Origin of the sequence: Rhizobium sophoriradicis (assembly GCF_025200795.1) — a bacterium.
GTDB classification, from domain to species: domain Bacteria; phylum Pseudomonadota; class Alphaproteobacteria; order Rhizobiales; family Rhizobiaceae; genus Rhizobium; species Rhizobium sophoriradicis.
Map to the genome: position 1 here is coordinate 57672 of NZ_CP104155.1, position 227856 is coordinate 285527.

Below are 227856 nucleotides of genomic sequence, written 5' to 3' on the forward strand. Positions count from 1 at the left end.
CGTTACCATCAGCGCAACTCCTTGGCCGTAGCGCCCTTGCGGGCGCGCACCAGATGGCCGTCGCCGAGATCGGCATAGGCAAGCTCGGAAGCGTCGTCATGCTCGGCGGTGAAGGTTTTCCCCCAGTTCTGCTTGTCGGCGGCGCCGTTTTCGCGCAGCGCCTTGAAATCGAGCGGCCGGTCGAGATCGGGGAAGGGGACGGCGGCGAGCAGCGATTTCGTATAGGGATGCACCGGATCGCGCAGGATGATTTCGCGCGGCGCGATCTCGACGATGCGGCCCTTGCACATGACAGCGATGCGGTCGGCCATGTAATCGACGACGGCGAGGTTGTGCGAGATGAAGAGATAGGTCAGCCCCAGTTCCTTCTGCAGGTCCTTCAACAGGTTGAGGATCTGCGCCTGGACGGAGACATCAAGCGCCGAGACCGGCTCGTCGAGGATGACGAGTTTCGGCCCGAGGGCAAGCGCGCGGGCGATGCCGATGCGCTGGCGCTGGCCGCCGGAGAAGCTGTGCGGGTAACGGCTGAGGTAGCGCTTGTCGAGACCGATCGCCGCCATCAATCCTTCGACCTTGCGCTTGCGCTCGTCGCTGTCGCCGCGATCATGGATCTCGAGTGGTTCGCTTAGGATGTTGCGCACCGTCATGCGCGGCGAAAGCGAGGAAACCGGATCCTGGAACACCATCTGGATCTTGGTGCGCATGTCCTGCAGCTCGTCGCCTTTGACCGCGAGGACGTCGATGACCTCCTTGCCGTCGTTGAACACGACCGCGCCGCTGTCGGGTGTGACGGCGCGCATCAGGATCTTGCTGAGCGTCGTCTTGCCGCAGCCGGATTCGCCGACCAGGCCCAGACATTCGCCGCGGCGGATATCGAAGCTGACATCGTCGACGGCGCGCAGCACGGTGGCCTCGTGCTTGCCGAGAAAACTGCGCTTGCGCGTCTTGTAGGTCTTGCAGAGATTGCTGACGGACAACAGCGTGCCCGGCGTCTCCGCCTGCAGCGGCTTCTTCTTGCCGACGAGAGTCTCGAGATTGACCGGCACGTCGCGCAGCGCCTTCAGCCGCTCGCCGGGTTTCATGTCGAAATGCGGAACGGCGGCCATCAGCGCCTTGAGATAGGGGTGCTGCGGATTGCGGAAGATCGCCTCGACCGGCCCGGCTTCCATGATCTCGCCGTGATAGATCACGACCACCTCGTCGGCCATGTTGGCGACGATGCCGAGATCGTGGGTGATGAGCAGCATCGCCATGCCGAGCTTGGCCTGCAGGTCACGCAGCAATTCGAGGATCTGCGCTTGGATCGTCACGTCGAGCGCCGTCGTCGGCTCGTCGGCGATCAAGAGCGCCGGCTTGCAGATCAGCGCCATGGCGATCATTGCGCGCTGGCGCATGCCGCCGGACAATTCGAACGGATACATGTCGTAGGTGCGGTGCGGATTGGAAAAGCCGACGAGACCGAGCATTTCCTCGGTCTTCTCACGCGCCTCCTGCTTGTCGGCTTCGGTATGGATCAAGAGCGCTTCGCTGATCTGGTTGCCGACCGTGTGCAGCGGCGAGAGCGAAGTCATCGGCTCCTGGAAGATCGTCGCCATGCGTCGGCCGCGCAGGTCGCGCATTTCCTCGCTGTCGCGCGACAAGGAGAGGATATCGGTCGTGCTGCCGTCGAGCGGATCGGTGAAGAGGATGCTGCCCGATGCCTTGGCCGGATTGGGCAGGATGCCCATGATCGCCTGGCTGATCACCGATTTGCCCGAGCCGGATTCACCGACAAGAGCGGTGACCTTGCCCGGAAGGATGCGGAGATTGGCTTCCTTTACGACGCGCAGGGGGTCGCCGAAAACCGAGAACGAGATGTCGAGATTCTCAATACGCAACAAATCGGCAGCGGACGCCATACCAATGAAATTCCCCAGTCTTCTATGTTCCCGTTAAGGCAACACTATCGTACCGCAAACGGGGTGTCTAGCTGATGACAATCAAGGGGATATCGCCGCCTTTCGCCGCGGTCGTCCGGACGAAACACGCAGTTTTATCGGTGCCGGCCCGGCGTTTTACTGGATGAACTTCTCCATGCTGGTGCGCTTGACCTGTTTCTTCGCGTCCTGGTGCAGCAGAATGACCTGCTCGGCTTCGGAAAGTCCGTTCTGCACGGCCTCGCGGAAATGTTCGTCGACATGGATCTCCGGGGCCGGCGCGCGCGGCTGCAGCACCGTCACCTTTTGGCGGATGCCGCGCAGCTTCTCTTCGCCGAGCCGCGTCCATTCGCCGCCGCAATAACCGGCGAAGGCTTGGCTGGCGACGACCTCGCGGCCGTATTTCTTGGTCAGGATCTGCAGACGCTGCACCTCGTTGACCGCCGATCCGAAGGCGGAGAAGGTCAGGCGGTCCTTCAGGCCGACATTGCCGAACATGACGTTGCCGACATGCAGGCCGATGCCGTAGCCGATCTTGCTGAGACCCTTCTGCTCGCGTTCGCCGTTGAGCTCGGCGACCCGCGCCTGGGCCTGGTGAACGGCCGACAGCGCTGCCTCGCAGGCAATCTTCGACGGATCCTTGTGGCGCCCGCAGGGATAGACGGCCAGGAAGCCGTCGCCGAGGAAGCTCAATATTTCGCCGCCATTGCGGTTGAAAGGAGCGGCGATCGCGTCGAAGAACTGGTTCAGCGTGTCGATATAGGCCTGGCGGCCCTCTTTTTCGGCATACATGGTGGATTCACGCATGTCGCCCATGACGAGGGCGGCGCGGATCGTCTCGCCGTCGCCGCGGCGGATCTGGCCGTTCAGCACCCGCTTGCCGGCGTCGCCGCCGAGATAGGTGGTCAGCATATTGTTGGCGAGCTTGCCGAGCACCGCCATCTTGGCGGCGACCGCCAGATGGTTCTGCATTCGCAGCAGCGCATCGATCATGTCGTCAGAAAAGCCGTTATTGTGGTCGGTCGACCACGAGCCCATCATGCCCTGCACAGAGCCGTCGCTGAAGGGCTGCACGAAGGCGAGGTAGTCGGTGATCTTGTCCTTGCGCAGATCCTCGAAGATCGGGAATTCGGCCGGTCCGTCCTGCGACAGTCGGCGGCGGATGTGCTGCAGGTTGTTGTCGAGCAGGTAATAATAGGGGCTCTGCAGGAAGCGGTCCGGCTTCTGCCCGGCCGGCATGCGGAAGCCTTCGATGGTGACGCCGCTGGCGCGCCGCCAGGTGAAGCTCAGCGCATCGTAGAGCGGGTGCAGCATCGAAAAGGTCAGGTGCACGCGCGCGATCGGCAGGCCGGCGGAGGCCATCCTTTCGCAGAAGCCGCTGACGATGGTTTCGAGATCGTTGCCCGCCAGTGAAGAATTCGTCAGCCATTCGGCGACGCGGTCCAACAGGATGGAGGACACGCTGGATTCGATCGTGCTCATTCTCGGTATGATCCTCATAAAGCACGCCATCCCCAAGAGGCAAAAATCCCTCGGCCGGCACATTTACATGCACAGGTCACAAGGAAATCAGGATGTACGAGCGGTAATATTGTGTCAACGATCTGCCGAGAGCCCGGCAGCGGCGTCCCTCAGTTCCCCTAACGGGGGACCGGACGGGTGGTCCTTTCACGTGGTTCATTATCAAAAGTCAAAATAGGGATGCTGCATATGCGAAACAATGGGAGCGGGATTCTTTTGTGCTCCAAAGTTGCATCGGATAAGACCGGCTGGGACATTTCGGCCACAGCTGGCTAAGGATGTTGGAGCAGCCATGCCGACGATTGACGACTCAAGACCCCTCCCCAACCCTCCCCACAAGGGGGAGGGGGCTAACCCGCGGCGCCGTGCTGCCCGTTTTCGGCCTCAGAGTTCTCGGCGATGATTTTAAGTGGGATGATGCGGCTAGTTTAGCCCCTCCCCCTTGTGGGGAGGGGTTGGGGAGGGGTCTTGGTCGCCAACCGACGCTATTGCCGCCGGGGAGAAAAGGACCACGGGTTTAATTCGCCGCCATCATGCATTAGATCAGCTTCCTGAATTCCCCGTTTGAGAGACCCCGCCTTGGCCACCTCCACCTTCGATACGCTTTTGCAGAAGATCGAAACCCGCGCGGCGCGAGCCGGCGTCATTGGCCTCGGCTATGTCGGCCTGCCGTTGGCGATGGCGGTGGCGCGCAGCGGCTTTGCGGTCACCGGCTTCGACATCGATCCTTCCAAGATGGTGGCGCTCGAGGCCCGCCGCTCCTATATCGATGCCGTCAGCGATGCAGCCCTTGCCGCCGAGATCGATGCCGGACGCTTTCAGGCGACCACCGATTTCGCCGGGCTTGCCGCCTGCGACGTCATCATCATTTGCGTGCCGACGCCGCTCACCAAACATCGTGATCCCGACCTGTCCTTCGTCGAGGCGACCTCGCGCTCGATCGCCCAGCACTTGCGTCCCGGTCAGCTCGTCGTGCTGGAATCGACCACCTATCCCGGCACCACCGACGATATCGTCAAGGTCATTCTCGAAGGCACCGGGCTGAGATCCGGCGCGGATTTCTTCGTCGGCTTCTCGCCGGAGCGCGAGGATCCCGGCAACCAGCATTATCACACCGCCACCATCCCGAAGGTCGTCGCCGGCGACGGGCCCGAGGCGCTGTCCCTGATGAAGGCGTTCTATGGTGCGGCGGTATCGACGGTCGTGCCTGTTTCCTCGAATGCGACGGCGGAGGCGGTCAAGCTCACCGAAAACATCTTTCGTTCGGTCAACATCGCCCTGGTCAACGAATTGAAGACCGTCTATGCGGCGATGGGCATCGATGTCTGGGAAGTGATCGAGGCGGCCAAGACCAAGCCCTTCGGCTACATGCCCTTCTACCCCGGCTCCGGTCTCGGCGGCCATTGCATCCCGATCGACCCATTCTATCTCACCTGGAAATCGCGCGAATACGAGCTGCCGACCCGCTTCATCGAGCTTGCCGGCGAGATCAATTCGGCGATGCCGCGTTATGTCGTCGGCAAGCTCGCCGAAGCGCTCGACATCCGCGCCGGCAAGGCGCTGAGCCGCAGCCGGGTGCTGGTACTCGGGCTCGCCTACAAGAAGAACGTCGCCGATATCAGAGAAAGCCCGTCGCTGCGGCTGATCGAGATCATCGAGGAACGCGGCGGACGGGCCGACTATCACGACCCCTTCGTCGCCGAGATCCCGCCAACGCGCGAATACCAGGCGCTGAAGGGCCGCCGGTCGGTGGCGCTGATGCCGGACGCTGTCGCCGACTACGATGCGGTGCTGGTGGCGACCGACCATGACAGCGTGGATTATGCGGCGATCGCGAAAAGCGCGGCGCTGATCATCGACACCCGCAATGTCTTCAACCGGCTCGGCCTTTCGGCCGATCACGTCATCAAGGCGTGACGGCAACGCCGGAGAGCGCCTTGCCGGTCATCCGGCTGGCGGCCACCGCATAACCCCCGGACGCGCCATCGATGAAATGCATATGGTCGCGCGAAATCGGCGTCGGCACGAAGCAGGTCATCAGCGCCGAAGCCTGCCGATGCAGGCCATAGCGGGCGATGCCCTTTGCCCGCGCCGCTTCCAGCAGTGTCTCGATGCGTTTCAGGTGCTCGGCATCGACATCGACCGTCATCTTCAGCCCGTCGTCGAATTTGCGGAAATCGGAATTGCCGGCGACGTCGCCCTTGTAGCGGCGGGCATCGAAGCGGCCGAGCGGGATGTCAAGCTTGTAGCAGAGAACGGTGATGGCGAGCTGAAGGAAGATGATCAGCTTCTGCCGAAGGCGTTTGCCGGCCGGCGCCGTGGCCCTGGCCTCGCGGTTGATTCCCTTTAGCGAGAAGGCGAATTTCGGGCCGCCGGCCGGCACCGGGTGGCTGCCGCGGTTTTGCTCGGCGGTGATGGCGACGATGCCGTTGACGAGGTTGCGAAATTCTTCGCCCGGCCGGCCTTCGCCGGGCACGGCGATGATCGAGACGATCTCGCCATTCTCGGCCTCGATGGGACTCCAGCGGCAGGAGAGGCCGGTGAGATCGGGCCGCGTGCCCGGGGCGGCGCGCTCGACGCCGTAACGGCCCTGCTTCATCTGCCGTTCCGCCCAGCTGGTGCCGCCGCCCCAGAACATCGCATAGGTGACATAAGGGCTTGCCGAATAACGCGCGACACGCACGTCGAGACCCTCTGCGCGGGTATCGGCAACCGGCACGATGGCGATGCGCAGCATCAGACCGAGATCCTCCTCGACCCAGACCTGCACGGCGGCAAGCGCATCGCGCGCCGCCTTTTCCAGCGAACCCGGAAGCGCGATCAGCGCCCCGTCGCCGCCGAAGACGAAGGGATAGTCGCCCTTGCCGACGGCGTTCAACACCGCCGAAATGACGCTGGCGCCCGCCATGTTAACGTCCTTGTACCGGCCGCCGGCGATCGCCTGGGTCGAGCCGACAATATCGGCAAGCGCCAGCACCCAGCCATCGGGCAGCGGCCGGTAGTTGGCGGCATCGGTCACGCCCTCGAAGGCGCTGAAGAGCGGCACGGCGGCAAAGAAGTCTTCGTCGGTCACGGTTTCCATGTCATCGACCTTAGCACAGACCCATATTGCCACTGCAACGCCAATTCCCATTTACGGCAATCGACTTGGCAAGGTTTCAGTGTTAGCACGCGCTCACGATTTTCATGACGGATACGGATTTAGATGAGCCGCCTCGACAGCTTCATTCGCCGGTTGACGGCCCAGCGCGATATTTTGAACGCGATCACCGATCTCGTTGCAGAAATCGACGGCCCGGTGCTGGAATTCGGCCTCGGCAACGGCCGCACCTATGATCATCTGCGCGAGAATTTTCCCGGCCGCCGCATCATCGCCTTCGACTGGGAAGTCCGCTCCTATTCGGCCTCGACCCCGGAGCCGCAAGATATGGTGACCGGCAATATCCGCGACTCCGGCCAGGCCTTCCTCGGCATCGGCGCAGCGCTCGCCCATGCCGATATCGGCACCGGCCATGACGAGATCGACGCGGTGACGCTGACCTGGCTGCCGCAACTGATCGCCGGCGTGCTCGCTCATAACGGCGTCGCCGTCAGCGGCCTGCCGCTGGAGCATCCCGAGCTTGTGGCGCTGCCGCTGCCGGAGGGGATCAAAGAAGGGCGGTATTTTCTCTATCGCAGGACGTAAGCGATTGGGCGGGGACCGCGGCATCGGCCGCTGTCGCGATTTGCAGTGGCAGTTATTCCTCTTTGGAGGATTTAATCCCTCACGAGGCGCAGGAATAAGCCGCTGCCGAGCGGGCTTCCAGTTTTGCCTCGAACTCGTCCGCGATTTGCTTGAGAGTCACACTGCCCAGCCGCCTCAGCAGCAGCGCCTCGGCCTCCTGCATCGCATCTGCCAGCGCGCTATTGACGGCCTGCTCCACCAGACATTGCGGCTGGTCGCCGGCGGGGCCGATGGCGAAGAGGTGAGGCTCGCCAAGGGCGTTGTAGACGTCGAGCAGGGTGATCTCAGACAGGGGACGCGCCAAGGTCCAGCCGCCGCCGTGGCCCTTTTCGGAGCTGACATAACCCCGTTCACGAAGGCCGGCCATGGTGCGGCGGACGACGACGGGATTGGTGTTCAACATCTTTGATATCATTTCGGAGGTCGCCGAATGCTCGTGCCGATCCATGTGGATCAGCACGTGCAGCATGCGGGAAAGGCGGCTGTCGCTGCGCATTGTTCCATCCTGTAGAGCGAGCGAGTGATTATTGCAGACCATCTGTAACAACACAAGTGGCATGACGCTTGACTGGGCTATTTCATGTAACTTATATTGATTCATGAAATCAAACACCGGAGGAGTGACAGCATGTCTTACGAAGTCATCGTCATCGGCGGCAATTTTGCCGGCCTGTCGGCTGCCATGCAGCTTGCTCGGGCGCGGCGGCGGGTTCTGCTCGTCGATGCGGGCATGCCGCGAAACCGATTTTCGCAGGCCGCGCACGGTTTTCTCGGTCAGGACGGCCGGGCACCGGCGGCGATCATGGAGGAGGGGAAGAGACAGCTTTCGCTTTATCCGAACATCACGTTGCGCGACGGCAGGGTCGTCCACGCGCAGAAGCAGGATGACCAATTTATCGTCGGCATCGACGGCGGCGGCGAAGAACGCGCTGACCGACTCATTCTCGCAACCGGCGTCCGCGACACGCTGCCCGAGATTGCCGGCCTCGGAGACCGCTGGGGGCGCTCGGTGCTGCACTGCCCCTATTGCCATGGTTATGAGGTGAGTGGCGGCGAGCTTGGCGTCCTTGCAAACCATCCCCACTCGGCGCATTCGGCCGTGATGATCCCTGATTGGGGCGCGACCACCTTTTTCACCCAGGCGCAGTTCGAGCCTGACGACGAGCAGCTCGCGAAGCTGAGCGCCCGCGGCGTCCGCATCGAACGCAGCCCGATCGTCGAATTGCTGGGCGATAGTCCGAAACTCGAGGCAGTGCGCCTCGCCGATGGCCGCATCGCGCCGCTCGACGCCATCTTCGTCGCGCCGAAAACGGCGATGGCAAGCCCCATTGCCGAACAAGTCGGCTGCGCCTTCGACGACGGTATGTTCGGTCCGGTCATCCGCACCGGCGAAAACAAGGAGACCAGCGTCAAGGGCGTCTTCGCCGCCGGCGATGCCGCAAGCTCCATGCACAGCGGCACGCTTGCCTCGGCCGCGGGGGTGCTCGCCGGCGTGCATTGCCATCAGTCGCTGGTGATGCAGCCTGCCGGATAGGCGCCAAGATGTTGAGCAGAGGCTTCACGAGGGTGATGGGGCGTTTGCGAAAACGAATATCGCCAGTTTTCGCGATCAGACATTTAGCCGTCACTCTCCCCAATCAATTCCCATATATCCACCTTCTCCGCCCGGCCCTTCACCTGCGCCAGGCCGAGCGACCGAAACACGAAACGGTCGCCGACGGCGTTATGGATGGCGGCGCTGACCAGGATCGACGTACCGAATTCCTTGTTCAATCCCTCCAGGCGCGAGGCGACATTGATCGTATCGCCCATGGCCGTGTATTGCTGGCGCGAAATCGCCCCGAAACTGCCGACGACGGCCGGGCCTGTGTGCAGGCCAAATCGCGTGATGAGGACAGGACGGCCGTTCACTCTGTTCTCCTCGTTAAGGCCGTCGATTGCCGCCTTCATTGCGAACACGCAGCGGCAGCCGTTTTCGGCATGTCTGGCATCCGCAACGGGGGCGTTCCACATGACGAAAATGGAATCGCCGAGATATTGCACGACCGTCCCGCCGTGGCGCTCTGCGATGATGTTCAGCAGCTCGAAATAGGCCGATAGCGTATCGACGACGTTTTCCGGAGAATTGAGCTCGGATATGGTCGTGAAGTCCCTGATATCGGTGAACAGCACGGTCACATCCTGCCGTTTGGCTTTGACGACCGCTCGCCCCTCGGGGCTGATGATGCGCCGAACCACTTCACGCGGAACGTAGAGGGCAAACTGGCTGATGGCATGCCGGCTTGCCGAGAGCGCGCCGGCCAGTGTGTTGATCTCCGTTATCCAGGAATGCGAGACGGGCGTCTCGCCGAGATCGAGATCGCCGATCCGCCGCGCCTCGTCGGCGAGCCGATAGAGAGAGCGGCTGACCATGCGGGAAAGCACCACCGATGCGCCGACTCCGGCGATCAACAGAGCGCCAGCAATCAGGAGATTGCGCACGAGCAGCCGATGGGCTTCCTCCACGAGGTCTGCGAGCGGCGCGACGATCACGGCCGTGCTGTCCTTAAACAGGCCTGAGACACTGACAGGGGCGATTTGCGCCAGGTGGCTTTCGCCGTCGATATCGAGCCGCGCCAAGCCGCCGCTTGCGAAGGCGGGATCTCGCCTGAGCCTGGCCACGGCTTCCAGGCTCGTGTCGAAACTGTTTGCCGTCGCGGCGAAGGCGCCTGATGTTCTCGCCCATAATCCGATGACCCTGCTCATGATCTGGGCGTCGGAATGGGCGACGAGGTTGCCGCCGCCATCGATGATGTAGGCTCGCGCATGCGGAGAAATCCCCTGCGCATTCAGCAGGCGGCCGATCGTCTGCAGGTGAATGTTGATGCCGACGACCACCCTGCCATCATCCTTCATCGGCGCCGCGATCGTCAGCGTCGGTATATTGAGCGTTCCGGTCACATAAGGCCCGACGGAAACCGGCACACCGTCCTGGACGACGGATTGGTACCAGGGCCGTTGCCGCGGATCGAAGGATAGGTAGTCAATGTCCCGCTCGCCGATCGGTCTTGCCTGGCTATCGAGAAAGCGAAGCGTCGATATAATATTCGCGCCTTGTCTCTCCGCAATCGTTCTGATCGCGAAAGCCGTGCCATCGGGCGCCGCCAGCGCCTGACGCACATCCTTTCTGGCGGTGTTAATGACCTGCAGATAAGAACCATCGGGATAGCCGGTGTAAACGCTCGTCGCCTCGGGGACGTTTCGCAACACCTCGAGAAAGACTTCCTGCTTTGCCATAATATCCTGAGACGGCGGGGAAGTGAGCTGCGGCAGGGTCGATGCCAGCGCCACCGCCTCGGTGCCGCCGTGAAGCGCAGCTTTGTATCCCTCGATAAGCCGTAAGCTCATCTCGCGCATCTGCTGCGCGCCGGCGTTCACCGCAGCAGCGCTTCCCTGCCGGAATGCCAACCAGATGATTGGCATCGACGTGCAAAGCAGCGAAGCGACGACCAGGACGCCGAGATGCACTCTGAGCGGTTTGGACCAGCGCACGAGATTCCCCTCGAAATGCGGATACGTCTCAGCGCACCTATCGTCCCGATGCTCGTCCAGCTGTGCGAATGAGCGTTCCGAACGAAGCCAGCTAACCGCTTTTTTCGAGCTTGCACAAGGCGTTCAATACTCCTGCCGTCACGGTTAGCTTGACTGCGTCTTTGACTCACTACGTGAAACATGCATTTTTCTTGCAATCTTTACGTTTGAATTATAGCGCTTCCATCGGAGTACTATAAAGGTAAGCCAGTGTCGGATCTTGCGACGCTTGGACAAGTGGGAAACTGGGGAATTCAAATGGGATTTACTGAAGCTGTTCGGACAGTCTTGAAGCAAAAATACGCGACCTTTTCGGGCAGGGCGTCCAGGTCGGAATATTGGTGGTTCATGCTATTCTGCGTGCTGGCGCTGTTCCCACTTGCAATACTGGCCATTGTGCTCGCCTACGCCACCAGTGGTGGTGGCGCCCCATCGCCGGCTCATTATACCGTGGTCATCTGGTTGTTGTTCACAATCGCAGTTTTTTTGCCGTCCATATCCCTACAGGTCCGCCGCTTCCATGATCGCAACATTTCCGGTTGGTGGTATCTCGCGCTGTTCATCCTGAGCTTTATTCCCTATGCCGCTTTCGTCACATTCCCGGTAACGATTGTCATCTCCCTGCTTCCGGGCACGGAAGGTCCGAACAAGTTCGGTCCGGATCCGCTGCGTCCCGAGGCGCAAGCAGAGGTCTTTGCCTAGAGCATTGGTTTGCAATGATGCCGCACCCGAAGATGCGAGGGGCAGGCTTCAGTCACGGCAGCATGTCGATCGAGGCGGCGATCCGAGGCGAGGGCGTGGCGCTCGGCCGCAGCGCGCTGGTCGCCGAAGACCTGATCGCCGGCCGCCTTGTGGCGCTCTTTCCGCGAACGAAGATGGAGGTGGAATGGGGATACGACCTTGTCTACCGCATGGGCAATCAGGATCACCCGAAGGTGCGGGCCTTGCGGAACTGGATCGCCGACGAGGTGCGTGACTTCACCGCCGCCAATTTTTCGGATTGACCCGCTGTTGCCATGAGCTGCCGGCGCTGTGCCCAATGCCAGGCTCGCTGCGAACGGCCAAGGTAGGGCGTCTGGTTCGGCTAATAAAAGGGGGGGCCGCACGCTACGCGCCAACGACGATCAGCTACGGCAAAAACAGCACGTTGTACTGATCGATGACCGCCGGCAGATCCCGTACCTTCATCTCCTCCTCGCGGTCCTCGAAGAGGACGAGGCAATTCTCGTAGAAGCCGGCAAGCATCGAGATGAAGGCTTTCGTGCCCTTAGGCCCATAGAACAGCGGCGTGAACTCCATATGGAGCGGCACGCGGCGGGAAAGCAGCGGCTGCATCGAGCGGCAGGCGACCGGCTCGTAGCCCTCGATATCCATCCAGACGAGGCCGATGGCGGCCGGGTCGATCGAGAGGTCGGCCAGAATTTCGGATACCGGCTTCACTGGCACGCTGATCTTCGTGTCGGTCGGACTTTGGCGGATGGCGCTGCTCTTGCCGTGATTATTGCGGTTCAGGAAAAAGTCGATCTCGCCGTCGCGCTCGCCGGCGGCGCAATTGACGAGGCGGACCTTCTCCTCCAGCCGGTTCTGGCGGATGTTGAGCTCGAGCAAGGGGAAATTGCGCGGGTCTGGTTCGATGCTGACGATCTTGGCATAGGTGTTGCTCAAGGCGAAATAGACGGTCTGGGTGCCGATATTGCCGCCGATCTCGAGCAGCGTCGCATCCTTTCTGAGCAGGCCGCGCTCGCGCAGGATGACGATCAGCCGGTCCACGGCATCGCGCTCGAAATGGCCCTTCCGGAAGACCTTGCGGCCGATATAGTCGGCCGGTGAAAAGGTCATCAGGTGATCGCCGGCGTTGACCGTCATCGAGACGACGCGCGGGCCGATGTTCTCGATCAGCAGGCGGCGGCCGAAGCGGGTGTCGAAGAAGCGCGAGGCGGCGGCATTGCGCGCCTTGCGCAGACGGCGGCTCCAATATTTGGCGGTGAGCCAGGGCTTGCCGGGCATCAGTCTTTTCCTTCGAGCGGTTCTGCCGCTTTCTCTCTCGGAATCACATAGACTTTCAAGGGTAGGGCCCGGCCGCGCACGCTGATTTCACGACTTTCGATGCCGGAGAGGTTGGCGTCGGCAAGCTTCGCCACCGGCTCGGAGATGACGATCGCCGCCTCGAATTCCTTGGCGGCACTTTCCAGCCGGCTTGCGACGTTCACCGTATCGCCGATCGCCGTCATGCTGCGCACCCTTCCATATCCCATCGTGCCGACGACGGCCGGGCCGGTGTGGATGCCGATCGCGATGCGCAGCGGCAGCGTCAGTTCGTCGGCGAGTTCTGCGGCGAGTTTTTCGATCTCGGCGACAATCGCCGCGGCGGCGTTAAGCGCCTGGCGGCAGGCCTCTTCCGGTGCGGTGTTGAGGCCGAAGAGCGCCATGGCGCCGTCGCCGATGAACTTGTCAAGCCGTCCGCCCGCCTGCTCCACCGCCTTGCCGATGATGGCAAAATAGCGGTTCAACAGGAAAACGACGTCGAAGGGCAGGCGCGTTTCCGTCAGCGTGGTGAAATGGCGGATATCGACGAAGAGCACGACGATCTCGCGTTCGCGGCCGGGGCTGGTCTCCTGGCTGTTGGCGGGAAGGGCGGTTTCGACCGCTGGCACGAGCAGCGGCGCGACTGCGAGGTCGCGGTCGGGACGAAGCTGGCAGGCGAGACGCACATCCGGGCCGGCATTAATGCGCCTCAGTGTCGTCTGTTCCATCTTGTCGGCGGGCGGCAGGCTTTCGTAATCGCCGAGGATCTGCACCCGGCAGGTGGAGCACTGGCCCTTGCCGCCGCAGACGGAATAATGCGGCAGGCCGCCGAGCCGGCTTGCCTCCAGCACGGTGAAGCCGCGCGGCACGCGGATCACCTCGCCGCCCGGATAATGCACCGCCACCTGGTCGAGCCGCTCCTTCAGCCGGCGCCGGGCGCGGGCAGCGACGACAATCAGCAGCGAGGCTGAGAAGGCGCCGTAGAGGCTGGCGCGCACCGTTGCGACATCGGCGCGCACTTGCGGGTCGGAGAGAAAACGGGCGTTGAGGTTCACCTCGTAAGGATTGGTCGACAGCTGATAGGAAGGGTCGGCGAGCGTGCGGCCCATCTGGACGAAACCGAGCAGCGAGAGCACCGGCACGAGGATTGCCAGCGCCAAGAGCGGCGCGGAGACGTTTGCATACCATGCGCGGTAACGCAGCCAGAAATGAATGCCGATGCAGCCGTGGATCCACACCACGATGACGGCGACAGCCTGGCGCATGCCGGTCGCCGGCGACTTGATCCACTGCTGTTCGACGATCGTCTGGTAATCGTCGATATAACCGTAGAGTTCGTGGCCGATGCGTGTGCCGATGACGTGATCGATCAGAAGCAGCGGAATGAGCAGGCCGAGCAGGGTCTGGGCTGTTTCGCCTTTCGGCATCACCAGGCTGCGGCGCATGTAGATGGCGCGCAGCACCAGCGCCATATGGATCAGCACCGAGGAATAAAACACCGCGGTGCCGACGGGATTGCGCCAGATGACGATAAAAAGATGGCGAGCCTTATCAGCGGCGGAAAGCGAAATCAGCCCCAGCGCATGGTTCGACAAATGCAATAGGACGAAGGTGAAAATGACGAGGCCGGATCCAAGCCTCGCCCTTCTGATCGTCCGTTCCGAAAAAATCCCTGTGGCCGAGACCGTCGTCATTCATTCCCGTTCTTGTCGATGCAACCGCAGGCCCATAGAAATTGAGAAGGAGGCGGAATTGCTTCCATCGCGATCACATTCCATATGCTTATGCGCAAGTTTTCGGGAAATGGACAATAGCGGAGTTTCGCCAGCGGCCAGGCCGATTGGAAACAGTGTGTCTTTACGTGAGGAACGCGGATGCGGGTGGCTTTCTACGCGCCGATGAAATCGCCGAACCATCCGGTGCCGTCGGGCGATCGATTGATGGCGCGGCTGCTGATCCGGGCGCTGGAGCTGGCCGGGCACGAGGTCGAGGTCGTCTCCGAATTCCGCACCTATGCCGCAACCCCAGAGACGGCAGCCGCGCTCGCGCCCGCCATCCGCGCCGAAGGCGAGCGACTGCGGCTGAAATGGCAATCGGCGCCGCGCCCCGAGCTCTGGTTCTGTTACCACCCCTATTACAAATCGCCCGATCCCTTCGGGCCGGCGATCTCAGCCGAATTCGCCATTCCCTATGTCACCGCCGAGGCCTCCTACGCGGCAAAGCGGGACGGGACCGGCTGGGCGGCCCAGCAGCAGCGTGTGGGTGAGGCGGTCCTGCAGGCGGCAGTCAATATCTGCTTCACCGATCGCGACCGGGTAGGCCTTTCCGCCGCCTTTCCGGCGGCGCGGCTCGCCGGCCTGAAACCCTTCATCGATCCGGCGCTTTTCGAAGCGCTGCCACCCACGCCAGATCCGCGCCGGCTGGTGACAGTCGCAATGATGCGGGCGGGCGACAAGATGGAGAGTTACGCGATGCTTGCAAAAGCATTGCGCCTGATCGAAAGCCGGACGTGGAGCCTTTCGGTCATCGGAGACGGGCCGATGCGGCATGAGGTGCAGGTGCTGTTCGCCGGCCTTTCCGGCCGCATCGAATGGTTGGGGGCGCTTGGCGCAAGCGAAATTGCCAAAACCCTCGGGCGTGGCGGCATCTATGTCTGGCCGGGCTGCGGCGAGGCTTACGGCCTTGCCTATTTGGAGGCGCAGGCGGCCGGCCTGCCTGTGGTTGCGCAGGCAACGGCCGGCGTGCCCGCCGTCGTCGAGGCTGGTGCGACCGGTCTTTTGACGCCGGATGGAGACGTTGCCGCTTATGCCGCGGCGGTGGCCGCCCTGCTCGAGAACGGTGAGACGCGTGATGTGATGGGGCAGGCGGCACGGCGCTTCGTGCTCGAGGAGCGCTCGCTTGCGACGGCTGCGCGCGCCCTGGACGGAATTTTGCGTGAAAGCGCCGGAACAGGAGCAAGAGAATGAGCGAAGGCAAGAGCTGGGAGCCGCTGCGCCGCGAGCTTGACCGCTGGCAGGCCACCGGCCGCGTGGCGCGGTTCTGGCTGCGCGATGACGATGCCGTCGCGCCGACGCAGGATCTGGAAACGCTGCTGGCGCTGACCGGCACGCATGACATTCCGCTGACGCTTGCCGTCATTCCCGCTTTGACCGGCGAAGCACTGGCCGCGCGGCTGGCGGAGGAAGCGGCCGTCGCCGTCGCGGTGCATGGCTGGTCTCACACCAATCATGCCGGGCATGAGCGCAAGAAGCAGGAACTCGGCAGCGAGCGGCCGGCGGACGTGGTGCTCGGTGAATTGCGCGACGGCTTTCGGCTGCTGCAGCGGCTGCATCCCGCCCGCTTCGTGCCGGTGCTGGTGCCGCCATGGAACCGGATCGACGCGGCGCTCATCCCGGCATTGCCCGAAATCGGCTTTTCGGCGCTTTCGGTTTACGGGCGGGCAAAGCCGGGCGGCCGGGTGCGGCTTCTCAACACCCATGTCGACATCATCGACTGGCACGGCACGCGCGGCGGGCGCGGCGAAGAGGAGCTGGTGGCCGAGTTGGTGGCGGAACTCCGCGACCGTTTTGCCGGCAGCGACGAGCCGATCGGTCTTCTCACCCATCACCTGGTGCATGACGCCGCTGCCTGGGACTTCCTGTCGGCCCTGCTTGCTGCGACCGGTCGGCATCCCGCCGTCCGCTGGTCGCCGGCGCCGGCGCTTCTGGATGCATGATCAGCCGGCGTGAACGCGTCCGAGAAAGTCTCGCATGAGGGCTGCGACTTCATCGAGATGCGTCTCGAGCAGCCAATGCCCGCCGCCGAGGAGATGCAGTTCGGCATCGGGCAGATCACGCAGATAGGCTCGCGCCGACTTTTCCGGCATGTAGTGGTCGTTCGGTCCCCAGACGATCAGGGTCGGCGGCCTGTTTTCCCCAAGGTATTTCCGGTGCTCGGGAAACCAGGCGCGGTTCTCCCTCAATCCGGCGATCAGGTCGATCGCGATTTCCTTGCGCCGGGAGGTGATTAGCGACCAGTGCAGCTTCCACATGTCAGGCGGGATCGTATCGGCCAGAGGCGGCGGCAGATCGTTGAGAAACTCCTCCTTGAAGGTCTCCTCGCTGATTGCTTGGCCCAACGCCTTCCTCATCTCGGCGGGCGGAAGCGCCCAGGTCGCCTCAATGTCCTTATATTTTGGGCCGAGGGCATCTTCATAGGGGATATCGCCGTTCTGGATGATCAGCGCCGTGATCCGCCTGGGATTTCTGATTCCCAGCCGCGCGCCGATCGGCGAGCCGAAATCGTGGAGATAGATGGCGAAGCGGTCGGCATTCACGGCGCCGACAAATGCCTCCAGCCAGGCGGCATAGCCGTCGAAGCTGTAGTCGAAATCATCAGGCGTACCGCTGTAGCCCGCACCTGGGAAATCCGGAGCGATCAGGTGCCAGCGGTCGGCCAGGCGCGGCATGAGATTGCGGAATTCGTAAGACGAGCAGGGATAGCCATGCGGCAGCAACAGGACCGGCGCGTCCGGCCGACCGGCCTCGCGATAGAAGGTCTCGATGCCGGCAACGGTGATCCGGCGATGCCGGACGAGCGTAGCCGGGTTCACCTTCGGTCCTCCTCATGCTGCTCTGCGCCCTCCACCGGTCGCAGCCATGGTTCGCGGCGCTTGATCCAGAGTTCATAACGCGGCACGAGCGGTGTCGGGGCTTCGGACAGGATGCCGAGTTTGATTTCCGCCTCTTCCGCATCGGCGGAAAACAGCCGCGAGCCGCAGCCGGTGCAAAAACGCCGGCCCTGGAACTCGCCTGTTTCTCCGGAATATTCGAACTGGCCGGCCGGCCAGATTCCATAGAAGGTGAAGGCCGAGCCGCTCTCCTTCCTGCAATCGGTGCAATGACAAATGCCCACGCGCAACGGTTCGCCGCGAACAGAAAGCTGCACCTGCCCGCAAAGGCATTGTCCTGACAACACGGTCATGGTTGATCCCCGCTTCATCGATCTTGCGCTGCCGGGGAAACGGTCGGGCCAGGCAACTGTTCCGTCAGGAAAGCGCAAGCACACGGGCTGCGATAGGCCGAGGTGTCCCTACCTTGCCCTGGGGCGGAGAAAGGAGCGGTTCGGCAGTGGTCAGATCACCACGGTCTGATTGTCGCGCGCGGCAAAGGCGCCGGGGAAGGCGGCCTCGGCCTGCGCTTCCATCTGCGCCAGCTGTTCGTCCGTGCGGGAGGGGGCGTGATGGAATAGCGCGAAGCGTTTGGCACCGGCCATCTTCGCAAGCTCGGTGCCATGCTGCCAGGTCGAATGGCCGAAACCCTTGAAACGCTGCATCTCGTCTTCATTGTAGGTGCAGTCGTAGACGACGAGATCGGCGCCCTGCATCATTTCCAGCGAGACGGGATCATAGCTGCCGGGATTGTGCTCGATGTCGTAGATCAGAGCGATCGAACGGCCCTGCCATTCGATGCGATAGCCGATGGCGCCGCCCGGATGGTTGAGCGTGAAGGTTTTGATCTCGATCCCCTCGTGCGGGGTCAGAACCTGACCGGCATGGAAGTCGCGGAAGTTCATCGTCGCCTGACAGATGTCGGTCTTGACGGGGAACCAGGGCGGGCTGATGAACTGCTCGACCATTTCCCGTGTGCTCATCTTGCCGTCGAGATGGCCCGACCAGATGTTGACGTTGATCGAGGGATAGTAGATCGCCTTGAAGAAGGGCAGGCCGATGATGTGGTCGTAATGGCAGTGGCTGAAAAACAGATCGACGTCGCTGACGCCGTCGGCAAGCAACGACAGTCCCGCCTCGCGCAGACCGGAACCTGCGTCGAAAAGCATCCGATGTTTTCCGCAGCGAATTTCGATGCAGGAAGTGTTACCGCCGTAGCGGTCGAACTCGGGGCCCGATACGGGAATACTGCCGCGGACGCCCCAAAATTTTATCTGAAACAGTTCTGTCGTCATCGTTTTTCAAACCGGCCTTCCCGCATCGCCATCGTACTCATAGTTCATCCCGATGCGAAGCAGCAGAATTCCACGGGTTTGCCTGCGCCCCCTTTCATTCTCCTAACCGCTAGCGGAAGAAGAAGTATATTCTCCTAAGCAATCGGCTTTCGCGTCGGAAAGCAACCCAGTATGGCTGGTTTTCGGTAAATGGGCTGCCGGGGCGGGGCGTTTTCCGCAAGTCATGCCTATTAGATGGTTGCGCGCGATCGAAAAAACAATTGCCGCCTCTTGTGCCCTTGTCTCTGACGTTGCGACAGGCTCAGGCGCTTCCCAGACGCTTGATATTGCCGGCCAATTCTCCCGCCAGCCGCAGGCTGGCAGCCGTTGCCATGGTCATTTGCGGCAGCAGCAGCCATTCCAGCGTCCAGGCCGCACCGGAGCGTTCCTGTTCATGGACAAGGGACTGGTGGATGCCGGACAGCGCTGTGGCGTTGAAGCGGGCAAGCGAGACCAGGACTTCGGCGGCGACGGGATTCTGCTTGTGGGCCATGGCCGAGGAGGTGCCGCCGCCTGCCATTTCGATCTCATCACCGGCTTGGGCGAGCAGGGCGATATCCTGGCCGATCTTGCCGAGGCTGCCCGAGATCGAGGCAAACAGGCCGGCGAGATCGGCGATCACAAGGCGCGTGCTCTGCCATTGGCCGATGTCGGTGAGGCCGAGCTCCTGGGCGAGCGAGGCGCGCACGGCTGCGGCCTGCGGCCCAAGCTTGTCGAGGGTGCCGGCGGCGCCGCCGAACTGAACGGGGAAATTCTGCTCGGTCAGGCGGTCCCGATAGGTCGTCAGCGGCGCGCGCCAGGCAGCGAGACGGTCGGCGGCGGTGATCGCGATCGCCGCCTGCATGCGGGTATGCCCCATCAGCCGGTTGCCGCCGAACAGGCGCTCGAGTGCATCGAGGCCTTTGACGATGGCGGAAAGCCGGCCTGCAAACAGGAAGGCGATCGCCTTCAGCCGGATCATCAGACTGGTGTCGATGACATCCTGGCTGGTGGCACCGAAATGCAGGCTCTTGCCCGCTTCCTCGCCGACCGCGGCGCGCAGCTGCTTGATGAAATCAGGGACGACAACGCCATCGCGCGCCGTTGCCGCGCGAAGACTGGCGAGATCGGGAGAAAAGCCCGCGCAGGCTTCGGCGATCTTTCTTGCCGCTTCGCCGGGCAGGACGCCGTGTGCGGCTTCGGCTTTGGCGAGCGCGGCCTCGAAGGAAAGCATGGCGCGGAGATCGGCTTCAGCGGAGAAGTAAGGCGCGATTTCATCGTCGCCGACGAGGCCGGAGAGGAAGGGATGGTCGAAGGGCGATGCGGTCATGGTCTGCTCTTTGTGGCTGCGGCCCCCTCATCCGGCTGCCGCCACCTTCTCCCCGAGGGGAGAAGGGATTTGGGGCACTGTTCCCCTCTCCCCTCGGGGAGAGGGCAGGGTGAGGGGGCTACTTGCGCAAGACTTCGTGAAAAAGCAATTCGCGAGCCCCTCAAATATCCAAAAACACCGTTTCGTAAGGACCCTGCAAACGGATGTCGAAATGACACGTCGCACCGTCGCGGGTGGCGACCATCGTCGCGACGCGTTCGCGATGTTCGATGCGCGACAGCAGCGGATCGGCGGCGTTGGCCTCTGTCTCCTCGGGGAAATACATGCGCGTCTGCAGGCCGATATTGATGCCGCGGGCGACGATCCAGACGGTGATGTGCGGGGCTTGTCTGCGGCCGTCCTTGAAGGGGACGCGGCCGGGCTTGATGGTCTCGAAGCTGTAGACGCCGTCCTCGGCGCGGGTCGGGCAGCGGCCCCAGCCAGTGAAATTCGGATCGGCGGCGCCGCGCATTTCCGAGGGGCTGTTGTAGAGGCCGGCGCTGTCGGCCTGCCAGATCTCGACGACGGCGTCGCGCACGAGGGCGCCGGCGCCGTCGAAGATGCGGCCGGTGACGGTGATGCGTTCGCCGAGCGTCTTGTCGTTGACCATCGCCACGCCGAGATCGCTGTCGTAAACGCCGGTTATGTCGCAGAAATTCGGCGTCAGGCCGATATGGACATAGGGACCGGCCGTCTGCGACGGGGTTTCCTTGAGATAGCCGAGCTGCTGCATCAATTGCCCTCCAGCTTGTTTTCGAACATCGTCGAGCGGCGGCCGCGCAGCACGATATCGAATTTATAAGCACGTGAATCCATCGGGATCGTGTTGCCCCAGTCGAGCGGCGCGATCAACTGCTCGATCGCCGCCTTGTCCGGGATGGTGCCGACGATCGGACATTTCCAGATCATCGGATCGCCCTCGAAATACATCTGGGTGATCAGCCGCTGGGCAAAACCGTGGCCGAAGATCGAGAAATGGATATGGGCGGGACGCCAGTCGTTGACGCCGTTCGGCCAGGGATAGGCGCCGGGCCGCACCGTGCGGAAATGATAGCGGCCTTCCTCATCGGTGATGGCGCGGCCGCAGCCGCCGAAATTCGGGTCGATCGCCGCCAGATAGCTTTCCTTCTTGTGGCGATAGCGCCCGCCGGCATTGGCCTGCCAGAACTCGACGAGGGCGCCGGCCACCGGCTTTGCGCGCTCGTCGAGCACGCGGCCGTGGACGATAATGCGTTCGCCGATGGCGCTTTCGCCGGGCCGCGCATAATTCAGGATCAGGTCGTTGTCGAGCTCGCCGATCATCGAATGGCCGAAGACCGGACCTGTCGTTTCGGAGATCGTGCCGTCGAGCGACAGCAGGGCGCGCTGCGGCGCCCGCAGCACCGACGTCTTGTAGCCGGGCGTCAGCGCCGGCGCATGCCAGGCGCGGTCGCGGGCGAAGAAGGCGCCGGTCTCCGGCTTGCGATTGACCAATTCGGACATGTTTCCCCCTCAGGCCGCCTGCTCGGCGTCCATTTGTGCAAAGGTCTGCTTGGCGATCTTGATCGCATGGTTGGCGGCGGGAACGCCGGCATAGATCGCCACATGCAGGAGCGCCTCGCAGATATCCTCGCGGGTCGCTCCGGTATTGGCCGTGGCGCGCACATGCATAGCGACCTCGTCATCCTGGCCGAGCGCCGCCAGCAGCGCGATAGTGACGATCGAGCGCTCGCGCTTGGTCAGGACAGGGCGTGACCAGACATGGCCCCAGGCCGCTTCGGTGATCAGCTCCTGAAAGGGGCGGTCGAACTCGGTTGCCGTTGCGGCGGCACGGTCGACATGGGCGTCGCCGAGCACGGCGCGGCGGGTCGCCATGCCCTGCCGGTAGCGTTCGGAGGGAGTCTCGTTCATGGGCTGCTTTCTCCAGGCGAAATCGATGTGAGGAAGGCGAGGATGATCGCCGTCAGCGCTTCCGGCTGTTCGACGCAGGGAATGTGGGCGCAGTCCGCGATGACCTCGTAACGGGAGGCCGGGATCAGCTTGGCGGTTGCAAGCACGAGATCGGGCGGCGTCGAGCCGTCCTGGTCGCCGACGATGCAGATGGTCGGAACCGTGATCCTCTTCGCCGCCTCGGTGAAATCGGCATCGCGGATCGCTTCGCAGGCGGCGATATAACCTTCGACCGGCTGGCGCGTCAGCATGTTGCAATAGCCTGCATAGGCTGTGTTCTCGGGCCGGCGGAAGGCGGGTGTGAACCAGCGCTCCATGACGGCGTCGACGATGCTGCCGATGCCGTTTTTCTCGACCGCGGCGATGCGGGCATTCCAGCTCTCTGCCGTGCCGATCTTATGGGCGGTGTCGCTGAGGATAAGGGCGCGCACGAGATCCGGCCGGCGCTGATAGAGCGACTGGGCAATCAGGCCGCCGACGGAGAGGCCGCAGATGACGGCATCCTTCACCGACAGCAGATCGAGCAGGCCGGCAAGATCGGTCGCATGGTCCTCGATCGATGCGGGGAGCTGGCCGACATCGGACAGGCCGTGGCCGCGCTTGTCGTAGAGCAGGATGGCGACGTCGCCGGCGAGCCGCACCACGTCGCGCCAGATGCGGAAATCCGTTCCGAGCGAATTGATGAAGACGATCACCGGCCGGTCGGCGGGCGCGCCGATGACCTGATAATGGATCGTCACGTCGTTTATGCGGGCGAATTGCACTTCAATCTCCTCAATTCAGCGGGGGGCGGGCCCCTCATCCGGCTGCCGCCACCTTGCCTGGGTCGATCCACGCGTCTCGATCCGTCTTTCAGACCCCCGCCAGCGGGAGAAGGACATATGCCGCGCCGTCTCCCTCAACCTCGACGCTCCGTTTGGCACGTCCCCTCGCCCCGCCTACGGGGAGAGGGTTAGGGTGAGGGGCGTCCATTGGCGTTTCCGTTATGCGGCATCCACCAAGCCGCGCCATGGATCCTCGGGTCAAGCCCGTGGATGACGGAGAGTGGGGCGGCGTCTCGCCCAACTCGCCAGCCCTACAAAGCACACCGCGTTTCGGATGCTTCACTAGGCTGGCTTTCACTTCTCCCCTCATCCGGCTCTACGCCGCGAAAAGCTCGATCCGTCCCCCCGCCCTCCGTCATGCTCGGCCTTGAGCCGAGCATCCACACGACACCCACCAGCATTTGCGCCATGGATCCTCGGGTCAAGCCCGAGGATGACGGAGATTGGGTTTGGCCGCCCCTAATCCTAGCGTGCCGGAATCGAGCCCCGCGCGTCTCGACCCGTCCCTCGGCCCCGGCAGTGGGGGCGCGAGGGGCTATGCCGCACCGTCTCCCTCAATCTCGGCGCCGCGAATGTCTTTATCGCCTACCCACCCTCCGTCATGCTCGGCCTTGAGCCGAGCATCCACGCGGCATCCACCAAGCAGCCGTGGAATGGATCCTCGGCTCAAGGCCGAGCATGACGGAGGGCGGCGTTGGCTTTTGCCAAACTCGCCCCGCCGCACGGCGCCCATCCAACAGTATATACTCCTACTGATAAAACTGACCGGTTGATCCGGTTAAGTAAAATGATATTTTCTAGCTTTTCGATAACCAGGGAGTTATGCGAACAATGATCGACAGCCGCATCAAGTTTCGCCATCTGCAGACCTTTGTCGAGGTGGCGCGGCAGAGGAGCGTGATGAAGGCGGCCGAATTGCTGCATGTCAGCCAGCCGGCGGTGACTAAGACGATCCGCGAACTGGAGCAGGTGCTGGGTGTCGACGTCTTCGAGCGCGACGGCCGCGGCATCAAGATCACCCGCTACGGCGAGGTCTTTCTGCGGCATGCCGGGGCGGCGCTGACGGCGCTGCGCCAGGGTCTCGATTCCGTCTCGCAGGAACAGTTCGCCGATGCGCCGCCGATCCGCATCGGCGCCCTGCCGACGGTCTCGTCGCGCATCATGCCCCGGGCGATGGAACTCTTCCTCAGGGAGAAGACCTGGAGCCGGGTGAAGATCGTCACCGGCGAGAACGCGGTGCTTTTGGAAGAGCTTCGCGTCGGTGACCTCGACGTGGTCGTCGGCCGCCTGGCCGGCGCCGAAAAGATGGCCGGCTTTTCCTTCGAACATCTTTATTCCGAACAGGTGGTGTTTGCCGTGCGGGCTGGTCATCCGCTGCTTGACGGCCGCCAATCGCTGTTCTCAGCCTTCGCGGACTATACGGTGCTGATGCCGACGCGCGGATCGATCATCCGCCCGGTTGTCGAAAACTTCCTCATCGCCAACGGCGTTTCCAGCCTCCCGGACCAGATTGAGACAGTGTCGGATTCCTTCGGCCGCGCCTTCCTGCGCTCGAGCGACGCGATCTGGATCATTTCCAACGGCGTGGTGGCCGGCGACGTCGCCGACGGGCGGCTGGCGCTTCTGCCGGTCGATACCGGCGAGACCAAGGGGCCGGTTGGGCTGACGATGCGTGCTGATGCCGTGCCGTCGGCGCCGCAGTCGATCCTGATGCAGACGATCCGTGAGGCGGCGCGGGAGCTTTCCTGACCTCACCTCTTCAAATTCGCTTGCTGAATGCCCAGATTTGGACTAAATCTAGTTCGGGACAGGAGAACGTGATGCAGCAGGCGCGACGCAGGGAGCAAGAGCCGGAACGGCTGGAAACGGAGCGGTTTGCGCCGGCAAACCGACGGAGGCTGAGCCCGCCGGCCTTGCGGACCTTTTTGGCGATCGCCGATCTCTGGGGCTTTAGCGAAGAGCAGCGCCTGCTGGTGCTCGGCTATCCCTCCCGCTCGACCTATCATAGCTGGGCCAAGCAGGCGCGCGAACACGGGGCTTTCACGCTTGATGTCGATACGCTGACCCGCATTTCCGCTGTGTTCGGCATTCATCAGGCGCTTGGTGTGCTGTTTTCCGACGAACGCGCCGGCGTCGCCTGGCTGCGCACGCCGCACCAGGCGCCGGTGTTCGGCGGCCATCCGCCGCTGGATATCGTCACCAACGGAACCCAGGACGGGCTGATGACCGTGCGCCGGTTCCTCGATGGCGCCCGCGGCGGCCTCTACATGCCGCCGAACCGGCTTGACGAGGCCTTCACGCCGTATGAAGACGCGGACATCGTCTTCCGGTGAGCGAGCGTTTTGCCGAGGCGCCGCGGCCGTCCTATCGGCTGATCCCGTCGCAATTTCCGCCGATCGGTCTCTTCGATACGGTGGCGAGGGCGGCAGATCTCGAAGCCGTGATGGAGCTCGTCGGCTGGACCAATGATCGGCTCGTGACCGACCGCATCCGGCGGCTTCCCGAGACCGAATGGGTCTACGGCACGCCCAATGCCAGCATCGTCATGGCGGCCTTCCTGCATGTCACGCCCGGCGGCATGCGCTTCAACGGCCCCGATCTCGGCGCCTGGTATGCCGCCGACAACCTCAAGACTGCCGCCGCCGAGGTCGGCCATCATCTCCGGCGCGAGGCTGTCGCGCGCGGGGTGACGACGATGGCGCGCACTTATCGAAGCTACACCTCCACCCTGGTCGGCGACTATCTCGACATTCGCGGTGAACAGACGCTGCGGCCCGATGTCTATGACGGCGCAAGCTATGCGGCCTCGCAGCTGCTTGGAGAACAGGTGCGTTCGAGCGGCGGCGCCGGCATTCTCTATGACAGTGTCCGGCTGAGGGGCGGCGTCAACATCGCCGCGCACCGGCCGCGCAACATTCGCGACGTGGTCCAGGCCGATCATTTCGAAATCACCGTATCGGCCACTGATCGGCGCATCGATGTCCGCAAGCTCGCAAGCCGGCGACGACAGCCGAAAGCCTAAGCAGGCAACCGTTCGGCCCATGCCTTGGCCGCCTTGGCCATCGTGGCAAGGTGATCGGCAGTTGAGAAGCCGGAGATCTTCTTGCGCGGCTTAAGGTCATGGTCGCCGTCCTCGAGCCAGAGGATCTCGATCCGGTCGGAGAGATCGTAGCCCGGCACCTCGTCGCGCGTGCCGAATTCGTCGCGCGTGCCCTGGCAGATCAGCGCAGGCGTCGCCAGCCGCTTGAGATGGCCGGTGCGCAGCTTGCCCGGCTGGCCGGGCGGATGGAAGGGATAACCGAGGCAGAGGAGGCCGGCGATCTTTCCCTTATCATGGAGATCGTCGGCGACCATGCTGGCGACCCGGCCGCCCATCGACTTGCCGCCGATGATGAGGGGGCCTCTTGCGCCGAGCGCGGCAATCGCCGCCTCATATTCGGGATTGAGCGTTTCGGCGCGCGGCGGCGGCTTGCGGATTCCGCTGCGGCGGGCAGCCATATAGGCGAATTCAAACCTGATAACGCGGAAACCGACATCGGCAAGCGCTTCCGCCGCCGCCGTCATCGACGCCGAATCCATCGGCGCGCCGGCGCCGTGCGCAAGCAGGATCGTGAAGCGCGCATCCTCGGGGCCTTGCAGCAGAAACCTGTCAAGCATCGGCAATCCTCCATCCGCCATCGGAACCATGTCGATGGCCGTGACTTCTTCCTGGAAAGGAGATGACAATGTCGACGAATGACGAAAACGTAAAGCCGGAGCAGCGCCGTCCCAAGGATGTCGCCGCTGTTCCCGAGAAACCCGAGCCCGCCGACTCAGAATCGGTGGCGCCGCCAGCTGTGCAGCCGGCGGGAGAAGGGGACAAAAGCGAACGGCCGGTGGTCAACCCCGTCACCGGTGTCGCCTTTTAGGGGATCGCAAAATTATCGTGCAGACCGGCCCTTGAAACGGCGACGCAAAGGGCGCATATAGCAGCCCTGCCTGAAAAATGGATGCCCGGGGTATCGACGTCGTCGAACCCTTTGCTGTCCGACAGGATAAGGGCGCTCCCCGCAAGGGTCGAGCGCCCTTTTTGATTTCGGACGTTCTCGAGGCCTCGCTTCGAAGCTGGGCGATCTTGAGGAACTCCCACCAAAATCTATATAGCACTTCGGAATCCCGAAATTGGCTGTGGGACTGAGATCATTACATATTTTTGCGCCGCGGCGGGGCAAAAAAGCCCGCGCATTTCGGAATCCCGAAGCGGGGGGATTTCGGGATTCCGAAGTGGGACTTTTTCTTTAGGCGCTTTCTGCGCCGTGCTGTCGATTTTCGCATCCGCCGTTCGTCATCTTAACGATGTGCTGCAGGTCAGCACGTTCTCAGGCAATTGTAGGAGATATGAACATGAATAATCAGAATCTCGTACCCGCCGCCGTGCTTGCGGCAAAGAACGGCGTCCGGTTCCCCAACGAGAGCGCGGAATATCGCATCGCCCGCGATACGCTGCTCGCCGAAGAGATCGAATTGCGCCGCCACATCGAGCGCGTGGCGAGACAGCGCCGGGCGTTGCCGCCGGGCGGCGAGGTGAAGAAAGACTACCGCTTCGAAGGCAGCAATGGGCCGATAAGCTTCAGCGAGCTCTTCGCCGACAAGGACACGCTCGTCGTCTACAGTTACATGTACGGGCGTGAACGCGAGCGCCCGTGTCCGATGTGCACCTCGCTGCTGTCGGCCTGGGATGGTGAAGTGCCCGATATGCAGCAACGCGTGGCGCTTGCCGTCGTCGCCCGCTCGCCGATCGAAAGGCTGCTCGCTTTCAAGAAGGAGCGCGGTTGGCATCACCTGCCGCTCTATTCGGATATGACCGATGAATACAGCCGTGATTATCACGCGATCGGCAGGGATGGCAGCGATGGTGCCGCCTTCAACGTCTTCACGCGGCGCGACGGCACCCTCCGTCATTTCTGGAGCGAGGAGATGGGCGAGGTGACGGCCGATCCCAGCGAGGATCCGCGGGGCGCGCCCGATCTGATGCCGCTCTGGACCGTGCTCGATGCGACGCCAGAAGGCCGGGCGCCGGACTGGTATCCGAAGCTGTCCTATTGAGGCTGCAGGCCTTCAGCCGGTGGAGCGGTTTCTCGACGCCTCGGCCCATTCGAGGTTGGTGATCGACGCCTCCGGCAGCGGCGGCGGATCGATGTCGTAGACATAGCCCGCGAGCATATCGGCGGCGCGTTCCGCTGCCTTGATCTTCGCCTCGGTTTCCGCGACCGCCTTGCCGATCGCTTCGATGCGGGCGCGGAACATATGAGCGAGCACATCGCGGCCGGACTGTTTTTCGAGCCGCTCCAGATGCAGTCCGATGCGTGAGGCATGGCGTTCCAGCTCGCTCTTGCTGAAGCGCGCTTTCCGCAGCTCCTCCGAAAGGCTGTCCTGCATGACGGCGACGGGATCGAAGCTTCCCGGCGTGCGCTCATCGAGCACCGCATCGGTGACGAGCTTCTCGATCATGACAAGCGCCTGCAATTCGGCGGCGTCGGCGAATTCGACGTCGTAGCCGGTATCGTCGTAAACCTTGCGGCGGACCGGATCGAGGAGCAGCGCATAGGCCTTCTGCAGATTGTCGAAGGCTTGCGAATCGCCGCCCGAATCCGGGTGGGCGACCTTCGCAAGCTTGCGATAGGCTGCCTTCAGTTGCGCATCGTCCGCATCGCGTTCAACGCCGAGAATATCGTATGGATCCGTCACGCCTGCTCCCCTGCTGCCCCGGTCTCGCGGGCAGTCTAGGTCTTCTTCTGCATCAGAAAGGCGAAGTTTAGACCGAAAGCACGAATGACGTCCATGGCCCGACACGGAAATAGGCGATGCGAACGCCTGCATGATTCCGCGATTATCCAATATTTTCAAACGATTGCGTCAGGATCAGGGTGTAGCGATCGAGACGAGATAACATTTGGCATCGCCGTCGATTTCAAGCGAGCTTTCCGCTTGATTCTCGATCAGCAGCGCATCGCCGGTGGCAAGCGCGCCGGTCTCGTCGCCGTGGCGGAACGACAGGGTGCCGCGGTGGCAGAGCAACAGGCATGTCGGCGACATTAGCGGCACGGTCTTGCCGCCGGCGATTTCGATGCGGACCAGCCCATGGTCAATGCCGTCGCGGCGGGTCATGACATTGAGATCGGTGATTGCGCCGTCCTGGAGTTTTGCCGTGACCGGGATATCCGCCGGGAAGGCCAGCGGATCGCTCGCCACCGTCAGCAGCGCCGGCGCCATGCCTTCAATGTCCAGCACCATGCCGTTGCCGTCGAGGATCGCCAGCGTGCGGTCGATGCCGGGAAAGATCGAGAACGGCCCGTCGGCTGCGACGGTCGCCATGCTGACGCGCCAGTCGAAGCCGGCAAGACTGGCCTCTTCGGGCGAAACGGCGATCTCCACCGTTTCGCCGCCGCCGTTTTTCCACGGCATGCGCTTATGATCGGCCGCGCGCAGGATCCTCACGAGACTCAGTTCCCGAGAATGCCGGGCAGGCGCAGGCCCTTGTCCCTGGCGCAGTCGAGGGCGATGTCGTAGCCGGCATCGGCGTGACGCATGACGCCGGTCGCCGGATCGTTCCAGAGCACCCGCTCAAGGCGCTTGGCCGCATCATCGGTGCCATCGGCGCAGATGACGACGCCGGAGTGCTGGGAGAAGCCCATGCCGACGCCGCCGCCATGATGCAGCGATACCCAGGTGGCGCCCGAGGCGGTGTTGAGCAGGGCGTTCAACAGCGGCCAGTCGGAGACGGCGTCCGAGCCGTCCTTCATCGCTTCGGTTTCGCGGTTCGGCGAGGCCACGGAGCCCGAGTCGAGATGATCGCGGCCGATGACGATCGGGGCGGAGAGCTCGCCATTCCCAACCATTTCATTGAAGGCCAGAGCCAGGCGGTGGCGGTCGCCGAGGCCGACCCAGCAAATGCGCGCCGGCAGACCCTGGAAGGCGATGCGTTCTCTCGCCATGTCGAGCCAGTTGTGCAGGTGCTTGTTGTCGGGCAGCAGCTCCTTCACCTTGGCGTCGGTCTTGTAGATATCCTCGGGATTGCCCGACAAGGCAGCCCAGCGGAAGGGGCCAATGCCGCGGCAGAACAGCGGTCTTATATAGGCCGGCACGAAGCCGGGGAAGGCGAAGGCGTTTTCGAGGCCTTCTTCCTTGGCGACCTGGCGGATGTTGTTGCCGTAGTCGAGCGTCGGAATGCCGGCATCCCAGAAGGCGATCATCGCTTCGACATGCTCGCGCATCGATGCGCGCGCCGCCTTTTCGACAGCCTTTGGATCGCTCTCGCGCTTTGCCTTCCACTCGGCCATCGTCCAGCCCTTCGGCAGGTAGCCGTTGATCGGGTCGTGCGCCGAGGTCTGGTCGGTGACGATGTCGGGGCGGATGCCGCGGCGGACCATTTCGGGCAGGATTTCGGCGGCATTGCCGAGCAGGCCGACGGATTTGGCTTCACCTGATTTGGTCCAGCGGTCGATAATCTCGAGCGCTTCGTCGAGCGTCTCGGCCTTGGCGTCGAGATAGCGGGTGCGCAGGCGGAAATCGATCGAATCGGGATTACATTCGACGGCAAGGCAGCAAGCGCCGGCCATGACGGCGGCCAGTGGCTGGGCGCCGCCCATGCCGCCGAGGCCGCCGGTCAGGATCCATCTGCCCTTCAGATTGCCGCCGTAATGCTGGCGGCCGGCCTCGACGAAGGTCTCGTAGGTGCCCTGCACGATGCCCTGGGTGCCGATATAGATCCACGAGCCGGCCGTCATCTGGCCGTACATGGCAAGGCCCTTCTTATCCAGCTCGTTGAAATGATCCCAAGTCGCCCAGTGTGGCACGAGGTTGGAGTTGGCGATCAGCACGCGCGGCGCATCCTTGTGGGTGCGGAACACGCCGACCGGCTTGCCGGATTGGACGAGCAGGGTCTCTTCTTCCGTCAGCGTCTTCAGCGTCGCGACGATGCGGTCGAAATCTTCCCAGGTGCGGGCGGCGCGGCCGATGCCGCCGTAAACGACGAGTTCGTTCGGATTTTCGGCGACGTCGGGATCGAGATTGTTCATCAGCATGCGCAGCGGCGCTTCGGTCATCCAGCTCTTGGCATTGAGCTCGTTGCCGCGGGGTGCGCGGATTTCGCGGATATTATGGCGTGGATTGCTCATGGCGGTTCCCCTGTCGTTATCGTTTCAGGCCCGGCGCGATCTGCTCGATGCGCACCAGAATGTCTTTGAGATGGACGCGAAGCCTGTCCGACTTGGCGGTGTCGTAAGCGTAGGGCGGTGCCTCGGTCTCAAGATGGGTCGATTGCGCGAGCTCCATCTGGATCGCATGCACGCCGGTTTCCGGCCGGCCATAATGGCGGGTCGTCCAGCCGCCCTTGAAGCGGCCGTTGAGCACGCTGTCGTAACATTGCGCGGCTTCGACGACGGTGAGCGTCGCCTGCTCGATCGACCCGTCGCAGGTCCGGCCTATATCGGTGCCGATATTGAAATCCGGCAGCTTGCCTTCGAAGAGGAAGGGAATGTGCGAGCGGATCGAGTGGCAGTCGTAGAGGATGGCGACGCCATGGATTGCTCTGACTCGCTCGATCTCTGCGACAAGGGCGGCATGATAGGGCGCATGAAAATCCCTGAGCCGGGCGTCAACATCGGCTGCATCGGGCGCCTGCCCATCCTTCCAGATCGGCTTGCCGTCGAAGTCCGTTTCCGGAACGAGGCCGGTGGTGTTCTGGCCGGGATAGAGGCTGACGCCCTGGGGATCGCGATTGGCGTCGATCACATAGCGGTGGAAGGTGGCCCGTACGGTCGTCGCGTCGGGCAGCAGCCCGTCATAGAGCTCGTGGATGTGCCAGTCGGTATCGGCAAGGATCCGGCCGTTGTCGTTGAGGCGATCGTAAATCGCCGGCGGCACGTCGGTGCCGGTGTGGGGGAAGGCGAGGACGATGGGGGAGGTGCCTTGGTGGATTTCGAAGACGGGGGTGCTCATGGCAAAAACCCCTCCCCAACCCCTCCCCACAAGGGGGAGGGGCTAAGGCTAGCCTTACGCTCCGCGTTCAAGAACGACCGCTGCGAGGGCCGCAGGTTAAGCCCCTCCCCCTTGTGGGGAGGGGTTGGGGAGGGGTTTTTTTCGTTCACTATCATTTCAGCCCTCCAAAACCGGCAGAATGCCGGATGAAACCGAGGCGTTCAGCGCCCCCGTCGCCACCAACTCAGCCGCGGCGGCGAGATCGCCCGCCATGTAGCGGTCGTTATCGAGGCTCGGCACCTGGCTGCGGATCGCCGCGATCGCCTTCGAAAGCTCCGGGCTCGTTGCGAGCGGCGCGCGCAATTCGACGCCTTGCGCGGCGGTCAGCGCCTCGATGCCGATGATGCCGAACAGGTTTTCGGTCATCTGCAGAAGGCGGCGGGCGCCGTGGCAGGCCATCGAGACGTGGTCTTCCTGATTGGCCGAGGTCGGGGTCGAATCGACCGAGGCGGGGTGCGACATCTGTTTGTTCTCAGACATCAGCGCCGCCGAGGTGACCTCGGCAATCATCAGGCCGGAATTCAGGCCCGGCTTCTTGGCGAGGAAGGCCGGCAGGCCGTAGGAGAGCACCGGGTCGACCAGCAGCGCGATGCGGCGCTGCGAGATCGCGCCGATCTCGCAGACGGCAAGCGCGATCTGATCGGCGGCGAAGGCGACGGGTTCGGCATGGAAATTGCCGCCTGAAACGACCGAATTGTCCGACAGCACCAGCGGGTTGTCGGTCACCGCATTGGCCTCGATTTCCAGCGTGCGGGCAACCGAACGCAAGAGGTCGAGGCAGGCGCCGTCGACCTGCGGCTGGCAGCGGATGCAATAGGGATCCTGAACGCGCTCGTCGCCCTCGATATGGCTCTGGCGGATGACGGAGTTTTCGAGCAGGCCGCGGAGCGCGGCTGCGGTATCGATCTGGCCCTTATGGCCGCGCAGCGTATGGATATCGGCATGGAAGGGCGCCGAAGAGCCCATGGCCGCGTCGGTCGACATGGCGCCGGTGATCAACGCCGATTGCGCGGCGCGATGGGCGCGGAAGAGGCCGGCGAGCGCCAGCGCCGTCGAGGTCTGTGTGCCGTTGATCAGCGCCAGGCCTTCCTTTGCGGCGAGCACGATAGGTTTCAGCCCGGCCCTTTCAAGCGCTATGGCGCCGGGCAGGCGTTCGCCGGCGAAGAAGGCTTCGGCCTCGCCCATCATCACCGCCGCCATATGGGCAAGCGGCGCAAGATCGCCGGAGGCGCCGACCGAGCCCTTCTCCGGGATCAGCGGGATAACACCCTTATCCAGCATGGCTTCGATCAGCCGCACCAGTTCCAGCCGCACGCCCGAGGCGCCGCGGCCGAGCGAAACCAGCTTCAGCGCCATGATCAGCCGGACGATATTTTCCGGCAGCGGCGCACCGATACCGCAGCAATGCGACAGGATGAGATTGCGCTGCAGCGTGGCGACATCGGCGCTGTCGATCTTGATCGAGGCGAGTTTGCCGAAGCCGGTATTGATGCCGTAAACCGGCGCATTGCCGGCGGCGATCTCGGCAATGCGGCCGGCGGCCTTGGCGATGCCGGCATCGAAGGCGGGATCGAGCCTTGCCGGCGCGCCGGTCCAATAGATGATTTCCAGATCCTTGAGCGAGACGGAGCCCGGGTGGAGGGTGATGGTCATCGACCGTTCCTTTCGCCTTTGAAGATGCGCGCGTAAAGCGGATTGAAGCCGATGCGGTAGACGAGCTCGGCGAGGCTTTCGATATTCCAGACGGCGAGATCGGCGGATTTGCCGGCTTCGAGCGTTCCGGTCTCGCCGATGAGGCCGAGCGCGCGGGCGCCTTCGCGGGTGGCGCCGGCGATGCATTCCTCGACGGTCAGGCCGAAAAGCGTCGCCGACATGTTCATCGTCAGCAGCATCGAGGTCAGCGGCGAAGTGCCGGGATTGCAGTCGGTGGCGATGGCGATCGGCACACCGGCCCGGCGCAGCGCCTCCACCGGCGGTTTCTGTTTTTCATGGATGGCGTAGAAGGCACCGGGCAGCAGCACGGCGACGGTGCCGGCAGCGGCCATTGCGGCAACGCCGTCCTCGTCGAGATATTCCAGATGATCACAGGAAAGCGCGCCATAGGCGGCTGCCAGCCTGGCGCCGCCGAGATTGGAGAGCTGCTCGGCATGCAGCTTGACCGGCAGGCCGAGCGCCTTGGCCTTGTCGAAGACGCGGGCGATCTCGGCTGTCGAAAACGCGATGCCTTCGCAGAAGCCGTCGACGGCATCGGCAAGGCCGAGATTATACATGTCGTCGAGACCGGGCAGCACGACATCGTCGAGATAGTCGCCGTTGCGGCCCTTATAGTCGACAGGCGTCGCATGGGCGCCCAGATAGCTGGTGGCGACGCGGACCGGCCTGACATGGCCGAGCAGGCGGGCGCTCTGCAGCATCTTCACTTCGCCGCTGCGGTTGAGGCCATAGCCGGATTTGATCTCGATCGTGGTCACGCCTTCGGCCAGCAGCGTATCGAGCCGCGGCAGCGCCGTGGCGACGAGTTCTTCGACCGACAGCGCATTGGTCGCCTGAACCGAGGAGACGATGCCGCCGCCGGCGCGCGCAATCTCCTCATAGGTCGCGCCTTCCAGGCGCTTCTCGAACTCGCGGGCGCGATTGCCGCCGTGAACGATATGGGTGTGGCAGTCGACGAGGCCGGGCGTTACCCAGCGGCCTTCGAGATCGGCGATGTCGGAGCGTTCGATGGCTGATGCCGGCAGTTCGCTTTCGGCGCCGGCAAAGGCGATGCGGCCATTTTCGGTGAGCACGGCACCCTTTTCGACGATGCCGAGCCCCGGACTATCAGGCGCGAGCGTCGCCAGCCGGGCGTTGCGCCACAGCACCGGCCTAGTATCGGCGGATGGGGTTCCTTCAGAAAAATTGTTCCCGGTCATCAGCTTTGCGCCTTTCCTTATGTCGAAACATGTATATACATAATAACCAGGTGACAAGAGAAATTTTGCGCGCTCTTCTGGAAAAGAAAGATCGGCGGCGCGGCAGAAGGGGAAAAAGGCCATGACCATACTTCACGCAGGCACGGCGCTGACGCCGCAAGGCTGGCAGAAGGACGTGCGGCTGACGCTTGAAGCCGGGCGCATCGCCCGGGTCGAGGCCGGCGTTGCCTTTGCCCCCGGCGATGAGCGCCATGCTCTGATCGTTCCGGCCATGGGCAACCTGCACAGCCATGCCTTCCAGCGGGCGATGGCCGGTCTTGCGGAAGTGCGCGGCCCGGCCAACGACAGCTTCTGGAGCTGGCGTACGGTCATGTATAAGTTCGCTTTGGCGATGACACCGGAGCATGTCGAGGCGGTCGCGGCCAAGCTTTATGCCGAAATGCTGGAGGCAGGCTTTTCCCGCGTCGGCGAGTTCCACTATCTCCATCACGACAGGGATGGCGCAGCTTATGCCAATATCGCCGAGCTTGCAGAACGTATCGGCGCGGCATGCCAGGAGACCGGCATCGGCCTGACCCTGTTGCCGGTCTTCTACGCCCATTCCGGTTTCGGTGGCGCTCAGCCGATCGACGGCCAGCGGCGCTTCATCAATTCGCTCGAAAGCTTCGAAAGGCTGATGGAGGGATGCCGGGCGGCGACCGGCCGGCTCGATGGCGCCGAACTCGGGCTTGCGCCGCACAGCCTGCGCGCCGCAACGCCCGAGGAATTAGCGACGCTCGTGCCGATGGCGGGCGACGGCCCGATCCATATCCATGTCGCCGAGCAGGTGAAGGAGGTCGAGGACTGCGTCGCCTGGTCGGGAGCGCGGCCCGTGCAATGGCTGCTCGACCACATGCCGGTCGATCAGCGCTGGTGCCTGATCCATGCGACTCATATGACCGAGGACGAGACGCGGCGGATGGCGAAAAGCGGCGCGATCGCCGGCCTCTGCCCGATCACCGAAGCCAATCTCGGCGACGGCGCCTTTGCCGCGCCGCTTTTCCTCGAAGAGGGCGGGCGGTACGGCATTGGTTCGGATTCCAACGTGCGCATCTCGCTGCCGGAGGAACTGCGCCAGCTCGAATATTCGCAGCGTCTGGCGCTGCGCGCCCGCAACGTCATTGCCGCACCCGGCGGTTCGACGGCGCTTGCGCTGTTCAGCCAGGCGCTCGCCGGCGGCGGCGCGGCGCTCAAAGCCCCGGCCGGTCTCGCCGAGGGCCATCACGCCGATCTCGTTTCGCTCGATACGTCGGCGGTTCCCTATCTCTCCAATGACCAGATTCTCGATCACTGGCTGTTTGCCGGCGGGGTTTCCGTCGATTGCGTCTGGGCGCGCGGCCGCAAGCAGGTGGAAGGCGGCCGCCATCGCAAGCGCGAGGCCATCGACCGGCGGTTTCTCGCCGCGATGGGCGAATTGCTGGCCGGCTGAAAAAGCGCTTTTCATGAGCGGGGCATTCGGACTAGATCGGAAAACCAATCGGAACGTGGCGATGAATCAAAGCAGGGACCCCACCTTGCATCAGCGCATCCTGAGCGACATCGAGGGCCGTATCGTCTCGGGCGAATGGCCGCCGGGTCATCGCATTCCCTTCGAGGTCGATCTCGCCACCCAGTATGACGTCTCGCGGATGACGGTGAACAAGGTGCTGACCCAGCTCGCCAAGGCTGGCCTCATCGAGCGCCGCAAGAAATCCGGCAGCTTCGTCACCCAGCCGCAGGCGCAATCGGCCATTCTCGAAATCCACGACATCAAGGCCGAGGTGCAGTCTCTGAACCTGCCCTATTCCTATGCGGTTGCGAAGAAGGCGAGCCGCAAGGCCAAGGCGGAAGACAGCCGCCGGCTGGAACTGCCGGTGGCTTCCTCCGTCGTCGAGATCGTCTGCATCCACAATGCCGGCGCACGTCCCTTCTGCCTGGAAGAGCGGCTGATCAGTCTTGCAACCGTGCCGGAGGCCGCCGACGCCGATTTCCTGGCGGTGGCGCCGGGGCCGTGGCTGCTCAATCAGGTGCCGTGGAGCGCCGCCGAACACAGGATCCACGCCGTCCCCGCCAATGCCGAGGTGGCCGCCGCCCTCGACATCGCCCGCAACGCCGCCTGCCTGGTGGTGGAGCGCCGCACCTGGAGCGGCGCCGGCCCGGTGACCCATGTGCGCTTCACCTATCCCGGCGATCGTCACGCGCTGGTGGCGCGGTTCACGCCGGCGTCACAATAAGCAAGGTTCCATATACAAGATAGCGGGTGTTTTAGTCTTCGAACATCTTGCCGCTGCGCGCTTCGAGCCGGTAGCGATAGCCGGGATAGACGAGGCGGGCGGTCGAAACCACCTGTCTTGCCGACCATGTGCGCCGGCGGATCGTCAGGCAGGGCTCGCTCTTCAGAATGGTCAGGAGCTTGCATTCCCAGGCCTGCGGCATCGCCGCCTCGACGACGTGCTCGGAGCCGCTGAGCGGGGCGGCGGCCGTCAGATAGGCGTTCGGCGTCAGCGTCGTGAAATCCTGCTCGAGATATTCGGGAGCGGCCTCCGGATGGACGAACCGGTCCTCGATCTGCACCGGAACGCCGTTTTCGCTGTGGACGATCAGCGAGTGGAAAACGGCGGCGCCGATTGCCAGCTCCAAGGCGTCGGCAACCTCGGGAGAGGCGGTTTCCCGGGCGAGAATGACGACGGCAGCCTCATGGACATGGCCGCGTTCGGCGATTTCCTCGGCGATGTTGCGCACCTCGAACAGCGCCGAATAACCCTTGCGCTCGGCGACGAAGGAGCCGACGCCCTGGATGCGCACGAGTTCACCTTCATTGGCGAGTTCGCGCAGCGCCCGGTTGGCGGTCATCTTGCTGACGCCGAGCTCGACAACCAGCTCGTTTTCCGACGGCACGCGGTATTTCGGCGGCCATTCGCCGCTGTGGATGCGATCGAGGATCACCTGCTTGACGCCGGCATAGAGCGGCGTGCTGTCATTTCCCGCCAGGTCGCGCTTCATTTCGCCGGACCGCTTCATTGCCTATTCCTTATGCACGGATTCAATTTGCCACATAATCGACTTTCCTCTTGCATATCACAAATTTTTTCATATGGTACCATATACAACCTCCCAATTGGTCCTGGCAGATAAAATAGGACGGAAAGGGCAAGCCGGCGAAGATCGGCATGGCGCCGCAAGGTCTGTTTCAACTCCAGAGGAGAATTCATCAATGAAATTCAGCGCAATCCTGTTTTGCGGCGTCGCCGCTTTTTCCGCCTTTGCCGCCCCCGCCTTTGCCAAGGACTGGGCGAAGGCGACCATCACGCTTGAAGGCGCCTATGCGCCGTGGAATCTCACCAATGCCGACGGCACGCTCGGCGGCTTCGAGCCGGAGCTTGCCAAGGTGCTGTGCGAACGCGCCAAGATCGAATGCACGTTGGTCGCCTCCGATTGGGACGGCATGATCCCGGCGCTCAATGCCGGCAAGTTCGACGTCATCATGGATGCGCTGTCGATCACTGAAGAGCGCAAGCAGATCATCGATTTCACCATCCCCTATGCCGCGACGCCCGCTGCCTTCGCCACCGCCAAGGACAGCCCGCTGGCCAATGCCGCCGGCACCGGCGCCACGATCAAGATGACGCCCGGCCAGACCGGCGTGAAGGAGATCGACGCGCTGAAGGAACTCTTCAAGGGCAAGACGATCGGCATCCAGGCGGCGACCGTCTATGCCAAGTTCGTCTATGACAATTTCGGCGATATTGCCGAGATACGCGAATACAAGACCGGCGCCGACCGTGACCTCGACCTGCAGAATGGCCGCATCGACCTCGGCTTCGATGACGCCGTCTATTTCGCCAATGCCTTCCAGGCCGCCAACGGCGCGCTTGCCTTCACCGGTCCGGAAATCGCCGGTCCGATCTGGGGTGAGGGTGAAGGCCTCGGACTGCGCAAGGCCGATACGGACCTGCGTGATAAGCTCAACGTGGCGATCAAGTCGGCGCTTGCCGACGGCACGGTCAAGAACCTCTCGATGAAGTGGTTCAAGATGGACGTCAGCCCCCAGCAGTAAGCGTTTCGGCCCTTCGGCCGCAGACACGGGTCTCCGGCTTTATCGCCGGGGACTGCGTGTTATTGTCAATTCACAACACACTGCCTCGGACGGGGAACGGACGATATGGCAAGTTTGGAACTGCTTGGCTTCGGCTCGACGGGATGGGGCGCGCTGCTTATTTTCGCCGCCTTGATGACGCTTGCCGTCACCGCGACGGCGCTGGCGATCGGCGCGGTGTTGGGCGCGATCGTCGCGGGTGCGAAGCTCTCCGGCAATCCCCTCTTCGTAGCGCTTGGCAATGTCTATACGACCGTGTTTCGCGGCGTGCCGGAACTGCTGATCATCTATCTCATCTATTTCGGCGGCTCCTCGGCCGTCACCTCGATCGGCAAGGCGATGGGTTATGAGGGGTTTCTCGGTCTGCCCTCCTTTGCTGCCGGCGCGCTTGCCGTCGGCATCATCTCCGGCGCCTATCAGGCGGAGGTGTTCCGCGGCGCTTTCCTCGCCATTTCCAAGGGTGAGCTCGAAGCCGCTTCGGCGATCGGCATGCATCGCGGCATGCGCTTCCGTCGCATCATCATGCCCCAAGTGCTTCGCTTCGCCATTCCCGGCCTCGGCAATGTCTGGCAGCTCAGCCTCAAGGATTCCGCGCTGATCTCGGTCACCGGCCTTACCGAGCTGATGCGCACCAGCCAGGTGGCGGCGGGTTCGACCCGGCAATATTTTCTGTTCTTCATCGCCGGCGGCTGCCTCTACCTGATCCTCACCAGCCTTTCCGACCGCATCTTCAACGGTGCGGAGCGCCGCGCCAACCGCAGCATGCCGGCTTCCGCCATGGGCCAGGCGTAAGGAGGCGACGATGGATTTCACCTTTCTCGCCTCGACCATGGTAACGCTGCTGAAAGCCGTGCCGACGACGCTGATCCTGTTTTCCCTGTCGATCCTCTTCGGCGGCCTGCTGGCGCTCGTCATCGTCACGATGCGCGTCAGCGGCAACCGCTATCTGTCGGGTTTCGCCAAGGCCTATATCTTCGTCTTCCGCGGCTCGCCGCTGTTGATCCAGATGTTCCTGGTCTTCTACGGCCTCGGCCAGTTCGGCGTCATCCGCTATTCCTTCCTTTGGCCGTTCCTGCGCGAGCCGATGGTCTGCGCCGTGCTGTCGCTGGCGCTCTGCACCGCCGGCTACACGGCGGAGATCTTCCGCGGCGGCATTCGCGCCGTTTCGCCGAAGGAGATCGAGGCGGCGCGCTCGATCGGCATGTCCGGCTTCCTGATGGTGCGGCGCATCCTGGCGCCGATCGCCTTCCGCCACGCGTTGCCGGCCTATTCGACCGAGATCGTGCTGATGATGAAATCGACGGCGCTCGCCAGCCTCGTCACCGTCTGGGAGGTCACCGGTGTCGCCCAGCGGCTGATCTCGCAGACCTACCGGACGATGGAAGTCTTCCTCTGTGCGGCGATCATCTATCTCGTCTTGAACTTCATCATCCTGCAGGGCATGGCCCTGCTGGAATATTCGCTGTCCCGACACCGCCGCGCGGCGCCGCAGCCGCTGAAGGCGTAAGCGATTTGACCTGATTGGAGCAATCATGCCAGGCGTAACCCGACTTTCGGTTCGCAACATCCGCAAGAGCTTCGGCACGCACGAGGTGCTGCGCGGCATTTCCCTCGATGCTGAGGATGGCGACGTGATTTCGCTGCTCGGCGCCTCCGGCTCCGGCAAATCGACCTTTCTGCGCTGCATCAACCTGCTCGAAACCGCGAGCGACGGCGAGATCTGGGTCGATGGCGAGCACATCGAGATGGTTCACAAGAACGGCAAGACAAGGCCGGCGAGCCAGAAGCAGGTCGACCATATAAGATCCGAGCTCGGCATGGTGTTCCAGTCCTTCAATCTCTGGTCCCATATGACCATCCTGCAGAACGTCATTGAAGGCCCGATCCATGTGCTGAAGCGGCCGCGCGCCGACTGCATCGCCGAGGCCGAAGCGCTGCTCGAAAAGGTCGGAATCGCAGACAAACGTCACGCCTATCCCGCCCATCTCTCCGGCGGCCAGCAGCAGCGCGCCGCAATCGCCCGCGCGTTGGCGATGAAACCGAAGGTGATGCTTTTCGACGAACCGACCTCGGCGCTCGATCCGGAATTGGTCGGCGAGGTGCTGCGCGTCATGCGGGCACTCGCCGAGGAGGGCATGACCATGCTCGTCGTCACCCATGAGATGAGCTTTGCCCGCAACGTCTCGAACCGCGTCGTCTTCATGCGCGAGGGGCTGATCGAAAGCAGCGGCAAGCCGGACGAGATGTTCGGCAGCGGCGCCTCGCCGGCCTTCCGCCAGTTCATCGGCCATTTCGGAACAGGCCAATGACCGTCACCATCGATAGAGTGCTGACCTGGCGTGACATCGCGCGCGTCGGGGCAGGGGAGGCGCTTGCGCTGCCGCCGGCCGCCTGGGCGCGGGTCGAGCAGGCAAGCCGCATCGTCGAGCGTATCGTCGAGACCGGTGTGCGCGCCTATGGCGTCAATACCGGCGTCGGGGCGCTCGCCGATACGGTGGTCGACCGGGCCTCGCAGAGCCTGTTGTCGCGCAGCATCGTGCTCAGCCATGCCTGCGGCGTCGGGCCGCTGCTGGCCGGGCGCGACGTGCGCGCCATCATCGCCGCCCAGATCGCCAATTTCGCCCATGGCCATTCCGGCGTGCGGCGCGAGATCATCCAGCATCTCACAGCCTTGCTGGAGCACGACTGCATTCCCGACGTGCCGTCGAAAGGCTCGGCCGGTTATCTCACCCACAATGCCCATACGGCACTGGTGCTGATCGGCGAAGGCAGCGCCACGCTCACCGGCCGGCGCATGAGCGGCCGCGAGGCGCTGGCGGCGATCGGCCTTCAGCCGTTGGTGCTCGGCGCCAAGGAGGGCTTGAGCCTTGTCAACGGCACGGCCTGCGCCACCGGGCTCACCGCCGCAGCACTTTTCCGCGCCGAACGGCTGCTCGACTGGGCCGATGCCATCGCGGCGCTGACGCTGGAAGCGGCAGGCTGCCAGATCGCCGCCTTCGACGAGGCGGTGCTGGCACTGCGCCCGTCGGCCGGGATCGCGAGAGTCGGCGCCACACTGCGCGCCCGCCTCCAGGGCAGCGGCCTCGTCGCCGCCGCCTTCGGCCGCCGCACCCAGGATGCGCTTAGCCTTCGCTCGGTGCCGCATGCCCATGGCGCCGCCCGCGATGTCTTCGGAAATTCCGCCCGCATCGCCGATCAGGAACTTGCCTCGGTGACGGACAATCCCGCCGTCTCGGGTACGCCGGAGCAGCCGATCATCTTTTCAGAGGCGCATGCCGTGGCGCCGGCGCTCGGGCAGGCGGCCGATAGTCTCGCCATTGCGCTGGCGCAGATCGGCGCGATCAGCGAACGGCGCATGGACCGGCTCGTCAATCCGCTGGTCAGCGGCCTGCCGCCTTTTCTGGCGAGCGATGCCGGCAGCCATTCCGGCTTCATGATCGCCCAATATACCGCCGCCGCGCTCAGTAACGAGAACCGCCGCCTTGCCGCGCCCGCCGCCCTGGATGGCGGCCTGACCTCCGGCCTGCAGGAGGATTTCCTCGCCCATCCGACAGCCGCCGCCGGCAAGCTGCACGCCGTCATCGACAATGCCGAATATATCCTGGCGATCGAACTGATGGCGGCTGCCCAGGCCCATGATTTCCTGGCGGCGACGGCGCCGCGGGCGCCGGGCACGGATCTCGTCTATCAGGCGGTGCGGGAGTGCATCTCGCATTATGGCGACGAGCGGCCGCTGAACGGCGATATCGAGGCCGTGCGCAGCCTGATCCGCGAGACCGCGCCGCCGGCTATCTAGGCGAGGGCTGTCAGAAAGGTTTACTCGTTGCCGAATCCTGCTTGGCCGGTTCGCCGGCCTCGAGGCGCTTGAGGCACTGAGAGAACGTGGGATAGAGCTGATCCACGCGCGAGAGCGGCAGCGTCCAGTCGCCTTCGTCGCCGGCAAAGGTCAATTGCACGTCGGGGGTCCCGGCAAAGGTATTCTTGATGATCTTCTTCAGGCCGGCGCTTCCCTTGCTGCCCATCGGCCAGAGGCGAAGCGTGGTCTTGTCGAAGAATTCGGCGGCGACCACTTTCGTCACGTCGCGATCGGTCAGCGTCACCTCGGTCTTGGTGCCGGCGGGAATATCCCAGGTGTTTTTCGTCACCAGCCAGAAGGTCTCGGTGGCGCTCTGGCGGAATTCCATGGTTTTGCCGATCTCGCTGTTCCACAGCAGCCGGCAATAAGGATGCGGGCTTTCATTGGCAAAGCCGACCGACCATTGTCTCGCGCCGCCCATCCATTCGGTCTCTGCGAAGGCGGAGACCGGCGGCAGGACGGCTGCCGTCAGAACCATCGCGGTCAGAATTTTCATCGCCGAAACCTCTCCAGGACAATCGGCTCCAGCCATAGCATAGGAAGGTTGAGCTTTTGCTACCGGGATGCTCGCAAATGCTGCAAGGTCTTGAATTTGCGGCTCACCTTGCCGATCTGGCGAGTATCGGCGTGATCAGAAGGGAGTTCGACGGCAGGTATGAGCGAGGTTCAACGACGCGGATTTTTGGCGAGACTCAGCGCATATGAGCCGCTGACATTGATCACCATGGCTTCCATCGCCGGCGGGCTGTTCCTGCTGCAGCGGCTGACGAGCGAGGTTCTCGAGGGCGAGACATTCCGCTTCGACGAGGCTATCCTGCTGGCGTTGCGACGTGCGGACGATCTTGCGGTGCCGGTCGGCCCCGGCTGGCTGACGCATGCCTTCGACGATATTACCAGCCTCGGCGGTGTCACCGTTCTCTCGCTGCTGACGGTTCTCATCACCGTCTATCTCTTGCTCGATCGGCGCTGGCCGATCGCGCTCTTCATCTTTTCCTCGGTGCTGACAGGATGGCTGGCGAGCACGACGCTGAAGATCCTCATTGCGCGACCGCGCCCCGATATCGTCCCGCATCTCGTCGAAGTCAGCGACCTCAGCTTTCCCTCCGGTCACGCGATGGTCTCGGCGGTGACCTATCTGACGCTCGGCGCGCTGGTCGCACGCACGCAACGTTACCGCTCGACGCGGATTTTCGTGATGGCGGCAGGCGTTTTCCTCGCCGTCATCATCGGCCTGAGCCGGATCTATCTCGGCGTCCACTATCCCACCGACGTTTTCGCTGGATGGTGTGCGGGCGCGCTCTGGGCGCTCGGCTGCTGGCTGATCTCGAAACGCTTCATTCCGAGCCGCGCCCCCGATGATGCCGCTGAAGACGGAAATGGCGACAGGCTGTAGCGCTTCCACAGTCGGTCTGCGCGGTTGGCGGGCGAGCTCGAAGCTGCCTACCATCGGATAATGAGTATCTCGGCCGGAACCGATCTCGTTAAGCCATGACGGCATTGAAGGTTATGTTGCCGGCTTCTCCGGCCTTGGCATGAGGCCTTACGATAATTTCGACGTCCTGGCTGAAAGCTGTCAGGAAGCTCATGAGGCGTTCAACGGAGTATTCCCGGAAATGCCCCCGGAAGAGGCGGGACACTTCCGGCTGAGTGATACCCATAAAGCTTCCGGCCTTCGCCTGGTTGAGTTTGCGCTCTTTGACGAGGCGGTGCAGGGCCGCCACAATCTGCGCTTTCAAGAAGTGGTTTTCGGCGTCCGGTAGCCCCAGCTCCGCAAATATGTTGGGGTGGCCGGCATGAACCTCGACATGTTCGGTTTTCATTGCTTGCGCTCCTCATTTTGTTTGGCTGCATAGTGGGCTTCCGCGTCGCGGAAACGGTGCTTGATCAGCTCGATATCGCTCTGAGGGGTTTTGATGCCGCGCTTGGACTTCTTCTTGAAGCAGTGCAGCACATAAACGGCGGTATCGAAACGGACCGTATAAACAGCGCGGTAGGTATCGCTATCGTGGTCTTCGACCAGCTCCACTATACCATTGCCGAGGCCCTTGAGCATCTTTGCCGATGGAGGGTGTTGCCCCGTCTGTGCCAGAAACAGCTCAAAGCCAAAAGCTTCCTGCACTTTGGGCGGAAACTCTGCATAGTCTTTGCGGCTCGACGCTATCCAAAGAAGCGGTCGGGTAGGGCGGGGTAGAATTTCCATCTGACGCAATTATGAGTAAAGACTCATAACTTGTCAAGCTGGCAGCCAAGCGGCTCAATGTTTGTGGCGCCCCATCCCTGCGGCGCCACAAGTGCTTAAGCGCTTAGGTGCGCGGCTTCAGGTTTTCCGGGTCATAGATCGGCGTGTAGCCGACGCCGACGACTTCCACCGGATAGCTCTCGGCAAAGTACTCGACATTCAGCTTGCGTCCGACCTGGCAATAGGACCAGGGCAGGTAGGCGAGCGCAATGTTCTTGCCGACCGTCGGGCCGTAGGCGATCGAGGTTGTGTAGGAGCGGCGGCCGAGCTCGTCGACCAGGACCTCGCCGGTGGCGGGATCGACGACCGGCAGGTTGCCGAGCGGATAACGCTTGACGCCCGACTTGTCGGTATTCTCGGTCATCACAAGCGTGCAGAGCATGGCCGGCTGGTGTTCGCGCGCCTTGTATTCCAGATGTTTCGCCTTGCCGCGGAAATCGGCTTCCTTGACCTTCGGGCGGGCGAGATCGGCTTCGATCAGGTTGTACTGAGTCAGAAGGTCGGCGTTCTGCAGGCGCAGGCTCTTTTCCATGCGGCGCGAGTTTGCATAGGTTTCCACACCGAAGGCCATCACGCCGGTCGAGCGCAGCGCATCCCAGACGGCGAGGCCGTCTTCGTACTTCATGTGCAGTTCCCATCCCTGTTCGCCGACATAGGAGATGCGGAAGGCGGTGACGGTCTTGCCGGCGATTTCGATCGGCTTGATCGCTGCGAAGGCGAAGTTTTCCTGATCGAGACCGACCGGATCGGCAACCACCTTCTTCAGCGTCTCGCGCGCATTCGGTCCCCAGATGCCGATCGTCACGAATTTTTCCGAGACGTCGGTGATCGTCACATCAAGGCCGCGATCCTGGGCGACGCGCTTCATATAGTGCAGGTCGCGCGGGCCGGCATCGGCGCCGTTGACGAGACGGCAGCGGTCGGCCATGCGGAAGACGGTGAAGTCGGCGCGCACCATGCCTTCGTCGTCGAGGAAGTGGGTGTAAACGCCTTTGCCGATATTGGCATCGCCGCCGATCTTGGCAGCGCACAGCCATTCCATCAGCTCGACATGGTCAGGTCCTTCGATATCGACCATGTGGAAGTGGCTGAGATTGACGATGCCGCAATCCTCGCTCATCGCCAGATGCTCGGCATTCGACACGCGCCAGAAATGCCGGCTGTCCCATTCGTTCTCGCGAACGGGCACACGGTCGCCGTATTTTTCCAGCAGGTGCTCGTTGGCGGCGTAGCCGTGCGCACGCTCCCAGCCACCCAGCTCCATGAAGTAGCCGCCCAGCTCCTTTTCGCGCTCGTAGAAGGGCGAGCGCTTGGCATTGCGGCCGGATAGATAGGGTTCGCGGGTGTGGACAGCCGGGAAATAGATCTTCTGGGCGGCTTCGTAGCAGCGGCCTTCGATGAACTCTTCGGTCAGCTGATGCGGATAGAAGCGGGCGTAGTCGATGCTGTTGTGGTCGATTTCCGTGCGGCCATCGGTCATCCAGTCGGCGATCAGCTTGCCATAACCCGGGCCGTCCTTGACCCAGATGGCAACGCAGTACCAGAGACCGCGCACCTTCTGGCTCTCACCGCAGGATGCGCCACCGCCGGCGGAAACCTGCAGCAGGCCATTGAAGGAGTGACCTTCGTTATAACCGAGTTCGCCGAGGATCGGCGTCAGTTCCATGGCGCGCTCGAGCGGCTCGAGGATCTGTTCCATCTCGAGGTCACGCTGCGAGGGCGAAAGCCGTGCCTCGTGTTTTTCGAGAAGCTCGCGCGGATGGCACATGCGCGGATTGGTGGCTTCGTAATAGCCCCACTCGATCTGGCCGCCCTCGGTCGTCGCCGGGTCGCCGGTATCGCGCATATAGGCCGAGTTGCCCTGGTCGCGCAGCAGCGGGAAGCCGATTTCCTTGCCGGTGCCTTCGAACTCGTTATAGGGGCCGAAGAAGGTGAGCGGGTGGTCGACCGGCATGACCGGCAGGTCTTCGCCGACCATCTCGGCGATCAGGCGTCCCCAGAGGCCGGCGCAGACGATGACGTGGTCGGCCATGATCGTGCCGCGATGGGTGACGACGCCCTTGATGCGGCCGTTCTCGACGATCAGCGATTTGGCCGGCGTATTGCCGAACACCTGCAGCTTGCCGGCCTTTTCGGCGGCATCGACCAGCTTGCCCGCGACGGTCTGCGAGCGCGGGATGACGAGGCCGGCATCCGGATCGAACAGACCGCCCATCACCTGATCTTCCTCGATCAGCGGGAACTTTTCCTTGATCTCGGAAGGGCTGACATAATGGGCGCGCGTGCCGAAAGCACGGGCCGAGGACAGCTTGCGCTTGATTTCCTCCATCCAGGCATCGTCGCCGGTGCGCGCCACTTCCAGGCCGCCGATGCGGGCGTAGTGGCCCATCTTCTCGTAGAAATCGATCGAATATTGCGTGGTCCAGACCGACAGATAGTCGTGGCTGGTGGTGTAACAGAAGTCCGAGGCGTGGGCCGTCGAGCCGATATCGGTCGGTATGCCGGACTTGTCGATGCCGACGATATCGTCCCATCCGCGCTCGACGAGATGATGCGCGATGGAGGCGCCGACGATTCCGCCGAGCCCGATGATGACGACCTTTGCCTTTTCCGGAAATGCTGCCACGTGCTGTTCCTTCTACTTATGGCACGAATTAAAATAACCTAGCCGCGCTCGGTTTGCGCTTCACGCATGAGATCCAGGAGCCATGTCAGCCTGGTAAGCGTGTCACCGTTTACCGAAGCTGCAAAACCCCCAGGCCTCTTCGCATGGAAGCTGAGATGAGGGCATTATGCCTAAGGCTCATGATCGTCATTGGTCCTACGCCGCCGAGTAACGGCGCAATTGCGCTAGTCCGGATCGCCGCTGAAGCAAAGCGCTTCCTCGTCACGGCGCTGAAATCGCCTTGAGCCGGTCGATATCCACGAGCACGATGTCTTCCGAAACAGGTTCGCGATTGTGCAGGCGGAACCATTCGGCCGCTTCGCGCACGCGGTCGCCATGCGGCGATGGATAGGCGCCCAGTCCGAGGACCCATTCGCGCACGGTTTCGCGCTCCATCCGCCCGGCACGGTATCGGTCGCAGACGGTTTTCGCCGAGGCGACGAGATCATTGATGCTTTTCACGGGCTGTCCCTCAATGCACGGAAGGCTCTTCGTCTTCGAGAAGGGACCGGATGCCGTCGCGCGCCACCACCGCCAGGAATTCGTCGAAAGCCTCCCGGTCGGTCGCAAAGGGCTCGTCCCAGCGGATCAGGTCCTCCGACTGGGTGACGACTTCCATCGTCCAGTCCTCGTTGCTGCCGGCGGTTCGAAAGATATCGACGAGCACGGTGATGCCGTCATCGGTGAATTCTCCGGCCAGTTCGGAGTGCTCTAACTTCTGCTTCTTCGTCATTCAGCCGCCAGCGCCAGGAGGGGCGTCGTTTTTGAGATATTCTTCATATTGGACCGTCTCAGTCTCGTTCGTGTCTATAGAAGCCGATGCCGGTTTTGCCAAGCGAACGCCGGCGCCGCCGCCATTCTCCGGGATGAAAAGCACGCCGGCGTCTTCCAGGGCGCGCTTGATATGCCGCAGCGTTCGCTCGCCAGGGGAAAGCTTTCCGGCCTCGAAACCGGCAATCGTCGCCTTGGTAATCTTAGAGGCTGCGGACAGATCCTGCTTGGACCAGGCGATGAGAGCACGCGCGGCACGGCACTGGGCTGGAGACAGCATGAATATCCACCTGGCATTGAGACTCTGATCTGGCGCTGGGGCAGCACTATGAAGATGTGAACGCGCCCGCAGAAGGCAAGCCGATGAAATTGCTGCGACCTTCGATGTCTAGTCTTTTTGGGCGATGGGAGGGTTGATTGACTGCATATTATTGAAGCCTAATTTATAGCCCTTTTATCGGGCCCGGGAGGCAATAATGCGTGAGCCAGATATGCAGAAACTCGATGCGCTTGTCGGTCGTCTCGTCGGCGATGTCGGCGCTGCCATGTCAGGGGCCTTGGTCGTGCTCGGCGACAAGGTGGGGCTGTTCAAGGCGATGGCCGACGGGGAGCCGATGAGCGTTGAGCAGCTTGCCGCCAAAACCGGGGTGAAGGAGCGGTATCTCAGGGAATGGCTGAGCGCCCAGGCGGCCGCGGACTATATCGTTTACGATGAAAAGACCGATCGTTTCAGCCTGACGGCGGAACAGGCGATGGTTTTTGCCGAGGAAAACAGCCCGGCCTTCTTCGTCGGCGCCTTCGAAGTGGTGCAATCCATGTGGATGGACGAGCCGAAGGTCACCGAAGCCTTCCGCACCGGCAAGGGTCTCGGCTGGCACGAACACAGCACCTGCCTGTTCAGAGGAACCGAACGGTTTTTCCGGCCGGGCTACAACAGCCATCTCGTTAACGAATGGATACCGGCGCTGGCCGGCATGGACGAAAAACTCAAGGCCGGCGCCAATGTCGCCGATGTCGGCTGCGGTCACGGCGCCTCGACCATCCTGATGGCGCAGGCCTATCCCGCCTCGCATTTTACCGGCTTCGACTATCACGGCCCGTCGATCGAAAGAGCCAAGGCCGCCGCCAAAGAGGCCGGCGTCGCCGACCGCGTCACCTTCGAGCAGGGCAAGGCGGCGGAATTTTCCGGCCGCGACTATGATATGGTCGCGATGTTCGACTGCCTGCACGACATGGGCGATCCGGTCGGCGCCGGCCGGCACGTCAAGGAGACGCTGGCGCCGAACGGCACCTGGCTGATCGTCGAGCCCTTTGCCCATGACCACCTGAAGGATAATCTCAACCCGGTGGGCCGCGTCTATTACGGCGCCTCGACGATGATCTGCACCCCGGCATCGCTCTCCCAGGAGGTCGGGCTCGGGCTCGGCGCCCAGGCGGGGGAAATGAAGCTGCGCAAGGTGGCGCTCGACGCCGGCTTCACGCATTTCCGCCGCGCGACCGAAACGCCGTTCAACATGGTGTTCGAAGTCCGGGCCTGAGAACCAGCCGCGCGGCGGCCGGCGTTATTTCGGCCGGCCGATGCTGGCATACATGCCGGTCGTGCGGAATTCGGTGGGGTTGGTGCCGTAGACGCGGCGGAAGACTTTTGAGAAATAATTGGCGTCCTCGAAGCCGCACATGATGGCGACTTCCTTGACCGGCAGGAGGTCCGCCTTGGTCAGCAGCTTGACGGCGCGCTGCAGCCGCTGCTGCAGCACGTATTCGGCCGGCGGCACACCTTCGCTTTCGGCGAAGCTGCGGGAGAAATGGGCGCGGCTGAGGCCGACGATGGCGGCGAGTTCATTGACCGGCAGCGGCTTGTCGAGATTGGCGTTGATATGGTCGATCACCGGCTGCATCAGGCTGAGCTCGGCGGCAAAGGCCGGCGAATTGAAGACGTCGTCATAGAGCGCCATCGCCGCTTCATAGGCGATCGCCGAGGCCGCACCCGGTGAGGCCGCGCCCTTGACGAGGCGCAGGCTGCAATCGGCGAGATGATCGATGGTCGAAGGCTGCAGCTTCAAGACCGGGCCGGCGGTGGACAGCACCAGCTGGTGGATGCGCAGGGTTTCCTCGCCATTCATCGAGATCCAGAAATACTCCCAGCGCTCACCCTTCTCCAGCCAGTAGCGGTGATTGTGTGGCACGAGCACCAAGAGCGTGTCGCCACCCTGGAGGCGATAATTGCGATTGAGGTAGCGCAGCCGGCCGCTGCCGCTGATCGTGTGCTGCAGCACGGTAAAGGGCGTCTGGCCGCGCCGCCGGCCGTCCCAGTCATAGGTTTCGTTCTCCCGCACTTCATAGCCGGCGCTGGTCGGCATGGCGTGCAGACGCTGGCGGCCGCGGGGCAGCGACACCGTCCTCATCGACTGTCCGTTGGCGATCAAATCCTGCAGCACAAAATTACCCCTGAAAGCATAATCCTTCTCTGGTCGGCCTGCCGGATTCGGGCATAATCGCGCTCGACAAGAAGAGGAGACGACGGCCGATCAAAGCGGCCGGGAGGAAAACAGGCAGATTTTACGGCATTTTCAACCACATGCGCCGGCATGCGGCCTGAACCTCCACAACCGTCTTTTCTCTAGCATTCCATTGGGTCGAGGTGAAGATCATGAGTTTCAAAATCGCTATCATCGGTGCGGGCAGCGTCGGTTTCACCAAGAAGCTGTTCACCGACATATTGTGCGTGCCGGAGTTCCGCGACGTCGAATTCGCGCTGACCGATCTCAGCGAACACAATCTCGAAATGATCAAGGCGATCCTCGACCGCATCGTCGAGTCGAACAAGCTGCCGACCAAGGTGACGGCGACGACCGACCGGCGCCAGGCGCTGGAAGGGGCGCGCTATATCATCAGCTGCGTGCGCGTCGGCGGGCTCGAGGCCTATGCCGATGATATCAGAATTCCGCTGAAATACGGCATCGACCAATGCGTCGGCGATACGATCTGCGCCGGCGGCATTCTCTACGGCCAGCGCAACATCCCCGTCATCCTCGACTTCTGCAAGGATATAAGAGAAGTCGCCGAGCCGGGTGCGAAATTCCTCAACTATGCCAATCCGATGGCGATGAACACCTGGGCGGCGATCGAATACGGCAAGGTCGACACCGTCGGCCTCTGCCACGGCGTCCAGCACGGCGCCGAACAGATCGCCGAGGTGCTCGGCGCCAAATCGCTCAGCGAACTCGATTATGTCTGCTCCGGCATCAACCACCAGACCTGGTTCATTGATCTGCGCCTCAACGGCCGCAAGATCGGCAAGGACGAGCTCATCGCCGCCTTCGAAGCGCATCCGGTTTATTCGCAGCAGGAGAAACTGCGCATCGACGTGCTGAAGCGTTTCGGCGTCTATTCGACGGAAAGCAACGGCCACCTTTCGGAATACCTGCCCTGGTACCGCAAGCGGCCGGAGGAAATCACCCGCTGGATCGACATGTCCGACTGGATCCACGGCGAGACCGGCGGCTATCTCCGCCACTCGACCGAAACGCGCAACTGGTTCGAGACCGAATTCCCGCAGTTCCTGGAATCCGCCTCCAAGCCGATCGATCCGGCCAAGCGCTCCAACGAACATGCGAGCCATATTCTGGAAGGGCTGGAGACGAACCGGGTCTATCGCGGCCATTTCAACGTCAAGAACAATGGCGTCATCACCAACCTGCCGGCCGATGCGATCATCGAATCGCCCGGTTTCGTCGATCGCTTCGGTATCAACATGGTCTCCGGCGTCACCCTGCCGGAAGCCTGTGCCGCCACCTGCATCGCCTCGATCAACGTCCAGCGCATGTCGGTGCATGCGGCGATCTCCGGTGACATCGATCTGTTGAAGCTCGCCGTGCTGCACGATCCGCTGGTCGGCGCCGTCTCGACGCCCGAGGAGGTCTGGCAGATGGTCGACGAGATGGTCGTTGCCCAGGCCCGCTGGCTGCCGCAATATGCCGATGCCGTGCCGGCCGCCAAGGAGCGGCTGTCGAAATCCAAGGTGCAGACCCGCGACTGGGCCGGGGCCGCACGCCGCAACGTCCGCTCGATCGAAGAGCTGCGTGCGGAAAAGGCGGCGCTGAAACAGGCCGGCTGATTTTCGTGAAGGATGGTCGTCATGGGTTTCCGGGAGGGTAATCCATGACATCAGCCCGCTTTCACGCCGTTCGAGGAGAAAGGAGCCCGGTGACGCCCGCGCTCCGGAACAAGAGGGAGAAACGATGATGAATTTCCGCAAAGCAGGCATTCTGGCAGGACTGGCGCTCGGCGTCTCGGTCTTGGCGCTGCATGCCCATGCTTCCGAACCGACCGTGCCGCCGGTGCCGCCGGAATTTCCGGCCGAAGGCAAGATCAACTATGTCGCGCGCGACTCCATTCTGGAGTTCAAGGCGCTGCCCGAATATCACGAGCCCGACTGGGTGACGAAGAATTTCGTCTCCGCCGGCAAGCTGCCGCCGGTCAAGGACCGGCTGCCGAAGGAGCCGCTGGTCTTCAAGACGGGCAACATGCCCGACGGCACCGGCGTCTACGGCGATACGATGCGCCACGTCATCGGCGGCCGGCCGGAAGGCTGGAACTACGGCGCCGGCCAGACGCAGGGCTGGGGCGGCATCGATATCGGCCTGTCCGAATGCCTGACGCGCACCGCGCCGCTGTTCCAGGTCAAAGCCCAGGACACCGAGCCGCTGCCGAACCTGGCCAAGAGCTGGGAGTGGTCCGAAGACGGTCACAAGCTCACCATGCACCTGGTCGAAGGCGCCAAGTGGTCGGACGGCGTGCCCTTCACCGCCGACGACATCATGTTCTACTGGGAGGACGAAGTCATCGATCCGAACGTCTCGCCGCTCGGCGGCGGCGCCTCGCCGGAGGCCTTCGGCGTCGGCACGACGCTGAAAAAGATCGACGACTACACCGTCGAATGGACCTTCAAGGAGGCCTTCCCGAAACAATATCTCTACACGATGGCCTACCCGAACTTCTGCCCGGGTCCGTCGCATATCCTGAAGCCCCAGCATCCTAGATATTCGAAGAACACCTACGACCAGTTCAAGAACGCCTTCCCGCCGGAATACATGAACATGCCGGTGATGGGCGCCTGGGTGCCGGTGGAATACCGCTCCGACGACATCATCGTGCTCCGCCGCAACCCCTATTACTGGAAGGTCGACGAGAAGGGCAACCAGCTGCCTTATCTCAACGAGCTGCACTACAAGCTCTCGACCTGGGCCGACCGCGACGTGCAGGCGGTGGCGGGCTCCGCCGACTTCTCGAACCTCGAGCAGCCGGAAAACTTCGTCGCCTCGCTGAAGCGCGCCGCCGAGAAGACCGCGCCGGCCCGCCTGGCCTTCGGGCCGCGCCTGATCGGCTATAACCTCAGGATGAACTTCTCCGCCAATGGCTGGGGCAACCCGGATGAGCGCGGCCAGGCGATCCGCGAGCTCAACCGCAACGAGGACTTCCGCAAGGCCGTCACCATGGCGCTCGACCGCAAGGCGATCGGCGACTCGCTGGTCAAGGGGCCGTTCACGGCGATCTATCCCGGCGGGCTTTCCTCCGGCACCAGCTTCTACGACCGCAACTCCACCGTCTATTATCCCTTCGATCTCAAGGGCGCCAAGGCCGAGCTCGCTAAGGCCGGCCTCAAGGATACCGACGGCGACGGCATCGTGAACTTCCCGGCCGGCACGGCGGGCGGCAAGAATGTCGAAATCGTCATGCTGGTCAACAATCAGTACACGACCGACAAGAGCCTCGCCGAAGGTGTGGTCGGCCAGATGGAGAAGCTCGGGCTGAAGATCGTCCTCAATGCGCTCGACGGCGCCAAGCGTGACGATGCGCATTATGCCGGCCGCTTCGACTGGCTGATCCAGCGCAACACCACGGAACTGTCGTCGGTGGTGCAGAATACCGAGCAGCTTGCCCCGGTCGGCCCGCGCACCAGCTGGCAGCATCGCGCCGGCAAGGATGATCAGCTCGATCTGATGCCCTTCGAAAAGGAACTGGTCGACGTCGTCAATAAGTTTACGACGAGCCAGAACAATGACGAGCGCGTCAATCTGATGAAGCAGTATCAGAAGATCTCGACCGAGCACGTCAACACCGTCGGACTGACGGAATATCCGGGCGCGCTCATCATCAACAAGCGCTTCTCGAACGTCCCCCAGGGCACACCGATCTTCATGTTCAACTGGGCTGAAGATTCGGTGATCCGCGAACGCCTGTGGGTGGCCGCCGACAAGCAGGGCAAATACGAGCTGTTCCCCGAGCAGCTGCCCGGCAAGCCCGGCGACAAGGGTCCGATCAACTGATGCATTGGCATCAGGAATGAAAGAGCCGAAGCGCGTCGCAGGTGATGCGACGCGCGGGAAAAAGTTCCCTCCCAGCTGAAGCGAGAGTCAGGCCGCGCGTGGCGCGCGGCCTGATATGACCAACAAGCCGGCCGCGCCGACAAGGAGCGACTGGCAGCAAGGAGAAGCGGACCGTCCGATGTTACGATTCCTGCTCGTGCGCATAGCCTCCGCGATCCCCGTTCTGTTCATCCTGAGCGTGGTGACCTTCGCGATCATCCAGGCTCCGCCCGGTGACTATGCCGATTACATAAGATCGCAGCTGATCAACCAGGGCGGCGCCTCCTACGCCCAGGCCGAAGCGCAGGCGCAGGCCTACCGGGTCGAGCACGGCCTCGACAAGCCGATGGTTGTGCAATACGTCAACTGGATCGGCGGCATCGTCACCCGCGGCGATTTCGGCTACAGCATGTTCTACAACAAACCGGTTGCCGACGTCGTCGGCGAGCGCCTTCCGCGCACCCTGCTTCTGGCGCTCGTCTGCCACATCTTCGCCTCGGTGCTCGGCATCGGTTTCGGCATCTGGGCGGCGACGCGCCAGTACAGCTGGATCGACAGCCTGCTTTCGGGAATTTCCTTCCTCGGCATGACGGTGCCGCGCTTCCTGATGGCGCTGATCATCGTCTATCTCCTGGTCTTCCAGTTCAACGTCTCCGAGATCGGCAGCTTTTTCTCGCCGCAATATGGCGGCGCGCCCTGGTCCTGGGCGAAATTCGTCGATCTCGTCCGCCATGTCTGGCCGGTTGTGGCGATCGCCACCTTCGGCGGGCTTGCCTACAATATGCGCGTCATGCGCGGTAATCTGCTCGACACGCTGAATGCCCAATATGTCGAAACCGCCAAAGCCAAAGGTCTTACGGGCGGGGCGGTGGTGATGCGCCACGCCGTCCCGAACGCGCTGCATCCGCTTGTCATGTATCAGGGCGTCGTGCTGCCCTACATGCTGACCGGTGAGATCGAAACCGCGATCATCTTCGCGCTGCCGACCGTCGGGCCGGCGATCGTCGGCTCGATGGCGGTCGGCGACGTCTATGTCACCGCGACCTTCATGATGGTGCTGTCGGCAACGCTGATCGTCGGCAATATCATCGCCGACATGCTGCTCGCCTTGCTCGATCCACGCGTCCGCCAATTCGGAGGAGCCTGAGATGCTTGCTTTCGACTCTTCCGACACGCCTCCGACAACCGAGCGCGCGATCAAGAAGCCTCCACACGGCAATGAGAGCTATCTGGCGCTCGTCTGGCGCCGGCTGCGGCGCTCCTGGACCGGCATGGCCGGGCTGGTGCTCGTCGGGCTCCTGATCCTGATGGCGGTCTTTGCCGATTTCTTCGCGCCGATGGATCCGAAGGCAACCGATGTCGGCTTCGCGCCGCCGCAGGTGATGAGCTTCCACGACAAGGACGGCAATTTCGTCTTCCAGCCCCGCGTCTATGCGCTGTCGGATTCCGAGGAGCTCGACCCGGTCACCTTCCAGCCGATCGTCGGCATGGATTACGACAATCCGCGCCTGCTCGGCTTCTTCGTCAAGGGCGCCGAATACAAGCTGTTCGGCCTCATTCCGGCCGACCGCCACTTCTTCGGCTCGACCGACGGCCAGCCCGTGCATTTCCTCGGCACCGACAAGTTCGGCCGCGATGTGCTGTCGCGCGCCATCATCGGCTCGCGCATCTCGCTGATGATCGCGCTGACCGTCGTCTTCATCGTCACCCTGATCGGCACGACCGTCGGCATGGTGTCGGGCTATTTCGGCGGCACCTTCGATATCTGGTTGCAGCGCTTCGTCGAGCTGGTGCTCGCCTTCCCGCAGCTGCCGCTCTATCTGGCGCTGACCTCGCTGATCCCGGTGACGGCGCCGACCAATGTCTTCCTCGGTTTCGTGATCGTCGTGATGTCGGCGCTCGGCTGGGCGCAGATGTCACGCGAGGTGCGCGGCAAGACCCTGGCGCTCGCCCGCATCGATTACGTCAGGGCGGCGATGGCCGTCGGCGCCACCGACCGGCGCATCATCATGCAGCATATTTTCCCGAACGTGATGAGCCACGTCATCGTCGCGGTGACGCTGGCCATACCGAGCGTCGTGCTCCTGGAATCCTTCCTCGGTTTCTTAGGCTTTGCCGTCAAGCCGCCGCTGATCTCCTGGGGGTTGATGCTGCAGGATACGGCGACCTATTCGGTCATCGGCTCCTATCCCTGGATTCTCGCTCCCGTCGGCTTCGTGCTCGTCACCGTCTTCGCCTTCAATGCGCTCGGCGACGGACTGCGCGATGCTGTCGACCCCTATTGAGGTGATCGATATGGCTCTTTCCCTGGTCAATTCCTTCGCCCCGCCCGTCCGCCACGACCATGACGGCCGCTCGGAAACGCCGATCATCGACGCCCGCAACGTGGCGGTGAATTTCAAGGTTGAGGACGGCATGGTCGAAGCCGTCAAGGACGTGTCCTTCCAGCTCTATCGCGGCGAGACGATCGCCATCGTCGGCGAATCCGGCTCCGGCAAATCGGTGACGGCGCGCACGGTGATGGGGCTCTTGTCGAAACGTGCCGTCGTCTCCGACAAATCGACTGTTTCCTATGACGGCAGCAATATTCTGAAATTCTCCGAGCGGGCCCGCCGCAAGCTGCGCGGCGACCGCATCTCGATGATCTTCCAGGAGCCGATGAGCTCGCTGAACCCGATCTATACGATCGGCAGCCAGATCGTCGAGGCGATCCGCGTGCATCGGCGCATGAGCCGCAGGGATGCGCAAAAGCGGGCGCTGGAACTGCTGGAACATGTGCAGATCCCCGATCCCGCCGCTCGGCTCATGCAATATCCACATCAGCTTTCCGGCGGTCAGCGCCAGCGTGTAATGATCGCCATGGCGCTCGCCAACGATCCCGATGTGTTGATCGCCGACGAGCCGACGACGGCGCTCGACGTCACCGTGCAGGCGCAGATCCTCAACCTGATCCGCAACCTGCAGAAAGAGTTGGGGATGGCGGTCATCCTCATCACCCACGACCTGACGGTGGTGCGGCAGTTCTCCGACTACGTCTATGTCATGCAGCATGGCGAAGTGCGCGAGCACAATGTCACCGAAGCGCTGTTTGCCAATCCGCAGCACGCCTATACCAAACACCTGCTCGCCTCCGAACCGCGCGGCCAGGCCAATCCGCTGCCGGAGGGATCCGATATCATCCTCGACGCCAAGGGTGTCCGCGTCGGCTTCATGATGCGCCACGGCACTTTCCTGAAGCCGGAGATGCGCGAACTCGTCGCCGTCGACAGCTTGAGCCTGACGCTGCGCCGCCACGAGACGCTCGGTCTCGTCGGCGAATCCGGCTCCGGCAAGACGACCTTCGGCCAGGCGATCCTGCGGCTCAACACGCCGCAGGCCGGCGAAATCCATTTCGATCGCCAGCCGATCCACGGCCTCTCTCGCGCCGAGATGCGCCCCTTCCGCGCCCGCATGCAGATCGTCTTTCAAGATCCGTTCTCATCGCTCAACCCGCGCATGACGATCGGCCAGATCATCGAGGAAGGCCTCGTCGTCAACCGGCTCGGCGCCACCAGGGCCGAGCGGCAGGACCGGGTGCGCGAGGCGCTTGTTGCCGCCGGCATGCCCGGCAATATCCTCTCGCGTTTCCCGCATGAATTTTCCGGCGGCCAGCGCCAGCGCATCGCCATTGCTCGCGCCATCGCGCTGGAGCCGGAATTCATCCTGCTCGACGAACCGACATCGGCCCTCGACCTCTCCGTCCAGGCGCAGATCATCGAACTCCTGCGCAAGCTGCAGGACGAGCGGGGCCTCAGCTACCTCTTCATCTCCCACGATCTCAAGGTTGTGAGGGCGCTCTGCCACCGCGTCATCGTCATGCAGCATGGCAAGATCGTCGAGGAAGGTCCCGTCAACGAAGTTCTCACCCATCCCAAGACCGCCTACACCGAACGGCTCGTCAAGGCCGCTTTCGAGGTAGCATGATTATCGAATGCCGGAGGCACTAATGGCAGCAAATCCCAAAATCACCTTCATCGGAGCAGGCTCCACCGTCTTCATGAAGAACATCATCGGCGACGTGTTGCAGCGTCCGGCGCTCTCGGGCGCAACGATCGCCCTTATGGACCTCAATCCGCAGCGGTTGGAAGAAAGCGCCATCGTCGTCAACAAGCTGATCTCGACGCTCGGCGTCAAGGCCAAGGCCGAGACCTATTCCGACCAGCGCAAGGCGCTGGCCGGCGCCGATTTCGTCGTCGTCGCCTTCCAGATCGGCGGCTATGAGCCCTGCACCGTCACCGATTTCGAGGTGCCGAAGAAATACGGCCTGCGCCAGACGATCGCCGATACGCTCGGCGTCGGCGGCATCATGCGGGGCTTGCGCACCGTGCCGCATCTCTGGAAGGTCTGCGAGGATATGCTCGCCGTCTGCCCGCAGGCGATCATGCTGCAATATGTCAACCCGATGGCGATCAACACCTGGGCGATCGCCGAGAAGTACCCGACCATTCGCCAGGTCGGCCTCTGCCACTCGGTGCAGGGCACGGCGATGGAGCTCGCCCACGATCTCGACATTCCCTACGAGGAAATCCGCTACCGCGCCGCCGGCATCAACCACATGGCCTTCTATCTCAAATTCGAGCATCGCCAGGCCGACGGCTCCTACCGCAACCTCTATCCCGATCTGCTGCGCGCCTATCGCGAGGGCAGGGCGCCGAAGCCCGGCTGGAACCCGCGCTGCCCGAACAAGGTGCGCTATGAGATGCTGACGCGCCTCGGCTATTTCGTCACCGAAAGCTCGGAGCATTTCGCCGAATACACGCCCTATTTCATCAAGGAGGGCCGCGAGGACCTGATCGAGAAATTCGGTATTCCGCTCGATGAATATCCGAAGCGCTGCATCGAGCAGATCGAGCGCTGGAAGGGCCAGGCGGAGGCCTATCGCAGCGCCGACAAGATCGAGGTTCAGCCGTCGAAGGAATATGCCTCCTCGATCATCAACTCGGTCTGGACCGGCGAACCCTCGGTGATCTACGGCAACGTCCGCAACAATGGCTGCATCACCTCGCTGCCGGAAAATTGCGCCGCCGAAGTGCCCTGCCTCGTCGACGCCTCCGGCATCCAGCCGACCTTCATCGGCGACCTGCCGCCGCAGCTGACCGCGCTGATCCGCACCAATATCAACGTGCAGGAGCTGACGGTGCAGGCGCTGATGACCGAAAATCGCGAGCACATCTACCACGCCGCGATGATGGATCCGCACACATCAGCCGAACTCGACCTCGACCAGATCTGGTCGCTGGTCGACGACCTGCTCGCCACCCACGGCGACTGGCTGCCGGAATGGGCCCGCACCTCCAAGAAAGTCCAGGCCGCCTGACCGCCTCTCCCTGGTCGGGCATCAAGGAGCCCCGCGGTGGCAACAACCGCGGGGCTTTTGCGACTGGAACCACGGCTATGCAATCGGCGGCGTGCTTGTGGTGTCGCCATTGTCCGACTTCGAAGTAGTCGTCCGACCAAAGCGCTCTGCCACTGCGCGCCCACTTGCCGGTCATCGAAGACGCAGAGGATTTCCGCGTCATGCAAGGAGTCGTCGCGCTTGCCTGGACCAGGCATTGATCGGCGCGGCTTCGTCCACAACGTGCAATAGAGCGGCGTCGCTACGCAGGCGGCAGCCGACCGACAGGAGGCCGAACTTAGACTATCTGCTGCAAGGCGCGCGGCGCGAAATCGCGCACGCCAGTTCATCTATTCGCTAGCCGTTGCTGATCTCCGGTGCACGTAGAGCTCGTGCAAGTACACCGGGTGTTTCACTGGCGTTTGCGAACCGCAGGTGCTTGCTCCGCCCCGCATAGATACTCACCAGCAGGAATGCGAGCAGCGAAAGTATCGGGTAGCCATAGCTCCTCCAAAAACCAGAGCAGGTATTCAGAATTCTGTCGGTACGTCACGGCTGCAGCGGATCCTATCAGTGATTCGGAAAGATCCGTTCACATCTATTCGCAAAAGGTCTGGCCATTAAACTTAAAGCACTTCCCTGATGGTGTGGGTGTTCTGACGCTTCCATTGCCGCGGAGCGACTTCGGCGGCTCGGATTGAGAGACGATGCGCGTCTTGCGCTTTACGGGATTTTGCGGTCCGACTTGGCCTTGCGGCATTGTCGACTTCTGTTTCACGGATGGCGCTGCTGGTTCGGGCCCAGCAGGTTCCGAACCGTTTGCCCCGGACGCAATCGGCCTGTCCACGACGATCGGTGGTCTTTCACCTTGGTTTGACTCGTGCAGCTTGGCAAGTGAGGGGCCGATCACCATGTCACCGCCCCCTGCTGGCGGAATGAATCCATATGAAGGGTTGAGTGGGAAATCCTTGGTAAATTGTGGGCTATGACGGGTCACATAGGAGATCACATCTGATCCAGTAACGTAACCATCATCATTTCGACTTCCTTCGTCGAATGCGCCAACAAGCAACGCGCTAAATACGCCCGTTGGAACCTCCTGCTGCTCGTTGCCAGCAGTCAAGAACTGCCGGACGTGCTTCTTGACGTTTTCACCGAAGATATAGCCCATCGCATTCGGTGGCGGTGGCAAACCGAGCGTGGACAAAATCCCGCCGGCATTACACGCTTCAAGCGCAAAGAAGGCATGTTTGATGGTCATCGCGGACGCAAGCTCAGTCAGCCGCGAAATCGGAATTGCGGATCTGTAAAATTCTTGAGGATTACTGCTGGGATCGCCAGCGTCCACGGGAACCAAGAAAGTCCGTGTCCCCGCATCGTCATCGGATGTCCCTAGTGAGGTACCATGACCGAAGTAGTAAAATAAAAGGCGAGTTTGCTTCCGATACCCTATGTTCGATAATATTTCACTCAGCAGGAGTTGGAACTGTTGTCCCTTCAAGTCGCGCCAGATCATCACGTGATAACCGCGAGCTTCAAGTGCTTTCCTCAAAATGGAAGCGCTCCGCTCTCCCTGTGCAACAATTGGTGACCAGCCGTTTGAATATTGCCCTTGGATGATGAGGACAGCATAGCTTTCATCGTATATCGTCCTGGCAACACCATTCTGATCCTTGATGATCATCGCGGTGGAGCCGTTTCCCGGGGTTCGATATTGAGGCGGGACGCTCCAAGCCATTTCGAAATTTTGGGCCCATGCAGTAGAGCTGCAGACACCCAGAAGCAGGACAATCCGCAGAACGACGAGGCTCAGGGGATGGAGTTCATCCATCTCGTAAGCCTACCGTTGTACGAATCGAAACAAGTTCTAGTTCGTTCTCGATGTTGAGCGATTTTACGTTGAAGGTATGCAGGCCGTCCCTATTAAACTGGTTCCCACCCAACACGTCTACATGGTGCGGCTGACGGGGAGTCGCGCGGTCGAAAAACGCGACGTGTCCGTGGGCAGGATCCGATCTATTCGTGAAGACCGCAATGTCGCCCCGTCTCGCCGCAGTTGGTGGCCATCTATCCCTCTTGTTCCACACTTCTGTGCCCCAGCCCACATTTTTGACGAACGATTGTGACGCAGCGCTATTCGTCCCCGGTATCGCTGGTGAAGCATTCTGAAGACACCAGTTCACAAAGGCTGAGCACCAAGGCGTTTTGTCCCCGGCAGGCTGAGTTCTTGTAGAAACAAAGAATAGAACGATCAGAGGGTTCGCAAGAGTGGGACGCGCAGGATTTGGCTCAGGCCACGCGATCTGAAACTTGGGGGGAAGCGACGTGACGAAATATCTGGCGATGTCATATGGACGCAGACCCTTTCGTGCTTCATCAAGTTGATCATGTGCTTCCTTCCAAAGCGGTGAGGATGCAGGCGGAATGATCCGACCCAGCGTAATCGGATTTGTGTCGCCGATTGCATCCTTGAGCAAAGACTCCCAGCTGTCATCTGCCCTGGCGGAAACAGTCGCCATTAAGGCCAATGCCGATTGCAAGAGAAAAGTTCGACGCGTACGCATGAATATCCCCCCATGTAAAGATGAGTGCAGCTGAGCCGTCTCGCGAAAGCTGCCAACTACAACCAGTGCGAATAGTTAGGTAAGCATACCCTATTTAGTCGGCAATTTGAATATGATAATATAGGCTGGAACTGGTCGGTTTAGCTTGGTGCCTGATACCGCAATACCGGCCTTTTCCATTGCTTGTCGTCAGCATTAAGGGTCGGCACTATAGTCTCTGATGGAGAAAAAGACTTCTTGGCGCCTGAAGAGATCTACCCAGCAAAAAAGGCAGGAGGTATCTATGCGGCTGATATCTATTGCAAGCGCTCTCCTTGCTTTAACTATGCCCGTCAAGGCCGCTGGTCAAAGTGATCTACAATCGCAACTGAAAGGCCACTCGATTGTGTTGCAGTACACGGAAGTGGTTCATGGGAGACGTAGGACGGGGAGGATTGTGTGGAAACAGGAAATTTATATTTCATCACGGGGACGACTCTTCGTCCGTGTTAATGCGGAGGGTAAAGGGCGAACAGCAAGGCATGAAATAACGCCTGGCTCCGATAATTCTGGTGGGGCAACGCCTTTCAGATGGACTCAGAACGGATTGGCAAGGGGATGGCGCGATCGCCGAGGCCGCATGGTGCGTCAGACGATCGAAGTATCAAGGTCGGGCACGAGCTTTACCTGCAGGGCCACCATCACACGGTCTGCGTTCGCGTCCGGAGCCGATCACCACATTTGCACGGTCTCCGTCGGGAATCCGCTCGGAGGAAAATGAGCGACCATCGCGGCACGCGCCAGAGGCAGCAGCGCCCTGAACAAGGTGCGTTACGAGATGCTGACGCGGCTCGGCTATTTCGTCACCGAAAGCTCGGAGCATTTCGCCGAATACACGCCCTATTTCATCAAGGAAGGCCGCGAGGACCTGATCGAGAAATTCGGCATTCCGCTCGATGAATATCCGAAGCGCTGTATCGAGCAGATCGAGCGCTGGAAGGGCCAGGCGGAGGCCTATCGCACCGCCGACAAGATCGAGGTTCAGCCGTCGAAGGAATATGCCTCCTCGATCATCAACTCGGTCTGGACCGTAAGCGTCCGGCGAACGCATTTTCGGGTGTCGAGAGATGGAATCTATAGGCCGCGTTTCATCTCATCGGCCATGATGCGGTCGATTATTTCGGGATCGCACTGTGTGTCGATGAGGAACTCGCGGATACCGCCGTCCCACGTCCTGATGTCGGCGAGTAGGCTTTGAAGTTCTTCGATGCCATTCTCGGTCAGACCCTTCGTGCCGTCTTCACTGCCATCGCCGACGTAAACCAGTTCGCCTTCGGAGATGTTGTCCGAGTTTGCGGTCACTTCTTCGATCAGTTCGAGGTTTTCGCCGATCATGCCGGCGACTTGGCTGAGTGTGTAGATGAACCTCGAGCGCGCCATCAGGCGGCCTCGCATCGAGCTTTTGCCGGCGTCCAGTTCCAAGGCAGGAGGTCTTCAATTCGGTCTTCGGGGTGATCCTGGATCCGGGTCAGGACATCCGTCAGATAGACCTCTGGATTATGGCCTTGCAGTTTGACCGTCTCGATGATGGTGAGGATGTTGGCGATGCGCTCGCCGCCCTTGTCCGAGCCGGCAAACAGCCAGTTCTTCCTTCCAATTCCAAGCGGACGCATGGCTCGTTCAGCGATGTTGTTGTCGATTTCGACACGGCCATCGTCGATGTAGACGCTTAAGGCTGCCCATCGCGACAGGGCATATCGCATCGCCTCGGCCAGCCTCTGCTTCTGAGGCAAAGTCGAGAGTGTCGCCTCGATCCAGGCCTTGAGTTCGTCCAGAACAGGCCGAGCATGGTGTTGGCGCAGGGTGCGCCGCTCGTCAGCCGACATGCCTCGGATACGGTTCTCGATATCGTAGAGAGCGCCGATGCGTGACAGCGCTTCCTCAGCGATCGGAGACGGCTTGAGCTTTATCACATCATGGAACTTGCGGCGCACATGCGCCATGCAGGCGGCTTCAATGATCTGGTTGCCATAGAGCTTCTTGTAACCCCCGTAGCCGTCGGCATGCATGACGCCGCTGAAGCTTGCCAGGTGATCAGCCGGATGTGCGCCCCTGCGGTCGGGGCTGTAGTAATAGGCAATGGCTGCGGGAGTGGCGGATTGATAGCCACTGCCGTCAAAGATGTAGACCCAGACCCTGCCGGTTTTTGTCTTGCCCCGCCCGGGGTCGAGAACATCGACCGGGGTATCGTCCGTATGTATTCGGTCGAGTGCGGCGATATGGGCCCTGATTAACAGGACAAGTGGTGTCAGCAATGCAGATACCCGGCCGACCCAGTCGGCCATTACGGATCGGGAGATGTCTATCCCCAACCGGTCGTACATCTCTGACAGGCGGTAAAGGGGAATGTGATCGTCGAATTTGGCGATCATGATGTGGGCGAGCAGCCCCGGCCCGGGTTTGCCGCGCTCGATCGGCAAGGTCGGCATCTCGCCAGCCACTGTCGTATCGCATTCCCTGCAGATCATGCGCTTCTCGACATGCCGGACAATCTTGACCGACGCCGGCACGTGCTCCAGCACCTGGACCACTCTGTCGGCCGCCTTCAGGAACGAAGTGCCACCGCAGGTCGGGCAATTGCAGGGAGCTGCATAGACCAGTTCTTCGGTGGTGAGATCATCGGGTAGAGGCTTGCGCTTCGGCTTCTCGGATGCGTCGTCCAACTCCGGCAGAGGCGGTTTCCCGGAGCGCTGTTCAGCCTCGGCCCGGGAGGCCTCGATCTCCTCCAACATCAGCTCGAATTGCTCGATCTTCCTGTCGATCTTTTCCGAAGACGCGCCATGTTGCCGATGTCGGAGAAGCTCCAGTTGCGCGCGAAGAAGCCCGATTATGGAGTCTCGCTTGATGACCTCGGCTTCCTGGCTCTCAAGTTTTGCCGCCTGTTCCGCGACGAGTGCGCGCAAAGTATTGAGCTCGTCCTGACTGTCCAGCGGCGCTGTTTCCATATCCGCGAAACTAGCCGATTTGCCTCTGACGCACCAGCGTTAAGCTTCCCATGCCCCTGCAAAATATAGCTTTTATCCCGTTCGGCCGGGAGCGGAAGTCCACGCCGGGCGTCGCCAATCGATCCCCTCAACGAGCATCGAAAGCTGCGCCTGCGTCAGGTGCGCTACACCCTCTTTCGCCGTCGGCCAGGGAAAGTATCCGCGCTCCAAAATCTTGTAGAACAGACAGAACCCCTGGCCATCCCACCAAAGAAGCTTGATCCGGTCCGCGCGTTTTCCGCGAAAGCCGAAGATTGCGCCCGAGCCCGGTGCCTCCCTCACGACCGTCTCGACCAGCGCGGACAGACCATCAATGCCACGCCGCATATCGGTCACTCCGCAGGCCAGATAGACCCTCACATTCCCCGATGGGCCGATCATACCGCCTCCACGCAAGCGACGAGCGGGCCAAGCAGCTTCAACTCAACGTCAACCGCAACCTTCAAGCTCCGACCGTTTCGAAGCAAGATCTCAACGATCGTCGGCCTTGTTGATGCGGTAGACGGCTGGCTTACGCCAACCTCCTCCGTGATTTCCACCGGGAGGAACACCGTCGGCCGATCGGCATAGTTGAATGATTGCCGCCACAAGCGGATCTGGCCCGGATGAATGTCGTGCCGGCGCGCCACATCGCCAATGCGAGCACCGGGCTCATCAGCTTCCGCAAGTATCCTCAGCTTCGCCTCGTCCGACCAACGCCGTCTGCGCTCGGTACCGGACATGATCTCTATGCGAGCCATGAAACCTCTTCGTTCTGGTATTAATGTCAGCACTAATGCTGGTTCTAATGCCAGAACATCGCCTGATTTGGCCGATCAGCAAAAACAGCTCACCGTACGCTCACTCTGGACCGGCGAACCCTCGGTGATCTACGGCAACGTCCGCAACAATGGCTGCATCACCTCGCTGCCGGAAAATTGCGCCGCCGAAGTGCCCTGCCTCGTCGACGCCTCCGGCATCCAGCCGACCTTCATCGGCGACCTGCCGCCGCAGCTGACCGCGCTGATCCGCACCAATATCAACGTGCAGGAGCTGACGGTGCAGGCGCTGATGACCGAAAATCGCGAGCACATCTACCACGCCGCGATGATGGATCCGCACACATCAGCCGAACTCGACCTCGACCAGATCTGGTCGCTGGTCGACGACCTGCTCGCCACCCACGGCGACTGGCTGCCGGAATGGGCCCGCACCTCCAAGAAAGTCCAGGCCGCCTGACCGCCTCTCCCTGGTCGGGCATCAAGGAGCCCCGCGGTGTGGCAACGACCGCGGGGCTTTTGTATGGGGAAGCCTGTCGGCATGCATTTGTCGGAAATGCTAAATCCCGGATCCATCGAGCTGCTCGTCGTCATCGCCTTCCCAAGGCGAAGGCATCGAGGTGCGATTGGCCGAGGGCATAGGCATCCAACACTTCAACTCCGGCTCGGCATATTCGATGATGTGCCCGGGGGAGGAATCCGAGGCGCGCCAGCCTTCCCCAGCGAATTGATCGCCATGCGACCAATAGGCAAGGTCAACTTCCGCCGGCCCCTGCTCGGACGCCCGGATCGTCACCAGGATCCGACTGCCGTCTCTCGGTGCGGTTGCCATATTGCGCCAGCGGTCTGGGTCGTCCATTGATTTTTCCTCCCTGCCTTGATGCTGGTGCGAGTGTTGCCTCGTCATCGAGGGCGGTCAACTCAAACTTTGCGGGAGCCATTTTTGGGCGGAGAAACGGACTTCCACTCTTAGGAACATCCCGTCGATCGGCGTCGGCACCGCGGTCGCGAAACCCGGCTGCTTGCCATCACGTAGGCACTGATCGCGGCTGCTGAGATTGGCATGAAAGAGCACGACCGGCTTCACCGGTTCCCGCAAACAACCAACTGATCAAAAAGCGGACAGCCGTTCATGCAATTTTTCTTGTGCGAGCAGCCGCCGCACCTGTCGGATGCGAAATAGCGTCTGAATGAACGAACGTTCTCTGAATCGCGCCATATATCGAGAAGGGAATTACGCTCGTCCAGCTGGTCGCCCTTGGCCAATCCACTTTGAAATGAACATGGATAGACTTTCATGTCCTCGGACACATAAAGCGAAAACCGACCAGCATCGCATGCATCAACCAAGCTCCTACTGGCGGCCGTTCTCGCGAACACACCACTTACACAACATGCATCGAAACCCACCCTCAATTTCGTATGAGGTGAGGTTGCCAGCTTGAAAAACTCATCAACCCGCGAACTATTTCGAAGTAGGCGCTTTTCGAAGATTTTGCGACCAGAAGGCTTGTAGTTTAGGAAAACCAGGGCGTTAATCCTCTTCAGAAATTCCGGCGGCTCCCGGAGCCAGTCGATTGCAGTGTCGACGCTTTCCGCATCAATGATGAAGTGGACGTTCGTCTTGATCTTCCGATCGGCCAGAATACGCAGTGTCTCCGCTGTCTCGCGATACGGTGGGTACGCCGACACCGCAACCGCGCCGCAGTTTCGCTGCGTCGCTCTCAGTATTGACTCGTTGAGGCCTCGTCCGTTGGTCGTGTAGTTCGGCACAATGCCCTTGGACCATGTATAATCGAGAATTTCCTCAAAATCCGGATGCTGATTAGGATTTCCGCCACCGAGCGCTACCTGGAACGTGCCCATTGCGGCGGCCTCATCAATGACCCTCTTATAGTCCCTGAGAGACATATGTGAGCCATGCTTGGTCGATGATTTATAACAGAAAACGCATCCTTTGTCGCACCAGTTCGTGATCGATATATCCATCAGCTCTGGGCCATTTGGCGACCAGAATGGCTCAGGTTTTCCCTGATCCGGTACCCGAGCGAAAAACCCAGTCCGGGCGTTGGAGAATGTCGTATACCCGAGACTCTTATAGCGGTTAATCCGAAGTGCTTTTTCACCAGTAGTTGTCGTAGGCATTCAGATAAAAACCTTCCGATTCGATCTCAAAAATCTCCATGCAGAGAACGCTTTCTGCCAGGCACTCCTCACTACTTAGCTTTCCGGTCGTGACAGTTTTCCCTTGTTTTAAGGCGTGACGCATCCTCTCGAGGACCTCTGGCGTGAAATCGTGCCGTCCCGTGAGGGCATCGACCTCTTCGACGGAACCAAGCGTCGTCCCGGATTCAATACTCGATCTCAGTTGCCGAAACATGTCTTCAAATAATGGAGCAACAGGGCTATCTTTCGCGACGCCCGCAGCCTCAAGGAAATCGCCTTTCGAAAGCATCTCCTTTGCAATGTATACGAACGATGTTGAGGAACTGTTCGAGACGAAGTCCATCTTAATTTTCATGAGCAGTCTCCAGCTTCCGCACGCACTCCATTACCTTATCAAACACGTTATCATCGTAATGCCGGCTGATCAGCTGCATCGACGATTTGAACTTCAGTATATGCTGCTTTTCGAGCTCTTCGAGATCAAGATAAATCTCGTGCGCGCATTCCAAATAGATCTGAAAAGAAGGATACTCGACACAGTAATACCGTGTGTACTGGTCTCTAAGATCGATTGAGCTGACGAAGATGCCGTCATAAATACCGCTAAAAAGCTGTGCACCCAAACCGCCGGGTTTTATTCCCAAGCCAGCTAGAAAATCAGAGCGCCTCGGAATGGTGTTCACCGGAAGGACTTCTTCCTCATCCATCAGATTCGCTCCTTTCCGTCGTAGCAATCTCTGACAACAATCGCCTGACTAAGTTGCTTTGCGATTCCCTGCGATCTCCAAAGCCCCTTGCAGCTTGGCTTCCCTTTTCCCGGTGTTAAATAAAATGGATACCCTTTGCCGCTCGTACCACCCCGCCAACGATGACGCGTGAAGAAGGAAGACCAACCATTCCGGCGAATAATCTCCCAGAATGTCGTCCAACCCCAAATCGCAGACGTTTTCAACAAAACCGTTTAGCCGCTTCTCCCAGCTGCGCGAGGGGAAATCGTGGGGTCGTGAAAATAAAGTTTCGACGGCCCGTCGATGAGCTTGGCTGTCTAGGCTATTCAAATGCTCAATAAGGATTCTGATATTGAGCAGTTCATCCAGATATTGACGATTTAGCAGGAAGACGGCAGCACGTCGGAAACGCGCTACTTCGGAAACATCCATAAGGATAACTTTTAGCCTCGACACGTCCTCGTTGTTCTGAATACCGGGCGGTAAGAGGTGGACATTCAGAGCGAAATGCTCGACGAAATCCTCAGCTTGTTCGCACGCCTGAAGCGCTTCTCGGTGCTTTGTTTTACGGGCTTGCAGATAGACATACTTGTAAGCGCCCTCGAATACCGGACTGCCTTTCAGACCTGTCAGGGTCTCACTTAGCGATCCCGCAGTTCCCTCAGAAGTTCCGACAAGGCTGTAAGCAATGATGAAATCCCTGAGTTCGTCATAGGTGAACGATATGACGAGATCTCCGAGACTGGACAGGCCTTTGCCGGCGATTTCTTGTCTGAGGATGATGTCATCGGCCACTAAGCGTTGGACGGATATCCCTTTCATCGTCTTCGAAATTTCTGACGGATAGCGTGGAGTATTGCTTTGCTGCCAACATCGATGAGGCGATCTTGAGCAAAGTCGGAAGGGCTTTTCCCTGGAGCCGCTCGGGGAAGGATTCGATCTTCTTAAGCAAAAAATCTTCGAATAAATCACCCTTATAGATGTCCGATAGGTGCCCGACATCGAGCCCCTCGTGACGCTCACAAAATATTCGCAATAGTAGTAGGTCGTTCTGAAGAAACTCCCTCGCGGGCCGCGCGAATTTGCCGGCAACATGAAAATGTTTAAGGTAGGATCGAAGAAGGCGCCCTTTACTGAGGTCCGACATTTCCGATCGGAGGTCTGTTACTCTGCGGATTTTGTCACTGAATGGTTCGTTTAAGATCGATGAATACTTTTCGTCGAAAAATTCGCTTCTGCACGTGATGACTATTTTAATGAGCTCGTATTGGCAGGCAGCGTTACAGAAATCTTTGAGTTCATCGTTGAACTCCTCGAGCGCATTCACCTCATTAATGCCATCAATGACGATAATGAACGGCTTTTTGCTCTCCAGCGCCACGCTGTTGAACAGGTCAAAGTACTGGTGAATGCGAGAGTATTGTGGGATATAGCGATTGTTGGATATAAACCCGATTAGCCGTTGGCGTGCGGGATAGGTATTCAATTCTCGAGCTGGAATGAAGATGCTCGGTATTTCGAACGCCTTGAACTGATTATCAACAAGATCACAGACGAAATTGGTTTTACCTTGGCCCGCCATGCTCGTGACCAGAAAAATCTTATTTTGAATTAGCTTAAGCTGCGAGCGGGCATCTTCAAGCTCAAGTATGACGCCTGTGCATGTCACCTCAAGTTTATGTCGCGCGAGTGACCAATTTGCGCTGTCTTCATTGGAGGGTCTGTATTTTCCTCCATAGTCTGCTGAGCGCCACGACATTGGACCGATCTTCTGCAGCTCGTTGCCTATCGCTCCTTCGATGGCATCTATCCACTCTCGCAGTTCTGGGATAGTTCGGGGGCTCGCAGTCAACAATCCATTGTCGAATTCCAGGCCCAGTTCGGGTTCTCGCGCTAGCCTCAGAAGTGAATTCAAATGAGTATAATTGAGACGTTTTAATCCATCTTGAACCTTCCTGTAGAAGAATATTGGGTTTGAGAAGAGTCTCGTCTCCTCTTTTGTGGCGTGTGTCTCCACAAATATTGAAGGAATATACTTCTTTGATTTTTTCTCTACTTCGATTTTCGCGGTGGAGTATTCAAGGAATTTGTCCAGCTGATCGCGAAACTGCAGGTGTTCGTCTCGCTTGCGGAACTCTGCTGACAGATAAAACTCGATACGCTCTAACTTGGCTGTCTCGAGTCCCTGCAAATGCTTAAGGATATCTGTGATATCGAGGATATTTTCCAACACACTAAACGACACCGGAAGTGCCGCAATTGCCTCGTTCAATGTTTTGGCGGTATAGCTCGATTGTTTCTCAGTGATCGTCAGTACGAAAACGCGATCGAAGATCCTTTCTAATTGGTGCTCGCGGAATTTCTGAAGGGTCTTAACAACCTTATCACTCGAGGCGTCCGTCGTGATCTGAAACGAAATCCTCGAGGTTTGACAACCGAGATCTATCGAGGGGAAATTTTGCTGGATCTCGTTTTGATTCTGTAGGTTCGGGGCGTCAAAAAGAACTTTGAGGACCGGGACAAGGAAGTCTTCGGTGACAGAGTTGATATCAAAGCGGCCGATAGCGTTCAAAGCCCTAATTTCGTGGGTTAAACGCCCCAAGTACTTCGCGCTGCTGTTTAAATAATCATCCCGATTCATGTTGCGCTCGATCGCTTCAATCTAGGCAGTTTATCATTGCTACCCAAAGGCGATTTGCATCTCAAGCGATGGTCGCACTCGTCACCAGATATAATCAGGTGCCATGTGAGGGTTGAATGACGCCAAGGAGCAATGGCAACTTGCTGCTTTTGAAATCCCAGTTCGCCAGAGGTATAAACCACTCGGGCGCCGGTTCCCCGTCGAGTTGGGTGACCTGGTCCCCTTCGACCGTCTGGTTGGCATAAAAACTGCTGAAAATCCGACTTGCCATTCCGATGGCTTCCCAACCCTGATGCGTCGGCTCCACCGGGTTTGCGACGAATTCGACGCCAGCAATCCGATCACCCTCCATGAGCGCAATTGGCCCCTTCACCTCCCACTCGCCATAAAACAGCAAGACCTGGGCAAGCTTGCGATCTTTCGGATCGGTGAGCTCAACGTTACGGCTGTAGATCTTTGCCGCCGCGATCATGAAGTTAGCCAAACCCTCGTCGCTGACGGACCGAGGCATGTCGGTCGCCGCGGCGAGCACGAGGCGCAACGGCGGCTTGGTCATGATAAGTTTCTCGCCGAGCCGTTCAAATTCGCTGGCGAGCATCGCCTCCTGCATCGAGATGCGCAGGCCTCCGCTGCTGGTCCGAAAGCGCTCCGGCGAGATCACCGACCAGAACCTCCACGCCGACCAGTAGATCGCGAACTTTAGCGGTGTGCCGACGGCATCTGCATAGGCCAGCATCGACTTGAGGTACTTCCGCGACATCCGCAGTTCCTGCTTGAAGGGGTCCGTACTCCGCACGTTCTTGACTTCCACAAGCCATTGCCCGCCGTCATGAAGGACGATGCGGAAATCCGGCGCTCGCAAGGTCTCAGCGGCGTGAACGCGACCGACGTCCTCGGCCTTCAGGAGCTTGAATTGCCCAAGGCTTAGCACCGTCGCCTCGAACAGGCGCTCGGCTCTTGAGCCGTGTATCAGCGTCGGATCGGCCAACGCTTCCCGCAAATGCGGTGCGGCGTCTGCCATGAAGTGATCGACCAGTGCGGGATCGTTGAGCTTGATGTCGTTCTTGCGTGCAAAGGACGCCACCGCCGCCAGTAGGTCGAAGGCTTTCTTAGGCGATTCAGGTAGCTGCCCTTCGCTCACGGTCCACCTTTGGCAAACGGATCAATTTCAGGGGCATTCATGTAGGCCCGAAGCTCGCAAGCGCGTGGGTGACGCGGGCAAGAGAGGACGCGACCAATGCGTCCACCCATTAACATGGCTGTCTGGGCAAAAGCGTTGGTCGCAAACAGACTGCGATGCCTGCGCTTACTTAGTCGGTGAGCCGCCATACTGCGCATAGGCGTCCAGCATCATTTGCGTATAGTCACAGGTGCTCGAGGCTATCTCGCCCAGCCTCGGCCAGGCGAAAGGTATGGTCGACCAACTCGATAAACGTTCAACCTCGAGACCTAGTAGCTTCGCTACGGCCAAAGCCTGAACGGGATCCTTGCCCTCTGGCCACAAATCCTCTTCAATAATAATCCAGACCCCATTCTCGTCATCGACACTGATCTCAGCCTGAAGAGCGCCCAGCTTCTCGCTGATGTTGGTAGCGTCATCAAGCAAGGCGCTGCGGATGAGGAGAATGATCTTCTCTTCGGTCAGGTCGAGCTTGGGCCTGCTATCGACAATCCGGAAATCGAGTTCGTCTCTATCCGTGGAACCGTCAGTTTTTACCGGCAGGAAGGACTCGCCCTTATCATCAGACCAGAACGCCGTGTCAAAGATGTCGAGAGGCGATGCCCCGCACGCTGGACAATGCCAGAGGTTTTGGGCGATCTGAGCGCTGGTGATCTTTCCATCGCAATGTAGACAGAACCACACGTCAGACTCACCGCGGCACAGTGGGTGGCGAACCATGCCGCTCTGGTCAGGTTTTGTAGACCGACGGGGCCAATCGGCAGAGATCTCCGCGCGAACCTGAACAGCCCGATCTCTAGCCAGTTCGAGTGCTTTCTGTAAGAATTCCGGTTCAAGCGCTGGGCATTCACGCTCCTGGTTGGTAAAAGTCTCGACGATTGGGATCGCGCCAGGATTCTCAGGTATCCTGATGCTCCATCCCTCTCCCGCTATTATTACCTCGTGGAGAATCTCTTGAAGACGGTATGTATGGTCCCCAATCATGCCCCGCTCGGCCTGTTCGAGATGTGCGAAGCGCCGGGCCATCGCTTCAGGATCACCGTCCCGGAAGATTGCCGCCGGAAGGGCGCGCGTGACGAAGGCTTCGATGCTCGCCATTTGTACGGAATCGGCTAGCCACCCCTTCTTGCTGACGGAGATGAGTTTGTTCCAGTTAGGGAAACCCAGTTCCCCTGCGACCAAGTCAAGAGCCTGATGCTGCGCGATCCTATTGGCCCGAGCGTATCGTTTGGCTAGAAGCTTAAGTCTGCTAAGTTCTTTTGTTTCGGTCATATCCATATCCTGAAATGATCCGACCATGTGCCCGCTAATGGCCAGACCATGCCTAATGGCACGGAGTGACACTTCAGAATTGAAACGCTGACATAGCTTTGCGTGGCGGGCACACCGGCCCGCGTGTAGGGCCACGCTTTGTATGCCAAGCATCGCGATCTCGGTCAAGCCGATCCGTATTTAACCACAGCGATTTCGAACAGTACGCCGGCGGCGTGCGTTGCCCGCCAGGTCAAAGCGTTGAAAAACTGAACACCTCTGGCGCCTTGCAGCGGTTCAGGGCATCCTATGATGGCTGAAAATGTGTTTTGGCAGTTGGAGGAATGCCGATGCGCTGCTTTACCGTGCTTGGACCTTCGCAGACCGGAAAATCGACAGTCGTGGAAAAGCTCGGCTCGCTGGAGGGGACGCCGAGAAAATCCAGTTCCCCTTATGGATTGAACCTCACAGAGTTCACCTTCGGAAACGAGGCGTGGTGTGCACTGGATGCGCCAGGACCCAACGAAGCGTTGGCGCATGCGCAGCACGCGCTTCTTGCCAGCGATGCCTGCATATTGTGCGTTTCATCGGCACCCGAGGAGGCTGTGCTCGCCGCGCCCTATCTCAGGATAATCGAAGCCTCGGGGACGCCTTGCATCCTCTTCGTCAACCGGATGGACGAACCGAGAGGGCGGTTGAGGGATGTGATCGCCGCGCTTCAAGACTACGCCGGCCACACGCTTTTGCTTCGCCAGATCCCGATCCGCGAGGGGGACAGAATCGTTGGCAGTTGCGATCTGATTTCGGAACGGGCGTGGCGCTACCGGGAAGGCCAGCCTTCGGCGCTGATCGCAATCCCGGAAAGCACTGCCGAACGCGAGCACGAAGCGCGCACCGAGCTCCTGGAACACCTGTCCGAATTTGATGACTGGCTTCTCGAGGAACTGATCGAGGACCGCGAGCCATCCAGCGACGCGCTCTATGCCATTTCATCACGGGTTCTCAGGGAAAACAGAATTATCCCGGTCCTGATCGGTGCTGCAAGTCACGGCAACGGCATGATGAGGCTGATGAAGGCACTGCGCCACGAGGCGCCGCCGGTCGGGATTCTCAGGCAGCGTCTCGCTCATGCGGGAACTGTCGATGAAGGCAAGCTGGTGGCCGTGAGCTTCCATGCCTATCATCGCCAGAATGTCGGCAAGACGGTGCTCGTGCGCGCACTTGGCGAGGGACTGCGGCAAGGCGCATCATTGGGCGGCTCCAGCCTCGGCGCCGTGCAAAATCTCGCAAACGGGCGGTCCAATTCGGCGGTTCTGCCGGCGCCGGGGGATGTCTTCGCGACGGTCAAGTCCGACCACCTGCCCGTCCCTTCGCTGTTGGCCTCCGGCGCGGTGGTCGCCCCGCCTGAGTGGACGGAACCACCGACGCCGATGCTTGAAAGGATCCTGGTTCCGGGCAGCGAGCGCGATGAAAACAAACTTTCCGAAACGCTGGCGAAACTTTCCGAGACGGATCGCGGCCTGAAAGTCTTGCAGGAGGAAGGCACGGGCGCTCAACTCGTCCGCGCCCAAGGGCCGGTGCATCTGCGGGATCTCTGCCGAACGCTGTCGGAAGTCTTTCACATCTCGGTGACTGAGCGAACGCCCAGCCCGATCTACCGCGAGACGATCGCCAAACCATCGGAGGTTCATTACCGCCATCGCAAACAGACCGGCGGCGCCGGGCAATTCGCGGATGTGAAGTTGAACATTCACCCCAACGAGCGCGGCCAGGGCTTCACCTTTGGCGAAACCGTCAAGGGCGGCGCCGTTCCGCGCAATTACTTCCCCGCCGTCGAAGCGGGTGCGCGCGAAGCGATGGAGAAAGGACCGCTAGGCTTCGAAGTCATCGATGTCGGCGTAACGCTGTTGGATGGTCAGCACCATGCCGTCGACAGTTCGGAACACGCCTTCCGGACTGCGTCGAGAATGGGGGTGCGACAGGCGCTTTCCGAAGGATCGCCCGTCCTGATGCAGCCGGTCTTCCGCACGGAGTTTCACATCCCGTCGGTCTATTCCGGCAGCCTTGTCCAGATCGTCGCCGCTCTCAACGGTCAGGTTCTCGGCTTCGACCGTGATGAAACCGCCAAGGGATGGGACATCTTCCGGGCGCTCGTTCCGGGCGGCGCGCTTGAAGATCTGGCGCGATCGCTGCGCTCGGCGACGCAGGGCATTGGTTATTTTTCCAAGACCTTCGATCACTTCGAGGAACTATACGGCAAGGAAGCGGACGCCATTGTGAGGGCAAAGGAGAAAGCAGGCACCGCACACTGAAATGTTCGCGGCACTTCAAGGCGCCCAAGCACGGTCGGATCGAACCGAGCTCAATGGGGCGGCCGCAGCATCGGCACGAGCGTCGGCGATGACCCGGCCTGGATCGCGCCGAGCGGTTCGAAACCGTAGCGCCGGTAGAACGGAATGTTGCGCGGGTTCGAGGATTCCAAATAGGCTGGCGCGTGATCGCGATCGCATCTTGCGAGTGCGTACACCATCAAGGCGTCGCCGTGACCTTCGCCTTGATGCGCCGGGTCGACGCCGATCAGGGGCAGGTACCAATGTGGTTCCTTCGGATGGTACGTGGCCATCTGCTCGAATATGACCGTGGTTTCGGGGGCGAGAGAGGGCGCAACGGTGCTTTCGAGCACCGCACCAAGTCCTTCCTCGTCAGAATGCACCCCGGGCGGTAACCACAGCGCCGTCCCGGCATAACCGTCGGTGCAAAAGGCGCTTCCGTTGGAGAAGGCGCTGCTCCCGAACGCCCGGATCATTCGCGGCATGGCCGCAAGGTACTGGTGTGTATTGGGCCAGGTCCATCGCGCCATAGGATCGGCTGCAAACGCCAGCAAGACCGTTTCGACCGCAAGATCTTCCTCGGCCGCGGCCATCAATCTCACTGTTGGGCTCACACTGGCCTCCTAACTCAGGTGGTCCGACAAGCGGCTACACCCGTTCTCAGCCACGCATCGTAACCCAGATGGCGTGGGAGCGACACCGGTTGCTGCCGGCTCAGCGGTTCCGGCTTCGCTTCGGTCCATTCTGGCCTTCGACAGGAGCGAAAGGAAGTTGTGGAATGCCTGTTCAAGCTCAATTCGAAACGGATGGCGGCTCTCACTGCCGACGGCCCCGAATATCGCGAGGATCCAATTCGAGGATCGATCTCGGCCCAAACCTACATCAGCAAGCTCGTCGCGGCTCATCGCGACGCGTCCTGATGGTCGAGCAAGTTCGGAAAATCTACCGTCTCAACGTGGTAGTCCAGCACCTCTTGGAACATATCGGCCGCGACGCGGACCCTTCAAAAGGAAGGAACTCTCATCGAATTGGCAAGTTTCACCATCAGCGCCCTCAGTCCCGGCTGAGACGCTTCGGTGACCGCAGCGTCAAGCGGGAACCAGGCCTTCTTGCGGATCGTTTTCTCCGGATACTCGTCCGAAATACCCGTCACCTCGAGAAGGTGAACGGCGACATGGTAGCGATGCGGGGTGCTGTCCTTCCGGTAGGTAAAAGAGCCAAATACCGCTCTGTCGACACTGCCGATGACGCCTGCTTCTTCGAACGACTCGCGGCTCGCGGTGAGGTCGCTGCTCTCGCCGGCGGCGAGATGTCCTTTCGGCACGCCCCACCTGCCGTTCCGACGGCTCCCGACCATGAGCACTTCAAGTCGTCCGTCGTCGGCTCTGCGATAACAGATCGCGCCCGCCTGCGCAATTTCGCGGGCGAGATCGCCGCTCGGGGACTTATTGTCGTTTGCGAGCACAGCCGTTTTAGATTTCTTTCTATTTCATCAGGTCGCAGTAACACCGTACTATGACAGTCAGATCCGCGTTGGAAGTCCGTCGTCAAGCAGGAGGAGTTCATCATGTCGTCAGAAACCGAAATCAAACTTGATCTGTCACATGAAGCCTTCGATGCCTTGATTGGTTCCGATCTCCTGGGCAAACCCGCTGAGGTTGTCCAGCAAAGCTCTGTTTACTTCGATGCCGCCGACCGCAGGCTTTGGAACAATGGCTACACCCTTCGCATACGGAAGGTAGAGACCGCGAGAACGCAAACGGTAAAGGCTACTGGCCCCAGTCGTGCACTTTTTGCCAGATCGGAATGGGAGACCCCCGTCGAAAACGACGAACCCGTCCTCGACCACACAAGCCCGCTTTTGGCAGAGTTTGGTGGCGAGCTGAAGCTTGTACCTCTCTTCGACGCGGTCTGCGAAAGACGGCTCTGGAAGGTGGAAGAAAATGGTTCTCGGATCGAGGTCGCCGTCGATGCCGGACAAGCTGTTTCAGGGGACCGGCTCTCTCCTTTCCTCGAAGCTGAGATCGAGCTGAAGGACGGCAGCTCCAACGACTTGTTCGTGTTCGCCAGAAAAATCGACGCAGTCGCCGAGTTCAGGATCGGCGTCCGGTCGAAGGCGGAGCGAGGCTTCGGCCTAATCGAGGCGCAGAAGACCGCGTTCAAGTCGGAGCGTGTGGATCTCGATCGGAATATGGATGCCGCCGTGGCCTTTCGAGCCATCTCGCTTTCGTGTTTCCGCCAGTTCCGATTGAATGAAGAGGTTCTCCTTCATCGGCGCAACCCGGAGGCGCTTCATCAAGCGCGGGTGGCGCTGCGTCGTCTCCGTTCGGCTTTTTCGCTGTTCAAGCCAATCATTCCCGGAAACGAGCCGCTGCGGCTGAAGGATGAGCTGCGCTGGCTAGCAGTCGTCCTCGGCGAGGCGCGCAACGTCGACGTCCTTCTGACGAAAGCGACGGACCCTGATCTCGTGTTCAAGCTGAAGTCGGCTCGGGAAAGTGTTTACCGCGGCGCTATCGATGCTCTGAATTCTTCGCGGTCTCGGACCTTGATGCTCGACCTGTTCGATTGGCTGGAGTGCGGCGACTACCTTCCTAGCAACGGCGCGGCGTCAGTGGCGATTCCCAGCGCTCGGGGCTTTGCAGAACGTGTATTGGACAAGCAGCGGAAGCGGCTGAAGAGGGACGGCGGCTCCTTGGCGACGCTTGACGACGACCACAGACACGAGGTTCGCAAGGATGCGAAGAGATTCAGATACGCCGCAGAGTTCTTCGCCTCACTCTTCGACGACGCGCGGGGCGTCCGTCGGCATAAGAAATTTCTTGCGGCCATGGAAGCGCTTCAGGACGATCTGGGCGCATTGAACGACCTGGCAACTGGCCTGGAGGTTCTGGACAAGCACGGTCTGTCCGGACATCCGGCGAAAGATTCGGTCATTTCCCATGCGGACAAGGAAGCCCTGATCGAACGAGCGCAAGCATCTCTCGATGACGTTCTCGACAGCAAGCGTTTCTGGAGATAGCAGCATGGATCTTCGATAGCTCGCGCGCCCCAAGAACGCTTTAAGGTGAGTGATTACTGGGCTTAATCCTTAAGGCGGTCCATATTGCGAGACCAAGGGAAAGAAATCACCGGTTTCTGCGCAACGGGCGTATGTTCGCTTGGTGCTTCCAGTTCAGCAGATCCGGCATCGCGCAGTGCCTCGCGAAGAGCCTGACCTTGCGGATGATCGCCGAAGTGCTCCAGAAAGCTCGAAATCGGCCATCTCGTCTCAGTGCCGCCGGAGGCGTCGTTGGCGCGATGGATCACGATATGCTGGTCCGCAGTTCCGTTATGTCCGAGATACCATTTGTCTCCGTTTGTGCTCGCTGCAAATTCCTTTCGTGCTTCTCGCATTTCAGCCTCCTCTGATGGTGCCCATTATTGTGCCGTTTCCCGGCGCACTGTTGCCGATTTATGGTTTCGGCAAGTGCAGCAACGGGCTTGAGTGAACGGCTTGGTCGCTCTGCCGGGCTACCCCGATGATATAAAGCAGCAGGTTCATCTGCCGGGGGCATTCCGACGCCGTGTCACTGAGTTGCAGGCAGTTCATGGCACGGAGCGTCGATGACTTTCCTGCGCCGCCGATGCTTGCGCGAGGGCGATGAGTGTCTGTTCAGGCGCCGGGGGCGCCTTAACCACAACAGCTGAACGGATCCCCTGGATCGACTTGCGATTTTTTTCGAACTCCGCGGATGATTTCGAGGACAGTGGTGTTTTTCCAAAGTGCCGGCTGAGTTCGATGGAAAGGGCGGCAGGCGAGGTCATTCCATCATTATAAAGATTGAACAGCAATTTGACGGCGATGTTGTAATATTTCGGATCTGCGAGGCTACTTGTGGAATCGTATCCGGCGTCGTCGAGGACGCCTTGCAATACAGCCAGGTCAGAGGTCCGCACAGATATGTGGAGATTGGAAGACATGCTGTCCTCCTTCAATTTGGGGCGAAGGCAACAACCGACCTCCACGCAGTAGCGCCCTGAGAAACAGCTACTGAAGACCTACCATGCGCCTAATCAACACGGCTGGCAAACTGTATATTCCGGGGGGCAGCAAAAAGCGGTCAGGCCTGTGAGTGTTCGCGCCTCCGCCATTCCCGCCCGAGCCACCCATCACTGTGCATTGCGCCTGAATATGCACGCACCACTTCTGCAAAGCGGGCGAGGGCGAGGTTCTTCTAGGAAAGATTAAGAACGAACTAAAGGAAAATGCAGCCACTGTTTGACATGAGGTGCTGTCGAGGCGGATCATCCTTCATTGGATCAAAGCTCGTGCATCAGCTTCGCTATACTCTTGCGGTCGAAAGGTATGTCGCGACCGTGAGCGCGGATGCGTAGAACTATCTCGAGCGGGATAGGGGACAATGCCTTCAGGTAATCGACAGCATCTCGCATGGTCGGGAAGGTCTTTTCCTCAGTGAAGAATTCATCCCGAACGAATGTAACGGTGGTTTCACTCTCACCGTATATAGCGAAGGTTTCTTTGGCGCTGAAGTTTTCGCTCATCTCATCTGCTCCGATTGCAAGCAAACCATCCGGCTGCAGCACCGGCGGTAGCGCCCACAGCAATCCCGAGTGGAATGTTCCCGAGAATGGCGGCACCAAGAACCACTCCTAGTCCCACGCCTATCCCGGTACCTGGTGCCATTTGTCCCTGCGGTTTGTTGGCCGCGCTCGCTCGCGGCCGGGCGCCGCCGCAATGTCATCTATGGCTGCCCCGGCGCGAAAAAAGCCGGACGCGCCGCCGCCACGATTGCCACGGTGATGAAATAGCTAGCCCGGGTTTCATGCCTTTCGCGGCTGTTTGCTCTGTGTTGCTCATGCGGAGAACAACATCGATGAAGTATAGAAGTTCCAGCCGAGTATCGCGGTGGAGACGGGAGGGCGTTTTGCCTCGGCCGCGATCGCAGGGAAGCGATCGGTCCAATCGTGGCGCCGCGCGTGAACACGGACGTCGGACGGCTCGATGTGGACAGCCAGGCGAGAGCCGTCCCATTTCAATACCCGTGACCTACAGAGACCGAATTGTCTCGACGAGCCGCTGCAAATCTGTTGGCTTGCCGAGATTCAAAGCATCGGCAAAGAGGAATGCCGATGCCAATCCCGTTTTGTCATACGCTGTGGCGAGGACATACGGCACTTTGAGCGTCTTTAGATGAAGTGCTACAGGTACAACATTCTCGCGGCCCAGATTGAAATCTAAAACCGCTGCATCGGGCCGTTCACTGTTGATCAAATCAATCGCCTCCGTAACTGTTGCCGCTGGCCCAAGCACCAGAAATCCTCCTGCCTCGAGTGCGTCTTGTAGTTGGTGTGCAATAAAAAATTCGTCCTCGACGACCAGCACGGAGTGGATGCGTTCTGCCATTTCCCTCACATCGTTGTTTTGCCCACGGCACGACTCAAAGTTTTGCGCCCACTCTAACTTGTCAGATCGGCCTCAGTTCCTTACTTGTTGTCTCCGAGCATCTCGTGGCTCTCGTTCATTGGCTTTAATCCCGGCGACTTGGCGCATCAGGAATTGATTTAAAAGTATTGGGGGCCACCGTCGCCAAGTCATTCATCGCGGTATAGTGACCGAATGGGTAGCGATGAGACGCCGGCCGAGATGGCCTTAAGGCACGTACTCGAGGGCGAGAAGCACATCGCTGACCAGATCGCTTTGATTGAGCGGTTGCGCCTCATGGGTTTACCGACCGAAGACGCTGCGGATTTATTGGAACGCTTCCACCTGTTGCAGGCCCAGCACGAGGAGCATCTGCGCAGGATCTCAGACGAGTGCGAGCTCGGGCTCCGGGACAAACAAGGCCATCTCCTCCCACCGGCGGCAGCGATGAGGCGCTGAGGGTGCTCGTTGCCCAGCGTTGCGGTATCAAGCTGGCGTTGATTGCGAAGGGCCGCCTAAAAGAGTTACTGGCCCAAAAGGGATTGCGTGTGATGTTCAGCGGCGCGGTGGACAAGACGCCATCGCACCGGCCGCTCGTTAATATCTCTCGAGACGAATTGCGAAAAGATCGGGAAGAAGCTGCGGAAGGAGGGCTTGCCGGGACATAATGGTTGGTGCGATTGATCTTAGACCCATCGCTTGCTCAATTCCCAACACACCTGAAAGGTGGGTGCTGGATTTCGAGCATGGCTTGAAATGGATCGGCGTCGCCTTATCTCAGAATAAGCTTATCCGGAGAATGGTTGTCGCCACTTCTCGGTCATCTTTCGGACAGCACCCTCTTAAGGAGTGCACCATGTCCCATAAAATGCCTTTGGAAGATATGAGCAGGGAACGCCGCGAGGCGGTCATACGCGCCCTGGCTTCAAAGCTCCAGTCTTCGGCCGAAATCGCCAAGGTTCAGCAATATCCTAACTGGCCTCAGTTGGAGGAATTGGCGGCAACGCTGTTTCGAGATTCCTCGGATCTTGCCCGAGCTGAACCGGAAACCGCGAGAACCTCTGTCATGGAAGGCATCCGGTTGCTAGGTCAGTTCCAGATGAGCCAAATCGCAATAAAACCGCGCATAGCTCATTGACTCAACGACGCGATCTATTCCGTGGAACTTCTGGGACATCAGGGGTGGTTTAGGGCAAGGGTGTAATGCACCGTCGACATCGTTCCCGACATTCACATATACCACTTTGCCCTGCGAGCATTGCGGGCGTTTTTTCTTTGACCCAGTCCCAAGATTCGGAGCGATCTTTGGGGTCGACCCTCGGAAGTTGGGAGCGCGTCAGCCCGGTTCCTATCCGCAAACTCAGGCGTTGAGGGGGTTCGATAACAAAAATCAGGAGGAAAATATGGTCGACTTAAGAGACCGAGAAAAGGGAATGGAAGATCAATACTTTCGGGACGCAGAGAGGGTCCTCAAGCTCAAATCGCGTTGCGACAAGCTTTTAGCGAAGTGGGTCGCAGGACTCATTGATCGAGATGACTTTGTAGCTTATGCCGATGAGATCACTGATGCCCGCTTCAAAGGTGGGGACCCTGGCGTTCTCTCGAAAGCGCTATCTGATCTTCAAGCGGCAGGTCGCAATCTCAGCGAGCAGGACGTCGCAACAAAGATGCGCGAATTTATGTTCGAGGCCACTGAACAGCTTTGAGCACAACTGGTCAAATGGCAGCATTATTGCTGTGAAGAAGCAGCGGGTGCAGGCGTCGGATTGCTGTCCGTCGGAGCCGTCGGTTTCACTGGTGCCGGTGCTGGCTCAGAAGCGGTGGTGGAAATAGTCGTCTGCGGGTCAGTATCCGGCGCGTCTAGCTACTCGGTGATTGCGAACCCAGCCGCGGCGACGAGCGCGATCATGGCCTCGCTAAATCGCCTCGCGGCGTCATCAATTTTTCTTGTCCGCAGGCGGGTGCACAGCTCGTGTGGCGCCTCCTTCGTTCTCCCATGATGCCAAAGCCTCAGGGTCGGCATGCAGCTTCCGCCGTCTCGAAGAGGGGTAGGCGGGCGTCAGGATCGTCGCCGCCCTGATGCGTCTTATCACCATCGCCTCTTCGTGATGGTCGCCATTTTCTGAAGCCGCGAGATCTGTCGTCGCGTCGTCCGCTCGCTTGAGGACGGACCGCAGCCGCCAATTCTCGTCGCGTTTCGCAGCAGTTCCAGTTGTGATGATTACTACCATAACCATCCTCTCAAAATTAAACTAATGATGACGGCGAAGCTCGCCAGGATGGAAGCCCTGAATAAGAAGTCACCGTAAGCCACGATATGAGAAGAGCGCTTGAAGGTGGAAGACATCTTGTCCTCCTTTGATTGGGGCGAAGGGAGCCACCCCTTGATCGGCAGCGCCCGTTTCATTGGCTGCCGATATGCGAATATGCGCCTCCATTGCGCTTTATCCAAGGCAAAAGCGACGAACGCTGTGCCAGGCGCCCTATAATGTTCCGTCCTGGGGCCACTCGGTCACGGGGCGAGAGGGGCGGGCTCTGTCTCGGCTCGTTCGGCGACGGCAAACCAAGCCGGCGGCCGCGATGATACGGGAGCCGCGAAATGAATCCCACTGTCGCCGCCTGCGTGCTATAGTCTCTCATGACCTATTCCCTGCAGGACTTGGAAGTCGCGCGCCGGCGAGTGATCAAGGACCGGCAGATGATTTGCGCTCAGCAGAGCCTGATCGACGGAATGCGGGCGCGAGGCGAACCCTCGGGGCTGGCCAGCGAAAGGCTGGTCAAATTGACAGAGGATTTGCGCAGCCATTGCTTCCATCAGGATCTGATTCAGGCGTCGATCCGATTGGAGCCAGCCGCCGCCCACGGGGGGCGGTCGGCGGGTCTAGTCCTCGTTCACTCGCCGGCTTTTTCGTCAGGCTCCTCGGCACGCCTCTCGGCTTCCCGGGTGGCGATCTTCCTGCTGTGATCGGTCTGCGCCTGCTCGAGTTCTCCCATCGTAGGAAGATCCCGGACAGCCAGACTCTTATCATCGGCCTCAGTGCTTCGGCGCTTTGTGAACCGATGCCGCAAGTTCTTTGCTTCACGCAGTTCCTCAACTGCGCGCGCTTCCTCGGCCGGCACGGCGAGGTCCGTGCGTGCGGCGACGGCATAGGCGATCAATTCCTTCGCGGAGGGATTGCCGTCCGGTCGCTTTGCGTTAGAGCGTTTCAGGTTTTCACGGAAGCATATCCGGCATTGGCGAAGTAGTTGCTGCATTCGCTGGGCTCGATGGTTGTGACGAGGTGTCCGATGTGGCGCCAGGTGTCATCGATGGTTCGCTTCTGAGCCAGGCGCATCCAGTGCTTGATTTTGGCGAAAGCCTGTTCGATCGGGTTAAGGTCGGGGGAGTATGGCGGCAGGTACCAGAGCCGAGCACCAGCGTTGCGGATCATCTGACGGATGGCGACCGACTTGTGGGAGCCGAGATTATCCATCACGACGATATCGCCGGGTTTGAGCACCGGTACGAGTTGCTGTTCGACATAAGCACGAAAGCACTCACCGTTGATCGGTCCATCGAAGACACAAGGCGCGGTGAGCCGATCGCAGCGCAACGCGCCGAGGAAAGTCAGGGTGCGCCAATGTCCGTGCGGGGCGAAGCTGCGCAGCCGTTTGCCCTTCGGCCCCCAGCCTCGAAGCGGCGCCATGTTGGTCTTGATCCAGGTTTCATCGATGAAGACCAGCCGGCTTGGATCAAGGCCAGCCTGCCAGGATCGCCAGCGCTGTCGCCGTCGCGCGACGTCAGCGCGCGCCTGCTCAAGGGCGAACAGTGTTTTTTTTGAACCGTAGTCCCTCGCGCCGCAGAAACTGCCATACGGTGTCGTGGGATACCTTCACCCCTCGCGCGGCCAGTTCTTCCTTCAACCTGTTCAGTGACACATGCGGCGTCTGGTTGATCCGCTCGGCGATAAACGCTCGGTACGGCTCAAGAACCCGCTTGCGGTGGCCGCCCATCTTCCCAGGCGCGACAGATCCGCTCGAACGGTAGCGCTGAGACCACTTCACCGCTGAAGACACGGCAATACCGAACCGCACCGCCACCGACCGGCAGCTCTCGCCGGCTTCGATTGCATCAACAACACGCTTGCGAAGATCATTTGAAAGAGGTCGAGTCATCCGATGCTGGCCTCCACTCCAGCCAGCATCTTGAATCACAAAACAGCCAAAAACGGAATCCCTTCCGATTCAACTAAATCCAGATACGCTCTAGCGCCGAAGTCGTGGCGGTCACTGGCGGTAAGGAGCTTGGCGTTGTTATGTCTCGACATTTGAATGCCTCTTTTTTCATGAAGTCATGAGCCTGCCGTTCGCGCGGGACGCGCTTTCGTGGCCGGCCTCCTGCTTGTCGAGCAGGCTGGGGAAGGTTGTGTATATATTCTGCAAATTCCGATCTTTGGACTTGCTGGATTATGTATTTCAGGAAAATAACGCAATAAAAAGGCGAAGACGGCTTTATTCTGCGGCTAGTTTAATTTAATTTTATCCAGGATAATATTTTATATTTGACCAGTAAATCTGAATAAAACCTTCAATTTAGGATTTCGGCCCAGTTGTGACGCAATTGGGGCGTAGAAGTCTCCTATCGTCGTTTGGCCCTGTGGCTCTCGTCCGTGTCAGAGACCTGAGGACTATCATCTCTCCGAATTCCGATCGCCATGCCAATGCCCGGAAGGAAGTATTCAGCGGGTCTTGGCTAACCGCCTTCAACTGGAGCCTTTCACCATGTCCGACATATCATCCACACGCACGACGGACACCATCGTCCACTTCTCCGCCCCTTTCGCGCTTCCCGATCTTGTTGGCGAGATGCATCCGGCAGGCGACTACAAGATCGAGCAGGATGAGGAGCCGATCGAAGGCCTGTCGTGGCTTGCCTACCGCCGCGTCGCGACCTACATTCATCTGCCGTCGATTGCAGAGGGGAACCGCTTGAGCAGGATCGTCCGGATCGAGCCGATGGCCCTCGCTGATCTCTTGGCAGCTGCGAACGCGACGCCGGACGGACTTGCCTCATAATTCCGGCGACAGTTCATTGTGAACCTTGCGCACGCCGTTGGTTCTCAGTGTAATCTCCTCAGCCCGTGACACCTCCGCTTTCAAATGCACCCATCCGGCCAGCGTGATGTCGCGGCCGCGCGCGGTGACGAAGATATAGCTGGGGTCGAGATCGCCGGCATGGGCGAGCGCGCTGTAGACGGCCGATTCAAGATCGCCCTGGTCGGGACAGCGGGTCGCCACGCGGCCCGCGACACTGAGATGTTTTCTGTCGACTGACATGGGTTCGTCTCCTGCACGGCATTGCCGGGTGTAAAAGTCTACCGGCGGATATGCTGCGCCGTCAGGGTGTATCGGTCTTTGCCGCCGCGGCCGTAGGCATGGGTGGCGGCTTCCAGAATGATCTCGCGCGCCATGTCGAAGGCTCTCAGGCACTCGTCCTCGGAGCGGCCGGGCTGGCTCGCGGTCCGCAAGGCGTTAGCTTCGACTAAAAACCGCACCTCGAACATGCCGTCATAACCGGAGAAGCGGACCGCATTCCGGCTCTCATCAAAACTACGGCTTTTATTGGGAAAGGTCAGTGTCACGCATTCTCTCCCGGAGGGTCAGTAATGCCCAATCCATTCGGACTGTAGCAAGAACATGCTGTTGGGGACGGAGTAGCCGGTCTCGCCTAAGACGCGGCAGGGCTGGTCAAACTGCCGGTGTGCTACGGATGCAGAAACACCATCATCCTCCTGCGGGGCGCCTGAATTCCGCAAACGGCTGCAGCTTCGCAGTTCCGCTCCTATAGAAATATGGGGCGCGGCATTCGAATTGCAATGTAGGCCGGGTGGCTAGCCGTCTGCGCTTGAGGCGGTGACTATGGTTCCCGCTATTAAGCGCGCTTACCTAAGCTTAATTCTGTAGGAATCGCTGAAGGCGATGATCTCCTCGGGCTTGGCCGTCGCCGACATGCTGCAGATGATTGCATCGAACTTGCCGGCGATAAGCCTCGGGATCTGACGCTCTGCGTCTGCAGGTCCGTCCCAGGCGTTCAGTCGTTGCTTTCCGAAAGGCAAAAAAGTGCAGGCTGATATCATCAGCCATTTTGAGAGCGAGGGAGGCGCCGGACAGTGGACTTCGGCTGATCTTTAATCGCTCATGCAGGCACCACTGCGAAGCTGGTACGGACGATTGCAGTCCCAGCCGTTGCCCGCCGAGTTAAGATGTGCGTTTTCGGGAAGCTTGACCTGCAGGCATTGATTGCTCCTCGTCTGGAAGCCTCGGTCGCATTTCCATTTTTGCCCGTAGGGCGTGTCGACGAAGATGGCATTCTCCGGAACCTGGACGGCGACACACGCCTGATCCTTCTTTTCAAAGCCTCTATCGCACCTCCACTCATTTCCGCCGGTTGTCAGATAGGCGTGGGCGGGGAGTTCGAGCTTGAGGCATGCTTGTTGTGTCGCGCGATAACCTCTTTCGCATTCCCAGCCGGATCCTGTGGTGGTATCGGACAGGAATGCTTTCTCCGGGACCTTAATAAGGTCGCAACCCACATTGGTTTGACGGTATCCACGCAGGCATCTCCAGCGGTCGCCGGAAGATGGGTCGAGATATGCATTGGTCGGAATTTGGACGGCGAGGCACCGATCCCCCTTCTCGAGAAAGCCGTAATGGCAATCCCAGCCATTGCCAAAGGAGGAGTTCGTCAGGAACGCGTTGTCGGGAAGCTGCACCTCGAAGCAGGTGTCATCCTGCCTTCGAAAACCACCGTTGCATGTCCAGCCGGAGCCGTAGCGGCTTGCCTGAGCATTTTCAGGCACCGGCCTTGCGGTCTGGCCGAACGCCGAGGAGCTGAGTCCCGATGCAGTTTGCAGGAGGACGGTCATCGTGAGGGCCAGCGCTCTGTAATATGATTGGCGCATGAGTTGTCTCCAAAGGCCTGCATCTGCGATCTCCAGATCCGAGATACAACGCTGATGGTTAAAGAGGGAAGACAGATACGGTGCGAAGCTACCAGAGCCTTACTTTTTCTCGGGAGCTTTCTCAGGAAAAATGGGCGTCGGACGTATCTCACGACCGACAAGTGACGAGCCATGAAGCTGCCGTCTCTTGCGAACCATCGGAAAGGCCCGATGGACTTCCCGATTGCATGGATTGTGCCTGCTTTCGCCGTTGGCGTTCAGGAGCATTTTCTGAAAATAAAGCAGGAAGCAGGCATGTGAGGATCGGGACGTCATCGCGTCCTCCTCTTGTCGGGGCTAGGGCGCGCGCATGTCCCTCAGGCGGCAGCGCCCTGACCAGTTGCCGCCGACATCGCACTCTGGGCTTCATTTCCGCCTTTGGCAAGCAAGGTTTGCTATTCATGTGGTGCCTTGAAAGAGGCTGATCAAACCCTTACATAAACTGCACGTTTTCAGCCGTTCGGCTACCTGATCCTCCCGGCTGCGTCGGTTGCTTGGCAAACCCTGATTTTGCGAACGTTGCGAATTTCGCCATACTGGCTGGAGCGGTTTGTTTCGGATGTGTTCGTCCGGCAGGATTCCTCAGCAGATAAGTTCTCCGGAGGCGAGAGATACGCCAAGATGCAGCAGCGTCTGCTGAACGGTTGGCCTGACTTCTTTTTTTCGTTGATGCCGCAGACAGGACGGTGATGATCAACTGTCCTCGACAATCGCTCCAATCGTGAGGATCAGTTATGACCGTTTTCGACTATAGTGCCGGCGCGGGGCTTTACCCGTGCAAGACAATCAAGAGAAAAAGCAGCCTCGCTTACAAAAGGTTCGATTCCGTCGCCGAAGCTCTTCGCTTTGCGATCGAGGACATGCCGGCCTCTCTCCTTCGCGGATCCGTGCTCGAAGTCGAGGAGGCGCGCTTCGATGGTTTGCAGATGCGCAAACTCTATGAAGCCGAGGCATATCCGCTGACGCGCCGGAAGTCGTGAGGCGGTGGTGCCAATCCGACTGTTTGGCCGCTGTCTCTGGATCCTTCGAGCGCAGCAGAGGGACCGTAGGCGACAATTTCCGATATTTCTACCAGTGCCAGGCTAACTGCGAAAACAATCACGCCGACACCGCCCAGACCAGAGGCTTGAAGCTCGCCAAAGGAAGGCGACCTGTTTCCACGGGACGCGAATAAATGGACGCATTGCGATGCCTCCATCATCGATGCCAGAGCGACCGATTCGGGGAGCGGCCGCAAAAGGTCAAGTTTATGACGTCGGCGACCTTAGACTCATTGTTGGAGCGCGGACTGCTGCGCAGTCTCGATTCGGACGGGGGGACACAAGGAGCAGCACGGTATCACCATGGCCGGTAAGATGTGGCTGCCTCCCGGCCGAATACTAAAATGGCTCCCCAGACGCATCCCGTTTGCCAGCTGCTTGCCAAAATACCATAATTGCGCCACCTAAATCACCCATCGACAAAGCAGCATAAGAATCGGATCCACGCTGAATGCGCATAGCCTACGTTTTTCTTGGTGCATTTCTTGCAATTGCGCCGTCCGCATATGCTGAAGTTGCACCGCCGCCTGTTTTGAAGCCGCTGGAGCGGCAGGCGGATGCGGCTTTGTTGAGCGCGCAGTTTCTGTCGCGCTACAGCTACAAGCCGGGGGCACTCGATGACGCCTTGTCGGCGCGGGTGATGGATGGCTTCATCAAGTCGCTGGATCCGGACCGCATGCTGTTCCTGCAGGCCGATATCGACAAGTTCATGGCGGACCGCAGCAAGATCGACGATGCGATCGAGCGGAAGGATCTGAAGATCCCGTTTGCGATCTTCAATGCCTATGAGCAGCGCGTTGCCGATCGCATGACTTATGCGCGCAGCCTGCTGAAGCAGGGTTTCGATTTCAGCGTTAGGGAAGAGTATGCGGTGCTGCGCGAGAAGGCGCCGTGGCCGCAGTCGGAAGCCGAGAGCAATGAGCTTTGGCGCAAGCGCGTCAAGAGCGACTGGCTGCGGCTGAAGCTCGGCGGCAAGACCGATGCCGCCATTCGCGAAACGCTCGACAAGCGTTATGAAAACACGCTCGAACGCTCCTACAAGTTCAAGAGCGACGATGTTTTCCAGTCGTTCATGGATGCCTATTCGAACGCGGTCGATCCGCACACGGATTATTTCGGCGCGGCCGCCTCGGCCGATTTCAATGTCTCGATGAAGCTTTCGCTGTTCGGCATCGGCGCGGTGCTGCAGGAGCGCGACGATTACACGACGATCCGTGAGCTCGTGCCCGGCGGGCCGGCGCAGCTCTCCGGCAAGCTTGCCGTCGGCGACCGCATCACCGGCGTCGGCCAGGGCAAGGACGGGCCGATCAAGGAAGTGGTGGGCACGCGCCTCGACGAGGTCGTGCAGATGATCCGCGGCAAGAAGGGCACCGTCGTGCGCCTGGATATCCTGCCGGCCGATGCCGGCGCCGATGCCACGCATCGCGTCGTCAGCCTGGTGCGCGACAAGATCAGCCTCGACAAGCAGGCCGCCAGGAAGACGGTGCTGTCGGTCAAGGTGGGCGACGCCACGCGCAAGATCGGCATCATCACCCTGCCGGTCTTCTATGAGGATTTCGACGCCAAGAACAAAGGCGACAAGGATTATAAGAGCGCCAGCCGCGACGTCGCCAAACTTCTCGAAGAGCTGAGCCAGGAGAATGTCGACGGCGTTCTCCTCGATCTGCGCAACAATGGCGGCGGCTCGCTCGACGAGGCGATCGATCTCACCGGCCTCTTCATCGGCAAGGGCCCGGTCGTCCAGCAGCGCGCCAGCAACGGCAAGATCGCGGTGAAGAGCGCGGATTTTTCAGCCCCCGCCTGGACGGGCCCGATGGGGGTCCTGATCAACCGCGGCTCGGCCTCGGCGTCGGAAATCTTTGCCGCGGCCATCCAGGATTACGGGCGCGGCGTCATCATCGGCGAACCGAGCTTCGGCAAGGGCACGGTGCAGACGGTCGTCGATCTCGACGAGGTGGTTCACAACAGCAAGCCGGAGCTCGGCGAGCTGAAGGTGACGATCTCCCAGTTCTTCCGGGTCAATGGCGGCACGACGCAGCTGCGCGGCGTCACCCCCGATATCAGCCTGCCTGGGCTCTCTGATCCCAGCAACTTCGGCGAGACGAGTTATGACAATGCCCTGCCCTGGGCTGAGATCAAGCCGGCGAAATATACGCCGGAAGGCGATATCACCGCCTTGCTGCCGGCTCTGCAAAGCCGCCATGAGGCGCGGGTCAAGAGCGATCCGGATTTCCAGCGGCTGATCGAGGATATTGCCGAGCTGAAGGCGCAGCGCGAAAAAGGCGTCGTGTCGCTGAACGAAGCCGAACGGCGCAAGGAGGCGGCGGCCCGCGAGAAGCGGTTCAAGGACCGGGCCGAGGCGAGCGACGGCGAGGATCCCACAGGCGATGATGGCCTGCAGTCGGACGAGCGCAGCCTGAGCGCCGATATCGCCATGGAAAACGCCCGCAAGAAGGCCAAGGACGTCCTGCTCGACGAGGCGGCCGCCATTGTTGGCGACGAGGCGGATTTGCAGCAGGGCGGCGTCAACGCAGCGACGACACAATCGGGAAAGACCAAGGGAAACTAGGGGCCTGCGCCGCGCGAACGAGGGGTAGCGTAACGGCGATATCTTGACGGTGCTTGTAAAGATGGTGTCGTTACGCTATCTGTAAAGCTCCAGACAGGAGTTTCCCGTGCCCGCCTCGTCTACAAACAAAAATTCAGAGGCAAGCGTGCCGCTGAATATGCGCATCAAGCCCGCGACCCGCAATTTGATCGACCGCGCCGCCGAGCTGCTTGGCAAGACACGCACGGATTTCATGCTGGAGGCTTCGGAGCGGCGCGCCGAGGAGGTGTTGCTCGACCGGACCGTATTCACGGTCAGCCCCGAGATCTATGCCGAATATCTTGCCCGCCTTGATGCGCCGGCTGAGCCCAATGAGCGTCTGAAACGGACCATGTCCATCAAAGCGCCATGGGATGAAGCGTGACTTTCAGCCCGCCGGCGCCGTTGGCCGATCATCACGAGCTGGCCGAATTCAGTTCCGGCGTGGCTGAACTGGATGAGTGGCTGCGTCGCCGCGCCCGCGCCAATCAGGCAGGCGGCGCGTCGCGCACCTTCGTCGTCTGCCGGGGAAACCGGGTCATCGCCTATTACGCGCTCGCCTCCGGGGCGGTGCGGCAGCCGGAAGCGCCTGGCCGTTTTCGGCGGAACATGCCCGATCCGGTTCCGGTTGCGGTGCTCGGCCGCCTCGCCATCGATCAATCCCACCAGGGGCGCGGCATCGGCAGGGCATTGGTGCGCGATGCGGGTTTGCGCCTGCTCAACGCCGCAGAAATCCTCGGAATCCGCGGTCTGCTGGTGCATGCGATTTCCGACGACGCGCGAGCCTTCTATGAGGCGGTCGGCCTCCTGCCCTCGCCATCCGATCCCATGATTCTGATGGTTGGGCTGCATGATCTCAATGGCGCGCTGCGCTGAAGCCGGTCGCGGCGCTATTTGTTGACGTTTCCGTAATCACGGGTGGCGCCTTCGCTTGCCGCAACCGGCCCTTTCCTCGTAAGATTTCTGCGCCATGTCATGCCAGGACAACCAGACAGGGTACGGTATGGACGCGCGTGTCGAACAGCTTCTCAACCTTTCCGCACAAACCGAAACGCTGATTGCGGTCTATGACGGCGATGATCGGCTGCAATATGCCAACAGCGCCTTTCGTTCGGCCTATTTCATCGAGCCGGATGAGACGCCGCTCTGGCCGGATCTCATGCGGCGCAATTTCGAGCTGAACCGGGGCACGGTCCTTCGGACCGATGATTTCGAGGCGTGGCTGCGCTCGACCCAGTCGCGCCGCGGAAAGATCGGCTATCGCGCCTTCGAGACCGATCTCACCGACGGCCGCTGGCTGTGGATGACCGAGGCCGTGCAGAGTAACGGCTGGATGCTGTGCATCGCCAGCGACATCACCCGGTTGAGAGCGCAGGGCAGGACAGTCCGGCAGGATCGCGATCAGGCGATCAAGGCGTCCTACACCGACGAACTCACCGGGGTCGCCAACCGCCGCTTCGTCATGGCCCGCGTCGACGACATGCTGGCCGCCGCCCGGACCGGCGGCAGCGGCTGCCTCGCCGTCTTCGACATCGACAATTTCAAGCGCATCAACGATCGGCTCGGCCACCACGCCGGCGACCTCGTCCTGCGCGATTTCGCCCATCGCATTCATCAGAATGTTCGGCGCAACGACTGTTTCGGCCGGGTCGGCGACGAGGAATTCCTGCTCGTCATGCCGGCAACCGGCCCGGAAGACGCCTTGGTCATGGTCGAGCGCATGCTGACGGTGATCCGCTTCTCGCGGCCACTCGTTGACTCGCCTGACTTCAGCTACACCTGCTCCGCCGGCATCGCCGCCTGTCTCCCGTCGGACAGCGTCTCGGATCTCTATCGGCGCGCCGACGAGGCGCTCTATGCCGCCAAGATGAGCGGCCGCGATAGGGTGCGCGCGGCGTAGTGTGTCGGGGTATAACGCTCTACTCCCCCGGCTTGTTGCCCGCGTTTTTCTGCTCTAAAGCCTTGATCCTTGCGTCAAGGTGGTCGAGATCGCTTTGCATCGGGACCTTTTTTTGGGATTTAGGGAACGTGATTTTTCCGGTGTCATCGAGATCCGCTGGAATTTTGTAGTCGGAAGGCACAGGAGTGACACCTGCTACCGTGTCATAGATGATAACGCCACCTACGCCTTTTTTCTGGCCAATCCATACCTCGAGGGTAGCGGACGAGTTTACCGGGAGGTTTTCGATTTTGTTACCCGTTTTGGTGTCCTCGCAGGGAGTATTGCTAAGCCAATCTTTCACCGTGATCGCTGCGTAGGTATTCGCAAAGTAAACGCCAACTCTATATGCCATAATTGCCCTCCCGTTGCTGTAGAATCGGAGCTAGTCGTTATTGAGGCGACCATTGCGATGCGCCATCCTTAGGGTAATGGCGTAGGAACTAGGAGATCTCTTACCAGGCAACTGCGAATCCAGAATGAGGCTCCTTGCGTCGCCAAAGGCCGTTGAGATTTCGAGGATTTGTTCAGATGCGGTGATCCGCCACATTTTGTAACCCGCAACTTTGTCGAAGCCGCACCCCGCTGCCTCCTCGGCAATCGGACCTGTAATAATAAAAATGCGAGTTGAATCCAGTCTGTAGCAGTGGCCGTCGAAAGCGTAGCCATAAGCAAGCACTGTGTAGGCGGTCACTATTCCGGCATCCAGCTTTATTTGCAGGTCTCCTTCATCTACGAGCCCGACGTCCAGATGGGCGACGCCGTTGGCGTCGTTCAAATCTATGCCGTAGAGTATGATCTCATCCGCGATATAGCGGGGTCCAGGCGGTGCTGGAATGCCGTCGTCTGTCATCGATGCCTCCCGTTGGTTAAAGAATGCCGCGCCACCTCATGCAATAGTCAAGCTGGTCGAGATAGGAGATCCCGCGCCCGCGGCTCGCCGCCTCGAGGAAGGCCAGGGCCGCCGCTTCAAAGGTCAGGCTGTTGGGGTCGAGGTATTTCCAGGAGAGAATGAGCGCTTCGCCGATGATGTCGCGCGCCTCCTGCAGCGCGGCTTTGGCGGCAAAATGCATCAGCTCGTAGGATGCTCTGTCGCCGCGCAGTCCTTCTTCCATCAGGGCCGGCGCCATCTGCTGGCGCAGGTCGCTGAACTGCCTCGGATCGATAGTAGACAGTCCGCGCTCGAACAGCAGCGACTGATGGACCTCGATGAGGCAGTCGAAGAGGCCGGCTGCAAAGGGTTTCGACCGGTCGTGCACTTCCTGGCTGACATCGCCGATGCGAAGCGAATTGTTGAGTGATCTGACCTGCTTCTCGTCACTGAGCTCGGCAAATTTGTCGAGTTCGTTGTGCAGCAGCAGATTGCCGCCGGTGCGGCGCAGCAGCCGGTCGAGCGCCGTGTCGAAGTGCAGCAGTCCGAGCAGCGAGATGAAATCGGCGATGGTTTCATGATAGGCAAAGAAATCGCAGCTCGATCCGTCGCTTTCGAGGATGCCGAGTTCGCTGAGCAGAATGAGGTGACCCATTTCGTGGGCGACCGCATCGAAATTCAGCGCGAAATAGGATGCCCGGCCGTGCTCCTCGCTTTCGCCGAGTTCGAGAAAGCCGAAGCCGGATTGGGCATTTTGCCAATGCGGGATGCAGGGAACGATTTCCAGCCGTTCCAGCGTCGGCTGGAAGAACCAGACGATCGAGCGGCCGAGATAGCTCTCGCAGATGTCGAGGACGCGGCGGGTGCAGGCATAGCTATGGGTCGCAAGGAAGCCCGGTGCGCCCGGCCCGATGTGATCAAAATGGCCGTCGGGGCCGGGCTCGGCCGGCGGCTGCAGCAGGCCGGGATAGGGTGGAATATAAGGCGCGGCATAGGGCGATTTTGCCTCGAGCGGATTTGCCACATAGATGCGGGCGTCGGACGGCCCCGCAAGGATCGGCCCTGCCGAAGGTCCGATCCACACCACTTCGGGTTTTTCGTAGCCGGGAATGAAGGATGGCTGGGGAAAGACAAGGAAACGTGTCCCAAGCGGCCGCTCTGCAGCTGCCCCTTGTCCTGCGCCCTCGTTATGCGTGATGGCATCCAATGCTGCCCCCACCGCTCGTTGCCCAACGTCAAGCGATCGTCGACTATACCAGTACTACGTGCCTTTCGACAAGACGGTACCGAGCATGTTGTAGTATTCCATGTCGTTGGCGAATGATTCCGTAAGTTCAAACTCGCGATGAATGGGTTTATTCGGACTGCTGATATTTTGCTTGGCCAGATATGTGAGCAGATTTACCGCATCGGTCCTTTTCTGGTTTGCAGCCCCAATTTTCAGCCAAGCCTTTAGTGCTTGAAGCGCGCCGGCCGGGGCATGGTTGTTTTCGGCCGCCGTCAGAAGCCTGGCGAATGATCGTTCGCTGAAGTGAAGCGCGCGCGCCAGCGTTTCGAGATCGCATCGCAGGCGTCTGTCGATGACGCCGGCGCGTTCGGCTCCTTTGAGCGTCAGCCTGATGTCGATGAGGGCGTCGCCCAATGCGCGTGATCCGAGTGCGGCGGGCGCCATCGGCACCGTCACGTCGGCATCGTCGGCGAGCGGGTGCCTCCCGTACCAGCGGTAGATCAGTCCATGGCCGATCATGCCCTCAGGCGCGAGTTCGGCCGCCCGCAGCGCGCCGATGCTGGCGGCGCCGTAGATGCGCACGCCGCGGGTCATCGCCCAGAGGATTTCCTGGTGGCGGACCGCCGGAAGCTCTCCGAAGACGCCGTCGATCAGCACGATCGCCGCGGGCGTATATTCGGCCACGGCCCGCACGACATCCGCGCAGCCGACGGGAGGACGATAGACCGCATCCAGATAGGTCCGGGCTTGCGTCTCGGAGAGGGTCGGGCCGAGAAAAACCACGATGTCATCGCGCAAGATCGGCCTCCGGATTGGTTTCCAGCGGCGGCGCAACGACGCGTACGACGTGAAGTGGGACGCGATCATCGGAATGAAGAACGACAAGAGCGGCCGCATGCGCGCCCGCCAGCTTCAGCGCCTCGATGACCGGCCGTAGGGACCGGTCGCCGGCGTCGGAACCGGGGGCATAGGAGCGGCCGCCTTTTGCGAGTTGTTCGCGCCACGCGGCCAGTTCGCTCACGTCGGCATGGCCGTAAAGCTCCGTCCTGATATCGTCGCGCGCCGCAGAGATGACGCCGAGGCGGGACTGGCAGGCTTCCAGCAATGCGCTTGTCAGCGCCGTATCATGGCTGAAATCGCAGCCGAAGCCTTCCGCCGGCAAAGGCGCAAAGGGGGCTTGGCTCGCATCTTCCATGACGTGACACCAATAGACCGGCAACGCGTGCGGCGCCGGGATCTGCCAGATTCCGACGACAAAACCTGTTTGGGCGAGCCGCTGCATGATGTAGCCGGCGCTTCCCGATTGCACCGACCGGCTATCGATCTGGAAGCGGTCGAAGAAATGCGGCGTCTTCATCGCCGTGCAGCGCGCCTGCCGTTCCAGAATTTCCAGGCAGGCATGCAGGACGGCGCCTTGCAGGCTCGTGCCGGCGGCGAGGCCCGTCGTGTCGCGGGCGATCCAATGGGGATGCGGCGACGGGACGAGATAGGCGGTATCGACGAGGGCAAGCGGAACCGCCATTTGCCCCCCCGAAAGGAGATCGAGCCCGTCAATCCAGGAGAGAATCTCCTCGTCGCGGCCGATGCCGAGATGCGACCAGTCTCCCCGGGAGTTCATGTCGCGCAGGCTTGCCATGAAGGTACGCTCCGGCTCAATCCGCTCCGAGGCCCAGCCTTCCAGCGACTCCATCAGGCCCGAGATCGCCGCCAGGGGAAAGGTCAGCCCCTTGCCCTGGCTGACGGTGACGGAGCGTGAGCGCGGCCGCACGACCTGGACGACCGGGACGCCGATCCGGTCGAGCCCGGTGATCGAACCAAGCCGGGTGATGCCGTATTCCGCTTTGCGCGCGAGGATATGCTGCACCGTCTGCCCGGGATCGGGAGGCGAGGGGGGCTCGGTATCAGCGAGGATATCGGCGATGTTATCGAGCATCCCTATGTCCATCGCATCCCTCTATCTCGAGCCAAGCAGTCCATCCAGGCTGCTCTTTGCCCTTTCGGCCAGCCAGGCGGCCTTTTGTCCCTCGGCAATCTGGATCGCGCGCGTGAGGTCTCTTCTGATTGATGACGGCGCACCGTTGAGATCGCCCTTCAGTTTGGCGCTGAGGCGATAGAGTTCGCCGAGCCAGAACCACTGGCCGCTGCTGCGCCCGACATTGATGGCATTCTGGACGATTGCCAGCGCTTCGGCAGGCTTGCCGAGCCGCTGCAGCACCTGCGCATGCATGTCGCTGTGCATGGAAAAATTATCGTCGGTGCCCAATTGCTGCTGCAGCAGCAGACCGGCCTCGAAGCGCGCCTCGCCGCGTCCCGCGTGTGAGCTCATCAGCTCAGCCCAGCCGCAATACATATTGGCTCGCGCCTGGCTTGCCGCCAGCCCGTGCCGCTCGGCGAGCGACAGCATCCGTTCGCCCAGCGCGTGGACCTCGGCATATCGGCTCTGGCAGCGGGCAAGCACCATGGCGTAGTAGAGCGCATGCACCATGCTCCCGGCGTGATCGGTCGCCGTCCCCCATTCCAGGCATTCTCGGATCGCATCCTCGCTGGCGCCGGTTTCGTTGAGCAGCAGGTAGGAGAGGGCGCTCTCGCCCAGCCCGCAGACCTTTGCGTCATGTCCGCCGAAGAAGGCGCGATTGCGCACCGCGCTGTCGGCCTCGTAAAGATCGAGGCCCTTGGCGACACAATCGAGACAGAAGGCGTGCTCGCCGGCATGGAAGCTCGTCGCCCAGCCGCAATGATAGGACTGCAGCCTCGTCTCCCGATCCTCGACCGCCTGCATGTCGCCGACGACAACCCGCGCGCGCGACTGCTGCGTCAGAATATTCGGCGCCGTGAACCACCATCCCCAATAGACCGGGAAGTGTTTCATCCGAACGGCCGGCGGCTGTTTCTTCAGGAGCTGCATGGCGCGGGAATAGACCCGGCGGGCGCTCTGCGAACCCTCGCCCTCGAGGGCTGCCGCCACGACGCCTCGCAGTTCGAACAGGCTCAAGGCGAGCTCGGTGCGGTCGGGATGGCGCCGCGACAGGCTGTCGATCTCCCGCCCGCAGAGCTCCAGCGAGACATTTGCCTCGCGCATGGCGGAGCGAAGCACGCAGGCTTCCGCCGCCGCCAGGGCAAATCGGGCGGCTGCATCATGCAGGCCCGCCTCGGCACATTGCCAGGCGGCGATCGCTGACGGCAGGCTCGGCTTCGCCTCGCCGATCAGGCGATCGGCGATCCGCCTGTGGATGCGACGCCGGTCGCTCCTCAATAGGCTGCCATAGGCCGCCTCCTGCGCCAGCACGTGCCGGAATTGAAAGGAGCCATGCGTGACGGAAGAGGGCTCGATGATGCCCTGAGCGAGAAGCCGCTCGATGTCGGTCTCGACCTTCTGGCGGCTCACGCCCTCGAGAAGGTAGGTTAGCAGCGAAATGCTGAATTCGCGGCCGATGACGCTGGCAAATTGCGCCGCCCGCCGCGCCGAACCGGTCGCTGCCAGTCGGGCGGACAGCAGATCATTGAGCGAGGAGACGCCGCCTTCCCGCAGCAGCCCTTTCCACTCGGACAGCGACTTGCCGAGCGGCTGCCGTTCACGCAGGAAATTGGTCAGCTCTTCGGCGTAAAGCGGCATGCCATCGCATTGATCGAGAACGAAATCCGACAGGCCGGGCGGGGGATGCTCGCGCCAGATCGAGGCGACGAGATCGCGAACAGCAGCAGCGGTCAGGCCCGACAGCTCGATCTCGGTTGCGAGCGCGAGGGATCGTCTGATCCGCGATGTCTGCACGATGAGCAGCGGCAGCCCGACCGCCAGCGCCCCCAGCCGGTCGATCAGCTCCAGCGTCATGTCGTCGGCCCAGTGCACATCCTCGAAAATGAGCAGCGTCGGAACGTCGGGCGCTTTGCATGTCAGCACGCCGGCGGCCGCTTCGATGACCTTGCGCCGGAAGGCGCGCCCGGCCAGATCGGAGACACGAATATTGCGCGACGGCGCCGCAGATTGGTCGGCGGTGAATGCGAGGATCGTCTCGACCGCGGCTGCGTCCACCTCTCGGCCGGATGCCTGAAGCGCCCGCATGAAGGCGCTGATGTTGCCATCCTTCAGAACCGAAGCGTCGCCGACGAGCCGCTCGAGAAACGAAACGAACGGATGCAGCGGCTGGCTCTCCAGCCGCCTGCCGCACTGAAAGACCACGGCCTCATGCTGGGTTGCCTGCAGATTTCGAGCGAATTCGCCGACCAGCCGGGATTTGCCGATACCCGCCTCGCCGACCACGGCGATCAGGCTGCCCTTGCTCTCGAGCGCCGAATTCCAGGCGCTCGCAAGAGCGGCAAGCTCTCTTTCCCTGCCGCGAATAGGCCGGTCCGGCTCCGCAGATGGCGCCGGTTCCCCGGCCGCAGGATCACGCTCCTGCGGGCGCCAGAGCCCGATCGGCTCGACAAAGCCTTTCAGCCTCGCCTCCCGCAACAGGGCGTAATCAAATTTGTGCCGTGTCAGCTGAACGGTGGAATCGGCGACAAGCACTGAATTGGGCTCGGCCTCGGCTTGCAGGCGCGCCGCCAGAACCGGCGCCGCGCCGACGATCTCGTCACCTTCTGTCGAGAAGACGACAAGGCCGGTGGCAACGCCGATCCTCAGCCGGAAGGGCGTGCGCGCCTTGCCCTTGGCCCCGGCCGCCGCGATGCGCAGCAGCTCCAGCGAGGCCCGCACCGCGCTTTCGGCGGCATCTTCGGATTGCTCGGGATAGCCGAAGAAGCAGCATCCGCCATCGCCGAGCCGCTGATGAAGAAATCCGCCGTGTTTCCGGATGATCGTTTCGGCGCTCTGATGTAACGCCGAAACCGATCGGAAGAATTTCTCCGGTTCGCTGCGCAGCAAAAGCTCCGTCGAACCGACAATGTCATAGAATAGGGCCGTGACCTGTCGCCGCTCACCTGTAAACCGAATTCGTGCGTCGAGGGTTTTCATAGCGGGGCGCCCAACACCACTGAAGCCGTGTTCAGGACATCCGATTTAATGCCTGCATGCAAGCTTTTCGTGCGGTGATGCTAATATATTCTGCTATTCGCTTGCGGTTCAGGCAGTCTCCGCCATGACAGTACGTCCGCCTGTTCCGCGGGCCATTGCTATCCCGCCAAGCAGATTGCGAAGGTCGGCCGCGATTTTGTTGGCGACGACGCCGAGCGCCAGGCCACCTGATATTGCCAGCAGATGAAAGAGGGGAACCGGCAGCACGGCCGCTGTCTGCGGCATCAGCTGGTCTCGCGCGTCGCCAGCATCTCCTCGTGGAGGCCGGCATAGTCGATCTTGCCGGAGGCAAGCCTCGGGAGCTCTCGTCGCACACTGACGGCGACCAGGCTCGCCGGAAGATGGCTCGCCTCGACGAGCATTCCGAGCGCCCGATCGGCGGAAGCGGCATCTGTCACATAGGCCTGCAGACCGTGATCGTCACCGACAACGGCAGTCGCGATTCCCTCCTCGGCCAGAACCTGTTCCATGATGTCGAAGCCGATCCGGAGCCCGGCGACCTTGGCGAAACGGCTCTTGCGGCCAACAATCCGGAAGAAACCGTCCTCGTCGCGCATGGCGATATCGCCGGTCTTCAATGCCGCGACCTCGGCGCCGCGCTGAAGATCGGCGCGCTCGGCGCCGTAGCCCATCATCACGTTCGGGCCGGCATAGACGAGCTCTCCGGCAACGTCAGGTCGGTCGAGCGGATGCCCGTCATCGCCGACGAGGCTGAGGCTGCCGCCGGGAATGGCGATGCCGATCCGCTCCTCATTGTCGGCCAGGCTTTCCGGCGGCACGAAGGCGATGCGGGCGGCCGCCTCGGTCTGGCCGTACATGACGAAGAAGCGGCCGCCGTTTGCGCGCATATGGTCGCGGTAGAGGCGGATAAGTTCGGGCGCCAGCCGCCCGCCGGCCACTGTCATGAAGCGCAGCGCCTTCAGCTCGTGGCTTCGGAAGCGCGTCCTTTCCATCAGCTCATAGGAATAGGGCACGCCCGAAAGATTGGTGCAGCCGCTTTCGTCGAGCAGTCTTGCAAAATCCTCGCTCACCACGGAGACGCCTGGAATGAAGATGCTGCCGCCGGCAACGAGGTGGGAATGGAGGACGGAGAGGCCGTAGGAATAGTGAAGCGGCAGGACGAGCGCGGTTCTGTCGGCAGGGGAGAGTTCGAGATAACCGGCAATCGCGCGCGCATTGGCGTCAAGATTGGCATAGGAAAGACGCACGGCTTTCGCGAGCCCGGAACTGCCTGAGGTCATCAGCAGCAATGCGAGATCCGGATGCAGCGGCGCGTCGCGTTGCCCGGGCCGGCTTTCCCGGACGAGCCGCCAGCGGCCGCCGGCGGGGCGGTAGGTGAAATCAGGCCGAAAGGCAGCCAGAAACTCTTGCCACAGCCTGTCATCGCAGGGCGGCAGCATCGCCACTGCATGGCCGGCGCGCAGCGCGCCGAGATAGGCGACGATCACATGTTCCGAAACGTCAGCCGAAATCGCCACAAGCCGCTTATCCCCGCGTCCCAGCCGCTCGGCAAAACGCAGCGTCCGGGCATTGACGTCGCCGTAGGAGAGCGTCCGTCCGTCGGCGAAGATAAGGGCCGGGCGCTGATCGGCGCGAGCGATTTCAGGAAACAGGTCGGCGGGGGTCATGCTCGCGCTTCGAATGGCAGAAACTGGCCGAAGCGCGTATAATCCCTGATAATCGCAGTCAAGTAATTTACGGCTACATAGCCCATGGGGCCTTTTGGCTCCCCGAGGCGGATTCCCGACCGGCGCTACTTGCCTATGCTGGCAAGCAATTCGTCGAGCTGCTCCAATTGCTCCGGCAATGCGACCGCCGAGCCCTGCAGCGCTTCCTCAAGCGCCTCCTTGGACGGATAGACTTCGTGGAAGGTCAGGAGTGTCCTCCCGCTCTGGTCCTCGAAGGTCACCGTCGTGATCGCGCCCTCTTCACCTTCGTCGTTGGTCCAGACGATGCGCTGGTTCGGCACCACCTCGAGATACTTGCCATAGAAGGCCATGGTGTCCGAACCGCCGGCGCCGAATTCCAGCCGATATTTGCCGCCGGTGCGGACGTCCATCTCGCACGATACGAGCGAAATGCCGGGCACCGATTTCGGCACCCACCAGCGCTGGAACAGCTCGGGCTGGCTCCACGCCCTGTAAACCGTGCCCGGCGGCGCATCGAATGTCCTGGTTACCAGGAGTTCGCGATCCCCTCTGCGCTCGACCGATGTGCGGTACTGCGCGCCACCTGCACCGTTAACCTGCTCAGTCATGGCTTCCCTCCTGTTGCATCTCGCTGATGATTTCGTCCAATGCTTCGAAGCGGGCCTCGAAGAGCTTGCGATGCGCCTCGATCCACTCGGCCTCCGCCTTGAGGCCGCGTTTCCCGAGCTTGCAGGTTCTCACCCGCCCGACCTTCTGCGTGACGACGAGCCCCGCCCGCTCGAGAACCTGGACGTGCTTCTTCATGCCGGTCAGCGTCATCTGGAACGTGTCCGCGAGACTGGTGATCGACGCGTCCCCCCGCCCAAGCTGATCGATGATCCCGCGGCGGGTCGCATCGGACAGCGCCGCAAACGAGAGATCGAGGGGAGGACTTACATACTGAACCATCTGGTTCAGTATGTATCCTGTTCGCGCGGGAAACGCAAGCGTTTCGAGCCGTCTGCGGTGATCATTTGAGGCCGCCATGGGCCAGCCCTGCCACGAGATAGCGCTGCAGGAAGAGCGCCACCAGATAGACCGGTGCGATGCCGGCGAGCGAGGCGGCTGCCATTTGGCCGAAATTGACCAGCCGATCCCCCTGGAAAAGCGAGATGCCGACAGGAAGCGTGCGCGTCTCATCGGAAAAGGTGAAGGCGGAGGCAAACAGGAACTCGTTATAGGCGAGGACCGAGACGATGATCAGCGTCGCCACGATGCCCGGTACAATGATCGGTACGACGATATGGACGAGGATCCGAAGAGGGCCGGCTCCGTCGAGTGCCGCCGCCTGTTCGATCTCCAGCGGCATGCGCCGGATAAACGGCGTGAGAAGCCAGAAGGCGACGGGGATATTGGCAAAGCCGTAGAGCGTCACCAGGCCGGCATGGGTGTTGAGGAGCCCGGTTGCCTTGAGAAGATAGAACAGCGGAATGAGAGCCACGATCGGCGGCGCCATGTAGCTCGACAGAGTGAGATCACCCAGCCACTTGCCGCCGATGCCGAGCCGCAGCACGGCGTAGGCGGCCGGCAGGGTAAGCAGCAAAGTCATGGCACTGGCGAGCAGCGAGACGGCAACGGAGTTGGCGATGAACCCTGAGAGATGGGCGGCCTCGAAAGCGGCCGGCCAATTGTCGAGCGTCGGGCTCGTCGGCAGGAAACGGCCGCTCAGCACGTCGTCCTTGGTCTTGAAGGACACCGACACGAGATAGGCGATCGGCAGGGTGAAGAAGACGAAGATCGGTGCGATCGCGGCAATGAGCGGGATATCGGAACGCCTGATCTTCATGCGTCTTTCCTCTCGAGATGCTGGTGGATGCGGATGACCGGCCAGAGCACTGCGCCAATCACCAGACTGTAGATCAGGGTCTCGGCAGCGGCGCGGGCGACATCGAACTGTTCCAATGCGCGGCGATAGATGGAGAAGCCGGTCGTCGTGGTGGCAAAGCCCGGACCGCCGAACGTCAGGACATAGACGAGGTCGAAGACCTTGAAGGAGAGGATGAGCTTCAGGAGATAGATCGAGGAGAGCGGCGCCGCCACGAGCGGAAGCGTGATGTGCCAGAAGCGTTGCAGAGGTGACGCTCCATCGATGATCGAAGCCTCGTGGACGCCTTCGGGAATGGTCGAAAGGGCGGCGAAGCTGAGGATGACGACGAAGGGCGTCCATTGCCAGACATCGGCGACCGCGATGGCGAACCAGGCAAAGACCGGATCGCCGAGGAAGCTCACGGGTGCGTCGACAATGCCAAAGTTCAGGAGGAGACCGTTCAGGAGCCCTCCGGCCGGCGCGAGGATCAACTTCCATGCGACTCCGACCATCACCGGCGGCGTCATCAGCGGCAGCAGGATCAGGCTTACCAGGAACCGTCCGGCCTTCAGGAGCCGGGTGAAGAGCAAGGCGATCAGGAAGCCGACAACCAGTTGGATGCTCGCCGTGACGAAAGCATAGGCGATGCTCTTAGTCACAGAGGTCACAAACAGCGGATCCTGGAGGACCTCCCGCACATGCTGCAATCCGACAAAGCTGCGGAAGGGTTTGCCGAGCGTGCTCTTGCTGAGCGCAAGGGCCACCAGGAAGAGTGTGGGGTAGACCAGGGTCGCGGCGAGCCCGAGCAGGATCGGAGAGATCCACAGCCAGCGGACGAGCCGGTGTGCCGAAATGCCGTGATCGGCCGTCGCTGAGGCGGCCCGTCGTCGAGCGAGGGGAAAATCGATCGCAGTCATGTCATCGCGCCTGTGGTCTTCATTGTTCTTCTCTCGAAAGGCGTGCCCCGCTCTGCCGCGAGGCACGCCTTCGGGTCCCATAGTCCACGTCGGCCAAGTGGGCCGGGGCTCAATAATCAGCCATTGGCTTCAATGATGTTCGTCCAGGCCTTATGGGCATCGGCGATCGCCTGTTCGGCACTCTTGGTCCCGGCAAGGGCCAGCGCGAGTTCATCGGTCAGCGCGTTTTCCAGCTTTGGGGCATAGACGGCGGTCGGCCAGGCGAGGCTGTTTTCCAGTGCACCGTCTGCCAGCAGCGGCTGGACGAGCGGCTGAAAGGCCTTGAACTTCTCCGAGTTGAGGCCGGAGTGACGGTCGGGATCGATGCCGGAGCCGGTCAGCGTGAGCAGCTGTTCGTGGTAGTCCCTGCTGGTCGCGAGCTTGATCAGTTCCCAGGCGACGTCCTTGTTCTTCGAGCCGCTGGTGATTGCGAAGCCGAAGCCGGCGTTGAAGGCAAGACGCGGCGTCTTGTTGGCTCCGCCGACGGGAATACGGGTGACGCCCCACTTGTCCACGATCTTCGAGCCCTTGGGATCCTGGGCATAACCGCCGAGGTCGGTCCAGAAGTCGATCTGGGCGGCCCTGCCGCTGAGGAAGGCGGGCAGACCTTCCTCGAAGCGCGTCTCGAGCGGCGTCGGCAATGAATGCGGTGCGGATGCGAGCAGCGACTTCAGCGCTTCCACGGCTTCGGTGCTGTCGAGGGCCGAGGTGCCGTCTGCCTTCAGGAAGTTGCCGCCGAAACCGGTGAGGCGGTTGGCATAGGTCGACAGGATGATGACAGGGATCTTCGCGCCGAGGACCGCAGCACCGTAGATCCCGTTCCTGGATTCCGCCTCGGTGATGACCTTGGCGTTTTCGGTGTATTCGTCCCAGGTCGTTGGCGGCTTGAGACCGTAACGATCGAACAGTTCCTTGTTGTAGAACAGAAGGTGGCTGTCGCCATCATAAGGCAGGCCATAGCGACGGCCGTCATGCAGCGTGTACTGGTCATAGATCGTCTGGATGAAGTCGTCAGGCTGGATTTCCGCCTTGTCTTTCTCGATCAGGTCGGTCACGTCCTCGATCACGCCGTCCTCGGCGAGCTGGCCCTTGTAGGTATAGAAATAGTCGATGACGTCGAATTCTCCGGCCCCGGACTGAAAGTCGAGGGTCGCCTTGACACTGACCTGGTCGTAGGGAACGGCGGTCACGTTGACCTTCGCACCCGTCAGCTTTTCGAAATCCTCGGCGATCTTCTTGCCCGTGACGACATGCGGCTGAATGATCAGGAGATTGAGGGTGCGGCCGGCGAACCGATTGTCCGCGGCCAGGGCGGAGGAGAAGACGCCCGATGAGAGAAGAGGGAGCGCTCCTGATGCCAGCATGGTCTTCAAGACCGTGCGGCGGCGATAGGCTTGGTCGATGATGGGGTTGGACATGAATTGATCCTCGGTTGCGACGGCGCCGGCCGCAGGAATGACCACGGAGCAATATTCCGTGTGGCAGCTGCGCCGGCCGTGTTGAGATCATTCGACAGATAACTCCTGCCGTTAACCAACAGGAATTTAAAGTACACAAAATTTATAGAATTTATTTCCAAGTTCGTCGACGTCTCACTTAAGAAATCGGGTCGAGCGGAAAGGCATGATCGGACGCGGTCGGATAAGGCCGGTCAGGCGTGATAACCGAGGCCCAGAGCCGCCCATCAACAAAGTCAGAAAAAATTTCCACGAAATAGTCCATAAAAAACATATAATAACTGTCAAATGGATGCCGTATCGGGATGCTTCAGGAACCACGCCTGAAATCCGGATGGGACCGAGGAATGACCAAGCAGATACATTTCAACGCCTTCGACATGAACTGCGTTGGCCACCAGTCGCCCGGCCTTTGGGCGCATCCCCGCGACAAATCCTGGAAATACAAGGATCTGGACTACTGGCAAGATCTTGCCAGGACGCTCGAAAGCGGGGTCTTCGACGGCATCTTCGTCGCCGACGTGATCGGCTACTACGATGTTTACAAGGGCAACAATTACCACGCCATCCACCAGGCGGCGCAGATTCCGGTCAATGATCCGATCCAGCTCGCGGCCCCGATTGCGCTCGCCACCGAACACCTCGGCATCGGCATCACCGCCTCGATCTCGTTTGAGCACCCCTATCCCTTCGCACGGCGTCTTGCCACCGCCGACCACCTGACAAAGGGGCGCGTCGGCTGGAATATCGTGACCTCCTATCTGGAGAGCGGCGCCAAGAACATCGGGCAAGGCGGATTGCGTGCGCATGACAACCGCTACGAAGTGGCGAGCGAATATCTGGAGGTCATCTACAAGCTCCTTGAGGGATCCTGGGAAGACGGTGCCGTGCTACGCGACCGCGAGAAACGCATCTTCACCGATCCCTCGAAAGTGCACGAGATCGGCCACAAGGGCCGCTTCTTCGAAGTGCCGGGCTACGCCCTGACCGAGCCGTCGCCGCAGCGCACCCCGGTGCTCTACCAGGCCGGCGCTTCCGGGCCGGGCAAGCAATTCGCGGCGGAGCATGCGGAATGCGTCTTCGTCGCGGCGCAGACCAGAACGATCCTGAAGAACTATGTGCTCGATGTCCGGCTGCGGGCGGCGGCCGTCGGGCGCGATGCGTCGAAGTTCCGCATCTACAATCTGATGACGGTCATCGTGGACGAGACCGACGAGAAGGCGCGCGCCAAATTCCGCGACTATCTCGATTACGTTTCCTATGACGGCTCGCTGGTCTTCATGTCCGGCTGGACCGGCGTCGACTTTTCCCGCTACGCACCGGATGATCTCGTGCGCAAGGTCGAGACCAACGCTATCCATTCGGCGATCGAGAGCCTTTCGGAAGGCGATCCGAACAAGCGCTGGACGATCAGGGAGCTGGCCGAATGGGGCGGTGTCGGCGGCATGGGGCCGGTGGTCGTGGGATCGCCCTCCACCGTCGCCGACGAGCTCCAGGCCTGGGTCGAGGAGACCGACGTTGACGGCTTCAACCTTGCCTATGCCGTAACACCCGAGAGTTTCGAGGATATCGTCGGCTATCTGGTGCCGGAACTGCAGAAGCGCGGCGTCTATCCGACCGGTTATCGCGCCGGCACGCTGCGGGAGAAGCTGTTCGGCGAAGGGCCTTATCTGCCCAAGGCGCATCCGGCCGACCGTTACCGCGACATCGAAGCTTTCAAACGCAACCAGGCAATTACGCTGGCCAATGCCAGCTGAAAATTCCAGTTCAACCCGACGAGGTTTTCCCATGGGAAGCATCACCGACACCACGATCGATTACAGCGTCCACCCGCGCGTCAATTCCACCGATCCCTTCACGCCCCGTCCGCGCCCGGTTACGCCGGCGCATGTGATCGGGAGCGACGAGGAGGCGATCCAGATCGCCGAGACGCTGGCCGCGAGCTTCAAGGTCGGGGCGGCCCTGCGTGACCGTGAGGGGCTGCTGCCGGTCGCCGAGCTCGACGCCTATTCGCAGAGCGGTCTCTGGAGCATCAACGTGCCGAAAGCCTATGGTGGTCCGGAAGTCTCCTATGCCACGCTCGCCAAGGTGATCGCCATCATCGCTGCAGCCGATCCGGCCATCGCGCAGATCACCCAGAACCATCTGGCGATCGTCGCGACCGTCGATCTCGACGGCACGGAAGAGCAGAAGAAACTGTTCTCCGGCTGGGCGCTCGAAGGGATCCGATACGGCAACGCTTTTTCCGAACTGAAGAGCAAGACCGTCGCCGATTTCGAGACCAAGGTCGTTCATGACGGCGACGACGTGGTCGTCGACGGAGAGAAATTTTATACGACTGGCGCGCTCCTTGCCCATATCGTGCCGATCGTCGGTGTCGATGAGACCGGCCAGGGCTATCTCGTCTTTGCCGACCGCGATGCCCCGGGTCTCACCGTCACCAACAACTGGTCGAGCTTCGGCCAGCGCACCACCGCGTCGGGTTCGGTCAAGATCGAAAACGTGCGCGTGCCGAAGGCGCGGGCGCTGAAGGTCACCTCTTTCGACCATCCGACGGTCGGCGGCCCCGTCTCGCAGATCATCCAGTCGGCGATCGATGTCGGCATCGCCCGGGGCACGATCGACGATACGATCGAGTTCGTCAGTAGATATAGCCGCCCCTGGATCGACAGCGGCAAGGCGACGGCCGGCGAAGACCTCTTCACCATCGCCCAGATCGGCGACCTGAAGATCAAGCTGCATGCGGCCGAAGCGTTGCTCGAGATCGCCGGTCACGCCATCGACGTCGCGCGCGCCAATCCGACGCTGGAGGCGGTCTCGGAAGCGACGATCAAGACAGGCGAATCCAAGGTTCTGACGACGGAGATTGCGATCCTGTCGACGAACAAGCTGTTCGAACTTGCAGGAACGCGCTCGACCCTCGCCGAGCACGGGCTCGATCGCCACTGGCGCAATGCACGCGTCCATACGCTGCATGATCCCGTGCGCTGGAAGTACTACCATGTCGGCAATTATTATCTGAACGGCGTCCATCCGCCGCGTCACGCCTGGAACTGAGCCCAGATGAGCACGAATGATCGCAAGCTGCACCGGGAGGCCGCGCTCACCGCCGGCCGTCCTGCGCCGCACATTGCCGCGCGTCGGAGCTTGGCCCATGTCGTCCGGGATGATGCCGAGGCCATCCGGATCGCCAAGGACCTTGCGCTGGAATTCGCGGTCGGTGCCGCCCAGCGGGACCGCGAACGACGCCTTCCGCTCGCCGAGATCGACCGCTTCTCGCAGAGCGGTCTCTGGGCGATCAGCATCCCGAAAGAATATGGCGGCGCCGGCGTCTCGGCGGTGACGCTGGCCGAGGTCACAGCCATCATCTCGGCTGCGGATTCATCGATCGGGCAGATCCCGCAAAACCATTTCTACATGGTGGAGGCGCTGCGACTGGCCGGCGGCGAGGAGCAGAAGCAGCACTATTTCCGGCGCGTGCTGGAAGGTGACCGTCTTGGCAACGCCTTCACGGAGATCGGCACGAAGACCCCGGTCGACTTCAAGACGCATTTCGCCGAGCGCGACGGGAAGCTCTATCTGAACGGTCAGAAGTTTTATGCGACCGGCTCACTCTTCGCCCATATCGTCGTCGCCGTGGCGAAGGGACCGAACGGCCGTGTCCATTTGGTCTTCATCGACCGGGCGACGCCGGGGCTCGACTTCGTCGACGACTGGTCGTCCTTCGGCCAGCGTTCGACGGGCAGCGGGACCGTGACCTTCGATGACGTCGAGGTGACGCCGTTCCAGATCGTCGACCATGATGGAAGCTTCGAAGAGCCGACGCCGATGGGTCCTTTCGCGCAGATCATCCATGCCGCCATGCAGGTCGGCATCGCGCGCGGGGCGCTCGCGGAAACGATTTCCTATGTTCGTGCCCATGCGCGGCCATTTTTTGAACTGACGATCGAGCACGGTTATGAGGATCCGCACACCATACACGGCGTCGGCGATGTGGCGATCAGAGTGCATGCGGCCGATGCGCTGCTCGCAAGGGCCGGCCGGATCGTCGACCGCGCCACCACAGAACCGACGGCGTCGAACGTAGCCGAGGCATCCATCGCTGTCGCGGAGGTTAAGGCGCTCGGGACGGAAGTGGCCCAGCTTGCCGCCACCAAGCTTATCGAGTTCGGTGGCGCGCGTTCGACGCTCGAAAGCTATGGGCTCGACCGCTTCTGGCGCAATGCCCGGACGCATTCGCTGCATGATCCGGTGCGCTGGAAATACCACCATATCGGAAACTTCTATCTGAACGGCATCCTGCCCCCGCGGCATGGCGCCCTCTGATTTCGGAACTCACAATCTCGCGGCTATCTGCGACGGCTCCCGCGTTTCGACAGGAATGGAATAATGGCAATCGACAAGCCTCTCGACTTTCTCTGGTTCATCCCTTCCTCTGGTGATGGTGCGTATCTGGGGTCGGACGATCTCAGCCGCCCGGCCGATCCCGGCTATTTCCGCGAGATCGCGAAGGCTGCCGACCGGCTGGGATATTCCGGCGTGCTTATCCCAACGGGGGCGGCGTGCGAGGAATCCTTCATTCTGGCTGCGGATCTGGCCGCCCATACCGAGCGGCTGAAATTCCTGGTGGCCATTCGGCCGGGCACGGCATCGCCGGCCTATTATGCCCGCCTCGCCGCGACGCTCGACCGCGTTTCCAACGGCCGGCTGCTGATTAATATCGTGGTCGGCGGCAGTGCCCAGGAGCTCGCCGGTGACGGCATTTTCCTGCCGCATGACGAACGCTACGATCATGCCGGCGAGTTCTTCCAGGTGTTCAACTCGCTGGTCGAGACCGGTAAGGCCAATCTCGACGGCAAGTATATCAAGGCCATCGATGCGAGACTTGGCCTGCCGCCCGTACAGGAACCACGCCCTCCGCTCTATTTCGGCGGATCGTCCGACGCTGCGATCGCCTTTTCCGGCGGCATCACCGACAAGTACCTGACCTGGGGCGAACCGCCGGCGCAAGTGGCAGAGAAGATTGCCAAGGTCCGCAAGGCCGCCGCGGCGCAGGGCAAGTACGTCACCTTCGGCATCCGTCTCCACTTCATCGTTCGCGAGACCGATGAAGAGGCCTGGGCCGCGGCTGACCGGCTGATTTCCAAGCTTTCCGACGAAACGATTGCCGCAGCGCAGGAGGTGTTCGCCAAGAGCTCGGATTCGGTCGGCCAGGCGCGCATGGTCGCCCTGCATCAGGGGCGCCGCGACAAGCTCGAAGTCTCTCCCAATCTCTGGGCGGGGATTGGTCTCGTCCGCACGGGCGCGGGAACCGCGCTGGTCGGATCTCCGAAGACGATCGCGGAACGTCTCCGTGAATATCAGGAGCTCGGGATCGATACCGTCATCGCCTCCGGCTATCCGCATCTGGAAGAAGCCTACCGGGTTTCCGAGTTGCTCTTTCCCGAAATCGGCCTGCCGGGCCCCCACGGGCAGATCCGCTCCTCTTTCGGCGAACGCCGGGTCTTTGGGGGAGGCGGACATGGCGGGAACGTGAAGATCGCATCCGCCTCCTGAGGAATTACAACGAACGCCTCCAGTCTCAAAGGACTGGGGGCGGCGGCGCTACGCTGCATGTTCCACGGCGCCCTACACCGCCACGCCGAAATCCGCCGCCAGCACCGCATCCTCAGCGCCCGCGAATACGGACGCTGCGGACTATCCAGCACCGTCCGCGCCTAGCCGCGCCCGACGATTTCGCTCTTGCGCATGATGACGATATTGTCGGTGACGTAATAGGCCGTCGCGAGATCTGCGTGAGCCCTCTGTCAGTTGACCGCAGCGCGTCGACGATCTGCTGGGTGACATCGTCCTGAACCGCGAATATGTCGGTCAGGTCGCGATCGAACCGCTCCGCCCAGAGATGGCCGCCGGTGGTCGCGTCGATGAGCTGCGCGGTGATGCGGAGCCTGTTCCCCGATTTGCGCACGCTGCCCTCAAGCACATGCCGCCGCCGAGCTTGGTGCCGACCTCCTGAACATGGACGTTCTTGCCCTTGAAAGTGAACGACGAATTGCGGGCGATGACGAAGAGCTGCGACAGCTTCGACAGCGCCGATGTCTTCCGAGATGCCGTCGGCGAAATAGTCCTGTTCGGCATCGCCGCTCATATTGACGAAGGGCAGCACGGCGATCGACAGCTTCGGCGATGCTGCCGCCGCGGGTTGGCCCAGATGGATACCGATCCGGAACTCGATGCGACGGTCCTGCGGCACGCCGGCAACGACTTGGTATTCCTTCCCTACACGTCGAAATTTGTCGGCAGGACAATCATGTCCCGGATCGTGACGTTGCGCGGGCGGGTCAGCATGAAGATGATGGCATCGGAGACCTCTGAGGGCTCGATCAAACTCCCATTGGCTTTTGCTTTCTCAAGATTTTCCGCGGGCCAATCGGCAAGCAGAGCGGAAATAACCGGGCCGGGCGACACCTGGCTGACCCTGATGCCGTGGTTTTTCAACTGCCGGCGCATGATCTGGACGAAACTGGTAATCGCCCATTTGGAGCTGGAATAGACCGGCTCCCACTGGATCGGCGCATGGCCGGCTACGGAGCAGGTGACCAAAATGTCCCCGGTCCCCCGCTCGATCATATGCGGAGCGATGTCGCGGACGTTCTTCATGACGGCGTTCACGTTGAGATTCAGCATCCGATCGATTGCCGCGGTATCGGTATCGATAAGATCCCCGCCAATGTAGGATCCTGCATTGCAGTGCAGGATGTCGAGGTGATCGACCTTTGCCAGGATTTCCGGCACCATGGCCGCACAACTTTCAGCGTCCAGAAGATCGGTGACCTGCATGGCGACGGCGTCGCCGAACTCGGCAGCGTAGGTTTCCAGCGCCTGTCTGTTGTAGTCGACCATCACGACCTTGGCGCCGGCATCGATCAGGGCACGGGTCGTCGCCAGGCCGATACCGGAAGCTGCGCCGGTTACCGCAGCGATCTTTCCTTCGAGTGGTTTAGTCATTGTCTTGTCTCGCCTTTTGATTTTCAGACAGCAAGGAAGCCGCCGTCGACTGGCAGGACTGCGCCGGTGATCATCGGGGCGTCCTCTGAAATAAGCAGTGCGATCGAGCGCGCGACATCGTCGACCTCTGCAAAACGCGCCATCGGGTGGCGAACGATCATCGGGTTACGTTTGGAAGGCTCGGACCAGGCCTTGGCGGCAAGCTCCGTCATGGTCACCGTAGGCGCCACTGCATTGACCCGGATTCCATAGGCGCCGAGTTCCCTGGCCATGACACGTGTCGCGCCTTCCAGTCCCGCCTTCGAAGCGGCGTAAGCCATGTGATCCACGAAACCCCGATGTCCGGCGATCGAGGTCACATTCACGATCGTGCCGCCGCCTCCGTTTGCAATGCGAGCCCGCGCGAACTCCTGCGCACAAATCAGCGCGGCCCGCAGGTTGATGCCGAGGACCTGCTCATAGCCCTCCTCGGTCATATCGATGACGCTTTCAAGCACGTTGGTTCCCGCGCAGTTGATCAGCGCGTCTGCCAGCCCCGCCTTCTTCATGGCGGCGCGTGCTGCTGCATTGTCGGCGAGATCGACTGAGACCACCGTCGCGCCGAACTGTGCCGCAAGATCATCCAGATCGGCCTGCGTACGCGACAAGGCGACTATTCGTGCGCCACGGTGGGCGAGCAGTTCGACGCAGGCGCGACCGATGCCCTTGCCGGCACCGGTGATGATTACCGTTTTTCCTGTAAAGTCGGACATGGTTGATCCTTCCGATGCCTGTTGCTCAGAACGGGAGTCTTTGCTCGGTTTTTCTGTCGAACACATGAGCCGCGGCAGGATCGACGTCGAGCCGTATCCGGTCGCCCGGCTTCAGCGCGTGTCGCTCGCGAAAGGCGCACAAGACCCGCTTGCCTGCCAATTGGACTGCCAGCAGAATTTCGGCCCCCGTCGGCTCGATCAACTCGACAGTTGCCGGTACGCCCGCATCGCCGTTCGACAATATCCACTGGTCAGGACGGACCCCGTATATCACCTCCTGGCCGTTGGTTGCCCGCGTGCCTTGTGGAAGGGGAAGAGCCGACCCATCGGCGAGCCGCGCTGAGTTCAAAGAGAGATCGATTGTGGCCGGCAGCATGTTCATCGCCGGCGATCCGATGAAGCCGGCGACGAAGGTATTTGCCGGCCTGTCGTAAAGCTCCAGTGGCGCACCGATCTGCTCCACCTTGCCGTCGCGAAGCACGACAATGCGGTCCGCCATTGTCATGGCTTCAATCTGGTCATGCGTGACATAGACGGAAGTAGCGCCGAGGCGCTGGTGAAGAGCCTTGATCTCCGAACGCATATCCACGCGCAACGCGGCGTCCAGGTTTGACAGCGGCTCGTCGAAAAAGAACGCCTTTGGGCGGCGAACCATCGCGCGCCCCATGGCAACACGCTGCCGCTGGCCTCCGGAGAGCGCCTTCGGATATCGGTCGAGATAGGGCGTAAGCCGCAACATCTCGGCAGCCTTGTCGACCTTGGCGTTGCGATCGGCAAGATTCTCGCCGCGCAATTTCAGTGCGAAGGCCATGTTCTCCCGAACGGTCATGTGCGGATAAAGCGCGTAGTTCTGGAACACCATCGCCACGTCCCGATCCTTGGCGGCGATGTTGTCGATGCGATTTCCGCCAAGCTTGATCGTGCCGCCGGTGATCTCCTCGAGGCCGGCAAGCGACCGCAGCAGCGTGGATTTGCCGCAACCGGAGGGACCGACCAGCACGACGAACTCACCGTCGGCTATATCGAAAGAGATGTTGCGCAGTGCGTGATAGGAGCCGTAATGCTTGTCGACCTTGTCGAGTTCGATCGTCGCCATGTGTCAATCCTTGATCAGTTGTGGTCGGGGCGGGTCTGCCGGCAGCGTCACCACGAGGTATCCTGCATCGGCGACGACGATGCTGCCGGTCATCAGGCTGGCAGCATCGGAGGCCGGGAACAGCACGACCGACGCAATTTCCTCGACGTCGCCCATGCGCTTCATCGGCTTCATGTGCATCCAGTCCTTGTCCCGCAGGCATAGCCGATGTTGCGCCCCGCGCCGGTGACGACCGCCACTCTTCCACTGAGATCCAACTTCCGCAGGAACATGCTACTTCCCAAGCTCGATCTGGATCTTCACGGAGGACGGCTTCGGTCGCACGGCGTAATCGAACGCTTCGACGGAATCCTCGAAGGCGTAGGTATCGGTGATCAGCGCATCGACATTGATCTGGTTCGATCCCAAGAGCGCGACGATGCGCGGGTAGACATGGGCGTAGCGGAACACGTGTTCGATGCGCAGTTCCTTGGTCTGGGCGATGACGACATCGAGCGGGACCGGCTTCACGGGCATGCCGACAAGGACGATGGCGCCGCCGGGGCAACCATGGTGCGCCGTGTCTGCGATCACTTCGGCCGCGCCGGAACATTCGAAGACGACATCGACGCCCCAGCCGTCGGTTTCGCGGGCTATGACACTCTTCAGGTCCTGCGAACGGACGTTGACGGTCATGATGGCAGGGCCGAGCCTGCGCGCCACGGCAAGCTTTTCGTCGACGACGTCGGTCACGATAACTCTGGCGCAGCCAGCCGACAGCGCCGCGATCGCCGTCACCATGCCGATCGGCCCGGCACCCGTGACCAGCGCGATCGCACCGGGCGTCAGCCTCGCCTTGGAGACTGCGTGAAACCCTACGGCCAGCGGCTCGACCATCGCGCCAGCGGCGTAGGAAACGTTGTCCGGAAGCTTGAAGGTAAAGGCCGCCGGGTGGACCACGCTCGGTCTCAGCACGCCATGCACCGGCGGCGTCGCCCAGAAGCGCACCGCGGGATCGAGGTTGTAGAGACCCAGCCGCGACGCACGACTTTGAGGGTCGGGAATGCCGGGCTCCATGCAAACGCGGTCGCCCACTTTCAGGTTCTGGACCGCGCTGCCGACCTCTTCGATGATGCCGGCCGCTTCGTGGCCGAGGATCATCGGCTCGCGCACGACGAAAGGGCCGATCGCGCCGTGCGTGTAATAGTGAACGTCCGATCCGCAGACGCCAACGGTCTTGATGGCAATGCGCACGTCGGTGGGACCGAGCGCCTCCTTCGGGTCCAGGTCGCGAATGCGCAGTTCGTCTTTGCGTTCGAGGACGAGTGATCTCATGTCTTCAGCCCTTTCGGATAATGAATACGGCCAGCGCCAGGCAGAGCACCGTCGCCACCCATAGGGGCAACACGCCCTCGAGGAAGCGCATCCATAGAAGATGCACCAGGATCAGGATCACGACCGAGATGAAGCCCCTGTCGAAGCCGTTGGTTCGGATCGGCAGGAATCCGTCGCGTTGGGTTTTCTGGGGTTGAACGCCAGCCATCATCTTACCCTTTCAATGCGCCGAACGTGAGGCCGGTCACGATGTGTTTCTGGACGAAGCCGAGCACGATCAGGGCCGGGAGCGTGGTCAGGAACGCCATCGCCGCCATCTCGCCCCAGTTCGTTCCGGTGACGGAGACATATTCAGCGAGCGCTGTCGTCACGGTTCTGGCGTTAGCCGACGACGTTAGGGTCGCTGCGAACAGGTACTCGTTCCAGGCGAAAATCCAGGTCAGGATGAAGGTGACGGCCAATCCCGGCCGCGCCAGCGGCAGGATGACGTTGGACAGCACCTGGCCGGTTGTCGCACCATCGACCCGCGCCGCTTCGTCAAGCTCCAGCGGAATCCCGTCGAGCATGCCCTTCAACAGCCAGACGGCGAAGGGCAGGTTGAAGACGCAATAGAGCAGGATCAGGCCAATCTTCGTGTCGAACAGCATGAAATCGCCGAACACGAACCACTTGGTGAACAGCAGGAAGAGCGGCAGCAGAAACACGGCTGGCGGCGCCATGCGGTTGGTGATCAGCCAGAAAAACACGTTGTCGCCGCCGCCGATTTTGTAACGCGACAGCCCGAACGCCGCGAGCAGGCCGAGCGCGCACACCAGCGCTGCGTTCGATGTCGCCACGATCAGCGAATTCCAGAGATACTGCAGGAAGGTGGAGCTGTTCAGCACCGCCAGGAAATTGTTCCAGTAAAGATCGTCGATGAGGAACGATTTCGAATAAAGCTTCACGCGGGGGCGCATGGAAACGACCAGCATCCACCAGACCGGAAGCAGCGTCAGAATGGTCAGGCATATCCAAAGGACGAAGGAGGCTATACCGAAGCGTTTCATTGTGCGCCTCCCTTGCGGCCGGTCATGGCGACGAACAGTAGCCAGCTCAGAACGATCGTGACGTAAAGCGTCAGCAGCGACATGGCCGCACCGTAGCCGTAATCGGTCTTCGGAAAGACGTTGATCCAGATATGAAGGCCGATGAACCGGGTGGCCTCGGCCGGACCACCCTTGGTCAGCATCCAGATTTCGTCGACCGAGCGCAATGCGTCCATCAGCCGGATGAAGACGGTCGTCAGCAGCACCGGCTTCAACATCGGAACGATCACGTACCAGAAAATCTGCAGCTTGTTGCCGCCGTCGATCTGCGCCTGTTCGAGCGGTTCTTTCGGCAAGGCGGTCAGTCCCGCCATGAGCGACAGCGTGACGAACGGCGTCCAGTGCCACAGGTCCATGATGATCGCCGTGGCGAAGGCGTGATAGGCATTGGTCGAGATGTTGTAGTCGATGCCGAACCACAGTTTCAGGTAATAGGGCACGATGCCCAAGCCCGGAACGCAAAGCAGCCGCCAGGTTGCGCCGACTGCAATGGGCGCGACAACGATCGGCAGTGTGTGGATCGTGCGAAAGAACTGCCGGCCCCACAGGCGGTCTGCCATCAGCGCGCGGGCCAGGACGTAGCCCAACAACAGTTCGCTCACGACGACGAAGAATGCGAAGACCAGGGTGCGCGCCAGCGAGTTCAGGAATGTCGCGTCAAAAACGAGGCTGCGATAATTCTGGAGGCCTGCCCAGCGCAGGGTGGGGTCGACTGCGTTGGTGTTCCAGTCGAAGAAGCCGACATAGAGAATGTAGATGAAGGGAACGAACCCGACAACGAACAGGATTAGCGTGGCTGGTGTTAGAAACAGCCATCCGATGTTGGATTGTCTCATCCTGCGCTCCGTCAGATCGTCCTTGACACTTGTTCGCCCGACTGCCTGCATCCCCGCAAACCGCAGTCAGGAAAGGGGCGGCCACCTTGCCGAAGGCGGCCGCCAACCGCTTGGGAGGTGCGGTCTTTACTTGCGGTAGCCGAGCTTCACGAGTTCAGCTTCGGCTGCGGTGGCGGCCTGGTCCAGCGCATCGTCCGGCTTGATCTCACCGACGATCGCTTTGTAGATGAACGGCGCGACGACCTGCAGAACTTGCGCGTGGAACGGGAACGGCGGAGCTCCGGCGAACAGCTTTCCGTCATCACGCATCAGCGTGTAATAGCCGTTCATCTTCTTGTCCTGATCGACGATCTTGGGATCGTCGTAGGTCGCGTTCATGACGATGCGGGAGCCGGCCAGCGCCCAGTCGGTCTGCACTGAAGCCTGACCGATATACTGCAGGAACAGCAGCGACGCGTCCTTGTTCTTGGACGAATGCGGGATGCCGAACGCGCCACCATCGTAATAGCCGATATATCCTTTGCCGGATTCGGCTGCTTCCATGACACCCGCCTCGACCGGGGGCAATGACACGCCCACCTTGCCGACGACAGTCGATTTGCTTTCGTCGGTAGCGATCCAGGCAGCGTTTTCACCGTAGACGAGGCCTTGGGCTGCGCGGCCGGCGGCAAATGTCCCGGCAACCTCGTCCCAGGTGGACGATGTCGATTCCGGCGGCGCGTATTTCAGCAGGCCGACCCAGTAGTTGAGCGCCTTCTTCGCGGCGGCGGAGTTCATCTGGCCGCCGTTGGCTTCGGTGGCCGCGAAGGTCTTGCCATCGATGCCCCAGTTGTACACGCCGAACGTCGGCGCGACCGACTCGAAGAATTCGTAGAAGGCGGCGGGGTGGCTGGACGAGGCCTGTACGGTGGTTCCCCAGAGTTCCTTGTCTGCGCCGTATTCGGTGAAGAACTTGGCGATCTGGGTATACTCTTCATGCGTCGTCGCGGGCTTCAGATCCGCACCGGTGGAATCCTTGTAGGCTTTCTGGATCGCCGGATCATCGAAAAGATCCTTGCGGTAGAGGTAAGGCTTGATGAATGCTTCCATGGGGACGCCCATGACATTGCCCGACTTCGGATCCTTGAAATAGTTCAGGAAAGTGGTGAAATTCTCCGGCTTGAAGTCCGGCGAAGCGATCTTCGCATTATCGGCGAGCGACTTGGTGATATCGACCAGGAAGTTGCGGGCCAGATACGTGTATACGATGTCCTGCTCGATATAGACGAAGTCATAGATGCCGGTATTGGCCTCCATGTCCTTGATCGCCTTGTCGTACATCTGGTCCCAGGACGTGGCCTCGAATTCGACCTTGATGCCGGTCTCTTCGGTGAACTTGGGACCGAGCACCTGCTCGACATATTTCGACGCTGGGGTCGATTCCGAGATGCCCCGGATGGTCGCGCCCTGATAGGGCTGGGCGGCAGTTTTCCACCAGGAATCCTGAGCAAGAGCGGTCGAGCTCCAAAGGCCAAGCGAAATGAAGCCGACGCCCACGGCTTTGACGAAACTGTTCATTGTTCTCCTCCATTTGGATCGCAAAATCGGTCCGGTTGTGCGTGCTAAACTCTCCTCCGACACGCTCAACGGACCACAATAGTTGTAGAAAGAACGGGTGGACACAAGCGCGGCCGTTGCGCAATACTGATACTCTCATGCGCGAAATGCCGAATATAGTCATGAATTTTTGTGTGCATTGCACAATCGAATATTGATTGGCAGCGCAACGAGCATGGCGGAGAAGCACTGGAGGATGTCCGCAATGTCAGTTATTTCGCCGACGGTCGCGAGATTTGAATATGTCTTGACCGGCGCAGACGAGTCGTTCCTATGGCGCCGCGACGACTATCCATGGGAACGCAACGTCTGGAATTTCCACCCGGAGGTGGAGATCCATTACATTCCCAATGGCAGCGGCGTCCTGCTTGCAGGCGATCACGTCGGCGCATTCACGCCGGGTCATATTTCCGTCATCGGCAGCAACCTGCCGCACGACTGGGTGACGCCGCTCGGACCGAATGAGCGCATTCCAGGACGTGACATCGTCATCCAGTTTGCGCCGGCCAAGCTGGAGCAGGCTTCGGCCTTCCTGCCGGAACTGGCGGGCCTGCGTGACTTTCTCACCCGCGCAAAGCGGGGGCTCTCCTTCAAGGGCAGGGCGCGGGAACAGGCGGAAGCGCTGATACTCGACATGGAGTTCCAGACCGGCTCGGTGCGGCTTTCGACCTTCCTGTCATTGCTCTCGCTGCTGCGCGACACTGACGAGTTCGATACGCTGTCTTCGGAGGCTTATGTGCCGGACCTGAGCTATGGTTCGCTGGAAGCCCTGCAACAGGTCTTCGCATATCTCTTTGCCAATCTGTCGGAGGACATTCGGTTGCCTGATATGGCGCGCATGGTCGGCATGAGTGACAGCGCTTTCTCGCGATTCTTCAAGAAAAACAGCGGCCACAGCTTCACCGACCACGTCAACAAGCTTCGAATCTGGAAGGCGGGTCAGCTATTGACCGATACCTCTATGCCGATAACGGACATCTGCTTCGAGGTGGGCTATCGCAATCTGTCAAATTTCAACCGGGTGTTTCTCCGCCACCATAACCTAACACCGACGAAATACCGGAAACTGTCCACCAACCGCAGAACCGTTCCGTTACCTCAGGCAGCGACAGACCATGTGCCTGTGCAGTGAGTCTAGCGATCAGAAGGAGGGAAGATGTCTTCTCTCCTGCGACTGCATTATGCCCTGACAAACTAAGATCGTGATTTCTTTGTCGTCGTGCGAGAAATTAATCGGAAGAACATGCGTGGTTGTGGTAACACCTCATGTTGTGCTGAGTGGGGAGTAGAACGTGCGTATCGAATTTGTTGAAATAGCAAACTTCCGAAAATTACTTTCGACAAGGGTAGGCTTATCGCCCGAGAAAACCGTATTCGTTGGAGCAAATAATAGCGGAAAGACGTCAGCGATTACTGCGTTACGTTATTTTCTCGTAGACCGTGAGCGCTCCAGTTTCTGCTTTAACGACTTCACGCTTTCGCATTGGCCGACAATCAACACGATGGGCGTAACTTGGGAAGCCGCGAATATTGAAAACCAGGCCCTTCCGGCCCCGGAATGGGATTCAATATTGCCATTCGTCGACGTTTGGCTTCACGTCGCCGAGGACGAAGTGCACTATGTCCAAAAGATTCTTCCTACTCTCGATTGGGATGGTGGATTGCTCGGCGTGCGAATGCGCCTGGAGCCGAAGGATGCCGCGCAACTGCAGCGGGAATATGTGAATGCGCGCGCCCAAGCGTTGGCGCTGCAGGCTGCCGGCGCCACTTTGGCCGCAGAGCAAGGTATGGCCGCTACTGACTTTCAGGTTGCCATTTGGCCTCAGAACCTTGTCGAATTCCTGCAGCGTCGGTTGACGGCTTTCTTCACGGTTAGGGCATATGTGCTCGACCCCGCCGCGTGCGTCGATCCGGAGCATGGTAAAGCTCAGCCGCAGGCCCTCAATGGAAGCGAGCCGATAGATGGCGACCCGTTTCGCGGACTCATTCGTATAGACGAGATTAGTGCCCAGCGTGGCTTCGGCGTGGCAGGTGAAGACAACAACGAAGATGCCGCCGTTATCATCACCGGATCGCGGAAGCTGTCAGTCCAGCTTCGTCAATACTATACTCGCCATCTTGATCCCTACGAAAATCCGGACGCGCAAGACCTCCTTGCGCTTAAGGCGATTGAGGAGGCCCAGAAAGCCTTCAACTTGCGGCTTAGTGACGGCTTCAAGAGCCCGCTACAGGAGATGCACAAGCTTGGTTATCCGGGTGTCACGGATCCGAAACTGAACATTTCGACACGGCTGCGCCCTGTTGAGGGGCTGAACCACGACGCGGCCGTGCAGTTTGTCGTGCCAATTCATGACGGCGAAGCTGCTACTGACCTGTATCTACCGGAAGATTCCAACGGATTGGGCTACCAGAACCTCATCTCCATGGTCTTCCGTCTCATGGCCTTCCGCGACAGTTGGATGCGGGTTGGCAAGGCGAAGCACAAGGCTTCCGACGACACGATCATCCCACCCCTGCATTTGGTGCTGATCGAAGAGCCCGAGGTGCATCTTCACACACAGGTTCAGCAGGTTTTCATCCGCCAGGCGCACAAGATTTTGCGCAACCACCACGACCTTGGCACGGGCCAGAATTTTGTGACGCAGATGGTGGTCAGCACTCACTCCAGCCACATTGCCCACGAGTGCGAGTTTGACTCCCTACGGTATTTTCGCCGCCTGCCGGGCGGCGACAAAGCGATCCCAACCTCTTGTGTTGTCAACTTGGAAAACGCGTTTGGCGCCGATCCGGACACCAAGCGATTCGTGACGCGCTACCTGCGCGTCACTCACTGCGATCTGTTCTTTGCCGACGCGGCGGTCCTGATTGAGGGGCCGGCGGAACGCATTCTCGTGCCCAATTTTGTGAATTACCATACGGAGTTTGAGAAACTCTCGGAAAGCTATATCACTTGGCTTGAGATCGGCGGCAGCCATGCCCACAAGCTGCGCAGCTTGATCGAGAAGATCGGGCTCACCGCACTGGTTATCACCGACATCGATTCCTGCAATGCAGCGGGTGCCAGTGCGCCGCCGGCGCGGGGAGTTGGCTTTACAACCCGCAACCCAACCCTGCGGACATGGTGGCCCATCATTAATGATCTGGATTCACTGCTCGACAAGCCCGAGGATGAAAAGGTGAAAACCTACGGAGACGAGAATTTTTCGGTGCGAGTGGCCTACCAGTCGCCCATCCAGGCGACGTTTAAAGGGGAAACCGCCGAGGCCCTTTCCTACACACTTGAAGACGCCATAGTGATGGCGAACCTCGATCTATTCGAAACTTTGCCGGGAACCGGACTCATTGCCAAGTTTCGCACCGCCATCGCTGATAGCGCAAATCTGAATGCCCTGAGCGATGCGCTCAAGACCGCGCTCGAAGGCGGCGGTAAAGCCGAGTTCGCGTTAGACCTGCTGGAAATTGAAGACCCTCGTTCGCTGACGCCGCCGGCGTATATCAAGGACGGTCTGCTCTGGCTGGCTGGCCAGCTTGAGCAAAAGCAGGTCGAACTTGGCCTAGCCAAGATCGCAGAAAATGACGACGCGCCGCCGGTCGTAGCCTCAGAGGAAGCCGCGGCGTGAACAACCTTGCAACGGCAACATCAAACGTCACGCTCGACGACCACGTTGAAGACGAGCTGGCTGAGTTCCTAAGCTTGGAGAAGCCAACCAGCTTCTTCCTCTTTGCTGGTGCCGGCTCAGGCAAAACGCGCTCGCTGGTGAATGCGCTGAACTATTTGGCGAAGACATATCGGGATGTTCTCCGCCTACGCGGTAGGCAGGTCGCCGTCATCACCTACACCAATGCCGCCTGCGACGAGATCACCCGCCGGACCGAATACGATTCGCTGTTCGTCGTGCGCACCATCCACAGCTTCGCCTGGTTACAAATTCAGGGATTTAATACCGATATCCGCGCCTGGCTGAAAAACAACCTACAGCACGAGATCGCCGACCTTCAGGCCGAAGAGGCGAAGGGCCGAGCGGGCACAAAGGCATCGGCGGCCCGTCAAGCTCAGATCGACTCCAAGCAGCGCCGGTTGGATCGACTCGCTGAGATCAGAACCTTCACCTACAACCCTACTGGCGACAACCGCGAGCGTCACGCGCTGAACCACAGCGAAGTCATTAAGATATTCTCGACCTTCCTATTCACGAAGCCGCTTATGCAGCGCATGTTTGTCGAGAAGTTCCCGTTCCTTTTGATCGACGAGAGTCAGGACACAAGTCGCGCTCTAATCGACGCTCTGTTCGTGGTACAGAACGCATATGCTGACCGCTTTTGTCTCGGCCTGATCGGTGACACTATGCAGCGCATCTATCCAGATGGCAAAGATCGGATCGAAAGCGAGATACCAGAGAGCTGGGCGACGCCGGTGAAGAAGCTAAATCACCGCTGCCCGCAGCGCATTGTGCGGCTTATCAATCAAATTCGCGGCGGCGCTGATGACCACAAACAGGAGCCGCGCGACGACCGGCCAGAAGGATGGGTGCGGCTATTCGTGTTTCCCATCGATGCAGCGGACAAGCCCGCCCTGGAACAATCAGTCCGCGACTATATGATGGGGCTGACCGGCGATCGGGACTGGTCGGACGCTAGCAAATGCAAGATTCTGACCCTTGAGCATCACATGGCAGCCCGGCGGATGGGCTTCCTGCAGATGTTTGAGGCACTGGCTTCCGTGGACGATTATCGAACCGGCTTCCTCGACGGCAGCTTCGCGCCGGCCAGGTTCTTTACGCACTATGTTCTGCCGCTCGTCACGGCACAGCAGAAGGGGGACAAGTTCGCGGCGACGAAGTTGGTGCGTGAAAGCTCCCCACTGCTTAGCAAGGAGAACTTGAAGGCCAACGACAGGCCAATTGCGCAGCTCCGCACCGCCCAGGCCGCCGTCAACAGTCTGATGACTCTTTGGGCTAGCGGCGAACCCACTTGCGCCGCTGTCGCCGAAAATATCGCGCAAACCAATCTCTTTGCGATCCCTGATAGCCTTAAAGCCGCGTTAGCCGCTAAGCTGGCCACCCCGGCCGAAAAACCCGGTGACGAAGAGGCCGATCCCGTCAGCGATCAAATCGCGGCTCTTGTTGCCTTCCTCGACTGCTCGTTTTCAGAGATTGCGCCGTATGCTGCCTATGTTGCGCACCAAGCACCATTCGACACGCATCAGGGGGTTAAAGGTTTAGAATTTGAGCGCGTCATGGTTCTCATGGACGACGGGGAGGCTAGGGGCTTTCTGTTTGGCTACGACAAACTGCTAGGTGCCAAAGCGCCGACGGCCGCCGACATCAAGAACGCCCAAGGCGGTAAGGAAACCTCCATCGACCGAACACGACGCTTATTTTATGTGACCTGCAGTCGCGCTCGATCCAGTTTGGCTCTTGTCGCGTATTCGCCTGATCCGGCTGCAGTTCGTGCGCATGTCATCGCAAACGCATGGTTCGACGCAGACGAAGTTTTGTCGGAAATCCCAAACTACCCTGATGGATGACGTTTGCATGAGCTTGGCTGGAGGCGTTCGGCAATGGTTGATCTACGCTTACCCATGGATCACTGCTTTCGCGAGAGCGAAATCTGCCTCTGAAAGTACGAAAAATGCGCTGATATAGCCTTTAAAGTGCTCTTGGAATGTGGTCGCGCTGCGCCTATAAAGCTTTTTTGGTGCGGCGCCAGCCCTGCCATCGCGGCATCATGCAGGCATAGACTTGGTTGTCCGGTTCATCGTTCTCGGCAAGCATGGACGAAATTCGAACCGCAACTGTAAGATGTCACCCGAGCGTTAGTCCGCTTTTCGGCCTCGCTCTCCAGAACTTCCAAGCCATGCCAGGCCTATGTCGTCCACCGCCGCCTACACCACCTCACCAAACTCCGCCGCCAACACCGCATCCTTTAGCGCCCGCGAATACGCATGCTGCGGATCATCCAACACCGCCCGCGCCCGTCCGCGCTCGACGATTTCGCCTTTGCGCATGATGATAATATTGTCGCTGACATAATAAGCCGTCGCGAGATCATGCGTGATGTAGATGATCGAAAGCCCCAGCTCGTTTTTCAGGCGGCCGAAGAGGTTGACGATGGCCATGCGCAGCGACGCGTCGACCATGGAGACCGGTTCGTCGGCCACCAGCAGGCGCGGCTCGGGGATCAGTGCGCGGGCGATGGCGACGCGCTGCAGCTGGCCGCCGGAGAGTTCGTGGGGAAAGCGGCCCTTCACCTCTTCGAGGGTGAGGCCGACATGATGGAGCGCGGCGTCGGCCATCTTCTCCACCTCGCGCCGGTCGGGGCGGTTGCCCGAGGCGGAGAAATTGCGGGCGGTCTCGAAGAGGTAGCGGTCGACCCGCTTCAGCGGGTTGAAGGCCTCGAACGGGTTCTGCAGAACCGGCTGGACTTCCTTCATGAAGGCCGTGCGTTCGGCTCTGTTGTGGATCGCGACGGTCTTGCCGGCAAATTGCAGCTCGCCTTCCGTCGGTTCGGCCTGGCCGAGGATCATCGCCGCCACCGTCGATTTGCCGGAGCCGGATTCGCCGACGATCGAGAGGATCTCCGGCTCGTCGCCGAGCTCGAAGCTGACATCCTTGACCGCGGTGATCAGCCGCCGGCCGAGCATGCCGCCCTGGCGGTAGATTTTCGTCACATGCGAGAGGCTAAGCAGAGTCACACCTGATCCCCCGTAACCGCAAAACACGCCACCCGCCGCTCGGGCGCAACGGTGACCATGGGCGGAACTTTCTGTGAGCAAATCTCCATGCGCTTCGGGCAGCGCGGGTGAAAGCGGCAGCCCTCCGGCGGCATGGCGAGGTTCGGCGGCCTTCCCTCCAGCGAGGGCCGGGTGGTGGGGTCGCCGATCTTCGGCAGGCTGCCGACGAGGTGCTGCGTATAGGGGTGGAGCGGCGCGCTGAAGAGCTTCGGCGTCGGCGCCTCCTCGACAAGCCGCCCGGCATAGACGATGCCGATGCGGTCGGAGACCGTCGCATGCACGCCCATGTCATGGGTGACGAACAGGAAGGATGAGCCCATCTCGCGCTGGATGTCGCGGATCATCGTCAGCACGTCGCGCTGCACGATCACGTCGAGCGCGGTCGTCGGCTCGTCGGCGATGATGAATTCCGGCGTCAGGATGGTGGCGAGCGCAATGGTCATGCGCTGGCGCATGCCGCCGGAGAGTTCGTGCGGATAGGCGTCGAGCAGCTGCGGGTCGAGCTTCAGCCGCTGCAGGTGGGCGGCGACCTTTTCGAAAAAGATGCCCTTGCTGACCGTCATGTGGCGGAAGGCGAAATCGGTGAAGGAGTGGCGGATCCGGCGCACCGGATTGAGCACGTTCATCGAGCCCTGCATGATATAGGAGAGATGGCGCCAGCGCAGCGCCATGCGCTCCTCCGGCGTCATCGCATAGAGATCCTGGGTGCCGCCGCCGAAGTGAAATTTGACATTGCCGGAGACGACCCGAAGCGGCGGCCGGATGGCGCCGGCAATGGTCTTGATCAGCGTCGTCTTGCCGCTGCTCGATTCGCCGGCCACGCCATAGACCTCGCCGCGGCCGATCGTCAGGCTGATGTCGTCGACGGCCCGCACTTCGCGATCGACGCCGAAGAGGAAGGCGCGGTAATAGGCTTTCAGGTTCTGGATTTCGACCAAATTCTCCATGCTAACTTCCCATCCGGTTGAGCCGGCTGCGCGGATCATTGTATTCGTTCATCGACATGGAGAGCAGGAAGAGCGCCAGGAAGAGGATGACGATGACGGCGACGGGGGCGGCCACCCACCACCATATGCCCGATATCAGCGCCGAATGCGCATTGGCCCAATAGATCATCATGCCCATGGTCGGCGTCTCGATATCGGTGAAGCCGAGCACCGAAAGGGTGATCTCCATGCCGATCGACCAGATCATGTTGTTCATCGTCGTGGCAAAGACGATCGGCAGCACATAGGGCAGGTGCTCCTCAACGAGGATCTTGCGCATGGTCATGCCGGAATAGACGCTCTGGGTGGTAAACGGCCTGGTCTTCAGGCCGAGCGCCACCGAGCGGATCAGCCGCGCATCATAGGACCAGCCGAGCGAGGCCATGATGACGATCAGCGCCATCCAGGTCATGTTGTCCTTCAGCACGAAATAGAAAAGGATCAGCAGCGGAAATTGCGGGATGACCATGACGCTGTCGTTGATCGCCATCAGCACCCGGTCGACCGCCCCGCCGGCATAACCGGCGACGAGGCCGACGACCAGCGAGATGATCCGCGAGAGAAAGGCGACGCCGATGCCGAAATAGAGCGTGTTGCGCAGCCCGGTCGTCAGCTGCCAGAACACATCCTGGCCGCGCGATGTGGTGCCCAGCCAATATTCGCCATCCGGCGGCGTATCGGGCGGCAGCAGATAGATGTCGGTCGCGCCGTAGGGCGAGAAATAGGACAGGATCACCAGGCCGACGATGACGGCGAAGAGCAGCAGGCCACAGAGGAATTCCATGTTGTGGCGCGAGAGGTCACGGATGATGGTAAACATGGCTATTCCACCTTGATGCGCGGATCGATCAGCGGGCTCAGCACGTCGATGATGAAGACCGCGGCGGCGACGCCGACGATCGAGAGCGCGCTGAGGCCGAGCACCAGGCTGTAGTCGCCGGCATGCACCGCTTCGATCAGCAGATTGCCGATGCCGGGATAGCCGAAGACGATTTCTGTGATGACGGTGCCGTTGAAAATCGCGCCGAGCGACATGGCAAGCCCGGTGAATTGCGGCACCATGGCGTTGCGGGCGATGTAGGAGCGCAGGATCTTGCCCTTCGGCACGCCGCCGAGCTCGGCGAAGACGACATAATCGTCGGTGATGATGTTGGAAACCAGCGCCCGCATGCCGATCAGCCAGCTGCCGGCGCCGACCAGGATCAGCGACAGGGCCGGCAGGATGGAGTGTTTGAGGATATCGAGGACGAGCGCGAAGGAGAGGTCCAGATTGGCGTTCATCTCGTAGCCGCCATTGATCGGCAGCACCGGCCAGATGAAGCCGAAGACGATGAGCAGCACGAAGGCGAGGATATAATAGGGGATGGGCAGCAGCGCGATGAAGACGAGGCTGACGGCCTTCAGCACCATGTCCTTGCGGTAATAGCCGGCAAGCGCGCCGATCGCGTTGCCGAGCACGAAGGTGATCAGCGTCGACACCGTCATCAGCCCGATCGTCCAGGGGAGCGACCGCAGGATGATTGTCGAAACAGGGGTCGGAAAGGCCGAGAGCGAGGGGCCGAGATCGCCGGTCGCAAGCCGCAGCCAGAAATTCAGATATTGCTGCCAGATCGAACCCTGCATTCCGTATAGTTCACGCAGCGACTGGCGCATCAGCTCGATCGCGTTCGGATCGGACTGACCCATCTGCGTGATGGCGCCTATGCTTTCTTCGACCGGATCGATCGGGGTCAGGTGGGTGACGAAGAAGGTGATCGTCACGCCGAGAAAGACGACGAGCAGGAACTGACCAAACCGCTTCAGCACAAAGATCAGATAGGGCGTCATAAGGCGGAGCTTCCTCTCTGGTTCCTTTCTTGAAAGGATCGACGAGCATGGCAGCTGGGGCGCATGCCCGCCGATGAGGGGGCCGGCGCGATGGCTTCCGCGCCGGCGTTGGGAGGGTTATTGCGATTGAGCCGGCTTCAGCTTGACCATCATCAACCTGGAGTTCGCCCAGTTCGGCACCGGATCCGTATAGGGGTCCTTGATGGTGGGATAACCGGTCCAATAGGTCGTATCCATCGAGGTGAAGACGTTATAGGACATCAGCGGGATCGTCGGCATTTCGCGGGCGACGAGCTTCAGATAATCCTTGCCGAGCTCGATGCCCTTCGGATCGTCGGCGCTGATGCCGCGGATGCTCTCGATGATCTTGTCGAGCTCCGGATTGGACCAGCGCTGCCAGTTGCGCGGCGGCTGAACGTCACCCTTCTTCGCCACGAACTGCGAGTGCCAGCTGTCGAGGAAGAAGGATAGGTCGGGATCGCCGCCCCAGGTTTCGACGCTCCAGGCGATCGCCACCTGGAAATCGCCGGGCTGCAGCGCCGTCTGCCACAGTTTCGCGGCCGGCACGGCTTTGGCGTCGATGCCGAAGGCCGCCCATTGCTGCGCAATCAGCGTGCCGGCGCGGGTGAAGACGGAGCGCGTGTCGCCTTCGACCGTCATCCGGATCTTGAAGGGCTGTCCATCAGGGGTCAGCCATTTGCCGCCGGATTTCTTGAAGCCTGCCTTCTCCAGAAGTTCGCCGGCCGCTTTCGGATCCGGTTTCCACCAGCCGTAGCCGAAGGCACCGCTGATCGCTTCCGGATCTGTCGGGATCTGGTCCTTGAACTTCGGCTGCTTGCGCAGGAGATCGGCGATCTGCTGCCCGACCGTCGGGTCATAGGGCTTGATCTTGCTCTTGCCGGTATCGATCTCGAAATTCTTCAGCCAATCCTGCATCGGCGCCTGATAGTCTTTCATCGTGGCCGCCGTCGGCGGCACGCCGAGTGCCGAAAGCGTCGCCGCCCCGCGATAGCTCGCCATGTCGACGGCCTTGATGTCGATCAGGAGCGCCAGCGCCCAGCGCACGTCGGCATTGTCGAACGGCGCTTCCTGGGTGTTGAAGATGACGGCCGGCAGCGTCGGATCCGGATGGGCGAAGGGGAAGCCCGGGAACCAGGTTTCGATGGTCTTCGACTTCTCCTTGAGGGTGAACATGCCCTCCGGCGTGTTGTCGTGAATGATATCGAGATTGTGCTCGAGCTGGGCGATCGTGCGCTTATCCGGCGGGCCGGGATCGGTGTAGGTCACATATTTCGGAGCGGGCTCGCCGAAGCGGGCAAGCGAGGTCCGCTGCCAGTCATCGCGCTTCTCCCAGGTATACCATTTGCCCTGCGGGTCATAAGCCTTCAGCTTGTAGGCGCCGAGCGAGACGGGGTTGGCGAAATCATAGCGAAGCGGATCCTCCACCTTCTCGAACACATGCTTGGGCATGATCCAGGCGCCGTTCCAGCGCACGGTGAAGATGGAATGGAAGCGCGAATTCGGCTTCTTCAGCTTGAACACGACGGTCTGGGGATCGGTCGCCTCGACGCTTGCCACCTGCACCGAGAAGGCCGCACTCCAGACCATGCCGGGATGGTCCATCTGCGTCTTGACGGTGTAGACCACGTCGTCGGCCGTGAATTCCACGCCGTCGCTCCAGAAGAGCCCCTTGCGCAGTTTCACGGTCATTTCGGTGAAGTCGGCATTATATTGCGGCTTGTCGGCGGCAAGCGAATTGTCCCAGGCCGCGCCGCCAAGCCCCTGTTCGGGGTCGATATACCAGAGCGTATCCATGGTCAGCTGCTGCAGGCCGGTCGAAACCCCGCCGCCGCCATTGACCCAGATGTTGAACCAGCCGGGATTCTTGATCGTCCCTTCCGGATTTTCAACGATAAGTGTCTCCTTGCGCGGCAAGGAGGTGTATTCCTGAGCTCCGGCCACCGCGGTCAGGCCGAGCGTGGCCAGCACGAAGCCGAATGCAAACCTCTTCCACTTTTGCATGAACTCCTCCCTTGAAAGCGACGATGCGGCGGCCGCGAAGGCACGCATGGGCAAGTCGCGGTTGTCGGTTCGCAGAAGCCGGGCTTGCGAGCCCTTGAGCTTCGGCGAACCATCCCTCCGGCCACCTGCCTCCTCGCAGGGAACCGAACACTCTCGGCTGGGCCGATTGCCCGGCGGCGGCTGTCACACCGACAGCCGGATCACATTATAGGACAGCGGCTTCAGCGGCGCCCGCACCCGTCCGTCCTCGATCCCAGCGCTCTCGACCCTGGCGGGCACGACCGTCTCCGGCCGCCGCGCGGTGTTGACAGCCTCGAGATCGCCATGGGTCATTTCCACCTGCTCGATCAGCCGGGCCGCACCAAAACCTTCCAGCCGCACGTCGAGCTCGAGTGCCGTATCCGGATGGCGGTTGACGGCAAAGAAGGTCAGCGTCCTGCCATCCTCGGAATGGACGGCCGAGACGTCGAGATAGGGAACCTCGTTCTCCTCGTCGCTGTCATAGGTCGGGCCGTCGACGACGAGCTGCAGCGCCGCGCCGCGGCCATAGCGGGAGGCGTAATAGAAGGGATAATAGATCGTCTGGCGCCAGGCCGCACCGCCGTCCTCGGTCATGATCGGGGCAATGACGTTGACGAGCTGGGCGATGCAGGCGATGCGCACCCGGTCGGAGCGGCGGATGAAAGTGTTGAGGATGCCGCCGACCTGCAGCACGTCCTCGAAATTATAGATATCTTCGAGCAGATGCGGCGCATCCGGCCACTCGTCGCGCGCCAGGATCTCCTTGTCCTGCTGGTTGGAATGATACCAGACGTTCCATTCGTCGAAGGAAATGCCGATCGTCTTCTTCGAGCGCTTCTTCGCCTTGATGTAGTCGATCACCCCGCCGATCGTAGTGATGTAGCGGTCGAGCTTCGTCGCCCGGGCGAGATAGTTCAGCGTGTTCTTTTCGCGGTTGGCGAAATACATATGCAGCGAGATGTAATCGGCGCTGTCATAGCACTGCTCGAGAACCTCGGCCTCCCACTGCGGATAGGTCTTCATGTCGGAATTGGAGGAGCCGCAGACGACGAGTTCGAGCGACTTGTCGAAGCCGCGCATCGCCTTCGCCGTCTCGTCGGCGAGCCGGCCATATTCATAGGCCGATTTGTGGCCGACCTGCCAGGGCCCGTCCATCTCGTTGCCGAGGCACCACAGTTTCACGTCGTGCGGGTTGGACCAGCCGTGCTTGCGGCGCAGGTCCGACCAGTAGGTGCCGCCGGGATGATTGCAATATTCGAGGAAATTGCGGGCGGCATCGAGGCCGCGCGAGCCGAGATTGACCGCCAGCATCGGCTTGGTATTGGCCTTCTTGCACCAGTCAACGAATTCGTTGACGCCGATTTGGTTGGCTTCGCGGGTGCGCCAGGCAAGATCGAGGCGAACCGGGCGCTCCGAACGCGGGCCGACGCCGTCTTCCCAATTATAGGCCGAGACGAAATTGCCGCCGGGATAACGGCAGTAGGGCGTGTCGAGCTCGCGCACCAGCTCGATCACGTCACGGCGAAAGCCGTCCTCATCGGCTGTCGGGTGTCCGGGCTCATAGATGCCGCCGTAGATCGCCCTGCCGAGATGCTCGAGAAACGAGCTGTAGAGCCTGGCGTCAATGGTCGAGATGCGAAAATCGCGGTGGGCAACGACACTCGTCTTCAACGGATCCTCCCGTTTATGTATCAGGAATTTTGTTTTCTTGCCTCCAACTTGATATCAGGAATGTCGTTCTGTCAACCGACTCGCGTCTTTAATCATACTATTGTTATTTTTGGAAAAAATTATTTTATTTCAATATGTTGTCTTCGATTAGCTGTCTCGAAATTCGAAAAGAAACGCCATTTTTAAATCAGTATTTCCGATATTGATTTTGTCACACATGCAGCCGCATGATGATGTCGCGGCCGTGATTTCCGAAGCCGCGGCCGAAAATATTCACGCCGCCGGTATGGCCGGCATTTTCCGCGATGCCGACACGCAGGCGGATGGAGGAATGCTGTCCGAGCGCGAGATCGCCGAGCGTGACATTCGATGCGGCGACGCCGTCGATGAAGGTGCCACGCGTTGATATGCGCCAGGTCTTCATCGTCCCATATTGCGAGCCTTCGAGCTTCCACCAGGCCGGCGTGAAAGTGCCGCGCTTGTCGCCGTAGTCGCCAGGCGACGTCCAGGTCCCGATCGCCATGCCATTGACCCAGAGCGTGATGTCGGACGGCCAGTCCGGATTGGTGCCGGGGACCTCGGACGACAGCTCCAGCGAAAATTCAATGGCGCGGATATCCTTGTTCAACACCTTGGCATTGTTGGGAAATTTATACTCGACATAGCCTCTTCCGAACCAGACGAGCCCGGCCTGCATGCGTTGCGGATCGAGGAAATAGTCGGGCACGTCGAGGGGGCCGATGACGCTCTCGCTGGAGCAGAGACCGCATGGAGCGTGCACGTCGCAGCTCGTATAGAGCCCCACCGGCATCTCGACTTCGATAATATTGTTGGCTCGCTGCGCCGCACTTTCCTCGAAACTGATCAGGATTTCGCTATAGGTCGCCGAGCAGATCTTCTGGTTCCCCTTCCGCGCCTTCGCCAGCCGGGAATCGACAAGCCCGGCATCCTCCAAAATCTGGATGCCGGTCGCGACCGTGGATTGGGGCAGGGAAAGCGCCTGGGCGATATCGTTGATGTTCATCGGCCCTTTGGCGCAGAGCAGCTTCAGAATTTCGATCCGCGCCGGGGCAGAAAGTGCGCGGATGGCCTCGCTATTTTCCCCCGCGGCAATCGTTAAAAACGAACGTTCCATCATTCCCCCAAGAATTCTCGGAGGAATGATGTATATCCAAAATTATGATACATCAAGTGGGAACGCCCGGCGCCGACGGTGATAACTTGTGTGGTTTAGAATTGCGACGAGCAGGGGTTAGCGGTTTTCCCACGGATTGATGATTTGCAAGCCAATTCCCTCGAAATCGGACACGTTGCGCGTTGCGAGCGAAGCGCCGCGCGAGATGGCGATGGCTGCGATCTGTGCATCGAACTGGCTGATCGGCCTGCCAGCCTTGCGGCGATCGGTGGCAATGATGGCGTAGACGTCTGCCGCTTCACGATCGAATGGCAGGACGCGGCCGCTCATATCCTCGTTGAATATTGGCAGGATTGCCGTTTCGAGATCACTCCGGCGCCGACCGTGAGGAAGGAGGCGCAAGCCATACAGAATTTCCGCTTCGGTAATCGCGGTCGTGAATACCGATGATGCATGTTGTACGCCCAGCCATTTGCTCACAGCCGCATTCGGTGCGGGTGTGAGCAGTTCCGAAATGACGTTGGTATCGAGAATGATCACGCGTCAAAGTCCGGCGCGTCCCGGATCGGCTGCCGGGGTGGAATTTCGAGCTCAATTCCGCCGACCGATTGCAAGCGGGCGCGAATAGTATCGGCGAGATTGCGCGCTGCCGGCTCGGTGGTCGCAAGTGCCGTACGCAGAATATCGCGTGCTTCGTCTTCCATTGAACGGCCATGCGTCGCGGCGCGGACGCGCAGCCGCTGCTTCAATCCCTCATCGAGATTGCGGATCGTCATGCTGGCCATCATTGCCTCCATTCATCAATGACAGCATATAAATCATTGATTGCATGTTCTCAAGCAAAGGCCGCCAGATGCGTTTCCAGGCTCAGTCTGTCAGGCCCACAGAAAGGGCAGTTCGCCGGCCGGGTCAATGCCCACTCACTTTGGGCTGCAGATCGGCATCGGTCAGCGTCCCCAGAAAGGCGACGATGTCGTCGATTTCGGGGTCGGTGAGTGCAGGCGTGTCGCCCGGTTTCCGGCCGAAGGGCGGGTCCTGGTTGAGGTTGGCCCAATAGGCCTGCGGCAGGTCGTCATACTTACGCACCGAGCCGCCGGCATTTTTGGGATACCAGCGGCCGGGGTCACTGTCGCGGGTGGCGTAGAAGGAGACGACGTCGCGCAGTGTGTGAAAATAGCCGTTGTGGAAGAAGCTCTTCTTCAGCGCGACATTGCGCAGCGTCGGCGTGCGGAACAGGCCGCAATATTCGCTGTGTCCGGTAAGATCGGTACGCTGCGGGCCGCAGAGGCCGAGATCGTAATAGCTGGGGTCTGTATTGGCCGGGATCGCCATGTTGCGAGGGACGGCGAGGCCGAGAAAGCCGAAGTCGGAAAATTGCGGCGGCTCGCCGTCATTGGCGGGTTCGCTTAAGTGACAGCTCGAACAGTTGCCCTTTGCGGGATCCTCGAACAGCTGGCGGCCGTGCAGTTCCTGCGCGCTCAACGTCGTCTTGCCGGCGAGAAAGGCGTCGTAGCGGCTGGAATAGGGATAGAAGTCCGGGCCGCTTTGCTCGAAGGTGGCGAGCGCCTCGGCGGTGGCGTCGAAAGTGTCATCGGGATTGTCGAACACCGTTTCGCCGAACGCCGCCCTGATGTCGCCGGCGTAGGGCGCCTTGCGCAGCTTGGCCGCCACATCGGCGGCATCCTTGTTGCCCATCTCGAAGGGGGAGAGCAGCGGGATCTTCGCCTGGTCGGCGCCGTGATCGACCCGGCCGTCCCAGGTCAGCCCGCCGGTCGGGCCGTTGTCGACGCTTTCGTCGCCCTCGTCCTCGGAATCGTAAAAGTGCTCGCTGAAGGACGGCACCGCCTGCAGATAACGCAGCGCCGGCACGGCGCGCAGCCCGGGCTGCTTCATACCCTTGCCGCCCGTTTGAACCGGCGCGGCCGATGCCGGGCCGAAGGCGTGCGCCGGGTCGTGGCAGGAGGAGCATGCCTGCGACCCTGAGGCCGACACCGACGGGTCGAAGAACATCTTGCGGCCGAGCGCGGCCAGCTTTTCGGCCCGGGCAAAGGCTTCGGCGCGCGACATCGGGCCGGGATGCACACCGGCCGCCGCGCTGCTTTGCCGCAGCGGCAGAATGGCCAGACAGAGTGCTGCCGCACCGATGCCGATCGCCAGACCGGGGCGCAGGAGCCTGAACGTCTTTGTCGTCATGATAGGAATTCCAATAGCTTAGCACTGGTTCCCACTATGATCGAACCTCGTTGCAACAAATTGATGACGGAGCCTCTCCTGCGACATCGCGGCAAGCCCGACGTCACAAAGTTGATAGACGGCGGGACTAGCGTCGATGCGCCCGAGCGGTCTCCGCTCCCTCTAGCCAACGCCCCCTAGCCATGAGGCCATAGCCGTGAAAAGACTGAAGCTCCTCAAATCAATCTGTCTCGCCGGATCGGCGATCGTGCCGCTCGCCATGGCGACGGCGGCGCTTGCGGCGCCTGCCGGTTACGACAAGATCGACAATATCGTCGTCATCTATGCCGAAAACCGCAGCTTCGATAATCTCTATGGCGGCTTCCCCGGCGCCGATGGTCTTACCAATGCCAGCGCCGAGCAGGCCCGCCAGCTCGATCGCGACGGCAAGCCGCTCGCCGAATTGCCGCCGGCCTGGGGCGGGCTGACCGCCAAGGGCGTAACGCCTGCCATCACCGAGGCGCAATCGGCCCATCTCGCAAATGCCGCTTTCGCGATCGACGATCCCCAGGGTTTCGCGCAGGCACCGTCGGTGATCACCCGCGATCTCTGGCACCGCTTCTATCAGGAGCAGATGCAGATCGACGGCGGCAAAAACGACAAGTTCGTCGCCTGGGCCGATTCTGGCAGCCTCGTCATGGGCCATTATGACGGCACGATCCTGCCGATGTGGCAGGTGGCGAAGAAATACGTGCTTGCCGACAACTTCTTTCAGGGCGCCTTCGGCGGCTCGTTCCTCAACCACTTCGCGCTGGTCTGCGCCTGCGCGCCCTATTATCCCGACGCCGACAAGAGCCCGGCCAAGCCTGTGATCGCCAAGGTCGATGACGATGGCTTTTCCTTGACCGTTGCGGAAAATGCTCCCAAATCGGCGCTCGACGGCGCCCCGAAATTCGTTTCCGACGGCACGCTGACGCCGGACTTCTACGCCGTCAACACCATGCAGCCGCCCTACCAGCCGAGCGCCAATCCGCCGGCCAAGGACGGTGACCCGGCCTATGCCGATCCGGCGGCGGCGACAACGCTGCCGCCGCAGCATGCGGTGACCATCGGCGACCTACTGTCGCAGAAAGGCGTCAGCTGGGCCTGGTATAGCGGCGCCTGGCAGACGGCGCTTGAGGGCAAAAACGCCACGCCGGTGCCGAACTTCCAGTTCCACCACCAGCCCTTCAACTATTTCGCCAATTTCGCCCCCGGCACGCCGGCACGCGCCGAGCATCTGAAGGATGGCGGCCTTGCCGGTGAGGCTTTCCTCCGCGACATCGACGCAGGCAAGCTGCCGGCGGTTTCCTTCTACAAGCCGCAGGGCAACCTCAACGAACATGGCGGTTATGCCGATGTCTCGAGCGGTGACCAGCATCTTGCCGATATCGTCTCCCATCTGGAGAAGAGCCGCAATGGGGCCATATGCTCGTCATCGTCACCTATGACGAGAATGGCGGCTTCTGGGATCACGTCGCGCCGCCGAAGGCCGATCGCTGGGGGCCGGGCAACCGCATTCCGGCCTTCATCATCTCGCCCTTCGCCAAGGGCGGCACGGTCGATCATACCCAGTACGACACGACCTCGATCATCCGCCTGATCACCGCCCGCTACGATCTGCCGGTGCTGCCTGGCATCGTCGCCCGCGACGAGGCGCTGCGCGAGAACGGCCGGCCGCCGATGGGCGACCTCACGGCCGCGCTCGACCTGACGCATTAACGGCCGCGAGCGGCGCCGGCGCTAACCGGGGCCGCATCCTCGCCCGCGCCGTCATCGGTGCAACAGCGGCCGCAATGCGGCCTGCGTTTCCTGCAGCAGCTTGAGATAGCGCTCCTTCATCTCGGCGGCCGGGACAACGGCGGCGGGCGCGCCGATATTGATCGCCGCGACGGTTTCGCCGCGATCGTTTTCAACGGGAACGGCGATCGAGCAGAGACCGATTTCCAGCTCCTGATCGATGATGGCGTAACCTTCGGCGCGGACGCGGCGGAACTCGGCGATGAGCTCCTCTGGGTCGGTCTTGGTCTTCGCAGTGTTCTGCTTCAATTCGCTGCGGGCGAGAACGGCGCGGGCCTCGCGTTCGGAAAGGGCTGCCAGCAGCACCCGGCCCATCGAGGCGCAATAGGCCGGCAGGCGGCTGCCCGGGGTGAGATTGATCGACATGACCCGGCGCTGCGAGGCCCGGGCGATATAGACGATTTCGATGCCGTCGAGCACCGAGGCCGAGGCGCTCTGGCCGGCGCGTTCCGAGAGATGATCGAGATGCGGCTGCAACAGCGCCGGCAGTGGCGTCGCCGAGAGATAGGCATGGCCGAGCCGAAGGATCTTCGGTGTCAGAGTGAAGAACTTGCCATCATAATCGGCATATCCGAGTTCGGCGAGCGTCAGCAGCGAACGGCGCACAGTAGCCCGATCGAGCTCAGTCAGCTTCGACGCCTCGGCGATCGACAGCCGCTGCCGCGTCTCGCCGAAGGCTTCGATGACTTTCAGGCCGCGGGCAAAGCCGCTGACAAAATCCGTTTCGCGCATCCAATCTCCAATCCATCCTTGCATTCTGTGCGATATATGAACAAATGTCAAATAGCGCACAAATGTTCTTGCGATATGCCCCAGCTGCGCTTTATCTCTGAGCAAGAGGATCGGACAGGCAGGTGCCTGGGCGATCGAGCCAAGGAGATCCGGCATGGACAAGACAGTCGGGAGCACGGCGCAGGCCGTCTCCGAGATCGGTGACGGCGCGACCGTCATGATCGGTGGGTTCGGCGGCTCGGGCGCCCCGATCGAACTGATCCATGCCCTGATCGACAAGGGCTCCAAGAACCTTACCGTCATCAACAACAATGCCGGGAACGGCCGCATCGGCATCGCGGCGATGATCGATGCCGGTATGGTCAGGAAGATGATCTGCTCGTTCCCGCGTTCGTCGGATCCGCGCGCTTTCACCGACAAATATCTGGCGGGCGAAATCGAGCTCGAGCTGGTGCCGCAGGGGACGCTGGCCGAGCGCATCCGCGCTGGCGGGGCCGGCATTCCGGCTTTTTACACGCCGACGGCCTATGGCACCGAACTGGCGGAGGGCAAGGTCATCGCCGAATTCGACGGCCGTCATTACGTGCAGGAACGCTGGCTGAAGGCGGATTTCGCGATCGTCAAAGGTGAGATCGGTGACGTCCACGGCAACCTCACCTACAAAAAGGCCGGCCGCAACTTCAATCCGCTGATGTGCATGGCGGCGCAAAAGACCATCGCCCAGGTCTCGTCGATCGTGCCGGCCGGCGGCATCGATCCCGAGCATGTGGTGACCCCCGGCATCTTCGTCGACCGCGTCGTCGCCGTTGCCAATCCGCAGCAGGAAGAAGAGCTCATTCGAGCCGGAGTGGCCTACGTATGACCGTCGATACCAGAGAAGACATCAAGCTTTCCAACGCGCAGATCGCCTGGCGCGCCGCCCAGGATATCGCCGACGGCGCCTATGTGAACCTCGGCATCGGCTTTCCCGAAATGGTCGCCCGCTATCAGCCGCCCGGCCGCCAGGCGATCTTTCATACCGAAAACGGCATCCTGAATTTCGGCGAGCCGCCGGCCGAGGGCGAGGAAGACTGGGATCTGATCAACGCCGGCAAGAAGGCGGTGACGCTGAAGCCGGGTGCTGCCTTCTTCCATCACGCCGACAGCTTCGCCATGGTGCGCGGCGGCCATCTCGACGTTGCCATCCTCGGCGCCTATCAGGTTGCCGAGAACGGCGACCTCGCCAACTGGCGGGTGGGCAGCAAGGGCGTGCCTGCTGTCGGCGGCGCCATGGATCTGGTGCACGGCGCCAAGCAGGTCTGCGTCATCACCGAGCACGTCACCAAGACGGGCGAGCCGAAGCTGGTGGAAAAGTGCAGCTTCCCGCTGACCGGTGTCGCCTGCATCACCCGCGTCTACACCAGCCACGCCGTCATCGACATCGTGGACGGACGTTTCGTCCTGCGTGAGAAGCTGGCTGCGATGTCTGAGGAGGAATTGCAGGCGATGACCGGCGCGCGGCTGAATATCGAGGGGCCGGTTGCCGACCTCATTGTTCCGAAGCTCTGAAGGGAAAGCCATGACCGAAGCTTTTATCTGCGACTATGTCAGAACGCCGATCGGCCGTTTCGCCGGCGCGCTTTCGCAGGTGCGCGCCGATGATCTCGGCGCCGTCCCGCTGAAGGCGCTGATGGAGCGCAACGGCGCGGTCGACTGGGAAGCCGTCGACGACGTGATTTTCGGCTGCGCCAACCAGGCGGGCGAGGACAACCGCAATGTGGCGCGCATGTCGGCGCTGCTCGCTGGTCTGCCGATTGCCGTTCCGGGCACGACGATCAACCGGCTCTGCGGCTCCGGCATGGATGCGGTGATCACTGCGGCCCGCGCCATCCGCGCCGGCGAGGCGGAGCTGATGATAGCTGGCGGGGTTGAAAGCATGTCACGGGCGCCCTTCGTCATGCCGAAGGCCGAGACGGCCTTTTCCCGGGCCGCCGAGATCCACGACACCACGATCGGCTGGCGTTTCGTCAACCCGCTGATGAAGAAGCAGTATGGCGTCGATTCCATGCCGGAGACCGGCGAGAACGTCGCCGAGGACTATCATGTCAGCCGCGAGGACCAGGATGCCTTTGCCGTACGCAGCCAGGCAAAGGCAGCGGCGGCGCAGGCAAGCGGAAGGCTGGCGAAGGAGATTACTCCGGTGACCATCCCGCAACGCAAAGGCGATCCGGTTGTCGTCGACAAGGATGAGCATCCGCGCGCGACGACGATGGAAGCGCTGGCGAAACTTGCCACACCTTTCAAGAGGGAAGGCGGCACGGTGACGGCAGGCAATGCCTCCGGCGTCAATGACGGCGCGGCCGCACTGATCGTCGCTTCGGAAGCGGCGGCGCGAAAATACGGCCTGACGCCGATCGCCCGCATCCTCGGCGGAGCCTCCGCCGCCGTTCCGCCACGGGTGATGGGCGTCGGGCCGATTCCCGCCTCGCGCAAGCTGATGGCACGGCTTGGCATGGACCAGGAGCAGTTCGACGTCATCGAGCTCAATGAAGCCTTTGCCAGCCAGGGCCTGGCGGTGCTGCGCGCGCTCGGCATTGCCGATGACGACGAGCGGGTCAACCGCAATGGCGGCGCCATCGCGCTCGGCCATCCCTTGGGCATGTCAGGCGCCCGCATCACCGGCACGGCGGCGCTCGAGCTTCAAGAGACCGGCGGTCGATATTCGCTGTCGACCATGTGCATTGGCGTCGGGCAAGGGATCGCGATCGCGCTTGAAAGGGTTTGAGCGCGCCGTTGCGCGCCGCGGCCAGCTTCGATAGAAACCTGGCATGCTTATCCGACCTGCAAATAGCGACGACCGAAGTGCCATCTGGAGGATCATCGGCCCGACGATCCGTGCCGGCGAGACCTATGCGCTCGACCGCGATCTCTCGGAAGCCGATGCGCTCGCCTACTGGATGGGGCCGGACCGCGAGACCTTCGTCGCGGAAGAGGGCGGCGCCATCCTCGGCACCTATTACATCAAGGCCAATCAGGCCGGCGGCGGGCGCCATGTCTGCAATTGCGGCTATATGACCGATCCCGCAGCCGGCGGCCGTGGCGTCGCCCGCCGCATGCATGAGCATTCACTGGAGCATGCCCGCGAAAGGGGATTCAGGGCCATGCAATTCAATTTCGTCATCAGCAGCAATCGCCGCGCCGTTGAGCTCTGGCAATCGCTCGGCTTCGAGATCGTCGGCCGGCTTCCCGGCGTCTTCCTCCATCCCACGCAAGGTTATGTCGACGCACTGGTGATGTTTCGAACTCTGTAGGACCGTACGGAAAAAAGATCTGAGGGCGCTGTCGAAAACGCAGCGGTTCAAACGTCATTGATCGTAGGCGAGATGCGGCCGACCGCATTCCTCGCGATCACTCTGTCGGCAGGGAGGTTTGAAGCCATGGGTTTTTCCTATCGTTGGGTCATCGTCGCCGTCGGCGCTTTGATGTCCTGCGTGGCAATCGGCGCGATGTTCTCGCTGGCGATTTTCCAGGAGCCGATCGCGAGCGCCACCGGCTGGTCGCATGTCGGCATTGCCAGCGCGATGACGCTGAACTTCATCGTCATGGGTTTCGGCGGCTTCCTCTGGGGTGCAGCCAGCGACCGCTTTGGTCCGCGGATCGTGGTGATGATCGGATCCGTGCTGCTCGGTCTGGCGCTGGTACTGGCGAGCCGCGCCGAGACGCTCACGCAGTTCCAGCTGACCTACGGCATGCTCGTCGGATTGGCCGCCAGCGCCTTTTTCGCGCCGATGATCGCGGCGACGACCGCCTGGTTCGACGTCAATCGCGGGCTTGCCGTGTCCCTCGTTTCCGCCGGCATGGGCGTCGCGCCGATGACGATCTCGCCTTTCGCGCGCTGGCTGATTTCCGCCTATGAATGGCGGCCCGCGATGTTGATCATCGGCGTTGCGACCTGGGTGCTGCTGGTGCCGGCCGCGCTGCTGGTCAGGCAGCGCCCGCCTGCCGAAACCGTCGATGCCGGCACCGAGTTCGCCGCGGAGGGCGCCCGGCCGCAGCTGTCGAAAGTCTTCCGGTCGCCGCAGTTTATCGTGCTCGGCCTGACCTTCTTTGCCTGCTGCGCGGCGCATTCCGGGCCGATCTTCCACATGGTGAACTATGCGACGATCTGCGGCGTCGCCCCGATGGCAGCCGTCAGCATTTACAGCGTCGAAGGCCTGGCGGGGCTGGGCGGCCGGCTGCTCTATGGCAGCCTTGCCGACCGGATCGGCGTGAAGCCGGTGCTGGTCGCCGGCTTGCTGGTGCAGGCGGCGGCACTCGCGACCTACCTCTTCGTCAGCCAACTCGGCGAATTCTACGCACTCGCCATCATTTTCGGCAGTGCCTATGGCGGCGTGATGCCGCTCTATGCGGTCCTGGCGCGGGAATATTTCGGCCAGCGCATCATCGGCACCGTGCTGGGTGCGGCGACGATGCTCTCCAGCCTCGGCATGGCCTTTGGCCCCCTGATCGGCGGCTGGATCTTCGACACTTTCGCCAATTATTCCTGGCTGTTCATCGGCTCCGCCATGGTCGGGCTGGGTGCGGCGGCGGTAGCGCTGGCGTTCCCGCCGCTGGCTCGCGATAAGCCGCAGCCGGCGTTCGGAGTGTCTTCGTGAGTTGGCGAATCCTGGGAGCATAGGTCGCCCGAGGATCGATCATTAGGAGAAATCCGACACGAAGCCTTGCATCGTCGTGTTCAGCCGCCCGAGGATCGTCAGCAGGATCTGCTGCTTGCGGGCGCGCCGGGCGGCCGCGGACGTCATGTCGACGTCGAAGATCGCCGAGAACGTTGCGCGGTTTGAAACGTTGAAGAAGCAGAGGCCGCTCAGCGTCATATGGATTTCCATCGGCGTAACGACCTGATGGAAAAGTTCCTTCTGATATCCGAGACGCAGGCATTGATCGATGCGTTGCAGAATCGGCCGGTGCAGTTCGCCGACCAGCGAAGAGGCCGTCAGGTACTTTGCTTCGTTGAGATTTTCACTGACGATCAATTTGACATATGTGGGATGATCGAAGTGAAAATCGAAGCAGAAGTCCACGAGGTTCTTCAGCGACTGGCGGGGATCGTCCTCCCCGAGATTGACCTTCGCCTCGGCGACGCGGATGCGCGCATAGGCATTTTCGAGCACGGCGACATAGAGCTTCGCCTTCGAATTGAAATAGTAATAGATCATTCGCTTGCTGCGACGGGTCTTCTGCGCGATGCTGTCGATCGTCGTGCCGGCGAAACCGCGCCGGGCGAACTGGTCCTCCGCCGCCTCGAGAATATCGGCGCGGGTCTGATCGGGATCGTTGGAGCGCTGCTGCCGCTGATATTTTTGCGTCGCTTGCGACTTGGCGGATTTACCCCCACTTTCAGCCATGGTTCCTCACTGACCAGCCAAATGTAATCGCCCTTATCGCGACCTTTGGCCCGCTTTGCAAGTATGGTCGTCCCCGAACATTCCGAAAACTCTCCTCCGATCCAATTCCTTTGAGTGCTGGATTCTCCTGCAGCATGTTTCGCAATTTTGAACCAGTTCGAACATTTTAGGAGTGACAAAACTATCGCTGCCGGTCCAAAAAAATGTACAAAACAAAACTCAAAATTAGCAAGAAACGCGCATAAATCCCTGAATTAAATTGGATTATAGGGCAAATCAGTTAACCTGGCCGAGGAGTTGACAGATATTCGATCATCTGACTATCTTTGTACCAAGATGAACATTTGGACGCAAACGCCTGGGATGGAGAAGGCGCTTGCGGCTCGGGAGGGGCTCACGGTGAGCTATCAATTCGACTTCAGCGTCATTTTCGACGCGTGGCCTCGGCTTCTCTATGGATGCTGGCTGACGCTTGCGATCTCGACCAAGGCAATGGCGATGGGCTTTGCCATCGGCCTTCTCTGTGTTGCCCTGCGCCGGACCGGGTTCGGGCCGTTTGTCTGGCTCGTGAAAGGTTTCATCGAGATCATCCGCAATACCCCCTTTCCGGTTCAGGCCTTTTTCATCTATCTCGGCCTGCCGTCGATCGGCGTCAGACTGGCGCCCGATACGGCCGCTGTCGTGGCACTCGGTCTTAACGGCGGCGCTTATGCCGCCGAGATCATCCGCGGCGGGGTGGAATCGATCCACCAGGGCCAGGTCGAGGCAGGCCGCGCGCTCGGCCTGAACGGTTTCCAGGTGTTCCGCTACATCATCCTGCGGCCGGCGTTGCGCGTCAGCTTTCCCGCACTCGCAAGCCAGTTCATCCTGTTGATGCTGACCTCCAGCGTGATCGCCTCGATATCGGCAATGGAGCTGGCCAGCATTGGTCAGGAGCTGGAATCGACGACCTTTCGCAGCTTCGAGGTCTATCTGACCCTGACCGGACTTTACCTCGGAATGTCCGCCATGCTGACGGGCCTCTTCGCCGCAATCCAGCGCGGCCTTCTCTCCTATCCGACACGGTGACGGCAATGGTTCAGACACTCGGCCTCAACCAGATCATCATCCTGCTCGAAGCTTTCCGCTGGACGATCCTGCTCGCAGCAATCGCCTTTGTCTGCGGCGCCGGCGGCGGGCTCTGCATCGCCCTGATCCGCACCGCGCCGTTGCAGGCGCTGAGAGGCGCTGCGGCAGCCTTCATCATCGTCTTTCAGGGCACGCCGCTGCTGATGCAGCTCTTTGTGATTTATTACGGCCTGCCGCTGATCGGCATCACGGTCAATGCCTGGATCGCGGTGGCCGCCGGCCTGACGCTGCATGCGAGCGCCTATCTCGGCGAAATCTGGCGCAGCACCATCATGGCGCTGCCGAAGGGGCAGGACGAGGCGGCCAGGGCGCTCGGGCTCGGATACCGGAGCCGTATTGTCTACGTCATCCTGCCGCAGGCGCTGCGGATTTCGCTGCCGAGCACCGTCGGCTTCCTGGTGCAACTGGTCAAGGGCACGTCGCTTGCCGCCATCATCGGCTTCACCGAGCTGACGCGCGCGGGCCAGATCGTATCCAACGCCACCTATCAACCGCTTATCGTCTTCGGCCTCGTCGGTGCGCTTTACTTCGCGCTGTGCTGGCCGCTGTCGCACTTCAGTTTCCAGCTGGAAAAACGCTTTGCGAGCGCCCGCTAACGCGCGCAGGGGAATCACGCCAAAGGGCAAGGAGGAAGCCTAATGATCAAGAATACCAATATGTTGAGGAAAGCCTGGGGGGCTGTGGGGGCAATCGGCCTTGGCCTCTTCGTCGCATTCGGCGCCGGCCAGGCCGATGCGCAGAGCTTTGCGGAGCTGAAGGCGAACGGCAAGATCGTGATCGGCATTCAGGGCGAGAATCCGCCATGGGGGTTCGTCGACGAAAGCAATCAGAGCGCCGGCTTCGATGCCGATTTCGCCAAGCTTCTCGGCGAGGAGATCGGGGTACCGGTCGAGTTCAACCGCGTTGCCGTCGCCAACCGAATCCCGACCTTGATGACCAACAAGGTCGATGCGCTGATTGCCGTGATGGGCATGTATCCCGACCGCGCCAAGGTGGTGCAGTTCACCAAGCCCTATTCGGCGATCGACATCATACTGCTCGCCAAGCCGGAGACAAACATCAAGGCGCCGGAGGACCTCAAGGGCCTGCGGATTGCCGTTGCCCGCTCCTCGGCACAGGATACGCAGGTGACCAAGAATGCTCCGCAAGGGGCGACGATCCAGCGCTTCGATGACGATGCCACCGCCATCCAGGCCTTTCTTTCCGGTCAGGTCGACGCACTCGGTGCCAACAATACCTACTTCCTCAGCATCGCCAAGATCGCGCCCGACTTCAAATTCGAAAAGAAACTGCAGTTCAACCGGCAATATAACGGCATTTCCGTGCGCCCGGGCCAAAAGCAGTTCGTCGAAGAGTTGAACGCCTTCATCGACAAGGTTCGCGCCGACGGTCGGCTGGAGAAGATCTACCAGAAATGGCTTGGCCAGGACACGCCCGACTTCCCGGATTCGCTGCCTGACATCCCGTTCGCCGTTCAATAACCAAGCAGATGAGGAAGACGCCGTGAATACGATGGCGAAAATTACGGACAATGCCACTGCCGATCCAATGATCGTCATGGAAGCCGTGGACAAGTATTACGGCGCCTTCCATGCTCTGAAGAGCATCAACCTGACGGTGAGGCAGGGCGAGAAGGTCGTTCTCTGCGGTCCGTCCGGCTCAGGGAAATCCACACTTATCCGCTGCATCAACTATCTCGAGAACTTTGCCGGCGGCCGGGTTGTCGTCGATGGCATCGAGTTGAAATCCGGCGCCTCGATCGACGCCATCCGGCGTGAGGTCGGAATGGTCTTCCAGCAGTTCAATCTCTTCCCGCACATGACGGTTCTGAGGAACTGCATGCTTGCGCCGATGAAGGTGCGTGGGATGAAGGCGACGCAGGCGGAAGAGGTCGCGCGCGCCTATCTCAAGCGTGTGCGCATCTCCGATCAGATGCATAAATATCCGGCGCAGCTTTCCGGCGGCCAGCAGCAGCGCGTGGCGATTGCCCGCGCGCTCTGCATGGATCCCAAGGTGATGCTCTTCGACGAGCCGACCTCCGCCCTCGATCCCGAAATGGTCAAGGAGGTGCTCGACACCATGGTCTCGCTCGCCGGCGAAGGGCGAACGATGATCTGCGTGACCCACGAAATGGGCTTTGCACGCGCTGTTGCCGATCGCGTGATCTTCATGGCGAACGGCGAAATCATCGAGGAGGCGCCGCCCGAGGAATTCTTCACCGCACCCCGGAACGAGCGCACTCGCGCCTTTCTCGGACAGATTCTCGGGCACTGAGCGGGACAAGACCTTTGCTTCGACGGCGACACGCCGCTCGAAATATCTCGGATGAGCGGTTGGCAGACAGTCGCCTCGCGCGTGCCCGCAGACTTCATGTGACTGAAACGGAATGGTTGAAAGCATGGCAAATATTTCCATCGGCGTCATCGGTGCGGGCCTGATCGGCCGCAAGCACATCAAGAAGGCCATCGAGCATCCCGATTTCGAGCTGGCCGGCATCGCCGACCTCGATCGCGATGCCGTCTCGGCTCAATATCCCGGCATCGCGGTCTTCGGGGATTACAGATCATTGCTCGACCAGGCGCGGCCGCAGGCAGTCATCATTGCTTCGCCCAATCAGAGCCATGCGTCGATCGGCATAGAATGCGCACGTCTCGGGATCGATATGCTGATCGAAAAGCCGGTCACAGATACGCTCGAAAGTGCTGCCGATCTGCTTCTGGAGGTGCGCGCAAACAAGGTCCGGACACTTGTCGGCCACCACCGCCGCCATCACGATCAGGTCAAGACGCTGAGGCGCCTGCTCGGGGACGGATTGATCGGCAATCTTGTCGGGGTCTCCGCCATCTGGGCGGCCTACAAGCCGGATGATTATTTCCGTGTCGCGCCGTGGCGCACCCAGTCGGGCGGCGGTCCGATCCTGATCAACCTCATCCACGAGATCGATTTCCTGCGCTACACCGCCGGCGAGATTCGAGGCGTCAGCGCCATCTCCTCAAGCCGCCAGCGGCAATTTCCCGTGGAGGATACGGCCGGCGCCCTGCTCGAATTCGACGCAGGCTGCATCGGTACCGTCTTTGCGAGCGACAGTGCTGTTTCGCCCTGGACGACCGAACAGGGCGTCGGTGAAGCGGTCGAATTTCCGTTCAGCGGAGAAAGCAGCTACCGCTTCGTCGGCAGTCGCGGTTCGCTGGAATTCCCGAGCCTGGTCCATTGGGCGCAGGCGGATGGCGGCCAGAACTGGAACAGGCCGATCCAGTCGCAGCGCCTTTTTGCAAGCTCCATCGATCCTTACCGCGCCCAGCTCGACCATTTCCGCGATGTCGTCCTCGGCAAGGCGGAATCCTTGCTCACCGTCGAGGATGGCGCGCGAACGCTGATCGCGACGCTTGCCGTGGCCGAGGCTGCCGCATCGGGAAGGAGGATCGATCTCGATGATCGTTACGAGGCGCTCGCCGCCGGGAAATACCCACCGGCCTCCCAAGATACGAATCCAAGGAAAGCATCCTGACATGAAACCGATCTTCGTTCTCAATGGGTCCAACCTCAATCTGCTCGGCCAGCGGGAGCCGCATATTTACGGCAGGACGACGCTCGCCGATATCGAAACCATGTGTCATGGGAGCCCTGCAGGGCGAAAGCATGGGGTCGTCTTCCGGCAGTCCAATCACGAGGGCGAATTGATCGACTGGATCCATGAGGCCCGCCACGCCGCCGACGCCATCGTCATCAATGCCGGCGCCTATACCCACACATCGCTCGCGATCCATGATGCGCTGAAGACCTTCGAGGGCCCGATCATCGAGCTGCACATCACCAACGTGCATCGGCGCGAGAGTTTTCGCCATCACTCCTACATTTCCTTTGCGGCGACCGGTGTGATCTGCGGCCTCGGGCCGGATGGCTATGAGCTCGCACTCGAGGCGGCCGCGCGGCTCGTCGCCAAGACGATGACGACTTGACGCGTATCGGAAGGACCACGCCGATGAAGACATCGATAGCGACCGTTTCGCTGAGCGGCGACCTCAGCGACAAGCTGGAGGCGATCGCCAAAGCAGGCTTCGACGGGGTGGAGATTTTCGAGAATGATTTGCTGATCTTCGACGAGAGCCCGAAGGAGGTCGGCCGCATGGTGCGGGATCTGGGCATGGAGATCACGCTGTTTCAGCCGTTCCGCGACTTCGAAGGCATGCCGGAGCCGTTGCGCAGCCGTACCTTCGACCGGGCGGAGCGCAAGTTCGACCTGATGCAGGAGATGGGCACCGACCTCGTGCTGGTCTGCTCGAACGTCTCGCCGGCCGCACTCGGCGGCCTCGACCGGGCGGCGGCGGATTTTCACGAACTCGGCGAGCGCGCCGCCAGGCGCGGCCTGCGCGTCGGTTATGAGGCGCTTGCCTGGGGCCGTCACATCCATGATCACCGCGACGCCTGGGAGATCGTCCGGCGGGCCGATCATCCGAATATCGGCCTGATCCTCGACAGCTTTCATACGCTGTCGCGCAAGATCGACGTCAACTCGATCCGCTCGATCCCGAAGGAGAAGATCTTCATCATCCAGCTCGCCGATGCGCCGCTGATCGACATGGATCTGCTCTACTGGAGCCGGCACTTCCGCAACATGCCGGGTGAAGGTGACCTGCCGGTGCTCGACTTCATGAAGGCGGTCGCCGCCACCGGCTATGACGGCTATCTGTCGCTGGAGATCTTCAACGACCAGTTCCGCGGCGGATCCGCCAATGCGATCGCGGTCGATGGCCGCCGCTCGCTGATCTATCTCGGCGATCAGGTCAAGCGCCAGCAGCCGGAGAGCGCCCTGCCGGTGCCGGTGATGCCGCCGCGCGCCAAGGTCGAGGGCATCGCCTTCATCGAGTTCACCGCCGACGAGGACGAGGCGGCGGCGCTCGAGGCGCTGTTTTCAAGCCTCGGTTTCCGCAAGGCGGCCAGACACAAGAGCAAGCAGGTGACGGTCTTTCGCCAGGGCGCGATCAATCTCGTCGTCAACACCGAACGCAAGGGTTTTGCCAGCGCCTCCTATGCCGTGCACGGCACCTCGGCCTATGCCGCCGGGCTGATGGTCGACGATGCCAAGGCGGCGCTGCAGCGCGCCGTCGCACTCGGGGCCGAACGCTTCGAGCAATCGCTCGATGCCGGCGAAATCGAGATGCCGGCGGTGCGTGGCGTTGGTGGCGGTGTCCTCTATTTCCTCGACCGACAGAGCGAGCTTGCCCGCATCTGGGAGATCGAATTCGATGCGATCGACGACGATGCCGCTCCGCAGCCGGCCGGGCTGCAGTCGATCGACCATATGGCGCAGACGATGAAGTACGAGGAACTGCTGACCTGGCTGCTCTTCTACACCTCGCTCGTCGAGGCCGAGAAGACGCCGATGGTCGATATCGTCGATCCCTCCGGCATCGTCCGCAGCCAGGTGGTGGAGAATGTAGAAGGCTCGCTGCGCATCACCATGAACGGCGCGGAAAACCGCAACACGCTCGCCGGCCGCTTCATCGCCGAAACCTTCGGCTCCGGCATCCAGCATCTCGCCTTCAGGACCGACGACATCTTCGCGACCGCCGCCGCCCTTGTCGCGAACGGCTTCGTGTCGCTTTCGATCTCGCCGAACTATTATGACGATCTCGAAGCCCGCTTCGGCCTCGAGGCCGAATTCGCCGAACGCCTCAAGGCCAACAACATCCTCTATGACCGCGACGAGGCCGGTGAATATTTCCAGCTCTACAGCCCGACCTATGGAGAGGGACTGTTCTTCGAGATCGTCGAGCGGCGCGGTTACCGCGGTTATGGCGCTGCGAACGCCATCTTCAGGATTGCCGCGCTGAGGAAACATTTGCGGCCGCCGGGACTGCCGGCGATCGCGAAGGTTCGCCGTGACTTGCACCCCTGAATTTCCCACCGGCAGTGCATGCCGTTGTCGGTCGGACCTCTCATGCAATTCTCGCCTTTTCGTGCGTTGCTCTTCGCCGATTTCGGCTGATAGACTTCCCGTGCCTGTTTCATCACCTATGTCCTTGGTTTCTCGGGAGGCTTCATAGCCATGACAGAACTTGCTCAATTGCTCGCATCGATCAAACTGCCGGATCTATCTGGGAAAGCCCTGCTGATCACCGGCGCCTCGACCGGCATCGGTGCGGCGCTCGCCCGCGCCTTTGCGGCACAAGGCGCCAAGGTCGGCGTGCATTACAACGCCAGCCGTGAACCGGCGGAGACGCTCGCCGAGGAGATCCGGGCGGTGGGCGGTACTGTGCATCTGATCCAGGGCGACGTATCGCGGGAAGGCGAGACGGAGCGGGTCGTCGAGGAGACGGCGAAGACCTTCGGCCATCTCGACGGGTTGATCAACAATGCCGGCGGCATGCTGGGGCGCAAGCCGACTTCGGAATATACCGATGCGCATTATGCCGCTGTCATGGATCTCAACGCCCGCTCGGTGCTGGCTGCGACGCGTGCGGCCCATCCCTGGCTGAAAAAGCAGGGCGGCTTCATCATCAACACCACCTCGATCGCGGCGCGCAACGGCGGCGGCAATGGGGCGATCCTCTATGCGGCGTCGAAGGGTTTCGTCTCGACGATCACCCGCGGCCATGCCAAGGAATTCGTCGCCGACCGGATCCGTGTCAACGCCGTGGCGCCGGGCGTCATCGCGACACCTTTCCACGAGCGTTATACCAATGACGAGCAGATGGAGCTGCAGCGCAAGTCGATCCCGATGGGTTTCGTCGGCACCTCCGAGGATTGCGTCGGCGCCTATCTGTTTCTCGCCTCGCCGACGCTGTCCGGCTACATCACCGGCCAGATCATCGAGGTCAATGGCGGCCAGCTGATGCCCTAGCCATACTCTCCGGAGGGGCCTCTTTCCTTTTGCCCCGCCGGAGGGAACTTTCGAACCGCCGTCACGTTTCCCGCTTGGCCATATTTTCAAGCGGGGCACCATGAGCTTTTCATTTTCGGAACTCGACTTCCTCAAACCGGAGCTCGGGGCGGAATATATTGGTTCAGGCACCCACTTCGCCGTCTTCTCAGCCCATGCGGAACAGATCGAGCTTTGCCTCTTCTCCCCCGACGGAAAGAACGAGATCGCGCGGCTGCCGCTGCCCAAACGCGAGGGCGATATCTGGTCGGGCTATATTGCCGGCCTCGGCCCCGGCACCGTCTACGGTTATCGCGCCCACGGGCCCTACGACCCGCAGGCCGGCCATCGCTTCAATCCGAACAAGCTGCTGATCGATCCCTATGCCAAGCAGGTAACGGGGGACCTGAAATGGGACGACGCGCTGTTCGGCTACCGGATCGGCGAGGACGATCTTTCCTTCGATGAGCGCGACAGCGCACCCTTCATGGTCAAAAGCGTGGTGCAGGATCCTGATTTCGACTGGGCGGGTGAAGAGGCGATCCGCCGCCCCTGGCCCGACACCATCATCTACGAGGCGCATGTGCGCGGCCTGACGATGACGCATCCGAAGGTGCCCGACCGGTTGCGCGGCACCTTTCTCGGCATGTGCAGCGATCCGATCGTCGACCATCTCGTTAAGCTCGGCATTTCGGCAATCGAGCTCTTGCCGATCCAGTACTTCCTCGACGATCGTTATCTGCTGGAAAAGAAGCTGAGGAACTACTGGGGTTACCAGACGCTCGGCTTTTTTGCGCCGCAGACGCGTTATCTCTCCAGTGACAGGATCACCGAAATCAAAACCATGGTGAAGCGGTTCCATGCCGCCGGCATCGAGGTCATCATGGATGTGGTCTACAACCACACAGCCGAGGGCAGCGAGAAGGGGCCGACGCTGTCCTTCCGCGGGCTCGACAATGCGAGCTACTACATCCTCTCTCCCGACGACCCGCGCCATACCTTCGACACGACGGGCACCGGCAATACGTTGAACGTTGCCAATCCCATGGTGATGCGCATGGTGCTCGATAGCCTGCGCTATTGGGTGGGCGTCATGCACATCGACGGCTTCCGCTTCGATCTCGCCAGCACGCTCGGCCGTCAGGATTTGGAGTTCGATCGACAGGGTCTGTTCTTCGGCGCTATCCGTCAGGATCCAATCCTGTCGGGCGTCAAGCTGATCGCCGAGCCCTGGGATATCGGCGAAGGCGGGTATCAGGTCGGCGGGTTCCCGCACCCTTTTCGCGAATGGAACGACAAGTTCCGCGACGACGTGCGCCGGTTCTGGAAAGGCGACGGCGGCATGGTGTCGGAACTGGCGGCGCGCATCACCGGCTCGGCGCTGCAATTCAACCATTCGGACCGGGGGGCAACCTCCTCGATCAATCTTCTGTCAGCCCACGACGGCTTCACCCTGATGGACACCGTCTCCTTCGACGGCAAGCATAACGAGGCGAACGGCGAGGACGGCCGGGACGGCCATTCGGACAATCATTCCGACAATATGGGTGTGGAGGGCGCCACCGATAATCCCGATATCAATGCGGCCCGGGCACGCCGTCGCCGCAACATGATGGCGACGCTGATGCTGTCCCAGGGCGTGCCGATGATCCTGGCCGGCGACGAGCTCGGTAACAGCCAGGGCGGCAACAACAACGCCTATTGCCAGGACAACGAGATCGGCTGGACGGGTTGGGACGGGCTCGAGGATCCCTTTCTCGATTTCTGCCGGCAGGCTGTCGCCTTCCGCAAAGCCCATCCCGTGCTCCGGCAGGAGCGGTTCCTGACCGGAGATACGAGTGAGGATGGGCGCATCGAAATCGCCTGGTACAAGCCGGACGGTGGTTTCATGGATGATGTGGCCTGGAACGACGACGGATTGCAGGTGCTCGGCGTCTACCTCTCGAAAAGCGCGCATGCGCCGGATACCGAGACGATGGACGATCTTTTCCTCGTCTTCAACGCTGGCGGTGATTGCCAAGTGCATCTGCCGGAGGTGAACGGGTTGACTGAGTGGTCACGGGTTCTCGACACCGGCGCGGAGACCGGGGCCTTCGACGTGCACAATCAGGACAATCCGGTCATGGTCTACACCCAGAGCCTGGCTGTCTTTGCGCCGAAAGGCCAGACCCAGCCTCCAGAGGGGGCGAGCAAAGCCCAGCGCCGCCGGTGGTTCCAGTTCGGCCGTCGCGGCAAATAGCAGGTCGTCAACAGCATGAATGCCGAAGTCATCACCGAACTTGGCCTCATCTATGTCAGCGATACCGAACCGGGCATCCGCAGACGAAGGAAAGGCAAGGGCTTCAGCTATGTCATGCCGGACGGTACGACGCTTTCCGATGAGTTGCAGCGGGCGCGCATCGGCGCGCTCGGCCTGCCGCCGGCCTATGAGAATGTCTGGATCTGTCTCTACGAGAACGGCCACCTCCAGGCGACCGGCATCGATGCGCGCGGGCGCAAGCAATATCGCTATCACAAGGACTGGCAATCCTTCCGCAGCGCCGGAAAATTCCACCAGCTGATCGAATTCGGCCGGGCATTGCCGAAGATCCGCCGCACCGTGCTGCGCCATCTCGACACCGGTACGGAAGATGTCAACGGCGTGCTGGCGGCACTGACGACGCTGCTCGACGAGGCGCATCTGCGGGTCGGCAACCAGGCTTATGTCAGGGAGAACGGCACCTATGGTGCAACGACGCTATTGAAGCGGCACCTGAAGATCGTCGACGGGCGGATCGAGCTGAAATTCCGCGCCAAGGGCGGCAAGCGCGTCCAGCGCAGCCTCAAGCATCCCAGGCTGCAGAAGATCCTGGAAGAGATCGCCGACCTGCCCGGCCGTCAGCTTTTCGTCTGGAAGGATGAAAGCGGCGCGCTGAAACCGGTCGATTCCGGCCGGCTGAATGCCTATCTGACCGAGATATCGGGCATTCCGATTTCCGCTAAGACATTCCGCACTTGGGCCGGATCGTTGGCGGCCTTCGGTGCGGCCCGCGAAAAAATTGTCGCCGGTGGCCGGCCGACGGTGAAGGACATGTCGGAGGCTGCGGCCGAAGCGCTGCACAATACGCCGGCAATCTCACGCTCGAGCTATATCCATCCGGCAATCATCGCGCTTGCCGGCAATGACCATCCTTTGATCGAGGGTGGCAACGAGCCGCTGCGGGGCTTGCGGGCGGAAGAAAACAGGCTACTTGATTTCCTGACACGCGAGATCGAGGAATGAACCCCGCAAACCCGCCGGCATCGGACGTATCCCTGACCCATCCCGACCGGCTTTACTGGCCGGACGAGGGCGTGACTAAGCGGAATCTGTCGGAATATTACGCCGCCGTCTGGCCCTTCATGGCGCCCTATCTCGTCAATCGGCCGCTGGCACTTTTGCGCCTGCCGGCTGGAATAAAAAGCCACCAGCGGTTTTTCCAGAAACATGGCTGGAAAGGCATGAATCCCCATATCGAGGAGATCGCCGATCCACAGGACGCGGACGGCGAGAAACTGCTGCGCATTTCCGGTTTCGACGGGCTTGTCGCCCTTGTGCAATCGACGGCGCTTGAAATTCACCCCTGGGGCACGACGACCGACCATTGGGAAACACCCGATATGATCATCATGGATCTCGACCCCGGCGAGGACGTGGTCTGGAGCGCGGTGATATCGGCGGCACTTGACGTGAAGGCGCGGCTGGAAGCCCGAGGCCTTGCAGCCTTCGTCAAGACATCAGGCGGCAAGGGGCTGCATGTGGTAACACCGCTTGCGCCGAAGGCCGGCTGGGCCGAGGTCAAGGATTTCGCCCATTCGCTTGCCGAAAGCATGTCGGCCGATGCGCCGGAGAAATATCTCGCAACGGCGACGAAGGCAAAACGCGGCGGGCATATCTATATCGATTATCTCCGCAACGGCCGCGGCAGCACGGCGGTCGCACCCTATTCGACCAGGGCGCGGCCGGGTGCCCCGGTGTCGATGCCGCTCGATTGGTCCGATCTGAAGGAACTCAGCGGTCCGGCCGCCTTCACCCTCGCCAATGTGCCGCAGCGGCTGGAGACCCGGCCGCGCGATCCCTGGGGCGATTTCTTCGATGCGGCCGTGCCGCTGCAATGAATGGCCCGCTCATTCCGCGCTGTCGAGCTCGGGATAATGCCTGAAAATTCCCTCCTCATTGAAGGGCAGGCGGCGAGGGGAGGCAAGATAGCGGGCGATGTTCGGTCGCTTTGCCACCGCGGCATGCAGGGTCAGAAGGGTGGGGTAATCGGCCTTGCGTTTGGCCATGGCCTTCGGGAAGGCATAGGTCAGGCCCTCTATCACCTGGAAAAGCGAAAGGTCGACATAGGTCAGCGCGTCGCCGACGACGTAGCCGGAACCATCAGGGTTTTGCCGCAGCACACGCTCGAAATAGCCAAGGTACTTCGGGATGCGCTGGCCGATAAAGGCTGCCGAGCGGGCCTTCGCCTCCTGCTTCTGCTCTTCGTAATATCGTGACATGTCGATCGGGTGATGCGTGTCGTGCACCTCGGCGATGAAATCGGTAATGGTGAGCTGCAGGCCGTTGGCGACATGACGAAGGCCCTCATTCCCGGGGGCAAGCCCCAGTCTCGGGCCGAGATAAAACAGGATGTTGGCGACATGCGGGATAATCAGATCGCCATCCTTCAGGAAGGGCGGCGCGAAGGGAATATGCGCTTCGCTTTCGCTTTGCATGATGTCGAACATGGCGCCGCTGCCGCGGCCCGGCTCACGGGTGATGTCGACGTAATCGGCGGCGGATTCCTCCAGCGCAAGACGGACGAATTCACCGCGACCCTGAATGCCGTCCCAATAATAAAGCTCATAGGCCATCTCAGCTTAATCCTTCGGTTTACGACCGAAGTCTTTTCGCAGCTCGTCCTTGGCCTTTTCAAGGGTGCCGCGCCGTTTTTTCGATGTAGAAGGTCAGCATCGACATGGCCGCGCGGAAGGGGCTGGACTTGCGGCGCTCACTCTCCTCGGCCGAATGCTTGACCGAGCGGGCGATCTTCTTCGGATCGTCCGATTTGAACACGCCTTCCTTCAGGTCCATCGCGTTGCTGTTTTCGGTGACGCTCTGCGACCATTTCTTCTTCGATTTGGCCATGTCGAAATCCCTTTGCGGCTGCAGCCGGCGGCAGGGCCGCCGCGCCCATCGTCAGTGGTGGCTGTGGTGTTCGTTGCGCTTGCGTGTCGCAGCCGCCTTCTTGGCCGAGGCGGACCGTTCCTCTTTCGAGCGGGCTGCCGATGCAGCGCCGCCGGCGCGGCCGCCCTTCTCGGAGGATTCATGCGTGTCCTTCTTGCCGCGGCCGGACCCGGACTTGTTGCCGCCGCCGCTTTCCTTGTTGACCGTCGCCCAGGCACGCCGTTCGGCTTCCTTCTCGGAAACGCCGCGATCCTCATAGCTTTCCTCGATATGCTCGGCCTTGCGCTTCTGCTTGTCGGTATAGTCGGATTTGTCTCCTCGCGGCATCTTCGCCTCCCTGTTTTTGCAAAGCGATGCAGTGCGTTTGTGAGAAGAATCCAACCGGCGCGGAGTGCAAAAGTTCCCTGAGGGCAGGCTCCGGATTTCGGAACAAAAGCCGTTTTTGCCCGGTTTCGAAGGGAAAGCCTGCATAAGCCATATATAGCAAGGAGCCGAGAACATGGAAAAACACCTCGTCCAAGCCGACGGAAACGGCGTAATCGAGGTGAACGGCCAGGTATCGCCGGTCACCTATACCGTCAGCCTCAAGGAAGGGAAGGCACAATCCTACGAGGTCGACATCCGCCTGATGGCGCCGCGCGACTGGCTGCTGCAGAGGGGGTTCAACCGTGATGCCGTGCTGGTCAGCCAGAGCGGCGCGCGCATTCCCGTTTATCACGATGGTGCAAACCATCACAATGGTACCAACCAGGATGGTGCCAACCATCACGATGAAGGCAGCCGCCATGACGGTGGCCGCCTCGATTCCGCCACCGCGATTTCGATCGAATTGACGGCGCGCGACGACAGCTGCACCAGCGAGGCTGATGTGCTGGGCAAATATCCGGAGTTCGACGGCTTCAGGGCCGCTGCTGCAGGGCGGTTTTGACCGCCCGCTCAAGCGCGGCGCTGTTGAAGGGTTTCGTCAGCAGCACCGAGCCGGAGAGACGATTGGCGACAGGCAGGTCGCTGTCGCCCGTGGCAAAGACCAGCCCGACCGAGGGAAGAGCCTCCCGAGCCCTGGCGGCAAAGGCCGATCCCGGCATGCCGGGTAGCCCGAGATCGACGACGACGATGTCGACGACGGTATGGCCAAGGATATCCGCCCCCGCTTCGCCGCTTTCGGCCTCAATGACGTCATAGCCGAGATCTTGCAGGATCTCGGCGGTATCCATGCGGATGAAGGCATCGTCTTCTACGAGCAGCAGCTTCAGCTTTCCGGCAGTCTCGGCATGTCTTGGATCAGCGGGTTTTGAATTGGGCCGAGCTGCATCGGCTGCCGCTCGGCCGGCTTGCGGCCGGGTGGCGAGCACGTGGCGGATCTTGCGGGCCAGCTCCTCGCGCGTATAGGGCTTGGAGAGCAGTTCCAGCCCGGGATCGAGCCTGCCGCCATGGACGATCGAGTCTTCCGTATAGCCGGATGTGTAGAGCACGGCGATATCGGGCAGACGCGCGCGCGCCATACGCGCAAGCTCCGGGCTCTTCAACGGTCCGGGCATGACGACATCGGTAAAGAGCAGGTCGATATGGGCGCCACTCTCGACAACGGTCAGCGCGCTTTGCGCATCCTTTGCCTTTAAGACGTAATAGCCGAGATCCGAGAGCATCTCGACGACGGTGGTGCGAACGCCCTCGTCATCCTCGGCGACAAGGATGGTTTCGGTCCCGCCGGTTGCCGGCACGGTGTCGGCGGCGGTGACGCGATCCTCGCTGCGGAACGAGCGGGCGAGGTAGAGCTTGATGGTCGTGCCCTGGCCGGCCTGGCTGTAAATCTTTACATGGCCGCCCGACTGCTTGACGAAGCCGTAGACCATCGACAGGCCGAGACCGGTGCCCTTGCCTTCCGGTTTCGTCGAGAAGAAGGGCTCGAAGGCCTGCTCCTTTACCGCCTCAGTCATGCCGGAGCCGGTATCGGTGACGGCCAGCACGACATATTGGCCGGCCTTCACTTCAGGAAGGGTGCGGCTGTAGGAATCGTCGAGGAAGGCGTTACCGACCTCGATCGTCAACCTGCCGGCGCCATCCATCGCGTCGCGCGAGTTGATCGCCAGGTTGAGCAGGGCGTTCTCGATCTGGACCGGATCGGCAAAGGTGTTCCAAAGGCCGCCGGAGACGACGGTCTCGACCTCGATCTCCTCGCCGAGCGCGCGACGCAGCATATCGTCCATGCCGGTGACGAGGCGGCCGATATTGATCACCTTCGGTTCCAGAGGCTGGCGGCGGCCGAAGGCGAGCAGCTGGCTGGCCAGCCGCGAACCGCGTTCGACGGCGACAAGCGCATTGGCAATGCGCTCCTTGGCCCGGCCGTTTTCCGCTACGTCCTTGCCGAGAAGCTGCAGATTGCCCGAGATCACCTGCAGCAGATTGTTGAAGTCATGGGCGACGCCGCCGGTGAGCTTGCCGATCGATTCCATCTTCTGCGCTTGCTGAAGCGCCGCTTCGGCCTGCTGGCGTTCGGCGATCTCAGCCGCGACGCGGACCTCGAGCATTTCATTGAGTTTGCGCAATTGATCTTCCATGTCGCGGCGCTGGTCGATTTCGACCTTGGCGGCACGGAAGAGCCGGATATTGTCGATCGCGACGGCCGATTGGCCGGCGAGGCTGACAAGGCTCGCCTCGGCGGCCTGCGAAAAACGCCCGGGTTCGGCGTGGCCGAAGAACAGGCCGCCGATGACGCTGCCGCCGCGCGATTTCACCGGCACGGCAAGATAGCTCCTGACCGGCAGATGCCCCTTCGGCATGCCAAAATGCGGCGCGCTCTGCCCGTAGCGCGGGTCGAGCAGGATATCGTCGGAGCGCACGATACCTTCGCCGTCGAAGGTCGGCGAGAAGACCTTGGTGTTGCGCGGCATCGGGAACTTTTCGAAATTCTTCCGGTCGACGCCGGAGAGTGCGTAGAGCATGTAGCTGCCGCCCCCGCCATCATCGACATTGTAGAAGAACGCCCCGAATTCGGCGCCGGTGAGCGTCACGCCGGCATCGACGACAATCTGTGTCAGGCGTTCGACGTCCGGCTCGACGGTGATCGCCGCACCCGCCCGATTGACGACGGCAAGCGCCTCCGACTTGGCGCGCAGCTCTTCAAGCGCCAGCTTCTCGCCGCGCTTGGCCGCCACCTGGTCGGTGACGTCGAGGGTCGCGCAGAGGATGCCGGCGATGGTGCCGTCATCATCGCGCAGCGGCGTATAGGAAAAGGTGAACCATGTGTCCTCGGTGCGGCCATCGCGGCGCATCGGAATGCGCAGCTCTTCGAAGAGCTGCGGGCTGCCGCTGAGCGTGCTGGCAACGATCGGCGAGAATTGCTCCCAGATATCCGCCCAGACTTCGCGGAAGGGTCTCCCGAGTGCGGCGGGATGCCGCTCGGGGAACACAGGCACGTAGGCGTCATTGTAGAGGAAGGAGAGATCCGGACCCCAGGCGACGAATTTCGGCTGGCGCGAATTCAATACCATTTCGGCGATATGTTTGAGAGACGCAGGCCAGCTTTCAGCCGGTCCGAGACCGACGGCTTCAAAGGCCGGATGCCGCAGCAATTCGCCGATTTCGCCGCCGCCTCTCGGCCAGCCCTTGCCGAAGCTTCGCATCCAAAACGCTTTCTTGTCGCCCGCCGCGCCGGTGTGGCGGCAGCAATTGAAAGTCCTGCAGCCGCCTTCGCACTTCTAAAAGAGGTGCGGCTGCAGGGGTCCAGCTCGTCCAACCGTCAAGATAGCGGTTTGCGAAGGCAGGGAAAGGGGAGTGTCGAAATATCATTAACCGCTGCGAGTTCAATCTTTTGCAAGGTGACGCGGGCCGTCCCCGAGCGGTTATTTTCGGTAGAATTTTTGCGACGCCGCGAGGGCGCGGCCAATGTCGAAGGAGGGCAGTTGCATCGGACTGCGGGGGTCGCGGAAAACCAGTCCGACGAGCTTGTCGACGATAAGGATCAATCCAAGCGCCAGACCGAGATAGAGCAGCGCGGCGACGAGCAGGAGCGACATCTCCATACCTCACCCGACCACGGTGAGGGCGCGGCCGCAGGCTGCGAAAAAGACAAAGGAGAGAATCCCGGCCACGCCGTCGTTCATGGCGTTTTCCCCGGTTTCGCCATCAACAGTCTCGGTCTGGTTTTGCTCCCGGCGATCGGGCGAGGGATCAACTTTTTTGGGAAGCCTCAAAGCTTGCAGCGTCATCCGGCTTCTATTCACCCCCGCATGGAAAAGCCCACCTCTGAACTTCCATAAAACACAACTAATTCAGGCGTATGACAAAGAAAACCCGAAGGGCGTCGCAACGACGCCCCCTTTCATCGATGTGATCGGTATTCCTGTGTTCAGGATGCCGTCTTGCGGCTCGCAGTCCGCTTGGGCGCCGGCGTGACGACGCCGTTCGTCTTGGCGCCTGTTGCGGCAAGCTTCGTGGTCGTCACGGTGCGCTTGGCCTTGGGCTTGGCCTCTTTGCCATTGGAAGAGGCAGCAGAGCCTTCGAGCGCTTCGCGTTCGTGGCGTGCCTGTTCCCAATGAATGGAATCTCGCCCTGTCGGATAGCCCTCTTCTTCCCAGAGGGCGTATGCACGTTTTTTGATCCACTCTTCCCGAGTTTCTGCCATCGCTGATCTCCAGTCACATAATGCCGTCGTTCGAACGCGATACTGCCTGGATGGTTCCAGACGAGGGCCGCTGTTTCAAGCGAAATCGGCCTGCAACCGTAAATATTTCGCGTTGCAGCATATCAGGGTTGAGAATCCGCGTTCATCGCAGCTGAAATTTCGTCGCCTTGTGCAGATCTGATACGAACGCCTCGCGCTGTCGGTGCCTCTCCGTTTCGTTACGGATGCGCAGGAGAAAGGAAGGATGGATGGTGACGAGAACGGGCGGATGGTTCCTCGGCTGCAGGATATGGCCGCGCTCCGGCGTCAGTTTTGCCTTCGGTCCAAGCAGCGCGTAAAGCGCGCTCGCGCCCAGCGCCACGACGAGCTTCGGCTGCAGGATGTTGAGTTCGGCGCCGAGCCACCAGGCGCAACGCCGGATCTCGCCGGCATTGGGTTTGGCATGCAGGCGCCGTTTGCCGCGCGGTGTGAACTTGAAGTGCTTGACCGCATTGGTGACGTAGCAGCGCTCGCGATTGAGACCGGCTTCTTCAAGACAGTGGTCGAGGAGATGGCCGGCCGGGCCGACAAACGGCCTGCCGGCGATATCTTCCCGGTCACCCGGTTGTTCCCCGACAAGAACGATCTCGGCCTTGTCAGGACCTTCGCCGAAGACGGTCTGGGTGGCATTCCTGTAGAGATCGCAGCGAGTGCAGCCTTCGGCCTGATGGCGGAGCTCGGCAATGCTGTCCGCATCGGCGACTTCGAGCGTCAAGGCCGGGCCGACGTTTGCGGCGATGTTCATGATCGCGATCCTCATCTCCTGGGGATCAATTGCTCGCAACGGGGATTGTTCCCCGGCCGCCGAGCCGCCGCCGGCGGCCGAAGAATGGCGGCGGGCGAAAAATTTCGCGCCATAGGAGAGAGCAGGCGCAATTGAACGCCGCCGTTTCGCGGTTATATTGGCCTGCGATGTTCTATCTCCTGTCGACCTACTGGCCGCATATCCTCTTTGTCGTTTCGATCGCCATGGGAGCCGCGGCGGCGATCCATGCCGCCATGACCAAGGAGGAGGTGCGCGCCGCGATCGGCTGGGTCGGTGTCATCATCCTGTCTCCGATCGTCGGCGCGCTGCTCTATGCAATTGCCGGCATCAACCGCATCCGCCGCAAATCGCTGAGCATTCGCCGCGATGCCCTGCTGCTTGCGCCCGGTGTCGACGAGCTGGAAACGTTTGACGCCGAGGCCGAGACGGTGATCAGCCAGTTCGGCCGCCGTTTTGCGGCGCTGCAGACGCTGGGCGACCGGGTGACCCGCAACCCGCTGACCTCGGGCAATGCGATCGACATGCTGGAGACCGGCGATGAGGCCTATGCGGCGATGAAATCAGCCGTCGACGGGGCGAGCCGCAGCATCCTGCTCGAAACCTATATTTTCGACCGCGACGCCATCGGGCTGCGCATCGCCGACGCGCTGATTGCGGCGGTCAAGCGCGGCGTGGCGGTGCGGGTGCTGATCGATGCCGTTGGGGCACGCTATTCAGTGCCGAGCATTCTCGGCTATCTCAAGGATGGCGGCGTCACCGTCGCCGTCTTCAACGGCAACGTCATCATGGGCTTGCGGCTGCCCTATGCCAATCTGCGCACCCACCGCAAGATCCTGATCGTCGACGGCCGTATTGCGCTGACGGGCGGGATGAATATCAGGGCGGGCTTCAGCGAGGAGGCAACGGGCGAGAGCTTCGCCCATGATACGCATTTCAGCGTCACCGGCCCTGTCGTCGCCGACCTCTTCGACCTTGCCGCCGAAGACTGGCGCTTCACCACTGGGGAGTTGTTGAACGGCGAAGCCTGGCGCATCGAACCGCCGCAGCGCAACCCCGGCGATCCCATCCTGATGCGCGTCGTCGCTTCCGGGCCGGATCGCAGCGTCGAAACCAACCACAAGATGCTGATGGGGGCTTTTTCCATCGCGCGTCAATCGATCCGCATCATGTCGCCCTATTTCCTGCCGGACCGCGAACTGATCAGTGCCCTGGTAACGGCGGCGCGTCGCGGCGTCGAAGTCGATATCATCGTGCCTGACGTCAATAACCTCATGCTGGTCGACCGGGCGATGACGGCGCAATTCGATCAGATCCTCAAGAACTACTGCCGCATCTGGCGCTCGACCGGCAGCTTCAGCCATTCAAAATTGCTGACGATCGACGGCACCTGGGCCTATGTCGGCTCTTCCAATCTCGACCCGCGCTCGCTCAGGCTGAATTTCGAGGTCGATCTCGAGGTGTTGAACGAGGGCTTTGCCGCCGAGATCGACGAGCATATCGAGGAAACCCTGAAAGGGGCGACGCTGGTGACGCTCGAGGGGTTGCGCGCGCGACCCTTCCCGGTGCGACTCATCGAGAAGGTGCTATGGCTCGGTTCGCCCTATCTCTGACGGATTTTTTGCGTTCTAACGTGGCAAGTTCGGCTCGGCCGACTATACTGCGGAATGAGTAGCCCTTTGATCAACGGAACAAATGCGCCGCCCGATGCACGCCAGGAAAGACAGTCTTCCCGCCAGTATTCTCGCCTCGATCAGGAGCAGGAAAAAGCGGCTTGATCCGGCCTATACCGAGACACGGCCGCGCAGCGCGGGAACGCTGATCGCCTCCTACAATGTTCACAAATGCGTCGGCACCGACCGCCGCTTCGATCCCGAACGCACCAGCCGGGTGATTCACGAAATCGGTGCCGATGTCATCGCGCTGCAGGAGGCCGACACGCGTTTTGGCGAGCGCACGGGTATTCTCGACCTCGGCCGGCTGGAGCGGGAGACGGGACTGATCCCGGTGCCGGTCGCCGGCATGGCCAAGGCGCATGGGTGGCACGGCAATGTCGTGCTCTTCAAGAAAGGGCTGGTGCACGACGTGCACCAAGTCAAGCTGCCGGGGCTGGAGCCGCGCGGCGCCCTCGTCGCCGAGATCGAGCTCGAAACGGGTGGGGTGCTGCGCATCATCGCCGCGCATTTCGGCCTGCTGCGCCACAACAGAGCCCAGCAGGCCCACACACTGGTCGAGCTGATCAAGGACAGGCACGAAATGCCGACCATCCTGCTCGGCGACCTCAACGAATGGCGGCTCGGCGACCGCTCCTCGCTCAACACCTTCCAATCCGCCTTCGGAGAGCTGCCGCCCGCAGTCCCCAGCTTTCCCGCCGGCTTGCCGCTGCTCGCCCTCGACCGCATCATCGCCAACCGCAAGGGGATCATCACCGAGGTGGAAGCGCATGACACGCCGCTGGCGCGCATCGCCTCGGACCATTTGCCGATCAAGGCGCTGGTGGATCTGAAGCCGGTGGCCGGTTAGAAAAACCTGTCGCGTCCGCGGTGTCTATTCGGATGAAGGGGCAGCCGCACGGGACGGAGCGCGGTTGTTGATCGGTGGAGGCATTTTTTCGGCCGCGTGAGACGGGGTGTGAACGTCGGGGCATATCGCTTATTTCCGGCCAAAAAAACTGACGAGTCCGCGAAACCGCTGAGCCCATAGCAACGGATCGGTCATTTCAGGCGAGGATGGCGCGACCAGCCGGTCCAGGCGCGGCAGGAGAAAGGCAGCCCAATCGTCGAGATCGGTTTTGCTGAAGTACGGCAGCCAGACGTCGAAGGGGCCATCCCATTGTCTGGGGTTTGCCTTCGCCAGATCGCCGAGTTTCACCGATACGGTTTGGCCGTGGTCGCCGACGACGTCTACGTCCGGATCGGGATCCGGCCTGGGAAGGCGCGCGAAGATGCGCTCTTCCACAGCTTTGCCAGCGGCTCGATCCGCGTCGTTCAGGTGACGTAATATCCGGGTGTCGCTGGCGGCGCCGGAGCCCTCGGTCATGTTGATGGTAAATTTGGCGCCGATCAGGCTGTTCGAATATTGGGATACCTGTAACGAGAAAACCCTTCTGCCACGGACAAAACTGCACCTGCCGGCCGCTTGCGATTCCCAGCCGAGTTCCTGAAATCGCGAGGCCAGCAGCGACCGCATATGCCGGTGAAAGTCCTTGCTTTCCACATAGTCGCGCATGTTCTGTCCGGGGCCATTTCTCGCGCCGGAGCATCTCATGGCACGCTGAAAGGCACAAGCGAAGCCAGCCATGCGGAAACTTGAGCGCGCGAATCTGAACTCTTGTTGAGGCGGGGGCTTCGAGGCGGACTGGCTCGCCCTCTGCAGGTCAACCCTTGCCGGGGCGGACTTCCATGAACACGTAACTTTCGCCGGCCCCAGAGGGGATCGCATGGACGTCATATGACGCCTGCGGGTCCTCGCCCATTCCCAATGAGCCGGGCGGCATGCCCGGCACCGCCAGCCCGCTTAGCGGCGGCCGCTCCCGCAACAGTCGCTGCAGGGCCGCGAGCGGCACGTGTCCCTCGAGGTAGTATTTCTCGACAACGGCGGTGTGGCAGCCCTCCAAATCGGCGGGCACAGCCAGGCGCGCCTTGACCGCTGCGAGGTCGTCGGTGTCGCGGGCGTCGACAGAAAAGCCTGCCGCCGCCATCGCCTTCGACCATTCATGGCAGCAGCCGCAGTTCGGATCCTTGTAGACCGTCATCTTCGCCGGGCCGGCGCTGGCCCGTCTGCCGGGGAGCGCGAGCACGGACGCCGCCATCGCGATAAAGCTTCTTCTGTGCATGGCCTCCACTCCTTGAAGTGCTGCCGCCCGGCTGGGTCCGGGCGGCAGCCGCACATTATTTTACTTCGGTGACGGTCAGCTTGCCATTCACGCGTTCGGCAACGAAATCGATGTTCGATCCTTCCTTCAGCTTTTCGAGCAGAGCCGGGTCTTCGACGCGGAAGACCATCGTCATCGCGGGCATGTCGAGGTTCTTCAGGTCTTCATGCTTGATGGTGACCTTCTTCGCCTTGGCATCTACCTTGTTGACGACGCCCTTGGTGAAATCCTGGGCGAAAGCCCCGAGGGCCCCGCTGGCGGAGAGCAGGGCGGCGACACCGATTTTGATCATTGCAGTTTTCATCTTCGTGGCTCCTTGGTTTCGATTACTTTCCGGCGACACTGACGTCGCCGTGCATCCCGGCTTCGTAGTGGCCGGGAATCAGGCAGGCGAACTTGAATTCACCGTCCGTGGTGAACTTCCAGACGATCTCGCCCGACTGGCCGGCCGGAAGGCGGATCGAATTGGCGTCGGCATGTTCCATTTCCGGGAACTTCTCCATGACCTTCTTGTGCTCGAGGATCTTGTCCTCCTGGTCGAGCACGAATTCATGGTCGATGGTTCCGGCGTTCTTGATCTCGATCTTGACCGTCTGCCCCTTGCGGACTTTGAAGGCCGCGGGCGTGAACAACATCTTCCCGTCATCGGTTTCCTTCATCGTGACGCGGATCGTCTGGGTCGCCTTTGCCTTGTCGCCTGGTTCTCCGGCCGCCATTTTTTCACCGTGGCCGCCTGCATGGTTCCCGGAGGCGAGGGCGGGCGTTGCGAAGGCCGCGAGCGCGGCTGCGATTAGGAGTTTCTTCATTTTCGGTTCCTTTGCAGTTGGGAGGTATGGGCCGTCATCCTTTGACGGGCTTCGGGGTGATTTGCGTTTTCGCGTCATTGGCCTTGGTCGCGTCCGGCAGGTCGCCGGTCCACTCCCAGGCTTGCGTTCCGGGCGGGTTTTCGTACCAGCCCGGATCGGCGTAATCGTCCGCCGAGATGCCCTCGCGGACCTTCACGACCGAGAACATGCCGCCCATTTCGATGGGGCCGTACTTGCCCCAGCCGGTCATCATCGGAACAGTGTTCTCGGGGATGGGCATTTCCATTACGCCCATGTCGGCCATGCCCTTGGTGCCCATTGGCATGTATTCCGGCTGCAACTTCCTGATCTTCTCGGCGACCTTCGACTTGTCAGCGCCAATGAAGGTCGGGATGTCGTGACCCATGGCGTTCATCGTGTGATGCGACTTGTGGCAGTGGATCGCCCAGTCGCCGAGGTACTTGGCGTCGAACTCATAGGCCCGCATCGCACCGACCGGGATGTCGATGCTGACCTCCGGCCAGCGTGCTTCCGGGCGCACCCATCCGCCATCCGTGCATGTCACCTCGAAGTCGTAGCCATGCATGTGGACGGGATGGTTGGTCATCGTCAGATTGCCGACGCGGACCCGCACCCTGTCGTTCTTCGAGACGACCAGCGGGCTGATGCCCGGAAACACGCGGCTGTTCCAGCACCACATGTTGAAGTCGGTCATCTCCATGACGCGCGGCACGTAGGAGCCCGGGTCAATGTCGTAGGCGTTGAGCAGGAAGACGAAGTCGCGGTCGACGGGCATGAACGTCGGATCCTTCGGATGGACAACGAAGAAACCCATCATGCCCATCGCCATCTGCACCATTTCGTCGGAATGCGGGTGGTACATGAAGGTGCCTGATTTCACGAGGTCGAACTCGTAGACGTAAGTCTTCCCAACCGGGATGTGCGGCTGCGTGAGGCCGCCGACGCCATCCATGCCGGACGGCAAGATCATGCCGTGCCAGTGGATCGTCGTGTGCTCCGGCAGCTTGTTCGTCACAAATATGCGGACGCGGTCGCCTTCGACGGCCTCGATCGTCGGTCCCGGCGATTGGCCATTGTAGCCCCAGAGATAGGCCGTCATGCCCTCGGCCGTCTCGCGTTCGACCGGCTCGGCGACGAGATGGAACTCCTTGACGCCGTTGTTCATCCGGTGGGGCAGGGTCCAGCCGTTGAGGGTGACCACCGGCTGATAGTCCGGTCCCGAGGTCGGATGGAGCGGCGGCTGCATGTCCGCCGAGTCCATTGTCGGCGCGTCGGGCAGGCCCATGGCCGACGTCTTGGTCCAGGCGCCCGCCGCCAGCAGGGCAGCGCTGGCACCGAACAGTTGTCGTCTGTTGAACATGGTGAGTTCCTTTCTCAATGGCCGCCGCCACCGCCGCCTTCGGGGGCAGCGGCGACTTCGGTCTCTGCCGATGCGGTCGTCGCGCCGCCGCCATAGATCGCTGGCGCGAGATTGGCTTCGGCGAGCCAGAAGTCGCGCTTTGCGTTGACGGAGAGCAGGATGGAGTTGATCTTGTCGCGCGTGTCGGTCAGCAGCTCGAAAGTGTTCGAGATCATGCCGTTGTAGGTCAGCAGGGATTCCTCCTCGACCTTGGTGCGCAGCGGCACGACGCTGTTGCGGTAGTGCCGGGCGATGTCGTAGTTCGAGCGATAGGCCTCGTAGGCGGACCTCGCCTCCGAGCGGACGTTGACGGCCTTTTCTGCAAGCAGGTTCGCGGCCCGCATGTAGGCCAGCTCGGCCTTGCGCATCCGGGCCTTGCCGGTGTCGAAGATCGGAATGGCGAATTCCAGTTCGACCTGGGCTGTCGTTTCCGTCTTCTTCTCGTCGTCCTCAATTTCCCGTTCCGTTTCAAAGCCGGTCAGGATTTCGAGGTCGGTGACATAGCGTGTCGCCTCGGTGAGGCCGTACGATCTGGCGGTGGCTTCGAGTTCGAGCTTCGCGACCTGAAGGTCGATGCGGTTCTTAAGAGCCTCGGCCTCGATAGTGTCCCGTTTGACAATGGATTTCGGTAGCGGCGGCAGGCCGTTCGGAACCTGGTAATCAAGGTCCGAGCCCCACAGGCCCATGAGCCGGGTCAGCTCCTCCTTGGCAAGCCGCGCCGCCAGGCGCGCCTTCGCCGTCTCTCCGGCAAGTTCGGCGACGAAGACGTGCTCGCGGGCCTGGGCGCCCTTGGCCATCGCGCCTGTCTCGCCCAGCTTCTCCGCGAGCTCCGAAGCGGCGTCTGCCGCAGCCTGGGCTCGCTGAAGCTGGCCGACATTCTCCCAGGCCGCCACCGCACCGATCCAGGCACGCCGCGCGTCGGCGGCGACCTGCAGCGTTCTCACGGCCGCTGTCAACTGCGCCTGGCGGAAGCGGGTGTCGGCGATCGCGATATCCCGGTTTCTCGTCGCGAGCGCCAGGACGTTCGTCGTGATCATCCCCTCGATGGTCTTGACGGCCTCAAGTTCCGGGGTGCCTATTCCCGTCGTGCCGATGGAAACGGTCGGGTTGATGAACATTGTCGCTTGCCAGGCGTCGGCGGCGCTGTCGCCGAGATCGGCGTAGGCGGCCTGCAGGCCCTTGTTGTTCAAGAGGGCGATCTGGACCGCCGTCTCGACGCCGAGCGGCTTCTTTTGCGCGAGCAGGCTTTTGACCTGCACAGCCGCCGAGCGGGCCTGGCTCTGGTTTTGTATCCAGACCGTCTGCTTCGTGGTCACAATCGCCGTCTTGTCGGCAACGGAAGCAAAACCAGCTTGCTCGCTTGAATATTCGGCGCCTGTGACGCAGCCGCTCAGGATCAGCGGGAACGTCAGCACCGTGACGAATTTTCCGAGGCCGATCATGAGGCCTCTCCCTTTTCAGGAGACTGCAGATCGTTCTGTCTGCGCCATGGCTTTGGATCGACCGGCTGCCTGGCGACGTAGCCCGAGACCGGCGACCGGTATGCGACCGGGCGGGGAGACGGCTCTTCGATCGCGGCGGGAAAAGCCACCACGTCGGGAGGAAGCGTGGATGCGCAGCCGCCGACAACAAGCGGCAGCCCCACCACGAAAAGCGAGGGTTTCATTATGAATTTTCCGAATAAGAGATGGCCTACGGCACCCGCCTAGGTTCAGGCTGGCGACCGACATGGACCCGATCACGCGGGTGCGTCTCTAATCAGATATTCGGGGGACGATGGAGAGCCGGCAGTTCGCCGAGGGTCGTACGATCGTCGGCGAACTGCCGGATCGAGGTCACGACGGGTCCGCCGACGTCGGGGCCTTCGCAGATGATGCCAAAGCCGCCGCAGAAGTCCTTGCAGCATTCCTGCTTGACGAGCTTCGACGCGCCATCGCCATCATGAGACATGTCGCCATGCGAATGATCATGATCGGCCACCGCCGCCATGTCGTGACCTTCATGGGAAGGCATCACGTTCGTGGACACGACTTTGATCTCGGGAAACGAGGAGCCATGCATCGCCGCGTTGGCGTTCGACAGCGAGTACCCCGCCAGTGATACGATGATCACCAGCCGCATCATCACGAGCAATCTGCTCAACGTGATCCGGTACATCTTGCCCATGCTCCTCGGACTACATGCAAAGCTGTCCGATTTCAACTGCGACTCTTGTGTCATTGATGTTCGCGGCCTTTATGTGGCGATCATCAGGTGGTGCACAAGCTGGGCCTTCCAACGGTGGCAAGGTCAATAGGAGCCGTTCTTTTTTGATGATGATTGATCTTGCATCCTACACGGGCCTGTTCACTGCCGCCTTCGGTGCGGCGACGATACTGCCGATGCAGTCGGAGCCCGTGCTGGTCGGCCTTCTTCTCACGGGCAAGTTCCCAGTCCTGGTCCTGCTCGCCGTCGCCAGCGTCGGAAACACGCTTGGAAGCATCGTCAACTGGTTTCTCGGGCGCGGCATCGAACGGTTCCGGGGTCGGCGCTGGTTTCCAGTGGGCGAGAAAGCGTTGGAACGTTCGTCCCGCTGGTACAGGAAATACGGCAAGTGGACGCTGCTGCTTTCCTGGATGCCGGTGTTTGGAGACGCTCTCACGGTTGTCGCCGGCGTGCTCAAGGAGCCGCTGCTAGCCTTCACGATCCTGGTATTCGTCGCGAAAACGGGACGCTACGTCGTGCTGACACTAGCGACTCTACAGATTGCCAGCTGACTCCCGGCGCGGCAGCAGCATCCGGTCTGGCTCGACGTCGGATTGCCGCTGTCATGTTGAGTTCGATCCCGATATCTTCGATAATCAGTGGACGATATTCGTAGCTTTCCAGGGTGCCTTGGTTCGAGCTCTTTGATGGAGCCAACAAGCGTCGATAGGAGCGGTGATGCAGAGCCATGCGCGGCAGCGAGAGGATGCGGCGAAAACGCCGGCCACCGTCGCATTCATAGATATCGCCGGATTCAGCGCGATTGCGGATGTTTATGGTGACGCGGCCGCGCTCGATGTGCTTGAGGTGTTCGAGAACATGGTGCGCGACGCCTTGAGTGGCTATGCGCCTCCGATCAAATGGATCGGAGACGAGGCAATGCTCTCGTTTCCCGAGCCGGAAACTGCGATTCAGGTACTCGGAACGCTGTTGCAGGCATGCCGCAAAGAACCGCGTCTCCCGCTCACTCGGGCAGGCCTGAACCATGGGCCTGTCATTTGCAGAGCAGGCGATCTCTTTGGATCGACTGTCAATATCGCAGCGCGAATCGCTGCGCTCGCTTCGCCGGGTCAGTTGCTTGCCACCCGACCCATTGCTGAGGCGGCCGCCGCCCGACGCATCCTGGTGCGCGATCTCGGAATGGTGGCGCTTAGATCGGTAGCCGATGAAGTCCCTCTCTTCGAGATCGAGCTCGCTCCGTCGGCTGACCCGGCCTGGATCGATCCGGTGTGCAAGATGCATGCACCCTATTCATCCTACAGGCGCGCCGCCCCCGATGGGCCGTGGTTTTGTTCGCCGCAGTGTGAAGGAGCGTATCGACGTTCACCGCAGACCTATGAGTTGCCGCGGTGACGCCTAGGCCTTCGGCGGTGGACCTGTTTTGCCTGGTGCTCCGCCGCCCCGGGCTTCCAACCAATGGGAAGGTCAAGCCCGGTCCCGCACAAACGAACGGCGCCGTTTCGACAGTTCCCGATAGAGCGCTTCCGGCGATACTCCGATATCCTCCGCCAGCGCCCTCCATTCGCCCTTCGACGGCAGCACGCCGTCGTTCCATGCAAGCCAGGATTCGAGACGAGCGGCAACGGTCTTCAGATTGGCGATTTCCGCGCGCTTGCGTGTCTGCTGGAGTTGGTGGGAAAGATAGGAGGCCCAGTCATCGGCGAAGTCCGGGTTGCTGCGAAGCGCACGTCTGATCAAGGGAATTGGAACCGAGGTCGCCTCGACCTCGGTGACGGCGACGGCGTCACAATGATAGACGCTGGAGAAGACCGAGGCTTCCGCGAGGATCAGTCCTGACGAAGCACGCTGCAGCACCGCGACGTTGCCGTCGGGCTGATACCGAACAAGATGGACGATGCCGGACTCCACGAGATACAGGCTTCCGACCTCGTCGCCCTGATTGAAGACGTGCTGGCCCGCTCCGAATGTTCTTCTTCCGGTCGAGAGGCTGCGAATGTGATCCATGAGAGTGGCAGACATGATTTGGATCATGTTCTACGGTGCGACGGCAAGCAATAGTGACGGTCCATCGTCAACCGGAACACTCTTGATGAAGTCCCTGCTTCTCAGCTTTACCTTCGCCATTCTCACGACTCAGGCGCTGGCCGACGGGCAGCACCACGCCACTTCCCGATACGCTGAGGAGGCGGGAAGGGAGATCAAGTCGTTATCGGAGGCGGATGTCGACGAACTGACCAGAGGTGGCGGCTGGGGTTTGGCGAAGCCGGCCGAACTCAACGGCTATCCGGGTCCTTCACACGTGCTGGAAATGAAAAATCAAATCGGCCTCACCGACGACCAGCTCCAGAAGGTGCAGCAGGTTTTCGACCTGATGCAGGCCCGAGCGTCTGCGGAAGGCAGGATCTTCGTCGACGCCGAGCGGAAACTCGATGCCGCGTTCAGAAGCAGGACCATTTCGGAAACGGCACTTGGAGAACTTGTCGCCAAGGCTGAGGCGAGCCGGTCGCGGCTGAGGTTCATCCACCTCGCGGCGCATCTGGAGGTGACACAGGTTCTCGACCCCGGCCAGATCGCGATCTATGACGAGCACCGCGGATATTCGAAATGACAGCGAGATCAAGTTGAGTTGACTGCGCGCATGACCGGCTGAGTCGTTCCAGCAGAGCGGTGGGTCTCCCCCGCCTTCCGGCCCGCGATGCCAGCCGGCGTCACTCTAACCATCTAGGAGAGTGTGAAGCACGAGACAGCGAATATCTCGCCGCACTTGAGGGACAGATCGCGCTTGTCCCAATTCGCGTCTCCATGATCTATGGATGTTCCAGGACTTGCACTGGAACCCGCCGGCGAGCATGAAAGCTGACATGAGCGAAATCGCAGTACGACTGGAAAATGTTACCCGCCGCTTTGGCATCACTCCAGCCGTGCGCGATCTTTCTCTTCATATTCGGCGCGGAGACGCGGTTTCGCTCGTGGGCCATTCCGGTTGCGGCAAGTCTACGCTCCTGCGCATGATTGCCGGTGTCGAGATACCGGAATCCGGTCGCATCTTCCTGGAAGGTCGCGAGGTTGCAAGTTCGGCCACTTTCGTCGAACCGGAGGCGCGTGGCGTCGGCTTCGTCTTCCAGGACTATGCTCTCTTTCCGCATCTGACTGTACGGGACAATATCCTCTTTGGGCTCAAGCGACATCCGAAGGGCGAAGCTGCCGCGCTGGCAGAGGAGATGATCAGCAAGGTTGGAATCGAACATCTGACGCATCGCTATCCGCACACCCTTTCCGGGGGTGAGCAGCAGCGTGTGGCGCTTGCCCGCGCCCTGGCCCCCCGGCCGAGCATCGTCCTGATGGACGAGCCCTTTTCCAATCTGGATCAGGGTCTGCGCGGGAAGATACGCAGCGACACCTTGAACCTGTTGAGGGCTCTTGGCACGACAGTGATCATCGTGACGCATGATCCCCAGGAAGCACTTTCCGTCGGCGACCAGGTGGTCCTGATGCGGGCAGGTGAAATCGTCCAGTCCGGCTCCGCCTATGATCTGCACGACCGTCCGACGAATGCCTATGCGGCAGAGTTTTTTTGCGCGTCCAGCAAAGTTCCCGGCGTTTACCGTGGCGGGTGGATCGAGACGGCGATCGGTAACTTCGCCTATAGGCTCGATCGTCCGCCGGCAAGCTCCGTGACCGTCTATATCCGGCCGCATGCCATTGCGCTGTCACCGGGCTCGGGAATCCCCGCTCGTATCGAAAACCGCGTTTTGCACGGTGAATTCGAGCAGATCACGTTGAAGGTCGATGGCCTCGGGGTGCCGCTTAAGGCGAGAGCATTGGAGCGGCTGCCCGCTGACGCCGAGAATATTCAGATCTCAATCCTCCCCGAGCGGCTTCTGGCTTTTTGACAGCTCACCTGCGAGCGCATTCTGCTGACCTAATCAAGTTTCCGTGATATCCGGCCTCAAGCTCCAGGGAAAACTTGACTTTCAGGGTCATGAACTGCTGCAAGCAATGCGCATTCATTCGCGGAGGGACACATAATGAATTCGCGCTCTATCCTTACATCCATGCTGCTTGCTGCTTCGGCGCTGATGTCGCCCGGCATCGCTGCCGCCGCAGAAATCAACCTTTACACGACGAGAGAACCGGCTCTGATCGCACCTCTTCTGGAGGCGTTCACCAAATCGACCGGTACGAAGGTCAATACCATTTTCCTGAAGGATGGCCTCGCAGAGCGTGTCGCCTCCGAGGGTGCCAGCTCGCCAGCCGACATCCTGATGGCCGTCGATGCCGGCAACCTCGTCGATCTGGTCGATAAAGGCGTAACGCAACCGGTCGAATCAGCTGTTCTGAAATCGGCTATCCCGGAGCAGCTGCGCGATGCCAAGGGCAACTGGTTTGCACTTTCGATGCGCGCCCGCGTGCTCTACGCGGCCAAGGATCTTGACATCAGTACATTCAACTACGAGGAGCTTGCCGATCCCAAATGGAAGGGCAAGATCTGCATACGCTCGGGCCAACACCCCTATAATACGGCACTGTTTGCTGACTACATCGCCCACTACGGCGCGGCAGAAACCGAGAAATGGCTGAAGGGCGTCAAGGACAACCTCGGCCGTAAGGCAGCCGGCGGCGATCGCGATGCGGCCAAGGATATCCTCGGGGGTATTTGCGATATCGGTATCGCCAACTCCTATTATGTTGGCCTGATGCGATCCGGCAAGGGTGGTGAAGAGCAGGTCAAATGGGGCGACGCCATTAAGGTCGTTCTGCCGACCTTCAAGAACGGCGGGACGCAAGTGAATATCAGCGGTGCGGCAATCGCCAAGCATTCACCGAACAAGGCTGAAGCCGTCAAACTTCTCGAATATCTCGTCTCTGACGAAGCGCAGAAGATCTATGCCGAAGCCAACTACGAATATCCTGTGAAGGCGGGCGTCGCTGCCGATCCGATCATCGCATCCTTTGGCGAACTGAAGATAGACAGCAAGCCCTTGTCCGAGATCGTCAGCCATCGCAAGCAGGCGAGCGAACTCGTGGACAAGGTCGGCTTCGACAACTAAAGAACAAGGAAGGCGCCGATCAAAGGCGCCTTCCTTCCCGAGAATGGATCGAGTGATGTTTCCCAGCCAGGCGCCCGCCCGCTCTGCAAAGCGCCCTGGCAGCGCATGGCTGGCAATTGCCGCTACGATCGCCCTCATTGCCATTCTGCCGATCGGGGGATTGCTTTTCGAAGCCTCGAAGGGCTCGGCGGGTCTTTGGGGGCATCTTTTCTCGACCGTCCTTCCCGTCGCGCTTGTCGACACCGTCATCCTCCTTGCCGGCGTCGGGGTCATCACTGCTGTGGTCGGCACGACGACGGCATGGCTGGTGACGGCCTATGATTTTCCCGGCAGGCGTGCTCTGGAATGGATGCTGCTTCTGCCGCTTGCCGTTCCGACCTACATCGTCGCCTATGCCTATCTGGATATACTGCATCCGATCGGTCCGGTGCAGGATGCCGTGCGCTGGCTGCTCGGCTACGAGAGCCCGCGCCAGTTTCGCCTTCCGGACGTCCGTTCCATGGCCGGCTGCATCCTGCTTCTCGGAATCGTGCTCTATCCCTATGTCTACATCCCAACCCGCGCGATGTTCCTCACCCAATCCGGTAATCTCGTCGATGCGGCCCGCACGCTGGGCACATCTCGCCGCGCGGTCTTCTGGCAGATCGCCCTGCCGCTCGCCCGCCCGGCCGTTGCCGTGGGTATCAGCCTTGCTCTGATGGAAACCTTGAACGATATCGGCGCCGCCGAGTTCCTCGGTGTCCGGACGATCACCGTTTCCATCTACACGACCTGGATCACCCGCTCCGATTTGTCGGGAGCGGCGCAGATCGCCCTTGCCCTTCTTCTCATCGTCGTCGCGATTGTTGCGGTGGAGCGATGGGCGCGACGCAAGCAGCGCTACTCGATCGATGTACGCCGGATGCGGCGTTTCCAACCGCGGCGGGTGTCCTTGCCAAAAGGCATACTGCTGTTTCTCGGCGGTCTTCTGCCGGTCATCCTCGGCTTCGCCGCGCCCGCGCTCTATCTCCTGATCGAAGCGGCAAAACGCTATCGCTTCGCCGGCATATCCCCCCGCATCATCGATGAGGCCGTGAATACGCTGGTTATCGCTACTTTGGCGACAACGGCGACCGTCATCCTTGGGCTTCTCGCTGCCTACGCGACCCGCCTGCGCCCGGGACAGCCGTCCTCCTGGCTCCTGCGCTGTTCGACAATGGGTTACGCTGCTCCCGGGACCGTGGTCGCCATCGGCGTGCTAACCGTCCTTGCCGGGTTCGATCAGTTTATCGATCGCGCCGCGCTTTCCCTGTTTGGCGTGTCAACTGGCCTGCTCCTTATGGGATCGGGCGCTGCCGTCATATATGCGCTTATCGTGCGGTTTCTGGCCATCTCCGCCGGCGGCATAGAAGCCGGTCTCTCGCGCATTTCCCTGTCGCTTGATCATGCTTCGCGTTCGCTGGGGCAATCGACCGCAGGCACGCTGCGATACGTGCATTTGCCGCTCTCGAAGGCGGCAATCTCGGCTGCCGCCCTGCTGGTCTTCGTCGATTGTGTGAAAGAGTTGCCGGCGACGCTCCTCCTGCGGCCTCTCAATGTCGAGACTTTTGCAACCCATCTTTATGGCGAGGCTGCGAGAGGCACTTACGAAGAGGCCTCGATTGCCGCGCTCGCCATTGTGCTGATCGGCATTCTGCCGGCCATTCTGCTGTCGCGGATCGGACGTATCCGCTAGCCGGCCAACCACGACCTTCAGGCAAAGCTCAGTCAGAACGACGGTCAGGGCGGCGGAAGATCGCTTCCGAGATTGATGAGACGTGCGCGATTTCCAGAAATCGACGACTTGACGACTCCCGCCGTTTGCGAAATGCTAAGATGTCAGACCAATTTCACGACTGCCTAGAAGAAAATGGGGAACCATGAAGGCAAATCGTAGCGACAGGCCGGTGATCCGGCCGCTTCCCGTCATGGATCGGGCGCGGCAGGTGACCGATGCCTTGGCGGATTATGTCGAAGAAGCGCGGCTGCAGGCGGGGGACCGGCTGCCGGCCGAGCGCGAGTTGATGGCCGCACTTGCCGTCGGGCGTTCGACCATTCGCGAGGCGATCCGCCATTTCCAGGCGCTCGGCGTCATCGAGACGCGCAAGGGCAGCGGCACCTATCTGTTGAAGCCCGTTTCCAGGGCGACGATCCACATGCCGCTGTCTTTCGATGCGGCGCACCTGCGCGACGCTCTGCTGCAGACGCTGCAGGTTCGCCGTGGCATCGAATGCGAGGCGGGCATGGTCGCGGCGCGGCGGCGCACGGCCAAGGACCTCATCGTCATCGAGGAAAAACTCAACGCGATGGAGCGGGTGCACCTGGAGAAGGGCACCTCGGGACCGGAGGATCTGGCCTTCCATCTCGCCGTCTACGACGCCACTCACAATCCGCTGTTTCGCCAGCTGCTCGAGCAGATGCGCGAAACCTTCGAGCGCTTCTGGGAACATCCCTTCGACCGGCAGGATTTCGCCCGCCGGTCCTTTCCCTTTCACCGCACCCTTTTTAACGCCATTGCCGCCGGGGATGCCGAGGCGGCGCGGGCGGAAACATTGAAAATTCTCGACATCGTCGAAGAAGACATCAAGGAAATGTCCAAATGAGCAGTGGCGCAGACCCGTTCGATCTTGCCTCCCTCATCACAGCCCACGACGACGGCAATTTCGCCGACGCCGTCGTGCCGCCGATTTTCCAGACCTCGCTTTTCACCTTTTGCGATTATGACGAGATGATTACCGTCTATCGCGGCGAGAAGGTGCGGCCGACCTATACGCGCGGGCTGAACCCGACGGTGCGCGCTTTCGAGGAGATGCTGGCCAAGCTCGAGGGCGCGGAGGATGCGCTGGGTTTTGCGAGCGGCATGGCGGCGATCTCATCGGCGGTTTTGAGCTTCGTCGAGCCGGGCGATCGCATCGTCGCCGTCAAACACGTTTATCCCGATGCCTTCCGCCTGTTCGGCACCATCCTGAAGCGGATGAAGATCGAAGTGACCTATGTCGACGGGCGCGACGAGGAGGCGGTCGCCGCGGCGTTGCCCGGTGCCAAACTCCTCTACCTCGAAAGCCCGACGAGCTGGGTGATGGAGGCGCATGACGTCGGTGCGCTCGCAGCCCTTGCCAGGCGGCACGGCGTCCTCTCGATGATCGACAACAGCTGGGCAAGCCCGTTTTTCCAGCGGCCGCTGACGCTCGGCGTCGATCTCGTCATCCATTCGGCCTCGAAATATCTCGGTGGCCACAGCGATGTGGTGGCGGGCGTGGTCGCCGGTTCGAAGGAAATGATCGCCCGCATCAAGGCCGAGGCCTATCCCTATCTCGGCGGCAAGCTTTCGCCCTTCGACGCCTGGCTGCTGATCCGCGGCCTGCGCACGCTGCCGCTGCGCATGAAGGCGCATGAGGCCTCGGCGCTGGAAATCGCTAAACGCCTGCAGCGGCTTGAGGTGGTGGAGACGGTTTGCCATCCCGGCCTCGCCAACCGTCTGCCCGCCGGGCTCAAAGGCACCTCGGGCCTGTTTTCCTTCATCTTCCGCGAGGGCGTCGACATCCGCGCCTTCGCCGACCATCTCAAGCTCTTCAAATTGGGAGTAAGCTGGGGTGGGCATGAAAGCCTGATCGTACCGGGCGAGGTGGTGCTGCAGCAGAAGGCACAGCCGAATTCCGCGCAAACCTTCGGCATCCATGCGCGATCCGTACGCCTCCATGTCGGCCTCGAAGGAACCGAGGCGCTGTGGAGAGACATCGAGGAGGCGCTCGCCGCCGCCTCGCAATCCTGAAACCCGAGAGAAACCGAAAAGGGGGAACTGAGCATGAAAAAACTAATAATCTCGACGCTCTTCGCTTCGATGATGGCGGGCACGGCCTTTGCCGATAACACGCTGAAGCTCGTCGAAGTCATCACCAGCCCGGAGCGCACCGAAACGCTGAAATCGATTGTCGGCAAGTTCGAGGCCGCCAACCCCGGCACCAAGGTCGACATCATCTCGCTGCCCTGGAACGAAGCTTTCCAGAAGTTCGCCACCATGGTGTCGGCCGGCGACGTGCCCGATGTGATGGAGATGCCGGACACCTGGCTGTCGCTCTATGCCAATAACGGCATGCTCGAAAGCCTCGAGCCCTATCTCGAAAAGTGGGAGCACACCAAGGAGCTGACGCCGCGCGCCCTCGAACTCGGCCGCGACGTCAAGAACACCGCCTATATGCTGCCTTACGGCTTCTATTTGAGGGCGATGTTCTACAACAAGAAACTGCTTTCGGAAGCCGGTGTCGCCGCACCGCCGAAGACGCTGGACGAATTCACTGCCGCTTCGGAAAAGGTCTCGAAGCTGCCGGGCAAATATGGCTACTGCATGCGCGGCGGGCCGGGCGGCCTCAACGGCTGGATGATCTTTGCCGCCACGATGGCCGGCTCGAACAAGTACTTTAACGAGGACGGCACCTCAACGATGAACAGCCCCGGCTGGTCCAAGGGCATCGAATGGATGGTCGACCTCTACAAGAAAGGTTATGCGCCGAAGGACAGCGTCAACTGGGGCTTCAATGAAGTCGTCGCCGGCTTCTATTCCGGCACCTGCGCCTTCCTCGACCAGGATCCGGATGCGCTGATCGCCATCGCCGAGCGCATGAAGAAGGAGGATTTCGGCGTAGCGCCGCTGCCGAAGGGACCCGACGGCAAGTCCTTCCCGACCATCGGTTACGGCGGCTGGTCGATGTTTTCGACCAGCGCCAACAAGGATCTCTCCTGGAAGCTGATCGCCACCCTCGAGGGGCCGGAAGGCAATCTCGAATGGAACAAGCGCATCGGCGCCCTGCCGGCCTATACGTCGGCCGAGAAGGATCCCTTCTACGCCGGTGACCAGTTCAAGGGCTGGTTCGAGGAACTGGCGGACCCGAACACGGTGCCGACAGTGATGCCGACCTATCTCGAGGAATTCGCCTTCTTCAAGGATTCGCTGGCGATCAAGACCTCGCAGCAGGCCTTGCTCGGCGACATCTCGGCCAAGGATCTGGCCGACCAATGGGCGGACTATCTGACAAAGGCGCAGCAGAAGTTTCTGAGCAAGAAGTAAAAGATAGGGGGCTTTGCGATTGAAGCCCCCTCGTCCGCCTGCCGGCACCTTCTCCCCGCTGGGGAGAAGAGACTCGTGGCGGCGCCGCATTCCCCTTCTCCCCAGCGGGGAGAAGGTGGCCCGTAGGGTCGGATGAGGGGGCTCCGGTCTCTCCATTCAGAAACATCACGATTCCGAACCGGTAAGACGATGGAAACTGCAATCCGATGACCATTTCCGCCGATATGCTCGACATGCGTCGCGACCGCAGGCCATGGCTGCGCCGGCTTGCCGATGCTTCGGAGCCCTATCTCTACAGCGCCCCGTCACTGATCCTCATCATCGCGGTCATGCTGGTGCCGCTGACATTGGGCCTTTCCTACGCCTTCCGCGACATCCAGCTGCTCAATCCTTTCTCCGGCGGTTTCGTCGGGCTCGAGCACTTCCGCGAGCTTTCTACGGATGCCGCCTTCTACGGAGCGCTGAGGAACACGCTCTGGTGGACCGGTGCTTCCGTCGTCCTGCAGTTCGTCTTCGGCCTCATCCTGGCGCTGCTGCTCGATAAGCCGTTTAAGGGCCGGGCGATCGCCCAGGCGCTGGTCTTCCTGCCCTGGGCTGTGCCGTCCTTTCTCGCCGGCCTCAACTGGGCTTGGCTGTTCAATCCCGTCATCGGGCCGATTCCGCACTGGCTTTTTGCGCTCGGGCTGATGCATGAGCCGGGCAATATCCTTTCCGACCCCAACTATGCGATGTGGGGGCCGATCGTTGCCAATGTCTGGTGGGGCATTCCCTTCTTCGCCATCACGCTGCTGGCCGCCCTTCAGGCGATCCCGCGCGACCTTTACGAGGCGGCGTCGATCGACGGCGCCGGCTGGTTCCAGCGTTTCCGCTCGATCACCCTGCCGTTTCTGGCGCCGACCATCGCCATCACCGTGCTCCTGCGCACCGTCTGGATCTCCAATTTCGCCGATCTGATCGTCGTCATGACCAATGGCGGGCCGGCAGACCGCACGCAGATCGTCGCCAGCTATATCTTCACAACGGCGTTCAAGCGGCTCGATTTCGGTTATGCCTCGGCGATCGCACTGGTGCTGCTGGCACTGCTCTTGACCTATTCGATGCTGATCATCCTGCTGCGGCAGACACTGCTGAACAAGGATTGAGCCGATGAGACGATCCGCCGTTCCCACCATCGCGCACCGCCTGGCGATCCTCTGCTACATCGCCTTCGCGCTCTTTCCGCTGTTCTGGCTGCTGAAGGTCTCGGTCACGCCGAATGACCTGCTTTATAGCGAAGGCGTGCGCATGTGGCCGTCGCGCACGAGCTGGGATCACTATGCCTTCGTGCTGCAGCACAGCGCCTTTCCGACCTTCTTCAAGAACAGCCTGATCGTCTCGGCCTCGACGGCGGTAACGGTGACGGTCTGCGCCTCGCTCTCCGGCTATGCCCTGTCGCGCTTCAATTTCCGGGCGAAATACTGGATCGTCGCCTTGATGCTGCTCACCCAGATGTTCCCGCTAGTGATGCTAGTCGCGCCGATCTTCAAGATTCTGTCGCCCTTACATCTGACCAACAGCCTGACCGGCCTCGTCATCGTCTACACCGCCTTCAACGTGCCTTTCGCCACCTTCCTGATGCAGTCCTTCTTCGACGGAATCCCCAAGGATTTGGAAGAGGCGGCGATGATCGACGGGGCGACGCAATTCACCGCCTTCCGGCAGATCATATTGCCGCTGACGCTGCCTGGCATCGCCGCCACCCTCGGCTTCGTCTTCACCGCCGCCTGGAGCGAGCTGCTCTTCGCGCTGATGCTGATCAACGGCAATGATGCAGCGACCTTTCCGGTCGGGCTTCTCACCTTCGTCTCGAAGTTCTCGGTGGATTTCGGGCAGATGATGGCGGCGGGCGTCATGGCGCTCATTCCGGCCGGCCTCTTTTTCCTGCTCATCCAGCGTTATCTCGTCCAGGGTCTGACGGCCGGCGCGGTCAAGGGTTAAACAAATGGCATCGATCGATATCCAGAATATCCGCAAAGCCTATGGCCATGTGCAGGTGCTGCACGGCGTCGACCTCGAAATCCGGGACGGCGAATTCGTCGTGCTGGTTGGCCCCTCCGGCTGCGGCAAGTCCACGCTCTTGCGCATGATTGCCGGGCTGGAGGATGTCACATCGGGTGAAATCCGTATTGCCGGCGCCAGAGTAAACGAGCGGCATCCGAAAGACCGCGACATCGCCATGGTCTTCCAGTCCTATGCGCTCTATCCGCATATGAATGTCGCCGGTAATATGAGCTACAGCCTGAGGCTGCGGAAGACGGCCAAGGAGAAGATCGCCAGTGCCGTCTCCGCAGCCGCCGCCAAGCTCGGCCTCGATCCGCTGCTCGAACGCAGGCCGAAGGCGCTTTCCGGCGGCCAGCGCCAGCGCGTCGCCATGGGCCGCGCCATTGTGCGCCAGCCGAAGGCATTTCTGTTCGACGAGCCGCTGTCCAACCTCGATGCGCGGCTGCGCGAACAGATGCGGGCCGAAATCAAGAAACTGCACAGCGAGCTGAAGGCGACCTCGATCTATGTCACCCATGACCAGATCGAGGCGATGACGCTGGCGGACCGGATCGTCGCCATGCATGGCGGGGTCGTCCAGCAGGTCGGCAGCCCGTTGGAACTCTATGACCGCCCCGCCAATCTCTTCGTCGCCGGCTTCATCGGTTCGCCGGGGATGAATTTTCTCGACGCCACCTATGAAGCAGGTGGTGTGAGGCTGAAGGACGGCACGGTCGTGCCGCTTGCAAAGCCGCTGCCGCTGGCGGATGGTGCCAAGGTGACGCTCGGCATCAGGCCGGAGCATGTGCCGATGACGAATGACGGCGCGGGGCTTGCCACCGACGTCGAGCTCGTCGAACCTACCGGCTTCGGCATTATCCTGCACCTTGCCCTGCACGGCCTGCCGTTCAAGATCTTCACATTGGACCGCGAGGCGCTGAAGGCAGGCCCGACGGTCAACGTGGCTTTTCCGCCCCAGTACCTGCATGTGTTCGATGCCGAAGGAAAGCGTGTCGGCTGAACGGTCAATCCTCACCCGCTGCGGGCGGAAAAATCTTTTGCCGCGTCGCCCGTGCGGGCTATACCACTGGGGTGATCTCGCTGGATTGGATTGATATGACCGACACTGTTCTCGACCGCTTTCTCCGTTACGTCGTGATCGACACCCAATCCGATCCCGCCTCGTCGACGCAGCCGACCACCGAAAAGCAGAAAGATCTCGGCCGGCTCCTGGTCGATGAACTTTTGAAGATCGGCCTTGCGGACGCGCATCTGGACGAACACGGTTATGTCTATGCGACCATTCCTGGAAATAGCGACAAGCCGGTGCCGGTCATCTGTTTCTGCTCGCATATGGATACGGCGCCCGATTTCACAGGCGCCAAAGTCAAGCCGCAGATCGTCCGGAACTATGCCGGCGGCGATATCGAACTGTCAGGCGATCCAAGCCGGGTGATCCGCGTCGCCGAGCATCCCGAGCTCAACAATCAGATCGGCAACGACATCGTCACCACTGACGGCACGACATTGCTCGGCGCCGACGACAAGGCCGGGCTGGCGGAAATCATGACCGCGGCCCAGATCCTCGTCGACAATCCCGATATCCGGCACGGGACGATCAAGATCCTGTTCACGCCCGACGAGGAGGTCGGCCGCGGCGTCAACAAGGTCGATTTGAAGAAACTCGGCGCCGACTTCGCCTATACGATGGACGGCGAGACGGCCGGCCATATCGAGGACGAGACCTTTTCGGCCGACGGCGTCGAGATCGGCATCTCAGGCGTGGCGATCCATCCGGGCTTCGCCAAGGACCGCATGGAAAACGCCATCAAGATCGCCGGCGCCATCATCGATAGGCTGCCGAAGGACGTGGCACCGGAGACCACCGAGGGAAAGCAGGGCTTCATTCATCCGGTCGGCGTGACCGGCTCGATGGAAAAGGCGTCGCTGAGCTTTATCATCCGCGATTTTACCGAGGAGGGGCTGATTGAAAAGGAGGCCATGCTCGAAGCCATCGTCAAGGAGGTCATGGCTGCCTATCCCGGCTCGAGCTTTCATTTTGAGGTGACGGAGCAGTATCGCAACATGAAGGTGGTGCTCGACGGTCACCCGGAGATCGTCGAAAACGCGCTTGAAGCCGTGCGCCGGGCCGGCATGACGCCGGTGCTCGGCAGCATCCGCGGCGGCACGGATGGCTCGCGCCTCTCCTTCATGGGCCTGCCGTGCCCGAACATCTTCGCCGGCGGCCATGCCTTCCATTCGCCGCTCGAATGGGTGAGCCGCCAGGATATGGAAAAGGCCGTCAAAACGATGGTGGAACTGGCGAAGGTCTGGGAAGAGCGCGCTTAAGGCGCTCTTTCACGGAGACATTGGAATGGCGGGTTAGCCGCCGTTCGCCGCAACGCTTCCGCGCAACATAACGCTGTCATAGGCGGGGCGGGGCGTGGGAATGGCGACCGGCATTCCCGGCTCAGGCACGATCGAGGTTTCCGGCTGGGTCACCGGCGCCGTTATCCGCATCGGTGCCGTGCTCGCCGTAGCCATGGGATCAGGCGCCGGCAGAGGAACGGGGACGGCCGAGGGGATCAGCGCCTCGAATTGCGGCGGCAGCATGCTTTCGCCGGGGACGTAATTCATCGCCACTTCGTAGGAGGGCAGCGGCGGCGGCGTTTCGAGCATGCCGTTGGAGTCGCGCTTCTCGTAGAAGGCGTTGCCGCCGGCGACCGTCACATAATGCATGTTGTCGTAGGGGAATTTCAGCCCGTCGGTGTGGAAGAACATCGCATCCTTCACCGCCGGATGGCGCGCGCCCTTCAGCAGGATCGCATCGGCCGCGGTGGCAAGCTCAGGTTCAGCCTGCGGCTTGACCTCGCGGGTCATGACGCCGGGCGCAAACTGCCGCTCCTGGGCGACGACACCACAGATCGATTGAGGATAGGCGCCGGACGTCAGCCTGTTCATGACGACGGTGCCGACGGCGAGATAGCCGTCTTCATCGGAATGCCGCGATTCGAAATACATCGCCCGCTTCAGGCAATCGCGATCTTTTGCCGTATAATTGAAAGCGACTTTCGTCGGTTGAACCTTGGTCTTGGCCGCCGTCGTCGCCGGCTTCGGTGTTGTGGTGCAGCCCGCGGCTGCCAGTCCTACGAATAAAATCCCGATCAGGGATTTTCCAAAGGAAATCTCCGCCCTCAACGCCAAGTGCCTCCTATGGGATTAGTCCAGCCCTTTATGATTAACGCGAAAAAACTTTTACTCGTCATATGACTGAAATACAAACAACCAGAGATAACAAATACCAAAATCGACTCTCGCCAAAAGCGATCTCGGCGGCGAGTCTCCGATTGACTGCTGCATAATTCCGAAAATTTAACGAATTATGCAGCAGCGCAAACTGCGGCAGCCCCCTTTTCCCCTGATCCGTCAGCTGCGAAACAGCTTCCAGCGGGTCGGCTTGAACGCCACCCGGTGGCGATCGAGCCGGTCGGCCTCGCTCGGCGGCAGCTCGATTTCGATGTGCGGGCGGTCGTTGCCGATATCGAGTTCGATATGGCGCGTGCCGGCCACGCGGCGGCTGGAGACCGGTTGCCCGACAATGCAGTTTTCCGCCGATTCGCAGAGCCTGACGTCATGCGGGCGGAAGTAGAGCTGCGCAGGCCCATCGGGCTCACCCTCGGCATTGAGGCCGAGCGAGCGGCCTTCGAAGCGGATGTCGCCGTCTGCGATTTCGACCTGCAGGCAATTCGACTGGCCGATGAAGCCGAAGACGAAGGGCGAGTTAGGGTTGTCGTAGACCTCGTCAGGCGTGCCGACCTGTTCGATCGCGCCCTGGCTCATGACGACGACGCGGTCGGCAAGCTCCAGCGCCTCGTCCTGGTCGTGCGTGACGAAGACGGTCGTGTGGCCGGTGCGGTCGTGGATTTCGCGCAGCCATTTGCGCAGGTCCTTGCGCACCTGAGCGTCGAGCGCGCCGAAGGGTTCATCAAGCAGCAGCACGTTCGGCTCGACGGCCATGGCGCGGGCGAGCGCCACGCGCTGGCGTTGGCCGCCGGAAAGCTGCGCGGGATAACGTGTTTCAAGGCCGGAAAGCTGCACGAGGTCGAGCAGCTCCAACGCCCGCCGGCGGATGTCGGCCTTGGCAGGACGCCGTGCGCCTTTTCTGACCCTCAACCCGAAGGAGACGTTGTCGAGCACCGTCATGTAGCGGAACAGAGCATAGTGCTGGAAGACGAAGCCGATATTGCGCTGCTGCACTGATTTCTTCGAGGCGTCCTCGTCGCCGAAGAAGATCTGCCCCTCCGTGGGGCTTTCCAGGCCGGCGATCAGGCGCAGCAATGTCGTCTTGCCGGAACCCGAAGGACCGAGCAGGGCGATCAGCTCGCCGGAGCGGATGCCGAGCGAGACATCGTGCAGTGCCGGAAATCGCTCGAATTCCTTGCGAATGTTTTGAACGCGTACTTCCATTGCAAATCCTTCAGTGCCGCCGGCTGGCGGAAATTTCCGCGCTGTACCGCATTTCCAGCAGCGTCTTCAAAACAAGAGTCACGAGCGCGAGCAAGGCCAAAAGCGTGGCCACGGCAAAAGCGCCGGTGAAATTATATTCGTTATAGAGAATCTCGACCTGCAGCGGCATGGTGTTGGTCTGGCCGCGAATATGGCCCGAGACCACCGAAACGGCGCCGAACTCGCCCATGGCGCGGGCGTTGCACAGCAGCACGCCGTAGAGCAAGCCCCATTTGATGTTCGGCAGCGTCACATGCCAGAAGGTCTGCCAGCCGCTGGCGCCGAGCGAAAGGGCTGCCTCCTCGTCGGCCGTTCCCTGTTCCTGCATCAGCGGGATCAGTTCGCGGGCGACGAAGGGGAAGGTGACGAACATCGTCGCGAGGATCAGTCCGGGCACGGCGAACAGGATCTTGATGTCGTTGGCGCTGAGCCACTGGCCAAGCCAGGTGTTGGCGCCGAACAGAAGCACGAAGACCAGGCCTGAGATGACGGGGGAGACGGAGAAGGGCAGGTCGATCAGCGTCGTGAGAAACGCCTTGCCCTTGAACTCGAATTTGGCGATCGCCCAGGCGGCGGCGATCCCGAAGACGAGGTTGAGCGGCACGCTGACGCCGGCGACGATCAGCGTCAGCCGGATCGCCGAAAAGGTTTCGGCATCCTGCAGCGCTTCGATGAAGGGGCCGGCTCCCTTGCGGAAGGCCTCGACGAAGACGGCGGCAAGCGGCAGCAGCAGGATCAGCAGCAGGAAGACCAGCGAAAGGGTGATCAGGCTGTAGCGCGCGATCCGGTGTTCAGTCGTCACCGATCGCAGCTTGACGGATTGTCCGGTCGTATCAAGCGCCATAGCCGTACCTCCGCCTGCTCCAGCTCTGGATGAGGTTGATGACCAGCAGCATGGCGAAGGAGAGGATCAGCATGATCGCTGCAATGCCGGTCGCCGCCGCGTAATTATATTCTTCGAGTTTGATGATGATCAGCAGCGGCGCGATCTCCGATTTGAACGGCAGGTTGCCGGCGATGAAGATGACCGAACCATATTCGCCGACGCCGCGGGCAAAGGCGAGCGCGAAACCGGTGAGCACGGCCGGCGCCAGCCCCGGCAGCAGGACGCGGAAAATCGTCTGGAAGCGGTTGGCGCCGAGCGTCGCGGCGGCCTCCTCGACCTCCTTGTCGATTTCCTCCATCACCGGCTGCACGGTGCGCACGACGAAGGGCAGGCCGACGAAGATCAGCGCCACGACGATGCCGGCCGGCGTGAAGGCGATCTTGATACCGAGCGGCGTCAGGAATTGGCCAACCCAGCCGTTCGGCGCATAGAGCGTCGTCAGCGCGATGCCGGCAACCGCGGTCGGCAGTGCGAAGGGCAAGTCGACCATCGCATCGATGACGCGCTTGCCGGGGAAGCGGTAGCGCACCAGCACCCAGGCGAGGATGATGCCGAAGACGGCATTGACGATCGCGGCGATGAAGGCGCTGCCGAAGCTGATGCGCAGCGCATTCAGCGTGCGCGGATCGAGCGCGATCGACCAGAATTTCTCCCAGCCGAGCGCGCTCGACCGGACGGCAAGGCCGGAGAGCGGAATGAGGATCAGAAGGGTGAGCCAGGTCAAGCTAAGGCCGAGCGCCATTCCGAAACCCGGAATAACGCTCGGCCGCCTGAACCGCCACCGCGTGGGGCTATGTGCTTTCATGAAGTCTATTATTGGGCCGGCTTGTAGATTTGGTCAAATACGCCGCCGTCACCGAAGAATTTCGGCTGCGCTTCCTTCCAGCCGCCGAAATCGTCGATGGTGGCAAGCGTCAGCTTCGGAAAGCGGGCAATGTCGGCCGGATCGGCAGCTTCGGGCTTGATCGGCCGGTAATAATGCTTGGCGGCGATCTTCTGGCCTTCGTCCGAATAGAGATAGTTGAGATAGGCTTCGGCGACCTTGCGCGTGCCCTTCTTGTCTACATTGCCGTCGACGATCGCGACCGGCGGGTCGGCGCGGATCGAGAATGACGGCGTCACGATCTCGAACTGGTCGGGGCCGAGTTCTTCGAGCGAAAGATAGGCTTCGTTTTCCCAGGCGAGCAGCACGTCGCCGAGGCCGCGCTGAACGAAGGTGGTCGTGGCGCCGCGGGCACCGGTATCGAGGACCGGAACATGCTGCAGCAGTTTCGTCACATAGTCTTGCGCCTTGGCGTCGTCGCCGCCATTGGCCTGCTTGGCCCATGCCCAGGCGGCGAGGAAGTTCCAGCGAGCACCGCCCGAGGTCTTCGGGTTCGGCGTGATCACCTGCACGTCGTCCTTGACCAGGTCGGCCCAATCCTTGATGCCCTTCGGGTTGCCCTTGCGAACCAGGAAGACGATCGTCGAGGTATAGGGCGTCGAGTTGTTCGGGAACTTGGTTTTCCAGTCGGCGGGGATCTTGCCGGTCGCCTTAGCGATCGCATCGATATCGCCCTCGAGCGCCAGCGTGACGACGTCGGCGTCGAGGCCGTCGATCACCGAACGGGCCTGGGCGCCGGAACCGCCGTGCGAGGCCTTGATCGTCACGGTTTCCCCATTGTCCTTCTGCCACTTGGCGGCAAAGGCGGCATTGAAATCCTTGTACAATTCGCGGGTCGGATCATAGGAAACGTTAAGCAGCGCCTGATCTGCGAAAACGGGAGCAATGCTCCCGACCACGAAGCTGCCTGCCATGACCGCGGCCGCGAGAAGCCGGGTGAACCGTTTTGTCTGCATTGGGACCCTCCTGTTTGTGCCTTAACTCTATCAAGTCAGTCGTATAATGAAACGAAATGTCTTTCAGATTTGGTGGGTCTGTTAGAATGTCATTCCATTTACAGGCCGATTTGGAAATGGACCCGCCGAAGTTGGCCGCGGCCAATCGTTCGCTCGCCCCCATCCCGCCGCAGAACCGTGTTTTTTCTGCCACAGTTCCTCCACAAGCGATGGCGGCAGTGCTGATTTCTGCCTGGATTTTGCCGCGATGACACTTGCGGATTCCTATATGGCGGCGGTGCGGTCGTATTTGCGGCCGCTACGTGGGGGCATCCCTTGAAATGCGCCTCGCATTCCAAACCTGTTAGGGCCACTTAAAATGAATATCAGAACTATCCTTTTTGCCTCCGTTGCCGCCCTTGCCGCGGCCTCCGGAGCACACGCAGCCGACGCCATCGTGGCGGCGGAACCCGAGCCTGTGGAATATGTTCGCGTTTGCGACGCCTACGGCACCGGCTATTTTTATATTCCGGGAACGGAAACATGCCTTACGATCGGCGGTTACATCCGTACCGAAGTGCGCTTCGGTGACCAGATCTCCGGCGATTCCGATGTAAACTTCTGGACGCGCGGTCAGGTCACCTTCCAGGCCAAGAACGACACCGAGTTCGGCACGCTGACCGGCGTCATGACGCTGCGTTACAATGCCGACAACGCCTCCGATCAGGAAGCGCTGCTGGATGAAGGCTATATCGACATTGCCGGCTTCCGCGCTGGTAAACTCTACAGCTGGTGGGATGACGACATGAGCGGCGAGACCGATACGCTCGCCAGCAACGAGACGACCCACAACTCGATCCGTTATCAGTACGAGGCTGGCGCTTTCGCGGCCGGCATTTCGGTCGACGAACTGGAAGAAGACTACGCCACCAAGCCGGGCGAAGGCCCGAACAACTTCGGTGTCGCAGGCCAGGTCTCCTACAAGGCCGGCGCCGTCAGCGCTTACCTGCTTGCCGGTTATGACACCGACACCAGTGAAGTTGCTGTCCGCGGTATCGTCTATGCCGACATCGGCCCGGGCACCCTCGGCATCGCCGGCATCTGGGCAAGCGGCGCCAACTACTACTACGAAGAGTCCGAATGGACGATCGCAGCCGAATACGCTCTGAAGATCAACGACAAGTGGTCGGTCACCCCCGGCTTCCAGTACTTCGAAAACATCGCTCTCGAAGCTGACGGCAATGGCTTCACCGGCGGCAGCGCCTACACGACCGGTGTCACCATCGACTACCAGATCGTCGAAGACCTGCGTTCGAAGCTCAGCGTGCAATATCACGATGAGGACGAAGGCGACGACGAAGTGTTCGGCTTCCTGCGCTTCCAGCGCGATTTCTAAGATCGTCTCGTTGCAGACGAGCGGGCGCGGCCTTCGGGCCGCGCCTTTTTCATACCCTGGAATCGGCGATGAAGTCGGAATAGAATTCGTCGGCCGTCCTTGCCTTGCGCATGGCGGCGAGCACGCCGTCCGATTGCAGCCGCCGCGCGATGGCCGACAGCACGTTCAGATATTCGCCACGGTTGTTCTCCCCGAAAAGCAGCACGACGGCGATGTCGGCCGGGATATCGTCGATCGCCTCGAAATCCAGCGGCCGGGAGAAGCGGAGGAGCAGACCGCGCGGGCTGCTCATGCCGTCGATCGTCGCATGCGGAATGGCGATGCCGTTGCCGATCCCGGTGGAGCCGAGCTTTTCACGGGTTTCGAGCGCCTTCAGAATGATCTGCGCGTCGACGAAAAAGGCCATGGCTGCCTTGTCCGCGATGGTCTGCAGCGCCCGCCATTTCGTCGGAGCCGACACGCCGATGAAAGTGTGTTCCGGCCGGATGATGTTGGGAAGGTTCATGTCATTCTCGATATAGTCGACTCGAAGGTCGTCAATGGGAAGGGCAGGGATGTCAGTCCGGTTCTCTGAGCCGGTAGCCGACGCCGGTCTCGGTGGTTATATAGTGCGGCTGATCCGGAATTTTCTCGACCTTTTGCCGCAGCTGCCTGATGTAAACGCGCAGATATTGCACGTCAGCCGCCGGCCCCCATACCTGCTTCAATAGAAACTGGTGTGTCAGCACCTTGCCCGCATGCTGGGCGAGCACGCGCAGGATGTCGTATTCCTTCGGCGACAGTTTTAGTTCCACACCGTCGACCTTAACGATGCGCTTGACGAGATCGATCGACAGCGCGCCGGTCTGGAAGATCGCCTTTTCCCCCTGTTGCTGCAGCCGGTGGCGAAGCGCCACGCGGATGCGGGCACCGAGCTCGTTGATGCCGAAAGGCTTGGTGACGTAATCGTCGGCGCCGCTTTCCAGCGCCTTGACGATGCCGGCTTCGTCGGTGCGGCTGGATAGGATGACAACAGGCATCGCAAGCCCTGCGTCGCGCCACTCCTGCAGGAGGTCATGGCCTGATGTGTCGGGCAGGCCAAGATCGAGCACGACGAGGTCGGGCATGTCGCCCGTGACCGACCGGCGGGCGCTTTCGGCGTTCGGCGCCTCCTGCACCTCGTAACCCTGCGCGGTCAGGCCGACGCGGAGCAGCTTGCGGATCGGCGGCTCGTCGTCGACGACGAGAATTTTGACGGCTGAACCGGTCATTTGAGTTCATCCAGTTTCGGAATGTCGGTGGGTTTCGGCAGGCGGATGGTGAAGACGGCGCCCGGCCGGCCCCGTCGGTTGCCGGCCGTGATCGTGCCGCCCATCGCCTCGATGAAGCCGCGGCAGATGGACAGGCCAAGCCCGGTGCCGGCGCGCACCCGGTCGCCCTTGCGCACCCGGTAGAAGGTATCGAAGATGCGGTCAAGGTCGGCCGGCGGGATGCCGGGGCCCTCGTCCGAAACCTGCACAACGACATTGTCGGCATCGGCCCAGCCTTCGATCTGGATCACCGATCCCTCGGGGGCGTATTTGGCGGCATTGTCGAGCAGGTTGAAGATCACCTGCTCGAACAGCACCGGATCAACCCGCACCATCGGCAGCTCGGCGGGGATGCTCATCTCGGTCTTGTGGTGCTCGAGGATCTTTGCGGCGCGGGCGAGCGCCGTGCCGACGATATCGCCGGCATAGTGCGGCGCAGAGTTCGGCTCCATCGCGCCGGATTCGATCTTGGTCATGTCGAGCAGATTGGCGATGAAGCGGTTGAGGCGCTCGGATTCGTCGACGACGGTGGACAGCAGGTCGCTGCGATCCTCCTCCGGCATCGAGGCGAAATAGTCGCGCAGCGTGCCGGCGGCGCCGAGGATGGCGGCGAGCGGCGTTTTCAGGTCGTGCGAGATCGAGGTGAGCAGGGCCGAACGCAGCCGGTCGGCCTCGGCCGCAAGCCTTGCCCGGTCGACATCGCCGACGAGCTGGACGCGTTCGATGGCAAGGGCGGCCTGGTCGGCCAGCGCGTCGAGCAGCCGCTGCTGCTCGGGCGTCAGCAGCGGCCCGTCACGGCGATCGCTGTCGAGGCCGATGACGCCGACGGCGGCGCGCCCGGTTCTGAGCGGCACGTAGAGTCGCCTGGCGCCGGGCAGGGTATCGGCGCCGCGGCCGGCGGCGTGATTGTGCTCCCAGGCCCACCGGGCGGCGGCGATGTCGGCGTCGTCGAGCGTGTCATCGGGCGGATAACCGGCCTTGACGGCAATGCTGCCTTCCTCGGGCAGCAGCAGCACGACGCGGACCTTCAGCATCGAGGCGAGCTGGAAGGCGGTCGCCCAGAGCACGTCGTCGAGCGTGCCGGTGCCGGCAAGCTTCTTCGAAAACAGATAGAGGTCTTCGGTCGTGCGCGCCCGCTGCCGGGCGGCCGCCGCCTGGCGCTGCACGGTCGCGGTCAGATTGCTGGCGATGATGGCGACGCCCAGGAAGAAGAAGAAGGCGAGCACGCTTTCCGGGTCGCTGATCGTCAGCGTGTAGCGCGGCGGCAGGAAGAAGAAGTTGAAGGACAGCGCGCCGAGGATGCAGCTGTAAAGCGCCGGCCGCAGCCCATGCAGCACGGCGGAGGTCAGCACTGCCATCAGAAAGACCAGCGCGAGGTTGCGCACGTCAAGTACCTGGTCGAGCACGATGCTGACGCCGAGCGCGATGGCGACATAGATGGTCGCCAGCAGATAGGCTTTGATATCCAGCTGCGGCGCGGTGGCGGCGGCCTTGATGCCGCGCGCGGTGGTGCCGTCCTTCTCGTTGCCCGATATGACGTGGACGCTGATCTCGCCGGTCTTGCGGATCAGATCGTCGGTGATCGAGCGGGCCCACCAGTCACGCCATGTCGGCTTCTTCGGGGCGCCGATGACGATGTGGGTGACGTTGTTGGCGGTGGCATGGCGGACGAGTTCTTCGGCCACCTCGCGGCCGGGAATGGTGATCGCCTCGCCGCCGAGCTGTTCGGCAAGCCGCAGTGTCGAGGCGATCGTATCGCGCTCGGCTTCGCTGAGGTTGATCGAGCGGCTGGTCTCGATATAGACGGCCGCCCAGGGCGCGCGCAGGCGCGAGGCCATGCGGGCGGCGTAGCGCACCAGCGAGGCCGAGCGCGGGTGGTGATCGACCGAGACGAGGACGCGTTCGCCCGCCGCCCAGGGGCCGGAGATGGCGTGAGCCTGCATATGGGTCAGCAGCTGGTCGTCGACGCGCTGGGCGGTCTTGCGCAGTGCCAGCTCCCTGAGCGCCGTCAGGTTGCCCGGCGTGAAATAATTGGTCAGCGCCCGTTCGGCGGTGCGAGGCATATAGACCTTGCCGTCATGCAGCCGCTTGATCAGATCGTCCGGCGTCAGATCGATGATCTCGACATCGTCGGCCAGGTCGATGATCGAATCCGGCACCGTCTCGCGCACGCGGATGCGGGTGATCTGCGAGACGACGTCGTTGAGGCTTTCGACATGCTGGATGTTCAGTGTCGTATAGACGTCGATGCCGCGATCGAGCAATTCCTTGACGTCGAGGTAGCGTTTCGGATGGCGGCTGCCCTCGGCATTGGTGTGGGCGAGCTCGTCGACCAGAACGAGATCGGGCCGGCGGGCGAGGATGCCGTCGAGATCCATTTCCTCGAGCGCCCGGCCCTTGTAGTCGACTTCGACGCGGGGGATGATCTCGAAACCGGCGACCAGCGCCTCCGTCTCCTTGCGGCCGTGGGTTTCGACGACGCCGATGACGACATCGAGCCCGTCGGCGATCTTGGCGCGGCCGGAGATCAGCATTTCATAGGTCTTGCCGACGCCGGGAGCAGCGCCGAGAAAGATCTTCAGACGACCGCGCGTCTCCGCCCGGGCCTTTTCGAGGAGCGCATCGGGCGAGGGCCTGCCGGCCTGGTCGCGGTTGTCGTCTGGCATGCGTGTTTCTTTCTGCAGATGCCTGTGCTTGGATAAGCGCTAAGCTTCCCGATCCCTCATCACGTCAGGGGTCGGCATAGGCTGGTTTTTCCAGAACCGGGCACTGAGCCGTGAATAGTTCCTTGTGCCCACCCGCCCTCCGTCATGCTCGGGCTTAACCAGGTCAAGCCCGAGGATGACGGAGAGGGGGTTGGCTTTTGCGCCAAACCCGCCCCGGCCTGCAAAGCATGCCGCGTCTCGGATGCTTCTTCAGGCCGGCTTCATCTCTCCTCTCCAGCCGGCTCTACGCCGCGAATAGCTCGGTCCGTCCCCCACCCTCCGTCATGCTCGGGCTTGACCCAGGGCTTGACCCGAGCATCCATACCGCATCGGTCAGCAGCCACGGGCATGGATCCTCGGGTCAAGCCCGAGGATGACGGAGAGCGGGGTTGGCCTCGTCGCCAAACCCGCACCCACCTTGCCAAACTCACTCAGTCATAGAAGCATCAAGCCTCTGGTTCAACGCCAGAACATTGACGGTGGGTTCGCCGAGAAGGCCGAGCTCGCGGTGGTGAACGGCGCCGTCGACCAGCGCCTTCACTTTGGCCTCGTCAAGGCTCCGCGCCTTGGCGACACGGGCCACCTGGAAGTAGGCGGCCTCCGGCGAAATATCGGGATCGAGGCCGCTGCCCGAAGCGGTGACGAGATCGGCCGGCACCTCGGCGGTCGGGTTTTCCGCCTTGGCCGCCTCATAGTCGCCCTTGACCCGGTCGATCAGTTTCTGGCTGGTCGGGCCGAGGTTGGAACCGCCGGAGGCGGCGGCATTGTAGCCGTCGCCGGCAGCCGAGGGTCGGCCGTGGAAATATTTGTCGCTGGTAAAGGCCTGGCCGATCAGCGTCGAGCCGATCACCTGGCCGTTTTTCTCGACGAGGCTGCCGTTCGCCTGGGTGGGGAACAGGGCCTGGGCCGCGCCGGTCATGGCGAGCGGATAGAGAAGGCCGGTGATCACGGTGGTGGCGACGATCATGACGACGGCGGGGCGCAATTCTTTCAACATTGTTCTGCTCCTTGGAGAGTTCAGGCGGAGACCGGTTCCGGTTAGAAACCGGATCTTCCGCTAAGCGAGGCCGAGGGCTGCGACGGCCAAGTCGATCGCCTTGATGCCGACGAAGGGGACGAGGATGCCGCCGAGGCCGTAGATCAGCAGGTTGCGCGACAGCAGCGCGCCGGCACCGATCGGGCGGTAGCGCACGCCCTTCAAGGACAACGGGATCAGCGCGATGATGATCAACGCGTTGAAGATGATCGCCGAGAGGATGGCGCTTTGCGGCGTCGACAGTCCCATGACGTTGAGCACGCCGAGCTGCGGATAGAAGGTCAGGAACATCGCCGGGATGATGGCGAAGTATTTGGCGATGTCGTTGGCGATCGAAAATGTCGTCAGCGCGCCGCGCGTCATCAGAAGCTGTTTGCCGATCTCGACGATCTCGATGAGCTTGGTCGGATCGCTGTCGAGATCGACCATATTGCCGGCCTCGCGGGCGGCAACCGTGCCGGTGTTCATGGCGACTCCGACATCGGCCTGGGCAAGTGCCGGGGCATCGTTGGTGCCGTCGCCGCACATGGCGACCAGCTTGCCGTTGGCCTGTTCCTCCCGCATCAGCGCCAGTTTCATCTCCGGCGTCGCCTGGGCGAGGAAATCGTCGACGCCGGCCTCGGCGGCGATGGCGGCCGCCGTCAGCGGGTTGTCGCCTGTGATCATCACGGTGCGGATGCCCATGCGGCGCAGCTCCGTGAAGCGTTCGCGGATGCCGCCCTTGACGATATCCTTCAACTGGATGATGCCGAGCAGCCGGCCGTCGCGGGCAACGGCGAGCGGCGTGCCGCCCGATTTGGCGACCTCGTCGGCGATCGCCTGCAACTCGCGGACGACCTCGCCGCCATTCTTCGAGGGCGCATCACCGGCGACATAGGCGAGCACGGTGTCGACCGCACCCTTGCGGATCGAGGCGCCTTCGAGATCGACGCCGCTCATGCGGGTCTGGGCGGTGAAAGGCACGAAGGTCGCCTTGAGGCTCGCCATGTCGCGGCCGCGGATCGCATATTTCTCCTTGGCAAGCACGACGATGGAGCGTCCCTCCGGCGTTTCGTCGGCAAGCGAGGCAAGCTGGGCGGCGTCGGCGAGGTCCTGTTCGGATACGCCGCGCACCGGGCGGAAGCTCGTCGCCTGGCGATTGCCGAGCGTGATCGTGCCGGTTTTGTCGAGCAGCAGCGTGTCGACGTCGCCGGCGGCCTCGACTGCGCGGCCGGACATGGCGAGCACGTTGAAGCGGACGAGGCGGTCCATGCCGGCAATGCCGATCGCCGACAGCAGCGCGCCGATCGTCGTCGGAATCAGGGTGACGAAGAGGGCGACGAGCACGATGATCGGGATCGAGCCGCCGGCATAGATGGCAAAGCTCGGGATCGTCGCGGTAGCGAGCACGAAGATCAGCGTCATGCCGGCAAGCAGGATGTTGAGCGCGATCTCGTTCGGTGTCTTCTGGCGCTGAGCGCCTTCGACCAGCGAAATCATCCGGTCGAGGAAGGTCGAGCCGGCGGCAGCGGTGATGCGCACGCGGATCCAGTCGGACAGTACCTGCGTGCCGCCGGTCACGGCCGAACGGTCGCCGCCGGATTCGCGGATGACGGGCGCGGATTCGCCGGTGATTGCCGCTTCGTTGACGGAGGCGACACCTTCGATGACCTCGCCGTCGGACGGAATGATGTCGCCGGCTTCGACGAGCACGATATCGCCGACCTTGAGGCTGGTGCCCGGCACCATGCGGTAGTCGCTGCCATTATTGCCGGTCAAGAGCTTGGCCTGGGTTTCGGTGCGCGCCTTGCGCAGCGAATCGGCCTGCGCCTTGCCGCGGCCTTCGGCGACAGCTTCGGCGAAATTGGCAAACAGCACGGTGAACCAGAGCCAGAGATTGATCTGGAAGGAGAAGCCGAGATTGCCGTTGCCGGCGGCGAGGTCGCGCAGGAAAAGCACGGTGGTCAGTACCGAAACCGTGGCCACCACGAACATGACCGGGTTTCTGGCGAGTGCGCGCGGGTCGAGCTTTTTGAAGGCGGCGCCGGCGGCCGGAATGAGGATACGAGAATCGACGATGCTCGCGGATGTTGCCTGGCTCATAAGAGACTCCAGCTTGAAACGAGGATGGCGAAGGACCACGGCGATGCAGGGTCGGGCATCGCCTCAGAAGGTTTGTCCGGCAATCGCGACCAGGTGTTCGACGACAGGGCCGAGCGCCAGCGCCGGAAAGAAGGTCAGGCCGCCGACGATCAGGATCGTGCCGACGAGCAGGCCGACGAAGAGCGGACCGTCTGTCGGGAAAGTGCCTGCCGAGGCTGGCACCGTCTTCTTGGCCATTAGCGAGCCGGCAATGGCGAGCGCCGGGATGATGACCAGGAAGCGGCCGGCGAGCATGCCGATGCCGAGCGTCACATTGTACCAGGGCGTATTGCCCGTCAGGCCACCGAAAGCCGAGCCGTTATTGGCCGCAGCCGAGGTATAGGCATAGAGGATTTCGGAGAAGCCGTGCGGGCCGGCAGTGCCGATCGAGGCGACGGCGGAAGGCAGCACCGTGGCGATCGCGGTGAAGACCAGCATGGCGAGCGGCAGGCAGAGAATGGCGAGGACGGCCATCTTCATTTCCTTCGCCTCGATCTTCTTGCCGAGATATTCCGGCGTGCGGCCAACCATCAGGCCGGCGACAAAGACGGCGACGATGATGAACAGCAGGATGCCGTAGAAGCCGGCGCCGACACCGCCGACGATGATTTCGCCGAGCTGCATGTTGATCAGCGGAATGAGGCCGCCGAGCGCGGTAAAGCTGCCAAGCATCGCGTTGACCGCGCCGCAGGAGGCGGCCGTGGTGATGACGGCAAACAGCGACGACAGGGCGACGCCGAAGCGAACCTCCTTGCCCTCCATATTGCCGCCCTGAATGCCGAAGGCATGCATCAGCGGATTGCCGGCGGCTTCCGCCCAATAGGTGACGATGACGCCGGCGAGGAACAGCACGCCCATCGTGGCAAGGATCGCCCAGCCCTGGCGCTGGTTGCCGACCATGCGGCCGAAGACATTGGTCAGCGCCGCGCCGATGGCGAAGATCGAGACCATCTGGATGAGGTTGGAGATCGCGTCCGGGTTTTCGAACGGATGGGCGGAATTGGCGTTGAAGAAGCCGCCGCCATTGGTGCCGAGCATCTTGATCGCAAGCTGCGAGGCGACGGGGCCGACGGCGATCGTCTGCTGCGCGCCTTCGAGCGTCATCGCATTGACGTAAGGCCCAAGCGTCTGCGGCACGCCGAGATAGACGTAGACCAGCGTCAGCACGATTGAGATCGGCAGCAGCACATAGAAGGTTGCCCTTGAAATATCGACCCAGAAATTGCCGATGGCCTTGCCTGAAGCGCGCGAGAAGACGCGGATGAAGGCGAGCGCGATGGCGATCCCCGTCGCTGCGGAGACGAAGTTCTGGACGGTGAAGCCGGCCATCTGGGTGAGATAGGACATGGTGCTTTCGCCGCCGTAATTCTGCCAGTTCGTGTTGGTGACGAAGCTGACGGCGGTGTTGAAGGAAAGCTCCGGCGGGATGGCCGCCATGCCGGCCGGATTATAGGGCAGGCCGGCCTGCAGCCGCTGCAGCGCGTAAAGGACGATGACACCGAGAAGATTGAACATCAGCATGGCGAAGGCATAGGAGGTCCAATGCTGCTCCTCGCCTTTGCTGGTGCCGGCGGCGCGGTAAAGCCCCCGTTCGATGGGAACGAGGACTGGCGACAGAAACGTACGCTCGCCGCTGAAGACACGCGTCATATAGCCGCCGAGCGGTTTGACGAGCGCAAGAACGATCCCGCAAAAGAGCAGGATCTGAAGCCATCCGTTGAGGGTCATGGAGGTAGACTTTCAATACCCGGCTGCTGCTCGGCCGCGAATGCGCGACCTCGGAAGCGCCGGTTCTTTTCAGAAGCGTTCTGGGCGAAGCAGAGCGTAGGTGAGGTAGACGGTAAGAAACACGGTCACGGCACCGCTCAAGACGTAGTCGAGGGTCATCGTCGTTTCTCCGGTCACAGCCTGTCACAGGCTCTGGTGTAGGCAAAGCACAGCGCGAAGAATAGGATCGCGGTGCCGAGCAGAATGATATCCATCATGATCGTGACTCCTGTTGCTTTCTTGGAGTCAGACAAGACAAAGGGCGCCATCCCGGGGAAGGGCCGCCTTTCATGCTTTCTGGCGTGGAGATGATCGTTGGATCTCTCGGGCATGAATATGGAGCCGGAGGGCATAAAGGTTCGAGACGGCCGAACGGCCATCAATATAAAAATCTTATAAATGCTTTTCGGCGAGCGGGCTAAGGATCGACCCGAAACTGGTATTGGCCTTCGGCGCTGCGGCCGTCCATCGATAGGACGCGCCAGTCGAGCGTATAGAGGCCGGGCGCCATGGCAGGATCGAGAGGGATCTTGAAGATCGATCCCTCGGGGCCGGAGAGAAACGGCTTGCCGGTGGGAAGCGCCGTACCCTCGGCATCGAGCAGCACGGCCGTCGAACGGGCAAGATCGACCGGGCCGGTGAAGGTGAGCTCGAGGTTGGCCGGCGCCAGCATTTCTTCCTGCTGCTGCGGCGGAAGCGCGGCTTGTTCCAAGGCGGCAGACGCTTCACTTGCGGTGAAGAGAAGGGAGGCGAACAGACAGAATGACGCGATCGACTTCATGATGGTCTTCCTTATCGTGTCGATCCGCATGTGCCCGGACCCGTCATGCTCCCGGGACGTCATGCCGACGCTTCGATAATAACGCTGCGGCGGATGATTTCGATCCTTAGATTTTGCGATAATGCGCCCCGACCAGTCTTCGAACCTGAATCTTTCGGATTATAGAAAATGGGCATTTAATCACATGTTGAGCAAAAGCTTGCATGGCGCGATTGAATTGCCGCCTTTAACGGTCTTATAGTCCGTGTCGACGGCACCCGCTGAATCGCGGGGGCAAAAGGGAAGGAAACCGATCATGACCAAAGTCCGTGCGCTGGTGCTGGAGCGCCAGCATGAACTTGCGCTTCGCGATATCGATCTGCCGCTGGAGACAGGACCGGGGCAGGTCAAGATCAAGATTCATACCGTCGGCGTTTGCGGCTCGGACGTGCATTATTATACCCACGGCAAGATCGGTCCCTTCGTCGTAAACGCGCCGATGGTGCTCGGCCATGAGGCGGCCGGCACGGTGGTCGAGGTCGGGGCTGGCGTCACGCATCTGAAAGCCGGCGACCGCGTCTGCATGGAGCCCGGCATTCCCGATCCGAATTCCAAGGCAAGCCGGCTCGGCCTGTATAATATCGATCCCGCCGTCAGTTTCTGGGCGACACCGCCGGTGCATGGCGTGCTGACGCCGGAGGTCGTGCATCCCGCCAATTATACGTTCAAGCTGCCCGACAATGTCAGCTTTGCGGAAGGCGCCATGGTCGAGCCCTTCGCCGTCGGCATGCAGGCGGCTGGTAAGGCAAAGATCGCGCCCGGCGATACCGCCATCGTCCTCGGCGCCGGGCCGATCGGCACGATGGTGGCGATCGCCGCCCTTGCCGGCGGCTGCGCCCGGGCGATCGTCGCCGATCTCGCCCAGCCGAAGCTCGATATTGCCGCGCAGTACCAGGGTGTTATCCCGATCAATATCCGCGAGAAGAACCTGATCGAGGAAGTCGCCCGCTTGACCGACGGCTGGGGTGCGGATGTTGTTTTCGAATGCTCCGGTTCGCCGAAGGCTTGGGAGACGATCATGGCGCTGCCGCGCCCGGGCGGCGTCATCGTCGCCGTCGGCCTGCCGGTCAACTCGATCGGTTTCGACGTCTCGACGGCAACGACCAAGGAGATCCGCATCGAAACGGTGTTCCGTTACGCCCATCAATATGAGCGCGCGATCGCGCTGCTCGGCTCGGGGCGCGTCGACCTGAAGCCGCTGATATCAGAGACCTTCACATTCGAGGATTCGATCAAGGCCTTCGATCGCGCCGTCGAGGCCCCGCCGAGCGACGTGAAGCTGCAGATCGTGATGGAGTAGGGCGCCGCCGCACCACTTCTATAAGTGCCTGGCACTCGGTTTCATCTTGCGGAAGACAAGGGCGGCGGCTGCGACAACAGCCGCGGCTCCGACCGCGATCAGCAGATGGCGGTGAAGGGGGAGGTGGCCCAAAGTCTGCTGGATTCCGTGCCCGAAGAGATAACCGAGCGTGGTGAAAAGCTGTCCCCAGACCAGTGCGGCTACCGCATTCAGGACGACGAATTTCCCGGTCGATATCCCAGTCGTGCCGATGACGACGGGGCTGATCGTCCGCAAACCGACCAGGAAACGAAAGGCAAGGATGAAGCCTGTGGGATATGTTTCGAGAAGCCGGGTGACGCGGGCAAGCGCCGGTCTTTCCATCAGCCGGCGGACGAAGCTCCATCGGGCGGCGTAACGGCCGGCGAAGAACCAGAACTGATCGCCGGCGAAGGATCCTGCCACGGCCGCGGATGCCGCCGCCCAATAGCTCAGCAGCCCGCGATGGGCAACCACGCCGCCGAGGAAGGCGGCCGTCTCGCCTTCAATGGCCGCACCTAGGAAGATCGCCAGCAGGCCGTAATTCTCGATCAGCAGTTCGATAGACATGACGGCTCGCTCTCACCTTCCCGAAGCGTCAGGTCACGATCAAACGGGCTTCAAATCGCCAAGCAGCGTCGGGATCAGCTCCGATACCGTCGGATGGATCGGCACCGACCATTTCAGCGCTGGATAGGTGGTTCCGGCATTCATCGCGTCGATCAGGCCGTGGATCACCTCGTCGCCCTCGATGCCCAATATCGCCGCGCCGAGAATCTCCTTGGTTTCGGCGTCGGCAATCACCTTCATGAAGCCCTTGGTCTCGCCGCGCTCGTTGGCACGGCCGACGCGGCTCATCGGCCGGGTCGAGACCATGATCCTGCGCCCCGACTCGCGCGCCTGCTTCTCCGTCATGCCGACGCGGCCGAGCGGCGGGTCGATGTAGAGCGCATAGGCGGGGATGCGGTTCGAGACCTTGCGGTCGTCGCCGTCCAGCAGATTGGCGGCGGCGATCTCGAAATCGTTGTAGGACGTGTGGGTGAAGGCGCCGCGGCCGTTGCAGTCGCCGAGCGCAAAGATGCCCTCGACATTGGTGGCGAGCTTGTCGTCGACCGTGATGTAACCGCGCTTGTCGGTGACGACGCCGGCGGCATCGAGGTCGAGATCGTCGGTATTCGGCTTGCGGCCGGTGGCGATCAGCACGTGACTTGCATCGATCTTCGCCGAGCCGGCGGTGACGCTCACGCCATTGCCGTTTCTAGCGAAGGCAATGTTGCCAGCATCGGTATGGACGTCGATGCCTTCTGAACGCAGGATCTCGGCGATAGCATCGGATATGTCCTCGTCCTCGCGCGAAGCAAGCTTCGGGCCGTGCTCGATGACGCTGACTTCGGCGCCGAAGCGGCGATACATCTGCGCGAATTCCAGCCCGATATAGCTGCCGCCGATAACGGCCAAATGCCGCGGCAGCGTGTCGAGACGAATGATCGAGGTGCTGGTGAGGTAGTCGATGTCATCGATGCCAGGCAGCTTGGGAATGACGGGCCGGGCTCCGACATTGAGGAAGATGCGCGGCGCGCTGAGGGACTCGCCGTTGACGCTGACGGTCTTCGGACCCTCGAAGCGGGCATGACCATAGATCACGCTCATGCCGTCCATCCCGGCAAACCAGCCGATCAGGCCGTTGCGGGCATTCATCGTCACCGTTTCGGCGCGGGCTCTGACCACTTTCATGTCGATGTCAATATCGCCCCCGATATTGACGCCGTAGGCGGCGGCGCTTCTGGTGACATGGGCGGCGCGGGCGCTGGCGACCAGCGTCTTCGTCGGCATGCAGCCTGTATTGACGCAGGTGCCGCCGAGGAATTTGCGCTCGATCAGCGCCACCTTCATGCCCTTTTCGACCATGCGGGCGGCAAGAAATGGACCGGCCTGGCCGGCGCCGATGACGATGGCGTCGAAGCTTTTCATGACAAGGTCCCCACGATCAGCGCCGCACCGATGACGGCGACGGCATCCTCGATGAGGGCGGCCGGCAGGTCCCTGCCGAAGGACGCGGCAAGTCTGGCCCGGACGGCGGCGCCACCATAGGTCCCGATGACGGCGCCGATCACGCCGGCGATCAGCCCGCCGAAGAGCAGACTGCTGACTGCGCCGATTGTCGCGCCGACAAGCGCCCCGGAGGCGATACGGGCGGCGAACTGCATGGGCACCTTGCGCGATGGCGTTGACGGCAGCTGGTCGGCGACCAGTTCAACGATGGCGAGAAGCGTGAAGATCCACGGGGTCCAGCGGTAACCCATGAAGGCAAGCGGCGTCTGCGAGACGTCGAGCCAGCCGAGCGCCGCGCCCCAGGCGACGGCGGCCGGCGCCGTCATGGTGCGAAGGCCCGAGATGACACCGATCAGCAATGCAAGCAGCAGAAACATGCGCGATCCCCTCATTGCCGGCGTCGTGCCGCGAGAGGGAAGGTTGCACATTGTCAGGCGTGTGGCAATTCGCCAAGCCGAACCGACGGTTTAGTTCGCAAAGGCGGCGATGCCGGTGATCGCCCGGCCGATGATCAGCGCGTGAATGTCGTGCGTGCCCTCATAGGTGTTGACCACTTCGAGGTTGACGAGGTGGCGGGCGATGCCGAATTCGTCGGAGATGCCGTTGCCGCCGAGCATATCGCGGGCCGCCCGTGCAATCTCGAGCGCCTTGCCGCAGCTGTTGCGCTTGAGGATCGAGGTCAGCTCCACCGGCGGATGGCCTTCCTCCTTCATGCGGCCGAGCCGCAGGCAGCCCTGCAGGCCGAGCGAGATCTCCGCCGCCATGTCGGCGAGCTTCTTCTGGATGAGCTGGTTGGCGGCGAGCGGCCGGCCGAACTGCTTGCGCTCGAGCGTATATTGCCGTGCCCTGGCATAACAATCTTCGGCAGCCCCGAGCGCGCCCCAGGCAATGCCGAAACGGGCCGAGTTGAGGCAGGTGAACGGTCCCTTGAGGCAGGTGACGCCGGGCAGCAGGTTTTCCTCCGGTACGAAGACTGCGTCCATCACTACTTCGCCGGTGATCGAGGCGCGCAGGCCGACCTTGCCGTGGATGGCCGGCGCCGAAAGCCCCTTCCAGCCCTTTTCGAGGATGAAGCCGCGGATGAGGCCGTCTTCGGTCTTGGCCCAGACGACGAAGACATCGGCGATCGGCGCATTCGAGATCCAGGTCTTCGAGCCGGTGAGGCTGTAGCCGCCGTCGACCTTCCTGGCGCGTGTCGCCATCGAGCCGGGATCGGAGCCGTGATCGGGTTCGGTCAGGCCGAAACAGCCGATCAATTCGCCGGCGGCCAGTTTCGGCAGGTATTTCAGCTTCTGTGCCTCGGACCCGAAGGTGTCGATCGGCACCATCACCAGCGAGGACTGCACGCTCATCATCGAACGGTAACCGCTGTCGACCCGCTCGATCTCGCGGGCGATCAGGCCATAGGCGGTGTAACCGAGGCCGGCGCCGCCATATTCGGGAGAAATCGTCGGCCCGAGCAGACCGAGTTCGCCCATTTCGCGGAAGATTGCCGGATCGGTCTTTTCGCTGCGGAAGGCCTCGAGAACACGCGGCGCGAGCTTTTGCTGCGCATAGGCATGGGCGGTATCCTGCACCATGCGCTCCTCATTGGTGAGCTGCTCCAGCAGGCGGAACGGGTCGGCCCAGTCGAAAACCTCGCGCGTATGCTGCATGTCGGGATCTCCTCACCCACTAATCACGCTTGCTCGCTCAAGGTCGCATAGACCCGCCGGCCGACCGCGTCAACAGAAGGCGGCCCTATCGAAAAGACAGGGCTGGCCATCTTTTCAAAAGCGCCGGCATGCTCCACTTTGCCCGCGTTCGATTCTGGAATGAGGAGGCGGAAATGTCGTCAAGCGATCTGTTCGTATCGGCCGAAGGCGCCGAATGGGTCAATCCCGAGCCCGGCGTAACCAGGCGCATCATGACCTATCTGCCGGAGATGATGATGGTGGAAGTCGCCTTCGAAAGCGGCGCCGTCGGTGCGGCCCATTCGCATCCACACATCCAGGCGAGTTATGTCGCCGAGGGCAGTTTCGAAGTGACGATCGACGGGCGGACTGAGGTGCTGCGGCAGGGCGGCAGTTTCATCGTGCCCCCCAATCTCGTCCATGGCGTCAAAGCGCTGGAAAAAGGCCGGCTGATCGATACGTTCACGCCGCACCGGGCCGAGTTCCTCAAATAGTCACGTTTCGGCGTCCGACCGCGCGGGTCCGGCTGGTGTGACATAGGGCGGCACGAAGCGTGCATCCTCGCCGCGCACCGCCGTGCGCAGGAAGTCGATGACGGCGCGTACCCGCGGCGCCTGTTTCAGGTCGCGATGGCAGGTGATCCAGTATTGGCGCTTGAGGTCGATCTCCGCGGGAAGCACGCGCACCAGCTCGGGGTAGCGGCTGGCGAAGAAATAGGGAAGGATGCAGAGGCCGAGGCCGTTTCGGGTGGCGGTCAGCTGCGCGAAGATGCTGGAACTCTGGAACTGCGGCTTGATGCGCGGATGCACATCGCTGAGGTAATCGAGACCCGGCGCGAAAATCATCTCCTCGATATAGCTGACGAAGGGATGCTCAAGCAGGTCGTCGCGGCAGGTGATATCAGGCGCCTTGGCCAGATAGTCGCGCGAGCCGTAGATCTGCAGGTGATAGTCGGTCAGTTTTTCGGCGAAATAGGGCCCGCCCTTCGGCTCGTCGAGCACGACGGAAAGATCGGCCTCCTTGCGTGACAGCGACATGATCTGCTGGATCGTCACCAGCTCGAGCGACAGATGCGGATGCTGGGCGGCAAACCGGTGCAGCACGGTGGCGAAGAAGAAATTGGCAAAACCCTCCGGCGCGCTCAGGCGCACCAGGCCGCGCTGCGCCATCGAACCGTCGGCAAGATCGGCGCGCAGCCGCTCGGTCTCCTGCTCCATCTTCTCGGCCGTCTCGACAAAACGTGTGCCCATGGCGGTCAGTACGTAACCGCGCGGATTGCGTTCGAACAGCTTGACCTTGAGGGTGAATTCCAGCCGGTCGATGCGCCGCGAGACGGTGGCATGGCTGGAGCGCAGCTGGCGGGCCGCCGTCGACAGCTGCCCCGTGCGGGCGACGGCTAGAAAAAACTGAAGATCGTCCCAAGTAAACTGCGGTGGATTGTTCATTACGATCCCCTCTGTTCAAAAACGAACAGATACTGTTTGGAATTAGTTGTAAACCACCCGTTGCTTCAGCACGCAATTTCCTTGATCGTAAGGTGAGGGTCCGCCGTTCTGAGGAGTGCGGTTGGCCAAATCTGAACAGATCCGCAATCTGGCCAATCTCTGGGAGGAGATAATATGCGTAAGAATCTCATTGCATCAGTTGCATTTCTGCTGGCGAGCAGCACGGCGGTGCTCGCGCAGAGCGCGACCGACGGCAAGGTCAAGATCGGCATTCTGAACGACCAGTCGGGTGTCTATGCCGACTTCGGCGGCAAATCTTCCGTCGAAGCCGCCAAGATGGCGGTCGAGGATTTCGGCGGCAAAGTCCTTGGTGTGCCGGTCGAGATCGTCGATGCCGACCACCAGAACAAACCGGATATTGCCTCCAATATCGCCCGCCAGTGGTATGACACCGAGCAGGTGGATGCGATCATGGAACTGACGACGTCTTCCGTGGCGCTCGCCGTGCAGGCGATCGGCAAGGAAAAGAAGAAGATCGATATCGTCACCGGTGCGGCGACGACCGATCTTACCGGCAAGGCTTGCTCGCCCTACGGCTTCCACTGGGCCTACGATACGCATGCGCTCGCCGTCGGCACCGGCGGCGCGCTCGTCAAGCAGGGCGGCGACAGTTGGTTCTTCCTGACCGCCGACTACGCCTTCGGTTATTCGCTGGAGCAGCAGACCAGCGACTATGTCAAGGCGAGCGGCGGCACGGTCGTCGGCGCCGTGCGCCATCCGCTGTCGAGCCAGGACTTCTCGTCCTTCCTGCTGCAGGCGCAATCGTCCGGCGCCAAGGTGATCGGCCTTGCCAATGCCGGCCTCGATACCTCGAACGCCATCAAGCAGGCGGCCGAATTCGGCATCACCCAGGGCGGCCAGCATCTGGCGGCGCTGCTCTTTACGCTCGCCGAAGTCCATGGCCTCGGCCTCGAGGCGGCGCAGGGCCTGACGCTGACCGAAGGTTTTTACTGGAACCGCGACGACGAAAGCCGCGCCTTCGCCAAGAAGTTCTTCGCCCGCACCGGCAAGATGCCGAACATGGTCCACACCGGCACCTATTCGGCAGTGACGCAATATCTGAAGGCGGTGCAGAAGGCCGGCACCGACGAGACGGAGGCCGTTGCCAAGCTCTTGCATGAAATGCCGGTTGACGACGTCTTCGGTCGTGGCGGCACGGTCGGCGCCAATGGCCGCATGATCCACGACATGTATCTGCTGCAGGTCAAGAAGCCTTCCGAAAGCAAGGAGCCGTGGGATTACTTCAACGTGCTTGCCACCATTCCCGGTAAGGAGGCCTATATCGATCCCGCCAAGAGCGGCTGCGATCTGGTGAAGTGAGCGAAATGGCGGTTTCCGCGATTGAAACGCAGGAAAAGCCGCGGGTGGTACTATCCGCCCGCGGCCTGCGCCGCGATTTCGGCGGCTTCACGGCCGTCAAGGACGTCGATCTCGACGTGCATGACGCCAGCGTGCATGCGCTGATCGGCCCGAACGGCGCCGGCAAGACCACGGTCTTCAACCTGCTGACGAAGTTCCTGCAGCCGACGGCGGGCACCATCACGCTGATGGGCACCGACATCACGTATACGCCACCCGATAAGGTGGCGCGCATGGGGCTGGTGCGCTCCTTCCAGATCTCGGCGGTTTTTCCGCATCTGTCCGTTCTCGACAATGTGCGGGTGGCGTTGCAGCGGCCGAACAATCTCTCCACCCAGTTCTGGCGGCCGCTCTCGGCGCTCGACCGGCTGAACGAGCGCGCCGAGCAGCTGCTCGCCAGCGTCGGGCTTTCCAAGGAGCGCGATCATATCGCCGCCGATCTTTCCTATGGCCGCAAGCGGGTGCTGGAGATCGCCACGACGCTGGCGCTCGATCCGAAGGTGCTGCTGCTCGACGAGCCGATGGCCGGCATGGGGCTGGAGGATGTCGGCGTCGTCTCGGCGATCATCCGCGACGTCGCCCGCGACCGGGCGGTGTTGATGGTCGAGCACAATCTCTCCGTCGTCGCCAATATCTGCCAGCATGTCACGGTGCTGCAGCGCGGCGAGATTCTCGCCGAGGGCGATTATGCCACCGTCAGTCAGGACGAACGCGTGCGGGTCGCCTATATGGGCACGGAGGAGCATTGATGGCCGATCTCCTCGAGGTCCAGGGACTGAACGCCTGGTATGGCGAAAGCCACATCCTGCACGGCGTCGATATGCGGCTGGCCGAAGGCGAGACGATCACCATTCTCGGCCGCAATGGCGTCGGCAAGACGACCACGCTGCGCACAATCACCGGCATCGTGCGCGCCCGCAAGGGCAAGATCAGCTTTGCCGGCAGCGACATGATGCAGGTGCCGCTGCACAAGACGGCGCATCGCGGCATCGGCTTCGTGCCGGAGGAGCGCGGCATCTTCTCGACGCTCACCGTCTCGGAAAACCTGCTGCTGCCGCCTGTCGTGGCCAAGGGCGGCATGACGCTCGACGAAATTTACGAGCTCTTTCCCAATCTCTACGAGCGCCGCGGCAGCCCCGGCACCAAGCTTTCCGGCGGCGAGCAGCAGATGCTGGCGATCGCCCGAATCCTGCGCACCGGTGTCCGGCTGCTCATTCTCGACGAACCGACGGAGGGGCTTGCCCCTGTTATCGTCCAGCGCATCGGCGAGGTGCTGCAGACGCTGAAAGGACGCGGCATGACGATCCTGCTCGTCGAGCAGAATTTCCGCTTCGCCAGCCGTATTGCCGATCGCTTCTATCTGATGGATCATGGGCAGATGGTGTCGGAATTCCCGGTCGGCGAACTGCCGCAGCGCATGGATACGCTGCACAAGGTTCTGGGAGTATGACCAGATGACGATGATCTTCGGCATTCCCCTGCAGGCGCTGCTCGGCCAGCTCTTGATCGGCCTGATCAACGGCTCCTTCTATGCGCTGCTCAGCCTCGGCCTCGCCATCATTTTCGGCCTGCTGCGGGTGATCAACTTTGCCCATGGCGCGCAATATATGCTCGGCGCCTTCGTCGCCTATCTGCTGCTCACCTATGCCGGCATCGGCTACTGGCCGTCGCTGATCCTGGCGCCCGTTATCGTCGGTCTTGCCGGTGCGATCATTGAGCGGCTGTTCCTGCGCCGGCTCTACGATCTCGATCCGCTCTACGGCCTGCTCTTCACCTTCGGGCTGGCGCTCGCCGTGGAAGGCACCTTCCGCTATCTCTACGGCTCGTCCGGCCAGCCTTATGCGACCCCGGCGGCGCTCGCCGGCGGGGCCAATCTCGGCTTCATGTTCCTGCCGATCTATCGTGGCTGGGTGGTCGTGGTCTCGCTGGTCGTCTGCCTCGGCACATGGCTGCTGATCGAGAAGACCAAGCTTGGAGCCTATCTCAGGGCCGCCACCGAAAACGCCGTGCTGGTGCAGGTCTTCGGCGTCAACGTGCCGGTGTTGCTGACCTTTACCTACGCGCTCGGCGCCGGTCTTGCCGCCTTTGCCGGTGTGCTGGCCGCACCGATCTACCAGGTCTCGCCGCTGATGGGCTCTAACATGATCATCGTCGTCTTCGCCGTCGTCGTGGTCGGCGGCATGGGGTCGATCATGGGCGCGATCGTGACCGGTTATGTGCTCGGCGTCGCCGAGGGCCTGACCAAGGTCTTCTATCCCGAGGCCTCCAACACCGTGATCTTCGTCATCATGGCGATCGTCCTTCTCATCAGGCCCGCGGGCCTCTTCGGCCGGGATGCTTGACATGGCTGACATCACCGAAACCATCCGAACGGAAAAAAGCCGGACCGCCCTTTCGGTGCAGGCGGGCTTCCTGCTTGCCGGGCTGCTGTTCCTGCTGCTGGCGCCCTTCTTCTTCTATCCGATCTTCCTGATGAAGCTGCTCTGCTTCGCGCTTTTCGCCTGCGCCTTCAATCTGCTGCTCGGCTATACCGGCCTGCTGTCCTTCGGCCACGCCACCTTCTTCGGGGGTGCGGCCTATTTCACCGCCTATACGGTGAAGTCATGGGCCCTGCCGCCGGAACTTGGCATCCTGATCGGCGTCGTCGGTGCGGCGTTTCTCGGGCTGGTCATGGGCTTCTTCGCCATCCGCCGTCAGGGCATCTATTTCGCGATGATCACGCTGGCCCTGTCGCAGATGTTCTTTTTCTTCTGCCTGCAGGCGGAGTTCACAGAAGGCGAGGACGGCATCCAGTCGGTGCCGCGCGGCCATCTCTTCGGCTTCATCGACCTGAGCAACTCGACCAACATGTATTATTTCGTGCTGGCCGTCTTCCTCGTCGGCATCCTGATCATCTGGCGTTTCATCAATTCGCCCTTCGGCATGATCCTGAAATCGATCCGCGAGAACGAGAACCGCGCCATTTCGCTCGGCTATTCGGTGGCGCGTTACAAGCTCGGCGCCTTCGTCATGTCGGCAGCTCTCGCCGGGCTGGCGGGCGCGATGAAATCGCTCGTCTTCCAGTTCGCGACCCTGACCGACGTCGCCTGGCAGATGTCGGGCGAGGTGATCCTGATGACGCTGCTCGGCGGCATCGGCACGCTGGTCGGGCCGCTCTTCGGCGCGGGGCTCGTCGTGGCGCTGCAAAATTACCTCGCCACGTCGGAGTTCCCGGTGACGATCATCACCGGCGTCGTCTTCATGATCTGCGTGCTGATCTTCCGCCGCGGCATCATCGGCGAATTCTACGCTTCGCGGCTGGGGCGAAAACTGGGCTTCGTCTATCGCCGCTGAACGGGCGGACCTCTCTTTCCCAGGGACGATTTCCTTCCCGGCAAAGAGATTGGCGGCGGCAATGCGACTCTCCCTCTCCCCGTCCCGCGGGGAGAGGGAGGCAGGGGCATCTGGGACTTCGTGCAGGGCACATGGATCGTTACGACTACATCATCATCGGGGCGGGCAGCGCCGGCTGTGTGCTTGCCAACCGGCTTTCCGCCGACGGCCGGAGCCGGGTGCTGCTCCTCGAAGCCGGCGGTAGCGACAATTACCACTGGATCCATATTCCGGTCGGTTATCTCTACTGCATCAACAATCCGCGCACCGACTGGTGCTTCACCACGGCGCCGGAAGCCGGGTTGAACGGCCGGGCGCTGAGCTACCCCCGCGGCAAGGTGCTCGGCGGCTGCTCGTCGATCAACGGCATGATCTACATGCGCGGCCAGGCCCGCGACTATGACCTCTGGCGGCAGATGGGCTGCACCGGCTGGGGCTGGGACGATGTCCTGCCCTTCTTCTTGAAATCCGAGGATTTTTATCGCGGCGCCGACGACATGCATGGCACCGGCGGCGAATGGCGCATCGAGAAAGCGCGTGTGCGCTGGGCGGTGCTCGATGCCTTCCAACAGGCCGCGAAGGAAGCGGGAATTCCGGAGACGACGGATTTCAACCGCGGCAGCAATGAAGGCTCCGGCTATTTCGACGTCAACCAGCGTTCCGGCATTCGCTGGAACACCTCGAAAGCCTTCCTGCGCCCGGCGATGAGGCGTGCCAACCTGACCGTCCTGACCAAGGCGCAGGTCCGCCGGCTGCTGGTGGAGGAGGGCGCCGTCATCGGCGTCGAATTCCAGCACGATGGCGTGGCAAAACGCGCTTACGCGGCCAGAGAAACCGTGCTCTCGGCCGGCTCGATCGGCTCACCGCATATCCTGGAACTCTCCGGCATCGGCAAGGGCGAGGTGCTGCGGCAAGCGGGCATCGATGTCGTGACCGAGGTCAAGAGTGTCGGCGAAAACCTGCAGGACCATCTGCAACTGCGTCTGGCCTATAAGGTGACCGGTGTTCCGACGCTGAACGAGAGGGCGACGAAGCTGATCGGCAAGGCGGCGATCGGGCTGGAATATCTCGTCCGCCGCTCCGGGCCGATGGCGATGGCGCCGAGCCAGCTCGGCATCTTCACGCGTTCAGGACCGGATCGGGAAACGCCCGACCTGCAATATCACGTGCAGCCGGTTTCGCTCGAAAAATTCGGCGATCCCGTCCATCCTTTCCCGGCGATAACTGCGAGCGTCTGCAATCTGAGGCCGGAAAGCCGGGGCTCGGTGCATCTGTCGAGCCCGGATTTTGCCGCGCAGCCGACGATCAGCCCGAAATACCTCTCGACGCAGCGCGACCGTGACGTAGCTGTCCGTTCGATACGGTTGACGCGCAAGATCGTCTCGCAGCCTTCCTTTGCCCGTTTCAAGCCCGAGGAGTTCAAGCCGGGACCTGACTATCAGACGGAGGCCGATCTGGAGCGGGCGGCTGGCGATATAGGCACGACGATCTTCCATCCCGTCGGCACCTGCCGCATGGGCGCCGACAGGGAGAGCGTCGTCGATCCCCGGCTAAAATTCAGGGCGCTCGGCAAGCTCAGGATCGCCGACGCCTCAGTGATGCCGTCGATCACCTCGGGCAACACCAATTCGCCGACGATCATGATCGCCGAAAAGGCGGCGGCGATGATCCTCGAAGACAATCGATAGGAGAAGACCATGGCAAGGATCGCATTCATCGGGCTTGGCAATATGGGCGGGCCGATGGCGGCCAATCTCGTCAAGAAGGGTCACGAGGTCCTCGGTTTCGATCTGGCGGCCTCGGTGCTGAAGGCTGCCGAGAAAAGCGGCGTCAAGCCGGCGAGCCATGCCAGCCAAGCGGTCAAGGACGCGGAGACCGTCATCACAATGCTGCCGCAGGGCAAACACGTGCTGACGGCCTGGACCGACATACTCCAGTCAACGGCGCAGGGGACGCTTGTAATCGATTGTTCAACCATCGATGTCGACAGCAGCCGCAAGGCGCATGAAATGGCCAAGGCCGCAGGCTGCCTGTCGCTCGACGCACCGGTCTCCGGCGGCACCGGCGGGGCGAGCGCCGGCACGCTGACTTTCATGGTAGGCGGCTCGGACGAGGCTTTCGCCAGGGCGAAACCGATCCTCGAGGCCATGGGCAAGAAGATCGTCCATTGCGGCGAGGCCGGCGCCGGCCAAGCGGCGAAGATCTGCAACAACATGATATTAGGCATCTCGATGGTCGGCGTATGCGAAGCCTTCGTGCTTGCCGAAAAACTCGGTCTCTCGCATCAGGCGCTGTTCGACGTCGCCTCGACGTCATCCGGCCAGTGCTGGTCGATCAATACCTATTGCCCGGTGCCGGGACCGGTGCCGACCTCGCCCGCCAATAACGGCTACAAACCGGGTTTTGCCGCAGCGCTGATGCTGAAGGATCTCAAGCTGTCGCAGGAGGCGGCACTGGCAAGCGGCGCCTCGACGCCGATGGGTGCGGAGGCGGCGCAGCTCTACGGGCTGTTCGAGAAGCAGGGCAATGGCGGACGGGATTTTTCCGCGATTATCGAGATGTTCCGCGAGCGGAAGTAAGCAACGTTCGACACCTGCCGATGTTTGTTGTGCTGGCAGACCTTCGCCTCCCTCACCCTGTGGCCTCAGGCTGCTCATTGTTGCTGGAGGATGCGGTGTGGATGCTCGGCTCAAGGCCGAGCAGGACGGAGGGCGGGGCTGTGGATTCCAGGCTCAAGGCCTGGAATGACGGAGGGTGAGGTTGCGTTGCGCCAAACTCGCTGTCGGCGTAGCGGATGACGCCTCCCGGTGCCGGGTCGAAGCCGGCGCTATAACGGGCACCGAAAGCACCGCCCGCCGCCCGAAACCGTGGCGGCTCGTTTGGCGGTAACACGCCCCCACCTCCGTCATTCCAGGCCTTGAGCCTGGAATCCAGCCACGGCGCGTCGGCGCGGTGAATGAACCCAAAAGGCCTCGCAGGGAGTCTCCCGCGCTAAGGACTTGGGCGCGCTAGAGATTCCTGTGATGAGCACAGGAGGGAGAATGGAACGACGTTCTGGAGGACCTACTTTCGCGACAGCAGCCAGATGAGATAGGGGCCGCCGATCAGCGCGGCGAAGAGGCCGACCGGCACCTGGTAGGGATAGATGACGACCCGCGACAGCCAGTCCGCGGCTGTCAATACGCCGGCGCCGAAGATGAGGCTCGCGGCAAGCTGGTGGCCCGGCGCGCGGAAGCCGGCAAGGCGGGCAAGATGCGGGGCGATGAGGCCGGTGAGGCTGAGCGGGCCGACGAGGAACGAGGCGATCGCCGTCATCAGCGCGGCGAGGATGGCGAGCACCAGCCGGCTTGCCCCGACAGGAAGGCCGACAGCGCGACCGAGGCCGGCTCCGAGCGGCAGGATCGTCAGCCAGCGGCTGAGGAAAGGCAGGGGTGCGGTCAGCACGACGAGCGAGATGACGGCCATCCAGGCTTCGAAGGTCCCGGCGCGGTTGGTCGAACCGGATAGCCAGGTGAGCAGGATATAGCCGCGCATATCGCCCTGGGCGAGCACCATGGTCACGATCGCCATGGCAAAGGCGCCGATACCGACGCCGGCAAGCAGCATGCGCTCGGGAGAAAATTGCGCGCGGGCGGAAATGGCGATCATGGCGAGGAAAGCGGCCAATGCGCCGAGCGCCATCGCCAGCAGCATGATGACGGGCGATGGGAAACCGAAAAGGAAGAGCGCAATGGTGAGACCCGCCCCGGCGCCGCCACTGACGCCAAGCACCTCGGGGCTGGCGATGGGATTGGCCGTCATGCGCTGCATGATGAAGCCTGCGGCCGCCAGCATGGCGCCGGCACCGGCGGCCACGATCGTCCGCGGCAGCCGGAACGGCAAGAGGTCGCTCAAGAGCGCGCCGGTCGCGACATGCCAGCCGTCTTCGGCCGGACCGAGGGTCAGGACGCCGGCGAAAAGCAGGGCGAGGGCCACGATAAGCAAGGCAATCGCCTGGAGCGGCTTCGTCAGCCGCTTCAACCTCCCGGCCGGGTGGGCGGCAATGGTCGAAACGGAATGCACGCGCGTCAGAAGGAAGAGAAGCAACGGGCCGCCGAGCAGGGCGGTGGCCGCTCCGGTTGGGGCGAGGTCGGTAAAACCGGGGCCGAGGATCTGGATGAGGCAATCGGTCAGGAAGAGCAGGCCGGCGCCGGTCAGCGGCGCTGCCACCATCAGCCGGCTGGAGCTGCGCGTGCCGACAAGTCTTGCGATCGCGGGTGCGGCGAGGCCGAGAAAACCGATGATGCCGACCTCTGAGGTCACCGAGGCGGCGAGCCAGACGGCAAGCGCGACGATCGCCAGGCGAGTCGAATGCAGGGCGAGGCCGAGGCTCCTGGCGCCGCTGTCGTCGAGCGCCAGGATACGCAGCGGCCGCACCAGCAGCAAAGCGGCGGCAAAGCCGACGATGTGTCGGGGGCCGAGCGACAGCACGCCGTTCCAATCCTGCTGGCTGAGCGCACCGGCGCCCCAGATATAGATCGACATGGCATATTCGCCGCGCGAAAGAATGAGCGTGACGCTGAGCGCCGAGGCGATCAGGCTGACGATCATGCCGGAAAGCGCCACCGTCACTGGGTCGAGCCCGCGCCGCCAGCTCAGAGCCAGCACGATGGCGACGGCCGCGATGCCGCCGCCAAAGGCGATCATCTCGCGCGGTAAACCGATGAGCAGAGGCGAGACGCTCATGGCCGCCGTCATCGCCAGTTCCGCGCCGGCGGCGATGCCGAGCGTCGAGGCGTCGGCGATCGGATTGCGTAGCACACGCTGCAGCAATGCGCCGGAAAGGCCGAGTGCGGCGCCGGCGATCAGGGCCAGCGCGGCGCGGGGCATGATGCCGTGCCAGAACAGTATCCCATTCAGCGCGGCTGCATCGGCAGCGCCGTGCGGGACCTCAGGGCGCGTCACGATGAGGAGCGCGAAGGCGACAATGCAGAGCGTGGCGAAGATGATGCCGATGACAGGCGCGCCCGCGCGTCGTGCGGGCCTGGCGCGGCTAACCATTCCATGCATGGGCGAGCCCCTCCGCCAACAGGTCGGCAAAGCGGCCGGCGGCCGGCAGCGCGCCATAGGGATTGATCGAGCCGAGCATCAGCACGCGCTTTTCGCGCACGGCCGGCAAGGCATTCCAGAAGCCGCTGCTGGAGAGCGCAGTGAGAGCATCGGCCGGATGCGGCGGGATCATGACGATCCAGGCGTCGGGCATCGATGCCAATGTCTCGATGCCGATGGGGGCCGCCGCTGAGTAGCTGGTCGCACCCTGCCAGGCATTGGTCAGGCCGACGCGTTTCAGCACTTCGCCGAACATGCTGTCGGCGCCGAAGACGCGGAAATGCCTGGCGTCGCCGAGATTGATCGGGATGACCGGCCGCCCGTCGCCGGCGGCAAAGAGAGATCGGTGGCGGTCGAGCCGGGCTGAAAGCGCCTCGGTCAACTGCCTGGCGGCGGGAAGCTGCAGGCGCTCGCCGAGCGCAAGCGTTACCTGCTCGGCCAGCGCGAAGGGGCTTTCGCCGGGCTTGTAGATCGCATGGCTTTCCACCGGCGCAATCAGGCGCATGCGCTCGTCGGCCCAGGCATAGAAGTTCGAATTGAAGATCAGCTCCGGTCGTGCAAACCGCAGCACTTCGAAATTCGGCGTGCCGCGCAGGCCGAGATCGGCCACCGCCGCCGGCACGTCAGGTTTGACGGCGACCTCGCGGAACTGCCGCAATTCGGTTGCCGCAACGACGTTGGCGCCGATGGCCAGCAGTGTTTCGAGCAGCGCCCAGTCGAGCGTGGCGACGCGCACGCCCTCCGCCGCCCGCACCAGCGCGGGGGCGGAGAGCGAGGCCGCCGCACCGGTCAGAAATTGCCTGCGGGAGAAGTAAGCCAGAAAGGCCATGCCTATAACAGATAGCTCACCGGTTCGTTGCGAACCGGATGCGGAAAGACGCCCATTCCGACGCCGAAAATCGACTGCAGCGTCTCGGTCTGCATGATCTCGGCGGGCGTGCCTTCGGCGGTGATCCGGCCGCGGTTGAGCGCGATGATCGCATCGCAATAGCGCGCGGCCAGATTGATGTCGTGCAGCACGACGATGACGGTCAGCCCGCGTTCGTGGCTGAGTTCCTTGACCAGCGAGAGGACGCTAGCCTGGTGGGCGAGGTCGAGCGCCGATGTCGGCTCGTCGAGCAGCAGGCAGCGGGCGTCCTGGGCGAGCATCATGGCGATCCAGGCACGCTGGCGCTCGCCGCCGGACATATTGGCCGCGAGACGATCGGCGAAATCCTCGAGTTCGGTGCGGATGATCGCCTCCTCAACCATCTTGCGATCCGTCGCCGTGAAGCGTCCGAGCGTGCCATGCCAGGGAAAGCGGCCGAGGGCTATGAGTTCTCGCACGGTCATCCCGTCGGTTGCGGGCGTGAATTGTGGCATGTAGGCGACGTGCCGGGCAAATTCGCGAGCACCCCAGTCCGTCGCCGGTCTGCCGTCGAAGGCGATGACTCCGGATTTGGGGGCTATCTGGCGGGCGATGATCTTCAGCAGCGTGCTCTTGCCAGAACCGTTCGGGCCAACCAATCCGTAGATGCGGCCGCGCCCGAGAGTCAGGTCAATGCCGGACAGAATGGTTTTCGGCCCGATAGCATAGTCGATTCCCGACAGGGCAAGGAAAGGCGAAGGCATGGTCTGCTCCAGGTTCGGCGCTGCAAATGGATTCGGGAGGGCATGTCCTCCCTCTCCCCGCAGGTTCCTGCAAAACTAAACTCAGATTGTCAACTTACCACTTTCTGCTGAGCTTGAAGGTGACGGTGCGGGCATCGCCATAACCGCAGACGGTCAGGCCACCGCAACCCTTGACATATTCCTTGTCGAAGAGGTTCGTCACGTTGAGCGAGGCACCCCAGTCTTCCCTGTCATAGCGGATCGCGGCATCGACGAGGGTTGCGGACGGCACCTTCTCGGTATTGGCCTCATCGGCCCAGGACCAGCCTTGATGGCGCACGCCGGCGCCGAAGCTCATGCCTTCGAAGGCACCCGTCGTCAGCGTATGGTCGAGCCAGAGCGAGGCGGTCACCTTCGGGACGATATAAGGTGAATTGCCGACGAGCGCCGGGTTGGCCTCGTTCTCGGTCACTTCCATATCAGTATAGGCAAGCGAAGCGAGAAGCTTCCAGTTCTCGTTGATGTTGACCTTGCCTTCCAGTTCGGCGCCGCGCGAGACGACTTCGCCGAGCTGGCTCTGGGCGAAGGTGACCGGATTAGTGACGGTGTTGTTGCGCTTGGTAATGTGGAAGACCGAGGCGGTCAGCGAGCCGTCGATGAAGCTCGGCTCATATTTGATGCCGCCTTCGAACTGCTCGCCTTCCTCCGGCTTCAGGGCGCCGGATACGCCGGTGCCGATCAGCGGGTTGAAGAAGGTCGCGGCGCTGACATAGGGCGTCAGGCCGTTGTCGAATTCATAGGCGAGACCGATGCGACCGCTGACGGCGCTGTCGTTGGTGCTGAAGGTCGTGCCGATCCTGGCATCCTGGTCGATGTCGACATAATCGTAGCGGCCGTTCAGCGTCAGCAGCCAGCCATCACCGAAATGGATGCGGTCCTGGGCATAGACGCCGATCTGGTTCTTGGTGACGATGCCGTCGGCATAGACGAAATTGGTGCCTTGCGTCGTGCCGTAGACGGGATCGGTGGCGCTGATCGGATTGGAGCCGCAGCAGGCCTGCCAATTGTCGAGACGGTAATAGCTGTAATCAAGCCCGACGAGAAGATTGTGCGTGGCGCCGCCCATTTCGGTCTCGCCTTCGAGCCGGTTGTCGATCGAGAAAGTGTCGACGCCGGAGCGCCCCTCGAAGCCGATGCGCGCCAGCTGATAGTCCGGACCTGTCGGAACGCCGCCGACCCAACCGTTCAGGTAGGGACCGATTTCATGCTTGTCGAGCCGGCCGTAGCGGAGATTCTGGGAGAACTTGATGCCGTTGTCGAACTCATGCTCGAATTCGACCCCGATCATCTTCTGAACATAGCTGCCGTCGTCGATGTCGGGCTCGCCATAAAAGGCGTCGCGGTCGATTTTGCCGAACGGCGCGTCCTCGACGGTGCCGACATAGGGAAAGAAGCCGTTGCCGGTATGCACCTGATCGAGGCCGGCGAGGCTGCCCCAGACCGTCAGGCTGGTGGCGTCATCCGGCGAGATCGTTAGCTGCGGCATGATGAAGCCGCGGAAGTCCTCGGAAAAATCCGAATAATTGTCGCCGCCCGCAACCTTGCCGGTGATGCGGTAGCTCACCGCTCCGCTGGCGCCGATCTTGTCGGAGACATCGAAGCCGGTGAAGGCGTTGCCGTTGCTGTTAATGCCGATCTCCGTATAGAAGAGCGGCTCGTCGAGTGGGCGCTTGCGGACGAGATTGACGATGCCGCCGGGATTGGCGCCGCCGTAAAGCACCGAAGCCGGCCCCTTCAGCACCTCGACACGCTCCAGCATGAAGGGATCGAGCTGGAAGCCGCCGAAGCCGTAGCTGAACAGCGTCAGATTGTCGAAGAAGACGCCGGTCTGGCCGGCGTCGAAGCCGCGGATGTAGAACCAGTCGGTATCGGCGTCATTGCCAAAGGGCTGCGAGGTGACACCCGGCGTATAGAGCAACGCCTCGTCGATCTTGTTGGTGATGCCGCGATTGTCCATTTCCTCAGTGCCGACGACGGAGACGGACTGCGGGATTTCATTGAGCGGCGTATCGCTCTTCGAGCCGGCGGAGGAATTCTTGGCGACATAGCCTTTGACGGGACTGGTCGCGGTGTCGCCGCCGCCCTGGATGACGATCGGTTCGAGCGTCGTCGACGTCGCCTCCTGTGCCGCGGCGGAGCCCGCCATCAGGCCGGCGATCGCAACGCCCGCCAGCAGATTTATCTTTAAACTGAGACCCCTGGTCTGCCCGCGCATGTCTTCTATACCCCACTCGTGCCGCGACGCTGGCGCGGCGAAGCCTTAATAAGGTGAGCGTTTAACTCAGTTTTAACGGCTCGGCTTGTCCGGATCGGGGAAATTTGAACGTTTTTGGGCAATTCTCCGCCTGGCAAACAATTGCCGGAGGGCCGTTGCAATTAGGCAAGCTGGGCCTTTTTCCAGCTGGCCGGCGTACTGCCGACATGCTTGCGGAAGACGCGGGTGAAATGCGCCTGGTCGGCAAAGCCAGTTTCGGCGGCGATCGCGGTCAAGGCATATTCGCTCTCGACCAGCAACCGCTTGGCCCTGTCTAGCCGGGCATTGGTCTGCCACTGATGCGGCGCGATGCCGGTCGAAGCCTTGAAGGCATGGCTGAAATGCGATTGCGACAAGCCCGTCAGGCCGGCGAGTTCCTCGAGGCGGATGTTGCGCAGGCAGTTTTCCTCGATGAAATCGGTGGCGCGGCGAAGCTGCCAGGAGGCGAGCTTGCTGCGTTTGCGCGGCACCGCCTTGGAAAGCTTCAGCACGTCGATGATCAGCGCCAGGGCGAGGCCGTCGCCATAGAGATCGTGCAGCGGCTCCGGATTTAGGCATTCGGCCGCGACCAGCTGCGCCAGCGCCAGCACCCGATCATCGGAGAAGAGAAGCTGCGGGCTTCCGAGACGACGCGGGTCGATATCCTCCATCAGCCGGCGGCTGATCGTGTCGGCTTCGAAATGGACGTCGAGGTGGCGCACCGAATGCACGCCGGTGAGATCGGCCCAGACTTCCATGCCGGCCGGCACATAGGAGATCGGCCGCTTTTCCGCATCCTGAACGGCGCCCTCGGCCTTCGGCGACAGCTTGATGCGTGAATTGCCCGGTCCCCGTTTGTCGAGCATGATGAACAGCCGCGGATCCCGCGAGACATAATAGCCGCCGGCATAAGCGGCGCATTCGACGTCCCAGACATCGGCGATGATGCCGTTCCATTGGCGGCGATGCACGCCGCCAATGACAGAGAAGCCCTGGATCTTGTTCTGCATCCGCGGTTGAAACGTCATTTCCATTTCCGCCCCCGGCCATGCGCCGGGAGTAAACCTTCAATTTATACTCAAGTTTATTACAGCAGGCGGAACCGGATGACAATCACCGAATGCGGTCCGGATCCGCGAATGGAAAGCAGCGATCGATCAGGGCTTCGACACCGCGAAACGGAGCTGGCTGTCGCCGAGGAGGATATCGATCTCGCCCGGCTCCGTCAGTTCGATCGCGCCGCTCAACGTGCCCGTGGTGATCAACGCGCCGGCCTTCAGCGATGTCTCCGGGCGCAAGCCGTCATTGGCGTAATTGACAAGCCAGGTAAGAACGTCGCCCTTCGGATGCTGGGCCGGACCGTCATAGATCGTGCGGCCGGCATGAGTGACCTTGAGCGGCGTGCCGGCGGCGGCATCGACAACGCTTATGTCGAGCTTCGGGCCAAGCACATAGCCGCTGTTGCCGAGCCGGTCTGATGTAAACAGCAAAAAGGAGATGCTGCCGCTTTCCCTGACCGCGCTGACCATCAGTTCGGCGCCGAGATGGGCAGCGGAGATCGCCTCGACCACTTCTGCGCGGCTATAGGCAGCGCCGGTGCGGATCGGCAGATCCTGGCCGAGACGCACGGCGATCTCAGTCTCGAATTTCATGCCCGGATACCAGGGAATATCAGCACCCGAGGCGGCCTCGGCATAGGGATGCAGCGGAGCGGTGACCGCCTGACCCTGCGGCGAGACCGTCACCTTCCAGGCATTGCTGGAAATGCCGTCGGCCGCAGTCAGGGAATTCTGCGCCTCCATCGCCTGATGCAGATCGGCCGGCAGCGTGAAAGTGCCGGTTTCCTCCTGTCGGCCGGCCTGGCGCAGGCTGTGCAGTCTGGCCGCAAGGGCGCGTGGATCGAATGCCTGTGTCATGCTGTCTCCTCGAGCTGATTTTCGAGGTGGCACACTAACGGCAGGGCAGCATTGAACAAGTGGGTCTCGGGCCGAAGTTGGAAATGCTCTTATTCCATCGCCGCGTACCAGCGATCGCGATAGGCGGCGAGGCCCGCGATATCGGACGGCGGAACATGCGTTTCGGCGCCGGCTACCGGCCGGATGCCGGTGAGAAGGGCGGCACCCTGACTGGTACCGGTCGAGCCGGGAAGCGCCACGACGTCGCGGCCGGCAAGGGCGGCAATCAGCTTCAGATAGGTCTCGTTGAGCGCAAAAGGCCCTTCGACGATGATGGGGCCCTTGGCGCCGATCAGCCCGAGGCAGGCATCGGTCATCAAAGCGAGATAGAGGCAGGCAGCGGCATGCCGCTCCTCGCGGCTCGCCTCTTCAGCACCAATCCAGCGGCTGGTCTTTCCAGGAAAAGGTCCAGAACCGGGGGCGATGTTGGGCAGCAGCATCACGCCCTTTTCGATGATAGGGCCGATCGCCGCCTGGGCGGCCTTTTCATCGACAGGACCGATCTCGGCCGAGAGAATTTCGAATTCCCGCCCGCCCATGAAACGCGAGGAGGGGACGGCCCGGCCATAGGCATCGACATTGGCGAGCGCATCGCGTTTGGCATCGAGACGATCGAGATCGCCGCCGACGCCGAAATTGATGACCCAGGTGCCGGTGGAGACGACGGCGAAAGGGGCCTCCCGATGGACCAGATGCGGCAGCAGCGAGGCATTGGAATCGTGTATGCCGCAATAGACCGGCACGGGGGCTGCGAGCCCAAGCTCTGCGGCAATCTCCGGCAGCACCGGGCCGAGCGCATCGAAGGCAGAGCGGATCGGCGCCATCAGCGCGCGGATGCCGAGCCTGTCGACGAGCGAGGAATAGTCGCTGGTCTTCGGGTTCCAGAGGTCGGTATGGCAGCCGAGCGAGGTCAGCTCGTTGGCGGCAACACCCGTCAGGCGCGCCGTCCAATATTGCGCATAGGTGAGAATCGTCGCGACCTTGGCGAATTCCTCGGGGAAAGCGCTCCTCTGGTAGTGCAACTGCGCCCCGACGTTGAGACCCATCGCGAGGCGCGGCGAAAAGGTTTCGTCGAAGTGGGGGCGCAAGGCCGTATAGGCATCGCGGATTTCTTGCGGATATTCGTGTTCGTAGTCGATCACAGGCATGGCGAGCGTGCCGTCCCGATCGAGCAGTGCGGCTGCGGCGCCATGGGTGGTGATCGAAATGGCGTCGAAGCCTGGTTCGCGCGCCAGCTTCTTCAGCGCATCGAGCGCGAAGGACCAGAGAGCCTCAATGTCGTAATGCGGGTAGGGGCCGGTATTGATCGTTACGTTCGGCCGTTTCAAGACGGCGATCTCGGCGCCTGTGCCGCTTTCGAGCACGACGACCTTGGCATTGGTCTTGCCGATGTCGATAACCGCGATGCGGCGATAGGAAGTGGCGGTCATGGCATATGGAAGAGGGTGACGAGGTCGCTCTGGACGGGCGAATTATCCGGATTTGTCGCCATGATATCGGCCATGTGCGCCCACCATTTCTTCATGACGGGATGGTCCGGAAGGCTTGCCATGGTGTGGTCCTTCGGCCGCGTCAAGACACCGAACAGCGTGTTGGTGTCGCGGTCGAGATGGATGGAGTAGTCGCTGGCGCCTGATTTATGGAGGAGATCGACCAGTTCCGGCCAGATCTCGTCATGGCGCTTGCGATATTCGGCTTCCATGCCGGGATTGAGCTGCATCTTGAAGGCGTGTTTTTCTGATGTCATCGGGAGCTCATGATCTTGATGCGGCGGGCGATGATCGGGATGGCGATGGTGATGATGAGGAGAAGGCCGATGAAGATCGACATGACGATGCCGGGCACATTCAACAGGCCGAGGCCGAAGGTGACGAGGCCCATGACGAAGGCGGCGATGACGACGCCGCCGATCCTGCCGGAGCCGCCGAGGATCGAGATGCCGCCGAGCACGACCATGGTGACGACCTCGAGTTCCCAGCCCTGGGCGATCGAAGGCCGGGTCGAGCCGAGGCGCGAGGTCAGGCAGACGGCGGCGACACCGCTCATGATGCCGGTCAGCAGGAAGAGGATGAATTTGACGCGCTCGACGGGGATGCCGGAGAAGCGGGCAGCGAAATCATTATTGCCGATCGCATAGACCTGCCGGCCGAAATTCGTCGCATGCAGCAGGATGGCGAAGAGGATCGCCACGACGATGAAGAGCACGAATTCGAAGGAGAACACCCAGACGACATAACCCTGGCCGAAATAGGCGAA

General features: G+C 61.5%; 219 protein-coding genes and 12 pseudogenes (2 of these 231 running past the window's edge). 92 read left to right on the forward strand and 139 right to left on the reverse strand.

Annotated elements, in window-relative coordinates:
• The 3 genes from N2597_RS28745 to N2597_RS28755 all read right to left on the reverse strand — a co-directional run.
• On the reverse strand, positions 1-9 hold the start of the coding sequence (locus N2597_RS28745; RefSeq protein ID WP_183598786.1) for an ABC transporter substrate-binding protein. Its footprint begins 1899 nt before the window's first position; only the first 9 of its 1908 coding nucleotides appear in the window; it begins with the start codon at positions 7-9; its stop codon lies off the left edge, out of view.
• Positions 9-1898, reverse strand: coding sequence for an ABC transporter ATP-binding protein (locus N2597_RS28750; RefSeq protein ID WP_183598788.1), 1890 nt, complete (start codon positions 1896-1898; stop codon positions 9-11). The genes N2597_RS28745 and N2597_RS28750 overlap by 1 nt, the downstream gene beginning before the upstream one ends.
• Positions 1899-2054: 156 nt before the next feature.
• Positions 2055-3398, reverse strand: a complete 1344-nt coding sequence (locus N2597_RS28755; RefSeq protein ID WP_040140862.1) for an adenylate/guanylate cyclase domain-containing protein — start codon at positions 3396-3398, stop codon at positions 2055-2057.
• Positions 3399-4016: 618 nt separating this feature from the next.
• On the opposite strand from N2597_RS28755, the gene N2597_RS28760 reads away from it, so the two are divergent.
• A complete protein-coding gene (locus N2597_RS28760) occupies positions 4017-5354 on the forward strand; it encodes a nucleotide sugar dehydrogenase (RefSeq protein ID WP_183598790.1) in 1338 nt (445 codons plus the stop codon).
• Here N2597_RS28760 and N2597_RS28765 read toward each other — a convergent pair.
• Positions 5344-6570 (reverse strand): DUF3095 domain-containing protein, encoded by a 1227-nt coding sequence (locus tag N2597_RS28765; protein ID WP_183598792.1) that lies wholly within the window; start codon positions 6568-6570, stop codon positions 5344-5346. The genes N2597_RS28760 and N2597_RS28765 overlap by 11 nt on opposite strands.
• 72 nt (positions 6571-6642) lie before the next feature.
• Here N2597_RS28765 and N2597_RS28770 point away from each other — a divergent pair, with 72 nt between their 5' ends.
• Complete coding sequence (locus tag N2597_RS28770) at positions 6643-7122, forward strand: class I SAM-dependent methyltransferase (protein ID WP_077989511.1); 480 nt, start codon at positions 6643-6645, stop codon at positions 7120-7122.
• A 79-nt stretch (positions 7123-7201) separates the two neighbouring features.
• Here the strand turns inward: N2597_RS28770 and N2597_RS28775 are convergent, their stop codons facing one another.
• A complete protein-coding gene (locus N2597_RS28775; protein WP_040140873.1) occupies positions 7202-7657 on the reverse strand; it encodes an Rrf2 family transcriptional regulator in 456 nt (151 codons plus the stop codon).
• A 132-nt stretch (positions 7658-7789) separates the two neighbouring features.
• Between N2597_RS28775 and N2597_RS28780 the strand changes: the two genes are divergently transcribed.
• A complete protein-coding gene (locus N2597_RS28780; protein WP_183598794.1) occupies positions 7790-8695 on the forward strand; it encodes an NAD(P)/FAD-dependent oxidoreductase in 906 nt (301 codons plus the stop codon).
• Positions 8696-8778: 83 nt separating this feature from the next.
• On the opposite strand, the gene N2597_RS28785 is transcribed toward N2597_RS28780, so the two are convergent.
• The gene (locus N2597_RS28785; protein WP_183598796.1) at positions 8779-10692 is read right to left on the reverse strand and encodes an adenylate/guanylate cyclase domain-containing protein; all 1914 of its coding nucleotides are present in this window, start codon (positions 10690-10692) and stop codon (positions 8779-8781) included.
• Between the two features lie 297 nt (positions 10693-10989).
• Between N2597_RS28785 and N2597_RS28790 the strand changes: the two genes are divergently transcribed.
• Together N2597_RS28790 and N2597_RS28795 are read left to right on the forward strand one after the other, a co-directional pair.
• Positions 10990-11433: a DUF805 domain-containing protein gene (locus N2597_RS28790; protein ID WP_040140879.1), complete on the forward strand. Its 444-nt coding sequence runs from the start codon at positions 10990-10992 to the stop codon at positions 11431-11433.
• Positions 11433-11735 (forward strand): annotated as a pseudogene (locus N2597_RS28795) (LysR substrate-binding domain-containing protein); the annotation flags it as partial. The gene N2597_RS28790 and the pseudogene N2597_RS28795, both read left to right, overlap by 1 nt.
• A 124-nt stretch (positions 11736-11859) precedes the next feature.
• Here the strand turns inward: N2597_RS28795 and N2597_RS28800 are convergent.
• On the reverse strand, positions 11860-12738 hold the full coding sequence (locus tag N2597_RS28800) for an FkbM family methyltransferase (protein ID WP_077989505.1): 879 nt from the start codon (positions 12736-12738) through the stop codon (positions 11860-11862).
• Positions 12738-14450, reverse strand: coding sequence for an adenylate/guanylate cyclase domain-containing protein (locus N2597_RS28805; RefSeq protein ID WP_183598797.1), 1713 nt, complete (start codon positions 14448-14450; stop codon positions 12738-12740). Before N2597_RS28805 ends, N2597_RS28800 begins: the two co-directional genes overlap by 1 nt.
• Before the next feature lie 180 nt (positions 14451-14630).
• Between N2597_RS28805 and N2597_RS28810 the strand changes: the two genes are divergently transcribed.
• Both N2597_RS28810 and N2597_RS28815 read left to right on the forward strand, forming a co-directional pair.
• Positions 14631-15722 carry a glycosyltransferase family 4 protein gene (locus N2597_RS28810; protein WP_183598799.1) on the forward strand — a complete coding sequence of 364 codons (1092 nt, stop codon included), beginning with the start codon at positions 14631-14633 and terminating at the stop codon, positions 15720-15722.
• Positions 15719-16471 carry a polysaccharide deacetylase family protein gene (locus tag N2597_RS28815; RefSeq protein ID WP_183598801.1) on the forward strand — a complete coding sequence of 251 codons (753 nt, stop codon included), beginning with the start codon at positions 15719-15721 and terminating at the stop codon, positions 16469-16471. Before N2597_RS28810 ends, N2597_RS28815 begins: the two co-directional genes overlap by 4 nt.
• On the opposite strand, the gene N2597_RS28820 is transcribed toward N2597_RS28815, so the two are convergent.
• The 8 genes from N2597_RS28820 to pcaD all read right to left on the reverse strand — a co-directional run bounded on the left by N2597_RS28820 (position 16472) and on the right by pcaD (position 22779).
• The gene (locus N2597_RS28820) at positions 16472-17347 is read right to left on the reverse strand and encodes an alpha/beta fold hydrolase (RefSeq protein ID WP_096762876.1); all 876 of its coding nucleotides are present in this window, start codon (positions 17345-17347) and stop codon (positions 16472-16474) included.
• On the reverse strand, positions 17344-17718 hold the full coding sequence (locus tag N2597_RS28825) for a GFA family protein (RefSeq protein WP_183598803.1): 375 nt from the start codon (positions 17716-17718) through the stop codon (positions 17344-17346). Before N2597_RS28825 ends, N2597_RS28820 begins: the two co-directional genes overlap by 4 nt.
• A 150-nt stretch (positions 17719-17868) precedes the next feature.
• Complete coding sequence (locus N2597_RS28830) at positions 17869-18699, reverse strand: MBL fold metallo-hydrolase (protein ID WP_009992881.1); 831 nt, start codon at positions 18697-18699, stop codon at positions 17869-17871.
• A 301-nt stretch (positions 18700-19000) separates the two neighbouring features.
• The gene (locus N2597_RS28835) at positions 19001-20047 is read right to left on the reverse strand and encodes a 3-carboxy-cis,cis-muconate cycloisomerase (protein WP_077989501.1); all 1047 of its coding nucleotides are present in this window, start codon (positions 20045-20047) and stop codon (positions 19001-19003) included.
• A gap of 160 nt (positions 20048-20207) precedes the next feature.
• The gene (gene pcaG, locus N2597_RS28840) at positions 20208-20819 is read right to left on the reverse strand and encodes a protocatechuate 3,4-dioxygenase subunit alpha (protein WP_077989500.1); all 612 of its coding nucleotides are present in this window, start codon (positions 20817-20819) and stop codon (positions 20208-20210) included.
• Positions 20819-21568 (reverse strand): protocatechuate 3,4-dioxygenase subunit beta, encoded by a 750-nt coding sequence (pcaH, locus tag N2597_RS28845; protein WP_009987880.1) that lies wholly within the window; start codon positions 21566-21568, stop codon positions 20819-20821. The genes pcaG and pcaH overlap by 1 nt, the downstream gene beginning before the upstream one ends.
• A gap of 9 nt (positions 21569-21577) precedes the next feature.
• The gene (pcaC, locus tag N2597_RS28850; protein ID WP_010060636.1) at positions 21578-21976 is read right to left on the reverse strand and encodes a 4-carboxymuconolactone decarboxylase; all 399 of its coding nucleotides are present in this window, start codon (positions 21974-21976) and stop codon (positions 21578-21580) included.
• Entirely contained in the window at positions 21973-22779 is an 807-nt protein-coding gene (pcaD, locus tag N2597_RS28855) for a 3-oxoadipate enol-lactonase (protein ID WP_077989499.1), read from the reverse strand. Before pcaD ends, pcaC begins: the two co-directional genes overlap by 4 nt.
• Before the next feature lie 891 nt (positions 22780-23670).
• Between pcaD and pcaQ the strand changes: the two genes are divergently transcribed.
• From pcaQ to N2597_RS28870, 3 genes are all read left to right on the forward strand, one after another.
• The gene (gene pcaQ / locus N2597_RS28860; RefSeq protein WP_086156548.1) at positions 23671-24588 is read left to right on the forward strand and encodes a pca operon transcription factor PcaQ; all 918 of its coding nucleotides are present in this window, start codon (positions 23671-23673) and stop codon (positions 24586-24588) included.
• A 71-nt stretch (positions 24589-24659) separates the two neighbouring features.
• On the forward strand, positions 24660-25172 hold the full coding sequence (locus tag N2597_RS28865) for an MbcA/ParS/Xre antitoxin family protein (RefSeq protein ID WP_183598805.1): 513 nt from the start codon (positions 24660-24662) through the stop codon (positions 25170-25172).
• Entirely contained in the window at positions 25169-25861 is a 693-nt protein-coding gene (locus N2597_RS28870; protein WP_077989497.1) for an RES family NAD+ phosphorylase, read from the forward strand. The genes N2597_RS28865 and N2597_RS28870 overlap by 4 nt, the downstream gene beginning before the upstream one ends.
• Here the strand turns inward: N2597_RS28870 and N2597_RS28875 are convergent.
• Positions 25858-26496 carry an alpha/beta hydrolase family protein gene (locus N2597_RS28875; RefSeq protein WP_077989496.1) on the reverse strand — a complete coding sequence of 213 codons (639 nt, stop codon included), beginning with the start codon at positions 26494-26496 and terminating at the stop codon, positions 25858-25860. The two genes, N2597_RS28870 and N2597_RS28875, sit on opposite strands and share 4 nt — an antisense overlap.
• Before the next feature lie 68 nt (positions 26497-26564).
• On the opposite strand from N2597_RS28875, the gene N2597_RS28880 reads away from it, so the two are divergent.
• Together N2597_RS28880 and N2597_RS28885 are read left to right on the forward strand one after the other, a co-directional pair.
• A complete protein-coding gene (locus N2597_RS28880; protein ID WP_010039227.1) occupies positions 26565-26747 on the forward strand; it encodes a hypothetical protein in 183 nt (60 codons plus the stop codon).
• A 475-nt stretch (positions 26748-27222) separates the two neighbouring features.
• On the forward strand, positions 27223-27924 hold the full coding sequence (locus tag N2597_RS28885) for a DUF899 family protein (RefSeq protein ID WP_077989495.1): 702 nt from the start codon (positions 27223-27225) through the stop codon (positions 27922-27924).
• A 12-nt stretch (positions 27925-27936) separates the two neighbouring features.
• Here the strand turns inward: N2597_RS28885 and N2597_RS28890 are convergent, their stop codons facing one another.
• From N2597_RS28890 to hutI, 6 genes are all read right to left on the reverse strand, one after another.
• Complete coding sequence (locus N2597_RS28890) at positions 27937-28566, reverse strand: J domain-containing protein (protein ID WP_077989494.1); 630 nt, start codon at positions 28564-28566, stop codon at positions 27937-27939.
• A 174-nt stretch (positions 28567-28740) separates the two neighbouring features.
• On the reverse strand, positions 28741-29316 hold the full coding sequence (locus tag N2597_RS28895) for a HutD/Ves family protein (RefSeq protein ID WP_183598807.1): 576 nt from the start codon (positions 29314-29316) through the stop codon (positions 28741-28743).
• A gap of 5 nt (positions 29317-29321) precedes the next feature.
• Complete coding sequence (gene hutU, locus N2597_RS28900; protein ID WP_096762884.1) at positions 29322-30995, reverse strand: urocanate hydratase; 1674 nt, start codon at positions 30993-30995, stop codon at positions 29322-29324.
• A gap of 16 nt (positions 30996-31011) precedes the next feature.
• A complete protein-coding gene (gene hutG / locus N2597_RS28905) occupies positions 31012-31818 on the reverse strand; it encodes an N-formylglutamate deformylase (RefSeq protein WP_183598810.1) in 807 nt (268 codons plus the stop codon).
• A 156-nt stretch (positions 31819-31974) separates the two neighbouring features.
• The gene (gene hutH, locus N2597_RS28910) at positions 31975-33510 is read right to left on the reverse strand and encodes a histidine ammonia-lyase (RefSeq protein ID WP_183598812.1); all 1536 of its coding nucleotides are present in this window, start codon (positions 33508-33510) and stop codon (positions 31975-31977) included.
• On the reverse strand, positions 33507-34769 hold the full coding sequence (hutI, locus tag N2597_RS28915) for an imidazolonepropionase (RefSeq protein WP_183598814.1): 1263 nt from the start codon (positions 34767-34769) through the stop codon (positions 33507-33509). Before hutI ends, hutH begins: the two co-directional genes overlap by 4 nt.
• A 121-nt stretch (positions 34770-34890) precedes the next feature.
• Between hutI and N2597_RS28920 the strand changes: the two genes are divergently transcribed.
• Positions 34891-36237 (forward strand): formimidoylglutamate deiminase, encoded by a 1347-nt coding sequence (locus tag N2597_RS28920; protein WP_183598816.1) that lies wholly within the window; start codon positions 34891-34893, stop codon positions 36235-36237.
• Positions 36238-36298: 61 nt separating this feature from the next.
• Positions 36299-37021: a histidine utilization transcriptional repressor HutC gene (gene hutC / locus N2597_RS28925; protein ID WP_077989487.1), complete on the forward strand. Its 723-nt coding sequence runs from the start codon at positions 36299-36301 to the stop codon at positions 37019-37021.
• Positions 37022-37052: 31 nt separating this feature from the next.
• Here hutC (N2597_RS28925) and hutC (N2597_RS28930) read toward each other — a convergent pair whose 3' ends face one another.
• Positions 37053-37808 carry a histidine utilization transcriptional repressor HutC gene (gene hutC / locus N2597_RS28930; protein WP_183598818.1) on the reverse strand — a complete coding sequence of 252 codons (756 nt, stop codon included), beginning with the start codon at positions 37806-37808 and terminating at the stop codon, positions 37053-37055.
• Between the two features lie 193 nt (positions 37809-38001).
• Between hutC (N2597_RS28930) and N2597_RS28935 the strand changes: the two genes are divergently transcribed.
• The 5 genes from N2597_RS28935 (at position 38002) to N2597_RS28955 (ending at position 42679) form a co-directional block, all read left to right on the forward strand.
• Complete coding sequence (locus N2597_RS28935; protein WP_096762889.1) at positions 38002-38844, forward strand: transporter substrate-binding domain-containing protein; 843 nt, start codon at positions 38002-38004, stop codon at positions 38842-38844.
• 105 nt (positions 38845-38949) lie between these two features.
• Positions 38950-39675, forward strand: a complete 726-nt coding sequence (locus N2597_RS28940; protein WP_183598820.1) for an ABC transporter permease — start codon at positions 38950-38952, stop codon at positions 39673-39675.
• Positions 39676-39685: 10 nt separating this feature from the next.
• Entirely contained in the window at positions 39686-40390 is a 705-nt protein-coding gene (locus tag N2597_RS28945; protein ID WP_183598821.1) for an ABC transporter permease, read from the forward strand.
• A gap of 25 nt (positions 40391-40415) precedes the next feature.
• On the forward strand, positions 40416-41192 hold the full coding sequence (locus tag N2597_RS28950) for an ABC transporter ATP-binding protein (protein WP_077989483.1): 777 nt from the start codon (positions 40416-40418) through the stop codon (positions 41190-41192).
• Positions 41189-42679, forward strand: a complete 1491-nt coding sequence (locus N2597_RS28955; RefSeq protein ID WP_183598824.1) for an HAL/PAL/TAL family ammonia-lyase — start codon at positions 41189-41191, stop codon at positions 42677-42679. The genes N2597_RS28950 and N2597_RS28955 overlap by 4 nt, the downstream gene beginning before the upstream one ends.
• 10 nt (positions 42680-42689) lie before the next feature.
• On the opposite strand, the gene N2597_RS28960 is transcribed toward N2597_RS28955, so the two are convergent.
• Positions 42690-43235, reverse strand: coding sequence for a hypothetical protein (locus N2597_RS28960; protein WP_183598826.1), 546 nt, complete (start codon positions 43233-43235; stop codon positions 42690-42692).
• Between the two features lie 159 nt (positions 43236-43394).
• On the opposite strand from N2597_RS28960, the gene N2597_RS28965 reads away from it, so the two are divergent.
• Positions 43395-44132, forward strand: a complete 738-nt coding sequence (locus tag N2597_RS28965) for a phosphatase PAP2 family protein (protein ID WP_183598828.1) — start codon at positions 43395-43397, stop codon at positions 44130-44132.
• 88 nt (positions 44133-44220) lie between these two features.
• Here N2597_RS28965 and N2597_RS28970 read toward each other — a convergent pair whose 3' ends face one another.
• From N2597_RS28970 to N2597_RS28995, 6 genes are all read right to left on the reverse strand, one after another.
• Positions 44221-44559: a helix-turn-helix domain-containing protein gene (locus tag N2597_RS28970; protein WP_183598830.1), complete on the reverse strand. Its 339-nt coding sequence runs from the start codon at positions 44557-44559 to the stop codon at positions 44221-44223.
• Positions 44556-44939 carry a type II toxin-antitoxin system RelE/ParE family toxin gene (locus N2597_RS28975; protein WP_183598832.1) on the reverse strand — a complete coding sequence of 128 codons (384 nt, stop codon included), beginning with the start codon at positions 44937-44939 and terminating at the stop codon, positions 44556-44558. The genes N2597_RS28970 and N2597_RS28975 overlap by 4 nt, the downstream gene beginning before the upstream one ends.
• A gap of 103 nt (positions 44940-45042) precedes the next feature.
• Complete coding sequence (locus N2597_RS28980) at positions 45043-47604, reverse strand: GcvT family protein (protein WP_183598834.1); 2562 nt, start codon at positions 47602-47604, stop codon at positions 45043-45045.
• Between the two features lie 261 nt (positions 47605-47865).
• Positions 47866-48105, reverse strand: a complete 240-nt coding sequence (locus N2597_RS28985) for a hypothetical protein (RefSeq protein ID WP_009987796.1) — start codon at positions 48103-48105, stop codon at positions 47866-47868.
• Between the two features lie 10 nt (positions 48106-48115).
• A complete protein-coding gene (locus N2597_RS28990) occupies positions 48116-48376 on the reverse strand; it encodes a hypothetical protein (protein WP_009987797.1) in 261 nt (86 codons plus the stop codon).
• Complete coding sequence (locus N2597_RS28995; RefSeq protein ID WP_077995010.1) at positions 48377-48694, reverse strand: helix-turn-helix domain-containing protein; 318 nt, start codon at positions 48692-48694, stop codon at positions 48377-48379.
• 196 nt (positions 48695-48890) lie between these two features.
• On the opposite strand from N2597_RS28995, the gene N2597_RS29000 reads away from it, so the two are divergent.
• Complete coding sequence (locus tag N2597_RS29000; protein ID WP_183598836.1) at positions 48891-49952, forward strand: class I SAM-dependent methyltransferase; 1062 nt, start codon at positions 48891-48893, stop codon at positions 49950-49952.
• A gap of 24 nt (positions 49953-49976) precedes the next feature.
• Here N2597_RS29000 and N2597_RS29005 read toward each other — a convergent pair whose 3' ends face one another.
• Complete coding sequence (locus N2597_RS29005; RefSeq protein WP_183598852.1) at positions 49977-50819, reverse strand: AraC family transcriptional regulator; 843 nt, start codon at positions 50817-50819, stop codon at positions 49977-49979.
• Positions 50820-51064: 245 nt separating this feature from the next.
• Here N2597_RS29005 and melA (N2597_RS29010) point away from each other — a divergent pair, with 245 nt between their 5' ends.
• From melA (N2597_RS29010) to melA (N2597_RS29035), 6 genes are all read left to right on the forward strand, one after another.
• Positions 51065-52531, forward strand: a complete 1467-nt coding sequence (melA, locus tag N2597_RS29010) for an alpha-glucosidase/alpha-galactosidase (RefSeq protein WP_183598838.1) — start codon at positions 51065-51067, stop codon at positions 52529-52531.
• Between the two features lie 124 nt (positions 52532-52655).
• Complete coding sequence (locus tag N2597_RS29015; protein ID WP_183598840.1) at positions 52656-54743, forward strand: ABC transporter substrate-binding protein; 2088 nt, start codon at positions 52656-52658, stop codon at positions 54741-54743.
• A 178-nt stretch (positions 54744-54921) separates the two neighbouring features.
• Positions 54922-55929, forward strand: a complete 1008-nt coding sequence (locus N2597_RS29020; protein WP_086156551.1) for an ABC transporter permease — start codon at positions 54922-54924, stop codon at positions 55927-55929.
• A gap of 1 nt (position 55930) precedes the next feature.
• Positions 55931-57067 carry an ABC transporter permease gene (locus tag N2597_RS29025; protein ID WP_183598842.1) on the forward strand — a complete coding sequence of 379 codons (1137 nt, stop codon included), beginning with the start codon at positions 55931-55933 and terminating at the stop codon, positions 57065-57067.
• Positions 57068-57077: 10 nt separating this feature from the next.
• The gene (locus N2597_RS29030) at positions 57078-58745 is read left to right on the forward strand and encodes an ABC transporter ATP-binding protein (protein ID WP_183598844.1); all 1668 of its coding nucleotides are present in this window, start codon (positions 57078-57080) and stop codon (positions 58743-58745) included.
• A 22-nt stretch (positions 58746-58767) separates the two neighbouring features.
• The gene (melA, locus tag N2597_RS29035; protein ID WP_183598846.1) at positions 58768-60138 is read left to right on the forward strand and encodes an alpha-glucosidase/alpha-galactosidase; all 1371 of its coding nucleotides are present in this window, start codon (positions 58768-58770) and stop codon (positions 60136-60138) included.
• Between the two features lie 616 nt (positions 60139-60754).
• Here the strand turns inward: melA (N2597_RS29035) and N2597_RS29040 are convergent.
• Together N2597_RS29040 and N2597_RS33760 are read right to left on the reverse strand one after the other, a co-directional pair.
• Positions 60755-61987, reverse strand: coding sequence for a caspase family protein (locus N2597_RS29040; RefSeq protein ID WP_183598848.1), 1233 nt, complete (start codon positions 61985-61987; stop codon positions 60755-60757).
• The gene (locus tag N2597_RS33760; RefSeq protein WP_080711067.1) at positions 61980-62720 is read right to left on the reverse strand and encodes a CHAP domain-containing protein; all 741 of its coding nucleotides are present in this window, start codon (positions 62718-62720) and stop codon (positions 61980-61982) included. Before N2597_RS33760 ends, N2597_RS29040 begins: the two co-directional genes overlap by 8 nt.
• Before the next feature lie 799 nt (positions 62721-63519).
• Here N2597_RS33760 and N2597_RS29045 point away from each other — a divergent pair.
• Positions 63520-63789: pseudogene (locus N2597_RS29045) on the forward strand (family 4 glycosyl hydrolase); the annotation flags it as partial.
• Between the two features lie 44 nt (positions 63790-63833).
• On the opposite strand, the gene N2597_RS29050 reads toward N2597_RS29045, so the two are convergent.
• The 4 genes from N2597_RS29050 to tnpA all read right to left on the reverse strand — a co-directional run bounded on the left by N2597_RS29050 (position 63834) and on the right by tnpA (position 66483).
• Positions 63834-64139 (reverse strand): hypothetical protein, encoded by a 306-nt coding sequence (locus N2597_RS29050; RefSeq protein ID WP_009996984.1) that lies wholly within the window; start codon positions 64137-64139, stop codon positions 63834-63836.
• A complete protein-coding gene (locus N2597_RS29055; protein WP_009996985.1) occupies positions 64139-65704 on the reverse strand; it encodes an IS66-like element ISRel19 family transposase in 1566 nt (521 codons plus the stop codon). The genes N2597_RS29050 and N2597_RS29055 overlap by 1 nt, the downstream gene beginning before the upstream one ends.
• Positions 65705-65776: 72 nt before the next feature.
• A complete protein-coding gene (tnpB, locus tag N2597_RS29060) occupies positions 65777-66124 on the reverse strand; it encodes an IS66 family insertion sequence element accessory protein TnpB (RefSeq protein WP_009996986.1) in 348 nt (115 codons plus the stop codon).
• Positions 66121-66483, reverse strand: coding sequence for an IS66-like element accessory protein TnpA (tnpA, locus tag N2597_RS29065; protein ID WP_009996987.1), 363 nt, complete (start codon positions 66481-66483; stop codon positions 66121-66123). The genes tnpB and tnpA overlap by 4 nt, the downstream gene beginning before the upstream one ends.
• A gap of 94 nt (positions 66484-66577) precedes the next feature.
• On the opposite strand from tnpA, the pseudogene N2597_RS29070 reads away from it, so the two are divergent.
• Positions 66578-66961, forward strand: a pseudogene (locus tag N2597_RS29070) (family 4 glycosyl hydrolase); the annotation flags it as partial.
• 99 nt (positions 66962-67060) lie between these two features.
• Here N2597_RS29070 and N2597_RS29075 read toward each other — a convergent pair.
• The 8 genes from N2597_RS29075 to N2597_RS29110 form a co-directional block, all read right to left on the reverse strand.
• Positions 67061-67360, reverse strand: coding sequence for a hypothetical protein (locus tag N2597_RS29075; RefSeq protein ID WP_010060282.1), 300 nt, complete (start codon positions 67358-67360; stop codon positions 67061-67063).
• A gap of 224 nt (positions 67361-67584) precedes the next feature.
• On the reverse strand, positions 67585-68646 hold the full coding sequence (locus N2597_RS29080) for a radical SAM/SPASM domain-containing protein (RefSeq protein WP_183600147.1): 1062 nt from the start codon (positions 68644-68646) through the stop codon (positions 67585-67587).
• Positions 68624-69022 (reverse strand): hypothetical protein, encoded by a 399-nt coding sequence (locus N2597_RS29085; protein ID WP_183600145.1) that lies wholly within the window; start codon positions 69020-69022, stop codon positions 68624-68626. Before N2597_RS29085 ends, N2597_RS29080 begins: the two co-directional genes overlap by 23 nt.
• Positions 69012-69374: a hypothetical protein gene (locus N2597_RS29090; RefSeq protein WP_183600143.1), complete on the reverse strand. Its 363-nt coding sequence runs from the start codon at positions 69372-69374 to the stop codon at positions 69012-69014. The genes N2597_RS29085 and N2597_RS29090 overlap by 11 nt, the downstream gene beginning before the upstream one ends.
• 48 nt (positions 69375-69422) lie before the next feature.
• On the reverse strand, positions 69423-70217 hold the full coding sequence (locus tag N2597_RS29095; RefSeq protein ID WP_183600141.1) for a hypothetical protein: 795 nt from the start codon (positions 70215-70217) through the stop codon (positions 69423-69425).
• Positions 70180-72036 (reverse strand): SMEK domain-containing protein, encoded by a 1857-nt coding sequence (locus tag N2597_RS29100; RefSeq protein ID WP_183600139.1) that lies wholly within the window; start codon positions 72034-72036, stop codon positions 70180-70182. The genes N2597_RS29095 and N2597_RS29100 overlap by 38 nt, the downstream gene beginning before the upstream one ends.
• Before the next feature lie 94 nt (positions 72037-72130).
• Positions 72131-73177 (reverse strand): hypothetical protein, encoded by a 1047-nt coding sequence (locus tag N2597_RS29105; RefSeq protein ID WP_183600137.1) that lies wholly within the window; start codon positions 73175-73177, stop codon positions 72131-72133.
• A 165-nt stretch (positions 73178-73342) separates the two neighbouring features.
• A complete protein-coding gene (locus N2597_RS29110; RefSeq protein ID WP_183600135.1) occupies positions 73343-74488 on the reverse strand; it encodes a hypothetical protein in 1146 nt (381 codons plus the stop codon).
• A 329-nt stretch (positions 74489-74817) separates the two neighbouring features.
• Here N2597_RS29110 and N2597_RS29115 point away from each other — a divergent pair, with 329 nt between their 5' ends.
• Complete coding sequence (locus N2597_RS29115) at positions 74818-76779, forward strand: elongation factor G (protein ID WP_183600133.1); 1962 nt, start codon at positions 74818-74820, stop codon at positions 76777-76779.
• A gap of 50 nt (positions 76780-76829) precedes the next feature.
• Here the strand turns inward: N2597_RS29115 and N2597_RS29120 are convergent, their stop codons facing one another.
• Together N2597_RS29120 and N2597_RS29125 are read right to left on the reverse strand one after the other, a co-directional pair.
• Positions 76830-77390, reverse strand: coding sequence for a GNAT family N-acetyltransferase (locus tag N2597_RS29120; protein ID WP_183600149.1), 561 nt, complete (start codon positions 77388-77390; stop codon positions 76830-76832).
• 410 nt (positions 77391-77800) lie between these two features.
• The gene (locus N2597_RS29125) at positions 77801-78154 is read right to left on the reverse strand and encodes an NUDIX hydrolase (RefSeq protein ID WP_341356279.1); all 354 of its coding nucleotides are present in this window, start codon (positions 78152-78154) and stop codon (positions 77801-77803) included.
• 210 nt (positions 78155-78364) lie between these two features.
• On the opposite strand from N2597_RS29125, the gene N2597_RS29130 reads away from it, so the two are divergent.
• Positions 78365-79816 (forward strand): CYTH and CHAD domain-containing protein, encoded by a 1452-nt coding sequence (locus tag N2597_RS29130; protein WP_183600129.1) that lies wholly within the window; start codon positions 78365-78367, stop codon positions 79814-79816.
• A gap of 62 nt (positions 79817-79878) precedes the next feature.
• Here the strand turns inward: N2597_RS29130 and N2597_RS29135 are convergent, their stop codons facing one another.
• The 5 genes and pseudogenes from N2597_RS29135 to N2597_RS29155 form a co-directional block, all read right to left on the reverse strand.
• Entirely contained in the window at positions 79879-80190 is a 312-nt protein-coding gene (locus N2597_RS29135; protein WP_183600127.1) for a hypothetical protein, read from the reverse strand.
• A 192-nt stretch (positions 80191-80382) separates the two neighbouring features.
• Positions 80383-80757: a hypothetical protein gene (locus tag N2597_RS29140; RefSeq protein ID WP_225881504.1), complete on the reverse strand. Its 375-nt coding sequence runs from the start codon at positions 80755-80757 to the stop codon at positions 80383-80385.
• A gap of 339 nt (positions 80758-81096) precedes the next feature.
• On the reverse strand, positions 81097-81438 hold the full coding sequence (locus N2597_RS29145; RefSeq protein WP_225880864.1) for a hypothetical protein: 342 nt from the start codon (positions 81436-81438) through the stop codon (positions 81097-81099).
• A gap of 255 nt (positions 81439-81693) precedes the next feature.
• Positions 81694-81834, reverse strand: a pseudogene (locus N2597_RS29150) (non-homologous end-joining DNA ligase); the annotation flags it as partial.
• Between the two features lie 10 nt (positions 81835-81844).
• Positions 81845-82201 (reverse strand): response regulator, encoded by a 357-nt coding sequence (locus tag N2597_RS29155; RefSeq protein ID WP_086156556.1) that lies wholly within the window; start codon positions 82199-82201, stop codon positions 81845-81847.
• A gap of 213 nt (positions 82202-82414) precedes the next feature.
• On the opposite strand from N2597_RS29155, the gene N2597_RS29160 reads away from it, so the two are divergent.
• The 4 genes and pseudogenes from N2597_RS29160 (at position 82415) to N2597_RS29175 (ending at position 83925) form a co-directional block, all read left to right on the forward strand.
• A complete protein-coding gene (locus N2597_RS29160; protein WP_225880865.1) occupies positions 82415-82678 on the forward strand; it encodes a hypothetical protein in 264 nt (87 codons plus the stop codon).
• Between the two features lie 29 nt (positions 82679-82707).
• A pseudogene (locus N2597_RS29165) lies at positions 82708-82903 on the forward strand (thermonuclease family protein); the annotation flags it as partial.
• A 172-nt stretch (positions 82904-83075) separates the two neighbouring features.
• The gene (locus N2597_RS29170) at positions 83076-83357 is read left to right on the forward strand and encodes a hypothetical protein (RefSeq protein WP_183600125.1); all 282 of its coding nucleotides are present in this window, start codon (positions 83076-83078) and stop codon (positions 83355-83357) included.
• 265 nt (positions 83358-83622) lie between these two features.
• A complete protein-coding gene (locus N2597_RS29175; RefSeq protein ID WP_009995593.1) occupies positions 83623-83925 on the forward strand; it encodes an ATPase inhibitor subunit zeta in 303 nt (100 codons plus the stop codon).
• A gap of 1186 nt (positions 83926-85111) precedes the next feature.
• Here N2597_RS29175 and N2597_RS29180 read toward each other — a convergent pair.
• Together N2597_RS29180 and N2597_RS29185 are read right to left on the reverse strand one after the other, a co-directional pair.
• Positions 85112-85474: a hypothetical protein gene (locus N2597_RS29180; RefSeq protein WP_183600123.1), complete on the reverse strand. Its 363-nt coding sequence runs from the start codon at positions 85472-85474 to the stop codon at positions 85112-85114.
• Positions 85426-86374 (reverse strand): IS630 family transposase gene (locus tag N2597_RS29185; protein ID WP_097622115.1). Its coding sequence is split into 2 segments (ribosomal slippage): positions 85426-86037 and positions 86039-86374, totalling 948 coding nucleotides; the frame shifts between segments, so codons are not numbered across the junction. Before N2597_RS29185 ends, N2597_RS29180 begins: the two co-directional genes overlap by 49 nt.
• Before the next feature lie 606 nt (positions 86375-86980).
• Here N2597_RS29185 and N2597_RS29190 point away from each other — a divergent pair.
• Positions 86981-87274 (forward strand): hypothetical protein, encoded by a 294-nt coding sequence (locus N2597_RS29190; protein WP_183597951.1) that lies wholly within the window; start codon positions 86981-86983, stop codon positions 87272-87274.
• Here N2597_RS29190 and N2597_RS29195 read toward each other — a convergent pair.
• The 3 genes from N2597_RS29195 to N2597_RS29210 all read right to left on the reverse strand — a co-directional run bounded on the left by N2597_RS29195 (position 87269) and on the right by N2597_RS29210 (position 89160).
• Positions 87269-87535 (reverse strand): BON domain-containing protein, encoded by a 267-nt coding sequence (locus tag N2597_RS29195; protein WP_009992481.1) that lies wholly within the window; start codon positions 87533-87535, stop codon positions 87269-87271. The genes N2597_RS29190 and N2597_RS29195 overlap by 6 nt on opposite strands.
• Positions 87536-87573: 38 nt before the next feature.
• On the reverse strand, positions 87574-87840 hold the full coding sequence (locus tag N2597_RS29200; protein WP_183597953.1) for a DUF1488 family protein: 267 nt from the start codon (positions 87838-87840) through the stop codon (positions 87574-87576).
• 546 nt (positions 87841-88386) lie between these two features.
• A complete protein-coding gene (locus N2597_RS29210; RefSeq protein ID WP_106795698.1) occupies positions 88387-89160 on the reverse strand; it encodes a hypothetical protein in 774 nt (257 codons plus the stop codon).
• 773 nt (positions 89161-89933) lie between these two features.
• Here N2597_RS29210 and N2597_RS29215 point away from each other — a divergent pair.
• The 6 genes and pseudogenes from N2597_RS29215 (at position 89934) to N2597_RS29240 (ending at position 94726) form a co-directional block, all read left to right on the forward strand.
• A complete protein-coding gene (locus tag N2597_RS29215) occupies positions 89934-90179 on the forward strand; it encodes a hypothetical protein (RefSeq protein WP_096769658.1) in 246 nt (81 codons plus the stop codon).
• 146 nt (positions 90180-90325) lie between these two features.
• Positions 90326-90563 (forward strand): annotated as a pseudogene (locus N2597_RS29220) (hypothetical protein); the annotation flags it as partial.
• Positions 90564-90690: 127 nt separating this feature from the next.
• Entirely contained in the window at positions 90691-92808 is a 2118-nt protein-coding gene (locus tag N2597_RS29225; protein ID WP_183597955.1) for a carboxy terminal-processing peptidase, read from the forward strand.
• 106 nt (positions 92809-92914) lie between these two features.
• Positions 92915-93211, forward strand: a complete 297-nt coding sequence (locus tag N2597_RS29230; protein WP_106795700.1) for a type II toxin-antitoxin system TacA family antitoxin — start codon at positions 92915-92917, stop codon at positions 93209-93211.
• A complete protein-coding gene (locus N2597_RS29235) occupies positions 93208-93702 on the forward strand; it encodes a GNAT family N-acetyltransferase (RefSeq protein WP_183597957.1) in 495 nt (164 codons plus the stop codon). The genes N2597_RS29230 and N2597_RS29235 overlap by 4 nt, the downstream gene beginning before the upstream one ends.
• Before the next feature lie 127 nt (positions 93703-93829).
• Positions 93830-94726, forward strand: a complete 897-nt coding sequence (locus N2597_RS29240) for a sensor domain-containing diguanylate cyclase (RefSeq protein ID WP_183597959.1) — start codon at positions 93830-93832, stop codon at positions 94724-94726.
• Positions 94727-94745: 19 nt separating this feature from the next.
• Here the strand turns inward: N2597_RS29240 and N2597_RS29245 are convergent, their stop codons facing one another.
• The 13 genes from N2597_RS29245 to N2597_RS29305 all read right to left on the reverse strand — a co-directional run bounded on the left by N2597_RS29245 (position 94746) and on the right by N2597_RS29305 (position 107744).
• Positions 94746-95120: a hypothetical protein gene (locus tag N2597_RS29245; RefSeq protein WP_106795703.1), complete on the reverse strand. Its 375-nt coding sequence runs from the start codon at positions 95118-95120 to the stop codon at positions 94746-94748.
• Positions 95121-95150: 30 nt separating this feature from the next.
• Entirely contained in the window at positions 95151-95618 is a 468-nt protein-coding gene (locus N2597_RS29250; RefSeq protein WP_106795704.1) for a hypothetical protein, read from the reverse strand.
• A gap of 16 nt (positions 95619-95634) precedes the next feature.
• Positions 95635-96855 (reverse strand): gluzincin family metallopeptidase, encoded by a 1221-nt coding sequence (locus N2597_RS29255; protein ID WP_183597961.1) that lies wholly within the window; start codon positions 96853-96855, stop codon positions 95635-95637.
• A 42-nt stretch (positions 96856-96897) separates the two neighbouring features.
• Complete coding sequence (locus N2597_RS29260) at positions 96898-97662, reverse strand: TfuA-like protein (RefSeq protein WP_077989748.1); 765 nt, start codon at positions 97660-97662, stop codon at positions 96898-96900.
• The gene (locus N2597_RS29265; RefSeq protein WP_077989747.1) at positions 97652-98809 is read right to left on the reverse strand and encodes a YcaO-like family protein; all 1158 of its coding nucleotides are present in this window, start codon (positions 98807-98809) and stop codon (positions 97652-97654) included. Before N2597_RS29265 ends, N2597_RS29260 begins: the two co-directional genes overlap by 11 nt.
• A gap of 9 nt (positions 98810-98818) precedes the next feature.
• Complete coding sequence (locus N2597_RS29270) at positions 98819-101815, reverse strand: ATP-binding protein (RefSeq protein ID WP_077989746.1); 2997 nt, start codon at positions 101813-101815, stop codon at positions 98819-98821.
• A gap of 108 nt (positions 101816-101923) precedes the next feature.
• Positions 101924-102100, reverse strand: a complete 177-nt coding sequence (locus N2597_RS29275) for a hypothetical protein (protein ID WP_183597963.1) — start codon at positions 102098-102100, stop codon at positions 101924-101926.
• Positions 102100-103503, reverse strand: a complete 1404-nt coding sequence (locus N2597_RS29280) for an AMP-binding protein (protein WP_225881400.1) — start codon at positions 103501-103503, stop codon at positions 102100-102102. Before N2597_RS29280 ends, N2597_RS29275 begins: the two co-directional genes overlap by 1 nt.
• Positions 103504-103628: 125 nt before the next feature.
• Positions 103629-104132 (reverse strand): SRPBCC family protein, encoded by a 504-nt coding sequence (locus N2597_RS29285; RefSeq protein ID WP_106795709.1) that lies wholly within the window; start codon positions 104130-104132, stop codon positions 103629-103631.
• Complete coding sequence (locus N2597_RS29290) at positions 104125-104472, reverse strand: ArsR/SmtB family transcription factor (RefSeq protein ID WP_183597965.1); 348 nt, start codon at positions 104470-104472, stop codon at positions 104125-104127. Before N2597_RS29290 ends, N2597_RS29285 begins: the two co-directional genes overlap by 8 nt.
• Before the next feature lie 61 nt (positions 104473-104533).
• Positions 104534-105349 carry a carbohydrate ABC transporter permease gene (locus tag N2597_RS29295; protein ID WP_077989744.1) on the reverse strand — a complete coding sequence of 272 codons (816 nt, stop codon included), beginning with the start codon at positions 105347-105349 and terminating at the stop codon, positions 104534-104536.
• Positions 105346-106287, reverse strand: a complete 942-nt coding sequence (locus tag N2597_RS29300; protein WP_179363832.1) for a carbohydrate ABC transporter permease — start codon at positions 106285-106287, stop codon at positions 105346-105348. The genes N2597_RS29295 and N2597_RS29300 overlap by 4 nt, the downstream gene beginning before the upstream one ends.
• Positions 106288-106403: 116 nt before the next feature.
• Complete coding sequence (locus N2597_RS29305) at positions 106404-107744, reverse strand: ABC transporter substrate-binding protein (RefSeq protein WP_096762946.1); 1341 nt, start codon at positions 107742-107744, stop codon at positions 106404-106406.
• A gap of 386 nt (positions 107745-108130) precedes the next feature.
• Here N2597_RS29305 and N2597_RS29310 point away from each other — a divergent pair, with 386 nt between their 5' ends.
• From N2597_RS29310 to ssuD, 4 genes are read left to right on the forward strand one after another with little or no spacing between them, the layout of a single operon-like run.
• On the forward strand, positions 108131-109540 hold the full coding sequence (locus N2597_RS29310; RefSeq protein ID WP_077989742.1) for an LLM class flavin-dependent oxidoreductase: 1410 nt from the start codon (positions 108131-108133) through the stop codon (positions 109538-109540).
• Positions 109541-109571: 31 nt separating this feature from the next.
• Positions 109572-110840: an SfnB family sulfur acquisition oxidoreductase gene (locus tag N2597_RS29315; protein ID WP_183597967.1), complete on the forward strand. Its 1269-nt coding sequence runs from the start codon at positions 109572-109574 to the stop codon at positions 110838-110840.
• 6 nt (positions 110841-110846) lie between these two features.
• On the forward strand, positions 110847-112109 hold the full coding sequence (locus N2597_RS29320; protein WP_077989740.1) for an SfnB family sulfur acquisition oxidoreductase: 1263 nt from the start codon (positions 110847-110849) through the stop codon (positions 112107-112109).
• A 60-nt stretch (positions 112110-112169) separates the two neighbouring features.
• Positions 112170-113339, forward strand: a complete 1170-nt coding sequence (gene ssuD, locus N2597_RS29325; protein WP_183598190.1) for an FMNH2-dependent alkanesulfonate monooxygenase — start codon at positions 112170-112172, stop codon at positions 113337-113339.
• A gap of 72 nt (positions 113340-113411) precedes the next feature.
• Here ssuD and N2597_RS29330 read toward each other — a convergent pair.
• From N2597_RS29330 to N2597_RS29380, 11 genes and pseudogenes are all read right to left on the reverse strand, one after another.
• Positions 113412-113575: pseudogene (locus N2597_RS29330) on the reverse strand (ABC transporter ATP-binding protein); the annotation flags it as partial.
• Positions 113550-113991: pseudogene (locus N2597_RS29335) on the reverse strand (adenylate/guanylate cyclase domain-containing protein); the annotation flags it as partial. The pseudogenes N2597_RS29330 and N2597_RS29335, both read right to left, overlap by 26 nt.
• 71 nt (positions 113992-114062) lie before the next feature.
• Positions 114063-114791 carry an SDR family oxidoreductase gene (locus N2597_RS29340; RefSeq protein ID WP_183597969.1) on the reverse strand — a complete coding sequence of 243 codons (729 nt, stop codon included), beginning with the start codon at positions 114789-114791 and terminating at the stop codon, positions 114063-114065.
• Between the two features lie 23 nt (positions 114792-114814).
• On the reverse strand, positions 114815-115543 hold the full coding sequence (locus N2597_RS29345; RefSeq protein WP_183598192.1) for an SDR family oxidoreductase: 729 nt from the start codon (positions 115541-115543) through the stop codon (positions 114815-114817).
• A gap of 25 nt (positions 115544-115568) precedes the next feature.
• Positions 115569-116639: an ABC transporter ATP-binding protein gene (locus tag N2597_RS29350; RefSeq protein WP_183597971.1), complete on the reverse strand. Its 1071-nt coding sequence runs from the start codon at positions 116637-116639 to the stop codon at positions 115569-115571.
• A 3-nt stretch (positions 116640-116642) separates the two neighbouring features.
• Positions 116643-116807, reverse strand: a pseudogene (locus N2597_RS29355) (SDR family oxidoreductase); the annotation flags it as partial.
• Between the two features lie 105 nt (positions 116808-116912).
• Positions 116913-117953 (reverse strand): NAD(P)-dependent alcohol dehydrogenase, encoded by a 1041-nt coding sequence (locus N2597_RS29360; protein WP_096762917.1) that lies wholly within the window; start codon positions 117951-117953, stop codon positions 116913-116915.
• A gap of 4 nt (positions 117954-117957) precedes the next feature.
• Positions 117958-118161 (reverse strand): DUF2160 family membrane protein, encoded by a 204-nt coding sequence (locus tag N2597_RS29365; RefSeq protein WP_207241065.1) that lies wholly within the window; start codon positions 118159-118161, stop codon positions 117958-117960.
• A 4-nt stretch (positions 118162-118165) separates the two neighbouring features.
• Entirely contained in the window at positions 118166-118999 is an 834-nt protein-coding gene (locus N2597_RS29370) for a carbohydrate ABC transporter permease (protein ID WP_096762919.1), read from the reverse strand.
• Positions 118996-119874: a carbohydrate ABC transporter permease gene (locus N2597_RS29375; protein ID WP_096762920.1), complete on the reverse strand. Its 879-nt coding sequence runs from the start codon at positions 119872-119874 to the stop codon at positions 118996-118998. The genes N2597_RS29370 and N2597_RS29375 overlap by 4 nt, the downstream gene beginning before the upstream one ends.
• A gap of 126 nt (positions 119875-120000) precedes the next feature.
• Positions 120001-121431: an extracellular solute-binding protein gene (locus N2597_RS29380; RefSeq protein ID WP_096762921.1), complete on the reverse strand. Its 1431-nt coding sequence runs from the start codon at positions 121429-121431 to the stop codon at positions 120001-120003.
• A gap of 244 nt (positions 121432-121675) precedes the next feature.
• Here N2597_RS29380 and N2597_RS29385 point away from each other — a divergent pair, with 244 nt between their 5' ends.
• From N2597_RS29385 to N2597_RS29395, 3 genes are all read left to right on the forward strand, one after another.
• Positions 121676-122602 carry an AraC family transcriptional regulator gene (locus N2597_RS29385; protein WP_183597973.1) on the forward strand — a complete coding sequence of 309 codons (927 nt, stop codon included), beginning with the start codon at positions 121676-121678 and terminating at the stop codon, positions 122600-122602.
• 160 nt (positions 122603-122762) lie between these two features.
• The gene (locus N2597_RS29390) at positions 122763-125090 is read left to right on the forward strand and encodes an AAA family ATPase (RefSeq protein WP_096762923.1); all 2328 of its coding nucleotides are present in this window, start codon (positions 122763-122765) and stop codon (positions 125088-125090) included.
• Positions 125087-126997 carry a UvrD-helicase domain-containing protein gene (locus N2597_RS29395; protein WP_096762924.1) on the forward strand — a complete coding sequence of 637 codons (1911 nt, stop codon included), beginning with the start codon at positions 125087-125089 and terminating at the stop codon, positions 126995-126997. Before N2597_RS29390 ends, N2597_RS29395 begins: the two co-directional genes overlap by 4 nt.
• Positions 126998-127354: 357 nt before the next feature.
• On the opposite strand, the gene N2597_RS29400 is transcribed toward N2597_RS29395, so the two are convergent.
• The 10 genes from N2597_RS29400 to N2597_RS29445 all read right to left on the reverse strand — a co-directional run bounded on the left by N2597_RS29400 (position 127355) and on the right by N2597_RS29445 (position 138058).
• Positions 127355-128113, reverse strand: coding sequence for an ABC transporter ATP-binding protein (locus N2597_RS29400; protein ID WP_096762948.1), 759 nt, complete (start codon positions 128111-128113; stop codon positions 127355-127357).
• 47 nt (positions 128114-128160) lie between these two features.
• The gene (locus N2597_RS29405; RefSeq protein ID WP_096762925.1) at positions 128161-129150 is read right to left on the reverse strand and encodes an ABC transporter ATP-binding protein; all 990 of its coding nucleotides are present in this window, start codon (positions 129148-129150) and stop codon (positions 128161-128163) included.
• A 1-nt stretch (position 129151) separates the two neighbouring features.
• Complete coding sequence (locus N2597_RS29410) at positions 129152-130009, reverse strand: ABC transporter permease (RefSeq protein ID WP_183597975.1); 858 nt, start codon at positions 130007-130009, stop codon at positions 129152-129154.
• A 2-nt stretch (positions 130010-130011) separates the two neighbouring features.
• On the reverse strand, positions 130012-131016 hold the full coding sequence (locus N2597_RS29415; RefSeq protein WP_096762927.1) for an ABC transporter permease: 1005 nt from the start codon (positions 131014-131016) through the stop codon (positions 130012-130014).
• Between the two features lie 117 nt (positions 131017-131133).
• Entirely contained in the window at positions 131134-133038 is a 1905-nt protein-coding gene (locus N2597_RS29420; RefSeq protein ID WP_183597977.1) for an ABC transporter substrate-binding protein, read from the reverse strand.
• A 183-nt stretch (positions 133039-133221) separates the two neighbouring features.
• Complete coding sequence (arfA, locus tag N2597_RS29425; RefSeq protein WP_183597979.1) at positions 133222-134730, reverse strand: arabinosylfuranosidase ArfA; 1509 nt, start codon at positions 134728-134730, stop codon at positions 133222-133224.
• A 211-nt stretch (positions 134731-134941) separates the two neighbouring features.
• A complete protein-coding gene (locus N2597_RS29430) occupies positions 134942-135868 on the reverse strand; it encodes an ArsR/SmtB family transcription factor (protein ID WP_183597981.1) in 927 nt (308 codons plus the stop codon).
• Positions 135869-135982: 114 nt separating this feature from the next.
• Entirely contained in the window at positions 135983-136405 is a 423-nt protein-coding gene (locus N2597_RS29435; RefSeq protein WP_040111399.1) for a type II toxin-antitoxin system VapC family toxin, read from the reverse strand.
• Positions 136402-136650, reverse strand: coding sequence for a FitA-like ribbon-helix-helix domain-containing protein (locus N2597_RS29440; protein ID WP_183597983.1), 249 nt, complete (start codon positions 136648-136650; stop codon positions 136402-136404). The genes N2597_RS29435 and N2597_RS29440 overlap by 4 nt, the downstream gene beginning before the upstream one ends.
• Before the next feature lie 124 nt (positions 136651-136774).
• Entirely contained in the window at positions 136775-138058 is a 1284-nt protein-coding gene (locus tag N2597_RS29445) for a cytochrome-c peroxidase (RefSeq protein ID WP_183597985.1), read from the reverse strand.
• Positions 138059-138254: 196 nt separating this feature from the next.
• Here N2597_RS29445 and N2597_RS29450 point away from each other — a divergent pair.
• Positions 138255-139798 (forward strand): annotated as a pseudogene (locus N2597_RS29450) (acid phosphatase).
• 51 nt (positions 139799-139849) lie between these two features.
• On the opposite strand, the gene N2597_RS29455 reads toward N2597_RS29450, so the two are convergent.
• Positions 139850-140608, reverse strand: a complete 759-nt coding sequence (locus N2597_RS29455) for an IclR family transcriptional regulator domain-containing protein (protein WP_183597987.1) — start codon at positions 140606-140608, stop codon at positions 139850-139852.
• 154 nt (positions 140609-140762) lie between these two features.
• Between N2597_RS29455 and N2597_RS29460 the strand changes: the two genes are divergently transcribed.
• The 5 genes from N2597_RS29460 to N2597_RS29480 all read left to right on the forward strand — a co-directional run bounded on the left by N2597_RS29460 (position 140763) and on the right by N2597_RS29480 (position 145242).
• Positions 140763-141470: a 3-oxoacid CoA-transferase subunit A gene (locus N2597_RS29460; RefSeq protein ID WP_183597989.1), complete on the forward strand. Its 708-nt coding sequence runs from the start codon at positions 140763-140765 to the stop codon at positions 141468-141470.
• Positions 141467-142156, forward strand: coding sequence for a CoA transferase subunit B (locus N2597_RS29465; protein ID WP_183597991.1), 690 nt, complete (start codon positions 141467-141469; stop codon positions 142154-142156). The genes N2597_RS29460 and N2597_RS29465 overlap by 4 nt, the downstream gene beginning before the upstream one ends.
• Positions 142157-142166: 10 nt before the next feature.
• Entirely contained in the window at positions 142167-143372 is a 1206-nt protein-coding gene (gene pcaF, locus N2597_RS29470; RefSeq protein ID WP_183597993.1) for a 3-oxoadipyl-CoA thiolase, read from the forward strand.
• 43 nt (positions 143373-143415) lie between these two features.
• On the forward strand, positions 143416-143898 hold the full coding sequence (locus N2597_RS29475; protein ID WP_183597995.1) for a GNAT family N-acetyltransferase: 483 nt from the start codon (positions 143416-143418) through the stop codon (positions 143896-143898).
• A 126-nt stretch (positions 143899-144024) separates the two neighbouring features.
• Positions 144025-145242, forward strand: a complete 1218-nt coding sequence (locus tag N2597_RS29480; protein ID WP_183597997.1) for an MFS transporter — start codon at positions 144025-144027, stop codon at positions 145240-145242.
• Positions 145243-145284: 42 nt separating this feature from the next.
• Here the strand turns inward: N2597_RS29480 and N2597_RS29485 are convergent, their stop codons facing one another.
• Positions 145285-145992, reverse strand: a complete 708-nt coding sequence (locus N2597_RS29485) for a TetR/AcrR family transcriptional regulator (protein ID WP_051649946.1) — start codon at positions 145990-145992, stop codon at positions 145285-145287.
• A 399-nt stretch (positions 145993-146391) separates the two neighbouring features.
• On the opposite strand from N2597_RS29485, the gene N2597_RS29490 reads away from it, so the two are divergent.
• The 11 genes from N2597_RS29490 (at position 146392) to ligD (ending at position 158119) form a co-directional block, all read left to right on the forward strand.
• The gene (locus N2597_RS29490; protein WP_183597999.1) at positions 146392-147060 is read left to right on the forward strand and encodes an amino acid ABC transporter permease; all 669 of its coding nucleotides are present in this window, start codon (positions 146392-146394) and stop codon (positions 147058-147060) included.
• Between the two features lie 5 nt (positions 147061-147065).
• Positions 147066-147716: an amino acid ABC transporter permease gene (locus tag N2597_RS29495; RefSeq protein ID WP_040141044.1), complete on the forward strand. Its 651-nt coding sequence runs from the start codon at positions 147066-147068 to the stop codon at positions 147714-147716.
• Positions 147717-147758: 42 nt separating this feature from the next.
• Positions 147759-148601, forward strand: a complete 843-nt coding sequence (locus N2597_RS29500) for a transporter substrate-binding domain-containing protein (RefSeq protein ID WP_040111410.1) — start codon at positions 147759-147761, stop codon at positions 148599-148601.
• 31 nt (positions 148602-148632) lie between these two features.
• The gene (locus N2597_RS29505; RefSeq protein WP_183598001.1) at positions 148633-149394 is read left to right on the forward strand and encodes an amino acid ABC transporter ATP-binding protein; all 762 of its coding nucleotides are present in this window, start codon (positions 148633-148635) and stop codon (positions 149392-149394) included.
• A gap of 124 nt (positions 149395-149518) precedes the next feature.
• On the forward strand, positions 149519-150628 hold the full coding sequence (locus tag N2597_RS29510) for a Gfo/Idh/MocA family protein (protein ID WP_183598003.1): 1110 nt from the start codon (positions 149519-149521) through the stop codon (positions 150626-150628).
• A gap of 1 nt (position 150629) precedes the next feature.
• The gene (gene aroQ, locus N2597_RS29515; protein WP_040111411.1) at positions 150630-151079 is read left to right on the forward strand and encodes a type II 3-dehydroquinate dehydratase; all 450 of its coding nucleotides are present in this window, start codon (positions 150630-150632) and stop codon (positions 151077-151079) included.
• 23 nt (positions 151080-151102) lie between these two features.
• Positions 151103-153019 (forward strand): bifunctional sugar phosphate isomerase/epimerase/4-hydroxyphenylpyruvate dioxygenase family protein, encoded by a 1917-nt coding sequence (locus N2597_RS29520; RefSeq protein ID WP_183598005.1) that lies wholly within the window; start codon positions 151103-151105, stop codon positions 153017-153019.
• Positions 153020-153169: 150 nt separating this feature from the next.
• A complete protein-coding gene (locus tag N2597_RS29525) occupies positions 153170-153964 on the forward strand; it encodes an SDR family NAD(P)-dependent oxidoreductase (RefSeq protein ID WP_040141050.1) in 795 nt (264 codons plus the stop codon).
• 100 nt (positions 153965-154064) lie between these two features.
• Positions 154065-156221 (forward strand): glycogen debranching protein GlgX, encoded by a 2157-nt coding sequence (glgX, locus tag N2597_RS29530; RefSeq protein WP_183598007.1) that lies wholly within the window; start codon positions 154065-154067, stop codon positions 156219-156221.
• 15 nt (positions 156222-156236) lie between these two features.
• The gene (locus tag N2597_RS29535; RefSeq protein ID WP_077989709.1) at positions 156237-157244 is read left to right on the forward strand and encodes a DNA topoisomerase IB; all 1008 of its coding nucleotides are present in this window, start codon (positions 156237-156239) and stop codon (positions 157242-157244) included.
• Positions 157241-158119, forward strand: a complete 879-nt coding sequence (gene ligD / locus N2597_RS29540; protein ID WP_183598009.1) for a non-homologous end-joining DNA ligase — start codon at positions 157241-157243, stop codon at positions 158117-158119. Before N2597_RS29535 ends, ligD begins: the two co-directional genes overlap by 4 nt.
• A 9-nt stretch (positions 158120-158128) precedes the next feature.
• Here the strand turns inward: ligD and N2597_RS29545 are convergent, their stop codons facing one another.
• From N2597_RS29545 to N2597_RS29555, 3 genes and pseudogenes are all read right to left on the reverse strand, one after another.
• Positions 158129-158854: a glutathione S-transferase gene (locus N2597_RS29545; protein WP_183598011.1), complete on the reverse strand. Its 726-nt coding sequence runs from the start codon at positions 158852-158854 to the stop codon at positions 158129-158131.
• 6 nt (positions 158855-158860) lie between these two features.
• Positions 158861-159128 (reverse strand): annotated as a pseudogene (locus N2597_RS29550) (DUF3175 domain-containing protein).
• 51 nt (positions 159129-159179) lie between these two features.
• Entirely contained in the window at positions 159180-159494 is a 315-nt protein-coding gene (locus N2597_RS29555; protein WP_040111419.1) for a hypothetical protein, read from the reverse strand.
• 172 nt (positions 159495-159666) lie between these two features.
• On the opposite strand from N2597_RS29555, the gene N2597_RS29560 reads away from it, so the two are divergent.
• Positions 159667-160095, forward strand: a complete 429-nt coding sequence (locus N2597_RS29560; RefSeq protein WP_183598013.1) for a hypothetical protein — start codon at positions 159667-159669, stop codon at positions 160093-160095.
• Here N2597_RS29560 and N2597_RS29565 read toward each other — a convergent pair.
• The 5 genes from N2597_RS29565 to N2597_RS29585 form a co-directional block, all read right to left on the reverse strand.
• On the reverse strand, positions 160067-162790 hold the full coding sequence (locus N2597_RS29565) for a hybrid sensor histidine kinase/response regulator (RefSeq protein WP_183598015.1): 2724 nt from the start codon (positions 162788-162790) through the stop codon (positions 160067-160069). The two genes, N2597_RS29560 and N2597_RS29565, sit on opposite strands and share 29 nt — an antisense overlap.
• 219 nt (positions 162791-163009) lie before the next feature.
• Complete coding sequence (locus N2597_RS29570; protein WP_183598017.1) at positions 163010-163183, reverse strand: hypothetical protein; 174 nt, start codon at positions 163181-163183, stop codon at positions 163010-163012.
• A gap of 9 nt (positions 163184-163192) precedes the next feature.
• A complete protein-coding gene (locus tag N2597_RS29575) occupies positions 163193-163375 on the reverse strand; it encodes a hypothetical protein (RefSeq protein WP_096764987.1) in 183 nt (60 codons plus the stop codon).
• A 140-nt stretch (positions 163376-163515) separates the two neighbouring features.
• Positions 163516-163791 carry a DUF2934 domain-containing protein gene (locus N2597_RS29580; RefSeq protein WP_009993120.1) on the reverse strand — a complete coding sequence of 92 codons (276 nt, stop codon included), beginning with the start codon at positions 163789-163791 and terminating at the stop codon, positions 163516-163518.
• Between the two features lie 142 nt (positions 163792-163933).
• Positions 163934-164575, reverse strand: coding sequence for a UdgX family uracil-DNA binding protein (locus N2597_RS29585; RefSeq protein WP_183598019.1), 642 nt, complete (start codon positions 164573-164575; stop codon positions 163934-163936).
• Between the two features lie 167 nt (positions 164576-164742).
• On the opposite strand from N2597_RS29585, the gene N2597_RS29590 reads away from it, so the two are divergent.
• Complete coding sequence (locus N2597_RS29590) at positions 164743-166206, forward strand: phospholipase D-like domain-containing protein (protein WP_040111651.1); 1464 nt, start codon at positions 164743-164745, stop codon at positions 166204-166206.
• Positions 166207-166300: 94 nt separating this feature from the next.
• Positions 166301-167116 carry an endonuclease/exonuclease/phosphatase family protein gene (locus N2597_RS29595; protein WP_096764996.1) on the forward strand — a complete coding sequence of 272 codons (816 nt, stop codon included), beginning with the start codon at positions 166301-166303 and terminating at the stop codon, positions 167114-167116.
• Between the two features lie 129 nt (positions 167117-167245).
• Here N2597_RS29595 and N2597_RS29600 read toward each other — a convergent pair whose 3' ends face one another.
• From N2597_RS29600 to N2597_RS29635, 8 genes are all read right to left on the reverse strand, one after another.
• Positions 167246-167821, reverse strand: coding sequence for a hypothetical protein (locus tag N2597_RS29600; protein WP_183598021.1), 576 nt, complete (start codon positions 167819-167821; stop codon positions 167246-167248).
• 148 nt (positions 167822-167969) lie between these two features.
• Entirely contained in the window at positions 167970-168428 is a 459-nt protein-coding gene (locus tag N2597_RS29605) for a DUF411 domain-containing protein (RefSeq protein ID WP_183598023.1), read from the reverse strand.
• 55 nt (positions 168429-168483) lie between these two features.
• Positions 168484-168771, reverse strand: a complete 288-nt coding sequence (locus N2597_RS29610) for a copper-binding protein (RefSeq protein ID WP_183598025.1) — start codon at positions 168769-168771, stop codon at positions 168484-168486.
• 22 nt (positions 168772-168793) lie between these two features.
• Positions 168794-169273: a cupredoxin domain-containing protein gene (locus N2597_RS29615; protein ID WP_077989702.1), complete on the reverse strand. Its 480-nt coding sequence runs from the start codon at positions 169271-169273 to the stop codon at positions 168794-168796.
• 34 nt (positions 169274-169307) lie between these two features.
• On the reverse strand, positions 169308-170654 hold the full coding sequence (locus N2597_RS29620; protein WP_077989701.1) for a multicopper oxidase family protein: 1347 nt from the start codon (positions 170652-170654) through the stop codon (positions 169308-169310).
• Positions 170655-170668: 14 nt separating this feature from the next.
• On the reverse strand, positions 170669-172135 hold the full coding sequence (locus N2597_RS29625; RefSeq protein WP_183598027.1) for a TolC family protein: 1467 nt from the start codon (positions 172133-172135) through the stop codon (positions 170669-170671).
• Entirely contained in the window at positions 172132-172359 is a 228-nt protein-coding gene (locus tag N2597_RS29630) for a hypothetical protein (protein ID WP_040141078.1), read from the reverse strand. Before N2597_RS29630 ends, N2597_RS29625 begins: the two co-directional genes overlap by 4 nt.
• Positions 172360-172451: 92 nt before the next feature.
• Complete coding sequence (locus N2597_RS29635; protein ID WP_179363945.1) at positions 172452-172859, reverse strand: hypothetical protein; 408 nt, start codon at positions 172857-172859, stop codon at positions 172452-172454.
• A 149-nt stretch (positions 172860-173008) separates the two neighbouring features.
• On the opposite strand from N2597_RS29635, the gene N2597_RS29640 reads away from it, so the two are divergent.
• Positions 173009-173449: a YqaA family protein gene (locus tag N2597_RS29640; protein ID WP_183598194.1), complete on the forward strand. Its 441-nt coding sequence runs from the start codon at positions 173009-173011 to the stop codon at positions 173447-173449.
• Positions 173450-173615: 166 nt separating this feature from the next.
• Complete coding sequence (locus tag N2597_RS29645) at positions 173616-174290, forward strand: adenylate/guanylate cyclase domain-containing protein (protein WP_183598029.1); 675 nt, start codon at positions 173616-173618, stop codon at positions 174288-174290.
• A gap of 72 nt (positions 174291-174362) precedes the next feature.
• Here N2597_RS29645 and N2597_RS29650 read toward each other — a convergent pair whose 3' ends face one another.
• On the reverse strand, positions 174363-174917 hold the full coding sequence (locus N2597_RS29650) for a Crp/Fnr family transcriptional regulator (protein WP_179363944.1): 555 nt from the start codon (positions 174915-174917) through the stop codon (positions 174363-174365).
• A gap of 70 nt (positions 174918-174987) precedes the next feature.
• Here N2597_RS29650 and N2597_RS29655 point away from each other — a divergent pair, with 70 nt between their 5' ends.
• The 7 genes from N2597_RS29655 (at position 174988) to N2597_RS29685 (ending at position 183032) form a co-directional block, all read left to right on the forward strand.
• Complete coding sequence (locus tag N2597_RS29655) at positions 174988-175506, forward strand: Spy/CpxP family protein refolding chaperone (protein WP_040141082.1); 519 nt, start codon at positions 174988-174990, stop codon at positions 175504-175506.
• A gap of 253 nt (positions 175507-175759) precedes the next feature.
• Positions 175760-176791, forward strand: a complete 1032-nt coding sequence (locus tag N2597_RS29660) for an ABC transporter ATP-binding protein (protein ID WP_183598031.1) — start codon at positions 175760-175762, stop codon at positions 176789-176791.
• Positions 176792-176953: 162 nt separating this feature from the next.
• On the forward strand, positions 176954-177949 hold the full coding sequence (locus tag N2597_RS29665; RefSeq protein WP_089152819.1) for a Fe(3+) ABC transporter substrate-binding protein: 996 nt from the start codon (positions 176954-176956) through the stop codon (positions 177947-177949).
• A 43-nt stretch (positions 177950-177992) separates the two neighbouring features.
• Positions 177993-179663 (forward strand): ABC transporter permease, encoded by a 1671-nt coding sequence (locus N2597_RS29670; RefSeq protein ID WP_423228313.1) that lies wholly within the window; start codon positions 177993-177995, stop codon positions 179661-179663.
• A gap of 184 nt (positions 179664-179847) precedes the next feature.
• Positions 179848-180570: a FadR/GntR family transcriptional regulator gene (locus N2597_RS29675; RefSeq protein ID WP_077989694.1), complete on the forward strand. Its 723-nt coding sequence runs from the start codon at positions 179848-179850 to the stop codon at positions 180568-180570.
• On the forward strand, positions 180567-181739 hold the full coding sequence (locus N2597_RS29680) for a PLP-dependent transferase (RefSeq protein ID WP_183598034.1): 1173 nt from the start codon (positions 180567-180569) through the stop codon (positions 181737-181739). Before N2597_RS29675 ends, N2597_RS29680 begins: the two co-directional genes overlap by 4 nt.
• Before the next feature lie 33 nt (positions 181740-181772).
• Positions 181773-183032: an ABC transporter substrate-binding protein gene (locus tag N2597_RS29685; RefSeq protein ID WP_183598036.1), complete on the forward strand. Its 1260-nt coding sequence runs from the start codon at positions 181773-181775 to the stop codon at positions 183030-183032.
• A gap of 23 nt (positions 183033-183055) precedes the next feature.
• Here the strand turns inward: N2597_RS29685 and N2597_RS33865 are convergent.
• Positions 183056-183198: pseudogene (locus N2597_RS33865) on the reverse strand (endonuclease domain-containing protein); the annotation flags it as partial.
• A 40-nt stretch (positions 183199-183238) separates the two neighbouring features.
• On the opposite strand from N2597_RS33865, the gene N2597_RS29690 reads away from it, so the two are divergent.
• The 4 genes from N2597_RS29690 (at position 183239) to pepT (ending at position 187400) form a co-directional block, all read left to right on the forward strand.
• Positions 183239-184174 carry a carbohydrate ABC transporter permease gene (locus tag N2597_RS29690; protein ID WP_040111437.1) on the forward strand — a complete coding sequence of 312 codons (936 nt, stop codon included), beginning with the start codon at positions 183239-183241 and terminating at the stop codon, positions 184172-184174.
• Between the two features lie 4 nt (positions 184175-184178).
• A complete protein-coding gene (locus N2597_RS29695) occupies positions 184179-185009 on the forward strand; it encodes a carbohydrate ABC transporter permease (protein WP_040111438.1) in 831 nt (276 codons plus the stop codon).
• Between the two features lie 4 nt (positions 185010-185013).
• Complete coding sequence (locus tag N2597_RS29700) at positions 185014-186072, forward strand: ABC transporter ATP-binding protein (RefSeq protein ID WP_077989690.1); 1059 nt, start codon at positions 185014-185016, stop codon at positions 186070-186072.
• A 95-nt stretch (positions 186073-186167) separates the two neighbouring features.
• Positions 186168-187400: a peptidase T gene (pepT, locus tag N2597_RS29705; RefSeq protein ID WP_183598038.1), complete on the forward strand. Its 1233-nt coding sequence runs from the start codon at positions 186168-186170 to the stop codon at positions 187398-187400.
• A gap of 33 nt (positions 187401-187433) precedes the next feature.
• On the opposite strand, the gene N2597_RS29710 is transcribed toward pepT, so the two are convergent.
• The 5 genes from N2597_RS29710 to N2597_RS29730 all read right to left on the reverse strand — a co-directional run bounded on the left by N2597_RS29710 (position 187434) and on the right by N2597_RS29730 (position 192282).
• On the reverse strand, positions 187434-188249 hold the full coding sequence (locus N2597_RS29710; protein WP_040111441.1) for a cell wall hydrolase: 816 nt from the start codon (positions 188247-188249) through the stop codon (positions 187434-187436).
• 228 nt (positions 188250-188477) lie between these two features.
• Positions 188478-189518, reverse strand: coding sequence for a sulfate/molybdate ABC transporter ATP-binding protein (locus N2597_RS29715; protein ID WP_040111442.1), 1041 nt, complete (start codon positions 189516-189518; stop codon positions 188478-188480).
• 10 nt (positions 189519-189528) lie between these two features.
• The gene (gene cysW / locus N2597_RS29720) at positions 189529-190401 is read right to left on the reverse strand and encodes a sulfate ABC transporter permease subunit CysW (RefSeq protein ID WP_040141098.1); all 873 of its coding nucleotides are present in this window, start codon (positions 190399-190401) and stop codon (positions 189529-189531) included.
• On the reverse strand, positions 190391-191248 hold the full coding sequence (cysT, locus tag N2597_RS29725; RefSeq protein WP_040111444.1) for a sulfate ABC transporter permease subunit CysT: 858 nt from the start codon (positions 191246-191248) through the stop codon (positions 190391-190393). The genes cysW and cysT overlap by 11 nt, the downstream gene beginning before the upstream one ends.
• A gap of 8 nt (positions 191249-191256) precedes the next feature.
• Positions 191257-192282, reverse strand: a complete 1026-nt coding sequence (locus N2597_RS29730) for a sulfate ABC transporter substrate-binding protein (RefSeq protein ID WP_040141102.1) — start codon at positions 192280-192282, stop codon at positions 191257-191259.
• Positions 192283-192640: 358 nt separating this feature from the next.
• On the opposite strand from N2597_RS29730, the gene N2597_RS29735 reads away from it, so the two are divergent.
• Entirely contained in the window at positions 192641-193657 is a 1017-nt protein-coding gene (locus N2597_RS29735) for a porin (RefSeq protein ID WP_040111446.1), read from the forward strand.
• Positions 193658-193706: 49 nt separating this feature from the next.
• Here the strand turns inward: N2597_RS29735 and N2597_RS29740 are convergent, their stop codons facing one another.
• The 8 genes from N2597_RS29740 to N2597_RS29775 all read right to left on the reverse strand — a co-directional run bounded on the left by N2597_RS29740 (position 193707) and on the right by N2597_RS29775 (position 203356).
• Positions 193707-194162, reverse strand: a complete 456-nt coding sequence (locus N2597_RS29740; protein WP_096763506.1) for a PTS sugar transporter subunit IIA — start codon at positions 194160-194162, stop codon at positions 193707-193709.
• Between the two features lie 52 nt (positions 194163-194214).
• Positions 194215-194907, reverse strand: coding sequence for a response regulator transcription factor (locus N2597_RS29745; protein WP_096763507.1), 693 nt, complete (start codon positions 194905-194907; stop codon positions 194215-194217).
• Positions 194904-197612: a DUF4118 domain-containing protein gene (locus N2597_RS29750; RefSeq protein WP_096763508.1), complete on the reverse strand. Its 2709-nt coding sequence runs from the start codon at positions 197610-197612 to the stop codon at positions 194904-194906. The genes N2597_RS29745 and N2597_RS29750 overlap by 4 nt, the downstream gene beginning before the upstream one ends.
• Positions 197613-198078: 466 nt before the next feature.
• Positions 198079-198648, reverse strand: coding sequence for a potassium-transporting ATPase subunit KdpC (gene kdpC / locus N2597_RS29755; protein ID WP_009990983.1), 570 nt, complete (start codon positions 198646-198648; stop codon positions 198079-198081).
• Positions 198649-198708: 60 nt separating this feature from the next.
• Positions 198709-200769, reverse strand: coding sequence for a potassium-transporting ATPase subunit KdpB (gene kdpB / locus N2597_RS29760; protein ID WP_077989685.1), 2061 nt, complete (start codon positions 200767-200769; stop codon positions 198709-198711).
• Positions 200770-200832: 63 nt separating this feature from the next.
• Complete coding sequence (kdpA, locus tag N2597_RS29765; protein ID WP_183598040.1) at positions 200833-202536, reverse strand: potassium-transporting ATPase subunit KdpA; 1704 nt, start codon at positions 202534-202536, stop codon at positions 200833-200835.
• Between the two features lie 69 nt (positions 202537-202605).
• Positions 202606-202695, reverse strand: a complete 90-nt coding sequence (locus N2597_RS29770) for a K(+)-transporting ATPase subunit F (RefSeq protein ID WP_003547774.1) — start codon at positions 202693-202695, stop codon at positions 202606-202608.
• A gap of 298 nt (positions 202696-202993) precedes the next feature.
• On the reverse strand, positions 202994-203356 hold the full coding sequence (locus N2597_RS29775; protein ID WP_040141436.1) for a copper resistance CopC family protein: 363 nt from the start codon (positions 203354-203356) through the stop codon (positions 202994-202996).
• Between the two features lie 295 nt (positions 203357-203651).
• Between N2597_RS29775 and N2597_RS29780 the strand changes: the two genes are divergently transcribed.
• Positions 203652-204695, forward strand: a complete 1044-nt coding sequence (locus N2597_RS29780; protein ID WP_183598042.1) for an NAD(P)-dependent alcohol dehydrogenase — start codon at positions 203652-203654, stop codon at positions 204693-204695.
• 18 nt (positions 204696-204713) lie between these two features.
• Here N2597_RS29780 and N2597_RS29785 read toward each other — a convergent pair whose 3' ends face one another.
• The 4 genes from N2597_RS29785 to N2597_RS29800 all read right to left on the reverse strand — a co-directional run bounded on the left by N2597_RS29785 (position 204714) and on the right by N2597_RS29800 (position 208420).
• Positions 204714-205283 (reverse strand): DedA family protein, encoded by a 570-nt coding sequence (locus N2597_RS29785; RefSeq protein ID WP_077989681.1) that lies wholly within the window; start codon positions 205281-205283, stop codon positions 204714-204716.
• A gap of 39 nt (positions 205284-205322) precedes the next feature.
• Positions 205323-206684, reverse strand: coding sequence for an FAD-containing oxidoreductase (locus tag N2597_RS29790; RefSeq protein WP_183598044.1), 1362 nt, complete (start codon positions 206682-206684; stop codon positions 205323-205325).
• Positions 206681-207142, reverse strand: coding sequence for a DUF4126 family protein (locus tag N2597_RS29795; protein ID WP_096763510.1), 462 nt, complete (start codon positions 207140-207142; stop codon positions 206681-206683). The genes N2597_RS29790 and N2597_RS29795 overlap by 4 nt, the downstream gene beginning before the upstream one ends.
• A 90-nt stretch (positions 207143-207232) precedes the next feature.
• Positions 207233-208420 (reverse strand): acyl-CoA dehydrogenase, encoded by a 1188-nt coding sequence (locus tag N2597_RS29800; protein WP_183598046.1) that lies wholly within the window; start codon positions 208418-208420, stop codon positions 207233-207235.
• A gap of 173 nt (positions 208421-208593) precedes the next feature.
• Between N2597_RS29800 and N2597_RS29805 the strand changes: the two genes are divergently transcribed.
• On the forward strand, positions 208594-208932 hold the full coding sequence (locus tag N2597_RS29805) for a cupin domain-containing protein (RefSeq protein ID WP_003594586.1): 339 nt from the start codon (positions 208594-208596) through the stop codon (positions 208930-208932).
• On the opposite strand, the gene N2597_RS29810 is transcribed toward N2597_RS29805, so the two are convergent.
• Positions 208933-209883 (reverse strand): LysR family transcriptional regulator, encoded by a 951-nt coding sequence (locus tag N2597_RS29810; protein ID WP_040111457.1) that lies wholly within the window; start codon positions 209881-209883, stop codon positions 208933-208935.
• A gap of 174 nt (positions 209884-210057) precedes the next feature.
• On the opposite strand from N2597_RS29810, the gene N2597_RS29815 reads away from it, so the two are divergent.
• The 7 genes from N2597_RS29815 (at position 210058) to mmsB (ending at position 217253) form a co-directional block, all read left to right on the forward strand.
• On the forward strand, positions 210058-211263 hold the full coding sequence (locus N2597_RS29815; RefSeq protein ID WP_040141129.1) for an ABC transporter substrate-binding protein: 1206 nt from the start codon (positions 210058-210060) through the stop codon (positions 211261-211263).
• A 5-nt stretch (positions 211264-211268) separates the two neighbouring features.
• Entirely contained in the window at positions 211269-212051 is a 783-nt protein-coding gene (locus N2597_RS29820) for an ABC transporter ATP-binding protein (protein ID WP_096763512.1), read from the forward strand.
• Entirely contained in the window at positions 212051-212752 is a 702-nt protein-coding gene (locus tag N2597_RS29825) for an ABC transporter ATP-binding protein (RefSeq protein ID WP_010058928.1), read from the forward strand. The genes N2597_RS29820 and N2597_RS29825 overlap by 1 nt, the downstream gene beginning before the upstream one ends.
• Before the next feature lie 4 nt (positions 212753-212756).
• Positions 212757-213644 carry a branched-chain amino acid ABC transporter permease gene (locus N2597_RS29830; RefSeq protein ID WP_040111461.1) on the forward strand — a complete coding sequence of 296 codons (888 nt, stop codon included), beginning with the start codon at positions 212757-212759 and terminating at the stop codon, positions 213642-213644.
• 1 nt (position 213645) lies between these two features.
• Positions 213646-214635, forward strand: a complete 990-nt coding sequence (locus tag N2597_RS29835) for a branched-chain amino acid ABC transporter permease (RefSeq protein ID WP_096763513.1) — start codon at positions 213646-213648, stop codon at positions 214633-214635.
• A 131-nt stretch (positions 214636-214766) separates the two neighbouring features.
• Positions 214767-216362, forward strand: coding sequence for a GMC family oxidoreductase (locus N2597_RS29840; protein WP_096763514.1), 1596 nt, complete (start codon positions 214767-214769; stop codon positions 216360-216362).
• Positions 216363-216371: 9 nt separating this feature from the next.
• Entirely contained in the window at positions 216372-217253 is an 882-nt protein-coding gene (gene mmsB, locus N2597_RS29845; RefSeq protein WP_183598048.1) for a 3-hydroxyisobutyrate dehydrogenase, read from the forward strand.
• 484 nt (positions 217254-217737) lie between these two features.
• On the opposite strand, the gene fhuB is transcribed toward mmsB, so the two are convergent.
• The 9 genes from fhuB to N2597_RS29890 all read right to left on the reverse strand — a co-directional run.
• Positions 217738-219714 (reverse strand): Fe(3+)-hydroxamate ABC transporter permease FhuB, encoded by a 1977-nt coding sequence (gene fhuB / locus N2597_RS29850; protein ID WP_183598196.1) that lies wholly within the window; start codon positions 219712-219714, stop codon positions 217738-217740.
• Positions 219707-220591, reverse strand: coding sequence for an ABC transporter substrate-binding protein (locus tag N2597_RS29855; protein ID WP_183598050.1), 885 nt, complete (start codon positions 220589-220591; stop codon positions 219707-219709). Before N2597_RS29855 ends, fhuB begins: the two co-directional genes overlap by 8 nt.
• A gap of 2 nt (positions 220592-220593) precedes the next feature.
• Positions 220594-221373: an ABC transporter ATP-binding protein gene (locus N2597_RS29860; RefSeq protein ID WP_183598052.1), complete on the reverse strand. Its 780-nt coding sequence runs from the start codon at positions 221371-221373 to the stop codon at positions 220594-220596.
• Positions 221374-221467: 94 nt separating this feature from the next.
• Positions 221468-223627, reverse strand: coding sequence for a TonB-dependent siderophore receptor (locus tag N2597_RS29865; protein ID WP_183598054.1), 2160 nt, complete (start codon positions 223625-223627; stop codon positions 221468-221470).
• A 161-nt stretch (positions 223628-223788) separates the two neighbouring features.
• Positions 223789-224673 (reverse strand): helix-turn-helix domain-containing protein, encoded by an 885-nt coding sequence (locus N2597_RS29870; protein ID WP_040111469.1) that lies wholly within the window; start codon positions 224671-224673, stop codon positions 223789-223791.
• A gap of 129 nt (positions 224674-224802) precedes the next feature.
• Positions 224803-225561 carry a fumarylacetoacetate hydrolase family protein gene (locus N2597_RS29875; RefSeq protein WP_183598056.1) on the reverse strand — a complete coding sequence of 253 codons (759 nt, stop codon included), beginning with the start codon at positions 225559-225561 and terminating at the stop codon, positions 224803-224805.
• 89 nt (positions 225562-225650) lie between these two features.
• Complete coding sequence (locus N2597_RS29880) at positions 225651-227030, reverse strand: FGGY-family carbohydrate kinase (protein ID WP_183598058.1); 1380 nt, start codon at positions 227028-227030, stop codon at positions 225651-225653.
• Positions 227027-227347 (reverse strand): L-rhamnose mutarotase, encoded by a 321-nt coding sequence (gene rhaM, locus N2597_RS29885; protein WP_040141153.1) that lies wholly within the window; start codon positions 227345-227347, stop codon positions 227027-227029. The genes N2597_RS29880 and rhaM overlap by 4 nt, the downstream gene beginning before the upstream one ends.
• A protein-coding gene (locus tag N2597_RS29890; RefSeq protein WP_183598060.1) for an ABC transporter permease crosses the window boundary here: on the reverse strand, positions 227344-227856 show its 3' portion. Its footprint extends 498 nt past the window's final position; the window shows 513 of its 1011 coding nt (coding positions 499-1011); its start codon lies beyond the right edge, outside the window; the stop codon is at positions 227344-227346. The genes rhaM and N2597_RS29890 overlap by 4 nt, the downstream gene beginning before the upstream one ends.

Coding starts and splice junctions, on each gene's coding strand:
- N2597_RS28750 (WP_183598788.1), bottom strand. CDS start 1,898: ATGGCGTCCGCTGCCGATTTGTTGCGTATTGAGAATCTCGACATCTCG.
- N2597_RS28755 (WP_040140862.1), bottom strand. CDS start 3,398: ATGAGCACGATCGAATCCAGCGTGTCCTCCATCCTGTTGGACCGCGTC.
- N2597_RS28765 (WP_183598792.1), bottom strand. CDS start 6,570: ATGGGAATTGGCGTTGCAGTGGCAATATGGGTCTGTGCTAAGGTCGAT.
- N2597_RS28770 (WP_077989511.1), top strand. CDS start 6,643: ATGAGCCGCCTCGACAGCTTCATTCGCCGGTTGACGGCCCAGCGCGAT.
- N2597_RS28775 (WP_040140873.1), bottom strand. CDS start 7,657: ATGCGCAGCGACAGCCGCCTTTCCCGCATGCTGCACGTGCTGATCCAC.
- N2597_RS28780 (WP_183598794.1), top strand. CDS start 7,790: ATGTCTTACGAAGTCATCGTCATCGGCGGCAATTTTGCCGGCCTGTCG.
- N2597_RS28790 (WP_040140879.1), top strand. CDS start 10,990: ATGGGATTTACTGAAGCTGTTCGGACAGTCTTGAAGCAAAAATACGCG.
- N2597_RS28800 (WP_077989505.1), bottom strand. CDS start 12,738: ATGCCCGGCAAGCCCTGGCTCACCGCCAAATATTGGAGCCGCCGTCTG.
- N2597_RS28805 (WP_183598797.1), bottom strand. CDS start 14,450: ATGACGACGGTCTCGGCCACAGGGATTTTTTCGGAACGGACGATCAGA.
- N2597_RS28810 (WP_183598799.1), top strand. CDS start 14,631: ATGCGGGTGGCTTTCTACGCGCCGATGAAATCGCCGAACCATCCGGTG.
- N2597_RS28815 (WP_183598801.1), top strand. CDS start 15,719: ATGAGCGAAGGCAAGAGCTGGGAGCCGCTGCGCCGCGAGCTTGACCGC.
- N2597_RS28825 (WP_183598803.1), bottom strand. CDS start 17,718: ATGACCGTGTTGTCAGGACAATGCCTTTGCGGGCAGGTGCAGCTTTCT.
- N2597_RS28830 (WP_009992881.1), bottom strand. CDS start 18,699: ATGACGACAGAACTGTTTCAGATAAAATTTTGGGGCGTCCGCGGCAGT.
- N2597_RS28835 (WP_077989501.1), bottom strand. CDS start 20,047: ATGACCGCATCGCCCTTCGACCATCCCTTCCTCTCCGGCCTCGTCGGC.
- pcaG (WP_077989500.1), bottom strand. CDS start 20,819: ATGCAGCAGCTCGGCTATCTCAAGGAAACCCCGTCGCAGACGGCCGGT.
- pcaH (WP_009987880.1), bottom strand. CDS start 21,568: ATGTCCGAATTGGTCAATCGCAAGCCGGAGACCGGCGCCTTCTTCGCC.
- pcaC (WP_010060636.1), bottom strand. CDS start 21,976: ATGAACGAGACTCCCTCCGAACGCTACCGGCAGGGCATGGCGACCCGC.
- pcaQ (WP_086156548.1), top strand. CDS start 23,671: ATGATCGACAGCCGCATCAAGTTTCGCCATCTGCAGACCTTTGTCGAG.
- N2597_RS28865 (WP_183598805.1), top strand. CDS start 24,660: ATGCAGCAGGCGCGACGCAGGGAGCAAGAGCCGGAACGGCTGGAAACG.
- N2597_RS28875 (WP_077989496.1), bottom strand. CDS start 26,496: ATGCTTGACAGGTTTCTGCTGCAAGGCCCCGAGGATGCGCGCTTCACG.
- N2597_RS28880 (WP_010039227.1), top strand. CDS start 26,565: ATGTCGACGAATGACGAAAACGTAAAGCCGGAGCAGCGCCGTCCCAAG.
- N2597_RS28885 (WP_077989495.1), top strand. CDS start 27,223: ATGAATAATCAGAATCTCGTACCCGCCGCCGTGCTTGCGGCAAAGAAC.
- hutU (WP_096762884.1), bottom strand. CDS start 30,995: ATGAGCAATCCACGCCATAATATCCGCGAAATCCGCGCACCCCGCGGC.
- hutG (WP_183598810.1), bottom strand. CDS start 31,818: ATGAGCACCCCCGTCTTCGAAATCCACCAAGGCACCTCCCCCATCGTC.
- hutH (WP_183598812.1), bottom strand. CDS start 33,510: ATGACCATCACCCTCCACCCGGGCTCCGTCTCGCTCAAGGATCTGGAA.
- hutI (WP_183598814.1), bottom strand. CDS start 34,769: ATGACCGGGAACAATTTTTCTGAAGGAACCCCATCCGCCGATACTAGG.
- N2597_RS28920 (WP_183598816.1), top strand. CDS start 34,891: ATGACCATACTTCACGCAGGCACGGCGCTGACGCCGCAAGGCTGGCAG.
- hutC (WP_077989487.1), top strand. CDS start 36,299: ATGAATCAAAGCAGGGACCCCACCTTGCATCAGCGCATCCTGAGCGAC.
- hutC (WP_183598818.1), bottom strand. CDS start 37,808: ATGAAGCGGTCCGGCGAAATGAAGCGCGACCTGGCGGGAAATGACAGC.
- N2597_RS28935 (WP_096762889.1), top strand. CDS start 38,002: ATGAAATTCAGCGCAATCCTGTTTTGCGGCGTCGCCGCTTTTTCCGCC.
- N2597_RS28940 (WP_183598820.1), top strand. CDS start 38,950: ATGGCAAGTTTGGAACTGCTTGGCTTCGGCTCGACGGGATGGGGCGCG.
- N2597_RS28945 (WP_183598821.1), top strand. CDS start 39,686: ATGGATTTCACCTTTCTCGCCTCGACCATGGTAACGCTGCTGAAAGCC.
- N2597_RS28950 (WP_077989483.1), top strand. CDS start 40,416: ATGCCAGGCGTAACCCGACTTTCGGTTCGCAACATCCGCAAGAGCTTC.
- N2597_RS28955 (WP_183598824.1), top strand. CDS start 41,189: ATGACCGTCACCATCGATAGAGTGCTGACCTGGCGTGACATCGCGCGC.
- N2597_RS28960 (WP_183598826.1), bottom strand. CDS start 43,235: ATGAAAATTCTGACCGCGATGGTTCTGACGGCAGCCGTCCTGCCGCCG.
- N2597_RS28965 (WP_183598828.1), top strand. CDS start 43,395: ATGAGCGAGGTTCAACGACGCGGATTTTTGGCGAGACTCAGCGCATAT.
- N2597_RS28970 (WP_183598830.1), bottom strand. CDS start 44,559: ATGAAAACCGAACATGTCGAGGTTCATGCCGGCCACCCCAACATATTT.
- N2597_RS28975 (WP_183598832.1), bottom strand. CDS start 44,939: ATGGAAATTCTACCCCGCCCTACCCGACCGCTTCTTTGGATAGCGTCG.
- N2597_RS28990 (WP_009987797.1), bottom strand. CDS start 48,376: ATGACGAAGAAGCAGAAGTTAGAGCACTCCGAACTGGCCGGAGAATTC.
- N2597_RS28995 (WP_077995010.1), bottom strand. CDS start 48,694: ATGCTGTCTCCAGCCCAGTGCCGTGCCGCGCGTGCTCTCATCGCCTGG.
- N2597_RS29000 (WP_183598836.1), top strand. CDS start 48,891: ATGCGTGAGCCAGATATGCAGAAACTCGATGCGCTTGTCGGTCGTCTC.
- N2597_RS29005 (WP_183598852.1), bottom strand. CDS start 50,819: ATGAGGACGGTGTCGCTGCCCCGCGGCCGCCAGCGTCTGCACGCCATG.
- melA (WP_183598838.1), top strand. CDS start 51,065: ATGAGTTTCAAAATCGCTATCATCGGTGCGGGCAGCGTCGGTTTCACC.
- N2597_RS29015 (WP_183598840.1), top strand. CDS start 52,656: ATGATGAATTTCCGCAAAGCAGGCATTCTGGCAGGACTGGCGCTCGGC.
- N2597_RS29020 (WP_086156551.1), top strand. CDS start 54,922: ATGTTACGATTCCTGCTCGTGCGCATAGCCTCCGCGATCCCCGTTCTG.
- N2597_RS29025 (WP_183598842.1), top strand. CDS start 55,931: ATGCTTGCTTTCGACTCTTCCGACACGCCTCCGACAACCGAGCGCGCG.
- N2597_RS29030 (WP_183598844.1), top strand. CDS start 57,078: ATGGCTCTTTCCCTGGTCAATTCCTTCGCCCCGCCCGTCCGCCACGAC.
- melA (WP_183598846.1), top strand. CDS start 58,768: ATGGCAGCAAATCCCAAAATCACCTTCATCGGAGCAGGCTCCACCGTC.
- N2597_RS29040 (WP_183598848.1), bottom strand. CDS start 61,987: ATGGATGAACTCCATCCCCTGAGCCTCGTCGTTCTGCGGATTGTCCTG.
- N2597_RS33760 (WP_080711067.1), bottom strand. CDS start 62,720: ATGCGTACGCGTCGAACTTTTCTCTTGCAATCGGCATTGGCCTTAATG.
- N2597_RS29050 (WP_009996984.1), bottom strand. CDS start 64,139: ATGGCGCGCTCGAGGTTCATCTACACACTCAGCCAAGTCGCCGGCATG.
- N2597_RS29055 (WP_009996985.1), bottom strand. CDS start 65,704: ATGGAAACAGCGCCGCTGGACAGTCAGGACGAGCTCAATACTTTGCGC.
- tnpB (WP_009996986.1), bottom strand. CDS start 66,124: ATGATCGGCCCATCGGGGAATGTGAGGGTCTATCTGGCCTGCGGAGTG.
- tnpA (WP_009996987.1), bottom strand. CDS start 66,483: ATGGCTCGCATAGAGATCATGTCCGGTACCGAGCGCAGACGGCGTTGG.
- N2597_RS29075 (WP_010060282.1), bottom strand. CDS start 67,360: ATGGACGACCCAGACCGCTGGCGCAATATGGCAACCGCACCGAGAGAC.
- N2597_RS29080 (WP_183600147.1), bottom strand. CDS start 68,646: ATGCCTACGACAACTACTGGTGAAAAAGCACTTCGGATTAACCGCTAT.
- N2597_RS29085 (WP_183600145.1), bottom strand. CDS start 69,022: ATGAAAATTAAGATGGACTTCGTCTCGAACAGTTCCTCAACATCGTTC.
- N2597_RS29090 (WP_183600143.1), bottom strand. CDS start 69,374: ATGGATGAGGAAGAAGTCCTTCCGGTGAACACCATTCCGAGGCGCTCT.
- N2597_RS29095 (WP_183600141.1), bottom strand. CDS start 70,217: ATGAAAGGGATATCCGTCCAACGCTTAGTGGCCGATGACATCATCCTC.
- N2597_RS29100 (WP_183600139.1), bottom strand. CDS start 72,036: ATGAATCGGGATGATTATTTAAACAGCAGCGCGAAGTACTTGGGGCGT.
- N2597_RS29110 (WP_183600135.1), bottom strand. CDS start 74,488: ATGACCGAAACAAAAGAACTTAGCAGACTTAAGCTTCTAGCCAAACGA.
- N2597_RS29115 (WP_183600133.1), top strand. CDS start 74,818: ATGCGCTGCTTTACCGTGCTTGGACCTTCGCAGACCGGAAAATCGACA.
- N2597_RS29120 (WP_183600149.1), bottom strand. CDS start 77,390: ATGGCCGCGGCCGAGGAAGATCTTGCGGTCGAAACGGTCTTGCTGGCG.
- N2597_RS29125 (WP_341356279.1), bottom strand. CDS start 78,154: ATGGTCGGGAGCCGTCGGAACGGCAGGTGGGGCGTGCCGAAAGGACAT.
- N2597_RS29130 (WP_183600129.1), top strand. CDS start 78,365: ATGTCGTCAGAAACCGAAATCAAACTTGATCTGTCACATGAAGCCTTC.
- N2597_RS29135 (WP_183600127.1), bottom strand. CDS start 80,190: ATGCGAGAAGCACGAAAGGAATTTGCAGCGAGCACAAACGGAGACAAA.
- N2597_RS29140 (WP_225881504.1), bottom strand. CDS start 80,757: ATGTCTTCCAATCTCCACATATCTGTGCGGACCTCTGACCTGGCTGTA.
- N2597_RS29155 (WP_086156556.1), bottom strand. CDS start 82,201: ATGGCAGAACGCATCCACTCCGTGCTGGTCGTCGAGGACGAATTTTTT.
- N2597_RS29160 (WP_225880865.1), top strand. CDS start 82,415: ATGGGTAGCGATGAGACGCCGGCCGAGATGGCCTTAAGGCACGTACTC.
- N2597_RS29170 (WP_183600125.1), top strand. CDS start 83,076: ATGTCCCATAAAATGCCTTTGGAAGATATGAGCAGGGAACGCCGCGAG.
- N2597_RS29175 (WP_009995593.1), top strand. CDS start 83,623: ATGGTCGACTTAAGAGACCGAGAAAAGGGAATGGAAGATCAATACTTT.
- N2597_RS29180 (WP_183600123.1), bottom strand. CDS start 85,474: ATGCAGCAACTACTTCGCCAATGCCGGATATGCTTCCGTGAAAACCTG.
- N2597_RS29190 (WP_183597951.1), top strand. CDS start 86,981: ATGTCCGACATATCATCCACACGCACGACGGACACCATCGTCCACTTC.
- N2597_RS29195 (WP_009992481.1), bottom strand. CDS start 87,535: ATGTCAGTCGACAGAAAACATCTCAGTGTCGCGGGCCGCGTGGCGACC.
- N2597_RS29210 (WP_106795698.1), bottom strand. CDS start 89,160: ATGCGCCAATCATATTACAGAGCGCTGGCCCTCACGATGACCGTCCTC.
- N2597_RS29215 (WP_096769658.1), top strand. CDS start 89,934: ATGACCGTTTTCGACTATAGTGCCGGCGCGGGGCTTTACCCGTGCAAG.
- N2597_RS29225 (WP_183597955.1), top strand. CDS start 90,691: ATGCGCATAGCCTACGTTTTTCTTGGTGCATTTCTTGCAATTGCGCCG.
- N2597_RS29240 (WP_183597959.1), top strand. CDS start 93,830: ATGGACGCGCGTGTCGAACAGCTTCTCAACCTTTCCGCACAAACCGAA.
- N2597_RS29245 (WP_106795703.1), bottom strand. CDS start 95,120: ATGGCATATAGAGTTGGCGTTTACTTTGCGAATACCTACGCAGCGATC.
- N2597_RS29250 (WP_106795704.1), bottom strand. CDS start 95,618: ATGACAGACGACGGCATTCCAGCACCGCCTGGACCCCGCTATATCGCG.
- N2597_RS29265 (WP_077989747.1), bottom strand. CDS start 98,809: ATGGACATAGGGATGCTCGATAACATCGCCGATATCCTCGCTGATACC.
- N2597_RS29270 (WP_077989746.1), bottom strand. CDS start 101,815: ATGAAAACCCTCGACGCACGAATTCGGTTTACAGGTGAGCGGCGACAG.
- N2597_RS29275 (WP_183597963.1), bottom strand. CDS start 102,100: ATGCCGCAGACAGCGGCCGTGCTGCCGGTTCCCCTCTTTCATCTGCTG.
- N2597_RS29280 (WP_225881400.1), bottom strand. CDS start 103,503: ATGACCCCCGCCGACCTGTTTCCTGAAATCGCTCGCGCCGATCAGCGC.
- N2597_RS29285 (WP_106795709.1), bottom strand. CDS start 104,132: ATGACTGAGCAGGTTAACGGTGCAGGTGGCGCGCAGTACCGCACATCG.
- N2597_RS29290 (WP_183597965.1), bottom strand. CDS start 104,472: ATGGTTCAGTATGTAAGTCCTCCCCTCGATCTCTCGTTTGCGGCGCTG.
- N2597_RS29295 (WP_077989744.1), bottom strand. CDS start 105,349: ATGAAGATCAGGCGTTCCGATATCCCGCTCATTGCCGCGATCGCACCG.
- N2597_RS29300 (WP_179363832.1), bottom strand. CDS start 106,287: ATGACTGCGATCGATTTTCCCCTCGCTCGACGACGGGCCGCCTCAGCG.
- N2597_RS29305 (WP_096762946.1), bottom strand. CDS start 107,744: ATGTCCAACCCCATCATCGACCAAGCCTATCGCCGCCGCACGGTCTTG.
- N2597_RS29310 (WP_077989742.1), top strand. CDS start 108,131: ATGACCAAGCAGATACATTTCAACGCCTTCGACATGAACTGCGTTGGC.
- N2597_RS29315 (WP_183597967.1), top strand. CDS start 109,572: ATGGGAAGCATCACCGACACCACGATCGATTACAGCGTCCACCCGCGC.
- N2597_RS29320 (WP_077989740.1), top strand. CDS start 110,847: ATGAGCACGAATGATCGCAAGCTGCACCGGGAGGCCGCGCTCACCGCC.
- N2597_RS29340 (WP_183597969.1), bottom strand. CDS start 114,791: ATGACTAAACCACTCGAAGGAAAGATCGCTGCGGTAACCGGCGCAGCT.
- N2597_RS29345 (WP_183598192.1), bottom strand. CDS start 115,543: ATGTCCGACTTTACAGGAAAAACGGTAATCATCACCGGTGCCGGCAAG.
- N2597_RS29350 (WP_183597971.1), bottom strand. CDS start 116,639: ATGGCGACGATCGAACTCGACAAGGTCGACAAGCATTACGGCTCCTAT.
- N2597_RS29360 (WP_096762917.1), bottom strand. CDS start 117,953: ATGAGATCACTCGTCCTCGAACGCAAAGACGAACTGCGCATTCGCGAC.
- N2597_RS29365 (WP_207241065.1), bottom strand. CDS start 118,161: ATGGCTGGCGTTCAACCCCAGAAAACCCAACGCGACGGATTCCTGCCG.
- N2597_RS29370 (WP_096762919.1), bottom strand. CDS start 118,999: ATGAAACGCTTCGGTATAGCCTCCTTCGTCCTTTGGATATGCCTGACC.
- N2597_RS29375 (WP_096762920.1), bottom strand. CDS start 119,874: ATGAGACAATCCAACATCGGATGGCTGTTTCTAACACCAGCCACGCTA.
- N2597_RS29380 (WP_096762921.1), bottom strand. CDS start 121,431: ATGAACAGTTTCGTCAAAGCCGTGGGCGTCGGCTTCATTTCGCTTGGC.
- N2597_RS29385 (WP_183597973.1), top strand. CDS start 121,676: ATGTCAGTTATTTCGCCGACGGTCGCGAGATTTGAATATGTCTTGACC.
- N2597_RS29400 (WP_096762948.1), bottom strand. CDS start 128,113: ATGCTCGGCCGGCGGCTGATCACCGCGGTCAAGGATGTCAGCTTCGAG.
- N2597_RS29405 (WP_096762925.1), bottom strand. CDS start 129,150: ATGGAGAATTTGGTCGAAATCCAGAACCTGAAAGCCTATTACCGCGCC.
- N2597_RS29410 (WP_183597975.1), bottom strand. CDS start 130,009: ATGTTTACCATCATCCGTGACCTCTCGCGCCACAACATGGAATTCCTC.
- N2597_RS29415 (WP_096762927.1), bottom strand. CDS start 131,016: ATGACGCCCTATCTGATCTTTGTGCTGAAGCGGTTTGGTCAGTTCCTG.
- N2597_RS29420 (WP_183597977.1), bottom strand. CDS start 133,038: ATGCAAAAGTGGAAGAGGTTTGCATTCGGCTTCGTGCTGGCCACGCTC.
- N2597_RS29430 (WP_183597981.1), bottom strand. CDS start 135,868: ATGATGGAACGTTCGTTTTTAACGATTGCCGCGGGGGAAAATAGCGAG.
- N2597_RS29440 (WP_183597983.1), bottom strand. CDS start 136,650: ATGGCCAGCATGACGATCCGCAATCTCGATGAGGGATTGAAGCAGCGG.
- N2597_RS29445 (WP_183597985.1), bottom strand. CDS start 138,058: ATGACGACAAAGACGTTCAGGCTCCTGCGCCCCGGTCTGGCGATCGGC.
- N2597_RS29455 (WP_183597987.1), bottom strand. CDS start 140,608: ATGCGCGAAACGGATTTTGTCAGCGGCTTTGCCCGCGGCCTGAAAGTC.
- N2597_RS29460 (WP_183597989.1), top strand. CDS start 140,763: ATGGACAAGACAGTCGGGAGCACGGCGCAGGCCGTCTCCGAGATCGGT.
- N2597_RS29465 (WP_183597991.1), top strand. CDS start 141,467: ATGACCGTCGATACCAGAGAAGACATCAAGCTTTCCAACGCGCAGATC.
- pcaF (WP_183597993.1), top strand. CDS start 142,167: ATGACCGAAGCTTTTATCTGCGACTATGTCAGAACGCCGATCGGCCGT.
- N2597_RS29475 (WP_183597995.1), top strand. CDS start 143,416: ATGCTTATCCGACCTGCAAATAGCGACGACCGAAGTGCCATCTGGAGG.
- N2597_RS29480 (WP_183597997.1), top strand. CDS start 144,025: ATGGGTTTTTCCTATCGTTGGGTCATCGTCGCCGTCGGCGCTTTGATG.
- N2597_RS29485 (WP_051649946.1), bottom strand. CDS start 145,992: ATGGCTGAAAGTGGGGGTAAATCCGCCAAGTCGCAAGCGACGCAAAAA.
- N2597_RS29495 (WP_040141044.1), top strand. CDS start 147,066: ATGGTTCAGACACTCGGCCTCAACCAGATCATCATCCTGCTCGAAGCT.
- N2597_RS29500 (WP_040111410.1), top strand. CDS start 147,759: ATGATCAAGAATACCAATATGTTGAGGAAAGCCTGGGGGGCTGTGGGG.
- N2597_RS29505 (WP_183598001.1), top strand. CDS start 148,633: ATGGCGAAAATTACGGACAATGCCACTGCCGATCCAATGATCGTCATG.
- N2597_RS29510 (WP_183598003.1), top strand. CDS start 149,519: ATGGCAAATATTTCCATCGGCGTCATCGGTGCGGGCCTGATCGGCCGC.
- aroQ (WP_040111411.1), top strand. CDS start 150,630: ATGAAACCGATCTTCGTTCTCAATGGGTCCAACCTCAATCTGCTCGGC.
- N2597_RS29520 (WP_183598005.1), top strand. CDS start 151,103: ATGAAGACATCGATAGCGACCGTTTCGCTGAGCGGCGACCTCAGCGAC.
- N2597_RS29525 (WP_040141050.1), top strand. CDS start 153,170: ATGACAGAACTTGCTCAATTGCTCGCATCGATCAAACTGCCGGATCTA.
- glgX (WP_183598007.1), top strand. CDS start 154,065: ATGAGCTTTTCATTTTCGGAACTCGACTTCCTCAAACCGGAGCTCGGG.
- N2597_RS29535 (WP_077989709.1), top strand. CDS start 156,237: ATGAATGCCGAAGTCATCACCGAACTTGGCCTCATCTATGTCAGCGAT.
- ligD (WP_183598009.1), top strand. CDS start 157,241: ATGAACCCCGCAAACCCGCCGGCATCGGACGTATCCCTGACCCATCCC.
- N2597_RS29545 (WP_183598011.1), bottom strand. CDS start 158,854: ATGGCCTATGAGCTTTATTATTGGGACGGCATTCAGGGTCGCGGTGAA.
- N2597_RS29555 (WP_040111419.1), bottom strand. CDS start 159,494: ATGCCGCGAGGAGACAAATCCGACTATACCGACAAGCAGAAGCGCAAG.
- N2597_RS29560 (WP_183598013.1), top strand. CDS start 159,667: ATGGAAAAACACCTCGTCCAAGCCGACGGAAACGGCGTAATCGAGGTG.
- N2597_RS29565 (WP_183598015.1), bottom strand. CDS start 162,790: ATGCGAAGCTTCGGCAAGGGCTGGCCGAGAGGCGGCGGCGAAATCGGC.
- N2597_RS29570 (WP_183598017.1), bottom strand. CDS start 163,183: ATGTCGCTCCTGCTCGTCGCCGCGCTGCTCTATCTCGGTCTGGCGCTT.
- N2597_RS29575 (WP_096764987.1), bottom strand. CDS start 163,375: ATGACGCTGCAAGCTTTGAGGCTTCCCAAAAAAGTTGATCCCTCGCCC.
- N2597_RS29580 (WP_009993120.1), bottom strand. CDS start 163,791: ATGGCAGAAACTCGGGAAGAGTGGATCAAAAAACGTGCATACGCCCTC.
- N2597_RS29585 (WP_183598019.1), bottom strand. CDS start 164,575: ATGAACATCGCCGCAAACGTCGGCCCGGCCTTGACGCTCGAAGTCGCC.
- N2597_RS29590 (WP_040111651.1), top strand. CDS start 164,743: ATGTTCTATCTCCTGTCGACCTACTGGCCGCATATCCTCTTTGTCGTT.
- N2597_RS29595 (WP_096764996.1), top strand. CDS start 166,301: ATGCACGCCAGGAAAGACAGTCTTCCCGCCAGTATTCTCGCCTCGATC.
- N2597_RS29600 (WP_183598021.1), bottom strand. CDS start 167,821: ATGCGCGACTATGTGGAAAGCAAGGACTTTCACCGGCATATGCGGTCG.
- N2597_RS29605 (WP_183598023.1), bottom strand. CDS start 168,428: ATGCACAGAAGAAGCTTTATCGCGATGGCGGCGTCCGTGCTCGCGCTC.
- N2597_RS29610 (WP_183598025.1), bottom strand. CDS start 168,771: ATGAAAACTGCAATGATCAAAATCGGTGTCGCCGCCCTGCTCTCCGCC.
- N2597_RS29615 (WP_077989702.1), bottom strand. CDS start 169,273: ATGAAGAAACTCCTAATCGCAGCCGCGCTCGCGGCCTTCGCAACGCCC.
- N2597_RS29620 (WP_077989701.1), bottom strand. CDS start 170,654: ATGTTCAACAGACGACAACTGTTCGGTGCCAGCGCTGCCCTGCTGGCG.
- N2597_RS29625 (WP_183598027.1), bottom strand. CDS start 172,135: ATGATCGGCCTCGGAAAATTCGTCACGGTGCTGACGTTCCCGCTGATC.
- N2597_RS29630 (WP_040141078.1), bottom strand. CDS start 172,359: ATGAAACCCTCGCTTTTCGTGGTGGGGCTGCCGCTTGTTGTCGGCGGC.
- N2597_RS29635 (WP_179363945.1), bottom strand. CDS start 172,859: ATGGGCAAGATGTACCGGATCACGTTGAGCAGATTGCTCGTGATGATG.
- N2597_RS29640 (WP_183598194.1), top strand. CDS start 173,009: ATGATTGATCTTGCATCCTACACGGGCCTGTTCACTGCCGCCTTCGGT.
- N2597_RS29645 (WP_183598029.1), top strand. CDS start 173,616: ATGCAGAGCCATGCGCGGCAGCGAGAGGATGCGGCGAAAACGCCGGCC.
- N2597_RS29650 (WP_179363944.1), bottom strand. CDS start 174,917: ATGTCTGCCACTCTCATGGATCACATTCGCAGCCTCTCGACCGGAAGA.
- N2597_RS29655 (WP_040141082.1), top strand. CDS start 174,988: ATGAAGTCCCTGCTTCTCAGCTTTACCTTCGCCATTCTCACGACTCAG.
- N2597_RS29660 (WP_183598031.1), top strand. CDS start 175,760: ATGAGCGAAATCGCAGTACGACTGGAAAATGTTACCCGCCGCTTTGGC.
- N2597_RS29665 (WP_089152819.1), top strand. CDS start 176,954: ATGCTGCTTGCTGCTTCGGCGCTGATGTCGCCCGGCATCGCTGCCGCC.
- N2597_RS29670 (WP_423228313.1), top strand. CDS start 177,993: ATGGATCGAGTGATGTTTCCCAGCCAGGCGCCCGCCCGCTCTGCAAAG.
- N2597_RS29675 (WP_077989694.1), top strand. CDS start 179,848: ATGAAGGCAAATCGTAGCGACAGGCCGGTGATCCGGCCGCTTCCCGTC.
- N2597_RS29680 (WP_183598034.1), top strand. CDS start 180,567: ATGAGCAGTGGCGCAGACCCGTTCGATCTTGCCTCCCTCATCACAGCC.
- N2597_RS29685 (WP_183598036.1), top strand. CDS start 181,773: ATGAAAAAACTAATAATCTCGACGCTCTTCGCTTCGATGATGGCGGGC.
- N2597_RS29690 (WP_040111437.1), top strand. CDS start 183,239: ATGACCATTTCCGCCGATATGCTCGACATGCGTCGCGACCGCAGGCCA.
- N2597_RS29695 (WP_040111438.1), top strand. CDS start 184,179: ATGAGACGATCCGCCGTTCCCACCATCGCGCACCGCCTGGCGATCCTC.
- N2597_RS29700 (WP_077989690.1), top strand. CDS start 185,014: ATGGCATCGATCGATATCCAGAATATCCGCAAAGCCTATGGCCATGTG.
- pepT (WP_183598038.1), top strand. CDS start 186,168: ATGACCGACACTGTTCTCGACCGCTTTCTCCGTTACGTCGTGATCGAC.
- N2597_RS29715 (WP_040111442.1), bottom strand. CDS start 189,518: ATGGAAGTACGCGTTCAAAACATTCGCAAGGAATTCGAGCGATTTCCG.
- cysW (WP_040141098.1), bottom strand. CDS start 190,401: ATGGCGCTTGATACGACCGGACAATCCGTCAAGCTGCGATCGGTGACG.
- cysT (WP_040111444.1), bottom strand. CDS start 191,248: ATGAAAGCACATAGCCCCACGCGGTGGCGGTTCAGGCGGCCGAGCGTT.
- N2597_RS29730 (WP_040141102.1), bottom strand. CDS start 192,282: ATGCAGACAAAACGGTTCACCCGGCTTCTCGCGGCCGCGGTCATGGCA.
- N2597_RS29735 (WP_040111446.1), top strand. CDS start 192,641: ATGAATATCAGAACTATCCTTTTTGCCTCCGTTGCCGCCCTTGCCGCG.
- N2597_RS29740 (WP_096763506.1), bottom strand. CDS start 194,162: ATGAACCTTCCCAACATCATCCGGCCGGAACACACTTTCATCGGCGTG.
- N2597_RS29745 (WP_096763507.1), bottom strand. CDS start 194,907: ATGACCGGTTCAGCCGTCAAAATTCTCGTCGTCGACGACGAGCCGCCG.
- N2597_RS29750 (WP_096763508.1), bottom strand. CDS start 197,612: ATGCCAGACGACAACCGCGACCAGGCCGGCAGGCCCTCGCCCGATGCG.
- kdpC (WP_009990983.1), bottom strand. CDS start 198,648: ATGTTGAAAGAATTGCGCCCCGCCGTCGTCATGATCGTCGCCACCACC.
- kdpB (WP_077989685.1), bottom strand. CDS start 200,769: ATGAGCCAGGCAACATCCGCGAGCATCGTCGATTCTCGTATCCTCATT.
- kdpA (WP_183598040.1), bottom strand. CDS start 202,536: ATGACCCTCAACGGATGGCTTCAGATCCTGCTCTTTTGCGGGATCGTT.
- N2597_RS29770 (WP_003547774.1), bottom strand. CDS start 202,695: ATGACCCTCGACTACGTCTTGAGCGGTGCCGTGACCGTGTTTCTTACC.
- N2597_RS29775 (WP_040141436.1), bottom strand. CDS start 203,356: ATGAAGTCGATCGCGTCATTCTGTCTGTTCGCCTCCCTTCTCTTCACC.
- N2597_RS29780 (WP_183598042.1), top strand. CDS start 203,652: ATGACCAAAGTCCGTGCGCTGGTGCTGGAGCGCCAGCATGAACTTGCG.
- N2597_RS29785 (WP_077989681.1), bottom strand. CDS start 205,283: ATGTCTATCGAACTGCTGATCGAGAATTACGGCCTGCTGGCGATCTTC.
- N2597_RS29790 (WP_183598044.1), bottom strand. CDS start 206,684: ATGAAAAGCTTCGACGCCATCGTCATCGGCGCCGGCCAGGCCGGTCCA.
- N2597_RS29795 (WP_096763510.1), bottom strand. CDS start 207,142: ATGTTTCTGCTGCTTGCATTGCTGATCGGTGTCATCTCGGGCCTTCGC.
- N2597_RS29800 (WP_183598046.1), bottom strand. CDS start 208,420: ATGCAGCATACGCGCGAGGTTTTCGACTGGGCCGACCCGTTCCGCCTG.
- N2597_RS29805 (WP_003594586.1), top strand. CDS start 208,594: ATGTCGTCAAGCGATCTGTTCGTATCGGCCGAAGGCGCCGAATGGGTC.
- N2597_RS29810 (WP_040111457.1), bottom strand. CDS start 209,883: ATGAACAATCCACCGCAGTTTACTTGGGACGATCTTCAGTTTTTTCTA.
- N2597_RS29815 (WP_040141129.1), top strand. CDS start 210,058: ATGCGTAAGAATCTCATTGCATCAGTTGCATTTCTGCTGGCGAGCAGC.
- N2597_RS29820 (WP_096763512.1), top strand. CDS start 211,269: ATGGCGGTTTCCGCGATTGAAACGCAGGAAAAGCCGCGGGTGGTACTA.
- N2597_RS29825 (WP_010058928.1), top strand. CDS start 212,051: ATGGCCGATCTCCTCGAGGTCCAGGGACTGAACGCCTGGTATGGCGAA.
- N2597_RS29830 (WP_040111461.1), top strand. CDS start 212,757: ATGACGATGATCTTCGGCATTCCCCTGCAGGCGCTGCTCGGCCAGCTC.
- N2597_RS29835 (WP_096763513.1), top strand. CDS start 213,646: ATGGCTGACATCACCGAAACCATCCGAACGGAAAAAAGCCGGACCGCC.
- N2597_RS29840 (WP_096763514.1), top strand. CDS start 214,767: ATGGATCGTTACGACTACATCATCATCGGGGCGGGCAGCGCCGGCTGT.
- mmsB (WP_183598048.1), top strand. CDS start 216,372: ATGGCAAGGATCGCATTCATCGGGCTTGGCAATATGGGCGGGCCGATG.
- fhuB (WP_183598196.1), bottom strand. CDS start 219,714: ATGGTTAGCCGCGCCAGGCCCGCACGACGCGCGGGCGCGCCTGTCATC.
- N2597_RS29855 (WP_183598050.1), bottom strand. CDS start 220,591: ATGGCCTTTCTGGCTTACTTCTCCCGCAGGCAATTTCTGACCGGTGCG.
- N2597_RS29860 (WP_183598052.1), bottom strand. CDS start 221,373: ATGCCTTCGCCTTTCCTTGCCCTGTCGGGAATCGACTATGCTATCGGG.
- N2597_RS29865 (WP_183598054.1), bottom strand. CDS start 223,627: ATGCGCGGGCAGACCAGGGGTCTCAGTTTAAAGATAAATCTGCTGGCG.
- N2597_RS29870 (WP_040111469.1), bottom strand. CDS start 224,673: ATGACGTTTCAACCGCGGATGCAGAACAAGATCCAGGGCTTCTCTGTC.
- N2597_RS29875 (WP_183598056.1), bottom strand. CDS start 225,561: ATGACACAGGCATTCGATCCACGCGCCCTTGCGGCCAGACTGCACAGC.
- N2597_RS29880 (WP_183598058.1), bottom strand. CDS start 227,030: ATGACCGCCACTTCCTATCGCCGCATCGCGGTTATCGACATCGGCAAG.
- rhaM (WP_040141153.1), bottom strand. CDS start 227,347: ATGACATCAGAAAAACACGCCTTCAAGATGCAGCTCAATCCCGGCATG.